At 69.0% G+C, this 229,334-nt stretch carries 217 protein-coding genes, 6 tRNA genes and 2 pseudogenes (1 of these 225 running past the window's edge); 90 read left to right on the top strand and 135 right to left on the bottom strand.

All coding sequences use genetic code 11. The features are described 5' to 3' along the window. From uvrC to DEA06_RS04605, 9 genes are all read left to right on the top strand, one after another. Positions 1-96 carry the 3' end of an excinuclease ABC subunit UvrC gene (gene uvrC / locus DEA06_RS04645; RefSeq protein WP_240606798.1) on the top strand. It extends 1,821 nt beyond the left edge of the window, so 96 of the gene's 1,917 nt are visible here — the last part of the coding sequence; the start codon falls outside the window, past its left edge; its stop codon occupies positions 94-96. A gap of 24 nt (positions 97-120) precedes the next feature. After that, on the top strand, positions 121-1,002 hold the full coding sequence (gene rapZ / locus DEA06_RS04640; protein WP_116646730.1) for an RNase adapter RapZ: 882 nt from the start codon (positions 121-123) through the stop codon (positions 1,000-1,002). Between the two features lie 41 nt (positions 1,003-1,043). Next, positions 1,044-2,018, top strand: coding sequence for a DNA-binding protein WhiA (whiA, locus tag DEA06_RS04635; RefSeq protein WP_116646729.1), 975 nt, complete (start codon positions 1,044-1,046; stop codon positions 2,016-2,018). A gap of 115 nt (positions 2,019-2,133) precedes the next feature. Continuing rightward, a complete protein-coding gene (locus tag DEA06_RS04630) occupies positions 2,134-2,760 on the top strand; it encodes a superoxide dismutase (protein ID WP_116646728.1) in 627 nt (208 codons plus the stop codon). 103 nt (positions 2,761-2,863) lie between these two features. Further along, positions 2,864-3,874, top strand: coding sequence for a type I glyceraldehyde-3-phosphate dehydrogenase (gene gap / locus DEA06_RS04625; protein ID WP_116646727.1), 1,011 nt, complete (start codon positions 2,864-2,866; stop codon positions 3,872-3,874). 9 nt (positions 3,875-3,883) lie between these two features. Further along, a complete protein-coding gene (locus DEA06_RS04620) occupies positions 3,884-5,098 on the top strand; it encodes a phosphoglycerate kinase (RefSeq protein ID WP_116646726.1) in 1,215 nt (404 codons plus the stop codon). Beyond that, a complete protein-coding gene (gene tpiA, locus DEA06_RS04615) occupies positions 5,089-5,880 on the top strand; it encodes a triose-phosphate isomerase (protein ID WP_116646725.1) in 792 nt (263 codons plus the stop codon). The genes DEA06_RS04620 and tpiA overlap by 10 nt, the downstream gene beginning before the upstream one ends. Positions 5,881-5,935: 55 nt before the next feature. Beyond that, positions 5,936-6,184 (top strand): preprotein translocase subunit SecG, encoded by a 249-nt coding sequence (secG, locus tag DEA06_RS04610; RefSeq protein ID WP_116646724.1) that lies wholly within the window; start codon positions 5,936-5,938, stop codon positions 6,182-6,184. After that, positions 6,184-6,537: an RNA polymerase-binding protein RbpA gene (locus DEA06_RS04605; protein WP_116646723.1), complete on the top strand. Its 354-nt coding sequence runs from the start codon at positions 6,184-6,186 to the stop codon at positions 6,535-6,537. Before secG ends, DEA06_RS04605 begins: the two co-directional genes overlap by 1 nt. A gap of 73 nt (positions 6,538-6,610) precedes the next feature. On the opposite strand, the gene pgl is transcribed toward DEA06_RS04605, so the two are convergent. From pgl to tkt, 6 genes are read right to left on the bottom strand one after another with little or no spacing between them, the layout of a single operon-like run. Further along, positions 6,611-7,402: a 6-phosphogluconolactonase gene (pgl, locus tag DEA06_RS04600; protein ID WP_116646722.1), complete on the bottom strand. Its 792-nt coding sequence runs from the start codon at positions 7,400-7,402 to the stop codon at positions 6,611-6,613. After that, the gene (locus DEA06_RS04595) at positions 7,395-8,345 is read right to left on the bottom strand and encodes a glucose-6-phosphate dehydrogenase assembly protein OpcA (protein WP_116646721.1); all 951 of its coding nucleotides are present in this window, start codon (positions 8,343-8,345) and stop codon (positions 7,395-7,397) included. Before DEA06_RS04595 ends, pgl begins: the two co-directional genes overlap by 8 nt. Further along, a complete protein-coding gene (gene zwf / locus DEA06_RS04590; RefSeq protein ID WP_116646720.1) occupies positions 8,342-9,892 on the bottom strand; it encodes a glucose-6-phosphate dehydrogenase in 1,551 nt (516 codons plus the stop codon). Before zwf ends, DEA06_RS04595 begins: the two co-directional genes overlap by 4 nt. A 10-nt stretch (positions 9,893-9,902) precedes the next feature. Continuing rightward, positions 9,903-11,522: a glucose-6-phosphate isomerase gene (locus tag DEA06_RS04585; protein ID WP_116646719.1), complete on the bottom strand. Its 1,620-nt coding sequence runs from the start codon at positions 11,520-11,522 to the stop codon at positions 9,903-9,905. Next, on the bottom strand, positions 11,519-12,640 hold the full coding sequence (tal, locus tag DEA06_RS04580) for a transaldolase (RefSeq protein WP_116646718.1): 1,122 nt from the start codon (positions 12,638-12,640) through the stop codon (positions 11,519-11,521). The genes DEA06_RS04585 and tal overlap by 4 nt, the downstream gene beginning before the upstream one ends. Continuing rightward, complete coding sequence (gene tkt, locus DEA06_RS04575) at positions 12,637-14,736, bottom strand: transketolase (protein ID WP_116646717.1); 2,100 nt, start codon at positions 14,734-14,736, stop codon at positions 12,637-12,639. The genes tal and tkt overlap by 4 nt, the downstream gene beginning before the upstream one ends. Before the next feature lie 219 nt (positions 14,737-14,955). On the opposite strand from tkt, the gene DEA06_RS04570 reads away from it, so the two are divergent. Continuing rightward, positions 14,956-15,882 (top strand): heme o synthase, encoded by a 927-nt coding sequence (locus DEA06_RS04570; protein WP_116646716.1) that lies wholly within the window; start codon positions 14,956-14,958, stop codon positions 15,880-15,882. A gap of 68 nt (positions 15,883-15,950) precedes the next feature. Here DEA06_RS04570 and DEA06_RS04565 read toward each other — a convergent pair whose 3' ends face one another. Next, positions 15,951-16,412, bottom strand: a complete 462-nt coding sequence (locus tag DEA06_RS04565; protein ID WP_116646715.1) for a hypothetical protein — start codon at positions 16,410-16,412, stop codon at positions 15,951-15,953. A gap of 135 nt (positions 16,413-16,547) precedes the next feature. Beyond that, a complete protein-coding gene (locus DEA06_RS04560; RefSeq protein WP_116646714.1) occupies positions 16,548-17,498 on the bottom strand; it encodes a COX15/CtaA family protein in 951 nt (316 codons plus the stop codon). 247 nt (positions 17,499-17,745) lie between these two features. Here DEA06_RS04560 and sufB point away from each other — a divergent pair, with 247 nt between their 5' ends. The 12 genes from sufB to DEA06_RS04500 are packed head-to-tail and all read left to right on the top strand — an operon-like array spanning position 17,746 to position 29,362. Next, the gene (gene sufB, locus DEA06_RS04555; RefSeq protein WP_116646713.1) at positions 17,746-19,164 is read left to right on the top strand and encodes a Fe-S cluster assembly protein SufB; all 1,419 of its coding nucleotides are present in this window, start codon (positions 17,746-17,748) and stop codon (positions 19,162-19,164) included. Between the two features lie 35 nt (positions 19,165-19,199). Then, entirely contained in the window at positions 19,200-20,408 is a 1,209-nt protein-coding gene (gene sufD, locus DEA06_RS04550; RefSeq protein WP_116646712.1) for a Fe-S cluster assembly protein SufD, read from the top strand. Further along, positions 20,405-20,734, top strand: a complete 330-nt coding sequence (locus tag DEA06_RS04545; RefSeq protein ID WP_116646711.1) for a non-heme iron oxygenase ferredoxin subunit — start codon at positions 20,405-20,407, stop codon at positions 20,732-20,734. The genes sufD and DEA06_RS04545 overlap by 4 nt, the downstream gene beginning before the upstream one ends. Before the next feature lie 14 nt (positions 20,735-20,748). Next, on the top strand, positions 20,749-21,519 hold the full coding sequence (gene sufC / locus DEA06_RS04540; protein ID WP_116646710.1) for a Fe-S cluster assembly ATPase SufC: 771 nt from the start codon (positions 20,749-20,751) through the stop codon (positions 21,517-21,519). Positions 21,520-21,528: 9 nt separating this feature from the next. After that, on the top strand, positions 21,529-21,858 hold the full coding sequence (locus DEA06_RS04535; RefSeq protein ID WP_116646709.1) for a metal-sulfur cluster assembly factor: 330 nt from the start codon (positions 21,529-21,531) through the stop codon (positions 21,856-21,858). Between the two features lie 44 nt (positions 21,859-21,902). Further along, positions 21,903-23,078, top strand: a complete 1,176-nt coding sequence (locus DEA06_RS04530) for an aminotransferase class I/II-fold pyridoxal phosphate-dependent enzyme (protein ID WP_116646708.1) — start codon at positions 21,903-21,905, stop codon at positions 23,076-23,078. Continuing rightward, on the top strand, positions 23,075-24,454 hold the full coding sequence (locus DEA06_RS04525) for an MFS transporter (RefSeq protein ID WP_116646707.1): 1,380 nt from the start codon (positions 23,075-23,077) through the stop codon (positions 24,452-24,454). Before DEA06_RS04530 ends, DEA06_RS04525 begins: the two co-directional genes overlap by 4 nt. Positions 24,455-24,469: 15 nt before the next feature. Next, complete coding sequence (locus DEA06_RS04520) at positions 24,470-25,411, top strand: siderophore-interacting protein (RefSeq protein ID WP_116646706.1); 942 nt, start codon at positions 24,470-24,472, stop codon at positions 25,409-25,411. Then, the gene (locus DEA06_RS04515) at positions 25,408-26,421 is read left to right on the top strand and encodes an iron chelate uptake ABC transporter family permease subunit (protein ID WP_116646705.1); all 1,014 of its coding nucleotides are present in this window, start codon (positions 25,408-25,410) and stop codon (positions 26,419-26,421) included. Before DEA06_RS04520 ends, DEA06_RS04515 begins: the two co-directional genes overlap by 4 nt. Continuing rightward, on the top strand, positions 26,418-27,452 hold the full coding sequence (locus DEA06_RS04510; RefSeq protein WP_116646704.1) for an iron ABC transporter permease: 1,035 nt from the start codon (positions 26,418-26,420) through the stop codon (positions 27,450-27,452). Before DEA06_RS04515 ends, DEA06_RS04510 begins: the two co-directional genes overlap by 4 nt. Further along, positions 27,449-28,273, top strand: a complete 825-nt coding sequence (locus DEA06_RS04505) for an ABC transporter ATP-binding protein (RefSeq protein WP_116646703.1) — start codon at positions 27,449-27,451, stop codon at positions 28,271-28,273. The genes DEA06_RS04510 and DEA06_RS04505 overlap by 4 nt, the downstream gene beginning before the upstream one ends. A 54-nt stretch (positions 28,274-28,327) precedes the next feature. After that, entirely contained in the window at positions 28,328-29,362 is a 1,035-nt protein-coding gene (locus DEA06_RS04500) for an ABC transporter substrate-binding protein (protein WP_116646702.1), read from the top strand. A 59-nt stretch (positions 29,363-29,421) separates the two neighbouring features. Here DEA06_RS04500 and DEA06_RS04495 read toward each other — a convergent pair whose 3' ends face one another. After that, complete coding sequence (locus tag DEA06_RS04495) at positions 29,422-30,048, bottom strand: biotin transporter BioY (protein WP_116646701.1); 627 nt, start codon at positions 30,046-30,048, stop codon at positions 29,422-29,424. 114 nt (positions 30,049-30,162) lie between these two features. Between DEA06_RS04495 and DEA06_RS04490 the strand changes: the two genes are divergently transcribed. Continuing rightward, on the top strand, positions 30,163-31,761 hold the full coding sequence (locus tag DEA06_RS04490; protein WP_116646700.1) for an ABC-F family ATP-binding cassette domain-containing protein: 1,599 nt from the start codon (positions 30,163-30,165) through the stop codon (positions 31,759-31,761). A 9-nt stretch (positions 31,762-31,770) separates the two neighbouring features. Here DEA06_RS04490 and DEA06_RS04485 read toward each other — a convergent pair whose 3' ends face one another. The 4 genes from DEA06_RS04485 to DEA06_RS04470 are packed head-to-tail and all read right to left on the bottom strand — an operon-like array spanning position 31,771 to position 33,685. After that, positions 31,771-32,613 carry an SURF1 family cytochrome oxidase biogenesis protein gene (locus DEA06_RS04485; protein WP_116646699.1) on the bottom strand — a complete coding sequence of 281 codons (843 nt, stop codon included), beginning with the start codon at positions 32,611-32,613 and terminating at the stop codon, positions 31,771-31,773. Continuing rightward, the gene (locus DEA06_RS04480; protein WP_116646698.1) at positions 32,610-32,822 is read right to left on the bottom strand and encodes a hypothetical protein; all 213 of its coding nucleotides are present in this window, start codon (positions 32,820-32,822) and stop codon (positions 32,610-32,612) included. Before DEA06_RS04480 ends, DEA06_RS04485 begins: the two co-directional genes overlap by 4 nt. Then, positions 32,819-33,184: a DUF3099 domain-containing protein gene (locus DEA06_RS04475; RefSeq protein WP_116646697.1), complete on the bottom strand. Its 366-nt coding sequence runs from the start codon at positions 33,182-33,184 to the stop codon at positions 32,819-32,821. The genes DEA06_RS04480 and DEA06_RS04475 overlap by 4 nt, the downstream gene beginning before the upstream one ends. Before the next feature lie 57 nt (positions 33,185-33,241). Continuing rightward, a complete protein-coding gene (locus DEA06_RS04470; protein ID WP_165817917.1) occupies positions 33,242-33,685 on the bottom strand; it encodes a DUF4190 domain-containing protein in 444 nt (147 codons plus the stop codon). A gap of 124 nt (positions 33,686-33,809) precedes the next feature. On the opposite strand from DEA06_RS04470, the gene fabG reads away from it, so the two are divergent. Then, positions 33,810-34,520 (top strand): 3-oxoacyl-ACP reductase FabG, encoded by a 711-nt coding sequence (gene fabG, locus DEA06_RS04465; protein ID WP_116646696.1) that lies wholly within the window; start codon positions 33,810-33,812, stop codon positions 34,518-34,520. A 79-nt stretch (positions 34,521-34,599) separates the two neighbouring features. Here the strand turns inward: fabG and serB are convergent, their stop codons facing one another. After that, positions 34,600-35,235, bottom strand: coding sequence for a phosphoserine phosphatase SerB (gene serB, locus DEA06_RS04460; protein WP_116646695.1), 636 nt, complete (start codon positions 35,233-35,235; stop codon positions 34,600-34,602). A 94-nt stretch (positions 35,236-35,329) separates the two neighbouring features. On the opposite strand from serB, the gene DEA06_RS04455 reads away from it, so the two are divergent. Then, positions 35,330-35,803 carry an S-ribosylhomocysteine lyase gene (locus DEA06_RS04455; protein WP_116646694.1) on the top strand — a complete coding sequence of 158 codons (474 nt, stop codon included), beginning with the start codon at positions 35,330-35,332 and terminating at the stop codon, positions 35,801-35,803. Positions 35,804-35,821: 18 nt separating this feature from the next. Here the strand turns inward: DEA06_RS04455 and glgC are convergent, their stop codons facing one another. Beyond that, entirely contained in the window at positions 35,822-37,066 is a 1,245-nt protein-coding gene (gene glgC / locus DEA06_RS04450) for a glucose-1-phosphate adenylyltransferase (RefSeq protein WP_116646693.1), read from the bottom strand. Positions 37,067-37,141: 75 nt separating this feature from the next. On the opposite strand from glgC, the gene glgA reads away from it, so the two are divergent. The 3 genes from glgA to DEA06_RS04435 all read left to right on the top strand — a co-directional run bounded on the left by glgA (position 37,142) and on the right by DEA06_RS04435 (position 39,487). Then, on the top strand, positions 37,142-38,329 hold the full coding sequence (gene glgA, locus DEA06_RS04445; RefSeq protein ID WP_116646692.1) for a glycogen synthase: 1,188 nt from the start codon (positions 37,142-37,144) through the stop codon (positions 38,327-38,329). Between the two features lie 9 nt (positions 38,330-38,338). After that, positions 38,339-39,124, top strand: coding sequence for an ABC transporter ATP-binding protein (locus DEA06_RS04440; protein WP_116646691.1), 786 nt, complete (start codon positions 38,339-38,341; stop codon positions 39,122-39,124). A 111-nt stretch (positions 39,125-39,235) separates the two neighbouring features. Beyond that, positions 39,236-39,487 carry a type B 50S ribosomal protein L31 gene (locus DEA06_RS04435; RefSeq protein WP_116646690.1) on the top strand — a complete coding sequence of 84 codons (252 nt, stop codon included), beginning with the start codon at positions 39,236-39,238 and terminating at the stop codon, positions 39,485-39,487. Positions 39,488-39,535: 48 nt separating this feature from the next. On the opposite strand, the gene DEA06_RS04430 is transcribed toward DEA06_RS04435, so the two are convergent. After that, positions 39,536-40,258: a 3'-5' exonuclease gene (locus DEA06_RS04430; RefSeq protein ID WP_116646689.1), complete on the bottom strand. Its 723-nt coding sequence runs from the start codon at positions 40,256-40,258 to the stop codon at positions 39,536-39,538. Positions 40,259-40,332: 74 nt separating this feature from the next. On the opposite strand from DEA06_RS04430, the gene DEA06_RS04425 reads away from it, so the two are divergent. After that, complete coding sequence (locus tag DEA06_RS04425; protein WP_116646688.1) at positions 40,333-41,226, top strand: alpha/beta hydrolase; 894 nt, start codon at positions 40,333-40,335, stop codon at positions 41,224-41,226. On the opposite strand, the gene DEA06_RS04420 is transcribed toward DEA06_RS04425, so the two are convergent. Beyond that, positions 41,186-41,749 (bottom strand): CGNR zinc finger domain-containing protein, encoded by a 564-nt coding sequence (locus DEA06_RS04420; RefSeq protein WP_116646687.1) that lies wholly within the window; start codon positions 41,747-41,749, stop codon positions 41,186-41,188. The two genes, DEA06_RS04425 and DEA06_RS04420, sit on opposite strands and share 41 nt — an antisense overlap. Positions 41,750-41,820: 71 nt before the next feature. Between DEA06_RS04420 and DEA06_RS04415 the strand changes: the two genes are divergently transcribed. After that, positions 41,821-42,807 carry a DMT family transporter gene (locus tag DEA06_RS04415; protein ID WP_116646686.1) on the top strand — a complete coding sequence of 329 codons (987 nt, stop codon included), beginning with the start codon at positions 41,821-41,823 and terminating at the stop codon, positions 42,805-42,807. On the opposite strand, the gene DEA06_RS04410 is transcribed toward DEA06_RS04415, so the two are convergent. From DEA06_RS04410 to DEA06_RS04400, 3 genes are read right to left on the bottom strand one after another with little or no spacing between them, the layout of a single operon-like run. Further along, entirely contained in the window at positions 42,779-43,252 is a 474-nt protein-coding gene (locus DEA06_RS04410; RefSeq protein ID WP_116646685.1) for an Lrp/AsnC family transcriptional regulator, read from the bottom strand. The two genes, DEA06_RS04415 and DEA06_RS04410, sit on opposite strands and share 29 nt — an antisense overlap. 49 nt (positions 43,253-43,301) lie before the next feature. Next, a complete protein-coding gene (locus DEA06_RS04405) occupies positions 43,302-43,907 on the bottom strand; it encodes a histidine phosphatase family protein (RefSeq protein WP_116646684.1) in 606 nt (201 codons plus the stop codon). 9 nt (positions 43,908-43,916) lie between these two features. Beyond that, the gene (locus tag DEA06_RS04400; RefSeq protein ID WP_116646683.1) at positions 43,917-44,771 is read right to left on the bottom strand and encodes a Sir2 family NAD-dependent protein deacetylase; all 855 of its coding nucleotides are present in this window, start codon (positions 44,769-44,771) and stop codon (positions 43,917-43,919) included. A 76-nt stretch (positions 44,772-44,847) separates the two neighbouring features. Here DEA06_RS04400 and DEA06_RS04395 point away from each other — a divergent pair, with 76 nt between their 5' ends. Beyond that, entirely contained in the window at positions 44,848-45,648 is an 801-nt protein-coding gene (locus DEA06_RS04395; protein WP_116646682.1) for an RNA methyltransferase, read from the top strand. Here DEA06_RS04395 and DEA06_RS04390 read toward each other — a convergent pair. Beyond that, a complete protein-coding gene (locus DEA06_RS04390) occupies positions 45,645-46,493 on the bottom strand; it encodes an SGNH/GDSL hydrolase family protein (protein WP_116646681.1) in 849 nt (282 codons plus the stop codon). The two genes, DEA06_RS04395 and DEA06_RS04390, sit on opposite strands and share 4 nt — an antisense overlap. A 125-nt stretch (positions 46,494-46,618) precedes the next feature. Between DEA06_RS04390 and DEA06_RS04385 the strand changes: the two genes are divergently transcribed. Then, a complete protein-coding gene (locus DEA06_RS04385) occupies positions 46,619-48,481 on the top strand; it encodes a DEAD/DEAH box helicase (protein WP_240606797.1) in 1,863 nt (620 codons plus the stop codon). A 90-nt stretch (positions 48,482-48,571) separates the two neighbouring features. Next, the gene (locus tag DEA06_RS04380) at positions 48,572-49,672 is read left to right on the top strand and encodes a VIT1/CCC1 family protein (RefSeq protein WP_116646679.1); all 1,101 of its coding nucleotides are present in this window, start codon (positions 48,572-48,574) and stop codon (positions 49,670-49,672) included. A gap of 112 nt (positions 49,673-49,784) precedes the next feature. On the opposite strand, the gene DEA06_RS04375 is transcribed toward DEA06_RS04380, so the two are convergent. Continuing rightward, positions 49,785-49,870: transfer RNA gene (locus DEA06_RS04375), tRNA-Leu, on the bottom strand. A gap of 222 nt (positions 49,871-50,092) precedes the next feature. On the opposite strand from DEA06_RS04375, the gene DEA06_RS04370 reads away from it, so the two are divergent. The 3 genes from DEA06_RS04370 to DEA06_RS04360 all read left to right on the top strand — a co-directional run bounded on the left by DEA06_RS04370 (position 50,093) and on the right by DEA06_RS04360 (position 53,819). After that, positions 50,093-51,397: a M20/M25/M40 family metallo-hydrolase gene (locus DEA06_RS04370; RefSeq protein ID WP_116646678.1), complete on the top strand. Its 1,305-nt coding sequence runs from the start codon at positions 50,093-50,095 to the stop codon at positions 51,395-51,397. An 8-nt stretch (positions 51,398-51,405) separates the two neighbouring features. Further along, complete coding sequence (locus tag DEA06_RS04365) at positions 51,406-52,236, top strand: undecaprenyl-diphosphate phosphatase (protein ID WP_116646677.1); 831 nt, start codon at positions 51,406-51,408, stop codon at positions 52,234-52,236. Between the two features lie 122 nt (positions 52,237-52,358). After that, entirely contained in the window at positions 52,359-53,819 is a 1,461-nt protein-coding gene (locus DEA06_RS04360; protein ID WP_116646676.1) for a serine/threonine-protein kinase, read from the top strand. A gap of 19 nt (positions 53,820-53,838) precedes the next feature. On the opposite strand, the gene DEA06_RS04355 is transcribed toward DEA06_RS04360, so the two are convergent. Beyond that, positions 53,839-54,708 carry a PAC2 family protein gene (locus DEA06_RS04355; protein WP_116646675.1) on the bottom strand — a complete coding sequence of 290 codons (870 nt, stop codon included), beginning with the start codon at positions 54,706-54,708 and terminating at the stop codon, positions 53,839-53,841. A gap of 103 nt (positions 54,709-54,811) precedes the next feature. Here DEA06_RS04355 and DEA06_RS04350 point away from each other — a divergent pair, with 103 nt between their 5' ends. From DEA06_RS04350 to DEA06_RS04340, 3 genes are read left to right on the top strand one after another with little or no spacing between them, the layout of a single operon-like run. Further along, positions 54,812-55,495: an HAD family phosphatase gene (locus DEA06_RS04350; protein ID WP_116646674.1), complete on the top strand. Its 684-nt coding sequence runs from the start codon at positions 54,812-54,814 to the stop codon at positions 55,493-55,495. Beyond that, positions 55,492-56,499, top strand: a complete 1,008-nt coding sequence (locus DEA06_RS04345) for a tRNA (adenine-N1)-methyltransferase (protein ID WP_116646673.1) — start codon at positions 55,492-55,494, stop codon at positions 56,497-56,499. The genes DEA06_RS04350 and DEA06_RS04345 overlap by 4 nt, the downstream gene beginning before the upstream one ends. Before the next feature lie 9 nt (positions 56,500-56,508). Next, on the top strand, positions 56,509-57,441 hold the full coding sequence (locus tag DEA06_RS04340) for a hypothetical protein (protein ID WP_133241698.1): 933 nt from the start codon (positions 56,509-56,511) through the stop codon (positions 57,439-57,441). Positions 57,442-57,467: 26 nt separating this feature from the next. Here the strand turns inward: DEA06_RS04340 and DEA06_RS04335 are convergent, their stop codons facing one another. Next, a complete protein-coding gene (locus tag DEA06_RS04335) occupies positions 57,468-58,478 on the bottom strand; it encodes a linear amide C-N hydrolase (RefSeq protein WP_165817916.1) in 1,011 nt (336 codons plus the stop codon). Positions 58,479-58,575: 97 nt separating this feature from the next. On the opposite strand from DEA06_RS04335, the gene DEA06_RS04330 reads away from it, so the two are divergent. The 6 genes from DEA06_RS04330 to lnt all read left to right on the top strand — a co-directional run bounded on the left by DEA06_RS04330 (position 58,576) and on the right by lnt (position 65,752). After that, complete coding sequence (locus tag DEA06_RS04330) at positions 58,576-59,568, top strand: WYL domain-containing protein (RefSeq protein WP_116646836.1); 993 nt, start codon at positions 58,576-58,578, stop codon at positions 59,566-59,568. Then, on the top strand, positions 59,565-60,539 hold the full coding sequence (locus DEA06_RS04325) for a WYL domain-containing protein (RefSeq protein WP_116646670.1): 975 nt from the start codon (positions 59,565-59,567) through the stop codon (positions 60,537-60,539). Before DEA06_RS04330 ends, DEA06_RS04325 begins: the two co-directional genes overlap by 4 nt. A gap of 78 nt (positions 60,540-60,617) precedes the next feature. Then, positions 60,618-60,872, top strand: a complete 255-nt coding sequence (gene tatA / locus DEA06_RS04320) for a Sec-independent protein translocase subunit TatA (protein WP_116646669.1) — start codon at positions 60,618-60,620, stop codon at positions 60,870-60,872. A gap of 63 nt (positions 60,873-60,935) precedes the next feature. After that, the gene (gene tatC / locus DEA06_RS04315) at positions 60,936-61,694 is read left to right on the top strand and encodes a twin-arginine translocase subunit TatC (protein ID WP_116646668.1); all 759 of its coding nucleotides are present in this window, start codon (positions 60,936-60,938) and stop codon (positions 61,692-61,694) included. Then, positions 61,691-64,174, top strand: coding sequence for a DEAD/DEAH box helicase (locus DEA06_RS04310; protein WP_116646667.1), 2,484 nt, complete (start codon positions 61,691-61,693; stop codon positions 64,172-64,174). Before tatC ends, DEA06_RS04310 begins: the two co-directional genes overlap by 4 nt. A gap of 45 nt (positions 64,175-64,219) precedes the next feature. Continuing rightward, positions 64,220-65,752, top strand: a complete 1,533-nt coding sequence (gene lnt, locus DEA06_RS04305) for an apolipoprotein N-acyltransferase (protein ID WP_116646835.1) — start codon at positions 64,220-64,222, stop codon at positions 65,750-65,752. A gap of 44 nt (positions 65,753-65,796) precedes the next feature. Here the strand turns inward: lnt and DEA06_RS04300 are convergent, their stop codons facing one another. From DEA06_RS04300 to DEA06_RS04285, 4 genes are all read right to left on the bottom strand, one after another. Then, entirely contained in the window at positions 65,797-66,171 is a 375-nt protein-coding gene (locus DEA06_RS04300) for an RNA polymerase-binding protein RbpA (RefSeq protein WP_116646666.1), read from the bottom strand. A 93-nt stretch (positions 66,172-66,264) separates the two neighbouring features. Further along, the gene (locus DEA06_RS04295; protein ID WP_116646665.1) at positions 66,265-67,053 is read right to left on the bottom strand and encodes a glycerophosphodiester phosphodiesterase family protein; all 789 of its coding nucleotides are present in this window, start codon (positions 67,051-67,053) and stop codon (positions 66,265-66,267) included. Continuing rightward, entirely contained in the window at positions 67,050-68,153 is a 1,104-nt protein-coding gene (locus tag DEA06_RS04290; protein ID WP_116646664.1) for an SPFH domain-containing protein, read from the bottom strand. Before DEA06_RS04290 ends, DEA06_RS04295 begins: the two co-directional genes overlap by 4 nt. Then, on the bottom strand, positions 68,146-68,649 hold the full coding sequence (locus DEA06_RS04285; RefSeq protein ID WP_116646663.1) for an NfeD family protein: 504 nt from the start codon (positions 68,647-68,649) through the stop codon (positions 68,146-68,148). The genes DEA06_RS04290 and DEA06_RS04285 overlap by 8 nt, the downstream gene beginning before the upstream one ends. A 121-nt stretch (positions 68,650-68,770) precedes the next feature. Between DEA06_RS04285 and DEA06_RS04280 the strand changes: the two genes are divergently transcribed. Together DEA06_RS04280 and DEA06_RS04275 are read left to right on the top strand one after the other, a co-directional pair. After that, positions 68,771-69,535, top strand: a complete 765-nt coding sequence (locus tag DEA06_RS04280) for an SDR family oxidoreductase (RefSeq protein WP_116646662.1) — start codon at positions 68,771-68,773, stop codon at positions 69,533-69,535. Positions 69,536-69,537: 2 nt separating this feature from the next. Further along, positions 69,538-71,532 (top strand): S9 family peptidase, encoded by a 1,995-nt coding sequence (locus DEA06_RS04275; protein ID WP_116646834.1) that lies wholly within the window; start codon positions 69,538-69,540, stop codon positions 71,530-71,532. 49 nt (positions 71,533-71,581) lie between these two features. Here DEA06_RS04275 and DEA06_RS04270 read toward each other — a convergent pair whose 3' ends face one another. From DEA06_RS04270 to DEA06_RS04255, 4 genes are all read right to left on the bottom strand, one after another. Further along, on the bottom strand, positions 71,582-72,139 hold the full coding sequence (locus tag DEA06_RS04270) for a DUF308 domain-containing protein (protein ID WP_116646661.1): 558 nt from the start codon (positions 72,137-72,139) through the stop codon (positions 71,582-71,584). A gap of 102 nt (positions 72,140-72,241) precedes the next feature. Beyond that, complete coding sequence (locus DEA06_RS04265; RefSeq protein WP_116646660.1) at positions 72,242-73,159, bottom strand: AEC family transporter; 918 nt, start codon at positions 73,157-73,159, stop codon at positions 72,242-72,244. Between the two features lie 4 nt (positions 73,160-73,163). After that, positions 73,164-73,643: a hypothetical protein gene (locus DEA06_RS04260; RefSeq protein ID WP_116646659.1), complete on the bottom strand. Its 480-nt coding sequence runs from the start codon at positions 73,641-73,643 to the stop codon at positions 73,164-73,166. Further along, the gene (locus tag DEA06_RS04255; protein ID WP_116646658.1) at positions 73,640-74,800 is read right to left on the bottom strand and encodes a serine/threonine-protein kinase; all 1,161 of its coding nucleotides are present in this window, start codon (positions 74,798-74,800) and stop codon (positions 73,640-73,642) included. The genes DEA06_RS04260 and DEA06_RS04255 overlap by 4 nt, the downstream gene beginning before the upstream one ends. A gap of 256 nt (positions 74,801-75,056) precedes the next feature. On the opposite strand from DEA06_RS04255, the gene DEA06_RS04250 reads away from it, so the two are divergent. Genes DEA06_RS04250 through DEA06_RS04215 form a run of 8 tightly spaced genes read left to right on the top strand, consistent with a single transcriptional unit; the run spans position 75,057 to position 83,538 of the window. Next, positions 75,057-75,959, top strand: coding sequence for a transporter substrate-binding domain-containing protein (locus DEA06_RS04250; RefSeq protein ID WP_116646657.1), 903 nt, complete (start codon positions 75,057-75,059; stop codon positions 75,957-75,959). 17 nt (positions 75,960-75,976) lie between these two features. Next, a complete protein-coding gene (locus tag DEA06_RS04245; RefSeq protein WP_116646656.1) occupies positions 75,977-76,891 on the top strand; it encodes an amino acid ABC transporter permease in 915 nt (304 codons plus the stop codon). An 8-nt stretch (positions 76,892-76,899) separates the two neighbouring features. Further along, on the top strand, positions 76,900-77,685 hold the full coding sequence (locus DEA06_RS04240; protein ID WP_276308330.1) for an amino acid ABC transporter ATP-binding protein: 786 nt from the start codon (positions 76,900-76,902) through the stop codon (positions 77,683-77,685). Continuing rightward, entirely contained in the window at positions 77,682-78,815 is a 1,134-nt protein-coding gene (locus DEA06_RS04235) for a CapA family protein (RefSeq protein WP_116646654.1), read from the top strand. The genes DEA06_RS04240 and DEA06_RS04235 overlap by 4 nt, the downstream gene beginning before the upstream one ends. Next, entirely contained in the window at positions 78,812-80,056 is a 1,245-nt protein-coding gene (locus DEA06_RS04230) for a CoA transferase (protein WP_116646653.1), read from the top strand. The genes DEA06_RS04235 and DEA06_RS04230 overlap by 4 nt, the downstream gene beginning before the upstream one ends. Then, the gene (locus DEA06_RS04225; protein WP_116646652.1) at positions 80,053-81,096 is read left to right on the top strand and encodes a 2-hydroxyacyl-CoA dehydratase family protein; all 1,044 of its coding nucleotides are present in this window, start codon (positions 80,053-80,055) and stop codon (positions 81,094-81,096) included. Before DEA06_RS04230 ends, DEA06_RS04225 begins: the two co-directional genes overlap by 4 nt. Beyond that, positions 81,093-82,343: a 2-hydroxyacyl-CoA dehydratase family protein gene (locus DEA06_RS04220; RefSeq protein ID WP_116646651.1), complete on the top strand. Its 1,251-nt coding sequence runs from the start codon at positions 81,093-81,095 to the stop codon at positions 82,341-82,343. Before DEA06_RS04225 ends, DEA06_RS04220 begins: the two co-directional genes overlap by 4 nt. 4 nt (positions 82,344-82,347) lie before the next feature. Next, a complete protein-coding gene (locus tag DEA06_RS04215) occupies positions 82,348-83,538 on the top strand; it encodes an MFS transporter (protein ID WP_116646650.1) in 1,191 nt (396 codons plus the stop codon). A 1-nt stretch (position 83,539) separates the two neighbouring features. Here DEA06_RS04215 and DEA06_RS04210 read toward each other — a convergent pair whose 3' ends face one another. Next, entirely contained in the window at positions 83,540-83,950 is a 411-nt protein-coding gene (locus DEA06_RS04210) for a MarR family winged helix-turn-helix transcriptional regulator (protein ID WP_165817915.1), read from the bottom strand. A gap of 299 nt (positions 83,951-84,249) precedes the next feature. Between DEA06_RS04210 and DEA06_RS04205 the strand changes: the two genes are divergently transcribed. The 3 genes from DEA06_RS04205 (at position 84,250) to DEA06_RS04195 (ending at position 87,231) form a co-directional block, all read left to right on the top strand. Then, on the top strand, positions 84,250-85,620 hold the full coding sequence (locus DEA06_RS04205; protein WP_205781204.1) for a hypothetical protein: 1,371 nt from the start codon (positions 84,250-84,252) through the stop codon (positions 85,618-85,620). Between the two features lie 103 nt (positions 85,621-85,723). Then, entirely contained in the window at positions 85,724-86,260 is a 537-nt protein-coding gene (locus tag DEA06_RS04200) for a transporter substrate-binding domain-containing protein (protein ID WP_116646648.1), read from the top strand. Continuing rightward, positions 86,257-87,231: a cation diffusion facilitator family transporter gene (locus DEA06_RS04195; protein WP_116646647.1), complete on the top strand. Its 975-nt coding sequence runs from the start codon at positions 86,257-86,259 to the stop codon at positions 87,229-87,231. Before DEA06_RS04200 ends, DEA06_RS04195 begins: the two co-directional genes overlap by 4 nt. Positions 87,232-87,497: 266 nt before the next feature. Here the strand turns inward: DEA06_RS04195 and DEA06_RS04190 are convergent, their stop codons facing one another. Together DEA06_RS04190 and DEA06_RS04185 are read right to left on the bottom strand one after the other, a co-directional pair. Continuing rightward, positions 87,498-88,265 carry a hypothetical protein gene (locus tag DEA06_RS04190; protein ID WP_116646646.1) on the bottom strand — a complete coding sequence of 256 codons (768 nt, stop codon included), beginning with the start codon at positions 88,263-88,265 and terminating at the stop codon, positions 87,498-87,500. Positions 88,266-88,314: 49 nt separating this feature from the next. Continuing rightward, entirely contained in the window at positions 88,315-88,965 is a 651-nt protein-coding gene (locus DEA06_RS04185; protein ID WP_116646645.1) for an alpha/beta fold hydrolase, read from the bottom strand. Positions 88,966-89,086: 121 nt separating this feature from the next. On the opposite strand from DEA06_RS04185, the gene DEA06_RS04180 reads away from it, so the two are divergent. After that, the gene (locus DEA06_RS04180) at positions 89,087-90,001 is read left to right on the top strand and encodes an alpha/beta hydrolase fold domain-containing protein (RefSeq protein ID WP_116646644.1); all 915 of its coding nucleotides are present in this window, start codon (positions 89,087-89,089) and stop codon (positions 89,999-90,001) included. Between the two features lie 37 nt (positions 90,002-90,038). Here the strand turns inward: DEA06_RS04180 and DEA06_RS04175 are convergent, their stop codons facing one another. Continuing rightward, positions 90,039-90,389, bottom strand: coding sequence for a hypothetical protein (locus tag DEA06_RS04175; protein ID WP_116646643.1), 351 nt, complete (start codon positions 90,387-90,389; stop codon positions 90,039-90,041). A 119-nt stretch (positions 90,390-90,508) separates the two neighbouring features. Further along, entirely contained in the window at positions 90,509-90,763 is a 255-nt protein-coding gene (locus DEA06_RS04170; RefSeq protein WP_116646642.1) for a DUF6458 family protein, read from the bottom strand. A 241-nt stretch (positions 90,764-91,004) separates the two neighbouring features. On the opposite strand from DEA06_RS04170, the gene DEA06_RS04165 reads away from it, so the two are divergent. Beyond that, complete coding sequence (locus tag DEA06_RS04165; RefSeq protein WP_116646641.1) at positions 91,005-91,568, top strand: dihydrofolate reductase family protein; 564 nt, start codon at positions 91,005-91,007, stop codon at positions 91,566-91,568. On the opposite strand, the gene DEA06_RS04160 is transcribed toward DEA06_RS04165, so the two are convergent. The 5 genes from DEA06_RS04160 to polA form a co-directional block, all read right to left on the bottom strand. Further along, a complete protein-coding gene (locus tag DEA06_RS04160; protein WP_116646640.1) occupies positions 91,552-92,313 on the bottom strand; it encodes an SGNH/GDSL hydrolase family protein in 762 nt (253 codons plus the stop codon). The genes DEA06_RS04165 and DEA06_RS04160 overlap by 17 nt on opposite strands. An 18-nt stretch (positions 92,314-92,331) precedes the next feature. Further along, entirely contained in the window at positions 92,332-93,681 is a 1,350-nt protein-coding gene (locus DEA06_RS04155) for an MFS transporter (RefSeq protein WP_116646639.1), read from the bottom strand. A gap of 25 nt (positions 93,682-93,706) precedes the next feature. Then, positions 93,707-94,741 (bottom strand): LLM class flavin-dependent oxidoreductase, encoded by a 1,035-nt coding sequence (locus tag DEA06_RS04150; RefSeq protein WP_116646638.1) that lies wholly within the window; start codon positions 94,739-94,741, stop codon positions 93,707-93,709. Positions 94,742-94,805: 64 nt separating this feature from the next. Continuing rightward, complete coding sequence (locus DEA06_RS04145) at positions 94,806-96,479, bottom strand: DUF885 domain-containing protein (RefSeq protein WP_116646832.1); 1,674 nt, start codon at positions 96,477-96,479, stop codon at positions 94,806-94,808. Positions 96,480-96,488: 9 nt separating this feature from the next. Beyond that, positions 96,489-99,128 carry a DNA polymerase I gene (gene polA / locus DEA06_RS04140; protein WP_116646637.1) on the bottom strand — a complete coding sequence of 880 codons (2,640 nt, stop codon included), beginning with the start codon at positions 99,126-99,128 and terminating at the stop codon, positions 96,489-96,491. A gap of 55 nt (positions 99,129-99,183) precedes the next feature. On the opposite strand from polA, the gene DEA06_RS04135 reads away from it, so the two are divergent. Further along, positions 99,184-99,615 carry a hotdog fold thioesterase gene (locus DEA06_RS04135; RefSeq protein WP_116646636.1) on the top strand — a complete coding sequence of 144 codons (432 nt, stop codon included), beginning with the start codon at positions 99,184-99,186 and terminating at the stop codon, positions 99,613-99,615. A 54-nt stretch (positions 99,616-99,669) separates the two neighbouring features. Here the strand turns inward: DEA06_RS04135 and DEA06_RS04130 are convergent, their stop codons facing one another. The 30 genes and pseudogenes from DEA06_RS04130 to pyrR all read right to left on the bottom strand — a co-directional run. After that, positions 99,670-100,287, bottom strand: a complete 618-nt coding sequence (locus tag DEA06_RS04130) for a response regulator (protein ID WP_116646635.1) — start codon at positions 100,285-100,287, stop codon at positions 99,670-99,672. Between the two features lie 100 nt (positions 100,288-100,387). Next, positions 100,388-100,470, bottom strand: a tRNA-Leu gene (locus tag DEA06_RS04125). A 65-nt stretch (positions 100,471-100,535) separates the two neighbouring features. After that, positions 100,536-101,984, bottom strand: coding sequence for a pyruvate kinase (gene pyk, locus DEA06_RS04120; RefSeq protein WP_116646634.1), 1,449 nt, complete (start codon positions 101,982-101,984; stop codon positions 100,536-100,538). A 49-nt stretch (positions 101,985-102,033) separates the two neighbouring features. After that, on the bottom strand, positions 102,034-103,500 hold the full coding sequence (locus DEA06_RS04115) for a glutamate synthase subunit beta (protein ID WP_116646633.1): 1,467 nt from the start codon (positions 103,498-103,500) through the stop codon (positions 102,034-102,036). After that, positions 103,493-108,073: a glutamate synthase large subunit gene (gene gltB / locus DEA06_RS04110; protein WP_116646632.1), complete on the bottom strand. Its 4,581-nt coding sequence runs from the start codon at positions 108,071-108,073 to the stop codon at positions 103,493-103,495. Before gltB ends, DEA06_RS04115 begins: the two co-directional genes overlap by 8 nt. 55 nt (positions 108,074-108,128) lie before the next feature. Next, entirely contained in the window at positions 108,129-109,130 is a 1,002-nt protein-coding gene (gene lgt / locus DEA06_RS04105) for a prolipoprotein diacylglyceryl transferase (protein WP_116646631.1), read from the bottom strand. Between the two features lie 10 nt (positions 109,131-109,140). After that, a complete protein-coding gene (gene trpA / locus DEA06_RS04100) occupies positions 109,141-109,932 on the bottom strand; it encodes a tryptophan synthase subunit alpha (protein ID WP_116646630.1) in 792 nt (263 codons plus the stop codon). Further along, on the bottom strand, positions 109,929-111,188 hold the full coding sequence (gene trpB / locus DEA06_RS04095) for a tryptophan synthase subunit beta (RefSeq protein ID WP_116646629.1): 1,260 nt from the start codon (positions 111,186-111,188) through the stop codon (positions 109,929-109,931). The genes trpA and trpB overlap by 4 nt, the downstream gene beginning before the upstream one ends. After that, positions 111,185-111,979 (bottom strand): indole-3-glycerol phosphate synthase TrpC, encoded by a 795-nt coding sequence (gene trpC / locus DEA06_RS04090; protein ID WP_116646628.1) that lies wholly within the window; start codon positions 111,977-111,979, stop codon positions 111,185-111,187. The genes trpB and trpC overlap by 4 nt, the downstream gene beginning before the upstream one ends. Positions 111,980-111,981: 2 nt before the next feature. Then, a complete protein-coding gene (locus tag DEA06_RS04085; protein WP_116646627.1) occupies positions 111,982-112,212 on the bottom strand; it encodes a DUF6704 family protein in 231 nt (76 codons plus the stop codon). A 62-nt stretch (positions 112,213-112,274) separates the two neighbouring features. Further along, complete coding sequence (locus tag DEA06_RS04080; RefSeq protein WP_116646626.1) at positions 112,275-112,868, bottom strand: Trp biosynthesis-associated membrane protein; 594 nt, start codon at positions 112,866-112,868, stop codon at positions 112,275-112,277. Beyond that, positions 112,865-113,224 (bottom strand): phosphoribosyl-AMP cyclohydrolase, encoded by a 360-nt coding sequence (gene hisI, locus DEA06_RS04075; protein WP_116646625.1) that lies wholly within the window; start codon positions 113,222-113,224, stop codon positions 112,865-112,867. Before hisI ends, DEA06_RS04080 begins: the two co-directional genes overlap by 4 nt. Beyond that, a complete protein-coding gene (gene hisF, locus DEA06_RS04070) occupies positions 113,221-113,985 on the bottom strand; it encodes an imidazole glycerol phosphate synthase subunit HisF (protein WP_116646624.1) in 765 nt (254 codons plus the stop codon). Before hisF ends, hisI begins: the two co-directional genes overlap by 4 nt. A gap of 1 nt (position 113,986) precedes the next feature. Continuing rightward, positions 113,987-114,829: an ATP phosphoribosyltransferase gene (hisG, locus tag DEA06_RS04065; RefSeq protein WP_116646623.1), complete on the bottom strand. Its 843-nt coding sequence runs from the start codon at positions 114,827-114,829 to the stop codon at positions 113,987-113,989. 44 nt (positions 114,830-114,873) lie between these two features. Next, positions 114,874-115,137, bottom strand: coding sequence for a phosphoribosyl-ATP diphosphatase (locus DEA06_RS04060; protein WP_116646622.1), 264 nt, complete (start codon positions 115,135-115,137; stop codon positions 114,874-114,876). A 60-nt stretch (positions 115,138-115,197) separates the two neighbouring features. Continuing rightward, on the bottom strand, positions 115,198-115,743 hold the full coding sequence (locus tag DEA06_RS04055) for a hypothetical protein (protein ID WP_116646621.1): 546 nt from the start codon (positions 115,741-115,743) through the stop codon (positions 115,198-115,200). Positions 115,744-115,764: 21 nt separating this feature from the next. Continuing rightward, a complete protein-coding gene (gene rpe, locus DEA06_RS04050) occupies positions 115,765-116,442 on the bottom strand; it encodes a ribulose-phosphate 3-epimerase (RefSeq protein WP_116646620.1) in 678 nt (225 codons plus the stop codon). 33 nt (positions 116,443-116,475) lie between these two features. Further along, complete coding sequence (locus DEA06_RS04045) at positions 116,476-117,843, bottom strand: transcription antitermination factor NusB (RefSeq protein WP_116646619.1); 1,368 nt, start codon at positions 117,841-117,843, stop codon at positions 116,476-116,478. Beyond that, a complete protein-coding gene (gene fmt / locus DEA06_RS04040; RefSeq protein WP_116646618.1) occupies positions 117,840-118,766 on the bottom strand; it encodes a methionyl-tRNA formyltransferase in 927 nt (308 codons plus the stop codon). The genes DEA06_RS04045 and fmt overlap by 4 nt, the downstream gene beginning before the upstream one ends. Before the next feature lie 8 nt (positions 118,767-118,774). Beyond that, positions 118,775-120,781, bottom strand: coding sequence for a primosomal protein N' (locus tag DEA06_RS04035; RefSeq protein ID WP_240606796.1), 2,007 nt, complete (start codon positions 120,779-120,781; stop codon positions 118,775-118,777). 1 nt (position 120,782) lies between these two features. Further along, positions 120,783-121,976 (bottom strand): methionine adenosyltransferase, encoded by a 1,194-nt coding sequence (gene metK / locus DEA06_RS04030; RefSeq protein WP_116646617.1) that lies wholly within the window; start codon positions 121,974-121,976, stop codon positions 120,783-120,785. Between the two features lie 135 nt (positions 121,977-122,111). After that, complete coding sequence (gene rpoZ, locus DEA06_RS04025; protein ID WP_116646616.1) at positions 122,112-122,375, bottom strand: DNA-directed RNA polymerase subunit omega; 264 nt, start codon at positions 122,373-122,375, stop codon at positions 122,112-122,114. Positions 122,376-122,532: 157 nt separating this feature from the next. Next, positions 122,533-123,432, bottom strand: coding sequence for a guanylate kinase (gene gmk / locus DEA06_RS04020; RefSeq protein ID WP_116646615.1), 900 nt, complete (start codon positions 123,430-123,432; stop codon positions 122,533-122,535). Then, on the bottom strand, positions 123,425-124,279 hold the full coding sequence (gene pyrF / locus DEA06_RS04015; protein WP_116646614.1) for an orotidine-5'-phosphate decarboxylase: 855 nt from the start codon (positions 124,277-124,279) through the stop codon (positions 123,425-123,427). Before pyrF ends, gmk begins: the two co-directional genes overlap by 8 nt. Beyond that, positions 124,276-127,563, bottom strand: a complete 3,288-nt coding sequence (gene carB / locus DEA06_RS04010) for a carbamoyl-phosphate synthase large subunit (protein WP_116646613.1) — start codon at positions 127,561-127,563, stop codon at positions 124,276-124,278. The genes pyrF and carB overlap by 4 nt, the downstream gene beginning before the upstream one ends. Next, positions 127,563-128,717, bottom strand: a complete 1,155-nt coding sequence (carA, locus tag DEA06_RS04005) for a glutamine-hydrolyzing carbamoyl-phosphate synthase small subunit (protein WP_116646612.1) — start codon at positions 128,715-128,717, stop codon at positions 127,563-127,565. The genes carB and carA overlap by 1 nt, the downstream gene beginning before the upstream one ends. Then, complete coding sequence (locus DEA06_RS04000) at positions 128,714-129,211, bottom strand: hypothetical protein (RefSeq protein ID WP_116646611.1); 498 nt, start codon at positions 129,209-129,211, stop codon at positions 128,714-128,716. The genes carA and DEA06_RS04000 overlap by 4 nt, the downstream gene beginning before the upstream one ends. Beyond that, positions 129,208-130,518 (bottom strand): dihydroorotase, encoded by a 1,311-nt coding sequence (locus tag DEA06_RS03995; protein WP_116646610.1) that lies wholly within the window; start codon positions 130,516-130,518, stop codon positions 129,208-129,210. The genes DEA06_RS04000 and DEA06_RS03995 overlap by 4 nt, the downstream gene beginning before the upstream one ends. Continuing rightward, positions 130,515-131,519: an aspartate carbamoyltransferase catalytic subunit gene (locus DEA06_RS03990; RefSeq protein ID WP_116646609.1), complete on the bottom strand. Its 1,005-nt coding sequence runs from the start codon at positions 131,517-131,519 to the stop codon at positions 130,515-130,517. Before DEA06_RS03990 ends, DEA06_RS03995 begins: the two co-directional genes overlap by 4 nt. Before the next feature lie 7 nt (positions 131,520-131,526). Beyond that, positions 131,527-132,063 (bottom strand): annotated as a pseudogene (pyrR, locus tag DEA06_RS03985) (bifunctional pyr operon transcriptional regulator/uracil phosphoribosyltransferase PyrR); the annotation flags it as partial. Between the two features lie 475 nt (positions 132,064-132,538). Here pyrR and DEA06_RS16780 point away from each other — a divergent pair. Continuing rightward, positions 132,539-132,754, top strand: a pseudogene (locus DEA06_RS16780) (GIY-YIG nuclease family protein); the annotation flags it as partial. Between the two features lie 351 nt (positions 132,755-133,105). Here the strand turns inward: DEA06_RS16780 and DEA06_RS03975 are convergent. From DEA06_RS03975 to efp, 4 genes are all read right to left on the bottom strand, one after another. Continuing rightward, positions 133,106-134,662 (bottom strand): Rieske 2Fe-2S domain-containing protein, encoded by a 1,557-nt coding sequence (locus DEA06_RS03975; RefSeq protein WP_116646607.1) that lies wholly within the window; start codon positions 134,660-134,662, stop codon positions 133,106-133,108. A gap of 72 nt (positions 134,663-134,734) precedes the next feature. After that, positions 134,735-137,707, bottom strand: coding sequence for a DEAD/DEAH box helicase (locus DEA06_RS03970; protein ID WP_240606795.1), 2,973 nt, complete (start codon positions 137,705-137,707; stop codon positions 134,735-134,737). Positions 137,708-137,757: 50 nt separating this feature from the next. Then, entirely contained in the window at positions 137,758-138,168 is a 411-nt protein-coding gene (gene nusB / locus DEA06_RS03965; RefSeq protein WP_116646606.1) for a transcription antitermination factor NusB, read from the bottom strand. Between the two features lie 12 nt (positions 138,169-138,180). Next, complete coding sequence (efp, locus tag DEA06_RS03960) at positions 138,181-138,741, bottom strand: elongation factor P (RefSeq protein ID WP_116646605.1); 561 nt, start codon at positions 138,739-138,741, stop codon at positions 138,181-138,183. 181 nt (positions 138,742-138,922) lie between these two features. On the opposite strand from efp, the gene DEA06_RS03955 reads away from it, so the two are divergent. Then, on the top strand, positions 138,923-139,609 hold the full coding sequence (locus DEA06_RS03955; RefSeq protein ID WP_116646604.1) for an HAD family hydrolase: 687 nt from the start codon (positions 138,923-138,925) through the stop codon (positions 139,607-139,609). Here the strand turns inward: DEA06_RS03955 and DEA06_RS03950 are convergent. Continuing rightward, positions 139,587-140,045: a type II 3-dehydroquinate dehydratase gene (locus DEA06_RS03950; RefSeq protein ID WP_116646603.1), complete on the bottom strand. Its 459-nt coding sequence runs from the start codon at positions 140,043-140,045 to the stop codon at positions 139,587-139,589. The two genes, DEA06_RS03955 and DEA06_RS03950, sit on opposite strands and share 23 nt — an antisense overlap. After that, on the bottom strand, positions 140,042-140,926 hold the full coding sequence (gene fdhD / locus DEA06_RS03945) for a formate dehydrogenase accessory sulfurtransferase FdhD (RefSeq protein WP_116646602.1): 885 nt from the start codon (positions 140,924-140,926) through the stop codon (positions 140,042-140,044). Before fdhD ends, DEA06_RS03950 begins: the two co-directional genes overlap by 4 nt. 81 nt (positions 140,927-141,007) lie before the next feature. On the opposite strand from fdhD, the gene glp reads away from it, so the two are divergent. Together glp and DEA06_RS03935 are read left to right on the top strand one after the other, a co-directional pair. Further along, the gene (glp, locus tag DEA06_RS03940; protein WP_346427022.1) at positions 141,008-142,249 is read left to right on the top strand and encodes a gephyrin-like molybdotransferase Glp; all 1,242 of its coding nucleotides are present in this window, start codon (positions 141,008-141,010) and stop codon (positions 142,247-142,249) included. Next, positions 142,246-143,106: an NTP transferase domain-containing protein gene (locus tag DEA06_RS03935; RefSeq protein ID WP_116646601.1), complete on the top strand. Its 861-nt coding sequence runs from the start codon at positions 142,246-142,248 to the stop codon at positions 143,104-143,106. Before glp ends, DEA06_RS03935 begins: the two co-directional genes overlap by 4 nt. 3 nt (positions 143,107-143,109) lie before the next feature. Here the strand turns inward: DEA06_RS03935 and DEA06_RS03930 are convergent, their stop codons facing one another. The 11 genes from DEA06_RS03930 to DEA06_RS03880 all read right to left on the bottom strand — a co-directional run bounded on the left by DEA06_RS03930 (position 143,110) and on the right by DEA06_RS03880 (position 156,314). Then, positions 143,110-145,431 (bottom strand): FdhF/YdeP family oxidoreductase, encoded by a 2,322-nt coding sequence (locus tag DEA06_RS03930; RefSeq protein ID WP_116646600.1) that lies wholly within the window; start codon positions 145,429-145,431, stop codon positions 143,110-143,112. 33 nt (positions 145,432-145,464) lie between these two features. After that, positions 145,465-146,541, bottom strand: a complete 1,077-nt coding sequence (gene aroB, locus DEA06_RS03925; protein WP_116646599.1) for a 3-dehydroquinate synthase — start codon at positions 146,539-146,541, stop codon at positions 145,465-145,467. Beyond that, the gene (locus DEA06_RS03920; RefSeq protein ID WP_116646598.1) at positions 146,538-147,068 is read right to left on the bottom strand and encodes a shikimate kinase; all 531 of its coding nucleotides are present in this window, start codon (positions 147,066-147,068) and stop codon (positions 146,538-146,540) included. The genes aroB and DEA06_RS03920 overlap by 4 nt, the downstream gene beginning before the upstream one ends. After that, positions 147,052-148,281, bottom strand: coding sequence for a chorismate synthase (aroC, locus tag DEA06_RS03915; RefSeq protein WP_116646597.1), 1,230 nt, complete (start codon positions 148,279-148,281; stop codon positions 147,052-147,054). Before aroC ends, DEA06_RS03920 begins: the two co-directional genes overlap by 17 nt. A gap of 4 nt (positions 148,282-148,285) precedes the next feature. Continuing rightward, positions 148,286-149,143 carry a shikimate dehydrogenase gene (locus tag DEA06_RS03910; RefSeq protein WP_346427021.1) on the bottom strand — a complete coding sequence of 286 codons (858 nt, stop codon included), beginning with the start codon at positions 149,141-149,143 and terminating at the stop codon, positions 148,286-148,288. Next, complete coding sequence (gene mltG, locus DEA06_RS03905; protein WP_116646595.1) at positions 149,113-150,585, bottom strand: endolytic transglycosylase MltG; 1,473 nt, start codon at positions 150,583-150,585, stop codon at positions 149,113-149,115. Before mltG ends, DEA06_RS03910 begins: the two co-directional genes overlap by 31 nt. Position 150,586: 1 nt before the next feature. Beyond that, on the bottom strand, positions 150,587-151,051 hold the full coding sequence (ruvX, locus tag DEA06_RS03900) for a Holliday junction resolvase RuvX (RefSeq protein WP_116646828.1): 465 nt from the start codon (positions 151,049-151,051) through the stop codon (positions 150,587-150,589). Between the two features lie 2 nt (positions 151,052-151,053). Then, positions 151,054-153,720, bottom strand: a complete 2,667-nt coding sequence (gene alaS / locus DEA06_RS03895; RefSeq protein WP_116646594.1) for an alanine--tRNA ligase — start codon at positions 153,718-153,720, stop codon at positions 151,054-151,056. Between the two features lie 61 nt (positions 153,721-153,781). Beyond that, on the bottom strand, positions 153,782-154,033 hold the full coding sequence (locus DEA06_RS03890) for an ATPase (RefSeq protein WP_116646593.1): 252 nt from the start codon (positions 154,031-154,033) through the stop codon (positions 153,782-153,784). A gap of 141 nt (positions 154,034-154,174) precedes the next feature. Further along, positions 154,175-154,804 carry a 30S ribosomal protein S4 gene (gene rpsD, locus DEA06_RS03885; protein WP_116646592.1) on the bottom strand — a complete coding sequence of 210 codons (630 nt, stop codon included), beginning with the start codon at positions 154,802-154,804 and terminating at the stop codon, positions 154,175-154,177. Between the two features lie 181 nt (positions 154,805-154,985). Next, complete coding sequence (locus tag DEA06_RS03880; protein WP_240606794.1) at positions 154,986-156,314, bottom strand: replication-associated recombination protein A; 1,329 nt, start codon at positions 156,312-156,314, stop codon at positions 154,986-154,988. 111 nt (positions 156,315-156,425) lie between these two features. Between DEA06_RS03880 and DEA06_RS03875 the strand changes: the two genes are divergently transcribed. From DEA06_RS03875 to DEA06_RS03865, 3 genes are all read left to right on the top strand, one after another. Further along, the gene (locus DEA06_RS03875) at positions 156,426-156,740 is read left to right on the top strand and encodes a dioxygenase (RefSeq protein ID WP_116646590.1); all 315 of its coding nucleotides are present in this window, start codon (positions 156,426-156,428) and stop codon (positions 156,738-156,740) included. A gap of 84 nt (positions 156,741-156,824) precedes the next feature. Next, entirely contained in the window at positions 156,825-158,081 is a 1,257-nt protein-coding gene (locus tag DEA06_RS03870; protein ID WP_240606793.1) for a DUF349 domain-containing protein, read from the top strand. 88 nt (positions 158,082-158,169) lie between these two features. After that, a complete protein-coding gene (locus tag DEA06_RS03865; RefSeq protein WP_116646588.1) occupies positions 158,170-158,709 on the top strand; it encodes a hypothetical protein in 540 nt (179 codons plus the stop codon). On the opposite strand, the gene DEA06_RS03860 is transcribed toward DEA06_RS03865, so the two are convergent. From DEA06_RS03860 to pdxS, 10 genes are all read right to left on the bottom strand, one after another. Next, on the bottom strand, positions 158,696-160,948 hold the full coding sequence (locus DEA06_RS03860) for a bifunctional (p)ppGpp synthetase/guanosine-3',5'-bis(diphosphate) 3'-pyrophosphohydrolase (RefSeq protein ID WP_116646587.1): 2,253 nt from the start codon (positions 160,946-160,948) through the stop codon (positions 158,696-158,698). The two genes, DEA06_RS03865 and DEA06_RS03860, sit on opposite strands and share 14 nt — an antisense overlap. 64 nt (positions 160,949-161,012) lie before the next feature. Continuing rightward, entirely contained in the window at positions 161,013-162,005 is a 993-nt protein-coding gene (secF, locus tag DEA06_RS03855; RefSeq protein WP_116646586.1) for a protein translocase subunit SecF, read from the bottom strand. Further along, a complete protein-coding gene (secD, locus tag DEA06_RS03850; protein WP_116646585.1) occupies positions 162,005-163,717 on the bottom strand; it encodes a protein translocase subunit SecD in 1,713 nt (570 codons plus the stop codon). Before secD ends, secF begins: the two co-directional genes overlap by 1 nt. Before the next feature lie 33 nt (positions 163,718-163,750). Beyond that, positions 163,751-164,206 (bottom strand): preprotein translocase subunit YajC, encoded by a 456-nt coding sequence (locus tag DEA06_RS03845; RefSeq protein WP_116646584.1) that lies wholly within the window; start codon positions 164,204-164,206, stop codon positions 163,751-163,753. 86 nt (positions 164,207-164,292) lie between these two features. Further along, the gene (ruvB, locus tag DEA06_RS03840; protein WP_116646583.1) at positions 164,293-165,315 is read right to left on the bottom strand and encodes a Holliday junction branch migration DNA helicase RuvB; all 1,023 of its coding nucleotides are present in this window, start codon (positions 165,313-165,315) and stop codon (positions 164,293-164,295) included. Beyond that, positions 165,308-165,928 carry a Holliday junction branch migration protein RuvA gene (ruvA, locus tag DEA06_RS03835; protein ID WP_116646582.1) on the bottom strand — a complete coding sequence of 207 codons (621 nt, stop codon included), beginning with the start codon at positions 165,926-165,928 and terminating at the stop codon, positions 165,308-165,310. Before ruvA ends, ruvB begins: the two co-directional genes overlap by 8 nt. Before the next feature lie 9 nt (positions 165,929-165,937). Next, positions 165,938-166,543, bottom strand: coding sequence for a crossover junction endodeoxyribonuclease RuvC (gene ruvC, locus DEA06_RS03830; RefSeq protein WP_116646581.1), 606 nt, complete (start codon positions 166,541-166,543; stop codon positions 165,938-165,940). Between the two features lie 48 nt (positions 166,544-166,591). Next, entirely contained in the window at positions 166,592-167,350 is a 759-nt protein-coding gene (locus DEA06_RS03825) for a YebC/PmpR family DNA-binding transcriptional regulator (protein WP_116646580.1), read from the bottom strand. A gap of 169 nt (positions 167,351-167,519) precedes the next feature. Continuing rightward, entirely contained in the window at positions 167,520-168,116 is a 597-nt protein-coding gene (gene pdxT / locus DEA06_RS03820) for a pyridoxal 5'-phosphate synthase glutaminase subunit PdxT (RefSeq protein ID WP_116646579.1), read from the bottom strand. Positions 168,117-168,118: 2 nt separating this feature from the next. After that, on the bottom strand, positions 168,119-169,045 hold the full coding sequence (gene pdxS, locus DEA06_RS03815; protein WP_116646578.1) for a pyridoxal 5'-phosphate synthase lyase subunit PdxS: 927 nt from the start codon (positions 169,043-169,045) through the stop codon (positions 168,119-168,121). 73 nt (positions 169,046-169,118) lie between these two features. Between pdxS and pdxY the strand changes: the two genes are divergently transcribed. Next, positions 169,119-169,970 carry a pyridoxal kinase PdxY gene (pdxY, locus tag DEA06_RS03810; RefSeq protein WP_116646577.1) on the top strand — a complete coding sequence of 284 codons (852 nt, stop codon included), beginning with the start codon at positions 169,119-169,121 and terminating at the stop codon, positions 169,968-169,970. Here the strand turns inward: pdxY and DEA06_RS03805 are convergent. After that, entirely contained in the window at positions 169,958-170,569 is a 612-nt protein-coding gene (locus tag DEA06_RS03805) for an HIT domain-containing protein (RefSeq protein ID WP_116646576.1), read from the bottom strand. The genes pdxY and DEA06_RS03805 overlap by 13 nt on opposite strands. 13 nt (positions 170,570-170,582) lie before the next feature. Then, complete coding sequence (gene thrS, locus DEA06_RS03800) at positions 170,583-172,625, bottom strand: threonine--tRNA ligase (protein WP_116646575.1); 2,043 nt, start codon at positions 172,623-172,625, stop codon at positions 170,583-170,585. Positions 172,626-172,695: 70 nt separating this feature from the next. Here thrS and DEA06_RS03795 point away from each other — a divergent pair, with 70 nt between their 5' ends. Further along, positions 172,696-173,859: an SLC13 family permease gene (locus DEA06_RS03795; RefSeq protein ID WP_116646574.1), complete on the top strand. Its 1,164-nt coding sequence runs from the start codon at positions 172,696-172,698 to the stop codon at positions 173,857-173,859. A 45-nt stretch (positions 173,860-173,904) separates the two neighbouring features. Here DEA06_RS03795 and DEA06_RS16330 read toward each other — a convergent pair whose 3' ends face one another. The 10 genes from DEA06_RS16330 to DEA06_RS03745 all read right to left on the bottom strand — a co-directional run bounded on the left by DEA06_RS16330 (position 173,905) and on the right by DEA06_RS03745 (position 179,944). Beyond that, positions 173,905-174,483, bottom strand: a complete 579-nt coding sequence (locus DEA06_RS16330; RefSeq protein WP_133241697.1) for a hypothetical protein — start codon at positions 174,481-174,483, stop codon at positions 173,905-173,907. 552 nt (positions 174,484-175,035) lie between these two features. Continuing rightward, positions 175,036-176,037 carry an alpha/beta fold hydrolase gene (locus tag DEA06_RS16475; protein WP_165817914.1) on the bottom strand — a complete coding sequence of 334 codons (1,002 nt, stop codon included), beginning with the start codon at positions 176,035-176,037 and terminating at the stop codon, positions 175,036-175,038. A 68-nt stretch (positions 176,038-176,105) separates the two neighbouring features. Continuing rightward, complete coding sequence (locus DEA06_RS16470; protein WP_165817913.1) at positions 176,106-177,056, bottom strand: DUF6545 domain-containing protein; 951 nt, start codon at positions 177,054-177,056, stop codon at positions 176,106-176,108. Further along, positions 177,056-177,523: a hypothetical protein gene (locus DEA06_RS03775; protein WP_116646571.1), complete on the bottom strand. Its 468-nt coding sequence runs from the start codon at positions 177,521-177,523 to the stop codon at positions 177,056-177,058. Before DEA06_RS03775 ends, DEA06_RS16470 begins: the two co-directional genes overlap by 1 nt. A gap of 9 nt (positions 177,524-177,532) precedes the next feature. Then, complete coding sequence (locus DEA06_RS03770) at positions 177,533-177,976, bottom strand: hypothetical protein (RefSeq protein ID WP_346427020.1); 444 nt, start codon at positions 177,974-177,976, stop codon at positions 177,533-177,535. A gap of 113 nt (positions 177,977-178,089) precedes the next feature. Next, complete coding sequence (locus DEA06_RS03765; RefSeq protein ID WP_165817912.1) at positions 178,090-178,848, bottom strand: glycosyltransferase; 759 nt, start codon at positions 178,846-178,848, stop codon at positions 178,090-178,092. After that, complete coding sequence (locus tag DEA06_RS03760) at positions 178,845-179,408, bottom strand: hypothetical protein (RefSeq protein WP_116646569.1); 564 nt, start codon at positions 179,406-179,408, stop codon at positions 178,845-178,847. Before DEA06_RS03760 ends, DEA06_RS03765 begins: the two co-directional genes overlap by 4 nt. A gap of 229 nt (positions 179,409-179,637) precedes the next feature. Continuing rightward, positions 179,638-179,709: transfer RNA gene (locus tag DEA06_RS03755), tRNA-Val, on the bottom strand. Between the two features lie 26 nt (positions 179,710-179,735). Next, positions 179,736-179,806 (bottom strand) — tRNA-Cys (locus DEA06_RS03750). A gap of 66 nt (positions 179,807-179,872) precedes the next feature. After that, positions 179,873-179,944: transfer RNA gene (locus tag DEA06_RS03745), tRNA-Gly, on the bottom strand. Positions 179,945-180,091: 147 nt separating this feature from the next. Here DEA06_RS03745 and DEA06_RS03740 point away from each other — a divergent pair. Next, a tRNA-Val gene (locus DEA06_RS03740) sits at positions 180,092-180,167 on the top strand. Positions 180,168-180,512: 345 nt separating this feature from the next. Here DEA06_RS03740 and DEA06_RS03735 read toward each other — a convergent pair. Continuing rightward, positions 180,513-180,983: an SRPBCC family protein gene (locus DEA06_RS03735; RefSeq protein WP_165817911.1), complete on the bottom strand. Its 471-nt coding sequence runs from the start codon at positions 180,981-180,983 to the stop codon at positions 180,513-180,515. A gap of 118 nt (positions 180,984-181,101) precedes the next feature. Between DEA06_RS03735 and DEA06_RS03730 the strand changes: the two genes are divergently transcribed. Further along, positions 181,102-181,689: a TetR/AcrR family transcriptional regulator gene (locus DEA06_RS03730; RefSeq protein ID WP_116646567.1), complete on the top strand. Its 588-nt coding sequence runs from the start codon at positions 181,102-181,104 to the stop codon at positions 181,687-181,689. A 180-nt stretch (positions 181,690-181,869) separates the two neighbouring features. Here DEA06_RS03730 and DEA06_RS03725 read toward each other — a convergent pair whose 3' ends face one another. The 3 genes from DEA06_RS03725 to zapE form a co-directional block, all read right to left on the bottom strand. Continuing rightward, positions 181,870-182,403, bottom strand: coding sequence for a type II toxin-antitoxin system PemK/MazF family toxin (locus DEA06_RS03725; protein ID WP_240606792.1), 534 nt, complete (start codon positions 182,401-182,403; stop codon positions 181,870-181,872). A 79-nt stretch (positions 182,404-182,482) separates the two neighbouring features. After that, complete coding sequence (locus DEA06_RS03720; protein ID WP_116646566.1) at positions 182,483-183,712, bottom strand: ammonium transporter; 1,230 nt, start codon at positions 183,710-183,712, stop codon at positions 182,483-182,485. Positions 183,713-183,951: 239 nt separating this feature from the next. Beyond that, positions 183,952-184,986 carry a cell division protein ZapE gene (gene zapE, locus DEA06_RS03715; protein ID WP_116646565.1) on the bottom strand — a complete coding sequence of 345 codons (1,035 nt, stop codon included), beginning with the start codon at positions 184,984-184,986 and terminating at the stop codon, positions 183,952-183,954. A gap of 122 nt (positions 184,987-185,108) precedes the next feature. Between zapE and DEA06_RS03710 the strand changes: the two genes are divergently transcribed. The 3 genes from DEA06_RS03710 (at position 185,109) to DEA06_RS03700 (ending at position 187,245) form a co-directional block, all read left to right on the top strand. Beyond that, on the top strand, positions 185,109-186,002 hold the full coding sequence (locus DEA06_RS03710; protein WP_116646564.1) for a sulfurtransferase: 894 nt from the start codon (positions 185,109-185,111) through the stop codon (positions 186,000-186,002). A gap of 83 nt (positions 186,003-186,085) precedes the next feature. After that, positions 186,086-186,532 (top strand): SufE family protein, encoded by a 447-nt coding sequence (locus tag DEA06_RS03705; protein ID WP_116646563.1) that lies wholly within the window; start codon positions 186,086-186,088, stop codon positions 186,530-186,532. A gap of 2 nt (positions 186,533-186,534) precedes the next feature. Further along, the gene (locus DEA06_RS03700) at positions 186,535-187,245 is read left to right on the top strand and encodes a dihydrofolate reductase family protein (protein WP_116646562.1); all 711 of its coding nucleotides are present in this window, start codon (positions 186,535-186,537) and stop codon (positions 187,243-187,245) included. Here DEA06_RS03700 and DEA06_RS03695 read toward each other — a convergent pair. After that, complete coding sequence (locus DEA06_RS03695) at positions 187,214-188,437, bottom strand: alpha/beta fold hydrolase (protein ID WP_116646561.1); 1,224 nt, start codon at positions 188,435-188,437, stop codon at positions 187,214-187,216. The genes DEA06_RS03700 and DEA06_RS03695 overlap by 32 nt on opposite strands. A 25-nt stretch (positions 188,438-188,462) precedes the next feature. Between DEA06_RS03695 and DEA06_RS03690 the strand changes: the two genes are divergently transcribed. The 4 genes from DEA06_RS03690 (at position 188,463) to DEA06_RS03675 (ending at position 193,667) form a co-directional block, all read left to right on the top strand. Next, positions 188,463-189,053 (top strand): DUF3000 domain-containing protein, encoded by a 591-nt coding sequence (locus DEA06_RS03690; RefSeq protein WP_116646560.1) that lies wholly within the window; start codon positions 188,463-188,465, stop codon positions 189,051-189,053. Continuing rightward, complete coding sequence (locus DEA06_RS03685) at positions 189,046-190,242, top strand: HRDC domain-containing protein (RefSeq protein ID WP_116646559.1); 1,197 nt, start codon at positions 189,046-189,048, stop codon at positions 190,240-190,242. The genes DEA06_RS03690 and DEA06_RS03685 overlap by 8 nt, the downstream gene beginning before the upstream one ends. A 72-nt stretch (positions 190,243-190,314) precedes the next feature. Continuing rightward, on the top strand, positions 190,315-191,532 hold the full coding sequence (locus DEA06_RS03680) for a thiolase family protein (protein ID WP_116646558.1): 1,218 nt from the start codon (positions 190,315-190,317) through the stop codon (positions 191,530-191,532). Further along, complete coding sequence (locus tag DEA06_RS03675) at positions 191,529-193,667, top strand: 3-hydroxyacyl-CoA dehydrogenase NAD-binding domain-containing protein (RefSeq protein WP_116646557.1); 2,139 nt, start codon at positions 191,529-191,531, stop codon at positions 193,665-193,667. The genes DEA06_RS03680 and DEA06_RS03675 overlap by 4 nt, the downstream gene beginning before the upstream one ends. A gap of 174 nt (positions 193,668-193,841) precedes the next feature. On the opposite strand, the gene DEA06_RS03670 is transcribed toward DEA06_RS03675, so the two are convergent. Continuing rightward, on the bottom strand, positions 193,842-195,143 hold the full coding sequence (locus DEA06_RS03670; RefSeq protein ID WP_116646556.1) for an alpha/beta fold hydrolase: 1,302 nt from the start codon (positions 195,141-195,143) through the stop codon (positions 193,842-193,844). A 148-nt stretch (positions 195,144-195,291) separates the two neighbouring features. Between DEA06_RS03670 and DEA06_RS03665 the strand changes: the two genes are divergently transcribed. Beyond that, positions 195,292-197,409 (top strand): DUF2156 domain-containing protein, encoded by a 2,118-nt coding sequence (locus DEA06_RS03665; RefSeq protein WP_116646555.1) that lies wholly within the window; start codon positions 195,292-195,294, stop codon positions 197,407-197,409. Positions 197,410-197,413: 4 nt separating this feature from the next. Here DEA06_RS03665 and dxs read toward each other — a convergent pair whose 3' ends face one another. The 5 genes from dxs to dut form a co-directional block, all read right to left on the bottom strand. Beyond that, positions 197,414-199,369, bottom strand: coding sequence for a 1-deoxy-D-xylulose-5-phosphate synthase (dxs, locus tag DEA06_RS03660; RefSeq protein WP_116646554.1), 1,956 nt, complete (start codon positions 199,367-199,369; stop codon positions 197,414-197,416). Positions 199,370-199,549: 180 nt separating this feature from the next. Next, positions 199,550-202,378, bottom strand: a complete 2,829-nt coding sequence (gene acnA / locus DEA06_RS03655) for an aconitate hydratase AcnA (protein ID WP_116646553.1) — start codon at positions 202,376-202,378, stop codon at positions 199,550-199,552. A gap of 133 nt (positions 202,379-202,511) precedes the next feature. Further along, positions 202,512-203,273 carry a DUF3159 domain-containing protein gene (locus DEA06_RS03650; protein ID WP_205781202.1) on the bottom strand — a complete coding sequence of 254 codons (762 nt, stop codon included), beginning with the start codon at positions 203,271-203,273 and terminating at the stop codon, positions 202,512-202,514. After that, on the bottom strand, positions 203,270-203,866 hold the full coding sequence (locus DEA06_RS03645; protein ID WP_116646552.1) for a DUF3710 domain-containing protein: 597 nt from the start codon (positions 203,864-203,866) through the stop codon (positions 203,270-203,272). Before DEA06_RS03645 ends, DEA06_RS03650 begins: the two co-directional genes overlap by 4 nt. Next, positions 203,863-204,318: a dUTP diphosphatase gene (gene dut / locus DEA06_RS03640; RefSeq protein ID WP_116646551.1), complete on the bottom strand. Its 456-nt coding sequence runs from the start codon at positions 204,316-204,318 to the stop codon at positions 203,863-203,865. The genes DEA06_RS03645 and dut overlap by 4 nt, the downstream gene beginning before the upstream one ends. 33 nt (positions 204,319-204,351) lie before the next feature. Here dut and DEA06_RS03635 point away from each other — a divergent pair, with 33 nt between their 5' ends. Then, the gene (locus DEA06_RS03635; protein WP_240606791.1) at positions 204,352-204,822 is read left to right on the top strand and encodes a DUF3093 domain-containing protein; all 471 of its coding nucleotides are present in this window, start codon (positions 204,352-204,354) and stop codon (positions 204,820-204,822) included. On the opposite strand, the gene DEA06_RS03630 is transcribed toward DEA06_RS03635, so the two are convergent. Then, entirely contained in the window at positions 204,797-205,090 is a 294-nt protein-coding gene (locus tag DEA06_RS03630) for a DUF4193 domain-containing protein (protein WP_116646549.1), read from the bottom strand. The two genes, DEA06_RS03635 and DEA06_RS03630, sit on opposite strands and share 26 nt — an antisense overlap. A gap of 206 nt (positions 205,091-205,296) precedes the next feature. Here DEA06_RS03630 and sepH point away from each other — a divergent pair, with 206 nt between their 5' ends. Beyond that, complete coding sequence (gene sepH / locus DEA06_RS03625; RefSeq protein WP_116646548.1) at positions 205,297-206,313, top strand: septation protein SepH; 1,017 nt, start codon at positions 205,297-205,299, stop codon at positions 206,311-206,313. A gap of 1 nt (position 206,314) precedes the next feature. Here the strand turns inward: sepH and DEA06_RS03620 are convergent, their stop codons facing one another. Next, positions 206,315-207,442 carry a nucleotide pyrophosphatase/phosphodiesterase family protein gene (locus DEA06_RS03620; RefSeq protein ID WP_116646547.1) on the bottom strand — a complete coding sequence of 376 codons (1,128 nt, stop codon included), beginning with the start codon at positions 207,440-207,442 and terminating at the stop codon, positions 206,315-206,317. A 71-nt stretch (positions 207,443-207,513) separates the two neighbouring features. Here DEA06_RS03620 and DEA06_RS03615 point away from each other — a divergent pair, with 71 nt between their 5' ends. Continuing rightward, positions 207,514-209,979 carry a DNA topoisomerase IV subunit A gene (locus tag DEA06_RS03615; protein ID WP_116646546.1) on the top strand — a complete coding sequence of 822 codons (2,466 nt, stop codon included), beginning with the start codon at positions 207,514-207,516 and terminating at the stop codon, positions 209,977-209,979. A gap of 99 nt (positions 209,980-210,078) precedes the next feature. On the opposite strand, the gene DEA06_RS03610 is transcribed toward DEA06_RS03615, so the two are convergent. Then, a complete protein-coding gene (locus tag DEA06_RS03610; RefSeq protein WP_116646823.1) occupies positions 210,079-212,178 on the bottom strand; it encodes a DNA topoisomerase IV subunit B in 2,100 nt (699 codons plus the stop codon). A 165-nt stretch (positions 212,179-212,343) separates the two neighbouring features. On the opposite strand from DEA06_RS03610, the gene DEA06_RS03605 reads away from it, so the two are divergent. Next, positions 212,344-212,568, top strand: a complete 225-nt coding sequence (locus DEA06_RS03605; protein ID WP_116646545.1) for a hypothetical protein — start codon at positions 212,344-212,346, stop codon at positions 212,566-212,568. Here the strand turns inward: DEA06_RS03605 and DEA06_RS03600 are convergent. Continuing rightward, positions 212,565-213,614, bottom strand: a complete 1,050-nt coding sequence (locus DEA06_RS03600; protein WP_116646544.1) for an alanine racemase — start codon at positions 213,612-213,614, stop codon at positions 212,565-212,567. The genes DEA06_RS03605 and DEA06_RS03600 overlap by 4 nt on opposite strands. Then, on the bottom strand, positions 213,611-214,285 hold the full coding sequence (locus DEA06_RS03595; protein ID WP_240606790.1) for an alanine racemase C-terminal domain-containing protein: 675 nt from the start codon (positions 214,283-214,285) through the stop codon (positions 213,611-213,613). The genes DEA06_RS03600 and DEA06_RS03595 overlap by 4 nt, the downstream gene beginning before the upstream one ends. Before the next feature lie 45 nt (positions 214,286-214,330). Between DEA06_RS03595 and DEA06_RS03590 the strand changes: the two genes are divergently transcribed. Next, on the top strand, positions 214,331-215,353 hold the full coding sequence (locus DEA06_RS03590; RefSeq protein ID WP_116646543.1) for a sugar-transfer associated ATP-grasp domain-containing protein: 1,023 nt from the start codon (positions 214,331-214,333) through the stop codon (positions 215,351-215,353). 66 nt (positions 215,354-215,419) lie between these two features. On the opposite strand, the gene DEA06_RS03585 is transcribed toward DEA06_RS03590, so the two are convergent. The 3 genes from DEA06_RS03585 to DEA06_RS03575 all read right to left on the bottom strand — a co-directional run bounded on the left by DEA06_RS03585 (position 215,420) and on the right by DEA06_RS03575 (position 218,593). After that, on the bottom strand, positions 215,420-216,118 hold the full coding sequence (locus tag DEA06_RS03585) for a coenzyme F420-0:L-glutamate ligase (protein ID WP_116646542.1): 699 nt from the start codon (positions 216,116-216,118) through the stop codon (positions 215,420-215,422). A gap of 12 nt (positions 216,119-216,130) precedes the next feature. Next, positions 216,131-217,450 (bottom strand): RNA polymerase sigma factor, encoded by a 1,320-nt coding sequence (locus tag DEA06_RS03580; RefSeq protein WP_116646541.1) that lies wholly within the window; start codon positions 217,448-217,450, stop codon positions 216,131-216,133. A gap of 213 nt (positions 217,451-217,663) precedes the next feature. Next, positions 217,664-218,593 carry a PAC2 family protein gene (locus DEA06_RS03575; RefSeq protein ID WP_116646540.1) on the bottom strand — a complete coding sequence of 310 codons (930 nt, stop codon included), beginning with the start codon at positions 218,591-218,593 and terminating at the stop codon, positions 217,664-217,666. Positions 218,594-218,676: 83 nt separating this feature from the next. Between DEA06_RS03575 and DEA06_RS03570 the strand changes: the two genes are divergently transcribed. The 3 genes from DEA06_RS03570 to sucB are packed head-to-tail and all read left to right on the top strand — an operon-like array spanning position 218,677 to position 223,325. Then, on the top strand, positions 218,677-220,146 hold the full coding sequence (locus tag DEA06_RS03570) for a leucyl aminopeptidase (protein WP_116646539.1): 1,470 nt from the start codon (positions 218,677-218,679) through the stop codon (positions 220,144-220,146). Next, positions 220,143-221,516 carry a dihydrolipoyl dehydrogenase gene (gene lpdA, locus DEA06_RS03565; protein ID WP_116646538.1) on the top strand — a complete coding sequence of 458 codons (1,374 nt, stop codon included), beginning with the start codon at positions 220,143-220,145 and terminating at the stop codon, positions 221,514-221,516. The genes DEA06_RS03570 and lpdA overlap by 4 nt, the downstream gene beginning before the upstream one ends. A gap of 54 nt (positions 221,517-221,570) precedes the next feature. Further along, positions 221,571-223,325, top strand: a complete 1,755-nt coding sequence (sucB, locus tag DEA06_RS03560) for a 2-oxoglutarate dehydrogenase, E2 component, dihydrolipoamide succinyltransferase (RefSeq protein WP_116646537.1) — start codon at positions 221,571-221,573, stop codon at positions 223,323-223,325. A gap of 37 nt (positions 223,326-223,362) precedes the next feature. Here the strand turns inward: sucB and DEA06_RS03555 are convergent, their stop codons facing one another. Further along, entirely contained in the window at positions 223,363-224,616 is a 1,254-nt protein-coding gene (locus DEA06_RS03555; RefSeq protein ID WP_116646536.1) for a hypothetical protein, read from the bottom strand. A gap of 118 nt (positions 224,617-224,734) precedes the next feature. Between DEA06_RS03555 and DEA06_RS03550 the strand changes: the two genes are divergently transcribed. Next, on the top strand, positions 224,735-225,445 hold the full coding sequence (locus tag DEA06_RS03550) for a DUF4191 domain-containing protein (protein WP_116646535.1): 711 nt from the start codon (positions 224,735-224,737) through the stop codon (positions 225,443-225,445). A gap of 7 nt (positions 225,446-225,452) precedes the next feature. Here DEA06_RS03550 and DEA06_RS03545 read toward each other — a convergent pair whose 3' ends face one another. After that, complete coding sequence (locus tag DEA06_RS03545) at positions 225,453-225,845, bottom strand: RDD family protein (protein ID WP_116646534.1); 393 nt, start codon at positions 225,843-225,845, stop codon at positions 225,453-225,455. Between the two features lie 132 nt (positions 225,846-225,977). Between DEA06_RS03545 and glnA the strand changes: the two genes are divergently transcribed. Further along, positions 225,978-227,402, top strand: coding sequence for a type I glutamate--ammonia ligase (glnA, locus tag DEA06_RS03540; protein WP_116646533.1), 1,425 nt, complete (start codon positions 225,978-225,980; stop codon positions 227,400-227,402). Between the two features lie 269 nt (positions 227,403-227,671). On the opposite strand, the gene DEA06_RS03535 is transcribed toward glnA, so the two are convergent. From DEA06_RS03535 to DEA06_RS03525, 3 genes are all read right to left on the bottom strand, one after another. Next, positions 227,672-227,887, bottom strand: a complete 216-nt coding sequence (locus DEA06_RS03535; protein ID WP_116646532.1) for a hypothetical protein — start codon at positions 227,885-227,887, stop codon at positions 227,672-227,674. A gap of 183 nt (positions 227,888-228,070) precedes the next feature. Beyond that, positions 228,071-228,685: a DUF6036 family nucleotidyltransferase gene (locus DEA06_RS03530; protein WP_116646531.1), complete on the bottom strand. Its 615-nt coding sequence runs from the start codon at positions 228,683-228,685 to the stop codon at positions 228,071-228,073. Continuing rightward, positions 228,682-229,284, bottom strand: coding sequence for a helix-turn-helix transcriptional regulator (locus DEA06_RS03525; RefSeq protein WP_116646530.1), 603 nt, complete (start codon positions 229,282-229,284; stop codon positions 228,682-228,684). Before DEA06_RS03525 ends, DEA06_RS03530 begins: the two co-directional genes overlap by 4 nt. Between the last annotated feature and the right edge of the window lie 50 nt (positions 229,285-229,334).

Raw genomic sequence — 229,334 nt, 5'->3', positions numbered from 1 at the left:
ACCGCGCTGCGCGCCGCCACGCCCGATGAGATCGCCGAGCTGCCGGGCATCGGCCCGAAGCTCGCCGACTCCATCCACAGCCACTTGGCTCGATAGGCTGGCTGTCTACGAGGAGTTGACATGACCGACCAGACACGCCGCGAGACCGGCGAGGTGCTGATCGTCACGGGCATGTCGGGGGCCGGCCGTTCGACGGTGGCCAACGCGCTCGAAGACCTCGATTGGTACGTCGTCGACAACCTGCCGCCCATGATGCTGCGCCCCCTGCTCGAGCTCACCGAGCTCGCCGCGGGTGCTGTCCCGCGCGTCGCGGTCGTGGTTGATGTGCGCGGGCGCGAGCTTTTCGGCGACCTCCCCGAGGTCATGCGCACTCTCCGGGCGGGGCGTCAGGTTCGCGTGGTGTTCCTGGATGCTGCCGACGACGTGCTCGTGCGGAGGTTCGAGTCGGTGAGGCGCCCCCACCCTCTCCAGCGCGACGGCACGATCCTCGACGGGATCCGACGCGAACGGGAGCGACTGGCGCCCGTGCGAGAGGCCGCCGACGTTCTCATCGACACCTCGTCGAACAACATCCACCAGCTGACGACCCGGGTGGTCGAGCTCTTCGGGGAGCAGGCCGCGGCCCGTCACACGGTGAATCTCATGAGCTTCGGGTTCAAGTACGGGCTGCCGACCGACGTCGACATGGTCGCCGACATGCGGTTCCTGCCCAATCCCTACTGGAACGACGAGTTGCGCGGCCTGACGGGCGAAGACGAGAGGGTGCGCGACTACGTGCTCGGCCAGCCCGGCGCTCACGAGTTCCTCGACGCGTACGCCGCCGCGCTCGCACCCGTGCTCGAGGGCTACCAGCACGAGAACAAGCGCCAGTCGGTCGTTGCGATCGGGTGCACGGGCGGTAAGCACCGTTCGGTCGCCATGGCGCGGGAACTCGCCGAACGACTCCGCTCGGTGCCGGGTGTGGCGGTCCGCGTCACGCACCGCGACCTCGGCCGCGAGTAGGCTGTTCCCTCGTTCCCCCGCCCTTTCCCCCGAGGAGTACCGTGCCGCTGACCGCCGACGTGAAGGCCGAACTCATCGCCGTCCGCGACCCCCGGCCTACGGCGCGCGTCGCCGAGCTGACGGCGTTGTTGCGATTCTCGGGAGGCCTGCACTCGATCGCGAACCGCGTCGCCGTGGAGGCCCAGCTCGACTCCGACGTCCTCGCGCGGCGCGCGGCCCGCGACCTCGTGGAGATCTACGGCGTGCGTCCCGAGCTCGTCCACGTGCAGGGCTCGGGCGGGCGCACGGGCGGTCACTATGCCGTGCGCGTCATCGAGTCGGGGGAGACCCTCGCCCGTCAGACGGGGCTGCTCGACCAGCGTCGCCGCCCCGTGCGCGGGCTCCCGAACAAGCTCACCACCGGCTCCCGCGGCGATCTCGCCGCGATCTGGCGCGGCGCGTTCCTGGCCGCCGGCTCTCTGAGCGAGCCCGGCCGATCGGCGTCGCTGGAGATCGCCTGCCCGTCGCCGGAGGCCGCCATGGCGCTCGTGGGCGCCGGTCACCGGATCGGCATTCCCGCGAAGGCCCGCGAAGTGCGCGGAGTGCCGCGTGTCGTCGTGCGCGACGGTGACGCCATCCGCACCGCTCTCGCCGAGATGGGCGCCCAGAAGACGGCCGCCGAGTGGGACCAGCTGCGTCAGCGCCGCGAGGTGCGCGCCGGGGTCAACCGTCTCGTGAACTTCGACGATGCGAACCTGCGCCGCTCGGCGCAGGCCGCCGTCGCGGCGTGCGCGAGGGTCGAGCGTGCCCTGGAGATCCTGGGCGACACGGTGCCCGACCATCTGCGCGAAGCGGGAGACCTCCGTCTCGCGCACCGCGACGCCAGCCTCGACGAGCTCGGCCATCACGCCGACCCGCCTCTGACGAAGGACGCCGTGGCCGGCCGCATCCGTCGCCTGCTCGCGATGGCCGACAAGAAGGCCGAGGTCGACGGGGTCCCCGGCACCGAGTCGGCCGTCCCCGCCGGCGCCGAGTGATGTCACGACCAGGGAAGCAACCCCGGGTCACGGGCGTTGCCCCTCGATAGGATGAATCGATCATCCTTCGCTGCGCCGAGGAGTGTCGGTGCAGCGCCGATAGGAAGCAGAGAACATGGCGAAGTACACGTTGCCCGAACTCCCCTACGACTACGCAGCACTGGAGCCGCACATCAGTGCGTCGATCATGCAGCTGCACCACGACAAGCACCACCAGACGTACGTGACCGGTGCCAATACCGCTCTCGAGCAGCTCGCCGAGGCCCGTGAGACCGGGAACCTCGCGAACGTCAACAAGCTTCAGAAGGACCTCGCCTTCAACCTCGGCGGTCACACGAACCACTCGATCTTCTGGGAGAACCTCTCGCCGGACGGTGGCGACAAGCCCACCGGCGACCTCGAGTCGGCCATCGACGACCACTTCGGTTCGTTCGACAAGTTCCAGGCCCACTTCACCGCCGCCGCGCTCGGCGTGCAGGGCTCCGGCTGGGCGGGCCTGTTCTGGGACTCGATCGGCGAGAACCTGATCATCGACCAGTTCTTCGACCAGCAGGGTCAGATCGTCGCCGGCACCGTGCCGCTCCTTCTGCTCGACGTCTGGGAGCACGCGTACTACCTCGACTACAAGAACGTCCGCGCGGACTACGTGAAGGCGTTCTGGAACATCGCGAACTGGGCAGACGTCCAGAAGCGCTTCTCCGCCGCTCGCGAGAAGACCGCGGGCCTGCTGGTACTGTCGTAAACGGAGCGGGCGTCCCGGTGGACACCCGCCGGGACGCCGCTGTCCGTTCTCGCATTCGCAACACACTCGCGCATCGCGCACTACCCAAATCAGGAGTCAATCCGTGGCTGTCAAGATCGGGATCAACGGCTTCGGCCGGATCGGACGCAACTACCTTCGCGCGGCTCTCGCGCAGGGTGCAGACCTCGACATCGTCGCGGTCAACGACCTCACCGACAACAAGACCCTCGCTCACCTTCTCAAGTACGACTCGGTGAACGGACCGCTCGACCAGGACGTCACCTACGACGACGAGTCGATCACGGTCGGCGGCAACACCATCAAGGTGTTCGCCGAGCGCGACCCCGCCAACCTCCCCTGGGGCGAGCTGGGCGTCGACATCGTCATCGAGTCGACCGGCCGCTTCACGAAGGCCGAAGACGCCAAGAAGCACATCGCCGGCGGCGCCAAGAAGGTCCTCATCTCCGCCCCCGCGACCGGTGACGACGTCACCATCGTCATGGGTGTCAATGAGGCCGAGTACGACCCCGCCAACCACGTCATCATCTCGAACGCGTCGTGCACCACGAACTGCCTCGCGCCCCTCGCGAAGGTCTTCAACGACAACTTCGGCATCGAGCGCGGCTTCATGATGACCGCTCACGCCTACACGGCCGACCAGAACCTCCAGGACGGCCCGCACAGCGATCTGCGCCGCGCCCGTGCGGCAGCGATCAACATCGTGCCCGCCTCGACCGGTGCCGCCAAGGCGATCGGCCACGTGCTCCCCGAACTCCAGGGCAAGCTCAGCGGCTCGTCGTACCGCGTTCCGGTTCCCACCGGTTCGATCGTCGACCTCACGATCGTCACCCCGACCGAGGGCCTCAGCGTCGACCAGGTCAACGCCGCCTACAAGGCCGCGGCTGCCGAAGGTCGTCTCGCCGGATACCTCGAGTACACCGAGGACCCGATCGTCTCCAGCGACATCCAGGGCAACCCGCACTCGTCGATCTTCGACGCCGAGCTGACCAACGTCAGCGGCAACCTGGTCAAGGTGTCGGCCTGGTACGACAACGAGTGGGGCTACTCCAACCGTCTGGTCGACCTGACCGAGTACGTCGCAGAGCGCATCTAAGGCTCCGCCATGGCACTGCGCACCCTCGATTCGCTGGGTTCGCTCGCAGGCAAGCGTGTCATCGTCCGTTGTGATCTGAACGTCCCCCTGAAGGACGGCATCATCACGGACGATGGCCGCGTGCGCGCGTCGATCCCCACGCTGAACGCTCTCATCCACGCCGGCGCGCGCCTCGTCGTCGCCTCGCACCTCGGTCGACCCGACGGTGCGCCCGACGCGAAGTACAGCCTGGAGCCCGTCGCACAGCGACTCTCCGAGCTGCTCGGCGCTCCCGTGGCGTTCGCGCGCGACACCGTCGACGAATCGGCGCAGGAAGCCGCGGCCGCCCTCGAGGACGGCCAGGTGGCCGTCCTCGAGAACCTTCGGTTCAACCCGGGCGAAACGGCGAAGGATGCGGGGGAGCGCCGCGCGTTCGCCGAGCAGCTCGCACAGCTCGGCGACGCCCTCGTGTCGGACGGCTTCGGAGTCGTCCACCGCAAGCAGGCGAGCGTCTACGAGCTCGCCGAACTCCTCCCGTCGGCCGCCGGCCTGCTGGTGGAGAAGGAGCTCGAGGTGCTCGACCGCCTGACCGAGAACCCCGAGCGCCCGTACACGGTCGTCCTCGGCGGGTCGAAGGTCAGCGACAAGCTCGGCGTCATCGAGCATCTCCTCCCGCGCGTCGACCGGCTCCTCGTCGGCGGCGGCATGATGTTCACCTTCCTCGTCGCGCAGGGCCACAAGGTCGGTGCGAGCCTCCTGGAGGAAGACCAGATCGATCGTGTCAAGGGCTACCTCGCCACGGCGAAGGAGAGCGGCGTGGAGATCATCCTCCCCGTCGACGCGGTGGTCGCAGCATCCTTCTCCGCCGACGCCGACCACGTGATCGCCGACGCCAATGCACTCGAGGACACCCCGTTCGGTGCCTCCGGTCTCGGACTCGACATCGGGCCGCGCACGTCGGACGCCTTCGACGCGGCCATCCGTGGCAGCCGCACGGTCTTCTGGAACGGCCCCATGGGCGTGTTCGAGATGGCGGCGTTCGAGTCGGGCACCCGCGCGATCGCGCAGGCCCTCACCGAGGTCGACGGCCTCAGCGTCGTCGGCGGCGGAGATTCGGCTGCTGCAGTTCGCCAGCTCGGCTTCGCCGACGACGATTTCGGACACATCTCGACGGGCGGGGGCGCCAGCCTCGAGTTCCTCGAGGGCAAGAAACTCCCCGGACTGGAGGTCCTCGGATGGGCGTAACCACCCGCACCCCGTTCATCGCCGGCAACTGGAAGATGAACCTCGACCACCTGCAGGCGGTCGCGTTCGTCCAGAAGCTGCACTGGACCCTGAAAGAGGCCGGACACGAGCCCGAGAGTGTCGAGGTCGGCGTTTTCCCGCCGTTCACCGACATCCGCACCGTGCAGACCCTCATCGACGCCGACAAGATTCCTTTCGCCCTCGGAGCGCAGGACCTTTCGACGAACGATTCCGGCGCCTACACCGGCGAGATCTCCGGACAGTTCCTCTCGAAGCTCTCCTGCGGCTACGTGATCATCGGTCACTCCGAGCGTCGCCAGTACCACTCCGAGACCGATGAGGTCGTCGCCGCGAAGGTGCAGGCGGCGCTGCGTCACGGCATCGCCCCGGTGATCTGCGTGGGCGAGACGGCCGAAGACCTCGAGAAGTTCGGCGCGAGCGCCGTTCCCGTCGGCCAGCTCGAGGTCGCGCTCGAGGGTGTGTCGGCCGACGCCGACATCGTCGTGGCCTACGAACCGGTCTGGGCGATCGGTTCGGGCCAGGCGGCCACGCCCGACCAGGCGCAGGAGGTCTGCGCGAAGCTCCGCGCCGTCGTCGCGTCCAAGCTGGGCGAAGACGCAGCGGCACGCACGCGCGTGCTGTACGGCGGATCGGTCAAGTCGGGCAACATCGCGAGCTTCATGCGCGAGCCCGACGTCGACGGTGCGCTGGTCGGCGGAGCGAGCCTCGTGGTCGACGAGTTCGCGGCGATCATCCGGTTCCAGAAGCACGTCGGCGTCTGACCGTATACTTGACGCGGTGCGGTCTGCTTCGCACCGCTGCGAAAGGCTTTCAACAGTGCAGATCCTCGAGTTCGTCCTGCAGGTCCTGCTGGGTATCACCAGTCTTCTGCTGACCCTTCTCATCCTGCTCCACAAGGGGCGCGGCGGCGGCCTGTCCGACATGTTCGGTGGCGGCATGACGTCGGCCCTCGGATCCTCGGGTCTGGCTGAACGTAACCTCAACCGGTTCACGATCATCCTCGCGCTGGTCTGGTTCGTGGCGATCGTCGGCCTCGGCCTCATCACGAAGTTCCTCCCGGTCTGATGGCTACCGGGGGAAACGCCATCCGCGGCACCCGTGTGGGCGCGGGTCCGATGGGCGAGCAGGATCACGGTTACCACGCGGATCGCGTGTCGATCTCGTACTGGGACGCGCTCGGCAACGAGACCGTCCGCCACTTCGCAGCGGGCATCCCGGAAGACGAGATCCCCGAGACCATCGATTCGCCGCACTCCGGTCTTCCCGCGGGTCGCGACCAGAAGAACCCGCCGGCGATCGCCAAGAACGAGCCCTACAAGACGCACCTCGCCTACGTGAAGGAGCGCCGCACCGAAGAAGAGGCAGAGACCCTCCTCGACGACGCGCTGCAGCAGCTCCGCGACCGGCGCGGTCAGTAGCCACGGCAACGACGAAGGGCGGATGCTTCGCAGCATCCGCCCTTCGTCGTTCGTGTGAACGTGGTTCGCGTGCTCAGTACTCCTGGTCGATGAGCTGCGGGGGCACCTGGTCGGCGGCGGCCTCGTCGACGAACAGCACCGTGCGACGGCGGCCCTTCGCGCCGGCCGCCGGCACGCTCGCGTAGCTGGCGCCGGCCAGCGCGAGGCCGAGCGCCGACGCCTTGTCGGCACCCGCGAGCACCATCCACACGCGAGTCGAGCTGTTGATGACCGGGCGGGTGAGCGACACGCGCTCGGGTGGAGGCTTGGGCGAGTCGCGCACCGGCACGGCGGCGCGGTCGGTGATCTGGATCTCGGGGCGATCGGGGAACAGCGACGCGATATGGGCGTCAGGCCCGACGCCGAGGAAGCAGATGTCGAACGCGGGCCAGGCGCCAGCGTCCGTGCGATCGGCCGGCGCGTACTGCGCGAGCTCGTCGGCATAGGCCGTGGCGGCGCCGTCGAGGTCGAGGGTGCCATCGCTCGCGGCGACCGCGTGGATGTTCTCGGCCGGGATGTCGAGCGCGTCGAGCAGCGCGACGCGCGCCTGCTTCTCGTTGCGGTCGTCCGAGTCGCGCGCCACGAACCTCTCGTCGCCCCACCAGAAGTGCACGTCCGACCAGTCGATGGTGGAGGTGCGCGGGTCTCGCGCGGCGGCCTCGAGAACCGCGCCGCCCATCGATCCGCCGGTCAGGCAGATGTGCACGGTGAGACCGTCGGCGACCTGCTTCTCGACGCGCGAGACGAAGCGCGCGGCCACCGACTCGGCGAGGTGCTGTTTGTCGGGGCTGATGACGACCCGCTTCTCGGTGATCGACTCAGCCATGCGTCTCCCTCGTCTCGGCGGAACCGAGGAGTTCGAGTCCCTCGGAGATCACGCGCCCGTAGAGCACGTCGGGGTCGAGGCGGCGAAGCTCCTCGGCCAGGCACTCCCGCAGCGTGCGGCGGGGGAATGCCAGCTCGTGGGAGGGCTGGTCGGGCTGAGTGAGCACCGCCACGCTCGGCTCCGGCCGTTCCAGCAGCGTGTCTCCGCCGGGACGGGTGAGGCGGACCGACTTGATGCCGCTCGTCCACTCGTCGGCGGGGAGATACGCGTAGTCGACCGGCACGTCGAGCTTCAGCCGCAGCCAAGCGGCGAGGAGCACCGTCGACGGCGAGTCCGCTCCGCCGCGGACGGTCACCGAGGTCACCGGCTCGAAGGGCGGCTGGTCGAGCACCGCGGCGAGCTGTTCGCGCCAGCGCGTGAGGCGCGTCCACGCGAAGTCGGTGTCGCCGGGGGAGTAGTGCGAGCCGAGGCTGTCGACCCACGCGGTCGGGTCGGGCTGGCTCGAAGCATCCGTGATGCGTCGCTGCGCGATCTTGCCGATCTCCGAGCGCGACGGCGTCTTCGGCGTCTCGGAGGGCCACCACGCCACGACGGGCGCGTCGGGGAGAAGCAGGCCCGTCACCAGGCTCTCGGCGTTCGAGCCCGCGGCGCCGTGTGCGCGAAGCACGACGACTTCGCTCGCCCCGGCGTCGCCGCCGACGCGGATCTGCGCATCGAGGCGGGGCTCGGCGTCACCACCGCCGACCATGACGACGAGGACGCGCATCGGGTGCTCGCGCGACGCATCGTTCGCGGCCTCGATCACTTCCTCCTCGGCCCCGTGACGGGTCACGATGACGAGGGTGAGGACGCGACCGAGAGCGACGGCGCCGCCCTCCTCGCGCACGTTGACGAGCGCCTTCGAGATCTTGCTGACGGTCGTGTCGGGCAGTTCGACGATCACGGGCGCCTCCAGGTGCGGCCGTCGCGAGACAGCAGTTCGTCTGCGGATGCCGGGCCCCACGACCCGGGGGAGTACTGCTCGAGGGGTCCGTCCTGCGACTCCCAGAACTTCTCGATCGGGTCGAGGATCTTCCAGCTGAGCTCGACCTCCTCGTGACGGGGGAAGAGGGGCGGGTCGCCGAGCAGCACGTCGAGGATGAGGCGCTCGTAGGCCTCGGGGCTCGCCTCGGTGAACGCGTGGCCGTAACCGAAGTCCATGGTCACGTCGCGCACCTGCGTGCCGTCGCCGGGTACCTTCGAGCCGAAGCGGATGGTGACACCCTCGTCGGGCTGCACCCGGATCACCAGAGCGTTCTGGCCGAGCTCCTCGGTCTGGCTGCGAGAGAACAGCTGCTGCGGCGCGCGCTTGAAGACGACGGCGACCTCGGTCACGCGGCGCCCGAGGCGCTTGCCGGTGCGCAGGTAGAACGGCACGCCCGACCAGCGACGCGTGTTCACCTCGAGCTTGATCGCGGCGTACGTCTCGGTCGTCGAGTCGGGGTTCATCCCGTCTTCCTCGAGGAAGCCGAGCACCTCCTCGCCACCCTGCCAGCCGCCGGCGTACTGCCCCCGTGCCGTCGCGTGCGCGAGGTCTTCGGGGAGGCGGACCGCTGCGAGCACCTTCTCCTTCTCGTCGCGGAGGTTCTTCGCGTCGAAACTGATGGGCTCCTCCATGGCGGTCAGCGCCATGAGCTGCAGGAGGTGGTTCTGGATGACGTCGCGCGCGGCTCCGATTCCGTCGTAGTAGCCGGCTCGTCCGCCCACACCGATGTCCTCGGCCATGGTGATCTGCACGTGGTCGACGTAGTTGCGGTTCCAGATCGGCTCGTACAGCTCGTTCGCGAAGCGCAGCGCGAGGATGTTCTGCACCGTCTCCTTGCCGAGGTAGTGGTCGATGCGGAAGATCGAGTCGGCGGGGAAGGCGCTCTCGAGCTCGTCGTTCAACTCACGGGCTGAGGCCAGGTCGTGACCGAACGGCTTCTCGACGACGACGCGGCGCCAGCCGTTCCCGTCGGCCGCGGTCTCGCCGACCAGCCCCGAGTCCTTCAACTGCTGGGTGACCAGCGGGAAGGCCTTCGGCGGGATCGAGAGGTAGTACGCGTGGTTGCCCATCGTGCCGCGTTCGACGTCGAGCTTGTCGACGGTGTCGCGCAGGCGTGCGAAGGCTTCCGGGTCGTCGAACTCGCCCGAGACGAAGCGGATGCCCTGCAGCAGCTGCTGCCAGGTCTCTTCGCGGAACTCGGTGCGCGCGTACTGCTTGACCGCCTCGTAGACGACCTGCGCGAAGTCCTGGTCCTCCCAGTCGCGGCGAGCGAAGCCCACGAGGGCGAAGCCCGGGGGGAGCAGGCCGCGATTGGCGAGGTCGTAGACGGCCGGCATGAGCTTCTTGCGCGACAAGTCTCCGGTCACACCGAAGATGACGAGCGCGCTCGGGCCGGCGATGCGGCTCAGGCGGCGATCGTCGGGATCGCGAAGCGGGTTGTGCCCCCGGGAGATTTCGACACTCATGCGTACACGCTCACTGGGCTGCTTCGAACAGCTCGACGACGTCGAGCTGCGGGTCGGTCAGGGTCAAAGTCACGACGGGACGGCCGTGCGCGGCCAGCACCGACGCGTCGCCGGCGGCCTGCGCCTCGATGAGCTGGCCGAAGGTGAACGGACGGCCGGGGATCTCGAGATCGGTGTCGGTGCGCTCGGTGATCTGCAGGAACACGCCGGTGGCGGGTCCGCCCTTGTGGAACTGCCCGGTGGAGTGCAGGAAACGAGGGCCCCAGCCGAAGGTGGCGGGGCGACCTGCATCCGCGGCGACGAGCTCCCGCAGTCCCTGCAGCTGCGGGATCGCGATGCGGTTCACGTAGGCCTGAATGGCGACGTAGCCGTTCGGCGGAAGCTGGGCCCACAGCGCGTCGAGCACGCCGGCGAGCGTGCCGGACGCCGCGAGGGCGGGATCCGAGACGCGGACCTCGACACCGTCGAGCGTGAACGCGGGCTGCGTCGGCTCGGGGCGTGCGTCCAGCAGGCCGCGGGTCGCGACCTTCGCCGACTCGACGTCGGGCTGATCGAAGGGATCGATCCCCAGCATCCGTCCGGCGATGGCCGTGGCGTACTCCCACACCACGAACTGCGCCCCGAGCGAGCCGCTGACGAGGATCTCGCCCTCGTGCCGCTCGAACAGGTGGAACTGCGCGGCGTTGTCGACCAGGCGCAGGATCTGCAGGTCGTCGGGCACCGCGTCGAGCTCGGGCGACACCGGCAGCAGCACGACGGGCAGGATCCCCGTGCCGTTCTTGCCGGTGGACTCCGCGATCAACTGCTCGATCCAGTCGGGCAGGCCCACGATGTGCGTGCCGTCGGTGACGAGCCCGAGCTTGTCGCGACGGGGCTCCCCGCCGGCGATCGCCGCGGCGAGCACCAGCGCGGGGTTCTCGGGACTGTCGATGGCCACTTCGAGCAGCGTGGCCTCGGCCTCGTCGAGGAGCTCGTTCAGATCGACGCCGGCGAGCCCCGACGGAACCAGGCCGAACGCGGTGAGTGCGGAGTACCGGCCGCCGACGGTCGGGTCGGCGGCGAACACGCGGTAGCCCTGCGCGCGCGAGGCCTCGTCGAGCGGAGAACCGGGGTCGGTGACCACGACGATGCGCTCGACCGGGTCGATCCCGAGGTCCCGGAACGCCGCCTCGAAAGCGCGCTTCGCGGAATCGGTCTCGACCGTGGAGCCTGACTTCGACGACACGACCAGGACGGTCTTGTCGAGACCGCCCGACTCGGCGTCGCCGTCGATGGCGGCGAGCACCTGCCCGGGAGAGGTCGAGTCGAGGATGACGAGCGGAACACCCGATGTCTGAGCGATGACCTCGGGAGCGAGCGACGAGCCGCCCATCCCCGCCAGGACGACACGCGTCACGCCCTTCGCGACCAGATCGGCGCGCAGCGCCTCGATCTCGGGTACGAGCGGCCGTGAGACCGAGACCGCCTGCACCCATCCGAGCCGGCGGGATGCTTCGGCCTCGGCCGTCGCACCCCACAGGCTGCTGTCGCCCGCCGTGATCGACGAGGCGACGAGCGACGCCACGAGGCCCGGGAGCGTCGTCTCGACGAGCTCGCGCGGGTGACCCGTGACGTGGATGTCGAACGTCACTGAGCGGCCTCCGCGGTGCCGGCCTCGAGCGCCTTCGCAACGGTCCCCTGCAGTTCGTGCCACGAGGCGACGAACTTCTCGACGCCCTCGTCCTCGAGCACCTGAGTGACGTCGGCGAAGTCGACACCGACGGCCGCGAGGCGGTCGAACACGTCGTGCGCGTCTGCGTAGTTTCCCGTGATGGTGTCGCCGGTGATCACGCCGTGGTCGAAGGTCGCCTCGAGGGTCTTCTCGGGCATCGTGTTGACAGTGCCGCCGGCGACCAGCTCGGTGACGTAGAGCGTGTCGGGCAGCGCCGGGTCCTTGACTCCGGTCGAGGCCCAGAGCGGACGCTGAACGGTGGCGCCCGCGTCGAGCAGGGCCTTCGCACGGTCGGTGGCGAACTCGCGCTCGAAGAGCTCGTAGGCCAAACGCGCGTTCGCGATGCCCGCCTTGCTCTTGAGTGCGGTGGCCTCGTCGGTGCCGATGGCGCTCAGTCGCTTGTCGACCTCCGTGTCGACGCGCGACACGAAGAACGAGGCGACCGAGTGGAGGGTGTCGATCTTGTGGCCGGCGGCCTTCGCCTTCTCGACGCCCGAGAGGTAGGCGTCGATGACCTCCGCGTAGCGCTCGAGGCTGAAGATGAGGGTGACGTTCACCGAAATGCCCGCGCCGATGACCTCGGTGATGGCGGGCAGGCCCGCCTTGGTCGCCGGGATCTTGATGAGCACGTTCGGGCGGTCCACGCGGGCTGCGAGGTCCTTCGCCTGCGCGATGGTGGCCTCGGTGTCGTGGGCGAGGTCGGGGGAGACCTCGATCGACACTCGACCGTCGACGCCGCCGGTCTCCTCGAAGACGGGGAGGAAGACGTCGGAGGCGGCGCGCACGTCGTCGGTGGTGATCTCGAAGATCGCCTCGTCGGTGGTCGCGCCCTTCGCGGCGAGCCCGGAGACCTGGGCCTCGTATGCCTCGCCCTTCGACAGGGCTCCGGCGAAGATCGTCGGGTTCGTGGTCACGCCCGTGACGTTGCGGGTCGCGATCAGGTCGGCGAGGTTGCCGGTCATGATGCGCTGGCGCGAGAGGTCGTCGAGCCAGATGCTCACGCCTGCGGCGGACAGCTGTGCGGTGGGGGTGCTCATGCGTTGTTCTCCTTGATCGTCTCGCGGGCCGCGGCGACGACGGCCTCGGCGGTCATACCGAACTCTTTGTACAGAGTCTTGTAGTCGGCGGAGGCGCCGAAGTGCTCGATCGAGACCGAGCGGCCCTTGTCTCCGACGATGCCCCGCCAGGTGAGGGCGATGCCGGCCTCGACCGAGACCCGGGCGGTGACGGCCGTCGGCAGCACCGACTCGCGGTAGGCCTCGTCCTGCTCGGCGAACCACTCCAGCGACGGGGCCGACACCACGCGGGCGTTGATGCCGTCCGCGGCGAGCGACTCGCGCGCGGCGACGGCGATCTGCACCTCGGAGCCGGTGGCGATCAGGATCACGTCGGGCGTGCCGTTCGGGGCCTCGGCCAGCACGTACGCACCCTTGGCGACACCCTGCGCCGACGCGAACACGTCACCGGATGCTTCGCCGTCACCGCGCTCGAACACGGGCAGGTTCTGACGCGACAGGGCGATACCTGCGGGGCCGGCGTGCCGACGGATCAGCTCGAGCCAGGCGACCGCGGTCTCGTTGGCATCGGCGGGCCGCACGACCGCGAAGTTCGGGATCGCGCGGAGCGTCGCGAGCTGCTCGATCGGCTGGTGCGTCGGGCCGTCCTCGCCGAGGGCGACCGAGTCGTGGGTCCAGACGAACAGCGACGGGATGTTCATCAGCGCGGCCAGACGCAGCGGCGGCCGCATGTAGTCGCTGAAGATGAGGAACGTGCCACCGAAGGCGCGCGTCGGGCCGTGCAGCACGATGCCGTTGAGGATCGAGCCCATGGCGTGCTCGCGGATGCCGAAGTGCAACACCCGCCCGTAGGGCGAGCCGTCCCACTCGTGGGTCGACCACTCCGCGGGGATGAACGACTTGGCGTTCTTGATCGTCGTGAGGTTCGACTCGGCGAGGTCGGCCGAGCCGCCCCACAGCTCGGGGAGCTCGGCGGCCAGGGCGTTGATGACGGTGCCCGATGCGGCGCGCGTGGAGACCTCCTTGCCGGCTTCGAACACCGGCAGCGCGTCGGCGATGTCGGCGGGGAGCTCGCGAGCGTTCACGCGGTCCCAGAGCGCTTTGCGCTCGGGGTTGGCCGCGGCCCACGCGTCGAACTTCTCCTGCCACGCGGCCTTCTCGGCCTCGCCGCGGGCGACCAGCTCACGCGTGTGCTCCAGCACCGCAGCATCCACCTCGAAGGTCTGCTCGGGGTCGAAGCCCATGACCTCCTTCGTGGCGCGCAGCTCGTCGGCGCCGAGGGCCGAACCGTGGATCTTGCCGGAGTTCTGCTTGCCGGGCGACGGCCAGCCGATGATCGTCTTCAGGATGATGATCGACGGCTTCGCGGTCTCGCCCTTGGCGGCCTCGATGGCGTCGTAGAGGTCGGCGGCGTCTTCGACGTACTGACCGGTCTTCTTCCAGTCGACCGTCTGCACGTGCCAGCCGTAGGACTCGTAGCGCTTCGCGACGTCCTCGGTGAAGGCGACGTTGGTGTCGTCCTCGATAGAGATCTGGTTGGCGTCGTAGATGACGACGAGGTTGCCGAGCTCCTGGTGGCCGGCGAGCGATGATGCTTCGCTCGTGACGCCCTCTTCGAGGTCGCCGTCGGACGCGATCACGTAGATGTGGTGGTCGAACGGGCTCTCGCCAGCGGCGGCCTCGGGATCGAACAGGCCGCGCTCGTAGCGCTGCGCGTAGGCGAAGCCGACGGACGAGGCGAGGCCCTGGCCGAGGGGGCCGGTGGTGATCTCGACGCCGTCGGTGTGGCGGTACTCGGGGTGGCCGGGAGTCAGCGAGCCCCAGGTGCGGAGGGCCTTGAGGTCGTCGAGCTCGAGCCCGAAGCCGCCCAGGTACAGCTGGATGTACTGCGTCAGCGAGGAGTGCCCCGCCGAGAGGATGAACCGGTCGCGCCCGGGCCAGTGGGTGTCGGCGGGATCGTGCCGCATCACCTTCTGATAGAGGAGGTAGGCGGCCGGGGCGAGGCTCATGGCCGTACCCGGGTGGCCGTTGCCCACCTTCTCCACGGCGTCTGCCGCGAGTACGCGCACGGTGTCCACCGCGCGCCGATCGATCTCATCCCAGCTCAAGTCCGACACTCGGTCGCCTTTCCTCGATCTCGGCGCCCTCTGGTCGTGCCGCAGCTCCGTCGTCCATCAATGGAGAGGAGGGGGAGCCGGCACCAGGCGCGCGTTCGTTTTCAGCATAGCGAAGCGAGACGTCTCGACGGGTGACATGACGGGGCTCGCGCGCACCGGGGCCCCGTAACCGATGACGTAGACTCGGGGAGACCTGATGAGCACGGCAAACGGGGGAAGATGGACATCTCGACGACGTCGATTACGCCGGTCGCGACCCCTCGAAAGTCGTTCGGACGAACCTTCCGCGCCTACCTCGCGTTGACGAAGCCCCGGGTCCTCGAGCTGCTGCTGGTCACGACCGTGCCGGTCATGATCCTCGCGCAGAACGGCATGCCGAATCTCTGGCTGGTGCTCGCCACGGTCATCGGCGGGTCCCTCAGCGCCGGCTCCGCCGCAGCGTTCAACATGTACCTCGACCGCGACATCGACGCGCACATGCAGCGCACCGAGAAGCGTCCGCTCGTCACCGGCGAGGTGACGCCGCGCAACGCCCTGATCTTCGCGTGGACCCTTGCCGCGGCATCCACGGTCTGGCTCTTCTTCACCACGAACTGGCTCGCCGCCGCGCTCTCGGCCGGCGCCATCTTCTTCTACGTCGTCATCTACACGATGATCCTCAAGCGCCGCACCGAGCAGAACATCGTGTGGGGCGGCATCGCCGGGTGCTTCCCCGTGCTCATCGGCTGGTCGGCCGTCACGGGATCGCTGAGCTGGACGCCGTTCATCCTCTTCGCGCTCGTGTTCCTGTGGACGCCCCCGCACTACTGGCCGCTGTCGATGAAGTACAAGGACCAGTACGAAGAGGTCGACGTGCCCATGCTCGGCGCCACGCGCAGCGGCTCGCAGGTCGGCCTTCAGGTGATCCTGTACGGCTGGGCGACGGTCGCGTGCTCGCTCTTGCTCATCCCCGTCGCATCGATGGGCCTCGTCTACACCGTGTCGGCCCTCGTCTTCGGCGGTTGGTTCCTCTACGAGTCGCACCGCCTCTACACGCGAGCCGTCCGGGGCACCGAGCCGCGCCCCATGCGCGTCTTCCACGCCTCCATCACCTACCTCACGCTCCTGTTCGTGGCCATCGCGGTCGACCCGCTCCTGCCCTTCTGACGCAGAGCGCACGAAGAAGGCCGGATCCCCTCGGGGACCCGGCCTTCTTCGTCGTCGCGGATGCGGCGTCAGGCGCGCTTGTCGTCGCCCTCGGTCGCCGCAGCCGGCGCCGGGGTCGTGCTGGGCACCTCGACGTCGGGGTCCTCGGCGATGACGGGCGCTGCCGTCGTGGCGGCGGGGACGGTGGGCTCGGACGCGAACGGGGTCGGTTCGAGATCGGTCTCGTCGGCGGTCCAGTCGATCGTCTCGACGACGGCCGCATCGCCCTGAGGGATGAGCGACTTCGCGGCGGCCAGCGCGAGCGCGAGCAAGAGTCCGACGACGCCGGCGCCGAGGAGCACGGCTCCGACGACCGACCACGACTGTCCGCCGTAGACCTGGGCGGTGGTGGCGGTGCCGTCGACGAGGCCGCGCTCGAGGGTGCCGAGGCGGTCCACGACGATCCACAGGCCCACGGCTCCGGCCACGACGGACCCGGCGACGAGGATCCAGAACGGGATGCTGGTGATCAGGCGGGCACGAGAGGTCATTTCGGGTCAACTCCTATTTTCTCCGGGCACGGTTCGGCCGCGGCATCGACCAGTCTGCACCGTAGGCCACCACGATGCTTCTGCGTCTCCGATGTGTTCCCTATGAAGGTGCCCGCGCGCAGAGCCCGCCCGCGGTCAGCGTGCGACGGCGGGGGTCTTCAGGTTCAGCACCACGGCGACCATGGCCGCGGCGGTCAGCGCGGCGAGCACCATATGGGTGCCGACGGCCCACTCCGGGAGACCGTTTCGCGCCTGGTAGAGCCCGACGGAGATCTGCACGAGCTCGATCGCGAGGAGTGCGGTGATCCAACGACGCACGGGAAGGCGGCGCGCCCAGGCGACGATCGTGAGCACCAGGGTCAGCACGAACAACGCGTAGCCGGGCCACGCGTGGACGTGCTCGAGCACCTGCGCGTCGAAGCCGCTGCGCACCGCCGCGTCGTCGCCGGAGTGGGGCCCGGCGCCCGTGGTCAGCACGCCGAACACGATGGTGAGGGCGAGCACGAGCGTGGTGACATGGGTCGTGATCAGGTACCAGCGCGGGACGGCGAGCGACCGCGGGCCGGGGGCGGCGTTCATCCGCACGAGGAAGGCCGCGCACACGCCGACCAGAACGACCGAGGCGACGTAGTGGAAGCCGACGATGAACGGGTTGAGGCCGGTGAGCACGGTCACGCCGCCGACGAGGGCCTGCGCGACGACACCGCCCAGCACGATCGCGGCGAGAACGAAGAGGTCGCGGCGTTCGCGACGGATCCGCCAGACGAGCACGACCACGGCCAGCGCCAGGATGCCGACGACGCCGGTGAGGGTGCGGTTTCCGAACTCGATGATGCCGTGGATGCCCATCTCCTGCGTGGCGACCAGCGAATCGGGCGTACAGGTCGGCCAGGTGGGGCAGCCGAGCCCCGAGCCGGTGAGGCGCACGGCGCCACCGGTGCCGATGATGAGCACCTCGGCGACGAACGAGAGCCAGGCGAAGACCCGGACGCGTCGATCCACCCGGTCGGGCAGCCACGCGACGAATCGCGACAGCGGGGTGGGGTCGGTGCTCCGGTGAGTGTCGGCGGTCGACTGCGCGGACATGGGGCTCGCCTCCAGGCGGGTTCCGCGAGCGCCGGGGTGGGCGCCGGGCACCCCGTACGGGGCTGGGAACCTGTAGAATCAAGGGGTTCGGGATGCACCGCTCACGCGGATGCCATCCCCGACAGTCTAGGCGCGGTAACTGCGCCTCATAGCGGGCCCACCGAGCCTCCTCCCTCCGCCGCACTCCACGCGGAACGGGAATGCTCGGGCGGATGACACCGTTCGGCCCGAAGAGGAGAGGATCGTCATGACTGATGTACTGATCGACCGGCCCGAGCTCGAGGGGCTGGGGGTGTACGAGTTCGGCTGGCACGACGCCGACGCCGCGGGTGCTGTTGCGCAGCGCGGTATCAACGAGAGCGTCGTGCGGGGCATCTCCGCCCTCAAGGATGAACCCGAGTGGATGCTGAAGACCCGTCTGAAGGGTTATCAGCTCTTCGGACGCAAGCCGATGCCGACCTGGGGCGCAGACCTCAGCGAGATCGACTTCGACAACATCAAATACTTCGTCCGCTCGACGGAGAAGCAGGCCGGAACCTGGGAGGAACTCCCGGAAGACATCCGGAACACGTACGAGCGGCTCGGCATCCCCGAGGCCGAGCGTCAGCGACTCGTCTCGGGCGTGGCCGCGCAGTACGAGTCCGAGGTGGTCTACCACCAGATCAACGAGCAGCTCGAAGCCCAGGGTGTCATCTTCATGGACACCGATACGGCGCTGCGCGAGCACCCCGAGTTCTTCGAGGAGTACTTCGGCACCGTGATCCCCGCGGGCGACAACAAGTTCGCCGCGCTGAACACGGCCGTCTGGTCGGGCGGATCGTTCGTCTACGTACCGCCGGGCGTCCACGTCGAGATCCCGCTCCAGGCCTACTTCCGCATCAACACCGAGAACATGGGCCAGTTCGAGCGCACGCTGATCATCGCCGACGAGGGGTCGTACGTCCACTACATCGAGGGCTGCACCGCTCCGATCTACAAGAGCGATTCGCTGCACTCGGCCGTGGTCGAGATCATCGTGAAGAAGAACGCCCGCGTGCGTTACACGACGATCCAGAACTGGTCGAACAACGTCTACAACCTCGTCACCAAGCGGGCCGTGGCCCACGAGGGCGCGACGATGGAGTGGATCGACGGCAACATCGGCTCGAAGGTCACGATGAAGTACCCGTCGATCTTCCTCATGGGCGAGCACGCCAAGGGCGAGACCCTTTCGGTCGCCTTCGCCGGCCCCGGTCAGCACCAGGACGCCGGCGCCAAGATGATCCACATGGCGCCCTACACGCAGTCGTCGATCGTGTCGAAATCGATCGCCCGGGGCGGTGGACGCGCCGGCTACCGCGGTGAGGTGCGCGTCGATGCGAATGCGCACCACTCCGCGAACACCGTCAGGTGCGATGCGCTGTTGGTGGATTCGATCTCGCGCTCCGACACGTACCCGGCGATCGACATCCGCGTCGACGACGTGCAGCTCGGTCACGAGGCGACGGTGTCGAAGGTCAGCGAGGAGCAGCTGTTCTACCTGCAGTCGCGCGGCCTTCCGGAAGACGAGGCCATGGCGATGATCGTGCGCGGCTTCATCGAGCCGATCGCCCGCGAGCTGCCGATGGAATACGCGCTCGAGCTCAACAAGCTCATCGAGATGGGCATGGAGGGCAGCGTCGGATGATCGCCGCCACGCCCACGAAAGGATCGGTCGGCTAGATGACGACGACCACCACCGTCCCCCTCCCCGGGAGCACCGCACACACCGACGGAGGATGGGGCGACAAGACTGCGCCCGTCGTCCCGGTGCAGACGCGTTCCGAGCGCCCCACCTCCTTCGACGTCGCCGACTTCGGCACGCCGACCGGTCGTGAGGTCAACTGGAAGCACACGCCCGTCGACCGTCTGCGGGCACTGTTCGCCGACGACGTGACCGACGAGGATGCAGCGCTCCGCCGCGACCTCGGATCGGCGGCGTCGCACGTGATCGCCTCGTCGGGGCTCGACGCCCCGGTGCGCGGCGAGCACTTTCGCCCGGAAGACGTCGTCGCCGCCACCGCGTGGCAGCGTTCGACCGACGCCCTCCACGTGCGTCTGGCCGCCGACGAGGAGCTCACCGAGCCCCTGCGGATCGACGTCACGGGCCTCGGGGCCGGCCTCGTGGCAACCGACCACATCGTGATCGAGGCGATGCCGCACGCTCGGGGCACCGTCGTGCTCTACCATTCCGGATCGGCCGCCTACGCGCAGAACGTCGAGATCGTCGTCCGCGATGGCGCCGACCTCACCGTGATCACCGTCCAGCGCTGGGATGATGACGCCGTGCACGCGGCCTCGCATCAGGCGCGGGTCGACCGCGACGCGAAGCTCACCCACATCGTGGCCAGCCTCGGTGGCGGAGTGGTGCGCGTGAATCCCTCGGTCGAACTGTCGGGCTCCGGGTCGGAGGGCCGCCTGTTCGGTCTGTCGTTCTCCGACGCCGGTCAGCACCTCGAATCGCAGGTCTACCTGCACCACAAGGGCGACCACACCAAGGGCGACGTGCTCTACAAGGGCGCGCTGCAGGGCGAGAGCGCGCGCAGCGTCTGGATCGGTGATGTGCTCATCGGACCCGACGCCGTCGCAACCGACTCGTACGAGGCCAATCGCAACCTGCTCCTCACCGACGGTGCCCGCGCCGACTCGATCCCGAACCTCGAGATCCAGACCGGCGACATCCTGGGCGCGGGCCATGCCAGCGCGACGGGCCGGTTCGACGACGAGCAGCTGTTCTACCTGCAGGCTCGCGGAATCGACGAGGACGAGGCGCGCCGCCTGGTCGTCGTCGGGTTCCTCAGCGAGATCGTGCAGCGCATCGGCGTGGCCGACCTCCAGGTCGAGCTCACCGAGGCCATCGAACGCGAACTGCAAGAGGGAGTCACCGCGTGAGCGCGACCCGTATCTGCGCGCTGAGCGAGCTGGAGCAGGACACCGCTCTGCGTGTCGAGGTCGAGGGCGTGCCGATGGCCGTCGTCCTCGACGGCAACGGCGAGGTGCACGCCATCGGCGACACCTGCACGCACGGAGAGGTGTCGCTCGCCGAGGGTTTCGTCGACGGCGACACCCTCGAATGCTGGGCGCACGGATCGGCGTTCTCGTTGACCACCGGGCACCCGCTGAATCTTCCGGCCTACGAGCCGGTCCCCGTTTACGTGGTGACGATCGAAGGAGACGACGTGCTCGTCGATCCCACCGTCACGCGTCCCACGAACTGAGTAAGGAAACCGACATGACTGTTCTCGAGATCCGAGACCTCCACGTCACCGTGGAGACGGATGCGGGCACCACCCCGATCCTCAACGGCGTCACACTGACCATCCGCACGGGCGAGACCCACGCGATCATGGGCCCCAACGGCTCGGGCAAGTCGACGCTCGCGTACACGATCGCCGGTCACCCCAAGTACACCGTCACGAGCGGTTCCATCACGCTCGACGGCGACGACGTCCTCGCGATGACCGTCGACGAGCGCGCCCGCGCGGGCCTGTTCCTCGCGATGCAGTACCCCGTCGAGATCCCCGGCGTCACCGTGACGAACTTCCTGCGCACGGCGAAGACCGCGATCGACGGCGAGGCGCCCAGCATCCGGTCGTGGACCAAAGACGTCAAGGCCTCGATGAAGGACCTTCGTATGGACGACAAGTTCGCCCAGCGCAACGTCAACGAGGGATTCTCCGGCGGTGAGAAGAAGCGCCACGAGATCCTCCAGCTCGAACTCCTCCAGCCCAAGATCGCCGTCCTCGACGAGACCGACTCGGGACTCGATGTCGACGCGCTCAAGATCGTCTCGGAAGGCGTCAATCGCGCCAAGGGCAAGAGCGACCTCGGTGTGCTCCTGATCACCCACTACACCCGCATCCTCCGCTACATCCGCCCGGACTTCGTGCACGTGATCGTCGCCGGCCGGATCGTCGAGGAAGGCGGCCCCGAGCTCGCCGACCGGCTCGAGAACGAGGGTTACGACCGGTTCATCCCGGCCGACAGCCCTGTGGAAGCGTAGAATCGTTACATGACCGCAACGATCACGGCCGACAAGTACGACGAGGTCACCGAGGCGCTGAAGGATGTGATGGATCCCGAGCTCGGGATCAACGTCGTCGACCTCGGTCTCATCTACGACCTCGCGTGGGACGACGAGAACGATGCGTTGATCATCCACATGACGCTCACCTCCGCCGGTTGCCCGCTCACCGACGTCCTCGAAGAGCAGACCGCGCAGGCGCTCGACAACGTGGTGGACCGATTCCGGATCAACTGGGTCTGGATGCCGCCGTGGGGTCCCGAGCGCATCACCGACGACGGGCGCGACATGATGCGCGCGCTCGGTTTCGCCATCTGACGCACGACTCCATCCGACCCGGAGGGCGCGGGTAGGCTCGCGGGATGAGCGTCACGCCCCTTCGCGCCCTTCCCCTCGACGAACTCCGGCAGCGTTCCAGCTCCAAATGGCGGACCTATCCCGCCGACGTCCTCCCGCTCTTCGTGGCGGAGACCGACTTCCCGCTCGCGCCGGCCATCTCCGCTGCGCTCGAGCGGGCGGTCCGTCTCGGAGACACCGGTTACACGCCGCCGGATCCGGGCATCGCGCGCGCCTTCGCGGGCTTCGCGGCGCGACGGTTCGGATGGACCGTCGACCCGGCGCGGGTGCGCACCACCGGCGACGTGATGGTCGGGGTCGTCGAGCTCCTGCGGGCGGTGACGTCGCCCGGCGACCGGGTCGTGATCACGCCGCCGGTGTACCCGCCCTTCTTCGACACCGTGCGCGAGGCCGGCGCCGAGGTCGAGCGGGTGCCTCTCGTGGCTCCGTCGCCCGACGACGCGGACGGCCGCTGGCGTCTCGACCTGGCCGGGATCGAAGCGGCTCTCGCCGCCGGTGCCCGCGCGGTGCTGCTGTGCAACCCGCACAACCCCACCGGGACGGTCCACACCCGAGCCGACCTCGCCGAACTCGCGCGCATCGCCGCACGCCACGGCGCCGCCGTCGTCAGCGACGAGATCCACTCGCCGCTCGTCCACCCCGGGGTGCGGTTCACGCCGTTCCTCGACGCGTCCGACGACGCCGCGCGCATCGGCTACGCCGTCACCAGCGCCAGCAAGGCGTTCAACCTCGCCGGGTTGAAGTGTGCGCTCATGGTGACCGCGGATGAGCGCACCGCGGCGGTCGTGAAGGCGCTGCCGTGGGAGGTCGAGTGGCGCACGGGCCTGTTCGGCGCCCTCGCCGGAATCGCCGCCTTCGCACCCGAGAGCGATGAATGGCTCGACGGATTACACGCCGCGCTCGACCACAATCGGCGGCTGCTCGCCGACCTGCTGGCCGAGCATGTGCCCGCCGCTCGCTACCGCATCCCCGACGCGGGCTTCCTCGCCTGGGTCGACCTGACGGAGCTCGGGTGGGGGGAGAACCCGGCCGCGAAGATCCGCCGGGAGGCCAAGGTGGCGTTCCACGTCGGCCCGTACTTCGGAACCGAGGGGGCGGGGCACGTGCGCATCAACTTCGGATGCTCGCCGGACGTGCTGCGTGAGGCCGTCGAGCGCGTCGGCGCCCTCGTGAGCAGGTGAGCGGCCGCCTCCACGGACCGGGGATCTGGCAGCCGCCGTTCGGGTGGGTGAGTCTCGGCTCGGTCGCCCTGGTGTTCCTCGCTGCGCTCGAGAGCCTTGCCGTCACCACGGTCATGCCCGTGATCGCTGCGGACCTCGACGGGCAGGCGCTGTACGCGCTCGCGTTCGCCGGCACGCTGGCGACATCGGTCATCGGAATGGTGTGCGCCGGGTCGTGGGCCGATCGCTCGGGACCGGCGGTACCGCTCTCGGCGGCCGTCGCGCTGTTCGTCGCCGGTCTGTTGGTGGCGGGCCTCGCCCCCGACATGGTCGCGTTGATCGTGGGGCGACTGCTCCAGGGACTGGGCGCCGGGGGCATGACCGTGTCGCTGTACGTCGTCATCGCACGGGTCTACCCGTCCGCTCTGCACGGTCGTATCCTCGCCGCGTTCGCGGCGGCCTGGGTGCTGCCGGCGCTGGTCGGCCCGTTCCTCGCCGGGGCGGTGACCGAACTTCTCCACTGGCGCTGGGTGTTCCTCGGGGTCGTGGTGCTGTCCGCCGCCGCCTACGCTCTGCTGCTGCCCCGCCTGTCCCGCCCCGAGCTGCGTTTCGCGGACGACACCGAACGCGTTCCGTTCGTCGGGCGCCTGTTGTGGGCCGTGGCCGTCGCCGCGGGCGTACTCGTCTTGAGCATCGCCGCCGAATCGGGGACGGGCGCGGCCCTCCTCGTCATCGTGGGCGCCGTCGTCGTGGTGGTGGCCATCCGACCGCTCCTTCCCCCGCGGACGCTACGAAGCGGCCGCGGTCTGCCGAGCGTCATCCTGCTGCGCGGGGCCGTGGCCGGCGCGTTCTTCAGCGCGGAGATCTACGTTCCCTACGTCTTCATCGACCTCTACGGGTTCTCGCCGATCTGGGCCGGGCTCGCCCTGACAGGGGCCGCCGTGATGTGGGCGGCCGGTTCGGAGGCGCAGGGGCGGGTGGGCGATCGCTGGGGTGACCGGCGCATTCTCGGGGGTGGACTGGCGGTCACGATCATCGCCATGGCCGTCGTGACCGCGGGTGTCGCCCTGCACCTGCCGCCGATCGTGCTCATCGTCGCGTGGACGCTCGGCGGCGGCGGGATGGGGCTCCTGTACCCGCGGATCACGATGCTGATGCTGGCCGCTTCGACGGAGGCTGACCAGGGGCGCAATTCCGCTGCCCTGTCGATCGCCGAGGCGACGGGCGCCGCGACCGCGATCGCCGCAGCGGGGATCGTCGTCGTGGCACTCGGCGGGGGAGTCCTGGGGTTCGTGGGAGCCTTCCTCCTGTCGACCCTGATCGCCCTCGCGGGCGGCATTCCCGCAACGCGCACCACGGCGCCGATCGAGAGTCGATTGGAACATCCGGGCAGGTAAGGCTACCCTTACGAGGTGTCCTCCGTCGTCGTCTCGAGCCGTCCGTCCTACCGGCCCTACTGCGCCGAGGTGCGCGCGGTGCGCCGCCTGTCGCCGTCGTTCGTGCGCGTGACCTTCGGTTGCGACGACTTCGCCGACTTCGGGACGGCCGGCCTCGACCAGCGCGTGAAGCTCCTCCTGCCGCTTGCAGACGGGACCATCACCGACGTGGGCCAGCGCGACGACGAGGCCATCGCGACGGGCGCGTGGTACGAGCGCTGGCGCGACGTACCGACCGGTGAGCGCAGCCCGCTGCGCACCTACACGGTCCGTCGTGTCGCGCCCGAGGCCCGCGAGATCGACGTCGACTTCGTGGTGCATCACGACGCGGGGCCGGCGGGGGAGTGGGCCGCGCACGCGCGCCCCGGCCAGGAGCTCGTCATCGTCGGGCCAGACGAGCGCAGCGATCACTCGCGGCTCGGCCTCGACTTCCACCCCGGTACGGCCCGGCGGTTGCTGCTCGCCGGTGACGAGACGGCCGTGCCCGCCATCAGCGCGATCCTGGAGTCGCTCCCGGCCGGAGTCGACGTCGACGCGTTCCTCGAGGTGCCGACGGGCCGCGACGCTTTGCCCCTGGAGGTGCCCCGCACTCACCGCGTCACCTGGATCGCGCGCGACGATGCCCCGCACGGCGCGCGGCTCATCGCAGCGCTCGAGGGATGGTGCGCGGCATCCGGTGACGTGCTGACGCGCGCTGCCGCGCCGCGACCGCAGGTGGTCGCCGACGTCGACGTCGACCGCGACCTGATCTGGGACAGTCCCGACGACGCCGAAGGCGAGTTCTACGCGTGGTTCGCGGGCGAGGCGGCGACGATCAAGACGCTGCGCCGGATGCTGGTGACCACCGGGGGAGTCGACCGCAAGCGCGTGGCCTTCATGGGCTACTGGCGGCTCGGGCAAGCAGAACGGCAGGCATGACGACCACGTCCCGGGCGAGGCGTCTGCGTCTCGTCGCCGTCAGTGCTGTCGTCGTCCTGGCGCTCACCGTCGCGGGCAGTCTTCTGATCGGTGCACGCTCGGTGTCGCCGACGATCGTGTGGCAGGCGCTGACGGCGTTCGACCCCACGGTGGCCGATCACGTGGTCATCGTCACCCAGCGCATCCCTCGCACCGCCATCGGACTCATCGCCGGTGCCGCCCTCGCTCTCGCCGGCACGCTGATGCAGGGGCTCACGCGCAACCCCCTCGCAGACCCCGGTCTGCTCGGTATCAACGCGGGCGCCTCGGTCGCCGTGCTCGTGGCGATCACCTTCTTCGGGATCTCGCAGCCGAGCGGATTCGTCTGGTTCGCCTTCGTCGGCGCCGCCGTCGCGGCTGTCGTCGTCGCCGTGATCGGCACACGCGGCCCGGACGGCGACAACCCGGCCAAGCTCGCGCTGACGGGCGCGGCGGTCACCGCGGGCCTCATCGCGATCACGACGTTCATGCTGACGACGTCGGCCGCGACCCTCGACGTCTACCGCTACTGGCAGGTGGGCGGTCTGACCACCCGCGGACTCGACACCGTGGCCGTCGCCGCCCTGCCCGTCGCCGTGGGCGCCGTCCTCGCGCTCTCCAGCGGGCGCGGACTCGACCTGCTGTCGCTCGGGAGCGACACGGCAGCCGGTCTCGGGCAGAACGTCGCCCGCACGCGCGGTCTCGGCATTCTGGCGGCTGTGCTCCTGTGCGGGGGAGCGACCGCTCTGGCCGGGCCGATCGTGTTCGTAGGATTGCTCGTTCCGCACCTCCTGCGCGCTCTCGTCGGCGTAGGCCACGGCCCGCTCCTCGCGCTGAGCATCCCGGTGGGCGCATCGCTCCTCCTCGCTGCCGACGTCATCGGCCGGGTGATCGCGCTGCCCGGTGAGGTGCAGGCCGGCATCGTGGTGGCGTTCGTCGGCGCACCCGCGCTGATCGCGCTCGTGCTCCGAGGCCGGAGGGTCGCGCTGTGACCGCCGTCGAGACTCCGTCGCCCCTCGCGCTCGTGCGCGGGCGCGTGCGCCGTCGCCGCGTCGTCGCGATCGCCGGAGTGTCGGCGGCGCTGCTCGTCGTCGTCGTGCTCGGACTCTCCCTCGGCGACTACCCCCTCTCGCCCGTGCAGCTGTGGCGCACCCTCTGGGGCGGAGGCGAGCGCGTGGAGGCATACGTGCTGTTCCAGGTGCGGGCGCCGCGTGTCGTGATGGGCGTCCTCGTCGGCGTCTGCCTCGGCACCGCGGGGGCGCTCCTGCAGACACTGCTGCGAAACCCGCTCGCGAGTCCCGATCTCCTCGGCATCAGCGGTGGTGCCAGCGTCGGTGCGCTGTTCGTGCTGATCGTGCTCGGGCTGACCGGGCCGCTGCTGGCCGCCGCGGCCTTCGTCGGCGGCCTGGTCGTGGCGATCTTCCTCCTCGCGGCCGGACGCCGGCTCTCGGACGGAGGATTCCGCCTCATCCTGGCCGGCATCGGTGTGGCCTTCCTCTGCGTCGCGATCACGAACTTCCTGATGGCCCGCGCGCAGCTCGAGCTCGCGCAGGCGGCGTTGGTGTGGATCACCGGATCGCTGTCGTCGAGCGCGTGGTGGCAGGTGCTCGTCGTCCTCGTCGTCGCCGTGGCGTGCGCGCCGTTCGTCGCTCTCGTCTCCCGATGGCTCCCCATCACCCAGCTCGGCCCGGCGACCTCCTCGGGTCTCGGAGTGAACGCGACGACCGTGCGCTGGGTGGCCGTCGTCTGCGCCGTGCTCCTCACCGCCGTCACCTGCGCGTTCGCAGGGCCGATCTCCTTCGTCGCGCTGTGCGCGCCCCCGATCGCGCGATCGCTCCTCGGCCACGGGGCGCTGGGGATCGGCACCAGCGCTGTCACGGGAGCAGCCCTCCTCGTCGCCGCCGACCTGATCGCGCAGTTCGCGCTCCCCGGCCTCTCGCTCCCGGTGGGCGTGGTCACCGGGGCGCTCGGCGCCGTGTTCCTCCTGTGGCTTCTGGCCTCGACGAAAGGGCGTCAGGTATGAGCGCTTCCCCCACTCCGCCGCGCCTGAGCGCGCGGTCGTTGGACGCGGGCTACCCGGGCCGGCGGGTCATCGAGAACCTCGACCTCGACGTCACCCCCGGTCGCATCACGATGATCATCGGCGCGAACGCGTGCGGGAAGTCGACCCTCCTCGGCGTGCTCGCGCGTCTGCACGCCCCGCTCGGCGGCGAGGTGCTCCTCGACGAGGTCGACGTCGCGAGCATTCCCCGACGACGGTTCGCCCAGCGCGTCGGGCTGCTCCCGCAGCATCCGATCGCCCCCGACGGTCTCACCGTCGGGGAGCTCGTCTCGCGCGGACGCCACCCGCACCGCGGCGTCTTCGAGCGATGGAGTGCCGCCGACACGGCGCAGGTCGACGACGCGATGCGGCTGACCGGGGTCGAGGCCCTCGCCGACAGGCCCGTCGGCGACCTCTCCGGAGGGCAGCGCCAGCGGGTCTGGATCGCGATGGCTCTCGCCCAGAATCCCGAGATCCTGCTGTTGGACGAGCCGACGACGTTCCTCGATCTGAGCCATCAGCTCGAGGTGCTCGACCTCCTCGTCGAGCTCAACCGCGCCCATGGAACGACGATTGTCGTGGTGCTGCACGAGCTGAACCTCGCCGCGCGGTACGCCGACGACCTCGTGGTCATGTGCGAGGGGCGGATCGTCGCCCAAGGCGACCCGCGCGAAGTGCTGACGGCGGAGGTCGTCTCGGACGCGTTCGCGCTCGACGCCCTCGTGATGCCCGACCCGCTCACCGGCACCCCTCTCGTCGTGCCGCGCCCGGGCGGCGCGCACCTGACGCCCGACCCCACCTGATCCCCGAAACCCCCACCCGGCGGAACCCGTTTCCGCGTTCGAAAGGAAAACCCCATGTCCCGCACCCCCCGTGCGATCGCCTTCGCCGCGGCTCTGGCCGCTGGCGCCATCGCCCTGTCGGCCTGCTCGACGGCCACCACCGAGACCGGAGCCGGCTCGTCAGCGTCTGACTCCGCGGCATCCGAGGCGTTCCCGGTGACGATGACGAACATGTACGGCGAGACGGTGATCGAGTCGGCCCCCGAGCGCATCGCGACGTGGGGTTGGGGCTCCACCGACGCCGTGCTCGCCCTCGGTATCGTTCCGGTCGCCATCGCTTCGATGGACTACGGCGGGGGAGACGACCGCATCACCCCGTGGGTGAAGGACGCCCTCGACGAACTGGGCGGCGAGACACCCGTGATCCTCGATGCCTCCGGCGAGGTGCCGGTCGAGGAGCTGCTCGCGACCGACCCCGACGTGGTCATCGCCCCCTACTCGGGCCTGACCCAGGAGGAGTACGACGCGATCACCGGCGCCGGCGTGCCGGTCGTCGCACCCACGGACGGCGTGTGGACCACTCCGTGGCGCGACGTCATCACCGAGACGGGCACAGCGCTCGGTCGTGAAGCGGATGCTGCGCAGATCATCACCGACATGGACGACCAGGTCGCCGCAGCGGCGGCTGAGCACCCGGAGTTCGCCGGCACCACGATCGCGTACGCCTCCGACAGCGTCGACACGTTCTACCTGTACCTCCCCGCCGACCCGCGTGTGGAGATCCTCGAGGACCTCGGCTTCGTCACCTCCGATTCCGTCGCCGCGCTCGACGACGGCTCCGGGAGCTTCTACGCGACGGTCAGCGGCGAGAATCTCGACTCGATCGACGCTGACGTGATCTTCACGCAGGTGGACGACGAGGCCGCTCTCGAGACGTTCCTGACGTCCGACCGCACGCGTCTCATCCCCGCCGTCGCCACGGGCGCCGTCGCCGCGATCGTCGGCGAGGAGAACGTCGCCGCCGTCTCGCCGACCGCGCTGACGTTCCCCTTCATCCTGCCCACGATCGTCGAGCAGCTGGCCGAGGCCACCGCTGTCGCCAAGGGCTGACCGTGACGACGAAGGCGCCCATCCGGTATGCCGGGTGGGCGCCTTCGTCGTGCTCCAGGTCAGCGTCGCCGGTCGGCGGCGCGGACGAGGGCCCATGCGGCGGGGACGATCGCGGCCGCGAGCGCGGCCTTGACGATACCGCCCACTATGAAGGGCAGCACGCCGACGGCGAGGACGTCGCCGAGCCCGTAGCCGAGGCCCAGCACGCTGTTCAGGATGAACGCCATGTAGGGCACGCCGACGAGGAACGGCACGACGCTGGCCGCGGCGAACTCGGCGAATGCCAGGACGGGGCGTCGGTCCCACGACCGCTCGGCGAACCATCCGGCGACGAACGCGGCGAACACGAAACCGATGATGAAACCGAAGCTGGGCTTGGCGACGGAGGCCAGGCCCCCGGACAGCCCGGCGAAGACGGGGAGGCCGACGAGGCCCAGCCCGAGGTAGCTCAGCAGCGAGAGCGCGCCGCGGCGCGCGCCGAGCGCTGCGCCCACGACGATGACGCCCAGCGTCTGGCCGGTGATGGGGACGGGCCACAGCGGCACCTCCACCTGGGCGAGGACGGCGACGGTCAGGGCGCCCGTGAGGACGAGGGTCGCGTCGAGCGCGACAGCGCGGGCGCGGGTCGACGGGCGGGCGAGGAGGTCGGCCAGCACGCGGCGGCCGAGCGGGGAGGCGACGGACATGAGGCTCCTTCGTGAGCTGCTCGCGGAAGGTTCGGCGGGCATCGCGACTTATACTAGGGGGCTGGCCGTTGGCCGCTTGTGTACCTATTCCCACCAGAAGATCGGACGTTCGCTGTGCTCGCCGTGCATGACCTCGAGATCCGCGTCGGAGCGCGCGTGCTGATGTCGGGCGTCTCGTTCCGCGTGAGCGACGGCGACAAGATCGGTCTCGTCGGCCGTAACGGAGCCGGCAAGACCACGCTGACGAAGGTGCTCGCGGGCGATCTGATCTCGGCGGCCGGAAGCGTCGACAGCTCCGGCGAGCTCGGCTATCTGCCCCAGGACCCGCGCAGCGGCGACCCCGAGATGCTGGCGCGCACGCGCATCCTCGACGCGCGGGGTCTCGGCTCGCTCGCCATCGGCATGCAGGAGGCGTCGCTGCTCATGGGCGACCCCGACGAAGCCGTCGCGGCGAAGGCGATGAAGCGCTACAGCTCGCTCACCGAGCGATTCGAAGGGCTCGGTGGGTACGCTGCCGAGGCGGAGGCAGCATCGATCGCGAACAACCTGTCGCTGCCCGACCGCATTCTCGATCAGCCGCTCAAGACCCTCTCGGGCGGTCAGCGTCGCCGTATCGAGCTCGCACGCATCCTCTTCTCCGACGCCCAGACGATGATCCTCGACGAGCCGACGAACCACCTCGACGCCGACAGCGTCGTCTGGCTGCGCGAGTTCCTGAAGGGCTACAAGGGCGGGCTCATCGTCATCAGCCACGATGTCGAGCTCGTGGGCGAGACGGTGAACCGCGTGTTCTACCTCGACGCGAACCGTCAGGTCATCGACGTCTACAACATGAACTGGAAGAACTACCTGCGCCAGCGGGTGGCCGACGAGGAGCGCCGCAAGAAGGAGCGCACGAACGTCGAGAAGAAGGCGACGGTGCTCCAGCAGCAGGCCGCCCGATTCGGCGCGAAGGCCTCCAAGGCAGCCGCCGCGCACCAGATGGTCGCGCGGGCCGAGAAGATGCTCGCGGGTCTGGACGAGGTGCGTCAGGAGGAGCGCGTGGCGAAGCTGCGCTTCCCGAAGCCGGCACCCTGCGGCAAGACCCCGCTCATGGCCTCGGGTCTGTCGAAGTCGTACGGGTCGCTTGAGATCTTCACCGACGTCGACCTCGCGATCGATCGGGGCTCGAAAGTCGTGATCCTCGGATTGAACGGTGCGGGGAAGACGACTCTGCTGCGGATCCTCGCCGGCGTCGACAAGGCCGACACCGGGGTCATCGAGCCGGGGCACGGCCTGAAGGTCGGCTACTACGCCCAGGAGCACGAAAACCTCGACGTGAAGCGCTCGGTGCTCGAGAACATGATGTCGGCGGCTCCCCACATCACAGCGACGGATGCGCGCAAGGTGCTCGGGTCGTTCCTCTTCGTCGGCGATGACGTGCTGAAGCCTGCGGGCGTGCTCTCCGGTGGAGAGAAGACCCGTCTGTCGCTTGCGACGCTCGTCGTCTCCAGCGCGAACATGCTCCTTCTCGACGAGCCCACCAACAACCTCGATCCCGCGTCGCGGGAAGAGATCCTCGGCGCGCTCGCGCACTACGAGGGCGCCGTCGTCCTGGTGTCGCACGACGAGGGCGCGGTCGAGGCGCTCAACCCGGAGCGCGTGCTCATCCTCCCCGACGGGGTCGAAGACATCTGGGGTCGCGACTACGCCGACCTGATCACCCTCGCCTGACCCGACCGGTCAGCGCGAGTCGACCAGGGCGTCCTCCACGTCGGCGTCGTTGTCTCGGCGCTTCTCACGTCGGGGCCTGGGGGTCTTACCCGCGGCTTCGTCGGCTTCCTCACGACGGATGCGCCGTTCGCTCACGATGATGTAGCCGATGAACGCGAAGCCCATGATGGCGAACAGGATCCACTGGATCGCGTACGACAGGTGCGGCCCGGGATCCTCCGTCGGCGACGGCAGCGCGCCGGGCACCACCGCGGGCGCCGGATCCTCCGAGACGAGCTGACCGTACGCGGAGGTCAGCACCGCGTCACCGGAGGAGACGACGTCGGCGATCGTCGGGAGATTGATGGTGGCCACCTGGCCTTCGTCGGCCGATCGACCGGAGGCGGGAACCATCTCTCCCGGCTTCAGCCGCACGACGACGGTGGTCTGCCCGGTCGGAGGGCCAGGGACCGTGTCGGGCTCGGGGTCGGGGTCGCCCGGTGGCACCCAGCCGCGGTCGACGATCATGACACGACCGTCGTCGAGGCGGAAGGGAACCAGCACCTCGAACGCGGCCGTTCCGCCGTGAGGGCGGTTGCGGACGAGGAGCTCGTCGTCGGGCAGATAGGCGCCGGTCAGTATCACCGGCGTCCATTCGTCGGCGGGGTCGAGGTCGGCGCCGGCGGGGATCACGTCGCTGAGCGGTACGGGTTCGGCGTCATAGTTCGCGTCGACGAGAGCGAGCTGGCGGGCGCGCTCCTCATTGCGGGTGAACTGCCAGTGCGAAAGGAAACCGCAGGCGATCGCGAATACGATCGCGACGGCGACGTAGCCCGTCCACCGCAGCGCGGCGGGGCGTGCGCGATCGGTCATCGGGGTGAGCCCTCCTCGGAGACCGGGGCCAGGGGCGAGACCTCGACGGGGAAGTCGCGGGCGGCGAGGTAGTCGCGCAGGAAGTCGACGTGGGCGTCGCACGCCGACCACAGCTTGCGGCGATCGGCGGTGTGGATACGGGGGTTGCGCCACGCCACGACCCAGGCGGATGCGTCGCGGCAGCCGGCCCGCGAGCACTCCGCCGTCACGGCTTCGGTTCCGATCCCGGCGTCAGACGAGGGGTCTCGGAGATGCGGAACACCGTGGGCCCGGCCGGCGCCGGCACGACCGGAGAGACCGTCGGCGGCGACTCCAGCATCCGCTCCGGGCTCTCGACGTTCGTGCGTCGTACGTCGGAGCCCACATTGGCGATCACGACGGCGATGTACGGCAGAACGACCGCGCCCAGCGCGAACAGCCAGGTGTACCAGCCGAAGGGCTGGACGAGGACCATCGCCACGATGCAGGCGAGACGGATACCCATCATCACCATGTACTTGGTGAGACGGGAGCCCGCGTCGTCCTTGGGGGCGACCGGGAGCGAAGTCGCGGAGGGAGTGGTCGTTTTCACGATCCCTCAAGATTACGCCTGCGAACCGCGCGCGGCGCCGGAACAACGTCAGATAGTTCAGGAGTAGTCGTAATACGACGAGCCGCTCGAGGCGACCCCGACGATGAACATGACCCAGATGACGAGCAGGATGATGCCGATCACGGCGAAGCCGATGCCGACCCAGCCGAGAATGGTGCCGGCGAGGGCCATGCCGCGACCGGCCTCGCCGTTGGTCTTCAGCTGCTTGAGCGACATGTGACCGGTGATCACGGCGACGATCGACGCGATCAGCGGCAGGACCACGAACGCGGCGATGCCCGAGACGAGGGAGACGATCGCGAGCGAGTTGGTCTTCGGGGCGTAGCCATAGGGCGCTCCGTAACCGTACGGCTGCTGCTGCTGCGGGGGGTACGCCGGCGCTCCGTAGGGAGCCTGCGGGGCGGCAGCCCCGGGATAACCGGGAGGCGGTGGGCTCGAGGGTGCACCTGCGGGGGAGCCGTTCGGGTTCTCGTCGCTCACGTCAAGCCTCTCTGTCGCTGAGACCAGAGTTCCAGCGGGCGGATGCGGTGTCAAACCCGCTCGGGCATGCGTGGCCCGGTCGCCTAGGCTGGGGCAGTTCCGTCCACCGGCCAGGGAGTGTGCCATGTCCACCGAACGCGTCGTCCTCGTCACCGGAGGCAACCGCGGCATCGGCCGCGCCATCGCCGAGAGGTTCGTGGCAGAGGGCTACCGGGTCGCCGTCACCGCCCGTTCGGGGGAGGGCCCCGAGGGCACCCTCACGGTGCGCGCGGACGTGACCGACGCCGCGGCCGTCGACGCGGCCTTCACCGAGGTCGAGGCGGCCCTCGGCCCCATCGAGATCGTCGTCGCCAACGCCGGCGTCACGAAGGACACCCTCCTCATGCGCATGACGGAGGACGACTTCGATTCGGTCGTCGCGACGAACCTCGGCGGCGCCTTCCGGGTCGTCAAGCGCGCGTCGAAGGGGATGCTGCGGGCCCGGTGGGGTCGCGTGATCCTCATCTCGAGTGTCGTCGGCCTCTACGGATCCGCCGGCCAGGTGAACTATGCGGCCTCCAAGAGCGGACTCGTCGGCTTCGCCCGATCGCTGACGCGCGAGCTCGGTGCCCGCGGCATCACGACGAATGTCGTGGCACCCGGCTTCATCGAGACCGACATGACCGCCGCTCTCCCCGAAGACACGCAGGCCGAGTACAAGCGCAGCATCCCGGCGGGCCGCTTCGCGACTCCCGACGAGGTCGCCGGCGTCGTCACCTGGGTGGCGTCGGATGCTGCCGCTTACATCTCCGGCGCAGTGATCCCCGTCGATGGCGGTCTCGGAATGGGGCACTGACGCCCGCGACCCACTCCGTGCGCGGCGACCACATCACCGCCCTCGACCGGATGACGGCCCTCTACCGGATGACGGTTCTCTAGGGGAGGAGAGGCAGCACCTCGCGCAGGTCGACGCGACCGATCACGAGATCGGCGTTCGCGCGCACCGTCGGCTTGGCGTTGAAGGCGAGGCCGAGACCAGCGTCGGCCAGCATGGGAAGGTCGTTCGCGCCATCGCCGATCGCGATGGTCGCCCCGCGCGGCAGGGCGGCCTCCGATGCCCATTCCCGCAGCGCTACGACCTTGGCCGCGCCGTCGACGATCGTGCCGTCGACTCTTCCGGTGAGCGTCCCGTCAGCCGTCTCGAGTCGGTTGGCGCGCCAGACGTCGACACCGAGTGCGGGCGCGATCACGTCGAGGATCTCGTGGAATCCGCCCGAGACCACGCCGACGCGTCCACCGCGATCGTGCACGCCGGCGATCAGTTCGCGGACCCCGGGGGTCGGCTCGATGCGCGCGACGACCCGTTCGAACGCCGCCGTGGGTACACCGGCCAGCGCGGCGACCCGGGTTCGCAGGCTCGTGGCGAAATCGACCTCGCCCCGCATGGCGGCCTCCGTCGCCGCGGCGACCTCGGCACCGCGGCCGGCTTCGTCGGCGAGGAGTTCGATGACCTCGTTGCGGATGAGCGTGGAATCGGCGTCGAGAACGACGAGGAACCGGGCGGCAGACACGCGCTCGACCCTAGCGTGACCTGTCGTGACGTGCGTCGCGTCAGGGCTCCGAGCGACGGTCCACAATGGGAGTGCACTCCGAGGAAGGAACCCCATGGCAGACGTCGAGAGCTTCACCCTGGACCACACCGCCGTCAAGGCGCCGTACGTGCGGCTGATCGGCACCGAAGTCGGACCGCGCGGCGACGTCATCGCGAATTTCGATGTGCGTTTCGTTCAGCCGAACGAGGGAGAGATCCCCACCGCCGGCCTCCACACCATCGAGCACATGCTCGCCAGCCTCCTGCGCGACCGGCTCGACGGGGTCATCGACATCTCGCCCTTCGGCTGCCGCACCGGTTTCCACCTCATCACGTGGGGAGAGCCTGCCGTCGCCGACGTCGTCACCGCGATCGGTGAGGGTCTGCGATTCATCGCCGAGGACGCCGAATGGTCCGACGTGCCGGGTGTGGACGCCTTCAGCTGCGGCAACTACCGCGACCACAGCCTGCACTCCGCGCGCGAGTGGTCGGCCGAGATCCTTCGTCAGGGCATCAGCCGGGACGCCTTCGAGCGCGTCGGCGTCTGAACGCCGCGTCGGCCCCGATCAGGGGTCGACGCGGGCGTTCTTGGCGACGATCGTGATGCCGGTGTCGGTGACGGTGAAGCCCCGGGCGAGATCGCGTTCGCGGTCGACCCCGACGGTCGCTCCGTCGGCGAGAACCACGTTTTTATCGAGGATCGCGCGGTGGATGCGGGCACCGGCTCCGACGCGCACGTAGTCGAACAGCACCGAGTCGGTGATCGTCGACCCGCCCCCGGCGAGAGTCCACGGCCCGACGACGCTGCGCTCGAGGTGCGTGCCCGAGAGCACGGATCCGAGCGAGACGACCGAGTCGATCGCGTTGCCGATGCGCCCGACCGAGTCGCGCACGAACTTCGCCGGCGGCGAGTTGACGGTCTGCGAGAAGATCGGCCAGTCGGTGTTGTAGAGGTTGAACACCGGGAGCGTGGAGATCAGATCCATGTGCGCGTCGTAGAACGACTCGATCGTTCCCACGTCGCGCCAGTAATCGCGATCGCGATCGGTCGAGCCGGGGACGTCGTTGCGCTTGAAGTCGTAGACGGCCGCTTCGCCGCGATCGACGAAGTAGGGGACGATGTCGCCGCCCATGTCGTGGTTCGACGTGGGGAGTTCTCCGTCGTACTCCACCGCCTCGATGAGGGCATCGGCGTCGAAGATGTAGTTGCCCATCGACGCGAGCACCTCGTGCGGCGCATCGGCGAGCCCGGTCGGGGACTGCGGCTTCTCGAGGAACTGCCTGATGCGCGTCGGGTCGGTCGGATCGACGTCGATCACACCGAACTGGTTCGCCAGCTCGATGGGCTGCCGGATGCCGGCGACGGTCGCGCGCGCATCGGAGTTGATGTGCGCGTCGAGCATCTGCGTGAAGTCCATGCGGTAGACGTGGTCCGCGCCGATCACGGCGACGATGTCGGGCTTCTCGTCGAGGATCAGGTTCATGCTCTGCAGGATCGCGTCGGCCGAACCCGAGAACCAGCGCTTTCCGAGGCGCTGCTGAGCGGGCACCGACGCCACGTACGCGCCGAGCATCGGAGACATCCGCCATGTCTGGGAAACGTGGCGGTCGAGGCTGTGCGATTTGTACTGCGTCAGCACGACGAGCTGGCGCAGGCCGGAATTCACGAGGTTCGAGATCGCGAAATCGATCAGGCGGTACTGACCTCCGAACGGCACGGCGGGCTTGGCGCGATCGGCGGTGAGGGGCATGAGCCGCTTGCCCTCACCACCCGCGAGGATGATTCCGAAGACCTTCGGCGCTGCAGGCATGGCACCACACTAGGCCCGTCCGCGATGTGGGGACCACAGCTTTCCGCCCCTTGACAGCTGTACTAGCGTTCGAGCATGCGCGTGGACATCGTCACCAAGGAATACCCGCCCGAGATCTACGGGGGCGCGGGGGTGCACGTCACCGAGCTGGTTCGTGCCCTGCGCCGATCGATAGACGTCGAGGTGCGCGCCTTCGGCGCGCCTCGCGACGAGGCGCAGACAACGTCGTACGCGGTCCCGTACGAGCTCGCATCGGCGAACGGGGCGATCCAGACGCTCGGCACCGACCTCGAGATCGTCGGCGATGTCGCCGGGGCGGACCTCGTGCACAGTCACACCTGGTACGCGAACTTCGCCGGTCACCTGGCCTCGCTCCTCCACGGCATCCCGCACGTCGTCAGCGCCCACAGCCTGGAGCCCCTTCGTCCGTGGAAGGCCGAGCAGCTCGGCGGCGGCTACGCCGTCTCGAGCTACATCGAGAAGACCGCCTACGAGGGCGCCGCCGCGATCATCGCCGTCAGCGACGGCATGCGCCGCGACATCCTCCGCAGCTATCCCGACCTCGACCCGGCGAAGGTGCGCGTCATCTACAACGGCATCGACGTCGATGCGTGGCGCCCCGTCGTCGACGCCGACTTCCTCGCCGCCAACGGGATCGATCCGGCTCGTCCGTCGGTCGTGTTCGTCGGCCGCATCACGCGGCAGAAGGGGCTCCCCTACCTCCTTCGCGCCGCAGAGCAGCTGCCCCCCGAGGTTCAGGTGATCCTGTGCGCCGGCGCGCCCGACACCCCCGAGATCATGGCCGAGGTGGAGGAGCTGGTGCGCGGTCTCCAGTCGACGCGGGAGGGCGTCGTCTGGATCGATCGGCACCTGTCGCGCCACGACCTCTGCGCCGTGCTCACCGCGGCGACCGCATTCGTCTGCCCGTCCGTCTACGAACCTCTCGGCATCGTGAACCTCGAGGCCATGGCGTGCGGCGCGGCCGTCGTCGGCACCGCCACCGGCGGAATTCCGGAGGTCGTGGCCGACGGGGTGACCGGTCGCCTCGTCCCGATCGAGCAGGCCCAGGACGGCACGGGCACGCCCGTCGATCCCGAACGCTTCGTGAACGATCTCGCGCGTGTGCTGATCGAGGTCGTCGGCGACCGCGAGAAGGCCGCGGAGTACGGTCGGGCCGGCCGGACGCGCGCGGCGGAGGAGTTCAGCTGGCAGAAGATCGCCGACACGACCGAGGAGCTCTACCGCGAGCTGACCGGCCGATAGGCTGGGGGGATGCCGCAAGTCTTGGAGTTCTCCGACGTCGTCGTCCGCCGGAACGCCCGAGAGATCGTGTCGCACCTCGACTGGTCGGTCGACGACGATCAACGCTGGGTGGTCCTCGGACCCAACGGAGCGGGGAAGACCACCCTGCTCCAGCTCGCCGACACGCTGCTGCACCCCACCTCGGGCACGGTCACGATCCTTGGCGAGCAGCTGGGGCGCACCGACGTCTTCGAGTTGCGCCCGCGGATCGGGTTCGCCTCGTCGGCGATGGCTCGCCGCATCCCGCCCGAGGAGTCGGTGCTGAACGTCGTGCTGACCGCGGCGTTCTCCGTGCTCGGGCGCTGGCGCGAGGACTACGAAGACATCGACGAGCGTCGGGCCCTACGCGTGCTGGCCGAGTGGAAGCTCGACCACCTCGCCGACCGCACGTTCGGAACGCTCTCGGATGGGGAGCAGAAGCGCGTCCAGATCGCCCGCGCGGTCATGACCGACCCCGAGCTGCTGCTGCTCGACGAACCGACGGCCAGCCTCGACCTCGGCGCGCGAGAAGAGCTGCTCACGCTGCTGTCCGAGTATGCGCAGGCGCCCACCACGCCCGCGATGGTCATGGTCACCCACCACGTCGAGGAGATCCCCGTCGGCTTCACCCACGTGATGCTGCTGCGCGACGGTGCTGTGGCGGCTGCGGGCCCCATCCCCGAGACGCTGACGTCGGCCAACCTCGAGGCCACATTCGGCGTGCCGATCGTGCTGACCGAAGACGCTGGCCGCTACGCGGCACGTGCCGCGTCCTGACAGTGTTTCGTCGCCCGCCCTCGGGCTGGTAGACTTGGTCGCTGGTGCATTCGCGCCGCCGACTTTGACGGTCCTGGCCAAATCCAGGGCACCTCATCTCAAAGGACCCCCATGAAGACTGACATCCACCCGGACTACCGCGCCGTCGTGTTCCGCGACCTCGGCTCCGGCGAGACCTTCCTCACCCGTTCGACGGTGACCAGCGACAAGACGATCGAGCTCGACGGTGTCGAGTACCCGGTCATCGACGTCGAGATCTCGTCCGCGTCGCACCCGTTCTACACGGGCAAGCAGCGCATCATGGACTCGGCCGGTCGCGTCGAGAAGTTCAACCAGCGCTTCAAGGGCTTCGGCGGCAGCTGAACCCGATCTCCGCGCAACGGCCTCGCTTCGGCGGGGCCGTTTCTCGTTTCACCGGATGGGCCACGACCCGTCGAGGGGCTCGTCGGGGTCGAGGCGGCCGATGCTGACGAAGTACTCGGTCAGGCTCGCCGCCTGCGCGCGTGCCCACGAGATCTGACGCGTGTGCAGTTCTTCGATCGTGGGCGGCAGCCAGGCGGCATAGCGCTCCGCGAGGGCCTGCGCGACACGCCCGGCGGCGACGGCGTCGGCGGATGCTTCGTGGGCGTCGTCGAGGCGCACGCGGTAGTGCTCGGCGACCACCGAGAGGGTGCGCTTGCCGCGACGCCAACGGTCGTAGGCCTTGTCGACTACCAGTGGGTCGATGACGGGTGAGGGGTTCTCGATCGGGGGGATGCCGTGGCGGACGGCTTCGTTCTTCAGGAGCGAGAAGTCGAACGGCGCGTTGTACGCGACGACCGGGATCCCCGCGGTGAACAGCGCGCGCAACGCGTCGACCACCTCGGTGACCACGAGGTGCGCGGGACGCCCGTCGGCGCGCGCCCGCGCCGTCGTGATGCCGTGGATCGCGGCCGCACCCGTGGGGATCTCGACGCCCGGGTCGGCCAGCCAGTCGCGCGCGGCGAGCACCCCGCCCTGCTGGTCGAGGAGGCCGACATGGGCCGTGACGATGCGGTCGGACGTCACGTCGACACCCGTCGTCTCCAGGTCGAAGACCCCGACGACCTGTGCCCATTCCGGAGACCGGAAGAGGGGGAGCGGCTCCGGCTGCATGCCTCACACGGTATGCGGCGGCCCGGACATCGCCGCGACGGCACTCCGGGCGGGGCTGCTCGTAGACTCGACGGGTGCCGAACCCGTATGCCGCCCTTCTCGACCGAGTACCCGCCCGGCGGCACGAGGTCGACGTGCTCGGTGCGACGACGGCCTACTGGGAGTACGGCGAGGCGGACGCTGCGACAACGATCGTCGCCGTCCACGGCTTCCGTGGCGAGCACCACGGCCTCGAGCCGGTCGTCGCCCACCTCGAGGGCTTCCGGGTGATCTCGCCCGACCTGCCCGGGTTCGGAGAGACGCCGCCGATCCCGGATCGTCGCCATGACCTCGCGCTCTACGTGGACTGGCTGTCGTCGTTCGTCGACCGCGTCGCCCCCGGTTCCGTGGTGCTCGGGCACTCGTTCGGTTCCATCGTCTCGGCTGCGGCCGTGGCCGACGGGCTCCAGACCCCGTCTCTCGTGCTGGTCAACCCGATCGGTGCTCCGGCGCTCGAGGGCCCCCGCGGCATCCTGACCCGCCTGGCCGTCTTCTACTACTGGGCCGGCGCACGTCTGCCCGCGCGGCTCGGTGACGCGCTGCTGCGCAACCGGCTGGTCGTTCGGGGGATGAGCCTCGCGATGGTCAAGACGCGCGACAAGGGGCTGCGCCGGTTCGTGCACGAGCAGCACGACGCCTACTTCTCGCGGTTCGCCGATCGCGACGTGCTGCACGATGCGTTCCTGACCTCGGTCTCGAACGATGTTCGGGCCTTCGCGCCGCGCATCGGGACCCGGACGCTCCTGGTGGCGGCCCAGAAGGACGACATCACCCCGATCGAAGCCGAGCGGACCCTGGCGACCCTCTTCGCCGATGCCCAGCTCGTCGAGATCGAGGACGTCGGTCACCTGATCCACTACGAGACGCCGGCGGTCGCCGCCGGCGCGATCACGCGTTTTCTTTCGCCTTCCGACGCCGGTACGCGTTGACGTTCATGCGATTGCCGCAGTTGCCGGTGTCGCAGTAGCGCTTGGACTTGTTCCGCGAGTAATCGATGAACACCGAGGCGCAGTCGTCTGCCTCGCAGACCTGCACCCGGTCGTACTCGTCGGCGCGGATGACGTCGACGAACGCCATAGCGGTCTCGACCAGCACGCGGGTCACGAGCGGCTCCTGGTCGTCGGTGGCGTGGATGTGCCATTGCTCGAACCCGTCGTGCGAGACGAGCTGCGGCAGCGCTCGGCCGTCGCTCAGCATCGCGTTCACGAGCGGCACGGCTCCGTCGCGACCGACGGTCCAGAGGGCGTGCAGACGGGGGCGGATGCTGCGCATGGCCGCGAGTTCCTCCGCGTCGCGCTGCAGGCGCCCCGAGTAGGGCCGCTCGTCGAGGAATCGGTCGAGATCCGTCAGATCGACCAGTCCGTCGATGCCCTCCGACGACCTTTCCGGGGCGGTGTTGACGAGGTCGACGGCGGCCTCGAGGGCGAGCTGGGTGTCATGGATGAAAACCATGTTGACTCCTGACATCGGCAAACGCTAGTGTCACCATCGTAACCACTCGACACTCCTGACAGTCGGAACCCATGACCGCTTCGCTCACCGCTCCCGTTCCGACCGTCCGCGCCACGGGCGCCGGCGGACTGCTCCTCGGCCTCATCTCCGCCGTCGCTTTCGCGTCGAGCGGAGCGGTCATGAAACCGCTGCTGGAGGCGGGCTGGTCGCTGGGAGCGGCGTTGCTCCTGCGTATATCGGGCGCCGCGCTCGTCCTCGCCTACCCGTTCCTTCGGGCGGTTCTCCGCGAGCGCGGCTTCCTCCGTCGCCACTGGCCGCTCATCGTCGGATTCGGACTGACCGGCGTCGCGGGGTGCCAGTTGTTCTACTTCGCGGCCATGCAGCGCATCCCGGTCGGTGTCGCGCTGCTCATCCAGTACTTCGCGCCGGTGCTCCTCGTCGGGCTCGCCTGGCTGCGTACCCGTCGCGCTCCGTCGCGCGTGGTCGTGATCGGGTCGGTCGCCTCGATCGTAGGACTTCTGCTCATGGTCGACCTGACCGGCGGGTCCTTCGATCTGATCGGCACGCTGTGTGCGCTCGGGGCCGCGGTCTGTCTCGGCGCTTACTTCCTCATCGCCGAGCGCACGGGCGACTCCATCCCGCCCCTGGCACTGGCCGGCGGCGGGCTCCTGACCGGTGCGCTCCTCCTCGCGGTGCTCGTCGTCACGGGTGTGCTGCCGTTCGTCGCGCCGCCCGTCGACGTCGTGCTGGCCGGTGTCACCGTGCCCTGGATCGTGCCGGTCGTCTGGGTCGTGCTCATCGCGACGGTGTGCGGATACGCGTTCGGTGTGATCGCCGTGTCGAAGATCGGGTCGCGCCTGGCGTCGTTCGTCGGGCTCACCGAGGCGCTTTTCGCCGGCGCGATCGCCTGGCTGCTCATCGGCGAGGCGCCGACGCTCGTGCAGGCGATCGGCGGCGCGCTGATCCTGGCGGGCGTGGTGTGCGTGAGGCTCGACGCGCGCGGTGCGGGAACGCCGAAGGGGGAGGCGGCTATCGTGCCGGTCGTGCCAGCCCCATGAGCGGCGCGACGCGGTAGGAGATGACCTCGCCCATCGCGAGCGAGGTCTCGGTGCGCTCGACGCCGTCGATCGCGAGGATGCGCGCATCCGTGTCGAAGAGGTGCTGCGCGTCGCGGCACGCGACGCGCACGAGCAGATCGACCTGTCCGCTCAGCCCGTGGGCCTGCAGGACTTCGGGGACGCGGGCGAGCTCGGCCTTGATGCGGGGGAGTTCTGCCTGGCGCACCGTCACGTTGATGAACGCGTCGATCGGGAAACCGAGCGCCTCGGTCGAGAACGTGCGTTCGAACGAGTGGAAGACGCCGGAGCGCTCGAGTCGGCTCATCCGCGTCTGCACGGTGTTGCGCGACAGTCCGAGCCGATCGGCCAGGGCGACGACCGTCGCGCGGGGGTCGTCGACGAGGGCACGGAGCAGCTCGAGATCGACGGAGTCGAGGGCGGTCATGAGCGAAAACGGTAGCAGGGAACGCGGACCCCGCGATCCGCGGGGCGCGTCAGACCGGTGCGGCGACGTAGGACAGCAGTTGCAATCGGTCGCGCTCCACGAGGAACGTGTGCGCGGATCCGTTGGGCAGCCGCTCTCCGGGGATCGGCAGCTCGCCCCCGGTCGCGTGGCGGATCACTTCGCGGATCAGAGCGCCGTGGGCCACCGCGACGAGGGCGGGAGCGGCGGGGGACGTTGCGCGACGCGCATCCTGGACGGCGCGGCGGAGCGTCTCGAGTGCGCGCACGCGCAGGTCGTCCCAGGTCTCGGCTCCGGGGACGTCGGCCGTGTACCAGTCGCCCCACCGGATGCGGAAGTCGGTCGCCGTCATCCCCTCGGCCTCGCCGTAGGCCCGCTCGCGCAGACCGCGGTAGCGCCGGGGCTCGTCGGCGCCGAGCTCTTCGGCGATGAGGTCTGCGGTCTCCGCGGCGCGGAGCAGGTCGCTGGAGGCGACCACGGTCGCAGCATCCGCGTCGATGACCTCTCGGAGGGCCCGTCCTGCCTTCCGGGCCTGCTGCCGTCCGGTGTCGTTGAGGGGGATGTCGGTCGATCCCTGGACGCGTCCGTCGCGGTTCCAGTCGGTCTCGCCGTGGCGCACAAGGGTGAGGATCGTCACCCTTCGAGCCTACCGAGCCGGCGGCCGCAGCAGCTCCGCGAGGGTCGTGAGCACCTCGCTCGCGCCGGCATCGATCTTCACCGTGGCGCGCGCGTCGACCTTGGTCTCGCCGCGGTTGACGATCACCACGGGCAGGCGCCGGCGCCGCGCGCGCTCGACCAGCCGGATACCGGAGTTCACGACCAGCGACGAGCCGGCTACGACCAGGGCGTCGCTCTGCGCGACCAACTGTTCGGCCTCTCGGAACTTCGCCGGCGGGATGTACTCACCGAAGAAGACGACGTCGGGTTTCAGGACCCCGCCGCACACGCTGCAGGAGGGCACGCGGAATCCCTCGACGCTCTCGGGGCGGACGTCGCCGTCAGGGCCGAGGAGGACGTCTTCGTCGATCGTGAGCCAGGGGTTCTCTGCCTCGACCCGCTCGGCCAGATCGCGGCGGTCGAAGACCTGCCCGCACTGCAGGCAGAACACCCGCCGCATCGTCCCGTGCAGCTCGACGACGCGCCTGCTGCCGGCGCGCAGGTGCAGGCCGTCGACGTTCTGGGTGATGACCCCGGCGGCGACGCCGTCATCTTCGAGCTTGGCGAGTGCCCGGTGACCGTCGTTCGGCCTGGCCGCCGCGAACGTCCGCCACCCGAGATGGCTGCCCACCCAGTAGCGGCGGCGTGCGTCCTCGCTCGAGAGGAAGTGCGTGACGGTCATGGGCGTGCGCACGGGTGCGCCCTTGCCGCGGTAGTCGGGGATGCCGGAATCGGTCGAGACGCCGGCCCCGGTGAGCACCGCGATCCTGCGGCCGGACAGGGCCTTCACGGCCGCCTCGATCGCCGCGGTCGTCGCCGCATCCGCCTGCGTCTCCGCCGTCATGCGCCCACCTCCGTCACCGATTCGAGTGTAGGCCGCGCGGACGGGTGTCCGGTCGGTGGCAGAGTGGGGAGGAATCATGCCCATCATCCCCGTCGACGACCCGCGCGATCCGCGCCTGTCGGACTATCGAGACCTGACCGACGTCGCCCTACGGCGAGTGATCGAACCGCAGGGCGGGTTGTACATCGCCGAGTCGGCGAAGGTGCTCGCCCGCGCGTTGCGTGCCGGGCACCGCCCCCGCTCCGTCCTGGTGCAGGAGAAGTGGGTCGCCGAGACCGTCGACATCGTCGACACCGATGCGGTCGACGTCTTCGTGGTGCCGGCCGCCCTCGCCGAGGACGTCACGGGGTACGCCGTGCATCGCGGCGTGCTGGCGGCCATGCACCGCCCGCCCGAACGCCCCGTCGCCGAGGTCGTGCGCGACGCACGGCTCGTCGTCGTGCTCGAGGACATCGTCGATCACACGAACGTCGGCGCGGTCTTCCGCAGCGTCGCCGCGCTCGGCGCGGACGCCGTGCTGGTGTCGGCGCGCTGCGCCGATCCGCTCTACCGACGCAGCGTGCGCGTGAGCATGGGCACGGTGTTCCAGGTGCCGTGGACGCGGCTGCCGGAAGGACCGGCGGCAACGGCCGCCCTCCACGACGCCGGGCTGCACATCGCCGCGCTGGCGCTGTCCGACGGTGCGGTCACGCTCGACGCGTTCGCCGCCGATCGTCCCGAGCGCATCGCGCTGATGCTCGGCGCCGAGGGCGACGGGCTGAGCCGGCGCGCACTGGCCGGGGCCGATACGGTCGTCACCATCCCGATGGGCGGGGGAGTGGACTCCCTCAACGTCGCCGCCGCATCGGCCGTCGCGATCTGGGCGCTGCGCCGTTAGAGCTGGCCGGGCTGTGCGCCGCTGTTCGCGGCATCCGACTCCACCGCGCGGACGAAGATCGGCGTCGGCTCCGGGCGTTTGGCCTGGATCAGATCGCCCGACGACTGGTGCCGCAGCCGCCGCAGCACCCACGGCACGAGGTGCGTGCGGGCCCAGACGAAGTCCTTCTCGCGCGCTTCACGCCAGGTCGTCACGCCCAGCGGATCGGGCTGCATGGGTTGAAGGTCGTTCGGGACGTTCAACGCGCGCAGCACCATCCGGGCCACCTCGTGGTGGCCGAGCGGGTTCATGTGCAGACGGTCGTCGTCGAAGAACCGCATGTCCTGGATCTCCTTGAGACCCCACTGGTCGGCGACGACGCAGTCGTACCTGTCGGCGATGGCGCGGATGTTCTCGTTGTAGATCGCGACCTTTCCGCGGATGTTGCGGAACACCGGGGTGAAGTGCGTGTCGATCCCGGTGAAGACGACGATCGTGGCTCCGCCCGCGGAGAGCCGCACGATGGCGTCTTCGAACTGCTGCGCGACCTGGTCGGGGTCGGTGCCCGGGCGGATCACGTCGTTGCCACCCGCCGAGATCGTGATGAGGTCGGGCTGGAGCGCGAGGGCCGGTTCGATCTGGTCGGCGACGATCTGGGCGATCAGCTTTCCGCGCACCGCGAGGTTGGCGTAGGCGAAGTCATCGACCTGGGTGGCGAGCACCTCCGCGACCCGGTCGGCCCAGCCGCGGTGTCCGCCCGGCACGGGGTCTCCGATGCCCTCGGTGAACGAGTCGCCGAGGGCGACGTACCGGCGCCACGGGTGGGGGCCGGCGTTGTCTTGGTGCAGTTTCTCGGACTCGATCATCAGCAGGACCTCCGTTTCCAGGCTAGCGGGGAGGCCGCACTCCCTCCATCGTCGTCGGCGGAGTCGGATGTCGGCGCGACGACCTATCGTTGATGTTTGCGCTCGACGCATCGGAAAGGAGGAACGTGGAAGACGGAACGCTCACGAACCCTCCCGGAACAGACGAGAACGACCCGCATTTCGGCAGCTTCGCCGCCGAGCACCTCTCTCCCACCTACCCGCAACGCGCCCCCTGGGGCACCGCCCAGCGCCTTCGCGCCTGGCAGGCCGAAGCCCTCGACATCTACTTCGGCGCCGACGGTCCCGACGGGGTCGGAAAGGGACCGCGCGACTTCCTCGCGGCGGCCACCCCCGGCGCCGGCAAGACGACGTTCGCACTGAGGCTCGCCAGTGAGCTGCTGCGTCGCAACGTCGTCGACCGCATCGTCGTCGTCGCGCCCACGGAGCACCTGAAGACCCAGTGGGCGGATGCTGCGGCCCGCGTCTCGATCCGCCTCGACCCGTTCTTCAGCAACCGCCACTCGGTGCCGTCCAGGCAGTACCACGGCGTCGCCGTCACCTACGCGCAGGTCGCGACGAAAGCATCCGTCCATCACGACCTCATCATGAACGCCCGCACCCTCGTCATCCTCGACGAGGTGCACCACGGCGGTGACGCGCTCAGCTGGGGCGATGCGCTTCGCGAGGCCTACGGTCGCGCGACCCGCCGCCTGCTGCTGTCGGGAACACCGTTCCGCAGCGACACCGCGCCGATCCCGTTCGTCGAGTACCACCCCGACGCCAACAACATCCGCATCTCGCGCACCGATTACAGCTACGGCTACAAGCGCGCGCTCGAGGACGGCGTCGTCCGACCGGTGCTCTTCCTGGTCTACGCCGGCTCGATGCGCTGGCGCACGAAGGCCGGCGAAGAGATGGAGGCCCAGCTCGGGCAGGACAACACCAAAGACATCACGTCGCAGGCGTGGCGCACCGCGCTCGACCCCAACGGCGAGTGGATCCCGGCCGTGCTGCGCTCGGCCGATCGCCGACTCACCGAGGTGCGCGAGCAGGTGCCCGACGCGGGCGGGCTCGTCATCGCCACCGACCAGACCGCCGCGCGCGCGTACGCCGCCATCCTCGAGGGGCTGACGGGCGAGGCGCCGACCGTCGTGCTCTCGGACGAGGCTGAGGCGTCGTCGCGCATCGAGAGGTTCTCGAACGACGACAGCCGGTGGATGGTCGCCGTGCGCATGGTGTCGGAGGGTGTCGACGTGCCACGTCTGGCGGTGGGCGTCTACGCGACCTCGGCATCGACGCCGCTGTTCTTCGCCCAGGCGATCGGCCGTTTCGTGCGAGCCCGGCGTCGCGGCGAGACGGCGAGCGTGTTCCTGCCCCACGTGCCGAACCTGCTCGCCCTCGCCGGCGAGATGGAGCGCCAGCGCGACCACGCCCTCGACCGCGACAGCGACGGCGACGACTGGAACGCCGAAGAAGACATGATGAACGCCGCCGAGCGCGAGGACAAAGCCTCCGACGCGCTCGAGCAGGAGTTCCAGTTCCAGGCCATGGGCTCGCTCGCGCACTTCGACCGAGTGCTGTTCGACGGCAAGGAGTTCGGCCAGCTGGCTGTTCCCGGAACCCTGGAGGAGGAGGAGTTCCTCGGTATTCCAGGACTGCTCGAACCCGAGCATGTGCACGAGGTGCTGATGGCGCGGCAGGCCAAACAGGGGCGCCACCGCTCGGCTCGCGAGGCGAAGGAGCGCGAGGCACCCGCGGGTGACGCGGCCCCCGTCGACGCACCTCCTGCGGCACTTCATCGCACGCTCAAAGAACAGCGGCAACTGCTCAACAGCCTGGTCGGGCTGTACGCGCGCCAGAGCGGCGAGGCCCACGGACTCGTTCACGCGGAGCTGCGGCGCATCTGCGGCGGCCCGGCGGTCTCGCACGCGACCGTGGCGCAGTTGCAGGCGCGCATCGAGGTACTGCGCAAGCGCGTGCACTCCTGAGCCCCCGGTTCGGAGCCCCGAAATGCTGGCAATCCCGGGCTTTCGAGGAGGCGCCGTCGTGCGCGCCGTTAGCGTGAGGTGAGTTTCCGGATGAATGAAGAGGACCGAACGACCGTGACGGCTGCGCCCACTCCCCGAGACCGACGGCGGTGGGCGAGATACCTCGTCGAAGAGCGTGCCGAGGCGAAGATCTACCGACGGCTCGCCGCCCGCCGCTCGGGAGAGGAGCGCGCAATCCTGCTCGCTCTCGCCGATGCCGAGGGGCGGCACGAGGCGCACTGGCTCGAGCTCCTCGGCGGCGAACCGGCACGCCTTCCGCGGCCCGGGCTGGGCGGGCGGATGCTGGGATGGATGGCGCAGCGATTCGGTTCGATCTTCGTGCTCGCCCTGGCCCAGAACGCCGAGGCGCGGTCGCCCTACGACGACGAGCCGTACGCGACCGCGGCCATGGCCGCCGACGAGAAGGTGCACCACGAGGTGGTGCGGGGCCTGGCCGCGCGCGGGCGTCGACGGCTCTCGGGCACTTTCCGGGCCGCCGTCTTCGGCGCGAACGACGGACTCGTCTCCAACCTCGCGCTGGTGATGGGGATCGGGGCGACCGGGGTCGCGCCCGGGTTCGTGCTCTTCAGCGGCATCGCGGGTCTTCTCGCCGGCGCCCTGTCGATGGGCGCGGGGGAGTTCGTCTCGGTCCGCTCGCAGCGCGAGCTGCTCGCCTCGACCGAGCCGAGCGATTTCGCCGACGCGGCGATCCCGCACCTCGACATCGACGCGAACGAGCTGGCACTCGTCTACCGCGCACGGGGGATGGATCCCGAGGAGGCTCTCGAGAACGCCCGCCGCGTCGTCGAGGATTCGCGCCGGCCCGGGCTCCCGAACCCGCGCGCCCACGAAGCATCCGGCGAGCACGAGATCGTGGGCGGCGCCTGGGGTGCGTCGATCTCGAGCTTCCTGTTCTTCGCCTCGGGCGCGATCATCCCGGTGCTGCCGTGGATCTTCGGGCTCTCCGGCCTCGCGGCCGTCGTGCTCGCCCTCGCCCTCGTCGGCATCGCGCTGTTCGTCACGGGCGCGATGGTCGGGCTGCTCTCGGGCGGACCACCCCTGCGCCGCGCCCTCCGGCAGCTGCTCATCGGCTACGGCGCCGCCGCCGTCACCTACGCGCTCGGCCTGCTCTTCGGCGTCTCCGCCGGCTGACACACCCACGATCGGCCGAGACGCGCCGCCTGGCGCGATGTCTCGGCCGATCGTGATGTCTGGGCGCACAACGACGAACGGCCCCCCTGTCGGGGAGCCGTTCGTCATTCTGTGCGCGAGGGGGGACTTGAACCCCCACGCCCTAATACGGGCACTAGCACCTCAAGCTAGCGCGTCTACCTATTCCGCCACCCGCGCAGTGGGTGTTTTTCGGTTTCGCAACCGAGGAACGACACTACCATGCACCGGAACGCACGGCGAACCACGCCGGGCTCCGACGCGCGAATCCACACCCGGGCGGGCGAACCCGCACGGCGGATCGACCCGTCGATGTCGATTCGAGCGGGCCCGTGCGGATTCGCGACGCGCACGCACTGCGCCGAAACAAGACCGACGCGGCGGGGCGATAACCTAGCCCTCATGCCCACGCCTGACGACGGCCTTCCCGAGGTCGCCCGGATCGCCGCGGACCTCATCCGGTTCGACACCTCGAACTTCGGCGGGGGGACGGCGCACGGCGAGCGCGAAGCCGCCGAGTACGTCGGGGCCTACCTCGAGGGGCTCGGGCTGACCACCGAGTACTACGAACCCATTCCGCGACGCACCAACGTCGTCGCGCGGGTCGCGGGGCGCAACCAGGACAAGCCCGCGCTGATCCTGCACGGTCACCTCGACGTCGTTCCGGCGATCGCCGAAGACTGGAGCGTCGACCCGTTCGCGGGCGAGATCCGCGACGGGATGCTGTGGGGCCGGGGCGCCGTCGACATGAAGAACATGAACGCCATGATCCTCACCGCCGTCGCCGACCTGCTGCGCGCGGGCGAGCAGCCCGAACGCGACCTCATCCTGGCGTTCTTCGCCGACGAGGAGAACGGGGGAGTGGAGGGCTCGGCTCTCGTGGTCCGCGATCGTCCCGAGTGGTTCGCCGGCGCCACCGAGGCCATCAGCGAGGTCGGCGGCTACTCGATCTCGTTCGACGACCGCCGCGCCTACCTGCTCCAGGTGGGCGAGAAGGCCCTCATCTGGATGAAGCTCGTCGCCCGGGGTCGTGCCGGCCACGGCAGCAGGCTCCACCCCGACAACGCCGTCACGAAGCTCGCCGAGGCCGTCGCACGTCTGGGCCGGGCCGCCTGGCCGGTGCGCCTCACCGACACGACCACCGAGTTCCTGGATGCGGTCACCCGCCTCACGGGCGATTCCGCCGGGGGCGACCCCGATGCCCTCGCCGAGCGGGCGGGAGCAGCATCCGCCTTCCTCCGCTCGACACTGCGGACGACGACCAACCCGACCGGCCTGACCGCGGGGTACAAGCACAACGTGATCCCCGATCGTGCCGAAGCGCTCATCGACGTGCGTGTGCTCCCGGGCACCGAGGCGGAGTCGCTCGAGGAGATCCGCCACATCGTCGGCGACGAGGTCGACATCGAGATCGTGCACCAGGACATCGGCCTCGAGGTGCCGTTCCGGGGTGACCTGGTGGAGGCGATGGTGTCGTCGCTCGGCCGCCACGACCCCGGCGTCCCCGTGATCCCGTACCTGCTGGGCGCCGGCACTGACAACAAGGCGCTGGCCGCCCTCGGCATCGCTGGCTACGGATTCGCTCCGCTGCGCCTGCCGGCCGACCTCGACTTCACCGGCATGTTCCACGGCGTCGACGAGCGCGTGCCCGTCGACGCACTCGTGTTCGGCCAGCGGGTGCTGACCGACCTCATCCGGACCTACTAGGAGCGCACATGCAGTTCATCGAGGCCATCGTCCTCGGTCTGGTCCAGGGACTGACCGAGTTCTTGCCGATCTCCTCCAGCGCGCACCTGCGCATCGTGGGGGAGTTCCTGCCGTCGGCCACCGATCCGGGGGCGACCTTCACCGCGATCACCCAGATCGGCACCGAACTGGCGGTATTGCTCTACTTCTGGAAGACGATCGTGCGCATCATCACGCGATGGGCGCAGTCGCTGACGGGGAAGGTGCCGCGCAACGACCCCGATGCGCGCCTGGGCTGGCTGATCATCGTCGGAACGCTGCCGATCGGTGTGCTGGGTTTCGCGTTCCAGAGCGTGATCCGCGACACGTTCCGCAACCTCTGGCTGGTCGCGATCGTGCTCATCGTGTTCGGCCTGCTTCTCGGAGCCGCCGACCGCTGGGGCGCTCGGCGCCGCGAGATGGAGCAGATGACCTTCCCGCACGGCCTCGGCCTCGGCTTCGCGCAGGCTCTCGCACTCGTCCCGGGCGTGTCGCGGTCGGGCGCCACCACCACCCTCGGGCTGGCGCTGGGCTACACACGCCCGGCCGCGGCGGAGTACGCGTTCCTCCTCGCCGTACCCGCCGTGTTCGGCAGCGGCTTCTATGAGCTGTACCAGAGCTTCGAAGAGCCCGGCGGGCCCTACGGTGCCGGTGAGACGGCCATCGCGACGGTGGTCGCCTTCGCCGTCGGACTCGCGGTGATCGCCTTCCTCATGCAGTACATCAAGAAGCGCAGCTTCCTGCCCTTCGTGGTCTACCGCGTGGTGCTCGGCGTGGTGCTGATCGTGCTGCTGTCGACCGGGGTGCTCCAGGCCTACTGATCGTCGAGCTCGGGCACAAGCGTATTCCGGCCGGTTCGTCAAGAGCGGATGTCGTCGGCTCTCGTACAGATAGGTTCGGCGATGGCGCGTGCCACCCGTCGCGACGCCGTGAAGGGCCATCGATGACACCCGACGACGACGCCCCGACCGAGGCGCTGCTGGATGCTCGCTACCAACTGCAGGAGTGCATCGGCGAGGGCGGTATGGCGCGCGTTCATCGCGGCTTCGACCACGCGCTCGGTCGCTCGGTCGCGATCAAGGTCATGCGAGACGGCACCGAGAACGCGTCTGCGCTCGAGCGTGCGCGCGGTGAGATGGGGCTGCTCGCCTCTCTGAGTCATCCCTCACTCGTGACGTTGTTCGATGCGCGGATCGCTCCGGGACGCGTGAGCTACCTCGTCATGGAGCTCGTCGACGGGCCCACCCTCAGCGGCGTGCTGCACGACGGACCACTCGCCCCGCGCGACGCCGCGCGGCTCGTCGTCGAGCTCGCCGATGCTCTCCACGTCGTGCACGCGGCCGGGATCGTGCACCGCGACGTCAAGCCCTCGAACGTGCTCCTTTCGCCTCCCACCCTGCCGGGGCGGCCGCGCCGGGCGCGCCTGGCGGACTTCGGCATCGCCTACCTCGCCGACAGCTCGCGACTGACGACGCCCGGGGTCGTGGTGGGAACCATGGCCTACCTCGCCCCGGAGCAGGTGAAAGGCGAGCCCCCGGCTCCCCCCGCCGACATCTACGCGCTCGGGCTGCTCGTGATCGAAGCGCTCACCGGCCAACGCCCCTTCGGCGCGATCGGCGGCGTCGAGTCCCTCGTCACCCGGGTGACCTCCGCGCCCGAGGTCCCGAGCTCGCTCGGCGACGAATGGGGCGGGCTGCTGCGACGGATGACCGCCCTCGACCCCGCGCAGAGGCCGACCGCATCGGAAGTCGCAACGGCGGCCGCAGCTCTCGAGCTCGTCGAGAATCAGCCGTCGACGGCGGTCACCGCCGTCACGCCGGTCGACACGTCCGTCCCGGCATCCGCGGCGCGGACAACAGAGCTCGTACCGCCTGTCTCTCGCGCTGCGCGTCGACGATCCCGCCGCCCGTTGCACCGGCACGGCCTCGCCATCGCCGGGGGAGCGACCGCGGCCGCCGCGGTGATCGTTCTCGGGGCTTGGCTCTTCGGGGGCCCCGGGGCCGCGGTCCCTTCGCCCGCCGAGACGGTCGCGGTCGATGGTGTCCCCTCCGATGCGCCCACGGCGGAGCACGATCTGGACGTCGAGACGGTCGAAGCCGAGACGGGTAACGTCCCGGCGGCTCCTGTCGAGAGCGTCGTGGTCGAGCCGCAGCCGAACGAGCCGGAGGCCCCGAGCGGCGATCAGGAGGGCGTCGAGCAACCACCCGGTCCGGACGATGCCGCTCCGGTAGACGCGCCGGGCACCGCACCCGGTGTGTCGAACGGAGCCGACCGTTCGACGGAGGTCGCGGCCGACAACGACCGCAAGGCCGAGCAGCGCGACGCGGCCAAAGCCGCGGCCGAGGCTCAGCGGGCCGCCGAGAAGGCAGCCAAGGAAGAAAGCAGACCCGGGGCGAAGCCGTAACGGCGGGGCGACCCCCGGCTCAGCGTCGGGGTGTGTCGTCCCTGCCGGGTTTCGTCGGTCCGTCGCCGCCTCGGCGCAGGTAGCGCTCGAACTCCTGCGCGATGGCGTCTCCGGACGCCTCGGGCGAGTCCCATGTGTCGCGGGTCTGCTCGAGCTGCCGGATGTAGTCGGTCATCTCCTCGTCGTCGGCCGCGGCCGCGTCGATGGAAGCCTCCCACGCGGCGGCGTCGGCGGCGAGGGTTGCGCGCGGCACCTCGGCGCCGGTGACGTCTTCGAGTCGGTCGAGGAGCGCGAGGGTCGCCTTCGGCGAGGGGGTGTGTCCGGCGACGTAGTGGGGGATGCTGGCCCACAGGCTCGCCGACGGGATGCCCGCGGCATCCGCGGCGCTGCCGAGCACCGACAGGATTCCGACGGGCCCCTCGTAGGTGCTGCGCTCGAGACCCAGCTGATCGCGGACGCTCTCGTTATCGCTGCCCGCGAAGATCGAGATCGGCCGCGTGTGCGGAACGTCCGACATCATCGAGCCCAGCGAGACGAAGCCCGTGATGTCCTCGCGCAGGGCGACGTCGACGAACTCGCTGGCGAACGCCTGCCACGCGCGGGCGGGCTCGACGCCGGTGAGCACCCAGAGCTGCGTCGCGCCGCGCTGGGTGCGGGTGGGCCGGTAGAGCGTGGCCTCGGGCCACCGCAGGCTCCGCCCGCCGTCGCCGTCGGCGACCATGTGGGGGCGGGTGTACTGGTAATCGAAGTACAGCTCGGGGTCGGCGGAGAAGACGGGCTCGTACTCGCCCTGTTCGCGCAGGAGCGAGACGGCGGCGGATGCCGCTTCGCCCGCGTCGTTCCATCCGTCGAACGCGCAGACGATGATTCGGCGACCCAGTGCTTCCACGCAACCTCCTCTGCCGGGACGGGATGCATCAAGGATAGGTGCTTCTCCCGTCGGAGCGGCCCGCGGACCCGGGTGCGAGGGTCGTCACGGTTACGATGGACGGATGACCAGAACCATGCCCGCGGCCGTCCTGTGGGACATGGACGGCACGCTCGTCGATACCGAGCCGTACTGGATGGCGGCCGAGACGCCGCTTGTGGAGAGCTACGGCGGAACCTGGTCGCACGAGCAGGCGCTGGGCCTCGTCGGCCTGGGCCTCGAAGACTCCGCGCGGATCTTCCAGGCCGCCGGGGTACGTATGAGCGTCACGGAGATCATCGATCACCTGACCGACTCGGTCATGGCGCGCCTCGCCGAGACCGGTGTGCCCTTCCGCCCGGGCGCGCGCGAGCTGCTCGCCGACCTCAAGGCGCAGGGCGTGAAGACCGCCCTCGTGACCATGTCCATGCGGCGGATGGCCGATACGGTCGTCGACCTGATCGACTTCGATGCCTTCGACGTCGTCATCGCGGGCGATGACGCCCGCCGCCCGAAGCCCTTCCCCGACCCCTACCTCCAGGCGTGCGAAGCGCTCGGAGTCGACGTCGCCGACGCGGTCGCGATCGAGGACTCCCCGAACGGCCTGCGATCGGCCGTGGCGAGCGGAGCCGTCAGCCTGGGCGTTCCCCTGATGCTGCCGCTCGAGGGCGTGGGTGCGCACGAGCTGTGGCCGAGTCTCGAGGGCCGCACCGCGGCCGATCTCGCCGCCCTGCACACCGCCCACGCGCGAGCGGTGGACGCACGATGAGCGAGATTCCCCGGCTGAGCGGCCCCTTCCGCGTCGGTGATCGTGTGCAGCTGACGGGCCCCAAGGGCCGTCTGTCGACCATCACCCTCCGCGACGGCGGAGAACTCCACACGCACCACGGCGTGCTCCGTCACGAGGCGCTCGTCGGGCAGCCCGACGGGAGCGTGGTGGTGAACAGCTCCGGTCACGAGTACCTCGCGCTCCGGCCGCTCCTGCGCGACTTCGTGATGTCGATGCCCCGCGGTGCCGCGATCGTCTACCCGAAGGATGCCGCGCAGATCCTCTCCCAGGCCGATATCTTCCCCGGCGCCGTCGTCGTCGAGGCGGGCGTCGGTTCGGGGGCGCTCTCGCTCTGGCTCCTGCGGGCGATCGGAGCGACCGGCCGGCTCGTCTCGTTCGAACGCCGCGAGGAGTTCGCCGAGGTCGCCCGGGCCAACGTCGAAACCTACGTCGGAGAGTCTCCGGCGACGTGGGACGTCGTCGTCGGCGATCTCGTCGAGGCCCTCCCCGAGGCCGTCGCCCCCGCGTCGGTCGACCGCGTGGTGCTCGACATGCTCGCGCCGTGGGAGTGCATCGACGTCGTCGCCGATGCCCTGACACCGGGCGGCGTCGTGCTCTGCTACGTCGCGACCGCGACCCAGCTCAGCCGCGTGGCCGAGTTCATCCGCGCGACGGGCCTGTTCACCGAGCCCGACGCGAACGAGACGATGGTGCGCGGGTGGCACGTCGAGGGCCTCGCGGTTCGTCCAGACCACCGCATGATCGCCCACACCGGATTCCTCCTCACCGCGCGCCGCTTGGCGCCGGGCGCCGTAGCTCCCGAGCAGAAGCGGCGGGCGTCGAAGTCGAGCTACGGCGACGAAGACGTCGAACTGTGGACCCCGGGCGCGGTCGGCGACCGCCAGATCACCGACAAGAATCTCCGCAAGCGGGTGCGCGAGGCGCAGAAGGCGGCCGACGGTGTGCGGCAGGCGGGGCAGGATGCTGCGGAGTCGAACCCGTAGACTGTCCCGGTGCGCAGAATCCCGGTAATCGTCGCTGTGACCGCCCTCGCTGCGGCGGGTCTCGTCGGCTGTGCGTCGACCTCTGTCGACGACTCGTGCCCGCGTCCGTCCTCGTCGTCGACGACGTCCGACCTGATCGACGTCTCGGGTGCCGTCGACACCGCGCCCGACATCGAGGTCCGCACCCCCTTCCACGTCGCCGAGACGACGTCGTACGACCTCGAGACCGGTGACGGGCCGCAGATCACGACCGACTCCCAGCTCGTGGTGCTCGATCTCTCCCTCGTCAGCGGCGAGACCGGTCAGCCGCTCGTGGCGACCTCGTACAACGGTGACACCAGCCGTCCGTTGAGCCTGACGCAGTGGGCGCAGACGTTCCCGCAGTTCGGTGACGCGTTGATGTGCGCGAGCGAAGGCTCGCGTGTCGTCGTCGCGCTGTCGGCGGACGGCATCTCGCCCGACGCCGTCGCGGGCCTCGGACTCGAGGACGGGGAGTCGGCGGTCGCCGTGGTGGACGTCCGCAAGGTGTACCTGCCCAAGGCCGACGGCGCCGACCAGTACAACGACGCCCGCGGCCTTCCCACCGTCGTCCGCGCGCCCGACGGCCGTCCGGGCATCATCGTCCCCGACGCCGATGCGCCGACCGAGCCCGTCGTCCAGGTGCTGAAGAAGGGCGACGGCGCCGAGGTCAACGACGACGACAGTGTGCTGTTCGCTTTCACCTCGGTCGACTGGGACGACCCGAAGACGACCGTCAACACCACCTGGGATTCCGAGCCGCTGCGCCAGACGCTCGACGCGCTGCCGCCGGTGATCGCCGATGCGCTGCGCGGTCAGCCGGCCGGTTCGCAGCTGATGGTGGTCCAGCCCGCGGGCGATGCAGACGCCGCGCAGGCTCAGCCTGCGATCGTCTACGTGATCGACGTCCTCGGAGTGGGCTAGAGCCCCCGCCGGTCCGACCGCTCCGGTCAGACCGTCAGCGACGTGAAACCACCCGCGACGAGTTCGACCTGCCGCGGGGCGTCGCCGGTGAAGTCGGTCGTGCCGAGGTCGACCGCCATCGGAGTCGGGTTCGCCTGCGTGCGCACGATGTAGCGACGCGCGGTGAGACTGGAGATGCTCGACCACTTCGTCTGGTCGTCCTGCTCGATACCGGTGCCGCTGATGCCGCTCATCATGCCGACGGGGATGTCGAAGTTGTTGATGGCGTGCAGGCTGAGCTGTTCCAGGGCGTCGGCGTCGTCGGGTGACTGCAGCGTCATGACGTAGGCGGTGGCGCGCAGGAACCGTCCGGCGCTGCCGGAGTCACCCGGCAGCCCGATGAAGCCCTGCCCCTGAGAGAGGGGAGCGAACTCCACGCCGCGGATGGCCACCGGCGCAGGATTGGCCGCGGTGAGGCGGGGGAGCCAGTTGCGCACGTTCTCGTGGTGCCAATCGAGGTACGGGGCGTTCGTCGCGACGCCGAGGGGATTGTCGCGGTGCTGCTGCGCTCCGTCCTCGAACTCGATGACCCCGGCGGCGCCCGTGGCGTCGTGCAGCACGAGGTGCAGCGGCGGCACGCCCTGAATCAGGGGGTTGTCGCGCCCCCACACGCGGATACCGGCGAAGGCGTCGAAGACCTCTGCGACCGTCGCACACGTCGTGAGAGCGAAGACGACGGCGTCCAGCACGTCGAGCGTCGTCGACGCATCATCGCCCGGCTCCTCGTACGAGGCGAATCCGGGCATGTAGAGGGCCCCGGCGTACAGGCCCTTCTCGTTCATGCCGTCGGTCAGCAGCTGCGGTGTGCCGACGGCGTCCATCCCGACGACGCCGTACCGGCTGGTCCACGAGACACCGTCCGCGGCAGGAGCCGTCGACGTCAGTGCGAGCCCGCGGGGGATCACGGTCAGCCGGGCCCCGAGCATGTCGGGGAACTCCATCGTCCTCGCCACGCAGACGCTGCCGTCCTTGGCCCGCAGTTGGAAACTCGTGCACATGTCCCGACCCCTCCCCGCGCGCACCCGCCTGGTGCATTCGGGCGTCAGGCTACACCTCGGCGGCCACCGGAAACCCTCCCGCCCGTAGGATGAAGAGGTGCCCTCGCCCGCCTCGAAGAACGCCCCGGAAGAGCGCCTCGTCAATCTCGTGGTCGCTCTCATGGCCACCGAGCAGGGGCTGACCAAAGACACCATCCTGTCTTCGGTCGCGGGCTATCGGGAGCAGTCCGAGGCAGGCGCCTCACGTGACGCGCTCGAGAAGATGTTCGAACGAGACAAAGAGAACCTCCGCGGGCTCGGGGTGCCCATCGAGACGATCGGCGACTACGCCGATCCCGACGACCTCCGCGAGGCCCGGTACCGCGTTCCGACGGCGGAGTACGAGCTGCCGGATGATATCGAGTTCACCCCCGCCGAGGTCGCTCTGCTCAATCTTGCCGGGGGCGTGTGGGGTTCGGAGTCGCTCTCGGCCGACGCCCGCAGCGGCCTGCGGAAGATCCGGGCGCTCGGCATCGAGGTCGACGAGCCGATCATCGGCTACGCGCCGCGGATCAGTCTGCGCGACGCGTCGTTCCCGCCCCTGCAGCGCGCGATCGAGCTGAGCCGCGCGGTGGAGTTCTCCTACCTGCGTCCCGGTGAGGAGACCGCCCGGGTTCGCCGCATCCGTCCTCTCGCCCTCGTCGAGTACGAGGCGCGCTGGCACGTGTTCGGAATCGATCTGGGAGTGGAGGCCGAGCGCACGTTCCTTCTCTCGCGCATCGTCGGCGATGTCGTCGTCACGAAGGAGTCGTTCGACCCCACGCTTCGCGCCGACGCGGGGGAGCGTGGTCTGGCCGGACTCCGCGAGCTCGCTTCGCGCCAGAGCGCGCTGCTGGCCGTGCACCCCGGAACCGAGGCCGCGCTGCGGCTGCGCCGTCGCGCGAGCACGGAGGGGCAGGAGATCCGCGTTCCCTACGTCGACGTGCACGTCTTCGCCGATGAGATCGCGTCGTACGGACCGGAGGTGCGCGTGGTCGAGCCCGCCGAGCTGCGCGACGAGGTCATCCGGCGGCTCGAAGCGACACTCGCGCTGCACGGAGGACCATCATGAGCGCGCGCCCGCTGGTGGCGACCGACCGGGCCGCCCTCATGCTGCAGCTCGTCCCCTACCTCGTGGGCAAGGGCGAGGTGTCGGTCGCCGAGGCGGCGGACGAGTTCGACGTCACCCCCGACCAGATGCGGGCGATGGTCGAGAAGCTCACCGTCATCGGTCTTCCCGGCGACGGTGGGTTCTGGCAGCTGCCCCACGACCTCTTCGACATCAATTGGGATCTGCTCGACGAGCGCGACCTCATCGTCATCACCAACACGGTCGGACTCGAGCGCTCTCCGAAGCTCAGTGCGCGAGAGGCGGCTGCGCTCCTCGCCGGACTCCAACTCGCCCGCACTCTGCCGGGGGTGGGCGACAGCCCCCTCGTCACGGAGCTGCTCGCCAAGTTGTCCCGCGGTGCGGCGACGGCCCCCGCCGACGTGATCGTTGCGCCCGGCCCCGTCGACGGGGTGCGCGACGTGGTCGCCGACGCCCTGCGCCGGGGCGTCGCGGTCTCGTTCACGTATCGCGCTCCGGATGCTGCGGCCACCACGCGCACGGTCGATCCCGTCAAGGTGCACATCGCGAGCGGTCAGTGGTATCTGCAGGGGTGGTGCCACCTCCGCGAGGCGGTGCGCACCTTCCACCTCGAGCGGGTGAGCGATGTGGTCCTCACCGACATCCCCGTCACGCACGGCGGCGAGCCGGTGCCGGCGCTGTTCGAACCCGGCGAGAACGACCCGGTCGCGCGGGTGCGGTACGACCGGGCGGTCGCACCCCTGCTGGGTGTCTACCTGGAACGCGCCGTCGTCGACGAGTCGGGTGACCAGCCGGTGGCGACGGTTCGCGTCGCCGACGAGCACAGCCTGAAGCGTCTCGCCGCCCGGCGGGGCGGCCAGGTCGAGATCCTCGAACCCCTCGCTGCGCGCCGGGCGGCCGCCGCCTGGGCCCAGGCGGCGCTGACGCAGTACCGCGACCCGCACCGCGCATAGGCGACCCGCAGCCGCGTCATCGGCCTGAGCGCAGAACCGCGCGTTAGACTGACATCACCGACGGCGGAAGGACCCCTCATGTTCCAAGGTTTGACAGGATGGCACCTCCTGATCGTCCTCGCGGTCATCCTCCTCCTCTTCGGAGCTGCGAAGCTCCCCGCGCTGGCGAAGAGCATGGGCCAGTCGGCCCGCGTCTTCCGCAGCGAGATCAAAGAGATGAAGAAGGAAGACGCCGCCGACCCGACCACCACATCGCCGGTCGCCCCGGAGGTTCGCGATGCGTCGAACATCGCGGCGGATCCCGCGCGCGGCACCACCGACCCCAAGCCCTGACCCGTCGTGGTGACGACCGAGCCCCCTCGCGTGGGAGGGCGTGAGCCGCGGCGCGATCGACGCATGTCGCTCGGCCAGCATCTCGTCGAGCTGCGCAGGCGGCTGATGATCGCCGCTCTCGCTCTCGTCGTCGGGATGGTCGTCGCCTTCTTCATCACGGGTCCGGTGATCGACGTTCTCACCGAGCCCATCCGCATCGTGGCGGAGCAGCGGGGCACCGATCTCGTGGCCCTGAACTTCGCCGGCGTCACCTCCGGCTTCGACCTGCGCATGCGGATCGCCTTCGCGCTGGGCCTCCTGCTGTCGGCACCCATCTGGCTCTGGCAGATCTGGGCGTTCATCGTTCCCGGGCTCACGCGGTCCGAGGTGCGGTACACGATCGGCTTCGTCGCCGCCGCCGTGCCGCTGTTCTTCGGCGGCTGCGTGATGGGGGTGTTCATCATGCCCCACATCATCGAGCTGATGGCCACGTTCGTGCCCCAGCAGGGGGCGCAGCTGTTCGAGGCGGCCAACTACTACGATTTCGTCTTCAAGCTGCTCATCTTCATCGGGGTCGCGTTCGTTCTCCCGGTCTTCCTCGTCGCGCTCAACTTCGCCGGCGTGATGAGCGGAATGGCGATCCTCAAGGGATGGCGCGTCGCCATCCTCGTCGCGACGATCTTCTCGGCCCTGGCCACGCCCGCGGCCGACGTCGTCAGCATGCTCGGCCTCGCCGGCATCCTCATCGTGCTCTACCTCGCGGCGGCGGGCCTCACCGTGCTGCTCGACCGCCGCCGCAGGAAGCGTCAGGAAACCCTGCTCCCGCCGGAAGCCACCGCGTGAGTTCGCTCAGCCCGGCCGAGCGATTCGCTCGGGCCTCCGAGCGCGTGCGCCACCCGCGGACGGCGGACTTCGCCGCGTCCCAGCGGTTCGACCTCGACGACTTCCAGATCGCCGGGTGCCAGGCGCTGGAGGAGGGTCGCAGCGTGCTGGTGGCCGCGCCCACCGGTGCCGGCAAGACGATCGTCGGAGAGTTCGCGATCCATCTCGCCATGCTCGAGCCGGGCGAGAAGGCGTTCTACACGACGCCGATGAAGGCGCTGTCGAACCAGAAATTCCGAGAGCTCGTCGACGTCTACGGCGCAGACGAGGTCGGTCTCCTCACCGGCGACACCAACATCAACGGGTCGGCGCGCATCGTCGTGATGACGACCGAGGTGCTGCGCAACATGCTCTACGCCGACTCGGGCGCGCTCCGGGGTTTGCGCTACGTGATCATGGACGAGGTCCACTACCTCGCCGACCGGTTCCGCGGCGCGGTGTGGGAGGAAGTCATCATCCACCTCCCGCCGAGCGTGCGACTCGTGTCGCTGTCGGCGACGGTGTCCAACGCCGAGGAGTTCGGCGACTGGCTCGACACCGTGCGCGGCGACACCGCCGTCATCGTGTCCGAGACGCGCCCGGTTCCGCTCGAGCAGCACGTACTCGTGCGGGGCGACCTGTTGCCGCTGTTCGACGATCGAGCCGGGGTCGCCACTGCGCAGGTGAATCAGGAGCTGCTGCGCATGCGCTCCGCGGGGGGAACGACGTACGAGAACAACCGGCGCTCCCAGGCCGGTCGCAGCTCGGGCCGCGCGGGCTACGCGGCGCAGCGCGGACGTTCGTCACAGCGCGGCGCGCGCCCGATCGGAAACACCCACGCGCAGCGCATCGAGAGACTCGACCGTCCGGACGTGGTCGCTCTCCTCGAGCGCGCCAACCTCCTCCCCGCGATCTTCTTCATCTTCAGTCGCGTCGGCTGCGACGCCGCGGTGCAGCAGGTGCGCCGCTCGGGTCTGCGATTGACCACTCCCGAGGAGCGCGACGAGATCCGCCGCGTGGTCGAGGAACGCACCCGGAGTCTCCTCGAGGAAGACCTGGCCGTGCTCGGCTTCTGGGACTGGCGCGAGAACCTCGAGCGCGGCGTCGCCGCCCACCACGCGGGCCTCCTCCCGGTGTTCAAGGAGGTCGTGGAGGAGCTCTTCCAGCGCAAGCTCGTCAAGGCCGTCTTCGCGACCGAGACCCTCGCACTCGGCATCAACATGCCCGCACGCACCGTGGTGCTGGAGAAGCTCGAGAAGTTCAACGGCGAGGCACGTGTCGCCATCACGTCGGGGGAGTACACGCAGCTGACCGGGCGCGCCGGTCGCCGCGGCATCGACGTGGAGGGCCACGCGGTCATCCAGTGGACCGCGGCGTTGGAGCCGCAGTCGGTGGCGGCGCTCGCCTCACGTCGCACCTACCCGCTGAACTCGAGCTTCCGGCCGACGTACAACATGGCCGTGAATCTCATCGACCAGTTCGGACGTGCGCGATCGCGCGAGATCCTCGAGTCCTCGTTCGCTCAGTTCCAGGCCGATCGCGCGGTCGTCGGGCTCGCCCGCCAGGTGCGCGACGCCGACGAATCGCTCGCCGGGTACGAGAAGGCGATGACCTGCGATCGGGGCGACTTCCGCGAATACTCCGAGATCCGGCGCCAGCTCGCCGACCTCGAGAAGCTCAACCGTCGCGACGCGACCGCCTCGCGCGCGACGCGCGAACAACGGCAGCGGGAGCTGTCGAGCCTGCGCAAGCGCATGCAGCGCCACCCCGCGCATTCCTGTCCCGACCGCGAGAATCACGCCCGGTGGGCGGAGCGGTACTGGAAGCTGAAGCGCAGCACCGACAAGATCCGACGCCAGATCGAGCAGCGCACCGGCACGGTCGCGCGCATCTTCGACCGCGTCGTCGACGTGCTCGGCGCCCTCGATTACGTCGCCGAGCGCGACGGGGTTACGACTCTGACGCCGGCCGGCCGCACGATGCGACGCATCTACGGCGAACGCGACCTGCTGATCGCGGAGTGCTTGCGTCGAGGTCTGTGGAAGGAGCTGGATGCGGCGGCTCTGGCGGCGCTGGCATGCAGCCTGGTCTATGAACCCCGCCGAGACGACGCCGGGCCAGGCGAACACGGCCTGCCGCGGGGGGCGTTCCGGAAGGTGCTGTCCGACACCGAGACGCTCTGGCAGCAGCTCGACGATCTCGAACGCGATCACCATCTTCCGGGTACCGAGCCGATCTCGGCGGGCCTCGCCTCCGCGATGCACTCCTGGGCCCGCGGTCTTCCGTTGGATCGCGTTCTGGCCGACGCCGACATGGCGGCGGGGGACTTCGTACGCTGGTCGAAGCAGACCATCGATCTGCTCGACCAGATCTCGCTCGTCGCCGAGCCCGGCCTCGCGGGAACGGCCCGCAAGGCCCTCGACGCGGTGCGCCGCGGCATCGTCGCGTATGCGACGGTGTGACGCGCCGCAGCGAGCGCTCAGGTGCGGAGATCTAGGGTGAGATCCGTGCCCCGAACTCCGGCCGTCCGCCCCGTCCTCCCGCTCTGGGCCGCATCGCTCACCGCTGTGGTCGGCGGCTTCGCTCTCGACCTGTCCTTCCCCGACGTGGGGTGGTGGCCGCTCGCGTTCGTCGGCGTCGGTTTCTCGCTCGTGTCGTTGATCGGGCGGCGCGCGGGAGGAGCGCTCCTCGTCGGGCTGCTCTTCGGCGCGTCGTTCTGGTTCACCCACGTCGACTGGACCTCGCGCTACCTCGGAGTGGTGCCGTGGTTCGCGCTGGCCGGTCTCGAGACGGTCATCATGGGGGCGCTGGCCATCCCGATCGCCCTCGCCTACCGCTGGATGCCGCGGGTGCTTCCGGGGCCCGTCGGGCGTCTTCTGGGGCTTCCGGCGCTGGTCGGGGGCCTCTGGACGATGCGCGAGCTCGTTCTCGGCTCGTGGCCGTACACCGGCTTCCCCTGGGGGCGGATCGGGATGAGCCAGTCAGAGAGTCCGCTCGCCCATCTGTCTTCGTGGGTCGGGGTCACGGGGCTGACCTTCCTGATGGTCTTCTTCGTCGCCGCGGTGATCCAGTGGATCCGCGAGGCGCGGTGGCGCGCCCTCGTCACCGCGGTGCCCGCCGCCGCGCTCGCGATCCTCCTCCTGGTCGTCCCCGCTTTCCCGACGACGGATGCGGGGTCGCTCACCGTCGGCAGCGTGCAGGGGAACGGCCCGAGCGGATACTTCGACCGCCGCGAGCGCGGGGCGATCCTGAACGCTCAGCTCGCCGCATCCGCCCCGCTCTTCGGCGAGGAACTCGACGTGCTCCTGTGGCCGGAGGGTGGGATCGACTCCGACCCACTATCGAACGCCGCGACGGCGGCCACCCTCGACGCGCTGTCCGAGCGCGTGGACGCGCCACTGATCGTCAACGCGGCGACCGCGCGCGGGGACGACATCTTCAACACATCGATGCTCTGGAAGTCCGGGGAGGGCGCGACCGACCTGCACGACAAGACACACCCCGTGCCGTTCGGCGAGTACGTGCCCGATCGGGACTTCTTCGCCATGCTCGCCCCCGACCTCATCGGCCTCATCGGACGCGAGTACACCCCGGGCACGAACGCGCCGTTCTTCGACCTGGACGGCGTCGGGGTCGGCCTCGCCATCTGCTTCGACGTCATCTACGACGACGTCGTCTGGGACGGCGTCCGCGACGGTGCCGAGGTCTACATGTTCCAGACGAACAACGCCGACTTCCGCAACACCGACGAGAACCTGCAGCAACTCGCGTTCGCCCGCATGCGAGCGATCGAGACCGGTCGAGCGGTGGTGAACATCTCCACCGTGGGAACGAGTCAGGTGATCGCGCCCGACGGTTCGACGATCGATTCGCTGCCGTCCGACACCGCCGGGGCGATGCTCACCGACGTGCCGTTGCGCGAGGGGCTCACCCCCGCCGCGATCATCGGCTCGGGCGTGCAGGCCGTGGTCGGATGGGGGAGCTTGCTTGCCCTCGTGGTCTTGGGCGGTTTCGCGTTCGCGCGCCGGGAAAAGAACTGACGCCGACCCCCGAGGGGATCGGCGTCAGGAGACGAAACGGAACGTCAGGCGCTGATGCGCTCCACGTCGCCGCCGCCGCGACGAGCACGGACGAAGGCGAGACGCTCTTCCAGAAGCTCTTCGAGCTCGGGGAGCGAGCGGCGCTCGAGCAGCATGTCCCAGTGGGAGCGGGCCGCCTTGTCGTCGCTGTGGTCGACCGTCGCGGTCGTGTCGCCGACGCGGCGCAGCGCTTCGCCACCGCAGGTGCGGCATTCCCAGCTGTCGGGAACCTCCGCGTCGGCGGCGAACGTCAGGGTGCTGTCACGTCCACAGGACGTGCAATTGTAGGTGTGCTTAGTACGGTCATGGAAAACGACGCCCTCTTCGCTCTGTAAGCTCTGGGCGCCGAGTCGGATGCCGCGCAGGCTGCGGTCTGCCATTGTGTGGTCCTCTCGTCGCTGATCAGGTATAACGTCTCGGCCTGGGCGATCCATCCGAACACCGGGTGAACGGTTCGCATTCACAGTCGATGCTCAGAGTGACGCGGGGCCCAGGATCCTCAGCGCGACGTCAGCGCAATCTGTCACCATACCGTCGCAGCCGATGTCGGCGAGCCGGCGCATGTCGGCGGCATCGTTCACGGTCCAGACATGCACCTCGACGCCGTAACGGTGGGCGGTCTCGATCAGGCGCGGACTGAGGACACGGACCGCTCCCTGGCGCTCCGGGATCTGCAGCGCATCGACGCCGCGCAGCGCCCGCTCCGCCAGCGGACGGGAGTGCAGCGACACGGCCAGGAGCACCTTGGCGATCGTCTCGCGCCCCGCCGAGGTGGCCGGCCGCACGGTCGCGCCCGCCTCGGCCGCGGCGCGCAGAGCCGTCAGGCGGCGTGCGTCGGAGAAGCTCGTGAGCAGGACGCGCGCGGCCGCCGGCGCGACGAGGTGTCCGACGGGCTCGGCCGCGGCTGCGGCTTTCACGTCGAGATTGAACCGCACGTCGGGGAACGTCTCCAACGCCTGCTCGAGCGTGATCAGGCCGCCGCGCCCGGACATGAGGTCTTCGAGTTCGCGGACCGTGACGTCGGAGACCTTCCGAGGATCCCCGACCGTGCGGGAGAGATCCTCGTCGTGGAAGAGCACGACTGTTCCATCCTTCGTCAGATGGCAGTCCGATTCCACGTAGAGGGCACCTGCGGCGTGGGCCGCGGCAACGGCGGCGAAGGAATTGTCGACGACGCCGTGGCTCGCAGCATCCGTCGTGACGAGACCGCGGTGCGCCAGAACGCGGGGGACCGATGCCCCCGCGAACCAGGGGTGCGTCACGCCGCCGGGTCCGCGGGCGCAGCGGCGTCGGCGTCGGCGACCGTCGACTGGCCGGCGCCGCCGGGCATGCTGCTGCGCACCTGCACGGCGATGTCGTCGGCCTCGCTCGCCGCCTTTCGTGCGGCGTCGACGGCCTCCTGGGCTGTGCTGCTGCTCGCGGTGGTGGCGCGGACGCCCTCCTTCGCCGAGGACGGCGTCGCCGCGGCGCGCCCGCCGAAGGCGTCGCCGATGCCCTTGAGCGCCTCGGTGAACTCGCTCGGAATGATCCACATCTTGCTCGAGGCGCTGTCGGCGATCTTGGGGAGGGTCTGCAGGTACTGGTACGCCAGCAGCTTGTCGTCGGGGTCGCCGACGTGGATGGCGTTGAAGACCATCTCGATGGCCTCCGCCTCACCCTGTGCGCGCAGGACTGCTGCCTGCTTGTCGCCCTCGGCGCGGAGGATCTCGGCCTGTCGGCGGCCCTCCGCCTCGAGGATCTGCGATTGCTTCGAGCCCTCCGAGGTCAGGATGACCGCTCGACGGTCGCGCTCGGCCCGCATCTGCTTCTCCATGGAGTCCTGGATCGACAGCGGCGGATCGATCGCCTTCAGCTCGACGCGCGAGACCCGAAGGCCCCACTTGCCGGTTGCCTCGTCGAGGACGACGCGGAGCTGCCCGTTGATGTTGTCGCGGCTCGTCAGCGCCTCTTCGAGGTTCAAGCCGCCGACGACGTTGCGGAGGGTGGTGGTGGTCAGCTGCTCGACCGCGCTCAGGTAGTTCGCGATCTCGTAGGTCGCCGCCCGGGCATCGGTCACCTGGAAGTAGACGACCGTGTCGATCGAGACGACGAGGTTGTCTTCGGTGATCACCGGCTGCGGCGGGAAGGAGACGACCTGTTCGCGCATGTCGACGAGGGGGCGTACGCGGTCGACGAACGGGACGAGGAGGTTGAGCCCGGGGCTCAGCGTGCGCTGGTAGCGACCGAGCCGCTCGACCACGCCGGAGTATGCCTGCGGGATGATGCGGATCGCCCGGAACAGCACCACGACCACGAAGATCGCCAGCACCACCAGAAGAACGATCACGAAGATCTGGCCGATGAAGGCCCCTACGTCAACCATCGTTGGTCTCACTCTCTGTCGGGGGGATCGTTCGGGGAGCAGGCGTGACCTCGACGGTGGCTCCGTGCACCGCGTCGACGATCACCCGGTCGCCGGCCGCGAGGACGGGATGGGGGAGGGCGTCGGAGAGCCGGGCCGTCCAAGTTTCGCCGTTGTCGAGGCGGACGGAGCCGGCACCGTCGAGGAAGGGAGCGACCACGCGACCGCCGATTCCGTACAACGCATCCACATTGGTTCGCGCGGGCGGCTCGCCGCGATGGAGCGCACGCAGGAGAAGAGGTCTGATCGTGAAGAGAAGCAGCGCCGAGACGGCGGCAGCGATCGCGACCTGCAGCCACCACGGCCCGCCGAGGAGGAAGACTCCGAGGCCGCCGATCAGAGACCCGGCGGCGAGCATGAGGAAGGTGAATTCGAGGGTCAACAGCTCGATGATCACGAAGAGCAGGACCAGCACCAGCCAGGCGATCCAGATGTACTGCGTCAGATCCGGCAACATCGGGCATCCTCTCCCGCTCGTGTTCGAACCCTAACATCCGGGGGTCCGACCGGGCCCGTTGATAGGCTGATGACAGGTCGAATCCCCGCGGCCGCGCCTCGATTCGACCAGGAGTTCTCGCATGTCCCAGCCTCTCGCCGCCGGTTCGCTCCAGGGTAAGACCGCCCTCGTGACGGGGTCGTCACGCGGCATCGGAGCCGACACCGTCCGCTACCTGGCCGAGGCCGGAGCCGATGTCGTGATCAACTTCCGCAACAAGGCGCCTCGCGCCGAGAAGCTCGCCGCTGAACTGCGCGAGCTCGGCGTGCGGGTGCTCGTGGTGGGCGCCGATCTCACCGACCCGACGTCCGTGCAGGCCATGTTCTCCGAGGTCGAGCGCACGTTCGGCAGCCTCGACGTGCTCGTGCTGAACGCGTCGGGCGGCATGGAGTCCGGCATGGCCGAGGACTACGCGCTGAAGCTCAACCGCGACGCGCAGGTGGGCGTGCTCGAGTCGGCCCTTCCCCTCCTCGGGCGCGGCGCGCGAGTGGTGTTCGTCACCAGCCACCAGGCGCACTTCATCCGCACGACGCCGACGATGCCGGAGTACGAGCCCGTCGCGCGCTCCAAGCGCGCCGGTGAGGATGCCCTCCGCGAGCACATCCCCGCGCTCGAAGAGCGAGGCATCGATTTCGTCGTCGTCTCGGGCGACATGATCGAGGGCACGATCACGGCGACCCTGCTCGAGCGCGCCAACCCCGGCGCGATCTCGGCTCGCCGCGAGTCGGCCGGACGCCTCTACAACGTGTCGGAGTTCGCCGCGGAGGTCGCTCTCGCCGCGGTGGAGCCGATCCCCGAGGGTCACACCCGTCTGGTGGGCGACACCGACTCGTTCCAGGGGGAGTGACGGTGCGCGCCCGCGACATCGAGTCGCTCATCTCGGTCGGGCGCCCCTCGATCGCTCCCGACGGGTCGTTCGCTGTCTTCGCGACCTCGAGACCCGACCTCGGCGCGAACCGGGCCGTCGGCCAGGTGTGGCGCGTGGACCTGCCCGACGGCGAGCCCCGCAGGCTCACCCGCGGTACGGCCGACTCCGGCCCGGAGCTCTCACCCGATGGGACGCGGATCGCGTTCCTCCGTGCGGACGCGGCGCGGCACGCGCAGGTGTTCGTCATGCCCGTCGACGGCGGCGAAGCACTGCAGGCGACCGATGCCGAGACAGGCGTGCTGGCCTTCTCCTGGTCACCGGACGGTGCCGACCTCGCGTACACGGCCCGCGTCGCCGAGCGCGGGCGCTACGGCACGGTCGACGGACTGGATGCTTCCGACGAGGCGCCCCGGCGCATCACCGGCATCCGTTGGCACGCGAACGGACTCGGATACATCGCCGACCGACCGGCGCACCTGTTCCGGATCGCCGCACCCGACCCGACCAGCGAACCCTTCTACGACGCCGCCCCGCGGGTTCTCGCCGAGGGCGAGGAGGCCGCCGAGACGCCTCGCGTAGCCGCATCCGCCGTCCAGCTCACCGACGGCCCCGCAAGCTGGTCGGGTACGACGTGGACCGCGGACGGCACCGAGATCCTCGTCATCCCCGACATGATCGAGACCGATTCTGCCGACCTGCGCGATCGTCTCGTCGCCGTGGCCGCCGACGGATCGGGCTCGCGAGAGCTCGTGGGCGCGGAGCGCTCGCTCTCGATCGACGACGTCGCCGTCGCGCCCGACGGTGTGGTGTGGCTGATCGCCAGCGACGTCGGCCAGAGCCGCGTCGACTTCGTCGCACCGGGAAGCGCGCTGTGGGTCCTCGAAAATGACGGCGAGCCGCGCCGCCTCACCGATCCCGAGACGATCGACCTGGGCGAACCGGGTAGCCGGATCACGGTCGACGGTGACGACGCCGTCGTCCAGGACCGCACCCGCGGTCGGGTCCGACTGCTGCGCGTGACGCGCGACGCGACGGTGACCGAGGTGCTCGGCGGCGACGTCGATGTGTCGGGTCACGCAGCATCCGGCGACACCCTCGTCGTCGCGGTCGGCACGGCCGATTCGTTCTCCGACCTCGCCGTCGTGAGCGACGGCGAAGCGCGGCCCGTGACGAGCTTCGGCTCGGCGCTTCGCGAAGCGGGACTGGTGGAGCCGCGTGAGATCGAGATCACCGCGCGCGACGGCTATCCGGTGCACGGGTGGGTCGCCGCACCGGAGGGCGAGGGGCCGTTCCCCGTGCTCCTGCAGATCCACGGCGGGCCGTACTCGTCGTACGGCGTGCGCGTGTTCGACGAGACCCAGGTGCTCGTCGACGCGGGCTATGCCGTCGTCTACTGCAACCCGCGGGGGAGCGCCGGTTACGGACGGGCGCACGGTCGGGCCATTCGCCAGGCGATGGGCACGGTGGACTACACCGACATCCAGGACTTCCTCGACGGTGTGCTCGCCGCGGACTCCCGTCTCGACGGTTCACGCACCGGTGTCATGGGCGGCTCCTACGGCGGCTACATGACGGCGTGGACGATCGCCCACGATCACCGGTTCGCCGGTGCGATCGTCGAGCGCGGGATGCTCGACCCCGCCACGTTCGACGGCACCAGCGACATCGGCAGCTTCTTCGGGCACGAGTACGTCGGTACCGACCCGGCGGCGATCGCGCGACAGAGTCCGATGGCGGTCGTCGGGCAGGTCACCACACCGACGTTCGTCATCCACTCCGAGCTCGACTTCCGGTGCCCGCTCGAGCAGGCCACGCGCTACTACAGTGCACTGAAGCGTCAGGGCACGGAAGCAGAGATGCTCATCTTCCCCGGGGAGGACCACGAGCTTACCCGGGCGGGACGCCCCCGGCACCGTGTCGAACGGTTCGAGGCGATCCTCGACTGGTGGGATCGCCACCTTCCCGTCGCCCAGTGAACGACGAACGCCCCGCGACCAGGTCGCGGGGCGTTCGTCGTTCACCGGATCAGCGGACGGTCTTGCCGAACGTGAAGGCGCGTGCCACCTGGAAGATGCCGAGTACGACCAGCGAGATGCCGACGAAGAGCCACAGGATCGCGACGTACAGCGGCGAGAAGAGCAGCGTGACGCCGGCGATGATGCTGACGATCGCGAAGAAGATCGTCCAGCCCTTCGATCCCGAGTCGCCGAGGGTCGACAGCGAGACGACGCCCTCGATCAGCCAGAGGATGCCGATCAGCACACCGATGAAGACGGCGAGACCGACGGTGGCCGCGGCGAGGTTCACCAAGGCGACGATTCCCGCGATCACGAAGAGGATGCCCAGCACGATGTGCCCGATTCGCGACCACCCCTGACGGGTGCGCGAGAAGACGCCCAGACCGGCGTAGACGAGGCCGGCGACGATGACGTAGACGGCGATGATCGCGGTCACCGCCTCCGCGGCGTGACCCGGCCAGACGAGGATCACGATGCCGGCGATGATCGAGATCACGCCACCGATCCCGAGGGCGGTGCGGATGGCCGTCACCGCAGACTTGTCGAACGAGATGGTCGCAGACATGCGCTGCCTTTCTGAGAGAATGCTGAGAACACCCTTACTGTAGACCCACCGGGCGGGGAGTGGGGGACGTGCCGACGCACGACGACGTCTGCCTCCGGCTCGTCAGCCGAGCAGCAGCGTCGCGAGGAACAGAACGGGCACGCAGCCGAGCGTGGTGATGAAGATCGTGTCGCGCGCGATGATCTCGCCGATGTCGTAGCGCTGGGCGTAGTTGAAGACGTTCTGGGCGGTCGGGAGCGCTGCGAGCACGACGACGATGAGTACCTGCTCAGACGGGAGAGAAAACGCGAGCGCGAGCAGCCACGCCGCGACCGGCATGGCGAGCAGCTTCAGAGCGGAGGCGACCAGCACGTCGGCGCGGCGCCCGCCGGTGGCGAGCACGCGCTGCCCGTGCAACGAGATGCCGAACGAGATCAGCATGATCGGCACGCAGGCGTTGGCTACGAGCATCAGCGGGTCGAAGACGATCGGGGGGAGGTCGATGTCGAGCAGGGCGACGAGCACACCGAGAGCGGAGCCGATGAGCATGGGGTTTCGCGCCGTTTGTCGAAGGATGCGTCCGGCCGACCGGGCGCCGGAGGTGGCGGCGTCCAGGAGGGCGAGGGCGATCGGCATCACGATGAGCAGCTGGAAGAGGATCACCGGCGCCGAGTACGCAGCGTTCCCCAGCATGTAGAGCGAGATCGGGATGCCGATGTTGTTGGAGTTGACCAGGCCGCCGGAAAGGGCGCCGATCACCGATTCGCCCACTCCCCGTCGCAGCACGAATCGCGCGACCACCGTGTAGATCGCGAAGATCACCGCCGCCGCGAGCATCGAGACGGGCAGGAGTGCGGAGAACAGGGTCGCAACGTCGGCCCGGGCAAGCACGACGAAGAGCAGGAAAGGCGAGAGGACGAAGAATGTCAGCCGGCTGAGCACGTACCGCGCGTGGGGCCCGAGCAGGTCGATCCGGCCGACGATGTAGCCGACGACGATCGCCACGGCGACGACCAGGAAGCCGGTCAAGACGCTCAGCACGAGCTCACTCGTCGTCTCCCTTGTCGGCGGGACCCTTGACCTTGTCGTCTTTCGGCCCCGGCTTGCCGTTGCCGTTGCCGTTGCCGTCGCCGGGACCGGTATCGGGTTCGGCCGGCTCGTCCTCGTCCGCCTCTTCGGGCGTGGGAGTGGATGCGGGGGTGGTGCTCTCGACCGCCGGCGTCGACGCCGACGGCGCGGGAGACGGCGTCGCCAGCGTCGACAGATCGGCACGTACGATCGCGACGGCGGCGAGGATCTCTTCGGCACGTGCGGCGTCGATCCGCGCGTCGTCGCGAGCGGCCGCCACCGCCTGTTCGACGGTCGCCAGCGTCGCGTCGGCGGCGGCGTAGTCGCCCGACGAGGCCTGCTCGGCCGCCTGGGAGACCTGATCGCGCCAGCCGTCCTCGGGAGCGGGGGAGCACCCCGCGAGCACGATCGCCGCGGCGACCGCGACGGTGGAGAGCAGCCCCGCGCGGCGGATCACAGCGCGCTCCAGAGGTCGCGGAAGTGCGAGCCGAGCGGATCGGGGAGAGGGGGGAAGGCAGGATCCGTCGGGGAAGAAGCGGCCGTGGAAAGGAGAATCCCGACCGTGACAGCGATCGCTACCACGACCACGAGGACACCGAGCGCCCACCAGAGCCGGCGCGGGGGTGTGCTTCTCGCGGGCGCATCGGCCGCCGGTTCGAGCACGCGGGTGCGGGGATCGAGCACTGCGGTCGCGCCGGGATCGAGCACGGCCGTCGCGCCGGTGAGCTCCGTGCTCCTCGCGACACGAGAGGGCGCGGCAGGGGAGAGCGCAGCATCCTCGCTCTCGATCCGTCGCGCGGCACGGGTGACCGCTGCCGCGTCGGGACGGTGGGAGGGGTCGAGAGCGGTCATCGCGCTCAGGAGCGCGCGCCAGTCGGCGGGCAGGTGCGGCGGGATTTCGGGAGTGCGGGCGATGCGTGCAGCCAGTGCCTCGTGCGGCGTCTGCTGGGCGAAGGCGCGCTCGGACGTGAGGGCCTCGAGCAGCAGGAGTCCGAGCGAGTAGACGTCGGATGCTGCGCCCGCCCGGTCTCCGCGAGCCTGCTCGGGACTCAGGTAGGCCGCGGTGCCGACCAGCGTGCCGGTGCCGGTGAGTCTCGTGGAGTCGACGAGAGACGCGATGCCGAAATCGGCGAGCATTGCCCGGTCTTCACCGAACTCGGTGCGCGCGGGGCGGAGGAGCACGTTGGAGGGCTTGATGTCGCGATGGACGACCCCCGCCGCGTGGATGACCTGCAGGGCTTCGCTGAGCTCGATCGCCAGCCGCGCCGCCTTCCGCGGAGGGAGCGGGCCGTCGGCGATGGCGGTGCGCAGAGTCGGGCCGTCGACGAACTCCATGACGAGATAGGACGGATCGGTCTCGAGGCTCGCGTCGAAGAGCGTCACGAGTGATTCGTGGCTCAGGCCGGCGAGAAGTCGCGTCTCGGACTCGCGTCGCCTGCGATCGCGCTCGTCGGCTGCCTCGACGGTGAAGATCTTGACGGCGACCTGTCGACCGAGAGATGTGTCTGTCGCGCGGTGCACCCGCGCGTAACCGCCCTGACCGACGATCGTCTCGAGGCGGTAGCGGCCGTCGAGCAGCTCGGCGGCGTCCGCGGGGGAGTCGGGCGCTGTCACACGTCCACTCTAGACAGCGCTGGAGGGGCGTCCGACGCCTGAGCTCAGAGCGTCCGTGCCACGGTGGCGCGGCCCGGCCGAGGGTGGGCGACGATCTCGCAGCCACTCTCGTCGAAGCCTGAGAGCACCCCACCGAAGCAGCGGTGTTCCACGGGCATCCTCAAATCGTTGAGCTTCACAATTATCAATGTTTATGAGATTATGGCGAAGACCTCCTCGTCGGAGGACCGCCCTCACAACGATGTGGAGATTAGACATGCGCGCAAGATTTGCGATCGTGCCGCTGGCCGCACTTGCCCTCGCACTGGCGGGTTGCGCCGCGGGCACGACCCCCGCCGACACGGAGTCGGCGTCAGGACCCGTCGGGGCGGATGCGCCGCTCTACGACGGACTGCCCGACGCGATCAAGGACGCCGGCAAGATCACTCTCGCCGGCGACACCCACCCTCCGTACCGCACCATCGAAGCGGACGGCCAGTTCACCGGCATCGATCCCGACCTGCAGAAGGCACTCGCTGCGCAGTTGGGTGTGCCCTTCGAGATCGAAACCGCTTCGGGGCTCGACGCGATGCTGACCGGTATGCTCTCCGGCCGCTACGACGGCTTCAATGGGCCGGTCCGCTCGACGCCCGAGCGTGAGGCTGATTTCGACGCGATCGTATGGATGACCACGCGCACGTCATACGTGTATCTGAACGACCGCGCTGACGATTTCCCTGACAGCGAAGCCGTCTGCGGCGTGCGGGTGGCGGGTGTCACAGGGTCTGTCACCGAAAGCCAGATCGCGCTTCTCAACGAGTGGTGCGTCGACGAGGGCCTGGAGCCGGCCGAGTTCATCGGCCTCGAAGACACCAACTCCACGATCCTCGCGGTCAATTCCGATCGCGCCGACCTGGTGGGCACCACTCAGGCGTCGGCCATCGATCTGCTCGCCGCGCAGCCCGACAGGTACGGGTACGTCATGCAGACCGACGAGCAGGGTGCCGGAGTCGACCAGCTCGCCATGTTCCTGCCGAAAGACAGCGGGCTTGCAGAGCCGATGCTCGCGGCCTTCCAAGCGGTCTTCGACAGCGGTGAGTACGAAGCGATCATGGCCGAATACGGCATCGAGGATGCCGCGGTTCCCGCTCCGGTCCTGAACCCGTTCACCGCAGGCTGACGCACGAGGAGCACGTCGTGACCACCCCCATCATCACCCCGCCCCGCACCGGCGGCTGCGTCGACGTCGCCGACTCTCGTCGTCGGTTCCATCCCTGGCGACTGGTCGTCGGCGTGCTCCTCGCGCTCGCCCTGCTGCAACTCGGTGCCTTCCTCGTCACCAATCCCCGTTTCGAGTGGAGCGTGGTCGGAACATACCTTTTCGACCCCACCGTGCTGCTCGGTCTGACGGTCTCGATCTTCCTCACCGTGGTCGCCATGCTGCTGGGCTCCGCGTTGGGAACGCTGCTCGCGGCCGGACAACTCACCGAGTTCGCGCCGCTGCGCTGGGCGAGCATCGCGTTCGTCGCCGTCTTCCGCGGCGTCCCGCCGCTGGTGCAGCTGATCTTCTGGTACAACCTGGCCTATTTGCTGCCGAGGATCGCCGTCGGCGTCCCGTTCGGGCCCGAACTGTTCTCGTGGCCGACCAACGACATCATCACTCCGCTCACCGCGGCCATCATCGGGCTGTCGCTTCATGAGGCCGCGTACATGGCGGAGATCGTCCGCGCCGGCATCCTCTCCGTCGATCAAGGCCAGCGCGACGCGGCGAAAGCCATGGGGTTCTCCCGTTGGCACACCTTCTCACGCGTGGTGTTGCCGCAGGCGATGCGCGTCATCATCCCGCCCGCAGGTTCTCAGGTGATCGCGCTGTTGAAGGGCACGTCGCTGGTGAGCGTGATCGCGATGGGAGATCTGTTGCATTCGGTGCAGGTCATCTACAACCGCACCTACGAAGTGGTGCCCATGCTGCTGGTGGCCGTGATCTGGTATCTCGTCGTCGTGACTCTGCTCACGATGCTCCAGCGGCGCGTCGAACAGCGCTTCAGCCGCGGATTATCACGTGCCACAGCGACGAAACGAACCGTACAGAAGCTGGAGGTCGCGCAATGAGCGAACAGGTGGATATCCCCGTCCTCGAGGTCAGCGGCGTCCGCAAGGCCTTCGGAGACCACGTCGCCCTCGACGGCGTGGACTTCCGCGTCGGTGAGTCCGAGGTCGTCGCGATCCTCGGCCCGTCGGGGTCGGGTAAGTCCACCCTCGTTCGTTGCGTGGATCTCCTGGAGCCCATCGACGGCGGTGCGATGTATCTGGACGGGAGGCTCCTCGGTCACGAGAGCCACAACGGACACCTCCGACCGATGTCCGACGCCGACATCCAGCGCCAGCGTCGCCGGATGGGCATGGTCTTCCAACAGTTCAACCTCTTCCCGCACTGGAGCGTGCTGCGGAACGTGACCGAGGCGCCGATCAAGGTGCACGGCGTCCCGGCAGCGCAGGCGCGGAAGCAGGCACTCGAATTGCTCGACCGCGTCGGGCTCGCCGACAAGGCGAGCGCGCACCCTCGGCAGCTCTCCGGTGGGCAGCAGCAGCGTGTCGCGATCGCTCGCGCCGTCGCCGCGAACCCGCGCATCCTGTTGTTCGACGAGCCGACCAGCTCGCTCGACCCCGAGCTCGTCGACGAGGTGCTGCAGGTCATCAAGGATCTGGCGACCACGGGCATGACGATGATCGTCGTCACGCATGAGCTGGCGTTCGCGCGCAATGTCGCAGACCGGTGCGTGTTCATGGCGGAGGGGCGTGTGGTCGAAGACCGCCCCGCGGAGGAGTTCTTCACCTCTCCCCGTTCGACGAGGCTCAAGACCTTCCTCACCCGCACGGCGCCGCCGGTATCGGCCGAGCAATGACGACTGTTCTCGCAACCGGCGACCTCGTGCTGGAGACGACCGATGCGGCCGGGCTCCTCGCGCCGTCGATCGATGTTCTGCGCGGTGCCGATGTGTTGATAGGACACCTCGAGATCCCGCACGTCGTGAGCGGCACGGTGCTGACGACCGACGTGCCCGCGCTACCCGGGCCGCCCGAGGCGTTGGATGCGGTGGCGTCGGCCGGTTTCGACGTTCTCACTCTCGCGGGCAACCACGTCTACGATTTCGGACCGGCCGGCATCGCCGAAACGGTTGCGCATTGCGCAGACCGGGGGATCGCGACGACGGGCACGGGGGTCGACATCGACGAGGCCTTCCGCCCCGCCGTCGTCCGCCGCGGCGATACCGAGGTGGCCGTGCTGAGCGTCAACTGCGTCGGGCCTCGCGAATCCTGGGCCACGTCACTCAAGCCGGGCGCGGCATACGTCGAGGTCATCACGCACTACGAGCCGCGCAACGCCAACCCGGGTGGGCCGCCTCGCGTCTTCACCTTCGCCGAGAAGCGTTCGCTCGCGCGCGCCGTCGCCGCCGTCCGAGAGACGGCCGCCACCGGCGCGGTCGTGATCGTCGCGCTGCACAAGGGGCTCGTGCACGTTCCGGTCGAGGTCGCCGAGTACGAGCGGCAGATCGCCCACGCCCTGGTCGACGCGGGTGCGCAGGCCGTGATCGGCCATCACGCGCACATCCTTCGTGGTGTCGAGGTCTATCGTGGTCGGCCGATCTTCCACGGTCTCGGCAATTTCGCCACCGTGACGAAGGCGCTTTCCGCGTCGCCGGGAGATGCGGTCGAGCGTGCGACGTGGGCACGTGATCGCATGCGACTGTTCGGCTTCACCCCCGACCCCGCGATGCCGGACTACCCATTCCACCCCGAAAGCCGCAGCACGGCGATCGCTCGGATCGACATCGACGGCGGCGAGGTCGTCGCCGCATCCGTCATTCCGTTCTGGATCGACGATGCAGCTCGACCCGTTCCCGTAGCGGGGGCCGACCGAGGCCGCGACGTCATGACCTACATCCGACGCATCACCGCTGACGCGGGGTTCGACACCGATTTCGACGAGACCGCAGATGGTCTGTCGATTCATCTGGAAGGAGCGACAGCATGAGCGAAGCACGGGGGCCTCTGGAGGGCAAGACCGTACTCGACCTGACAACGGCGCTGGCAGGGCCGTATGCGACCCTGCTTCTCGCCAGCCTCGGGGCTCGGGTGATCAAGATCGAGAACCCGACGCGCGGTGGCGACTCGTCGCGCAACAACTCGCCCTACGTCACCTCCGATGGACTGAGCAAGAAGCGCACCGCACCCGACGACATGTCGGTGTCGATGATGCTGCGCGGCCGCAATAAGGAGAGCATCACTCTCAACCTGAAGCACCCCGAGAGTCGAGAGGTCTTCCTCGATCTCGCCCGCACCGCCGACATCATCGTGGAGAACTACAGTGCGGGCGTCACGGGGCGCTTGGGTATCGATTACGCCGCCGTCCGCGCGGTCAACCCGGGTCTCGTGTACACATCGATCAGCGGATTCGGTGCGCAAGGAGTCTCGGGCGACGGGAAGGCGATGGACACGATCATCCAGGCGCTGAGCGGCGTCATGATGACGGCGGGGGAGCCGGGCGACGCGCCGGTTCGCTTCGGACTGCCCGTAGGCGACCTCGTCGCCCCGCTGTTCGCGGTCATCGGGACGCTTTCCGCAGTCCTTCACGCCGAGCGCACCGGGGAGGGGCAGCACGTCGATGTGTCGATGCTCGGCAGCCTCACGTCGCTCGTAGCGTGCGAGCCCTTCGACGCTCTCGAAGCCATCGGCATTCCGCTGCGCACCGGCGCGTATGTGCCGCGCCTCGCGCCCTTCGGAACGTTCCGAGCCGACGACGGCTGGTTCGCCATCTGCGCGCCCACCGACGCCTTCGCCGACGGCGTCCTTCGCGCGCTGGATCGGGACGACCTCCTCGATTCAGAGAAGTACGCCACCCGTGACGCGCGCGTGCATCACGCCGACGAGCTGCACGCGATGATCGCGGCATGGGGCGAGGACAAGCTGCTCGTGGACATCCTCACGGCGTTCGAGCTCAACGGGGTGCCCGCCGCCCCGGTTCGCGACACCGCGCAGGCCGTGCGCGACGAGGTCGTGCTCAAGCGCAAGGAGGTCGTTCCTCTCGTGCATCCCGAGTACGGGCACATCGACGGGTTGTACGGGGCGGGCCTTCCCATCGTGTTCTCTCGCAGTCACGCCGACCTCTCCCGGCCCGCTCCGGGCCTCGGTGAGCAGACCGAGTCGGTGCTTCTCGGTCTGCTCGACTACGACGCGGAGCGCGTTCAGAGACTCCGTGCCGACGGAGTGCTGTGAGCGCCGACGTCGTCGTCGGTGTCGTCGGAAATGACGTTCCGCGTCAACTGCTGCTGGCCGCGGGAGCCGTCCCGCGACGGCTCATGGGCTCATGGAGCGGCAGCATCGATGAGACGGCGGCCGAGATGCTCGGTGCCACGGACCCGGTGGTCGCGCGCATCCTGACCGACCTGCTCGCCGGTGCGGCGGACGATCTCGGAGCGATCGTGATCTGCAACGATTCCCAGGCGCACCTGCGGTTGTTCTACGTGTTGAGGATGCTGTCCGGCACAACCCTGCCGCCGGTGCACCTCGTCGATCTCCCACGTCGGGACAGCGCGGCCGCACGCGCCTTCACCGCCGAGCAGTTCCGCGCCACCGTCGACGTGGTATCGACCATCACCGGGCGTCGACCCGACGCCGCGTCACTGCTCGCTGCCGCGGAGTCTGAAGCGCGCGTCGGTGGCGCCGCAGCTCTCATGCGGGATCGCCGCCGCCAGTCGCCCGCGGCCGTATCGGGGACCACGGCGCTCGCCGCGAACCTGCGCGCGATGGCCTCGTCGCCGGATGACGCCGTGGCGGCGTTCGACAGCGCCGTCGCCGAACAGCCCGTCGCCCGTCGCCTCTTCATGACCGGGAGCACTCATCCCGACGCGTCTTTCTACGATGCGATCGAGAGGGAGGGGTTCACGATCGTTGCGGAGGACCACGACAGCGGCGATCTCGCGTGGATCGGCGTTGGCGTGACATCGGGCGATCTCGAGGTGGTCTGCGCGGAGCTCGCCGATCACCATTTCGCGCGCGACCTCGCCTCGCCGGTCGCGCTCATCGCCGATCGAGCCCGATCTGCGCGAGATCGTGCGGGCGCGGCGCAGGCGGAAGTGGCCGTCGCGCTCCTTCGGGCCGGTGACGACGCCCCGGCGTGGGACGCCGCATCCGTCCGCGATGCTCTCGCCGACATGGGCATTCCGCTGCTGGTTCGCACCGTGGATGTCGGCGATGACTCCGCCGCCATCGCCCGATCGATCGCGGTGGATGCCGCCGAGGGGGTAGCGGCATGAGCGACGATCGTCTGCACAGCGCGGTGAGGGCAACCGGCTACCAACGCGAGTGGTTCCAGCACGTGCGGGCACGCGGTGCCGCAGGGGAGCAGATCGCGCTCGTCAACGCGGATGCGCCGCATGAGATCTTCCGGGCGATGGGAATCCCGTATGTCGTGAATCAGTGGTGGGCGTCGGTGATTGCCGCGAAGCGCGCAGCCCCCGCGAGCCTGGCACGCCTGCGCGCCCTGGGCCTTCCCGACACGAACCGCCAGTACGACGCGCTCGCCCTCGGCGCGCAAGACCTTCCCACGGAAGATGCGCCGTGGGGCGGACTGCCGACACCGGCGTTCGCCGTCGCGGAGCGCAGTGGCGATGTCACGGCCAAGATCTTCGAGCTGTGGGGCCGCCGAGCCGAGACCGACACGTTCCTGCTGTCGCGGACGGCAGCAGTCCCCGCACTCGAGGGCTGGTGGGACCGAGTGCCGCACGACTGGGAGTCTGTTTTCGGAGCCGCCCGCGTCGACCTCCTGGCAGCAGAGATCCGCGAGCTGATCACCTGGCTCGAGGAGCGCACCGGGCGTTCCCTCGATCTCGACGTGCTCGCCGAGGTGATGGACCTCGCGAACCGTCAGGCCGAATGGAACCGCCGCACGAGAGACATGCTCGCAGCGGCCCGTCCCGCGCCCGTCGCGGTGACCGATTCGATCCCGAGCGTCATGATCCCGCAGTGGCACCGCGGCACTGCGTGGGCCGTCGAAGCTGCAGAGCGACTGCACGACGAGGTAGCGGCGCGCATCGAGGCGGGGTCGTCGGTAGCGCCGCGCGAACGTCGGCGGCTCATGTGGATCGGACGCGGGCTCTGGTCGAACCTCGAGATGTACCGCTCGTTCCAAGAGGAGTTCGGCGCCGTGTTCGTGTGGTCGATGTACCTCGCCATCGCCGCGGACGGCTACGCACGATACGGCGGCGACCCGATCCGGGCACTCGCGGGCCGGTTCGTCGGACTCACCGACCTGCTGTACGTGCCCCCCATGTCGTCGAGCTGGTATGCGAAGGAAGCCGTCGCGCACGGCGTCGACGGCGTCGTGCATCTCGTGGCGGACGATACGCCCGGGAGCGCCTTCATCAGTGCGGCGCTCGAGGAACGCGGCATCCCGGTGTTGGAGATCCGGGCGAACAACGCCGACTCGCGCTCCACCGACGAGGCGCGGGTGCAGGAACGGATCGCGGAGTTCATCCGAGCACGCGTGCCCGAACGCGTGTGAGCCCGTGCCGGGACTCGCCGCTTTCACGCCGTTCCAGAACCCGCGCTTCTCTCTGTACTTCACCGGCCAGGTCATCTCCAATACCGGCACCTGGTTTCAGAACCTCGCCCTGTCGCTGGTCGTACTGCAAGCCACGGGCAGCGCATCCGCATTGAGCGGCGTCACGGTCGCGCAATTCTTGCCGCTTCTCGTGCTCGGCATCCCCGCGGGCCGGCTCGCCGACCGTGTGCGACCGCGCACGATCCTGTTGGTCACCGCCGGGGCGCAGGCGATCATCGTCGCAGTTCTGGCGATCGTGCTGGCGGGCCCCACCGTCGAGGTGTGGACGATCTATGCCCTCGTGCTCGTTCTCGGAACCGCGAACACCTTCGATCGTGTCGCGGCGCAGGCGATCATCTTCGAGCTCGTCGGGCCCGGCGCCTTGAGTCGCGCCGTCTCGATCAGCACCATCGCGCTGGCTGCGGCCCGTTCGATCGGTCCGGGTCTGGCCGGTCTCGCGTTCGCGGGGTGGGGTGCCTCCGCGTGCATGGTGGTCAACGCCGCGTCATTTCTCATCGTGTTCGTGTCTCTTCTCCTTATTCGACCGTCGCGCCTGCATCGACGCCCGCGCGCGGACCGGAGCGACCCGCGGACGAGCGCCTCACCATTGCGAAGTCGCCCGTTCGTGATTCTGGCGATCGTCAACGTCGTCGTGGCGCTCTTCGGACTCAACCTCATGCTCGTTCTCACGTCGACGGTGACGCTCGATTTCGCGGGCGACGCGACCGCGGTCGGTGCTGTGCACGCGATGAACGCCGTCGGCGCGATCGTCGGCGGGCTCCTCGCTGCGATTCCCGCGTCGGTCTCGCTGCGCTCTCTGATCGGCGGGTGCGCCGCGCTCGGCTTCGCCCTGATGGTGAATGCCCTCGCCCCGACCCTCCCGCTGCTGTTGCTCGCGGGGCCGCTCCTCGGTCTCGGTGTCGGCTACTACCACGGAACCATCAACGCCGCCGCGCAATCGAGCGTGGCTCCGGCGCAGCTCGGGCGTGCGATGTCACTCGTGACGCTGGGGAACTACGGCATGGCGCCTCTCGGCGCGCTGCTCATGGGGTGGGTGACGGATGCCCTTTCCGGCCGAACGGCGCTCGCCATCGGCGGGGCGGCAGCGCTGCTCAGCGCGGCCTTCGTCGCGATCGCGACCAGGCTGCGTAGCTGAGTCAGGGCCCCGGGTTCACTCGGCCCTGCGCCGGCCGTCGACGCGCGGCGACGGCAACGGCCTCCGCCTCCGCGTCGCCGAAATAGCCGCCGGCGAGGATCTCGGCCGCCCGGTCGAGGAGTTCGGTGAGCGAGTCGCCGAGGTCAGCGCCGAGTACGGTCCTGAGGCGTTCCTCGCGCGCGACGAGGTCAGCGGTGCAATCGGCCAGTACCGACCAGCCCACCTCGGTCAGCTGCACGAGCCGAACCCGTCGGTTGCTGGGGTGCTCGACCTTCTGGATCAGGCCCGCGTCGAGGAGATCTTCGGAGGCGACGTGCGCTGCTTGTGCGCTGACGAAGGTCCGTCGCGCGACCTGAGCGTTGGAGAGGGGGGTGCCCTCGCCGAGCACCTGCATGATCAGGAGCTGCGGCATGGTGACCCCGCGTGCGAGGGCCGTATTCTCTGCGGCTCGGCTCAACGCCCGGGCAAAACGGTAGGCGGTGTAGTTCAGCCGACTCGTTGCTGGCGCGCCTCGGGGGTCTCGGGGCGTGTCATCCACGGTGCCACCATACTCGGAGCGCGAGCCGTCGCTGGGGAGGTGAAGGGTGGGCGCGGGAAGGTCTGGAGTCATTGCCTCCGTCGTTGACGGGGGTCCACTCGGGCGGTATCGTCGACGGCATAATATCAACGTAATTGATATACCTGCAGAACCCGAGTCGATGGAGACCCGAGATGACACGCAGCATCCACGTCCGCACGGCGTTTGTGGCGATCACGGCGGCGGCTCTCCTGGCCACGGGGATGACCGCGGGGTCGGCGCCCGCGTCCGCCTCCACGCCCACCGAGGTCTCCGGAACGCTCGCCGACGCGACGCCCTACCGCTTCGTCGTTCCCGAGCGGTGGAACGGCACCGTTTTCGTAGAGTTGGACTTCGCCGCATCGACGAGCGTGTCCGGCTACGTCGAGCACCTTCTCGCCTCCGGAGCTGCCTACGGGGGAACGACGCGGACCGTCACCGGGTGGGACATCGCCGGAGCCATCGACAACCAGATCGAGGCGCTCGAGAGGTTCGAGGCCGCAGTGGGGCCGGCGACGCGCCGGATCGCTACCGGTACGTCGATGGGCGGGTTCGTCGCGGCGGGAGTGGCGCAGCGCCGACCAGGGTCTATCGACGGTGTTGCGTCGTTCTGCGGAGGTCTCTCCGGCGCGGTGTCGCAGTGGAATCAGAAGCTGGACACCGTTTACACGCTTTCGCGGCTTCTCGACCCCGACGGTGCGCTGCCGGTCACCGGAATCCCCGCCGATGTCGCCGGCAGCGTGTCCGCCTGGCGTGCCGTGCTCTCCGAGGCGCAGGGGACACCTGAGGGGCGGGCACGCATCGCGCTGGCCGCGGCCATCGGCCAGCTCCCCGCGTGGGCCGAATCGCAGCCGCGCCCCTCGCCGCGTGACCCCGACGCTTACCAGGCCGGGTGGTACGGCGCGCTTGCCGGAGGCGGCCTGCCCTACATCGGCCAGGCGATGAGCAGCCGTCGCAGTCTGGAGACGATCACCGGCGGTAACCCGTCGTGGAACCTCGGCGTCGACTATCGCGCCCAGTTCGCGGCGGCGTCGAAGCAAGACCGCAAGGTCGTCGAACGCCTCTATCGGGCCGCGGGTCTGTCGCTCGAGGAAGACCTCGGAATCGTGGATGCCGGTGAGCGGATCGCGGCCGACGAGGCTGCCGTTCGGCAGCTCGAGCAGGGCATCGAGTTCGACGGCGCGCTGTCGGTGCCGGTCCTCACGATGAGCAACATCGGTGACCAGATCTCCACCGTCGCCCAGCAGGACGAATACGGCGATCTCGTAAAGGCGGCCGGTAATGGGGGACTGCTCCGCCAGATCTACGTCGAGAGCGTGGGGCACTGCGCGTTCTCCGATGCCGAGAAGGTGGCAGCGGTCGACGTGCTGCTGGGCCGCCTCGATTCCGGACGGTGGAGGTCGACGTCGGCCGCAACGCTGAACCGGGCGGCAGAGGCTACCGAGCTGGGGGAGGCCCGGTTTCTCCGCTTCACGCCCGACGATTTCACCCGCCCGTATGCCCCGGCAGTGTCGCCGCAGGTGTGAGATGGGCGTCGCCAGTCGGCTCGGCAGCGGCTGCGCTCATCCTGGTGGGGCCACGATGTCAAGGCCGACGCGTGCACGCGGCGGATGATCATAGATTCGGGCTATGAACGGTGTTGCCGCCTCTGCGCCCGGGCGAACTTCCCTGGTGGGGTTTCGGTCGCGCTTCGCGGGGGCAACGGTTCTTGCAGCGTTGATCACGGTCCTCGCCGGGTGCGGCCTCACGATCCCGAGCGATCCCTCCGGCACTCTCGACGACGTGCGCGGTGGCGTCCTCCACGCGGGGGTGTCACCCCACGACGGGTTCGTGAGCGTCGACGGGGATGAACCCGCGGGAACCGAGATCGAGGCGATCCGCGCATTCGCGGAGTCGTTGGACGCGCGGGTCGAGTGGACGGTCGGTTCGGAGGAGGCTTTGGTGAGGGGTCTCGAAAACGAAGAACTCGACCTCGTCGCGGGCGGCCTCACTGACGAGACGCCGTGGGTCGACATGGCAGGCGTCACCCGGCCCTACACCGAGATCACGGATGCTGACGGGACCACCCGCAAGCTGGTCATGCTGGTGCCGATGGGGGAGAACGCCTTCATCTCGGAACTTGAAACCTTCTCCAGCGGGTACGTGGACGACGGGGGAGAGCGATGAGCCGGGAAGTGGTGCGCTTCGGACACACCGAGCTCCCCGAACGTCAACGTGAGGTGCTCCGGCGCGCCGTGCGCCTGGAATGGATCACCCTCGGCGTTCTCACCGTCACCGTGATCCTGATGTTCTTCGTCGTCGGCAACTCGCAGGCGATGAGAGCGGCGTGGATCGAAGACATGCTGTCCTTCATCCCGCCGATTGCCTTCCTTGTCGCGGTTCGCATCAACCGTCGTCTGCCGACGAAACGTCACCCCTACGGCTTCCACCGATCGGTGGGCGTGGGGCACCTCGTCGCTGCCGTTGCGCTGTGCTCGATGGGCATCTTCCTCATCGTCGAGTCCGGCTCGGCCCTGCTGCGCGGAGAGCACCCCACGATCGGCACCATCGAGTTGTTCGGCGTTTCGATCTGGCTGGGGTGGCTCATGATCGCCGTCATGGCGGTGACGTCGGTCCCGCCCGTCATCATCGGGCGCGCGAAGATCACGTTGGCGAAGGAGTTGCACAACAAGGTGCTCTACGCCGACGCCGACATGAACAAGGCGGATTGGATGACCGGGATCGGTTCGATCGTCGGGGTCTCGGGCATAGGCCTGGGGCTGTGGTGGCTGGATTCCGCGGCCGCGCTCTTCATCGCCGCCAGCATTCTCACCGATGGCGTGCGCAACCTCCGCGGCGCCGTCGCCGACCTCATGGACGAGCGGGCGACCACCTTCGATGACCGCAAGCCCGAGCCCTTGGCTGTCCGCATCGACGACTACCTTCGAGGGCTTCCCTGGGTAGCCGACGCGGGAAGTCGCATGCGCGACGAGGGGCACGTCTTCCATGTCGAGGCATTCGTCGTGCCGATCGACGGCACGGTGCCCTCGCTGGAGATGCTCGAGTCCGCTCGTGAGGCGTGCATCGCCCTCGATTGGAAGGTGCAGGACATCGTGCTCGTGCTCACCCGCGAACTGCCCGAGGTCGTCGGAGCGTGACGCTCTGTGAACCCCTCGAGGCGCGCGATCTGTGCATGCCGAGGAGTCGACGCCGAGGTATGCAGTTGGACGTCAAGCGCCATCGCGATCGCCGGCACCGAGCACAAAGCACAAAGCCTGGGTCAGGGCCTCTGCGGTCACGCCGACGCGGCCCACCAATCCCTCGGCGTGAGCACGCCGCACAACCGCCGAAGATGAATTCCTTGCCGAGAAGCTTGGAATCCGAGATCAACGATGAAGATTGCCGACCAGTTGCAGCCCGTCAGTCATTCGAGATTGTGGAACGACCGTTCGTTAATGGGAACCTCGGGCATCGCGGCTTCACGGTCGGGCCGGTCGAATCCGCCGTAATTGCGTCGTAACCCTTCGAGTAGTTCGACCGGCACCTTAAGGTCTGTGAACGCCAGCGACCAAAGCTCCGCGGCGCCGGTAATCGAATACGCCCACGGCCGGTACCTGAGCTCCCAAGCGCTCAGCTCTGGGTCGTCGTCGGGAAGGTTGGACCACCACGCCGCGAGGTCGCGTTCCCCGAATATTCCCCACCGGCCTGACGGACCGAACATCACCCAGGTATCACCGAACGCGACGCCAGTATCTGCGGTCCGTAGCGCCTCGAAAGCCTCCGTTGCCGCGTCCGCTGAAATGGTGAACCCAGCGCGAGGCTGCCCTGTCGTACTGCGGAGAGAGCCCGGTGCGTAGCGAGGAACGAGGAGATTGACCTCGGTGTCGTGATGTAGTCGAGCAAAGTCTCGGATGGGAGCCCACCCCCGGTACTCGACATCGGTCCAGCGCAGCGAACCCAACGGATGCTGTAAAACCTGCTCGGGAAACTCCCGACCAAGCTGCAGGACGGCGCCCGCCTGCGAACTCAGAATGGCAAGCTCGGCACTGGTCGCGTAACCCGCGGGCCGGCCGTCGCTCATGTTCCATAAGGTACCGGGTGGTGCGGTCGTCGCGCAGGCGGCCTGACCTGGCAACGATGCGTTCTCGTCGTCGGTGTAATCCGCGATTGAGTGCTCGCCGATAATGCACATTATGTCAGTATCGATGAAACGCGCCCGCTGCACCAGCGCGCGGTTCGCGTCAGAGACCCTCCCCGTCGCGGGCGTCTCGCACCACGCCGAGGATGGCCGGGACGAGACTCGGCCACGTGCGCGGCGGAGGTGGCTCGTGGCCGACGTCTGTCAGCACGATCAGCGGCGCGTCGATCGCCTCGGCCAGAGCTTCGCCGTGCGCGAGCGGACAGGTCGAATCAGCCGACCCGTGCACGACGACGGACGGCAGCGAGGTCAAAGCGGACCCATCGACGTCGCCCGACACGGTCGTCGACATGAGCACGAGGCCGACGATGCGATCAGGATGCTGCGCGGCGAGGCGCTGCGCGACGACGCCGCCCGACGACACGCCGAGCACGACGACATGGGCGGCGCCGAAGGCATCCGTCACCGCGAGTGCATCAGCTGTGCGATCGGCGTCCGGGGACGCGTGTCTACCGCTGAGCGCAGTCGCCGACTCCCCCGTGTCGCGCGGATCGAACCGCACCACTCGCACCCCGGCATCCACCAGCTCCGCGCAGAAGGCGTCCGGCCACCAGTGGCTCGCACGGCGAGAGCCGCCCAGGAGCACGACGGCCGGATCCGCGGTCGGCTCCCCCGCGGCCTGCGCCGTGATCGTTGCTCCCCTGACCGCGACGCTCCGGGTCGACCAGGCGACGGGAAAGTCGTATCCGGTCATCCCCACACGCTACTCGGCGTCGCGCACACGCCCTCACTCGCGTCCGCGCGAGAACTGAGGGCGTTCACCGTCGAACCGAAAAGCTGACGCCTGACCGAACCCGTTGCGACAGGATGGACCGATGGCGACCGTCCCCGCTCCCCTCGTGCCCATCGTCCTTCGGATGCTGCGCGCGAACCGCACCTTCGTCACCGCCGACGGGGCGAGACGACGCGTCCGGCAGCGTGAGCTGCGGCCCTCCGCCTACGGGCCTCCCCCGCGCTTGCGAGCCGACCTGCGGGTCGAGGTCGAACACGTCGACTGGCCGGTCTACACGGTCGCCCCGCGCGACCGCGAGCCGTCCGGCGGCGTGGTCTACGTGCACGGTGGCGGGTGGGTCAACGAGATCGTCGCACAGCACTGGCAGCTCATCGCCCAGCTCGCGGCGGAGTCGGGCGTCGCCGTCACTGTTCCCATCTACCCGCTCGTCCCCTTCGGGACGGCCTCGACCGCTCATGATGGCGTCGTCGCCCTCGTGAAACGGAGCGTCTCGCGGTACGGAACGACGATGCTCGCCGGCGATTCCGCCGGCGGGCAGATCGCGCTGTCGGCGGCGCAGACGCTGCGCGATGCGGGCGTCGCGGTGGCCGGCAGCATCCTGATCTCCCCCGCGCTCGACCTCACCTGGAGCAACCCCCGCATCCCCGAGGTGCAGCCGAGCGACCCGTGGCTGGCGACACCGGGTGGACGAGTGCTCGCCGACCTCTGGCGCGGCGACCGCGCGCTGACCGACCCGGTGGTGAGTCCGCTCTTCGGAGAGATGAGGGGGCTCGCTCCGATCACGCTGTTCACCGGCACGCGTGACGTGCTCAATCCCGACGCGCATCTGCTGGTGGATGCCGCGACCGCGGCCGGCGTCGACATCGATCTGCACGAGGCGCAGGGCCACGTGCACGTCTATCCCCTGCTGCCCACGAGGCTCGGTGTCCAGGTCCGCGCGAAGATCATCGATGTCGTCCGCCGAGCGGTGGCGCAGCGCGGCAGTCAGCCGACATAGCGTCGGCAAGCCGCCGCGCGCGGTCCAGGATCGGTGCCTACGCCTCTCCCCGAGACCGACCCGCAGAAGTCGGGTCTGCGCGGGGCGCGGCGTCCTGCTTCGCCGGGTGCTGCCCCGCGACACCGAGAAAGCGCACGAAGAGCGAGATCCACCCGAAGATCAGCACGAAGACCACGGTCTCGACGCCGGTGAGCGAGAACGAACCGGTGGCGAAGGCCAGACCGGATGCGACGACCGCGGCGAGGATCGTCCACGACCAGACGAAGTAGCTGCGCGGCATCCTGACGAAGAGCGTGGAGACGATCCGCGGCGAGCGGAGTGAGGCGAGCACGCCGCCCGAGACCGGTGCCGTCATGTCGTGGGCGACGTACACCGCGAACGTGGTCACGAGAAAGCCGCCGACTCCGACGCGGCGCGTCGGGAAGCGACGGCAACCGTGGGCACCACGCGAACCCGAAGGGGGTGGCCGCCCACGCGCGCGACCGGAGCGACCGTCGGCCGGACCCCTTAGAGAGTGTCGTCGGAACGCGTGGTCTGGCGGGTGACGCGCTCCCCCGCTGTCGGATCGACGGCGGTGCGGGTGACGGTATCCGTCTGACGGCGACGCACCATGAGGATGATGCCGATGAGGAAGACGAGCGCGCCGGCACCCATGAGGATGTAGCCGATCATGTCGAGGTTGACTCCCGGCACGTCGACGTTGACGGCGAACGCGAGGATGGCGCCGATGACAAACAGCGCGATTCCGGCTCCGATGCTCATGACAGCTCTCCTCTCGAGGCGGCACGTGCCGCACTCCGACACGATGACAGGGCGGAGGCCGTAGCGCTGAGGGCTTGACACGGGCCGGATGCTGCGGATCCACCCGTGGGCCCACGGGTCAGACATCGCAATCGGCCGATACATCGCGCCTGGCGGGTTGTCTCAGCCGATAGGGATGTCTTACGTTCTTCGAGCGCCTCGCGGCGGTTGCGTGTCGGAGGTTCGCTCTACCCTGGCGACCATGACCCGGATCGTCTACAACACCGCCACCACTCTGAACGGGTTCCTCGCCGATGACGCCGACTCGCTCGGCTGGCTGTTCGCCGTGCCGGGAGCCCCCGAGGCCGCCGACGACTTCGCGGGATTCCTCGCCGGGGTCGGGGCCTTCGTCATGGGAGCGACGACATACGAATGGGTGTGGGCGAACGACGAGGCGGAGAACCCCGGCTCGTGGGCGGCGACGTACGGATCGCTTCCGTGCTTCGTGGTGACCCATCGTCAGTTCCGCACCCCGGAGGGCGCCGACGTCACCTTCGTGCACGGACCCGTGGCCGAGTGGGTCGAGGCAGTCGTCGCCGCGGCCGCAGGGAAAGACGTCTGGATCGTCGGCGGCGGCGACCTCGTCGGTCAGTTCGCCGATGTCGACCGTCTTGACGAGGTGCGCGTCTCGGTCGCCCCGGTCGTATTACCGTCGGGGAGGCCGCTGCTTCCCCGGCGCCTCGAGGCCGACCGGCTCCGTCTCGAGCAGGTGCGTCAGCGGGGGCAGTTCGCCGAGCTCGTATACCGGGTCAACCCGCGGGGGTGAGTTCAACCCAGTCGGCGAACTTGGCCTGACGGCCATCGCCCGACGACCGCCCGGTCAGTCGTCGTCGTACCCACGGAGCCACGTGCTCGCGGTAGTACGCGGCGCCGCGCGGCACCACCACCCCGTCGCGGGTGGGAAGCGACCACCACTCGGCCGGAGGGGTGTAGCCGAGCGCATCGATGACGCGGGCGGCGACACGGTGGTGGCCTCGCTCGTTCATGTGCAGCCGATCGGGCGACCAATACGACTCCTGCGACAACTCCCTATCTGGCCAGTTGAGAGCCCGGACGATGTCCGAGCGATCTGACACTCGCGCGAGCACCGCGTCCGAGAGCAGGTCGCCACGGCGCTGGACGACCCGGCCGAGAGGCAGATGGAACGACGGGTTCGCCCCGGAGAGAAAGATGAGCTGCACGCCGGCCTCGTCGCACCGGTCTCTGACACGCGAGAACAGGTCGGCGATGCGCTCCATATCGGCCCGCGGCCGGAGCATGTCGTTTCCGCCGCCGTTGAACGACAGGTGGGTCGGTCCGAGGGCGAGTGCCGGCTCCAGCTGCTCTTCGACGATCGGCCCGGCAAGTTTGCCGCGGATCGCGAGGTTGGCGTACGAGATCGGCTCCCCCGCCGCATCCGCCCACCCCTGAGCCGCGAGATCGGCCCACCCGCGGACGGTGCCGTCGGGGAGCTCGTCGCCCACGCCCTCGGTGAAGGAGTCGCCGATGGCGACGAAGCGAACGGAGGCCACGTGTTCAGCCTAGGCGCGTCAGCGGTCGTCGAGTGCGCGGCCACGGTGGTCTGCGACGCCGAACGATGCCACCACCGCCACCGTGAAGAATGCGGCGAAGACCACGAAGAGGAGCGGCGCGCCACCCCAGGCGAGAAGCGGGGGCACCGACAGGGGCGCGAGGATCGACGCGATCCTCCCGATGCCGGCGGCCCAGCCCGATCCGGTGGCGCGCAGCGACGTGGGATACGTCTCGGGAGAGACGGCATAGAGCGCTCCCCAGGCACCCAGGTTGAAGAACGACAGGGCCATGCCCGCGGCGATCACCGAGACCTCGCCGGTCGCCGTCCCGAACAGCACGGCTGACACGGCGGAGCCGGCGAGGAAGACAGCGAGCGTCGCGCGGCGCCCCCACACCTCGATCAGCCAGGCGGCCACGGCATAACCGGGCAGCTGGGCGAGCGTGATGATGAGCGTGAACCCGAACGACCTCACCAGGTCGTAGCCCTGCGACACCAGGATGGTGGGAATCCAGATGAACGCGCCGTAGTACGAGAAGTTCACGCAGAACCAGAGCACCCACAGGCTCGCGGTGCGCAGCCGGAACTCCGGGGTCCACAGCGCCGCCAGACGTCCCCCGGCGTCTTTCGCCGCGGCGGGCGTCGTGTCGGACAGCGGCGGTGCGGACGGCAGGCGACCGGCAGACCGCTGCAGATCGGCCACGATGGCCGCCGCTTCGGTCGCCCGCCCGCGGCGGGCCAGCCACCGCGGTGACTCGGGAAGACCCCAGCGCACGATCAGCGCGTAGACGGCCGGGATCGCGCCCAGCGCGAAGGCCCAGCGCCACCCGTCGGGTGACGTGGGGATGACGAAGAAGCCGATCAGCGCGGCGGCGGTCCATCCCACGGCCCAGAACGCCTCGAGGATGACGATGACACGTCCGCGGATGCGAGCGGGAGCGAACTCGCTGACGTAGGTGGAGGCGACCGGCAGCTCGGCGCCGAGGCCCAGGCCGACGAAGAATCGCAGCACCAGCAGAGCGACGAGCCCGCCGACCAGCGCGCTGGCTCCGGTTGCGACGCCGTAGACGACGAGTGTGAGAGCGAACACCTGGCGCCGACCGAAGCGGTCGGCCAAGAGACCGCCCACGCTGGCGCCGATGGCCATGCCGACGAAGCCGATCGACGCGATCCACGCCGTCTCCCCCGGCTGCAGGCTCCACTGCACCGCGAGGGTGGCGATGATGAACGAGATGAGCCCGACGTCCATCGCGTCGAGGGCCCAACCGAGACCCGATCCGCTGAGGATCTTCAGATGCCGACGGGTGAAAGGAAGGTCGTCGAGCTGCTCCGAGATGGTCGCAGCGGTGGACGGCGGGGCGTCGCTCATGGACACAGCGTAAGAGTCGTCGGGCTCAGTCGGACGCCAGCATGTCGCGAACGAGCGGGAGCACCCGGGTGCCGTAGAGCTCGATGCTCGACATGAGCTTGGAGTGGGCGAGCGATCCGCTCGCGAACTTCATCTGGAACCGCGATGCGCCGATCGTTCGGACCGTGTCTGCGATCTTGCGCGCGACGGTCTCGGGCGATCCGACGTACAGAGCCCCCTCCGGGCCGACATCGTGCTGGAAGCGGAGCCGGTTGTACGTCGGCCACCCGCGCTCGGCGCCGATGACGTTGTTCAGCTCGGCGACGCCCTCGTACGCTTCATCCCAGGCCTGCTGGTCGGTCTCGGCGATGTGGCCCGGTGAGTGGATCGAGATCGGAAGGGTGGGCCGCTCGAACGACTCCAGAGAGCGTCGGTAGAGGTCGGCGAAGGGCGCGAACCGGTGGGACGGGCCGCCGATGATCGCCAGCACCAGCCCGAAGCCGTAACGCGCGGCTCGGACGACCGACTCGGGCGAACCGCCGACCCCGACCCAGGCGGTGAGCCCGTTCTCGGTCTTCGGGTACACGTCGGCTGCGTCGAGCGGCGCACGCGTCGTTCCCGACCACGTCAGCGGCTTCTCATGCAGGAGCTGCGAGAACAGGTCGAGCTTCTCCTCGAAGAGCACTTCGTAGTCGCGCAGGTCGTACCCGAAGAGCGGGAACGACTCGATGAACGAGCCCCGGCCGAGGATGACCTCGGCGCGACCGTTCGAGACGGCATCGAGCGTGGCGAACCGCTCGTACACGCGCACCGGGTCGTCCGACGACAGCACGGTCACCGCGGTGCCGAGGTGGATCGACGTCGTCCGGGCAGCGGCCGCCGCCAGAACGATCTCGGGGCTCGTCACCGCGAAGTCCTTGCGGTGGTGCTCCCCCACGCCGAAGAACGACAGTCCCACCTGGTCGGCGAGCACCGCCTGCTCGACGACGTTCCGAATCGTCTGCGCGTCGCTCTGAAGAGCCCCGTCGTCACCCCGCGAGATGTCGCCGAACGTATCGAGCCCGAGTTGCACTGCGTCCATGCCAAGCCTCTTTTCTATTCGCCTGAATGAACCTATCGTGCCCGCGGGCTATTCCCGCTCCGCGTCAGTTCTTGAGCGCGCTGCGGAGGGTGTCGAGTCCGACGCCTCCGATGTCGAGCGCGCGCTTGTGGAAGTCCTTGATGTCGAAGGCGTCCCCGCGCCGGTCGCGGTCTTCGTCACGTGCCTGCTCCCAGATGCGCTGCCCGACCTTGTATGACGGCGCCTGGCCCGGCCATCCGAGATAGCGATTGACCTCGAACTGCACGAACTCGTCGGACATGTTGACGTTGCGCCGCATGAAGTCGAGCGCGTAGTCGTGGTCCCACACGCCGTCGCCCGACAGGCGCGGCTTCTCGAGGTGTACGCCGATGTCGAGAACGACACGCGCTGCCCGCATGCGCTGTCCGTCGAGCATGCCGAGTCGGTCGGCGGGGTCGTCGAGGAACCCGAGCTGCTCCATGAGCCTCTCGGCGTACAGCGCCCACCCTTCGGCGTGACCCGACGTGCCGGCCAGGAGTCGGCGCCAGGAGTTCAGCTGCGCACGGTTATAGACCGCCTGCGCGATCTGCAGGTGGTGTCCGGGAACGCCCTCGTGGTACACGGTCGTGAGCTCGCGCCACGTGTCGAAGTCGTCGACCCCCTCGGGGACCGACCACCACATACGCCCCGGACGCGAGAAGTCGTCGGTCGGGCCGGTGTAGTAGATGCCGCCCTCGCGCGTCGGGGCGATCATGCACTCCAGCCGACGGATGGGCTCGGGGATGTCGAAGTGGGTCGCGCCCAGTTCGGCGACGGCGCGGTCGCTCGTCTCCTGCATCCACTTCTGCAGCTCTTCGGTGCCGTGGAGCTTGCGTGCCGGGTCGTTCTCGAGGAACGCCACGGCCTCCTCGACGGTGGCGCCGGGGAGGATCTCGTTCGCGATGGACTCCTGCTCGGCGACCATGCGGGCGAGTTCTTCAACGCCCCACTCGTAGGTCTCGTCGAGGTCGATCGTGGCGCCGAGGAAGCGACGGGAGTGCAGCGGGTACACCTCGCGTCCGACGGCGTCCTTCTCGGTCGCGACGGGGGCGAGTTCGGCCGTGAGGAAGCGGCCCAGCGCGTCGTAGGCGACACGCGCCGCATTCGCGCTGTCGGCGAGATCCCGGGCGAGCGAGGCCGGGAGCTGCCCGGACTCGGGGGCGGCGTCACCGGCGAACTCGGTGAAAAAGCCGCTGTCGGAGGTGTAGCGGGCGATCTGCGTCGCTACCTCGACGACCTGGCGCCGGGCGGGCACCACGCCCTGCGCGATGCCCTCCTTGAGCGTCTCGACGTAGCCTTCGATCGCCGACGGCAGCGCTCGCATGCGCGTGGCCACCACCGACCAGTCGTCGACGGTCGCCGTCGGCATGAGGTCGAACACCTGACGGATGTCTTGCGCGGGAGAGGCGATGACGTTCAGGTCGCGCAGGTGCCACTGCGCGTCGTCGAGTTCGACGTCGAGCTTCAGCTCGCGCAGCAGGTCTTCCTGGGTGACCGCGTCGATCGCGTCGACGGGCTGAGCGCTCTCGAGCTTCGAGATCGTGTCGCGGACGGCACTGATGTACTGTGCGTGGCCGTCGGGCGAGTAGTCGCCGTAACGGTCGTTGAACTCGGATCGGCCGATGTACGTCGCGGTCGTGGGCGAGATCTCGGCCAGAGTGTCGACCCAGGCGTCTGCGATCGCGTCGATCGGTGTGGAGGTACGAGGAGCGTCGGTCATCATTCGAGCCTAGTGACCTGCCTCGTCCCAATCACCCCCGCGCCCGATCTGTACGTCGAGCGGCACGGAGAGCGTCGCGGCGTCGCCCATGCGGGCGCGGACGATCTCTTCTGTCTGCTGCCACTCCCCCGCGGCCACTTCGACCACGAGCTCGTCGTGGATCTGGAGCAGCACGCGGGAACGCATACCGGCGGCGACCAGATCGTCGTGGATGTGGAAGAGCGCGATCTTCATGATGTCGGCGGCGCTCCCCTGGATGGGGGCGTTGAGGGCCGCGCGTTCGGCGTTCTCGCGGAGCACCCGGTTGGGACTCGTCAGGTCGGGGAACGGGCGGCGGCGGCCGAAGATCGTCTCGGTGTACCCGTCGATGCGGGCCTGCTCCACCGAGGAGCGGAGGTAGTCGCGCACGGCACCGAACCTCGCGAAGTACTCCATCATGAGCTGTTTCGCCTCGCTCTGCTCGATGCGCAGCTGCTTCGAGAGTCCGAACGCCGACAGCCCGTAGACGAGCCCGTACGACATCGCCTTGACCTTCGTTCGCATCGGTGCGGTCACCTCTTCGGGCGTCACGCCGAAGACCCGTGCGCCGACGAAACGGTGGAGGTCCTCGCCCGAGTTGAACGCCTCGATGAGGCCGGGGTCGCCCGACAGGTGCGCCATGATCCGCATCTCGATCTGCGAGTAGTCGGCGGTGAGAAGGGTCTCGTACCCCTCGCCGACCTCGAACGCGGCACGGATGCGGCGGCTCTCCTCATTGCGGATCGGGATGTTCTGAAGGTTCGGGTCGGTGCTCGACAGGCGCCCGGTCTGGCTGCCGGTCTGCACGTAGGTGGTGTGGATGCGACCGCCGTCGTCGATCGCGACGTCGAGGGAGTCGATGATCTGCCGCAGCTTCGTGGCTTCGCGGTGCTGGAGGAGCAGATCGAGGAACGCATGCGGATGGGAGTCCTGCAGGTCGGCCAGCACCGCGGCATCCGTCGAGTAACCCGTCTTCGTCTTGCGGGTCTTCGGCAGTTGCAGCTCTTCGAACAGAACCTCCTGCAGCTGCTTCGGCGAGCCGAGGTTCACCTCGTGCCCGATCGCCGCATAGGCCTGCTCGGCGAGACGGTCGGCGCGCGACCCCAACTCGGCGGAGAACGACGAGAGCTTGTCGTGCGACACCGCGACGCCGGCCAGCTCCATGGCCGCGAGCGTACGAAGGGTGGGCAGCTCGATGGTGTCGAACACCTGCCGCACGCTGTCGGGCAGTTCGGCGGCCAGCGCTTCGGCGACCCGGAGCGTGAACCACGAGACCTGCCCCGGCGTTGCGCCCTCGGTCTCGGGTACGAGCTGGGTCGGGTCTGCCTCGGGAAGCTTCTCGCCGAGGTAGCGGTCGACGAGGTCGGCGAGCGTTTTGTCGGGGAAGCTCGGGCGCCGCAGCCAACCGGCGAGGATGACGTCGAAGACGAGCCCGCCGACGTCGAGACCGGCTCGCGAGAGGGCCTTCACCTGAGGCTTGGCGTCGGCGAACACCTTCGGCGAGGAGGAGGCGAGCCAGGGTGCGATGGCCGTCGACAGCTCGGGGGTCCACTCCCCCTCGGCCGCAGCATCCGTCGTCGCGAGTCCGAGGCGCGTCGGCTGCCCGCCGGCGACGACCACGGTGACCGCGACCTGTCCCTCGGCAGACCCGGCCCAGGCGGCCAGTGCCGCGGCGTCGAGCTCGGGCGAGGCGGGTGCCTCGGCGGTGGGCGCGTCGGCGCTGCTTCCCGACGACTGGTCTACCCCCGCCGCCTCGAACACGCGTGGCAACAGGGTGCGGAACTCGAGTCGCGCGAAGATGTCGCGGACGGCCTGGGCATCGATGGGCCGTACGGCGAGATCGGCGGGAGCCAGGGGAAGCTCGACGTCGGTGAGGAGACGGTTCAGGCGCCGGTTGCGCCGCACGTCGTCGAGGTGCTCGCGCAGGTTGTTGCCGACGACGCCCGTCACCTTGTCGGCGTTCTCGAGCAGCGCGTCGAGCGAGCCGTACTGGGTCAGCCACTTCACGGCGGTCTTCTCGCCGACCTTGGGCACGCCCGGCAGGTTGTCGCTCGTCTCGCCGACGAGAGCGGCGATCTCGGGGTACTGGGCCGGTGGCAGTCCATACTTCTCGACGACGGCAGTCGGGTCGTAGCGCTTCAACTGCGAGACGCCCTGAACGTTCGGATAGAGCAGGGTGACGTCGTCGGTGACGAGCTGGATGGTGTCGCGATCGCCCGAGCAGACCAGCACGTGGAAGCCCTCGGCGGCGCCCTGCGTCGCGAGCGTGGCGAGGATGTCGTCGGCCTCGAAGTCTTCTTTCTGGATGACGGGGATACTCATCGCCGCCAGACAGTCTTGGAGGATCGGGATCTGCCCCTTGAACTCGGACGGCGTCTCGGAGCGGTTGGCCTTGTACTCGGTGTACTCGCGGGTGCGGAACGACTGCCGGGAGGTGTCGAAGGCCACAGCGAGATGCGTGGGCTGCTCGGCCTTGATCAGGTTCACGAGCATCGACAGGAATCCGTAGATGCCGTTCGTGTGCTGGCCGTCCTTCGTCGAGAAATTGTCGACGGGGAGGGCGTAGAACGCCCGATATGCCAACGAATGGCCGTCGACGACGAGAAGGGTAGGCTTTCCGGAGTCCGTCACTCGTCAATGCTAACGAGGCCCGACGACACTCATCCGTCACCGAGCGAAGGCGACCATGACCGAGACCGTTTCCGACTCCTCCGCCGGTCTCGAATGGGTGCGGGGGCGCGGAATGGGCTCCCTCGCCGAGAAGATGGGCTTCGAGTGGGTCGAGTTCACGGTGGAACGAGCGGTCGCCACCATGCCCGTCGAGGGCAATACCCAGCCGGTCGGCCTGCTCCACGGGGGCGCGTACGTCGTGCTCGGCGAGTCGCTGGGGTCGATGGCCGCGAACCTCTACGCCGGTCCGGGCAGGCTCGCTGTCGGCGTGGACATCAACGCCACCCACACGCGATCAGCCACCTCGGGCATCGTGACGGGAGTGTGTACGCCGATCCACCTCGGTCGTTCGATCACGGTCCACGAGATCGTCGTGACCGACGAGCAGGGACGACGCTGCTCGACGGTCCGCATCACGAACCACATCAAGGACGCACCGCAGAAATGAAGAACGGATGCTGGTTCTCAGCATCCGTTCTTGTGAGGCTCTGGCGAGGCCGCGCTACTTCTTCGGCGCGAGCTGCTCGATGATGGCCTTGGCCACGTCCTGCATCGTGAGGCGTCGGTCCATGGACGCTTTCTGGATCCAGCGGAACGCCTCGGGCTCGGTGAGGCCCATCTTCTCGTTCAGCAGACCCTTGGCGCGGTCGACGAGCTTGCGCGTCTCGAAGCGCTCGACCATGTCGGCGACCTCGGCCTCGAGCGTGATGATCTGGTCGTAGCGGGCCAGGGCGATCTCGATCGCCGGGAGCAGATCGTTGGGCGTGAAGGGCTTCACGACGTAGGCGAGGGCACCCGCCTCGCTGGCGCGCTCGACGAGCTCCTTCTGGCTGAACGCCGTCAACAGCACCACCGGGGCGATGTGGTTCTTGCTCAGCCGCTCCGCGGCACTGATGCCGTCGAGCTGCGGCATCTTGACGTCCATGATGACGAGGTCGGGGCGCAGTTCGGTGGCGAGCTGCACCGCGGTCTCGCCGTCGCCCGCCTCGCCGACGACGTCGAAGCCGTTGTCACGCAGGATCTCGACGATGTCGAGGCGGATGAGCGACTCATCCTCCGCGACCACGACACGGCGGGGGGCGGATGCCACGGGCGCGGTGCCCGGATCTAGGTCAGTCACGTATTCATCCTAAGACAGGGGGTCGGCATACCCGCCGATACCCGGGGTGGGGGAAAGGAGCCAGGAACCGAATTCACGGATGATGGACTTCTCACTGGAGTGCCGGTGGTGGGATTCGAACCCACACGCCCTTTCGGACAGAGCATTTTGAGTGCCCCGCGTCTGCCGTTCCGCCACACCGGCGAGCACTTCAGCATCCGAACCATATCGCACGGGCGTCCGAGAACCCCGGACGCCCGTGCGAAGGATCAGGCTTCGCGCTGGTAGATGGGCGCTGCGCCGTGGACGGCGTCGCCGATCTTGTGTACGCGCAGGTCGTTGGTCGACCCCGCGATTCCGGGAGGGGAACCGGAGATGACGATGACCTTGTCGCCGACCTTCGCGAGGTCGTTGGACAGGAAGTAGTCGTCGACCTGCAGGAACATCATGTCGGTGTGCTCGACGTGCTCGACCAGGGTCGATCGCACGCCCCAGGTGAGGGCGAGACGGCGACGGATGCCCGGCTCGGGCGTGAACGCGATCATCGGGATGGGAGAGCGCAGGCGCGACATACGGCGCGCGGAGTCGCCCGACTCGGTGAAGATGCAGAGGTACTTCGCTTCGACGAACTCGGCGACCTCGATCGCGGCGAGCGTGATGGCCCCGCCCTGGGTGCGCGGCTTGGTCGTCAGACGCGCGATGCGGTCCAGACCGTGCTCTTCGGTGGAGGCGACGATCCGAGCCATCGTCTCGACGACGCCGACCGGATACTGTCCGACGCTGGTCTCGCCCGAGAGCATGACGGCGTCGGCACCGTCGAGGACGGCGTTGGCGACGTCGCTGGTCTCGGCGCGGGTGGGCACGGGGTTCGTGATCATCGACTCGAGCATCTGCGTCGCGACGATGACGGGCTTCGCCATGCGGCGGGCAAGCTCCACCGCGCGCTTCTGAACGATCGGCACCGCTTCGAGCGGCAGCTCGACGCCGAGGTCGCCGCGGGCGACCATGATGCCGTCGAACGCGTCGATGATGGCCTCGAGGTTGTCGACCGCCTGCGGCTTCTCGATCTTGGCGATGACGGGAACCGTGCGGTTCTCTTCGGCCATGATCACGTGAACGCGCTCGATGTCGGACGCATCCCGGACGAACGAGAGCGCGATGAGGTCGGCGCCGGTACGCAGACCCCAGCGGAGGTCGTCCTCGTCCTTCTCCGACAGCGCGGGCACGTTGACGGCCACGCCCGGGAGGTTGATGCCCTTGTTGTTCGAGACCGGTCCGCCGACGATGACCTCGGTCGTCACGGTCACGCCGTCGGTCTCAATGACCTGGACGCGCACCTTGCCGTCATCGATCAGGAGGTAGTCGCCGGGCTTCACGTCCTGCGGCAGGCCCTTGAAGGTCGTCGACACGATCTCCTTGGTACCGACGATGTCTTCGACGGTGATCTTGAAGATGTCACCGGCGGCGAGCTCGTGCGGGCCGTCGGAGAAGCGACCGAGGCGGATCTTCGGCCCCTGCAGGTCGACGAGGATCGCGACCGGCTTGCCGGCGTCGTCGGCAGCCCGACGCACATTCGCGTAGTTGCCCTCGTGCACGGAGTAGTCGCCGTGGCTGAGGTTCAGACGGGCGACGTCGACACCCGCGTCGATGATCGCGCGAACGCTCTCATAGGTCGATGTGGCGGGTCCTAGCGTTGCGACGATCTTGGCGCGTCTCATCGGTATTTTTCTCCGAAAGATGGGGGTCGGGTGGAAGGCCTCGGCCAGCCTACGCGGGCAGAAGGCCGATCGCGACATCGGACGGACGCACTGGCGCGGGAAGCTCGGTGGAACCCATCAGGAACCGGTCGACCTCGGCGGCCGCGGCGCGCCCCTCGGCGATGGCCCACACGATGAGCGACTGTCCCCGACCGGCATCGCCGGCGACGAAGACGCCCGGTGCCGTGGTCGCGTAGGTCGAGTCGCGCTCGACGGCTCCGCGTCCGGTGAACTGCGCACCGAGCTGGTCTTCGAGCTGCGTGCGCTCGGGACCGGTGAAGCCCATCGCGATGAGGATGAGGTCGGCGGGGATCTCGCGCTCGGTGCCGCTCTTGGGGATGCGGCGGCCGTCGACGTACTCGGTCTCGGCCACGCGGAGCGCGCGCACCTCGCCCGAGGCGTTGCCGAGGAACTCGACGGTCGAGGCGAGGAACATCCGCTCGCCGCCCTCCTCGTGCGCGGAGGTCATCTCGAACAGCGTCGGCGTCATGGGCCAGGGATGCGTCTCGGGGCGCTCCTCGGGGGGCTGCTTGCCGATCGCGAGGTTGGTGACGCTGAGTGCGCCCTGGCGGTGGGCGGTGCCGATGCAGTCGGCGCCGGTGTCGCCGCCGCCGATGACGACGACGTGCTTGCCCTCCGCCGAGATCTGGTGCGGCACCTGGTCGCCCGCGACGGCCTTGTTCGACTCGACGAGGTACTCCATGGCGAAGTGGACGCCGTCGAGGTCGCGTCCGGGGATCGGCAGGTCGCGCGGCAGAGTGGCACCCGTTGCCATCACGACGGCGTCGTAGCGGGCGCGCAGGGCGTCCCAGGTGATGTCTTTGCCGATCTCGACGCCCGCGCGGAAGCGGGTGCCCTCGTCCTGCATCTGGCGCAGGCGCCCCTCGAGGTGGCGCTTCTCCATCTTGAAGTCGGGGATGCCGTAGCGCAGCAGGCCGCCGATGCGGTCGTCGCGCTCGTAGACCGCCACGGTGTGGCCCGCACGGGTGAGCTGCTGTGCGGCGGCGAGTCCGGCGGGACCGGAGCCGACGACGGCCACCGTCTTGCCGGTCAGGCGTCCCGGGGGCTCGGGCTCGACCCAGCCGTTCGAGAACGCCTCGTCGATGATCGAGACCTCGATCTGCTTGATCGTCACGGCCGGCTGGTTGATGCCCAGCACGCACGAGCTCTCGCACGGGGCGGGGCACAGGCGTCCGGTGAACTCGGGGAAGTTGTTGGTCGCGTGCAGGCGTTCGATCGCCGAGCGGCCCTCCCCCCGCCACGTGAGGTCGTTCCACTCCGGGATGAGGTTGCCCAGCGGGCAGCCCTTGTGGCAGAACGGGATGCCGCAGTCCATGCAGCGACCCGCCTGACGCCGGAGCACGGCGGAATCGCCCGGCTCGTAGACCTCTTTGTAGTCCATGATGCGCACGGGAATGGGGCGCCGAGCGGGCACCTCACGGTCCGTGACCTTCAGAAAACCTTTCGGGTCAGCCACCCGTCACCTCCAGAATGCGGCTCCAGACCACGTCTCCGTCGGGGTCGAGCCCCTCGTCGACGGCGGTCTGACGCGTCTGCAGCACCGCGGCGTAGTCGCGCGGCACCACACGGACGAAATTGGCGAGCTCTGCCTCGAAGTCGTCGAGCAGCTCGCCCGCGAGGGTCGAACCCGTTTCAGCTCGGTGCTGCTCGAGCAGGTCGCGCAGCATCTCGGCGTCGCCCGAACCGAGGGGTCCGAGTTCGAGCTCGCCGGAGGCGAGAGCCTCGCGGTTCACGAGGGCCTCGTCGAGCTTGTAGATGTAGGCCGTTCCGCCCGACATGCCCGCGCCGAGGTTTCGGCCGGTCGCGCCGAGGATCACGGCCAAACCGCCCGTCATGTACTCGAGCGCGTGGTCGCCCACGCCCTCGACGACGGCCGTCGCGCCGGAGTTGCGGACGAAGAACCGCTCCCCCACCACGCCGTTGAGGAACATCCACCCCTGCGTCGCGCCGTACCCGATGACGTTGCCGGCGATGACGTTCTCGGATGCGGCGAACGCCGAATCGCGCGGCGGCCGGATCACGATCTGCCCGCCCGAGAGCCCCTTGCCGACGTAGTCGTTCGAGTCGCCCTCGAGGCGGAGCGTGATGCCGGAGGGCATGAACGCTCCGAACGACTGGCCCGCGGAGCCGGTGAGGCGCACCTCGATGGATCCGGAGGGCAGCCCGTTCTCGCCGTGGGCGCGCGTGACCCGGTGGCCCAGCATGGTTCCGACGGCTCGCTCGGTGTTGCGGATCGGCAGGTCGATCTCGACGTGACCGCCGTGGGCGATCACGTCCTGCGCGCGCTCGATGAGCTGCACGTCGAAGTGTTCCTCCAGCTCGTGGTTCTGCTCCCGGCCGTGGCGGCGGGGAACGTCGTCCGCGAAGCGGGGGCCCTCGAGGATCGGCGCGAGGTCGAGACCGCTCGCCTTCCAGTGGTCGAGGGCGCCGTTGACGTCGAGGAGCTCGGCGTGGCCGATGGCCTCGTCGAGCGAGCGGAATCCGAGCTCGGCGAGGTACTCGCGCACCTCCTCGGCGATGAACTCCATGAAGTTCACGACGAACTCCGGCTTACCGGTGAAGCGCGACCGCAGGACGGGATTCTGCGTGGCGACGCCGACCGGGCAGGTGTCGAGGTGGCAGACGCGCATCATGATGCAGCCAGAGACGACGAGCGGGGCGGTCGCGAACCCGAACTCCTCGGCGCCGAGGAGGGCGCCGACGATCACGTCACGACCGGTCTTCAGCTGACCGTCGACCTGGACGACCACGCGGTCGCGCATGCCGTTGAGCATGAGCGTCTGCTGCGTCTCGGCCAGACCCAGCTCCCAGGGCGTGCCGGCGTGCTTGAGCGAGTTCAGCGGGCTCGCGCCCGTGCCGCCGTCCTGGCCCGAGACGAGGATCACGTCGCTGAGCGCCTTGGCGACGCCCGCGGCGACCGCACCGATGCCCGACTGGCTGACGAGCTTCGTGTGGATACGCGCCTCGGGGTTGGCCCGCTTCAGGTCGAAGATGAGCTGCTTGAGGTCTTCGATCGAGTAGATGTCGTGGTGCGGAGGGGGCGAGATGAGCCCGACGCCCGCGGTCGCGTGACGCGTGCGCGCCACCCAGGGGTAGACCTTCGTCGGGGGTAACTGACCGCCCTCGCCGGGCTTCGCGCCCTGGGCGAGCTTGATCTGGATGTCCTCGGCCTGGGTGAGATACAGGCTGGTCACACCGAATCGGCCCGAGGCGACCTGCTTGATGGCGCTGCGGCGAACCGGGTCGAGCAGGCGGTCGACGTCTTCGCCGCCCTCTCCGGTGTTGGACTTCGCGCCGATGCTGTTCATCGCCACGGCGAGGGTCTCGTGCGCCTCCTGGGAGATCGAGCCGTAGCTCATCGCTCCGGTGGAGAAGCGCTTCACGATCGCCGACACCGGTTCGACCTGGTCGAGCGGCACGGGAGGGCGCACCCCCTGACGGAGCCCGAACATGCCGCGCAGCGTCTTCAGCTCCTGGGCCTGGTCGTCGATGAGCTTGGTGTACTCGCGGAAGATGTCGTAGCGCCGCTCGCGCGTGGCGTGCTGCAGACGGAAGACCGTGTCGGGGTTGAACAGGTGCGGCTCGCCGTCACGCCGCCACTGGTACTCGCCGCCGGTCCACAGACGCTCGTGCGCGCGCACGGCGGCGTCCTCGGGGTAGGCGTAGGCGTGACGCGCGGCGTTCTCGGCCGCGATGACGTCGATGCCGATTCCGCCGAGCTTCGTCTCGGTGCCCGTGAAGTAGGCGTCGACGAGCTCCTGCGACAGACCGATCGCCTCGAAGACCTGCGCTCCCGCGTAGGAGGACACCGTCGAGATGCCCATCTTCGACATGATCTTCAGCACGCCCTTGCCGAGGCCGTAGATCAGGTTCTTGACGGCCTTCTGCGGGGTGACGTCGGTGATGCGGCCGGCGCGCACGAGGTACTCGACGGTCTCCATCGCGAGGTACGGGTTGACCGCGGAGGCGCCGTAGCCGATGAGCGTCGCGACGTGATGCACCTCGCGGACGTCGCCCGCCTCGACGACGAGGCCCACCTTCATGCGGGTCTCGTTGCGGATGAGGTGGTGATGCACGGCCGCGAGCATGAGCAGCGACGGGATCGGCGCGAGGTCTTTGTTCGAGTCGCGGTCGCTGAGCACGATGAACTCGGCGCCGTCCTCGATCGCGTGGTCGACCTCGCGGCACATCTGCGCGAGGCGCTTCTGCATGCCCTTGTGGCCGGCCTCGACGCGGTAGAGGCCGCGGATCGTCACCGAGGAGCGCCCGGGAAGGGCGGTGTCGATGTGCTGGATCTTCGCGAGCTCGTCGTTGTCGATCACCGGGAAGTCGAGCGTCACGGTGCGGGTGTGGTCGGCGCCCCACTGCAGGAGGTTGCGCTCGGGGCCCAACCCGAGTGCGAGCGAGGTGACGACCTCTTCGCGGATCGAGTCCAGCGGCGGGTTCGTGACCTGCGCGAACTGCTGCGTGAAGTAGTCGAAGAGAAGACGGGGTCGCTCGCTGAGTACCGCGACGGGGGTGTCGCTGCCCATCGCGCCGAGCGGCTCGGCGCCCTTCTGACCCATCGGGGTCAGGAGGATGCGCACTTCCTCCTCGGTGTACCCGAAGGTGCGCTGACGACGGGTGATCGAGGCGATCGGGTGCACGATGTGCTCGCGCTCGGGCAGCTCCGACAGGCGCACGCGCCCGGCGTCGAGCCACTCCTGCCACGGCTCCTGTGCGGCGAGCTGCGCCTTGATCTCCGAGTCGTCGACGATGCGACCCTGCGCGGTGTCGACCAGGAACATGCGTCCGGGGCGCAGGCGGCCGCGGCTCTTGATGCGCTCGGGTGCGAAGTCGAGCACGCCCGTCTCGCTGCCGATCACGACGAGACCGTCGGTCGTCTCGGTCCAGCGACCGGGGCGCAGGCCGTTGCGGTCGAGCGTGGCTCCGACGAGCGTGCCATCGGTGAAGATCAGCGCGGCCGGGCCGTCCCAGGGCTCCATCTGCATCGAGTGGTAGTCGTAGAAGGCGCGCAGGTCGGGCGCGATGGTCGCCTGCTTCTCGTACGCCTCGGGGACCATCATCATGACCGCGTGCGGAAGGCTGCGACCGGTGAGGGTGAGCAGCTCGAGCACCTCGTCGAACGAGGCCGAGTCGCTGGCGCCGTCGGTGCAGATGGGCAGGAGAGGCCGGATGTCGCCGAGCAGCTCCGACTCGAGCTGCGACTGACGCGCGCGCATCCAGTTGCGGTTGCCCTTGACGGTGTTGATCTCGCCGTTGTGGGCGAGCATGCGCAGCGGCTGAGCGAGCGGCCACGACGGGAAGGTGTTGGTCGAGTACCGCGAGTGGACGACGGCGAGCTCCGATACGAACCGCTCGTCCTGGAGGTCGGGGTAGAACGGCTCGAGCTGCAGCGTCGTGACCATGCCCTTGTAACCGAGGGTGCGGCTGGACAGCGACACGAAGTAGGCGCTGAGCTCGATGGTCGCGCGCTTGCGCAGCCGGTAGACCCGACGGTCGAGCTCGATGCCCGACAGGGCCGCGGCGTCGCCGACGGCCGGGCGGGAGACGAACAGCTGCTCGAAGGCCGGGCGTGCCTCGTAGGCGAGCTTGCCGAGGTGCTCGTCATCGGTGGGCACGTCGCGCCACCCGAGCACGACGAGGTTCTCTGCCGCTGCGATTCGTTCGATACCCGCCTTCATCTCGGCGCGGGCCTCGGACTCGATCGGCAGGAAGATCATGCCGGCCGCGTACTCCCCCATCGGAGGCAGCTCGAAGTCGACGACGGCACGCAGGAAAGCGTCCGGCATCTGCGTCAGGATGCCCGCCCCGTCGCCGGTGCCGGCGTCGGAGCCGATCGCACCGCGGTGCTCGAGATTGCGCAGCGCCGTCAGCGCCAGCTCGACGATGTCGTGGCCGGCTTCGCCGCGGAGCGTCGCGACCATGGCCAGACCGCACGCGTCTTTCTCGAAGGCTGGGTTGTACATCCCCTGCTTTGCGGGGAACGCGCCGCCGACGGCGGCGGCGGAACGGGAGCTCGAAGGCATACCTGCCGTCCTCACGTTGATTCTCAGGATGGGACGACGTCGGCCCTGGAAGGATTTATTTCGTGACGGAGGTGCTTGTGGCGCTGCCGACGGATGATGTTGTCGCGGGCGGCTCGCTCACGTCGACGAAGTCGTGGGGTTCAGGCGATTGTACAGCCCTTGCACCCTTGGCCTCGCGACCCGGCATGTACGGCGACGGTTCGTAGCCGGGGTGGCGACGCTTCTGCACGATCATGATGACCAGACCGACGACGACGCCCAGGAGCGCTGCCGCCACGTTCGTGCGGAGGCCGAGGATGATCTCGCTGGGGTCGATGCGGATCGTCTCCCAGATCGCGCGTCCTGTGCCGTACCAGATCAGGTAGAGCCCGAACACGCGCCCCCACTGCAGGTGGAAGGCTCGTGCGGCGAGGATGATGACGAGCGCGCCGAAGAGATTCCACAGCACCTCGTAGAGGAATGTGGGGTGGAAGAGGGTGTCGGGCTGCAAACCCGGCGGGAACGCCGGGTTGTCGCTGTCGATCTCGAGGCCCCACGGCAGATCGGTCGGCAGACCGAAGAGCTCCTGGTTGAACCAGTTGCCGAAACGGCCGAGCGCCTGCGCGATGATGAGGCCCGGCGCGAGGGCGTCGGCGAAGGTCCAGAAGCGGATCCCCGTCCACCGGCAGCCCAGATACGCCCCGACCGCGCCGCCGATGAGCGCACCGAAGATGGCGATGCCGCCCTCCCAGATCGCCCAGACGGAGCCCGGCATGAATGGATTCCACGTGTTGATGCCCTCGCCGAAGTAATCGCCGGGGTGCGTGAGCACGTGGTAGATCCGAGCGCCGATGATTCCGAGCGGCACCGCCAGCAGGCAGATGTCGATCACGACCCAGGGCTCGGCACCGCGCTTGGTGAGGCGGTAGTTCGTCAGCAACACCGCGGCCACGATCCCCGCGATGATGCACAGGGCGTAGAAGTGGATCGGCACGGGTCCGATGAAGAACCGGTTGATCTCCGGACTCGGGATGCTGGCGAGCACGCTGATAGGCGCGCTCGTAGGAACGAACGTCATGAGCAGAAGTCTAGAGTCGATCGGCGGTGCCCGCAGACAGGGCCCTCGCGGTCTCGGCGAGCCCGTCGACGCCGCCGTCGCGCAACGCCCTGACCAGCGCGGTGCCGACGATCGCGCCGTCGGCGTACTCGAGAACGCCCTCGATCTGGTCGGCGGTCGAGATGCCGATGCCGACGCAGGCGCGCTCGGCGCCGTGCTCACGCAGGCGCGCCACGAGAGTGCGCGCGGCGGCGTCCAGCTCGGTGCGCTCGCCCGTGATGCCCATGGTCGAGACCGTGTAGACGAAGCCGGTCGACGACCGCGCGATGAGCGCGAGGCGCTCCTCGGTCGAGGTGGGAGCAGCCAGGAATACGCGGTCGAGTCCGGTGCGCTCGCTCGCGGCGATCCACTCCTCGGCCACGTCGGGGGTGATGTCGGGGGTGATGAGACCCGCGCCCCCGGCAGCCAGGAGGTCGTCGGCGAAGCGATCGACTCCGTACTGCAGGACGGGATTCCAGTACGTCATCACGAGCACCGGCACCTCGACGCGACGCGTGACCTCGCGAATGACGGTGAACAGATCGCTCAGACGGAAGCCGGCGGCCAGGGCCACCTGGGTGGCCTCCTGAATGATCGGGCCGTCCATCACCGGGTCGCTGTAGGGCGGCCCGATCTCGAGGATGTCCGCGCCGTTCTCGGCGAGAGCCACCGCGGCGTCGATGCTGGTCTGGATGTCGGGGAAACCGGCCGGCAGGTAGGCGACGAATGCGCCGCGCCCGGCTGCGTGCGCGGCGTCGATCGCCGCGGCGACGCGAGAGGTCACAGCTCGATCCCCTCTCCCTTGGCGTCGTCCTCCGCCTCGGGCACGACGACCGGAGCGTTCTCGGCGTCGTACAGCTCGAAGTAGCGGGCGGCGGTGTCCATGTCCTTGTCGCCGCGGCCCGACAGGCAGATCGCGATCACGGCGTCGGAGCCGAGCTCCTGGCCGATGCGGAGGGCCCCCGCGAGGGCGTGCGCAGACTCGATGGCGGGGATGATGCCCTCCGTCTTCGACAGCAGGCGCAGAGCCTGCATCGCCTCGTCGTCGGTCGCGGGGATGTACTCGGCGCGCCCGATCGACGACAACCACGCGTGCTCGGGGCCGACCCCCGGGTAGTCGAGGCCGGCGGAGATCGAGTGCGATTCGACGGTCTGGCCGTCCTCGTCCTGGAGCACGAACGTCTTCGCGCCGTGCAGCACGCCCGGGCGGCCGCGTTCGATGGATGCGGCGTGGCGGGGCGTGTCGACACCGTCGCCCGCCGCCTCCACGCCGTAGAGGCGCACGGCATCGTCGTCCAGGAAGGCGTCGAACATGCCGATCGCGTTCGAGCCGCCTCCGACGCAGGCGAACACCGCATCGGGGAGGCGTCCGAGCTCGTCGAGGAACTGCGCGCGCGCCTCCTCGCCGATGACCTTCTGGAAGTCGCGCACCATGGCCGGGAACGGGTGCGGACCCGCCGCCGTCCCGAAGATGTAGTTCGTCGTCTCGACGCTCGACACCCAGTCGCGGTAGGCCTCGTTGATGGCGTCCTTCAGCGTGCGCGATCCGGTCGTCACGGGGACGACCTCGGCGCCGAGTAGGCGCATGCGCGCGACGTTCAGGGCCTGCCGCTCGGTGTCGACCTCGCCCATGTAGATGGTGCAGTCGAAGCCGAACAGGGCCGCCGCCGTGGCCGTCGCGACGCCGTGCTGGCCGGCGCCCGTCTCGGCGATGACGCGGGTCTTGCCGAGCCGCTTGGTGAGCAGGGCCTGCCCGAGCACGTTGTTGATCTTGTGGGAGCCGGTGTGGTTGAGGTCTTCGCGCTTGAGGAAGACCCGCCCGCCGCCGGCGTGCTCGGCGAAACGCGGAACCTCGGTGAGTACGGAGGGTCGACCGGCGTACGAGCGCAGCAGCTCACGCAGCTCGTCGAGGAAGGCCGGGTCGACGATCGCGGTCTCGTAGACCGCCGTCAGCTCGTCGATCGCGGCGATGAGCGACTCGGGCATGTATCGCCCGCCGAAGTCGCCGAAATATGGACCGTTCTCGGTGCGAAGACTCATGCGGATACTCCTCGGGTGTCGCCGACGTCAAGGAATCGGCGAAGGGTGGCGACGGGGTCGCCGGTGACGAGCGCCTCGCCGACGAGAACGGCATCGGCGCCGGCGGCGCGGTAGTGCGCGACGTCGGCGGGCGCGAGCACCGCCGACTCGGCGATCTTGACGGCGTCGTCGGGGATGCCGTCGACGAGGCGGCCGAACAGATCGCGGTCGAGCTCGAACGTGGAGAGGTCTCGGGCGTTGACGCCGATGAGGCGCGCTCCGATATCGGCGGCTCGGGCGACCTCATCGGCGGAATGGGCCTCGACCAGAGCCGTCATCCCGAGCTGGTTCGTCAACTCGAACAGCTCGGCGAGCGTCGGCTGGTCGAGCGCGGCGACGATGAGCAGCACGAGGTCTGCCCCGGAGGCTCGGGCCTCGAGCACCTGGTAGGGCGTCGCCAGGAAGTCCTTGCGGAGCACGGGGATGCCGACCGAACCCTTGACCGCTTCGAGATCGGCGAGCGATCCCTTGAATCGACGGCCCTCGGTGAGCACAGAGATGACCGACGCTCCGCCGGTCTCGTACAGGTTCGCCTGGTGCGCGGGATCGGGGATCGACGCGAGGTCGCCGCGAGACGGGCTCGCGCGCTTGACCTCGGCAATGATCTTGACGCGGTCGCTCGGCGCGAGCGCCGCCAGCACGTCGAGGGCCGGGGCGCGGTCGGCGGCGGCGCGCTCCACCTCGGCGAGCGGCGTCTCAGCTGCTCGTGCCTGCGAGTCCTCCACCGCGCCGGCCGTGAGGTCGGCGAGCATGCTCAATGGTCTTTGACCGTGACCTTGGAACCGCCGACGCCGTAGCCTGCCCGCTTGAGCACGGCACCGACGAGGAGGCCCACCAGTACGAGCCCGACCGACGCCCACACGAGCCACGGCTGATCGAAGTAGAACGCGGCGGTGCCGATCGAGAATCCGATCAGCATGATCGTGATGGCGGTCCAGGCTGCCGGCGAGTGTCCGTGGCCGGGGTCGCCGAGGGGGTTGCTCATGGGGCTCCTTGGTGGTGTCGGCGCGATCGTGCGCGCTGAGGTGAAGTCTACCGGTGCCGCTCTCAGGCGGTGGGATCGTCGCCGCGAGACAGGTCGTCCCACGAGTCGATCGCGTCGTGCGGCCGCGAGCCGTCGCCACCGGCCGCCGCGGACGCGGTCTGGTAACGGCGGTCGGCGCTCCCGCGCCACCGCCGTGCGGTGACGAGGGTGAAGACGCCGGCCAGAACGAGCACGACCTGAGCGACGAGCGTGACGCCCGGCCACGGGGTCGCCGTGATCGACGAGACGAGCGCGGCGACAGCATCCGTTCCTCCGATGCCCGTCGCATCGGTCACCGCGCCGGCGAACGACGACACGGGTGCCGCGACGGCGATCTGCGCGGTGAGCACCCCGAGGATCGCGCCGATGGCGATGCTGAGCAGGCCGAAGAGGTAGCGCAGCACGATGCCGGTGATCGAGATCGCGGCGCCCAGTGCGAGGGCTGCGAGGCTGAGCGGTGTCAGGATCGGCAGCGCGTCGGCACCCGCCACGAGGAGCGGTTCCGAGGCGCCGTCGGCCAGGACGACGGAGATCCACGTCTGGGTGGAGCCGATCACCCCGATCGCGCCGGCCACGAGCATGCTGAGGACGGTCAGCAGGCGCGCGCGGCGGATCATGAAGCCCCTTCGACCGCGGGGGCGAGATCGTCGGCGTCGAAGCATGTCCGCGTGCCCGTGTGGCACGCGGCTCCGACCTGGTCGACCTCGATGAGGATCGCGTCGCCGTCGCAGTCCAGACGTGCGCCGCGCACATGCTGGACGTGTCCGGACGTGTCACCCTTGCGCCAGTACTCGCCGCGCGAGCGCGACCAGAACGTGACGCGTCCTTCGGTGAGGGTGCGGCGCAGTGCCTCCGCGTTCATCCAGGCCAGCATGAGCACCTCGCGGGTGTCCCACTGCTGAATGATCGCCGGGGCGAGCCCGTCGGCGTTGAAGACGACCCTGCCGAGGCGTTCGTCGATCGTGTCGGTCATGTGCGGATCTCGATCCCGTCTGCCACCAGCGCGGCCTTGACGTCACCGACGGTGAGCGCGCCGGAGTGGAAGACGGATGCGGCGAGCACCGCGTCGGCTCCGGCGTGGATGGCGGGGGCGAAGTCGTCGACCGATCCCGCTCCGCCCGACGCGATCACCGGGACGCTGGAGATCTCGCGCATGAGCGAGGTCAGCTCGAGGTCGAAGCCCGCTTTCGTGCCGTCGGCGTCGATCGAGTTGACCAGCAGCTCCCCCGCGCCGCGCTCGATGGCCTCCCTCGCCCATTCGAGGGCGTCGAGCGTCGTCTCGGTGCGGCCGCCGTGCGTGGTCACCACGAATCCCGACGGGGTGGATGCCGCGCGCTTCACGTCGAGCGAAAGCACCAGCACCTGCGAGCCGAAGCGGTCGGCGATCTCGTCGAGGAGCTCGGGACGGGCGATCGCGGCGGAGTTCACCCCGATCTTGTCCGCGCCCACGCCGAGGAGCCTCGCGACGTCCTCGTCCGAACGCACGCCACCGCCCACCGTGAGCGGGATGAAGACCTCTTCGGCGGTGCGGCGCACGACGTCGTACGTCGTCGAGCGCTCATCGACCGTCGCGGTCACATCGAGGAAGGTGATCTCGTCGGCGCCCTGCGCGAAGTAGAGGCGGGCGAGCTCGACCGGGTCGCCCATGTCGCGCAGATCGAGGAAGTTGACGCCCTTGACCACCCGGCCGCCGGCGACGTCGAGGCACGGGATGACACGGCGCGCGAGCGACACGTCAGAGCCTCGCGGCGTGGATCTCGGTCACGAGGATCGCGCGGGCACCCATCGCGTACAGCGCGTCCATGACCTGGTTGACGCCCTTGCGGGGGCTCATCACGCGGACGGCGACCCACTCGGGGTCGCGCAGGGGCGAGATGGTCGGCGACTCGATGCCGGGGGCGATCGCGACCGCCTCGTCGACCAGCCGCGCGGGCAGGTCGTAGTCGATCAGCACGTACCGGCGGGCGACCATGACGCCCTTGAGGCGGCGCAGGAGCGTCTGCGTGCCCTCGGCCTCGACCGGGCCCGAGACGAGCACGGCGTCGGATTCGAGGATCACCGGGCCGAAGATCTCGAGACCTGCTTGGCGGAGGGTCGTGCCGGTGGAGACGACGTCGGCGACGGCGTCGGCCACCCCCAGCTGCACGGCCGACTCGACGGCCCCGTCGAGCGGGACGAGGTCGACCGCGATCCCGCGCTCGTCGAGGAAGCCGTCGACCAGGCCCGGGTAGGCGGTCGCCACGCGCAGCCCCTCGAGCTCGGAGATGTCGGAGAACCGACCAGGGCGAGCGGCGAAGCGGAACGTGGACCCACCGAAGCCGAGGGCTTCGATCTCACGCGCGCCGGGCATGCGGGCGTCCAGGAGCAGATCGCGCCCGGTGATACCGACGTCGAGTGCGCCGGAGCCCACGTAGGTCGCGATGTCTTTGGGCCGCAGGTAGAAGAACTCGACGTCGTTGGTCGGGTCGATGGTGTGCAGGTCTTTCGGGTCGCGGCGGCCGGTATAACCGGCCTCGGCGAGCATCGCGGCGGAGGTCTCGGAGAGGGAGCCCTTGTTCGGCACGGCGATTCGCAGCATGGCGGAGACTTTCGGGTCGAGGGGGTGGGGCGAACGCGGAACGCTCAAAGATGTCGGTAGACGTCTTCGAGGGTCAGCCCCTTCGCGACCATCATCACCTGCAGGTGGTACAGCAGCTGCGAGATCTCCTCGGCGGCGGCCTCGGAGGATTCGTACTCGGCGGCCATCCAGACTTCGGCGGCCTCCTCGACGATCTTCTTGCCGATCGCGTGGACCCCCGCGTCGAGCTGGGCGATCGTGCCGGAGCCGGCGGGGCGTTCGATCGCCTTCGCACTGAGCTCGGCGAACAGGGCGTCGAACGTCTTCACTCTGCCAGGGTATCGAACCGCGCGGCCCGTCGGCGTCGCACCGACGCCACGGGCGGCGGTTCAGTGGGCGGCGATGCTGAGAAGGATGATCACGATGCCCAGAAGCATCGTCGTGAGCACGCCCGCGATCCGCCACGGCCACCGGCTGCCGTTGCGTCGGGCGTTGAGGTATCCGATCGCGCCGAGTATCAGGATGCCGCTGAACAGCGCGGCGAAGTAGGCGATCCATTCGTCGACGCCGAGGCCCGCGGTCATCAGCAGCACGACGGGGATGAGCATCGCCAGAGCCATGCCCGAAGAGTGCCGCACCCCGTCGCGGATCGCTCTGCGCAGCGGCGGCGCGGGCTGCGTGGCGCGACTGGCGACGACCGCGGCGTAGATGTGGGCGAGCCAGAAGACGGCCACCGTGCCCAGCACGAAGACGATGACGTCGTCGTCGGTGTCGGCATCGATCTCGCCGGCGATGAGCGCGGTCACCAGCACGATTCCGTAGACCCCGTGCTCCCCGCTGTACGCGCCGAGCAGGCGTCGAGCGTGATGCGCTCCGGTCTGGCGGATGCCGCGCGGCTGCTCGGGCCCCGCGGGTGCGTCGTCTGTCTCGCTCATCGTCTCCTCGGTGATGGTCGGTCAGTGTCGGTGTGCGCGCGAGGCCATGGCGCGGAGGCTGCGGATCGCCGCATCCGGGTCGTCGGAGCCGAAGACGGCCGATCCGGCGACGAACGTGTCGGCGCCCGCCTCTGCGGCCTGGGCGATCGTCGAGGCCGAGATGCCACCGTCGACCTGCAGCCAGACGGCGGAGCCGCGGCGCCGGGCTTCGTCAGACAGGGCGCGGAGCTTCGGCATCGTGTCGGGCATGAACGACTGCCCGCCGAAACCGGGCTCGACCGTCATGACGAGGATCTGGTCGAACTCGTCGAGGACGTCGTAGAGACCGTCCACGGGCGTCGAGGGCTTCACGGCGACCCCCGCGCGGGCTCCGATCTCTCGCAGTCGCCGGGCGAGGGCGACGGGTTCGGCTGCTGCCTCGAGGTGGAAGGTGACGGAGGCGGCACCCAGCTCGGCGTATTCGGGAGCCCATCGCTCCGGCGCGTCGATCATGAGATGGACGTCGAGCGGTACCGGGCTCGTCTCCTGGATGCGTCCGACCATCTGCGGCCCGAACGTGAGATTGGGGACGAAGTGGTTGTCCATCACGTCGACGTGCACGAAGTCGGCGCCGTCGATGCGGGCGAGCTCGGCCTGCATGTTGACGAAATCGGCGGCGAGGATGCTGGGGTTGACGCGGAATCCGGTGGGGTCTGACACCGCACCATTATGTCGCCCGCGTCGGGAGCGACGTCAGCGCTTGCGAAGGAGGGCGATCGACATCGCGTCGGTTCCGTGGCGGTGGGGCCACAGCTGTGCGCGTCCCGAGCCGTCCTCCTGCGCCGGGAGATCGATCGGGGTCCGCGAGACGCGGCCCACCACCTCGCGGGCGTCGAGCTCCTCGACGGTGTCGCCGAGCTCCCGACGCACCTCGGCGACGACGCCCGCCGTCTCGGCGAGGTGCGGCGAACAGGTCACGTAGGCGACGATCCCGCCGGGCTTCACGGCGGTGAACGCCGCCAAGACGAGCTCGCGCTGCAGATCGGCGAGGGCCGGGACGTCGGTCGGAGCCTTCCGCCATCGCGCTTCAGGACGCCGGCGCAACGCGCCGATCCCGGTGCACGGGGCGTCGACGAGCACGCGGTCGTAGGCGTCGGGTGTGCGCGCGGCCCGGGTGCGCCCGTCTTCCTCGGTCACCTCGACCTCGAGGGGCACGCCGGAGACGGCACGGCGGACGAGTCCCGCGCGCGCCGGGATGATCTCGTTCGCGTCGAGCGTCGCACCGTTCGCGAGGGCCTCGGCCGCGAGCAGAGCGGTCTTACCGCCAGGACCGGCGCACAGATCGAGCCAGCGTTCGCCGGGACGCACGGGTTCGGCGCGGGTGAGCGCGTACGCGGCCAGCTGCGAACCCTCGTCCTGCACGCGCACGCGGCCGCCCGACTCGCGCACGAGTCGCTCGGGGTCGCCCCCGCCCAGGATGAAGCCGTCGGGCGAGTAGGGCGTGGCCCGTGCGCCCTCCGGGCGCTCCGCCAGGCCGGGGAGGGCGAGCATGCCCACGCGGGGAGCGTCGTTGTCGGCGTCGAGGAGGGCATCGAGCTCGGCCCCGCGCCCCTCGGCGCCGAGCGCACGACGGAAGGCGCGGAGGATCCAGACCGGATGCGACGTGGTGATCCCCCGTCGCTCGTCGTCGGACCGCGCGGAGTGCTCGAGCTGCTCGTACCAGTGGCCGGGCGTCTCGCGCGAGATGCCCCGCAGGACGGCGTTGACGAAGCCGGGAGCGCCGCGCGAGCCATCCGCCCGGGCGAGTTCGACCGATTCGTTGACGGCGGCGTGCGAGGCCACGCGTGTCGAGAGCAGCTGGTGCGTCCCCAGGCGCAGCGCGTCGAGCACGACGGGGTCGATCTGTTCGATCGGACGCTTCGCGACGAGCGAGATGAGCGCGTCATAGGTGCCGCGCCGGCGGAGGGTTCCGTACGTCAGCTCCGTCGCGAGAGCGGCGTCCTGCGTGTCGAGCTTCGCCCGGCCGATCTCGTGCGGGAGCAGCAGGTTGGCGTAGGCGTCGTCGGTCGAGACGGCGTGGAGCACGTCGAAGGCGACCCGGCGCGCCCCCTGGACGCTCACGAGCCCGCCACCGGGTTGTCGGTGCGCAGACCCCGCCACCAGTCGCCCGCCGCCATGGCGGGCTTGCCCGCGGGCTGGACGGTGAGCAGCTCGAGGGGGTCGGTGGCCGTCCCCACGATCACGCTGCGCCCGACCGCGGCGATGGCGCCCGAGGTGAGCGGAACGCCGTCGGCGGCCGGGAAGGGGCGTGCGGCGAGAACCTTCAGCCGAGCACCGTCGACCGTCGTGTGAGCGCCCGGTTCGGGCGTCACACCGCGAAGGCGGGCGAGCACTGTCGCGGCGTCCGCCGTCCAGTCGAGGACGCCGTCGGCGAGGGTGAGTTTGGCCGCGAACGTCGGCTCTCCGGTCTGCGCGACCGATCGCGCCGAGCCGTCGGCGATGCCGTCGACGACGCGCGTGAGAAGCGGACCACCGCGCTCGGCGAGGGCGGCGAGCACATCGGCCGACGTCGCACCCTCGGGCACGGCGTAGGGCTCCTCGGCGAAGACCGGCCCGGCGTCGAGCTCGGCGACGAGCTGGAACACGCTCGCACCCGAGACGCGGTCGCCGGCGATCAGCGCGCGTTGCACGGGGGCCGCGCCCCGCCAGCTCGGCAGGAGCGAGAAATGGAGGTTGATCCAGCCGAACCGGGGGGTCGTCAGGAGCGGCTCGCGGACGAGGCCGCCGTACGCCACGATCACCCCGAGGTCGGGGGCCTCCCCCGCGATGCGGGCCGTCACGGCCTCGTCGAGGCGTGAGGTCTTGTGCACGACGAGCCCGAGCTCGTCGGCGGCCGCAGCGACCGGCGACGGAGTGAGCACGCGGCGTCGGCCCTGCGGTGCATCGGTGCGGGTGACGACCGAGACCAGCTCGTGACCGCTCGCCGCGAGTGCGCGGAGGGACGGGACGGCGACTTCGGGAGTCCCGGCGAAGACGAGGCGCATGAGTCTCCTCAGAGGTCGGGTTCGGCGACGTCGAGCCGAACTTTCAGTGTATTGCGCGGGCGCGGGCCGCGCTCGCGGGGAGAACGACGAGCCCGCAGAGCGTCGGCGACGACGGATGCCCGGAGGCTCTCGGCCACCGCGCGGCCCAGCGGGTACTCGAACCGCACCAGCGCACGGGCCGTCGGGGCGACGCCCGGCTCCCCCGTGACGACCGGGCCGAGGATCGCCGCGGCCCCGAGTGACGGAACGTCGGTACGGAGGGTCGCCAGCGCCGTATCGACCGACTTCGCGGCGCCCTCGACCGTCGCGAGCCGCACGGCCGGCGGCATGTGCAGCGGAGCCCGGTCGGCGAGCTCCGCGCGCGCGTACGCGGGCTGCGTCCAGGTGGCGAGAGCACGGGCGACGGGCCCGGCCACGCCCACGAGGTGCACCGGCGCCCCCGGTGCCGCCAGCGCGGCGGCGTTCGACCACCATCGGAGGCAATGCTCGCCGATCCGCAGCGCCTCGGCCTGCAGCATCCGCTCTCCGTCGAGGAGGATCACCGCTCGGTAGCCCCCGGCGACGACCGGCTCGGCGCCCCGCGTCGCGATCACGAGCGCGGGGCGGGGCTCGACCTCGCTGAGCGGATGCTGGCCGTCGGAGACGATCACGCGCGTGCCGGCGAAGGCGCGCCCGAGCTCGTCGGCCGTGCGCTCGCTGCCCGACGAAGACATGCGCAGGGTCGTCGCCTCGCAGTGCGGGCAGACCCAGGAGTGCGCCGCGCGTCCGCACCACGCGCAGACCGGCACGGCTCCCGGCCGGGCGGCGCGGAGGGGGCCCGTGCAGTGACGGCAGCGGGCGGGCCGCCGGCACTCGCCGCAGACCAGCGAGGGCGCGTAACCGGGCCGGGCGACCTGCACGAGAACCGGGCCCTGCTTCAGTGCTTCACGGGCGGCGGCGAATGCCGCGGACGGCACGCGGGAGCCACGGTTCTCTCCCTCGCGCGTCGCGCTGAGCACGATGCGCGGCGACGGTCGGCGGGCGGCGGGTGCCTCGTGCACGAAGCCGATCTCGACGAGGCGCTGCACCTCGGTGGTGCGGGTGTGGCCGGCGAACAGCAGCGCCGACCCCTCGAGCTCTTGACGCACGAGAGCCGCGTCACGCGCGTGCACCCCCGGCGACAGCTGCTCGGAGAGAAGGGAGTCGCCGTCATCCCAGATGGCCACGAGCCCGACGTCGTGCGCGGGAGCGTAGACGGCCGAGCGTCGCCCCACCACGATGCAGGGCGCGTCGGACAATGAACGGAGGAACTGCCCGTAGCGGGCGGGGTTGGACTGGTCGGCGTCGTGCCGGATCACCGCGTCGTCGTCGACGAAGAGCGCCAGCGCGGCCGTCAGCTGCGCCTGGTCGCGGTAGTCGGGCACTACGACGATGGCGCTGCGCCCCCGGGCGAGCGTGCGCGTGGCCGCCGCGGCCAGCACGACGGCCCATTCGCCGACCGCGATCGCGGTCGAGGGGCGAGGGGGCGCGTCGAGGGCGATGCGCGCACCGGAGTCGAGGTGACCGCCGAGGGCAGGGAACCCGGCGATCACCGCGTCAGCGCGTGCGAGGGCGTCGTCGGAGACGCGCGGCGCGTCGGGTTCGGGCGCCGCCGCCCAGGTCTTCTCCGCGCGCACCATGCGCTTCGGGATCGCCAGGCGCAGGATGTCGGCCGCCGACCCCGCCGCCCGATCGGCGACCCGACGCGCGAGGGCGTAGAGCCCCGGGGTGAGAACCGGTACGGGTGAGACCACCGCGTCGATCTCGGACAGCGGGCGCTCCCCCGGGTCGTCGTCGGTCTCGACGACGTAGGCGTCGACGAGGCGTCCTGCGGTGCGCAGGGGCACCCGCACTCGTACGCCGGGCACGGCCTCGTCGGCGAGCCGGTCGGGGATGGCGTAGTCGAACAGACGGTCGAGCTGCGGCAGCGGCGACTCGAACAGCACCCGCGCGACGCGCCGCGGCGTCACGCCGAGGTCAGCACCCGGTGCCGACACCTCACAGACCTGCGGCCGCGCGCAGCTCCTCCACCCGGTCGGTGCGTTCCCACGTGAAGTCGGGAAGCTCGCGACCGAAGTGCCCGTAGGCGGCGGTCTGCGCGTAGATGGGGCGGAGGAGGTCGAGGCGATCGATGATCGCCTTCGGACGGAGGTCGAACACCTCGAGCACGGCCCGGGTGATCGCGTCGTCGTCGATGTGGCCGGTGCCGAAACTCTCGACGTAGAGACCGACGGGCTGGGCTTTGCCGATCGCGTACGCGATCTGCAGCTCGAGCCGGTCGGCGAGGCCCGCCGCGACCGCGTTCTTCGCGACCCAGCGCATGGCGTAGGCGGCCGAACGGTCGACCTTCGAGGGGTCCTTGCCGCTGAACGCTCCGCCGCCGTGACGCGCCGCACCGCCGTAGGTGTCGATGATGATCTTGCGCCCCGTGAGACCGGCGTCGCCCTTGGGACCGCCGACGACGAAGGGGCCGGCGGGGTTGATGTAGTACTTCACGTCGGGCAGGTCGAGACCCGTCTGCTCGAGCACCGGGTCGATGATCTCGGCGCGCACCCGCTCGCGCAGGTCTTCCTGCGACACCCCGGGGTGGTGCTGGGTCGACAGGACGACCGACTCCACCGTCTTCGGCACCTGGCCGTCGTAACCGAGCGTCACCTGGGTCTTGCCGTCGGGGCGCAGGAACGGCAGCTGCTCGGACTTGCGCACCGCGGCGAGGCGCTCGGCCATGCGGTGCGCGGTCCAGCTCGCCATCGGCATGAGCTGGGGGGTCTCGGTGGTGGCGTAGCCGAACATGATGCCCTGGTCACCGGCCCCCTGCTCGTCGCGGGGGTCGACCGAGCCGCGCTCGCGCTGCTCGAAGGCTTTGTTGACGCCCGAGGCGATGTCGGAGGACTGCGCACCGATCGAGATGCTGACCCCGCAGGAGTCTCCGTCGAAGCCTGTCTCGCTCGAGGTGTAGCCGATGCGGTTCACGACGTCGCGCACGATCGCGGGGATCTCGACGTAGGCGCTCGTGGAGACCTCGCCGGCGACGTGGACGAGCCCGGTCGTGACGAGCGTCTCGACGGCGACGCGGCCCGTGGGGTCTTCGCGGAGGATGGCGTCGAGGATGCTGTCGGAGATCTGGTCGCAGATCTTGTCGGGGTGCCCCTCGGTGACGGACTCGGACGTGAAAAGCCGCAGCTCGGTCATGGTGCTCCTGATCGGCGGGTCGGGGATGGCACAAGTATGCCCCGGGTGGCCGACAGCCGGCCCGGGGCCCTTGTTACTTCGTCATCCACGCCGCCGGGGCGACGCGGAGGGAAGATCGCTGCGAGGAGCGATCGCTCAGACGGCCTCTTCGACAGCGCGCAGGCGCAGCTTGTCTTCGTGGATCTCGTGGAGCGCGATGGTCAGCGGCTTGTCTTCGACGGTCGAGTCGACGAGGGGGCCGACGTTGTCGAAGAGGTTGCCCTCGTGCAGATCGGAGTAGTAGTCGTTGATCTGGCGGGCGCGCTTCGACGCGTAGATCACGAGCTGGTACTTCGAGTCGACCTTGGTGAGAAGGCTGTCGATGGGCGGGTCGATGATGCCCTGGTTACGAGTCGGCATGCGGAACCTCCTGGTTCGGTGGCGGATGCGGCGCGCCAGGCGCCGAAGCATCCTCTCAGTCTACCGCCTCCGCCACCCGGCAGCCGAGAGTGCCCGTTCCTGCCGTTCGTGCCCCAGATCGCGGGCACCTGCGGCGCAAACGGGCACTCTCGACGGGTCAGCGCGCCGCGACCGCCACGACGGCGTCGGCCGCGGCGGGCACCTCGTCGTTGACCACGCGGTAGTCGAACTCGTTCTGCGAGGCGAGCTCGACGCGGGCGGTGCGCAGGCGCCGGGCGCGTTCCTCGGCGTCCTCGGTGCCACGGCCGACGAGCCGCTGCACGAGTTCGTCCCAGCTCGGCGGCAGGAGGAAGACGAGCGTCGCCGACGGGTCGGCGGCCCGAACCTGCCGGGCCCCCTGCAGGTCGATCTCGAGCAGCGCTGTTCCCCCGCCGTCGAGAACGCGCTCGATCGGCTCGCGGGGTGTGCCGTAGCGGTGCTTGTTGTGCACGGTCGCGTACTCGAGCAGCGCTCCGCTGGCGATCATGCGATCGAACTCGGCGTCGTCGACGAAGTAGTAGTGCTCGCCGTCGATCTCACCCGGGCGGGGCGGTCGCGTGGTGGCCGAGACCGACAGGTGGATCTCGGGGTAGTGCTCCTTGATGTGCGCGGCGACCGTGCCCTTCCCGACCGCGGTCGGACCGGCGAGCACGACGAGCCGGCTGCGACCGGCGCGCGGGCCGGGCTCGGGCCAGCGGGAATCGAGGAAGGAGGCGAGGGCGCGGCGCTGGCGGGCGCCGAGGCCGCCGAGGCGCTTGACCGGCGAGATGGAGAGATCGGCGAGGATGCGATCGCGCTTGCCCTCGCCGATCGCCGGAATGGCCGTCAGGAAGTCGGTCACGCGCATGGCGCCGGCCGCCGACTCCGGGTCGGCCAGCGCGCGACGCAGCAGTTCCTGCGGGCTGATCACCCGGGTGGCGACGTCGCGCTTCAGCGCGGCGCGGGCGCGCCGAGCGGCGACGGCGCGACGGGATGCGGCGACCCGGTCGACCTCGGGCGGTCGGGGGGCATCAGCCACGGTCGGCTCCTCGGTACAGGGCGGCGCGCTCGGCGATACGGTCGGCGAGTCGGTCGGGCCCGACGGCGAGGATGCTGCGGCTCTCGTTGGCGATCACGTTCATGGCGACATAGCCGAACAGGCGCGGGATGTCGGCGGGGTCGGCGCCCTGCGCACCGAAGCCCGGCGCGAGGATGGGCGTACCCGCGAGCGCCATGTCGGTCAGGCCGAACGCCTTGCGGTCGACCGTGGCGCCGACCACGACGCCGATGGAGCCGAGCGCCCCGGGGAGGCCCATGTTCATCGACCCGACGTCGCGGGCGACCCGCTCGGCGACGCGCTGGCCCTCGAGGGGAGCATCGTCGTCGACCAGCGCCTGCTGCACGACCGCGGCCTCGGGGTTGCTGGTCGCGGCGAGGACGAACGCGCCTTTCCGGTGCCGGAGCGCCGTCTTCAGCGTCGTGTCGAGCGAGTCGGGCCCCAGGTAGGGGCTGAGAGTCACCGCGTCCGCCTCCAACGGCGAGCCCGGCTGCAGCCACGCCGAGGCGTAGCCCTCCATGGTCGAGCCGATGTCGCCGCGCTTGGCGTCGGCGATCACGAGGAGGCCGGCGTCGCGGCCGGCGGCCATCACGTCCTCCAGCGCCGCGAAGCCCTTCGAGCCGTACCGCTCGAAGAACGCGACCTGGGGCTTCACGATCCCCACGCGACCGGCGGATGCCTCGACCACGCGGAGTCCGAACTCGCGGATCCCGTCGGCCGACGCAGCCAGTCCCCAGGTCTTCAGCAGCGCCTCGTGGGGGTCGATCCCCACGCAGAGCGCGCCGTGCGCATCGAGCGCCCCGGTGAGTCGCTGGCCGAACGTGGTCACAGTCGTGCGGCCCGGTCGGCGGCGTACTCCTGGAGGCTGCGAACCTCGAAGCCCTCGCCGAGCACTCCGAGAGCGCTCACGGCCGCGCCGAGCACCGCCATCGTCGTGAACAGCGCCTTGTCGGCGGCGACCGCGGCCGCACGGATCTCGTATCCGTCGGCGCGGGCGAGCCCGCCGCTCGGGGTGTTGACGATCATGTCGATCTCGCCCGCGTTGATGAGGTCGACGATGTTCGTCTCTCCCGACTCCTGGGTCGCCGAGTACTTGTTCACCACGCGCACGCGGATGCCGTTGCGCGCGAGGATCTCGGCGGTGCCCTCCGTCGCGATGAGTTCGAACCCGAGCTCCTGCAGGCGATGGGCCGGGAGGATCACCGCGCGCTTGTCGGCGTCGGCGACGGAGATGAAGACGGTTCCCGACAGCGGCATGCCGCCGTAGGCCGCCTCCTGGCTCTTGGCGAACGCGGTCGGGAAGTCTCGGTCGATGCCCATGACCTCGCCGGTCGAGCGCATCTCGGGGCCGAGCACCGAGTCGACGATGTGCCCTTCCTTGGTGCGGAACCGCTTGAAGGGGAGCACGGCCTCCTTGACCGCCACGGGGGCGTCGAGTGGCACGCGCGAGCCGTCGGCGACGGGCAGCAGGCCCTCCGCCTTCAGGTCGGCGATCGACGTGCCCGACATCACGCGCGCTGCAGCCTTCGCCAGGGGGATGCCGAGGGCCTTCGACACGAAGGGCACGGTGCGGCTCGCGCGGGGGTTCGCCTCGATGACGTAGAGCACACCCGCCGAGATCGCGAACTGCACGTTGAGGAGGCCCCGCACGCCTACGCCCTCCGCGATCGCGAGGGTCGCCACCCGCACCCGGTCGATGTCGGAGCGCCCGAGCGAGACCGGCGGCAGGGTGCAGCTGGAGTCGCCGGAGTGGATGCCGGCCTCCTCCAGGTGCTCCATCACGCCGCCGATGTAGAGCTCGGCGCCGTCGTAGAGCGCGTCGACGTCGAGCTCGATCGCGTCGTCGAGGAAGCGGTCGACCAGCAACGGCAGGCCGGGGCCGATGATGGCCTGGTCGGCGACGCGCACGAAGTAGTCGCGCAGGCTCGCAGTGTCGTAGACGATCTCCATACCGCGCCCGCCGAGCACGAAGCTCGGGCGCACGAGCACCGGGTAGCCGATCTCCTCGGCGATCACCACGGCACCGTCGACGTCGATCGCGGTGCCGCTGCGCGGAGCGATGAGGCCCGCTTCATCGAGAAGGCGCGAGAAGAGCTCGCGCTCCTCGGCCAGGTCGATGGCCTCGGGCGAGGTGCCGAGGATCGTGTACCCGGCCTCCTCGATGCCCTTCGCCAGGCCGAGCGGCGTCTGGCCGCCGAGTTGGCAGATGACGCCGAGGATCGTGCCCGACGCCGCTTCGGCGTGGAGCACCTCCAGCACGTCCTCGAGCGTGAGCGGCTCGAAGTACAGGCGGTCCGAGGTGTCGTAGTCGGTCGAGACCGTCTCGGGGTTGCAGTTGACCATGATGGTCTCGTACCCGGCGTCCGACAGCGCGAACGAGGCGTGCACGCACGAGTAGTCGAACTCGACGCCCTGACCGATGCGGTTCGGGCCGGAGCCGATGATGACGACCTTGGTGCGGTCGGACGGGGCGACCTCGGTCTCGGAGTCGTAGCTCGAGTAGTGGTAAGGGGTCAGCGCCGGGAACTCTCCCGCGCAGGTGTCGACGGTCTTGTAGACCGGACGGATGCCGAGACCGTGCCGCACTCCGCGCACCTCGGCCTCGTCGTCGCCGCGCAGCTGCCCGATCTGCACGTCGCTGAAACCGTGGTCCTTCGCGAGGCGCAGGGTGTCGGCATCCAGTTCGGCGGCGGTGCGGATCGTCTCGGCGACCTCGTTGATGAGCACGATCTGGTCGAGGAACCACGGGTCGATCGCCGTGGCATCGAAAGCCTGCTCGACCGTCGCGCCCTTGCGCATTGCCTGCTGCAGCACGACGATCCGGCCGTCGGTGGGCGTTCTGGCGACCTCCAGCAGCTCGTCGACCGATCGCGGCTCGTCGCCCCAGTGGAAACTGGATCCGCGCTTCTCGAGTGAGCGGAGCGCCTTCTGCAGGGCGGTCGCGTAGTTGCGTCCGAACGCCATCGCCTCGCCGACCGACTTCATGGTGGTCGTGAGCGTCACGTCGGCGGCCGGGAACTTCTCGAAGTTGAAGCGCGGCACCTTCACCACGACGTAGTCGAGCGTCGGCTCGAAGCTGGCCGGGGTGACCTTCGTGATGTCGTTGGGGATCTCGTCGAGGCGGTATCCGAGTGCGAGCTTCGCGGCGATCTTCGCGATCGGGAAGCCGGTGGCCTTCGACGCCAGGGCCGATGAGCGCGAGACGCGCGGGTTCATCTCGATGACGATGATGCGCCCGGTGGCGGGATCGACGGCGAACTGGATGTTGCATCCGCCGGTGTCCACGCCCACGGCGCGGATGATGTCGATGCTGATGTTGCGGAGCTTCTGGTACTCCCGGTCGGTGAGGGTGAGCGCGGGTGCCACGGTGATCGAGTCGCCGGTGTGCACGCCGACGGGGTCGACGTTCTCGATGGAGCAGACGACGACCGTGTTGTCGGCCGTGTCGCGCATCATCTCGAGCTCGTACTCCTTCCAGCCGAGGATCGACTCCTCCAGGAGCACCTCGGTCGTGGGCGAGTCGTGCAGGCCCGCGCCGCCGATGCGGCGCAGATCGGCCTCGTCGTAGGCGAAGCCCGAACCGAGTCCGCCCATGGTGAACGAGGGCCGCACGACGAGCGGGTAGCCGAGCTTCTCGGCGCCGGCGAGGAGTTCGTCCATCGTGTGGCAGATGACGGATGCGGCGACGTCGGCGCCGGAGGCGAGCACGAGCTCCTTGAAGACCTGGCGGTCCTCTCCCTTGCGGATCGCGTCGACCTTCGCGCCGATGAGTTCGACGCCGTACTTCTCGAGGATGCCGCGGTCGTGCAGGGCCATCGCGGCGTTCAGGGCCGTCTGACCGCCGAGCGTCGGCAGGATCGCGTCGGGCTTCTCCTTGATCAGGATGGTCTCGATGATCTCGGGCGTGATCGGCTCGATGTAGGTGGCATCGGCGAAATCGGGGTCGGTCATGATCGTGGCCGGGTTCGGGTTCACGAGGATGACGCGCACCCCCTCTTCGCGGAGCACGCGGCAGGCCTGCGTGCCCGAGTAGTCGAACTCGGCCGCCTGGCCGATGACGATCGGGCCGGAGCCGATGACGAGGACGGAGCGGATGTCGTCGCGCTTGGGCATCAGTTGTTGTCCTTCGTGTTCGCGGCGATGACCATGTCACGGAACCGATCGAAGAGGTAGTTGGCGTCGTGGGGGCCGGCGGCGGCCTCCGGGTGGTACTGCACGCTGAACGCCGGGATGTCGAGGGCGCGGAGGCCTTCGACGACCTGGTCGTTGAGTCCGACGTGGCTGACCTCCACCCGGCCGTAGCCGTGCGGGCTCTCGAAGTCGCCGTCGAGGGGCGCGTCCACGGCGAATCCGTGGTTGTGCGCGGTGATCTCGACGCGACCGGTGGTCTTGTCGAGCACGGGCTGGTTGATGCCGCGGTGACCGAACGGCAGCTTGTAGGTGCCGAGACCGAGGGCACGGCCGAGCAGCTGGTTGCCGAAGCAGATGCCGAAGAACGGCAGACGGTCATCCAGCACGGCGCGCAGCAGTTCCACGTGGTCGTCGGATGCTGCGGGGTCGCCCGGTCCGTTCGAGTAGAACACCGCGACCGGATCAATCGCGCGGATGTCGTCGATCGTCGCGCTCTGCGGGAGCACGTGCACGTCGAACCCGCGGGCGGCGAGGTTGACGATCGTCGCCTGCTTGACGCCGAGGTCGAGCACGGCCAGGGCACCGATCCTCTCCCCCGTCGCCTCGGTGACCTCGGCCGCGCTCACCGACACCTCGGCGGAGAGGTTGAGGCCGGTCATCTCGGGTGCCTCGCGGACGATGCGCACCTGCTCCTCGGCGTCGATGCTCGCGGCGTCGCCGGAGAAGATCCCGCCGCGCATCGATCCGACGGAACGGATGCGTCGGGTCACCGCGCGGGTGTCGATGCCGCTGATGCCCACGACGCCGTCGGTGTCGAGCGCGACGTCGAGGGTCTCCTCGGAGCGCCAGTTCGACACCACGCGGGAGGGGTCGCGTACGACGTAGCCCGAGACCCAGATGCGGCGCGACTCGCGGTCTTCGGTGTTCATGCCGGTGTTGCCGATGTGCGGTGCGGTCTGCAGAACGATCTGTCCGGCGTACGAGGGGTCGGTCAGCGTCTCCTGGTAGCCGGTCATGCCGGTGGCGAAGACGACCTCCCCGAGGGTCGTGCCGACGGCGCCGTAGGCGCGGCCGACGTAGCGTGTGCCGTCTTCGAGGACGAGGACGGCGGACTCCGTGTGGGGCGTGGCGGTCATGCGATTCCTGTCGGGAGGAGCGGGCGGATGGCATCGGCGAGTTGGCGCGCCGATGCCTCCTGCGGGCGGATGTACGAGTCCACGAGGGTGTCGGGTGACACGCGCCACGTGATGCGGGTGAGGCCGTCGCGCTCGACCACGCGATCGATGGCGACGGTGGCCTGCGCGGCATCCACGAGACGGTCGGGGGTGATCGTCATGCGGGGCGTGCCGGCGAGGTCGAGGGCGATGCCCTTGTCGGTCACCGTGACGTCGGCACGCGAGCGGAATCCGAGGCCGCGGATCGCCAGGCGCTCGAGCGGCTGTGCGTGGCGGGTGGTCGCGACGTAGAGGGTGGTGAACGTCGACAGGGTCCGGGCGTCGTCGGGGAGCTCGCCGAACGGTGCCGGGTATGCGGCGTCGCGTCGCGCGCGACGCCACCACGACCAGGCGAGGAGGCCCAGACAGACCACGGCGAGCCCGATCATGATCGTCAGGAGCGCTTCGCGGGTCATAGCGAGGCCGCCGGGTCGTCGCGCAGCTCGCCGTCGGCGACGGTGACGCGACCGCGGTGGATCGTCCAGCGAACGTCGCCGGGGAGCTCACGTCCGAGGTACGGCGAGTTCGTGCTGCGCCCGCGCAGATCGGCCGTGCCGAAGGTGCGCGCGGCGCGCGGGTCGTAGAGGGTGATGTTCGCCGGGCTGCCGACCGTCAGGGGCGTGCCGTGGTCGTCGAGGCGGCCGATGCGGGCGGGCATCCGCGACATGACCCGCGCCACGTCGGCCCACGTCAGCATCCCGGTGTCGACGACGGCCTGCTGCACCACACGGAGGGCGCTCTCGAGCCCGACCATCCCGTTCGCCGCCGCTTGCCACTCGCAGGCCTTCGCCTCGGAGGGGTGGGGGGCGTGGTCGGTCGCGACGATGTCGATCGTGCCGTCGGCGAGTCCTTCGCGGACCGCCATCACGTCTTCCTCGCGGCGCAGGGGCGGGTTCACCTTGAACCGGGCGTCGTACCCGCGCACCAGCTCGTCGGTAAGAAGCAGATGGTGCGGCGTGACCTCGGCGGTGACGGCGACGCCGCGCTTCTTCGCCCAACGGATGATGTCGACCGATCCCGCAGTCGAGAGGTGGCAGACGTGCAGGCGTGAGCCGACGTGCTCGGCGAGAAGCACGTCGCGGGCGATGATCGACTCTTCGGCGACCGCCGGCCACCCGGTGAGTCCGAGTTCGGCCGACACCGAGCCCTCGTTCATCTGTGCGCCCTCGGTGAGCCGTGGGTCCTGGGCGTGCTGCGCGACCACGCCGTCGAATGCTTTGACGTATTCGAGCGCGCGCCGCATGATCAGCGGGTCCCACACGCAGAAGCCGTCGTCGCTGAACACCCGGACGCGGGCGCGGGAGTCGGCCATCGCGCCGAGCTCGGCGAGACGCTCGCCCTTCTGCCCGACCGTGACGGCGCCGATGGGCTGCACGTGGACGTACCCGGCGGCCTCCCCCAGAGCGAGCTCCTGCTCGACGACGCCGGCCGTGTCGGCGACGGGCGAGGTGTTCGGCATGGCGAACACCGCCGTGTATCCCCCGGCCGCCGCGGCGCGCGAGCCGGTGAGGATGGTCTCGGATGCTTCGTATCCGGGCTCGCGCAGGTGGGTGTGGAGGTCGACCAGGCCGGGTAGGGCTACGAGGCCCTCGGCGTCGACGACCGTCGCGCCGGCGCGGGACAGGCCCGTGCCGATCTCGGCGATCACTCCGTCGTCGAGCACGATGTCGGCCGTCGCTGCGCCCTCGATGCTCGCTCCGCGAAGAACCAGGACTCCGGTCATCGTGCGTCCTCCCTGTTAGTCCCTGCGCTGCGGGCATGCCCTGCGCTGCTGGTGTTCTCGGCGCGCTCCCCTGCGAGCAGCAGGTAGAGCACGGCCATCCGCACCGACACACCGTTCGCGACCTGCTCGAGCACCGTCGAGCGAGGCGAATCGGCGGCTTCGGCGGAGATCTCCATACCCCGGTTCATCGGCCCGGGGTGCAGCACAATGCTACCGTCCGGAAGGGCCGCTGCACGCCGCGCGTCCAGCCCCCACCGCCGGGAATACTCCCGTTCAGTGGGGAAATACGCGGCGTTCATGCGCTCCAGCTGAATGCGCAGCATCATCAGTGCGTCGGGGCCTCGGCCGATCGCCTCGTCGAGGTCGTAGACGATCTGCACCGGCCAGGTCGATACATCCTGCGGAACGAGCGTCGGCGGCGCGACGAGGGTCACCGAGGCGCCGAGGGTGTGCAGCAGCCAGACGTTCGAGCGCGCGACCCTCGAGTGGAGCACGTCGCCCACGATCGTGACCGCGAGGCCGTCGAGGTCGCGACCCCGACTGTCGTCGCCGAATGTGCGCTTGCGGATCGTGAAGGCGTCGAGCAGCGCCTGCGTCGGATGCTCGTGGGTTCCGTCGCCCGCGTTGACCACGCCCGCGGTGATCCATCCGCTCGTGGCGAGGGTCTGCGGGGCTCCCGATGCGCCGTGGCGGATCACGACAGCATCCGCCCCCATCGCCTGGAGGGTCTGCGCCGTGTCCTGGAGCGACTCGCCCTTCGACACGCTCGAGCCTTTGGCCGAGAAGTTGATGACGTCGGCCGAGAGTCGCTTGGCGGCTGCCTCGAACGAGATGCGGGTGCGGGTGGAGTCCTCGAAGAACAGGTTGACGACGGTCTTGCCCCGCAGCGTCGGGAGTTTCTTCACTTCGCGCCGTTGCGTGTCGGCCATGTCTTCGGCGACATCGAGGATGCGCAGGGCGTCCTCTCGGGAGAGCGTGCGGGTATCGAGCAGGTTTCTCATGCGCCCGTCACCGCCCCTCGATCGTGACGGCTTCGACGCCGTCGTGCTCGGTCAGGCGCACGTTGACCCGTTCGTCGCGCCCGCTCGGCAGGTTCTTGCCGATGAAGTCGGGACGGATGGGCAGCTCGCGGTGACCGCGGTCGACGAGGATCGCCAGGCGCACGGCCGCGGGGCGACCGATGTCCTGCAGGGCGTCGAGGGCCGAACGGATGCTGCGGCCCGAGAAGAGCACGTCGTCCACCAGCACCACGACCTTGCCGTCGATCCCACCCGGCGGGATCTGGGTCGGCTGCGGGGTGCGGGTGGGGTTGCGGTGCAGGTCGTCGCGATACATGGTCACGTCGAGTGCTCCGACGGGGATCTCCGCGCCGCCGAACTCGCCGACGAGCGCGGCGATGCGATGGGCGAGTGTGACGCCGCGGGTGGGGATGCCGAGGACGACCAGATCGTCGGGGCCCTTGTTGGACTCGAGGATCTCGTGCGAGATCCGAGTCAGTGCGCGGGCGATGTCGGCCTCATGAAGCACGGTGCGCGTGCTCATCCGCCGCTCCCTTCTCCGCCTCTCTGGACGGTGTTAAAGGTTGCTGTGGTGCACTCCCCAGCCTACCCGGTCAGAGAGCAGTGTTTGGGTGCGCGGACGCCGTGGAAGGACCGGCGTTGCGTTGGTCGGAGGGTCCGGGGTCGGTCCCTGAGCCTGTCGAAGGGTCCGGGATGGGAGCGGGTCGGTCCCGAGCCTCTCGAAGGGTGGCTTGGTCGGTCGCTGAGCCTGTCGAAGGGTCCGGGACGGGAGCGGGTCGGTCCCGAGCCTCGTGAAGGGTGGCTTGGTCGGTCCCTGAGCCTGTCGAAGGGTCCGGGATGGGAGCGGGTCGGTCCCGAGCCTCTTGAAGGGTGGCGTGGTCGGTCCCTGAGCCTGTCGAAGGGTCCGGGGCATTTATCCACAGAGTCTTCTCGCCCACGGAATTCTCCACGGTTCCTCCTCGGTCTCCCCGCGCTCGCGACGAACGGTGGATCCTCGACCTATGCCCTGGATGTACATCGTCCGATGCGCGGACAAATCGTTCTACACCGGTAGCACCGGTCTCGACCTCGACGAGCGCGTATGGCAGCACAACCACGATGACGGGTGGGCTGCCGACTTCACACGCAAACGGCGGCCCGTCGAGGTGGTGTACGCCGAGGAATTCGACCGCATCGATGATGCCTTCGCGCGGGAGAAGCAGGTTCAGGGATGGAGCCGGGCGAAGAAGTCCGCGCTCATCGAGCGAAGAGGCGTCGATCTGCCTGCCCTGGCGCGATCGCGGTCCTCGGACGCTTCGACAAGCTCAGCGACCAAGGGGGACGCGGACGCTTCGACGAGCTCAGCGACCAAGGGGGACGCGGACGCTTCGACGAGCTCAGCGACCAAGGGGGACGCGGACGCTTCGACGAGCTCAGCGACCAAGGGGGACGCGGACGCTTCGGCAAGCTCAGCGACCAAGGGGGACGCGGACGCTTCGGCAAGCTCAGCGACCAAGGGGGACGCGGACGCTTCGGCAAGCTCAGCGACCGAGGGCGGCCGGGGCAGCGACCGAGGCGGGGCGGACTGTTCAGGCGCTCGGGACGGATGCGTCGACGAGGCTCGCGCGGATCGGGTGGCCCTGGGTCGTGAGGCACTTGCCGCTGGTCAGATCCCACTTCCAGTCGTGCAGGCTGCAGGTGAGCACGCCGTCCTCGATCTTGCCGGTCTTCGTCAGGTCGGCGCGCAGGTGCGGGCAACGGCGCTGCACGGTCCAGCCGTCGATCTCGGCGTCTTCGGTCTGGTCGGACTGCTCGGCATACCAGTTCTCGACGTACTCGATGCGATCGCGTGAGAGGCACTTGAGGAACGTCGTGAGGAACTCGTTGAACTTGCCGCTGCGGCCGACCGAGAACTGCATCGACAGGAAGATCGAGTTCGACCAGTCGATCTCGTGGTCGCGGATGTTGGTCGAGACGAGGTCGGCGGGGATCGTGTACCAGTACACGCACTCCTCCCCCGCGTACTCGCGCACCTTGGCCTTCGGGAAGTCCACGACCATGTCGAGCTCGCCGATGCGGAAGCGCACGTTGCCGCCCACGCCGTTGCGGATGGTGCGCGCCCGACGGATGAGGGGCTCCCACCACTCCTTGATCGCGGCGAGCATCTCTGCGGGCGGCAGCACCTCGGCCCGCGAGGCCTCCTCCGCCTGCACCTCGGCCTGGCGGCTGTCGCGCTGCTCGGCGAGGTAGGCCCACTTGTCGGTGAAGATCCGCTCGATCTCCTCGTCGGTGAAGAGCGTCTGAGAGATCTCGACCTCGCTGTGGTGCACGTCGACCTGCGTGCCCGGAACGAACAGGTGGCCCTTCTGCGCCGGGCGCTGCTCGCTCATGTGCGCGAGGAACTGGCTCTGGTCGGTGAAGATCGAGTCGTTCTCGAGCCCCATTCCGTTGTACCGGAAGAGCTCCTCGCGCAGGAACATCGGCGGACCTGCCATCGGGAACACGTGCTCGGCGTCCACCTTGTCGATGTAGTACATCGCCCGCTTGTTCTGCGCGTCGCGCTTGAGCTGCGCGAAGTTCTGCTTGGCGTCCTGCGGCAGGTCGTAGACCATCGGCCACCAGATGGCGCCCGAGACCTGGGTGAAGTACGCATCGGGCTTGCCGAACGCGAACAGCTTGTCGAGGTCCAGCGGGTGCGAGTCGTTCTGGTTCAGCACGCTGGCGGTGCCGTCGTCGACGCTCAGTGACGAGTCGCCGATCGGACCGTCGCTGGGAGCCCGCAGCGGGGTGACCATGAGCTTCAGGTCGCCGAATTCCAGTGGCTCCCCCGCGCGGGTGTAGACGATGTTGTCGTAGCCGAGCGCACGCAGGTCGGACTCGAGGTCGTCCGTCGGATAGTCGGGCAGAAGCACGCGGATGCTGGTGGGCACGAATTTGCGCAACAGCGCCGGGTCGAAGTGGTCGCGGTGGCGGTGCGAGATGTAGAGGAAATCGGCCTTGCCGAAGCGCTCCCAGTCGAGCCCCCGGTTGTCGGGGAACGGGAACCACGAACCGAAGAAGCTCGGACCGATGACAGGGTCGCAGAGGATGCTGCCGCCCGCCGTCTCGATGAACATTCCCGCGTGCCCGAGCCCTGTGATGCGCATGGATACCTCTCGTGTCTGACCGATCGAGTCTACGTCGCCTCGCTGGGCCGGCCCTGGGTCCGCCGAGTCGTGTCAGAGGTCGAGGAGCCCGCGGATGTCGTCGGCGGTGAGCGATTCGGCGAACAGATCCCCGTCGTCGACCACCGCATCGAAGAGCTCGGACTTGCGCTGCTGCAGCAGGCGCACCTTCTCTTCGATCGTGTTGGACGCCAGCATGCGGTAGACGAACACGTGGCGGTCCTGCCCGATGCGGTGAGCGCGGTCGATCGCCTGCGCCTCGGCGGCGGGGTTCCACCACGGGTCGAGCAGGAACACGTAGTCGGCCTCGGTCAGGGTCAGACCGAAACCGCCGGCCTTGAGGCTGATGAGGAAGACCGGAGCCTCACCCGAGCGGAATCCCTCCACCACCTCCCCGCGCCGCAGGGTCGACCCGTCGAGATGCGCATACGCGATGCCCGCGGCGTCGAGGCGCTCGGCCGCCAGCGTCAGGAACGACGTGAACTGGCTGAAGACCAGCGCACGGTGCCCTTCGGCGATCACCTCGGTCAGACGCGTGAGCAGCGCGTCGAGCTTGCTCGACCCGATGGGCGCGTGGCGCTCGTCGATCAGCGCGGGATGCAGACTCAGCATCCGCAGCAGCGTCAGCGAACGGAAGACGATGAAGCGATGCCGGTCGAGATCGTCGAGCAGCCCGAGCACCTTCTGCCGCTCTCGGTGCAGCACCGTGTCGTAGAGCGCCCTGTGCTCGGGCGACAGATCGATGTGCAGATCCTGTTCCTGCTTCGGCGGCAGATCGGGGGCGACAAGCTGCTTGGTGCGCCGCAGCATCAGCGGACGGATGCGGCGACGCAGGCGCGCGAGACGTTCAGCGCCGTGCGCGCTCGCCGAGGGGTCGTCGCGGCGGGCGTTCTCGATCGGGAGGACGTACTCGTCGCGGAAGCGCCGAGCCGACGGGAAGAGTCCCGGTGCGGTGAGCGAGAACAGCGCCCACAGATCGCCCAGTCCGTTCTCGATCGGGGTTCCTGTGAGCGCGATCGTCATATCGGCCGTGAGGTTCTGGACGGCACGATGGACCGAGGTCTGGGGGTTCTTCACGAACTGGGCCTCGTCGAGGATGACTCCGGCCCATGGCTGCTGCGTGAAGGACGCCTCATCGAGCCGGAGGATCGCGTACGACGTGACGACGACGTCGGCGCCTGACGCGGCATCCGTCACGGTCTTGCCCGTCTTGGCCGCGGTGGCCCCGATCGTGCGCACACGGAGGTGCGGTGCGAAGCGCGCGGCCTCCTCGCGCCATGTCGCGAGCACCGATGTCGGGGCGACGACGAGGAACGCGCGCTGCTCCCCCCGCTCTCGCGTGTGCTGCAGCAGGGCGAGCACCTGGAGCGTCTTGCCGAGTCCCATGTCGTCGGCGAGGATGCCGCCGAGCCGGTGGCGCCAGAGGAAGGCCAGCCAGTCGAAGCCTCGCTTCTGGTAGGCACGCAGTTCTGCCCGGATGCCGTCGGGAACCTTCGTCTCCTCGACGCCGTCGGTGGACGCGAGCCCGCGCACGAGCTGTCGCCACGCCTGGGCGGGCTCCGCCTGGTCGGCGAGGTCTTCGAAGTCCGACCACAGCGCGGTCTGGTGACGATGGATGCGTTCGCCGGTCTCCCACTCGTCGAGCGCGGCGGCCTCGTCGAGCAGCTCCTTGAGCCGTGTCAGCGACGGATGGGCGAGCGAGAAGTACGCGCCATCGGACAACCTCATGCGTCGCCGCCCCCTCGCGAGAGCGGTGAGCAGGGGTGCCAGCGGCACCCACCGGCCCTCGATGGTGACGATCACGCCGAGGTCGAACCAGTCGGGGTCGTCGGTGGGCACCGTGGTGACCGAGACCTCCGGGGCGCCCGTGAGTTCACGCACCGACGGTCGCACGCCCGTGACCTCCACGCGCATATCGTCGAGCTGCTGCAGGGCGGGCACGACCTGCGTGGAGAATTCGCCCGCGTCGGCGCCGCGCAGCGTGCTCGCCGCCGCGAAGGGAAGATCGGATGCGCCGGCCCAGGCGAGCGTCACCGCCGCGGCCTGCTCCGCCTCGGCCGCCGCGTCGCGCTCGGGGTGCTCGTCCGCGGGATACGGGAAGGGCGCGAGCCCCGGGTAGACCCACTCGAGCGCGTACGTCACGGCATCTTCGTCGAACGCCGTAGTGAGGCGCAGGCTCGGCCGCGGCGCAGGCGGCGGATCGAGCCCGCCGGTCGGCGTCACCCTCGTGCGGCGGGCGAGACGGGGGTAGGCATCGCGCACGAACTCCACCGCCTCGTGGGCGGGCACCTCGACGCCTTCGGGGGCGCCCAGGAGGGCGGTCATGGTGTCGTCGAGAACAGCGGGGGCGATCGTGATCCCGATGACCTCGGTGTCGAGTGTGAAACAGAAGACCGCGCTCGTGCCGAGCGGTCGCACACGAGAGACCTCGGTGACGATGCCGTCGACGACGACGCGTGCAGCGACGCGCAGCGTGCCGCCGCTCTCGGGTCCGACCAGCACATCGACCGACGCCGCGTCGGCCAGGGCGATCGACTGCTGGGGGTGCGTCGTCACCAGCGCGACCCCGGCGCGTTGGGCGGCGCGCAGGTGCATCCAGAGGAGCGACGATGACGCCGGTCCGAGGGGCACCCATTCCGACACCGACGAGAATGCGCCCACGGCGGAGGAGGGGCGCGCGATGGCGAAGAGCTCGGTGAACCATCGCACGGCCTCGGGAGCGAAGCGCGACGTCGAGCGCCGCACGTCGTCCCAGGCGGCGTCCTTCTTCACCCAGCCGCCCCGCGCCCCGCGCGTGAGGGGCCGTATCGCGAGCTGGAGCTCGTCCTGCCGCCGGGCGAGCGCGCGAGGGGTCACCGCGTCGATGCTGCGCGGATCCCAGCGACGCGGGTCGTGCGGCTCGCGCTGGCGCAGCTCGACCCCGAGGGCCAGCGGGGCGGGCACCGAGGTCGCGGCGGTCGCGACGAGGTCACGCCACGACAGCGGCGATGCGTCATCGTGACGCGGTCGATCGGAGGGCGCGTTCACGCGGAGATCCTCTCAGGGCCCTCCGACAGGCCGGCCGTGGAGCGCGAGTCTCAGCCCGCGCGGGAGATGCGGCCGAGAACGCCGTGGACGAACGAGCCCGACTCCTCGGTCGAGAACTCCTTCGCGAGCTCGACCGCCTCGTCGATGGCCACCGCGGCGGGGACCTCGTCGTTGAAGAGCACCTCCCACGTGCCGATCCGCAGGAGGGCGCGGTCGACGGCGGGCATACGCGCGAGCGACCAGTCCTTCGCGAACGTCACGATCTGTTCGTCGATCTCGTCACCGTGGTCGATGATCCCGTCGACGATGTCTCGCGCGTACAGCCAGGACGACTCGCGGGCGGGCTCGTTCGCGGCGCGCTTCGCTTCGGCGGCCAGGATGACGGGCAGTTCTTCACCGCGGACGTCGGACTGGAACAGGATGTCGAGGGCGCGCTTGCGGGCCTTCGTGCGTGCACTCATCGTGAGGGCGCGTCAGCTGACGCGGCCGAGGTAGTCGCCCGTACGGGTGTCGACCTTGACCTTCGTGTTGTTCTCGACGAACAGCGGCACCTGGATCTCGTGACCGGTCTCGAGGGTGGCCGGCTTCGTGCCCGCCGACGAGCGGTCGCCCTGCAGGCCGGGTTCGGTGTAGGTGATCTCGAGCACCACGGACGCGGGGAGCTCGACGTAGAGCGGGTTGCCGTTGTTGGTCGCGAGGGTGACCTGCTGGTTCTCGAGCAGGTAGTTGGCCGCGTCGCCGACGATCGTGGCGGGCACCGTGATCTGGTCGTAGTCGTCGGTGTTCATGAAGACGAAGCCTTCACCGTCGTTGTACAGGTAGGTGAAGTCCTGGCGGTCGACGTTCTCGATGTCGATCTTCGCGCCGGCGTTATAGGTGCGGTCGACGACCTTGCCGGTCATGATGCTCTTCATCTTCGTGCGGACGAATGCGCCGCCCTTGCCCGGCTTGACGTGCTGGAACTCCACCACGCTCCAGAGCTGCCCGTCGATGTTGAGGACGACGCCGTTCTTGATATCTGCGGTGGAAGCCATGGCTGAGGGGAGTCCGTTCGTAAGAGGGTCTGCGGGCGGTGCGCTCGTCGGAGCGCGGCCCGAGGGTCGATTCTACGGGATCGAGGACGCAGCGCTACGGACGCCCGTGTTCAGGACTGCATGCCCGGCCGGCCGCCGCCACCCCCTCGTGCGGTGAGCCTGTCTGCGATGGGGTGGACGGATGACCTCCGACGCACTCGAATCCACCGCCGTCCTGTTCGACATCGACGGAACCCTCGTGGACTCCAACTATCTCCATGTCGAGGCGTGGGACCGGGCGTTCGTCGCGGTCGGACACCCCGTCGACGTGTGGCGGATCCACCGCGCTATCGGAATGGACTCCGCTGACCTGCTCGCCCACGCGCTCGGTGACGACGCCGACCGCCTCGGCGAGCAGGCGAAAGAGCACCACAATCGGGTGTACCTGAGCATGACCGGGCGACTGCGCGCCATTCAGGGGGCACGGGAGTTGCTCGCCGAACTGTCGTCGCGTGGCGCCCGGGTGGTGCTCGCCACGTCGGCGCCGCAGCGCGAACTCGACGTGCTCCTCGATCTGCTGGATGTCGCCCCTTCGGTCGACGCCGTCACGTCGGCGGAGGACGTCGAGACCGCCAAACCCGCCCCCGACATCATCGAGGTCGCTCTGCAGCGCGCGGGCGTGCCGGCGGATCGAGCCGTCATGGTGGGGGACGCGGTGTGGGACGTCGTCGCAGCGCAGCGCGCCGGCGTGGCGTGCATCGGGCTCCTCAGCGGCGGGTACGGGCGCGAAGAGCTTCTCGAGGCCGGTGCGCTCGTCGTCTACGACGATGCGGCAGACCTGCTGTCCCAGCTCGACGGGAGCCCGATCAGCCCTCGGCTCGCCCGGTGACGACGTCGCAGAGCAGGGTGACGGCGCGGGCGTACCCCGCGACGCCCTCGCCGATCACGTGCACGACGGCGACGTCGGCGACGTAGGAGTGGTGGCGGAACGGCTCGCGGGCGCGGACGTCGGAGATGTGCACCTCGGCCACGGGGAGGTTCACGCCCGACAGGGCATCGCGCAGCACGACGGAGGTGTGCGTGAGCCCGCCCGGGTTGATGACGATGCCCGCGCAGTCCTGGCGGGCCGCGTGGATCGCGTCGATCAGCACGCCCTCGTGGTTGCTCTGCACGGCACGCACCTCGAAGCCCCGCGTGCGGGCGGTGTCGGCGGTGAGACGCTCGACGTCGGCGAGCGTCTCGGTGCCGTAGATGGCGGGCTCGCGGGTGCCCAGCAGATTGAGGTTCGGGCCGTTCACCAAGAGGAGTCGTCGAGGGGTGGTCACCGGGGCAACATATCAGCGAGCGTGTCGACGGGTGCGGGCGCAGGTGCCGAGGTCAGGATGCGGTCGGCTCTGCTGTAGACGTTGAGGGACTGCCCGCGCGAGAACCCGACGAGCGTGATCCCGCGTGCCTCCGCGAGGTCGACGGCGAGCGACGAGGGCGCGGAGACCGCGGCGAGAACCGGGATCCCCGCCATCGCAGCCTTCTGCACGAGTTCGAAGCTCGCGCGGCCGGAGACCTGCAGCACGGTGCCCCGCAGCGGCAGGCGATCGTGGAGGGCGGCCCACCCGACGACCTTGTCGACGGCGTTGTGACGACCCACGTCCTCGCGCAGGACGAGCAGATCGCCTGTCACGGCGTCGAACAGACCCGCGGCGTGCAGTCCGCCGGTCTTGTCGAAGACCGCTTGCTGGGCGCGCAGGAGGTCGGGCAGCGATGCGAGCAGAGGAAGCTCCACCGTCGCCGGGTCGCTGGAGACGTCGTAGCTCGACACCGTCTCGACGGCGTCGATCGAGGCCTTCCCGCAGACCCCGCAGGAACTCGTCGTGTAGAACGAGCGGGCGAGGTCGGGTGAGGGCGGGTGCACACCCGGGGCGAGGGTGACGTCGAGCACGTTGTAGGTGTTCTCCACCCCTCCGGTACCGGGACCGCCGCAGTGGATGGCGCCGGAGAACTCGTCGCCACGAGAGATCACGGCCTCGGAGACGAGGAACCCCGCCGCGAGCTCGACGTCGTGGCCGGGCGTGCGCATCGTGACGGCGAGCGGCGTGCCGCCGATGCGGATCTCGAGGGGCTCCTCCACGGCGAGCGTGTCGGGGCGGCGGCGCTCCTCCCCGTCCACGCGCAGCGTGAGGATCGGCTTGCGCACGGTGATGCGTCCCATTTGCGCCTCCATCGGCTCTTTCCCCCAGCCTAGAACGCGCCGAGGGTCCGCGGCCGGTCGTGCGGTCGATACGCTGACGGGATGGTCATGCGCACTGTTGCGGAGCACCGGGCGCAGGTGCTCGGTGCGGTGCGGCGGGTGCCGGAGACCGAGGTGCCGCTTGCCGTCGCTGCCGGTCGCACGCTCGCCGCCGACGTCGTCACCGCGCTCGACCTGCCGCTGTGGGACAACGCGGCGATGGACGGCTTCGCCGTCCGCTTCGCCGACGTGCGCGCCGCCTCGCCCGACCTGCCGGTCTCTCTGCGCGTCGTCGCCGACGTGCCGGCGGGTTCGGATGCCGACCCGCCGCTGCGCGAGGGCGAGGCCGCTCGGATCATGACGGGGGCACCGGTGCCGACCGCCGCTGACACGGTCGTGCCCTTCGAAGCCACGCGCTCGGGCCTCGCGGACTCCCTGAGTGGCACGACCGTCGTCACGGCGCCCCGTGCTCGCGGCGCGCACGTTCGCAGACGCGCCGACGACATCGCCGTGGGTGATGTCGTCCTTCCGGCCGGTGAACGTCTCGGTGCCTGGCAGATGGGTGCGGCGGCGGCCGCCGGCGTCTCGGCCGTGCGCGTCACGCGCGCTCCGAGGGTCGCGGTCGTGTCGACCGGTGACGAACTGAGACCGCTGGGATCGGCTCTGCGCAGAGGACAGATCCCCGAGTCCAACGCCACCCTCCTCGCAAACCTCGTGGCGGAGGCCGACGCCGACGTCGTGCTCCGCGAAAGCGTCGGCGACGAAGCCGGAGCCTTCCTGGCCGTGCTCGATCGCGCCCGTGCGGCGGGCGCGGATGTCGTCGTGACCTCCGGAGGCGTCAGCGCTGGAGCGTTCGAGGTCGTGAAGATCGCGCTCGGCGGCGCGGATTCGATCCGGTTCGTGTCGGTCGCGATGCAACCCGGCCGCCCTCAGGCGTTCGGCACGCTCCCCGGGGGCGCGCTCTTCTTCGGGCTCCCGGGCAACCCGGTCGGCGTCGCCGTCTCGTTCGAGCTGTTCGTCCGGCCCGCGCTCCTCCGCTTGCAGGGGCGAGCCGGCCTCGATCGCCCGATGCTGCGGCTCCCCGCAGCATCCGGATGGCGCACTCCCCCGGCACGGCGCCAGTACGTGCCCGTGCGGGTGATCCGAGACGATCCAGCGCAGTGGACCGTCACCACGGTCGTCGCGGAGGGCTCCGGCGCGCACCGCGCGGGCGCCCTCGGGCGCGCCGACGCTTACGCGGTCGTCGAGCCCGGGTCGCCCGATGTCGCGCCCGGCGACCTCGTCGACGTGATGCTGCTGTCATGACGGGGATGGCCGCGATCGTTCTCGCCGGTGGCCGCGGAAGTCGCATGGGCGGCATCGCCAAGCCCCTCCTGCAGCTGGGCGGCTCGACCCTCCTGGGGCGAGCCGTGGATGCGGCGCGCGCGGTGGGCTGCGACGCGATCGTGGTCGTCGGTCCGCCCGTCGAGGGCGTGTCCGGTGTGCGGTGGGCGCGCGAGGATCCGCCGTTCGGCGGGCCGGTCGCGGCGCTCGCGGCCGCGCTGGAGCTCGTCACGGCCGACTGGGTGCTGGTGCTGCCGGCCGACCTCGTCTCGCCGCGGGACGCTGCGCGCGCTCTGACGGGTGCGGGTCGCGACGGCGACGGCGTCTGCCTCGTGGACGACCAGGGGCGCGAGCAGTGGCTCACGGGCATTTACCGCACCGCAGCGCTGGGCGAGCGGCTCGCGACGTTCGTCGACGGCGTCGAGGGGCTTCCGGCGCGCCGGCTGGTGCACGGGCTGCGCGTGGGTCGCATCGAGGCCGGAGCGGCGGCAGCGGCCGACGTGGATACGTGGGATCATCTGCGCGAGGCTCGGCGACGCGTCGCAGCCGGAACGGAGACCACCATGGCCGACTCGTCCTCCCGCACCCTCCCGCCCGAGGCGCTCGATGCCTGGGCCGCGGTGCTCCGCGACCGCTTCGACCTCTCCGAGGACGACCTGCCGATCTCGCTGATCCTCGATCTCGCCCGAGACGTCGCGAACGGTGTCGCACGCCCGGCCGCCCCATTCAGTGCGTACGTGGCAGGGCTCGTCGCCGGTCGCGCGGGTGGCTCGCCGGAGCAGGTCCGCGCGGCGGTGGCCGAGATCACCCGGCTCGCCGCCGCGCACGGCGACGAGTGACCCTCAGACCGTGCGGCGCTCGATGCGAACGATGACCGACTTGGACGTCGGTGTGCCGCTCGTGTCGGCGACCGAGTCGAGGGGCACGAGCACGTTCGTCTCGGGGTAGTACGCGGCGGCGTTCCCCCGGGGCGTGTCGTAGGCGATCACGCGGAACGCCTCGGCCCGACGCTCCTCGACGGCGCCGTCCCGTGCGGTCCACTCCGACACGAGATCGACGATCTCACCGTCGGAGAGTCCCTGCTCGGCGATGTCGTCGCGGTTCACGAAGACGACGCGGCGTCCGCCATGGACGCCTCGATAGCGGTCGTCCTTGCCGTAGATCGTGGTGTTGTACTGGTCGTGAGACCGCAGGGTCTGCAGCAGCACGCGCCCCTCGGGGATCACCGGATACTCCAGCGCGTTCGCCGTGAAGTGGGCGAGGCCGTCGGGTGTCGCGAACGTGCGGTCATCGCGGGGCCCGTTGGGAAGGACGAACGTGCGCCCCTTGGCGATGCGCGACTCGTAGTCGGCGAAGCCCGGCACGACGCGGGAGATGTGATCCCGGATGAGGGTGTAGTCGTTCTCGAGACGCCGCCAGTCGGCGCGGGGCACATTGGGCGAATCGGCGCGGTCGCCGAAGACGAGATCGCAGATCCGCGCGAGGATGGCGGGCTCCGACAGCAGGTCGTCCGCCGGGGGGCGTAGGCGTCCGCGCGAGCCGTGCACGGCGCTCATGGAGTCCTCGACGGTGACGCGCTGTTCTCCGGTGCCCCGGACGTCGCGGTCGGTGCGCCCGAGGGTGGGGATGATGAGAGCCCGCTTGCCGGTCACCGCGTGGGAGCGGTTGAGCTTGGTCGAGACCTGCACCGTCAGATCGACCGAGCGCATGGCCGCTTCCGTCACGAGGGTGTCGGGTGTCGCGCTGACGAAGTTGCCGCCCATCGCCATGAACACACGGGCTTTGCCGTCGCGCATCGCCCGGATCGCCTCGACGGTGTCGTAGCCGTGCTCACGCGGGGCGTAGAAGTCGAACTCCTCGTCGAGCGAGGCGAGGAAGCCCTCGTGCGGCTTCTCGTAGATGCCCATCGTGCGGTCGCCCTGCACGTTGGAATGTCCTCGCACGGGACACAGCCCGGCGCCGGCACGCCCGAGGTTGCCCTGCATCAGAAGGAGGTTGACCACGTCGCGGAGGGTGGGAACGGAGTGTTTGTGCTGGGTGAGCCCCATCGCCCAGCAGACGATGGTCGACGTCGAGCCGCGCACGATCTCGGCGATGCGGCGGAGCTCCTTCTCGTCGATCCCGGTCGCGGTCTCGAACTCGCCCCACGATGCATTCGCCATCGCGCGTTCGAAGTCGTCGAATCCGCTCGTGTGGCGCTCGATGAACGGACGGTCGAGCACCCCGCCGCGCTCCCCCTCCACCTCGAAGAGGTGCTTGGCGATCGCCTGGAACAGAGCCTGGTCTCCGCCGAGGCGGATCTGCACGAACTCGTCGGCGAGCTTCGTGCCGCCCAGCAGCACCCCGCGTGGGGTCTGCGGGTTCTCGAAGCGCATGAGCCCCGCCTCGGGCAGCGGGTTCACCGCGATGATCGTGGCGCCGTTCTGCTTCGCCTTCTCGAGCGCGCTGAGCATCCGTGGGTGGTTCGTTCCGGGGTTCTGGCCGGCCACGATGAGCAGGTCGGCGCGGTGGATGTCGTCGAGGGAGACGGTCCCCTTGCCGATACCGATCGTCTCCACGAGCGCAGAACCGCTGGACTCATGGCACATGTTCGAGCAGTCGGGCAGGTTGTTGGTGCCGGTCCCTCGCACCAGGAGCTGGTAGAGGAATGCCGCCTCGTTGGACGTGCGCCCCGAGGTGTAGAAGATCGCCTCGTTCGGATCGTCGAGCTCGCGCAGGGCGTCAGCGACAGTCTGCAGCGCGTCGTCCCATGAGATGGGACGGTAGTGCGACGCGCCCTCGTCGAGGTACATCGGCTCGGTGAGTCGTCCCTGCTGCCCGAGCCACCAGTCGTCGTGCTCGTTGAGCTCGGCCACGGAGTGCTTCGCGAAGAACGCGGCGTCGACGCGTCTGACCGTCGCCTCCTCGGCGACCGCCTTCGCGCCGTTCTCGCAGAACTCGGCGATGTGGCGCTTATCCTCCTCCGGCCAGGCGCAGCCGGGGCAGTCGAACCCGTCCTTCTGATTGACGCGGAGAAGCGTCTGCGCCGAGCGCGTGACGCCCATCTGGTCGACCGAGATCTTCAGGGCATGGAGGACGGCCGGGACTCCGACGGCTACCTTCTTGCGGGAGCCGACGGTGACGTCGGATTCGTCGATGTCGTGTGCGGGGGGCTTCGTCGCCATGCCCTGAGCTTACCTACGTCCAGAGGGAAAAGGTCAGCCGGCGACTTCCTGGTACGCCGCGAACAGCAGAGACTCGTCGGGCGCCTGCAGCACGGTCGGGCGAGCGAGGTCGTCCAGCACGATGAATCGCAGCATTCCGCCGCGGCTCTTCTTGTCTCGCTGGATCGTCGAGAGCAGCTGCGGCCACGCGCCCGGTCGGTAGCTGACGGGGAGACCCAGCGCGCCGAGCACGTCGCGGTGGCGCTGGGCGACGGCATCCGGGAGACGCCCGGCCAGGCGCGAGAGTTCTGCGGCGAACACCATGCCGACGGAGATCGCCGCGCCGTGACGCCAGCGGTAGCGCTCGGCGTGCTCGATCGCGTGCCCCACGGTGTGGCCGTAATTGAGCACTTCTCGCAGTCCCGCCTCGCGCAGGTCCTCGCCGACGACGCGTGCCTTCATGTCGATGGCCAGCTTGATGCACCGGCGGAACGCATCGCCGCGGGGATCGACCACGCCCTCGGGGTCGGCCTCGATGAGGTCGAGGATCTCGGGGTGCCAGATGAATCCGGCCTTCACGACCTCGGCGAAGCCGGCGGTCGCTTCGTTGCGCGAGAGCGAGTCGAGCAGATCGAGGTCGCAGACGACGGCACGCGGCGGCCAGAACGACCCCACGAGGTTCTTGCCCTCGGCGGTGTTGACACCGGTCTTGCCGCCGACGGCCGCGTCGACCATGGCCAGGACCGTGGTCGGCACCTGGACGACGGCGACGCCGCGAAGCCATGTGGCGGCCACGAAGCCGGCGAGGTCGGTGACCGAGCCTCCTCCGAAGCCCACGACGACGTCGGTGCGGGTGAAGTCCGACTTTCCGAGGATCTGCCAGCAGAACGCCGCCACCTCGATGCGCTTGCCCTGCTCGGCATCGGGGATCTCTGCCAGCAGCACTTCGCGGTCTCCGACGAGCTGCTGACGCAACTCCTCCGCCTTCTCGGCGAGCGTCGGCGCATGGATGATGAGCACCTTGCGGGCGTCGGGCGGGAGCACGTCGCCGAGGCCCGAGAGGATGCCGCGGCCGATGGTGACGTCGTAGGGGGCGGCGCCGGCGACGGAGATCGTGGTGAGGTCGGTCATGCGTGCTCCTCGGTGGGGGTGGGGGTACGTGCCCAGGCCGCGATCGCGTCGACGACCGCCTGCAGCGGGCCCGAACTCGTGTCGAAGGTGGCGTCGGCCACCTCCTCGTACAGGGGGCGGCGCTCGGTGTAGATCGCCGTCCAGCGACGCATCGCGTCGTCGCCCGCCAGCAGCGGGCGGGAGTCGTCGCGCAGGCGCGCGGCCACCACCCGCGGCTGGACGGTCAGAAGCGCCACGCGGTGCGCGCGGAGGTCGTCGCGCGTCTCGGGGTCGAGGATCGCTCCCCCGCCGAGGGAGACCACTCCGCCGGACACGAGTGACGCGCGGACGGCATCGCGCTCGATCCGTCGGAAGTGCTCTTCGCCGTGTTCGGAGAAGATCTGCGGGATCGGGCCGTGCTCGCGCACGAGCGCGATGTCGGTGTCGGTGAACGTGGTGCCGAGGGCCTTCGCGACCCGTCGGCCGACGCTCGTCTTTCCGGCCCCCATGGGGCCGATCAGAACGAGCGCCTCAGCCGACGAGGTCATGCGCGGCCAGCGACGCGTCGCTGTCGGCGGTGGTGCGGAGGGTCGTCGGTAAGTGGGCGAGGTAGGTCTCGATGTTGCGACGGGTTTCGCCGACGCTGTCGCCCCCGAACTTCTCGAGCACGACGTCGACGAGCACGATCGCGGTCATCGCCTCGGCGACCACGCCGGCGGCCGGGACGGCGCAGACGTCGGAGCGCTGGTGGTGCGCGGCCGCGGTCTCGCCCGTGGCGACGTCGACGGTGCGGAGGGCACGGGGCACCGTGGCGATCGGCTTCATGCCGGCCCGCACGCGCAGCACGGTGCCGGTGGACATGCCGCCCTCGGTTCCGCCGGCGCGATCGGTCGACCGGGTGATCCCGTCGTCGGTGGTGAAGAGCTCGTCGTGCGCCTCGGATCCGCGGCGGGTCGTGGTGAGGAAGCCGTCGCCGACCTCGACGCCCTTGATGGCCTGGATGCTCATGAGCGCCTGGGCGAGCTTGCCGTCGAGGCGGCGGTCCCAGTGCACGTGCGATCCGACTCCGGGCGGCAGGCCGTAGGCGAGCACCTCGACGATGCCGCCGAGTGTGTCGCCGTCCTTCTTCGCGGCGTCGACCTCGGCGACCATGCGCTCGCTCGTCGCCGCGTCGAAGCAGCGCAACGGGTCGGCATCGAGGGCATCGACGTCGTCGGGGGCCGGGAACGCCGCGCCTTCCGGAACCGCCACGGTGCCGATGGACACCGTGTGGCTGACGAGCCGGATGCCCAACTCCGACAGGAACGCCCGAGCGAGGGCGCCCAGCGCGACGCGGGCGGCGGTCTCTCGGGCGCTCGCGCGCTCGAGGATCGGGCGCGCCTCGTCGAAGTCGTACTTCTGCATGCCCACCAGGTCGGCGTGACCGGGGCGCGGACGGGTGAGCGCGGCGCCGCGGCCGCGGGACTTCTCGGTCAGTTCGATCGGCTCGGGGTTCATCACCTCGACCCATTTGGGCCACTCGGTGTTGCCGATGCGGATGGCGATCGGGCTGCCGAGACTCAGACCGTGCACGACGCCGGACGAGACGTTCAGCTCGTCCTCCTCGAACTTCATGCGCGAGCCGCGGCCGTAGCCGAGCTTGCGACGGGCGAGGTCGGCGCGGATCGCGGCGAGCGAGATGGGGACGCCGGAGGGCAGACCCTCCATGATGGCGACGAGTTCGGGGCCGTGCGATTCGCCGGCAGTGAGCACGCGGAGCATTCCCCTAGTCTCCCATGACCGCTTCGCGCATCGCCGCCAGCACCCGGGGCTCGTCGGTCAGCGCGATCCCGGTCGAGCCGGAGACGAACACGCGAACCTGCAGGACGGCCTGATGCAGCAGCATCCCGAGTCCTGAGATCGCCCGGCCGCCGTCGCGCTCCCATGTCGTGGCGAGCGGCGACGGCCATGACCCGTACACGACGTCGACGAGCAGGCCGCCGAGCGCGGCGAACGGCTGGGCGCTCTCGCCGAGATCGGTTCCGCCCGGGAGTGTCGCGATGGTCACGGTGGCGTCCGGCGAGGGAGCCCGCGTGAAATCCGCGGGCTCGACGTCGACGCCGAGCGCTTCGCCCAGGGCGACGAGGGGGGCCGCAGCCTCCGGCCGACGGGCGATCACGTCGACCCGACGCGCGCCGAGTTCCGCCAGAGCGACCAGAGCCGATCCCGCCGTGGCGCCGGCGCCGAGGATGCGTCCGAACGGCACCTCGTCGACGCCCTGCTCGTGGATGGTCGCGACCAGTCCCCCGACGTCGGTGTTGAAGCCGTGCGGGCCGTCCTCGGTGAGCAGCAGGGTGTTCACCGCTCCCGTCAGTCGCGCGCGCTCGTCCAGCGAGCGAGCGGATGCTGCGGCAGCACGCTTGAGCGGCATCGTGAGCGAGAGTCCGCGCCATCCGTCGTCGAGACCGGCGAGGACGTCGTCGAACGACGCCTCGTCGACCCGCCGTCGGTCGTACTCCCAGTCGAGACCGAGCACGCGGTATGCCGCCGCGTGCAGGCGCGGCGACATGCTGTGGGCGACCGGGTCGCCCCACACCGCGAGTTTCGTGCCGGTCAGCATCCCGAGTCGGGGTTGTCGCGGCACCACTGGATCCACTGGTTGACGCCCGCCTGGTGCTCGGCATAGGTCGTCGTGAACAGCGTCTCGCCCGTGTCGAGGTTGACCGTCACGAAGTACAACCACGGTCCGGGCTCGGGGTTGAGCGCCGCTTGGATCGCGAGGTCGCCGGGGTTGGAGATAGGCCCGACGGGAAGCCCCGCGTTCACGTACGTGTTCCACGGGTTCGGGTCGTTGAGGGCCTCCTCCGACGAGCTGGCCGTGCCCGCGTGCAGTTCGCCGTAACCGTACTGGGCGGTCGAGTCCATCTGCAGCTTGCCGAACGTCTCCTGGTTGGCGGGGTCGAGACGGTTCTCGATGACACGCGAGACCTTGAAGAAGTCGGCCTGGAAGCGGGCCTCGCGCTGGATAATCGAGGCGATGGTCAGCACCCGATTGCGGTCCGCCTCCGCCACGCCGGCATCGTCCAGGGCCTGCTTGGCACGGTCGACCATCTGCGTGATGGCCGCCGACGCCGTCGTGCCCGGGTCGAACGTGTAAGTCGCCGGGAACAACCATCCGTCGAGGTTGGTCGCAGAGATGCCGTAGACGGCCGGGTCGGCCGTTGCCGCTTCCAGGTCGGCCAGCGGAATCTCGGTGAGGTCGGCGGTCCGTGCGATCGTCTGCTGCACCGTGAGCCCCTCGGGCACCGTCACGGTGTTGGTGAGGTGGTTCTCCGGATTGCGGAAGGCCGCGAGCACGGCGTCGGACGACATCTGCTGCTGGAAGCGGAAGACGCCCGGTTGGAAGGTGAAGGCGGTCGATGTATCGATCAGGTAGTCGTAGAACGACGTCGGCGCCTTGGTCACGCCGGCGTCGTACAGCTTCTGCGAGACCTGTGGTCCCGCATCGCCGCTGACGATCGTGATCGTCGCCTCGCCCTGCGCGAGGCCGGGTTCGAAGTCCTCGCGCTCGTCGGGCGCGAACATCCCCTGGATCTGAGCGCCGAAGGTGTTCACGGCCCAGAACCCGCCGAGGGTTATGCCCCCGATGATGATCACGACGATCGCGAGGGCGATCCAGCCCCCGACCCGGCGCTTGCGACGCTCCTTCGGCGGCGGCGTCGATCCCAGCTCGTCGGTGCTGCGGCGACCGGTGAACAGGTCGTCGAGGGTCCCCGCTGCGGGCGCCGAGCTCGCAGCGCCCGGTTCGGGGCGCGGGATCGGCGGAGCCGGACGCGTTTGGGTCTGCGTTCCCGTCGATCCGCCCTGGGCGGCCGCGCGAGGAGCCGCCACCGGCTGCGCCGGCGGGCGGGTGATCGGCGGGTGAGCGTCGGTCGGCCCCGTGTCCCCTCGCGCAGCGCGCGCGGCACGGCGCGATGTCGGGGTGCCGTCGGGGGCGGACGCATCGCCCCGGTCGCGGCGCGGATCGGGCAGTTTTCCGTACAGATCGGCGAGCGGGTCGTCGAACGGGGAAGAGTTATCGGGCATGTCAGGCGGGCTCCTGTCCCGAAGCTACGGCGGTTCCGGCCGGGTTGCCGGACTGTCTCTCGACATCGAGCGCCTGTTGCAGAAGGACAACGGCGGCGACCTGGTCGACAATGCTACGAGACTTTCGCTGAGAACGCCCAGACCGTCGGAGTGCGTCGTGCGCGGTGACGGTGCTGAGCCGCTCGTCGACGAGCCGTATCGGAAGGGCGCACGCCGCCGCGAGCTCGTCGGCGAACGCTCGCGCATCCGCCGTCGATGCCGTCTCGCCGCCGTTCAGACTGACCGGCAGGCCGACGAGGATCTCGATCGCGTCGTACTCGCTCGCGATCTCCACGATCCGAGCAATGGGGGTGCCGACGCGCGCCACGGTCTCGACGGGCACCGCGAGGAGCGCGTCGGGATCGCTGCGTGCGACGCCGACCCTCGCGCGGCCGACATCGACCCCGAGGCGCACGCCGCGACGCAAGGTCACGCGGCGGTCGTCCTCACCGCCGACACGATGGCTTCCAGGGCGCCCGGCAGTGCCGCAGCATCCGTCCCACCGCCCTGAGCGACGTCGTCACGCCCGCCGCCGCCACCGCCGAGCGCAGCTGCCGCGGCCTTCGCCAGGGCGCCGGCCTTGACCCCGCGGGCGCGAGCGGCATCGTTCGTCGCGACGACGACGGCGACACGATCGCCGACGAGCGCGCCGAGAGCGGCCACAGCGGGCTCCGAGCCGAGGCGGTCACGCACCTGCAGGGCCAGCGACCGGACGTCGTCGGCGGTCGCGGCCGTGCCGAGCGACTGCGCGACGACACGCACGGAACCCGCGGCGACGGCCGTGTCGACCAGCTGCGGCAGGCGGTCGGCGAGGGCGCGCGACTCGAAGGCGGCGATCTTCTTCTCCGCGGCCTTGAGGCTCGCCGCCAGCTCTGCGATCTTCGCGGGCAGCTGGTCGCGCGGAGTCTTGAGCGAACCCGTCAGCTGCGAGACGATCGCACGCTCGGCCGCGAGTTCACGGAACGCGTCCTGCCCGACGAGGGCCTCGACACGGCGGTTGGATGCGCCCACCGACGACTCGCCGACAAGGTTGATGAGGCCGACCTCGGCGCTGGACCCGACGTGCGTGCCGGCGCAGAGCTCGCGCGACCAGGGGCCGCCGATGTCGACCATCCGCACGGTCTGCCCGTACTTCTCGCCGAACAGCGCCATGGCGCCGGCTTCCTTGGCCTCGTCGAGCGACATCACGCGAGTGGTGACCTCGAGGTTGTCGTGCACGGCGTTGTTCGCGATCTCCTCGATCTCCGAACGGGTCTCGGGCGACAGAGCCTGACCCCAGTTGAAGTCGAAGCGCAGGTATCCGGCGCGGTTCAGCGAGCCCGACTGGGTCGCGCTCTTGCCGAGCGTGTCGCGCAGAGCCGCGTGGACGAGATGCGTGGCCGAGTGGGCCTGACGCGCGGCCCGGCGGTTCACGGCGTCGACGACACTGGTCGCGGGCTGCCCCGTGGCGACCTCGCCGACCGTCACCTCGACGGTGTGGCTCACGAGACCCGGCACCGGCTTCTGCACATCGATCACGTCGAGCTCGTACCCGGGTCCGACGATGACGCCCTTGTCGGCGACCTGACCGCCGGACTCCGCGTACAGCGCGGTCTCGGCGAGGATGACCTCGGCGATCTGTCCCTCCCGGGCTCGGTCGACCGACACCCCGTCGACGAGCACGCCGAGGATCGTCGAGGGCGTCTGCAGGTCGGTGTAGCCCGTGAAGACGGTCTCACCGAGAGCGCGGAAGTCGCGGTAGACCGTGTGGTCGGCGATCGCGCGGCGGCGCGACTTGGCATCGTCCTTCGCGCGCTGACGCTGCTCCTGCATGAGCGCGTCGAACGCGGCGCGGTCGACCGTCAGGCCGGCCTCCTCGGCGACCTCGAGGGTGAGGTCGACGGGGAACCCGTAGGTGTCGTGCAGCAGGAACGCCTCGGATCCGGTGATGGCCGAACCGCCCGCATCCTTCGTCTGGGAGACCGCGAGATCGAGGATGGTCGACCCCGAGGCGAGCGTGCGCAGGAAGGTCTCCTCCTCGGCATAGGCGTAGGGGGCGATCCGCGACCAGTCGTCGGAGACGATCGGGTAGGCGTCCTTCATCGCGTCGCGCGACGCGGCGAACAGCTCGGGGAAGGTCGCACCCTCGACGCCGAGCAGGCGCATGGAACGCACGGAGCGGCGCATGAGGCGGCGGAGGATGTAGCCGCGCCCCTCGTTCGAGGGCGTGACGCCGTCGGAGAGCAGCATGAGCGACGAGCGCACGTGGTCGGCGATGACGCGGAAGCGGACGTCGTCCTCGTGCACGGCGCCGTACTTCCGGCCCGACAGCTCGACCGCGCGGTCGAGCACCGGGCGCACCTGGTCGATCTCGTACATGTTCTCGACGCCCTGCTTGATGAACGCGACGCGCTCGAGACCCATACCGGTGTCGATGTTCTTCTTCGGCAGCTCGCCGACGACATCGAAGTCGACCTTCGAGCGCACGTTGTTGATCGCGTACTGCATGAAGACGAGGTTCCAGATCTCGGTGAACCTGTTGTCATCGGCGACCGGGCCGCCGTCGCGGCCGTACTTGGGGCCACGGTCGAAGTAGATCTCGGAGCAGGGGCCGGCGGGTCCGGGCTGGCCGGTGGTCCAGTAGTTGTCTTCGCGGCCGAGACGCTGGATGCGCGACGCGGGGAGCCCGGCCACCTTCTGCCAGAGTGCGGCGGCCTCGTCGTCGTCTTCGTAGACGGTGACCCACAGGTCGCGTTCGGCGAACCCGAGGCCGCCGTCGGACTCGGCGGAGGTCAGCAGCTCCCACGCGTAGGAGATCGCCCCCTCTTTGAAGTAGTCGCCGAACGACCAGTTGCCCATCATCTGGAAGAAGGTGCCGTGCCGAGCGGTCTTGCCGACCTCTTCGATGTCGTTGGTGCGGATGCACTTCTGCACGTCGGCGGCACGCGGGTACGGCGCCGGCACGACCCCGGTGAGGTAGGGGATGAACGGCACCATGCCGGCGATCGTGAAGAGGATCGACGGGTCGTCGCTGACGAGGGAAGCCGACGGGACGATGGTGTGGTCGTTCTTCTCGAAGTAATCGAGATAGCGCTGAGCGATGTCGGCGGTCTTCATGGGATGGGGTCTCCGGAGGGCAGGATCGTGCGCGCCCGAGATGGGCGTCGGCGGCGACGGTTCAGTCGGTGAGCTTGGCGGTGGCGTTCTTGGCGGCCTCGGCCGCATCGGATGCCGCGTCTTTGGCCTCGGCGACGAGGTCGACCAGTTGCGCTTCCTGGTCGCGGTACGCGTCGCCGATGCGGTCGGTGAACTCGCCGATCCGGGCGTCCACCTGCGAGAGCAGCTCGTGACCGCGCGGATCCTTGTTCACCAGATGTGCGACGACGAAGCCGCCGGCGATGCCCAGCACGAACCAGACGAAGGTCTTCATGTCACCACTTCCTTGCGAGGGCCGCGAGCACGGCTCTCTTTTCATCGTAGTGCGCAGACGCGGAAGGGCGCCGGGGTGACCCCCGACGCCCTTCTGAGCGAAAACGCTGCGTGGCGCTGAGCGCGCCGTACTTCGTGGCGCTTAGCGCGCCGCGTAGTACTCGACGACGAGCTGCACGTCACACGTCACGGGCACCTCGGCACGCTTCGGGCGGCGCACGAGGCGCGACTGCAGCGTGGTGAGGTCGACCTCGATGTATCCCGGAACCAGGGGCAACACCTCGGCGTGGCCGCCGGCGGCTGCGACCTGGAAGGGCTCGAGGCCTTCGCTCTTGGTCTTGACGTGGATGAGCTGACCCGGCTTCACGCGGAACGACGGGCGGTCGACCGTCTGGCCGTCGACCAGGATGTGGCGGTGCACGACGAGCTGGCGTGCCTGCGCCGTGGTGCGGGCGAAGCCCGAACGCAGGACGAGGGCGTCCAGACGCATCTCGAGGAGCTCGACGAGGTTCTCACCCGTCAGGCCCTGGGTGCGGCGCGCCTCGTTGAAGGCGTTGCGCATCTGCTTCTCGCGGATGCCGTACTGCTCGCGAAGACGCTGCTTCTCGCGCAGCCGGACGGCGTAGTCGCTGTCGGTCTTGCGCTTGGTGCGGCCGTGCTCGCCGGGAGCGTAGGGACGCTTCTCGAGGTAGCGGGCGGCCTTCGGGGTGAGCGCGATACCGAGCGCTCGGGACATACGGACCTTGCGGCGGTCCTGGGACTTCGTAGGCACGAAGAACTCCTTCTGGGACGTGGCCGCGCATCTCGCAGCTCACGGACGTATCACCCGCTCCCGCCCTGCCGGTGCGCACGTCGGGGCGTACCTGCAGGTGATCAAGGAAGAAGGGGATGCCCGAAAACTGTGTTTCGAGCCGATCAAGCCTAACAGACGGGGCTGTAACGACCTTCTCGCCTCATTCCCCGTCGACGATGCGGCGGATCTTGGCCAGGCGCGCAGAGATGTCGCGCTCCTGCCCGTGCGTGGTCGGGTCGTAGTAGCGACGCCCGCGCAGCTCGTCGGGCAGGTACTGCTGCGTCACGATGCCGATGTCGCTGTCGTGGGGATACAGGTAGCCCTTGCCGTGGCCGAGACGCTTCGCACCCGGGTAGTGCGCGTCGCGCAGATGCGGGGGCACACGACCGAAACCGCCGGCGCGCACATCGGCGATCGCGCTGTTGATCGCGTTGTAGGCCGCGTTCGATTTCGCCGTCGTGGCGAGGTAGGCGGTCGCTTCGGCCAGGGGAATGCGCCCTTCCGGCATGCCGATGAATGCGACGGCGTCGGCGGCGGCGATCGCGATCTGGAGTGCCTGCGGGTCGGCGAGGCCGATGTCTTCCGCAGCGGAGATGACCAGACGGCGCGCGATGAACCGGGGGTCTTCCCCCGCCTCGACCATCCGCGCGAGGTAGTGCATCGCGGCATCGACATCGGATCCGCGGATCGATTTGATGAAGGCGCTGATGACGTCGTAGTGCTCATCGCCCTGCCGGTCGTACCGCAGGAGGGCACGGTCGACGGCTTGCGCGATGTGATCGGCGGTGATGGCGGGTTCGGCGTCGTCGGTGTCGAGGGCGACGGATGCTGCGGCCTCGAGCGCTGTGAGGGCGCGCCGTGCGTCGCCCGAGGCCAAGCGCACGAGGGCGCTGCGCGCGTCGTCGTCGAGCACCACGGAGCCTGCGAGCCCCCGGGGGTCGCTGACCGCGCGGTCGACGAGCCCCGCGAGGTCGTCGTCTTCGAGCGGTCGGAGGGTGAGCAGGAGCGATCGGGAGAGCAACGGCGAGATGACCGAGAACGACGGATTCTCGGTCGTCGCCGCGATCAGGACGACCCAGCCGTTCTCGACGCCGGGGAGCAGGGCATCCTGCTGCGCCTTCGTGAAGCGGTGGATCTCGTCGAGGAAGAGGATCGTCGACGAGTCGTAGAGGTCGCGCTGGGTCAAGGCCTCCTGCATGACCTCGCGCACGTCTTTCACACCCGCCGTCACCGCTGACAGCTCGACGAAGCGTCGACCCGACGACCGGGCGATCGCCTGGGCGAGCGTGGTCTTGCCGGTGCCCGGAGGACCCCACAGGATCACCGAGGCCGCGGTGCCCGGGCTCGACGCGTCTGAGGAGGCCAGTGTGACGAGGGGTGAGCCGGGCCGAAGAAGGTGGCCCTGGCCGGCGACTTCGTCGAGGCTCGTCGGTCGCATCCGCACCGCCAACGGCGTCTGCCCGGGGAACAGGGCTGCGGAGGGAGTCACGGGTAAAGGCTAATCGCGACAGACGACATCGGTTCCGCTGGCGTTTGGTGCGCTGCATCCGCCCTGCGTAGGATTTCTCGCGCCCGGACGCACCGGACGGAGGAGGCCCGCGTGGCGACAGGTGGCAAGGACCGAAGCGCGAAAGCGGCTCGCGAGCGCGCGAGGATCTACCAGGCCCGCCAGGAGCTGCACGCGGCGCAGAAGCGGCGGCGCACGCGCGACAACCTGATCGCAGGAATCGCCGGCGCGGTCATCGTGCTCGCGGCCATCGGCGCGCAGGTCGCCTACTTCACCGCCGGTCCGGGAATGCCCGAGCCCACCGCCTCGAGCGAGCCGACACCGTCGACGAGCGCGGCACCCGGCACCGAGTCGACGCCGACGCCGGCGCCGGATGCGACGGAGCCTGCCGCCACACCTACGCCCTGATCCTGCGAGCGTCTGCCGCTCGTACTAGGCTCGGGTCCGTCCATGCACGCCTACGGCGCGAGCCGCGATGAGGGTAAACAACACGTGACTGCTGGCGCAGACCTCCCCGAAACAACTCCGACCCCGTGGGGTCGCGTCGAAGAAGACGGAACCGTATCGGTTCGAGAATCCGACGGCTGGCGTGTGGTCGGCCAGTATCCCGACGGCACCGCCGAAGAGGCGCTCGCCTACTACGAGCGCAAGTTCGCCGACCTCGCCGGCGAAGTGACGCTCCTCGAGGCGCGTCATCGCCGTGCCGGCGCATCGGCCTCCGATCTGCGCAGCACGGCATCGACGCTGCGCGGCCGGATCGAGGGCGCCTCGGCGGTCGGCGATCTCGCCGCGCTGCTCACGCGCCTCGAGACGCTCACCGGCGCTCTCGCCGAGGCGACCGAGACCGAGGCCGCCGCCGCGAAGGAAGCCGTCGACGAGGCGGTGCGCGAGCGCACGGCTCTGGTCGAAAGTGCCGAGGCGCTGGCCGCCCGCGACCCCAAGACGGTGCAGTGGAAGCAGGCTTCTGCCGACATGACGGCGCTCTTCGATCAGTGGCAGAGCCACCAGCAGAACGGCCCGCGGCTCCCGAAGTCGCTCGCGCAGCAGCTGTGGCGACGTTTCCGCGACGCCCGGGGCACCGTCGACCGTCACCGCCGCGAGTTCTACGCCGAGCTCGACGAGACGCAGAAGACCGCCCGCGACGCCAAGACGCGTCTCGTCGAGCGTGCCGAGGCGCTCGCTCCCCGGGGCGAGGACGGCATCGGTTCGTACCGCGACCTCCTCGACCAGTGGAAGGCCGCCGGCCGCGCCGGCAAGAAGGCCGACGACGCCCTGTGGGCCCGTTTCAAGGCAGCGGGCGATGCCCTCTACTCCGCCCGCACCGAGCGCGAGGCCGCCGAAGTCGAGGACTCCCGCGAGAAGATCGAGCAGAAGAAGGCCCTCCTCGTCGAGGCCGCACCGATCGTCGACGAGCGCGATCTTGCACGAGCTCGTGCCTCGCTCACCGCGATCCAGCGCACCTGGGACGAGATCGGTCGCATCTTCCCGCGAGACCAGGAGCGCGTCCTCGACGACGAGCTCCGCAAGATCGAGCAGAGCGTGCGCACGCGCGAGGATGCCGAGTGGAAGAGCAACAACCCCGAGACGAAGGCGCGCACGAACGATATGACGCGCCAGCTCACCGATGCGATCGACAAGCTGGAGGCGGAGGTGTCGGAGGCGAACGCGCGCGGTGACAAGCGTGCGGCGGCGAAGGCATCCGAGGCCCTCGAGGCGCGTCGCGCGTGGTTGCGGGCCGTCGGAGGCTGAGTCCTCCCCCGGGCAGGTCGGCCGGGCTGTTCTCCACAATCGTCCTCGATCCGCAGCGCGGCGCCCGGGAGGGCGGCAGACTTCGAGGATGCCCTCGCCGTTCGTGTACCTGCCGGGTGTTCGACTGACAGAGGCGGAGCTCTCGGCGGCATGCCTCGACGGACACCTCGTCGCGCTCGGCGACGGCTACATCCCGGCTGACGTGGTCGAGACCGTTGTGCTGCGAGCGGCATCGGTCGGGCACCTGCTCGGCGCCGCGCTCGCGGCGACCCACGAGAGCGCGGCGTGGATCCTGGGGCGGCTCGACGAACCGCCCGCACGCCACAGCGTCCAGCGTGCCGTCGACAGACGCCTGCACCATGTCGTCTCGCGCAGGCTCCTCTACCGCGACCCGCTGATCGAGGGTGCCGACCTGCTGAGCATCGCCGACATTCGGGTGAGCACCCCGGCCCGCACGCTCGCCGATCTTGCACGCAGCCCCGAGGCGTCGAGTCGGGAGTTCGCGCGCCGCTGGGCGAAGGACCGACCCGATGACGCCGACGAGGCCGTGGCGTGGCTCGACCGACACCGCAGCATCCCCCACAAAAGAGGCGCGCGGATGCTGCTGGCCTCGGTCAGGACGTCGTGACGCGGTAGACGTCGTAGACCGCGTCGATGCGCCGTACCGCGTTGAGGACGCGGTCGAGGTGCACGGTGTCGCCCATCTCGAAGACGAACCGGCTCAGTGCGAGACGGTCGTTCGTGGTCGACACGGTGGCCGAGAGGATGTTCACGTGGTGCTCGCTGAGCACCCGGGTGACGTCACTCAGCAGGGCCGAGCGGTCGAGTGCCTCGACCTGGATCTGCACGAGGAAGACGCTCTTCGACGTCGGCGCCCACTCGACCTCGATGATGCGCTCGGGGTCGTTGCGAAGAGCCGTGACGTTCGTGCAGTCGGTACGGTGCACCGACACACCGCTCCCCCGCGTGACGAAACCGATGACCTCGTCGCCGGGTACGGGAGTGCAGCACTTCGCGAGCTTCACGAGGATATCGGGGGCTCCACGCACGAGCACGCCCGAATCGCCGCCGCGCGGAGCGTGGCTACGGCCCACGTGCGGGATGTCGATGGGGCCCGTAGACGTGTCGCCGGCGCTGACGAGCGCGGTGACCTTCTCGATGACCGACTGCGTCGAGACGTTGCCCTCGCCGACCGCGGCGTAGAGCGCCGAGACGTCTTCGTACTTGAGCTGGTGGGCGACCTCGGAGAACGAGTCCTGGTTCATGAGGCGCTGAAGCGGCAGGTTCTGCCGACGCATGGCGCGCGCGATGGCGTCCTTGCCCTGCTCGATGGCCTCCTCGCGCCGCTCCTTCGTGAACCACCCGCGGATCTTGTTCCGGGCGCGTGTGCTGCGCACGAAGCCGAGCCAGTCCTGGCTGGGGCCGGCGTCGGGGTTCTTCGAGGTGAAGACCTCGACGACGTCGCCGCTCTTGAGCTCGGACTCCAGCGGAACGAGGCGCCCGTTGACCTTCGCACCCATGGTGCGGTGACCGATCTCGGTGTGGACGGCGTAGGCGAAGTCGACCGGGGTGGCGCCGGCGGGCAGGCCCACCACGCGTCCCTTCGGCGTGAAGACGTAGACCTCTTTCGCGCCGATCTCGAATCGCAGCGAATCGAGGAACTCGCTCGGGTCGGCGGTCTCGGCCTGCCAGTCGGAGATGTGCGCCAGCCACGCCATATCGGCGTCGAGCGACTTCGAGTCGGTCTTGCCTCCGGCCATCCGCTCCTTGTACTTCCAGTGCGCCGCGACACCGTACTCCGCCTGGTGGTGCATCTCGTTCGTGCGGATCTGCAGCTCGACGGTGCGCCCTGACGGTCCGATGACCGTGGTGTGGAGCGACTGGTACAGGTTGAACTTCGGCGTGGCGATGTAGTCCTTGAAGCGCCCCGGAAGCGGGGTCCACCGCGCGTGGATCGCGCCGAGCACCGCGTAGCAGTCGCGCACGGTGCCCACGAGGATGCGGATGCCGATGAGGTCGTAGATGTCGTCGAACTCGCGGCCCCGGACGACCATCTTCTGGTAGACGGAGTAGAGCTGCTTGGGCCGCCCCATCACCCGACCGCGGATGCGGAGCTCGCGCAGGTCGGCGTCGACGGCGGCGATGACGTTCTGCACGTACTGCTCGCGCTGCGGTGTGCGCTGCTTCACGAGGCTGTCGATCTCGGCGTACAGCTTGGGATGGAGCACCGCGAAGGAGAGGTCTTCGAGCTCGGACTTGATCGCCTGGATACCGAGGCGGTTGGCCAGTGGCGCGTAGATCTCGAGCGTCTCGGTGGCCTTCTTCGCCGCTTTCTCGGGCGGCACGAAGCCCCATGTGCGGGCGTTGTGCAGGCGGTCGGCGAGCTTGATGAGGAGCACCCGGATATCGCGCGACATCGCGACGATCATCTTGCGGACGGTCTCGGCCTGAGCGCTCTCGCCGTACTTGACCTTGTCGAGCTTCGTGACGCCGTCGACGAGCATCGCGACTTCGTCGCCGAAGTCGGCGGCTAGTTCGTCGAGCGGATAGCCCGTGTCTTCCACGGTGTCGTGCAGCAGCGCCGCCGCGATGGCTCGGGGTCCGAGTCCGAGATCCGCGAGGATCTGCGCGACGGCCAGCGGGTGCGTGATGTAGGGCTCGCCGCTCTGACGCTTCTGTTCGCGATGCGCCTTCTCGGCGACCGTGTACGCCCGGGTGATGATCCCGAGATCGCCCTTGGGATGGTGCGTGCGAACCGTCTGGACGAGCTTGTCGACGTCATCGCGGCGCGCGGCGCGCGAGAAGATGCGCGGCACGAGGCGGCGCAGGCTGGAGGTCTGCGCGGCAGGAGGAACGATCTCGGTCACCCGGTCACCTCCACCTGTCGACGAATCTCACAATCCTACGCCGCACTCGGCCGGTGATCGTCGCTCAGGCCGGCACGCGAGCGAGCTCGCGCGCAGCCAGGATGCGCTCGTCGCGCGCCTTGATGGCGGGTTCGTTCTCGCGCATGAGCGAGAAGAGCGGCGCGGCGACGAACAGCGTCGAGTAGGCGGCGACGATCGTTCCGACGAAGATCGACAGCGAGATGTCGCTCAGGGTACGTGCACCGAGCCAGATGGCACCGATGAACAGGATGGCCCCGACCGGCAGGATCGCCACGACGGTGGTGTTGATCGACCGGATGAGGGTCTGGTTCACCGCGAGGTTCACCGACTCACCGAATGTGCGGCCGGATATCTCGCCGTCCTCCCGGGTGTTCTCCCGCACCTTGTCGAAGACGACGGTGGTGTCGTAGAGCGAGTACGACAGGATCGTCAGGAAGCCGATGACCGCCGCCGGCGAGATCTCGAAACCGGCGAGGGCGTAGATGCCGATCGTGATGACGAGCACATCGACGAGGCCGATGATGGCGGCCACCGACATCTTCCACGTGCGGAAGTACAGCGCGAGGATCACGAACGTCAGCGCGAGGAAGATCGCGAGGCCCCACAGTGACTGACGGGTGACGTCGGCGCCCCAGCTGGGCCCGATGAGCGACGACGTGACCTCCGACGTCGGAACGCCGTACGCCTCGGCGAGGGCGGTTGTGACCGCCTGCACGTCGTCGGCGTCCGCGATCTCCTCGGTCTGCACGCGGACGGCGTTCTCGCCGATGACGGTGACCTTCGTGGTGGCGCCCGGCGCGACCTCGAGCACCGCATTGGTGGCCGCCGTCTGATCGGGCGAGCTGACGCCCGAGACGGTGAACTGCGACCCGCCGGTGAACTCGATCGAGAACTGCACCGGGCGCACGAGCGGCACGAGGCACGCAGCGATCACGAAGACCGCGGCGATGATGAACCACAGTCGACGGCGTCCGACGAAGGGGAACGACGTCTTCCCGGTGTAGAGATCGTTGCCGAGCTGATTCATGGAACGCATCAGTCGTCGCCCTCCTTGACGGCGGTGCGTGTGCCGCGGTCGTTCGTGGCGGACAGCTCCGCCTGTTTGCGTTCCGCGATGGTCTGGCGACGGTGTGCCTCGCCGCGCGAGCGGGCCGTGCGTCCCTCGCGCGACACCGGCGCGCGGAACTCGGCCCGACCCCGGTACACGGCGCCGAGTGCGTTCGGGTCCATGCCCGACAGCGGGTGGCCCGATCCGAAGAACCGGGTGCGCGAGAGAAGCTGCATCACCGGGTGGGTGAAGAGGATGAAGATCAGGATGTCGATCGCGGTGGTGAGGCCGAGCGTGAACGCGAAGCCCTTCACCGTGGCGTCGGCGAGGATGTACAGCACGACAGCCGCGAGGATGTTGATCGATTTCGAGATGTAGATCGTCCGCTTCGCGCGCGCCCAGCCGTCCTCGACGGCACCGGTGATCGACTTGCCGTCGCGCAGCTCGTCTCGGATGCGTTCGAAGTAGACGATGAACGAGTCGGCCGTGAAGCCGATGGTGACGATGAGCCCTGCGACACCGGCGAGCGAGAGACGGAAGCCCATGCGCCAGGCGAGGATGCACAGCGCGATGTAGGTCAGGACGCCCATCACAGCCAGGGAGGCGATGATGACGAAGCCAAGTGCGCGGTAGACGATCAGCGAGTAGATGGCGACGAGCGCGAGGCCGATGAGGCCGGCGATCAGGCCGATCTGCAGCTGCTGAGAACCGAGCGTCGCCGAGATCGTGTCGGAGCTCACGACCTCGAAGCTCAGCGGCAGGGCGCCGTACTTCAGCTGGTCGGCGAGGATCTTCGACGACTCCTGGGTGAAGCTGCCCGAGATGCTCGGGTTGCCGTCGAGGATCACGCCGTTCATCGACGGTGCCGAGAGCACGGAGCCGTCGAGCACGAAGGCGAACTGGTTCAGCGGCGACGTCGCCCCGTACAGCCGCTGGCTGATCTGGCCGAAGGTCTGGGTGCCCTCGTCGTTGAAGTTGAGGTTCACCACCCAGCGGTTGGTCTGGGACTCGAGGCCGTTGGTCGCATCGTCGATCGACGACCCGTCGAGTTCGACCGGTCCGAGGATGTACTTGGCGGTGCCGGTGGCGTCGCAGGTGATCAGAGGCTGATCGGTGGGTGCGGCGGCGGGATCGTTCGCGGGGTCGGCGCAGTTGTAGGCGAGGAACTCGGCCTGCAGAGCCGGCGTGATGTACGCGGTGTCGCTGCCGTTCGTGGGCGCCGTCGTCGGGGTCGACTCCAGCGAGGGGTCGGGCGTCGGGTAGGGCGTCTCGACCTGGTCCTCGCCCACGAAGGTGTTGGCGGGCGCTCCGGCGTAGAGCACGGCGCGCAGCTGGAGCTGCGCGGATGCTTCGATCCGGTCGCGCGTCGCCTGGTCGGCTTCGCCGGGGAGCTGTACGACGACGTTCTTGCCGCCCTCGGTCGTCACGTCTGCTTCGGCGACACCGGAGGCGTCGACACGCTGACGGATGATCGACACAGCCTGGGTCAGCTGTTCGTTGGTCGGGTTCGCCCCGTCGGCGGTCTGCGCCTCGAGGATGATCTGCGTGCCGCCCTGCAGGTCGAGCGCGAGTTCAGGAACCCACGAGCTCTGCTGGAAGCCGTAGACGCCCAGGGCATTGATCCCGAACAGGACGCCCGTGATCGCAAGAAGTCCGATCAGTGCACGCCAGGCGTGCCGGACGGGGGTGGAAGTGGCCACGACGGGTCGACTTTCTCTGGAGCAGGAGGCGGATCAGGCCTGGGGCTTGTTGCGGTTCTCCGGGTCGACGTCGTCGACAGCATCGGCACGCAGGCGCTTCTGGTCGTCGCTGATCGAGGTGATGTCGCCGTCCGCGACACCGGCGATGTACTCCGCCTCGCTCTCCTCGGCCTCGATGAGCTCGTCTTCGGTGACGAAGCCCTCGGCCGGGTTCACGATGCGGAGGATTGCCTGGCTGTGCACGCGGATCTCGACGCCCGGGGCGATCGAGACGACGGCGGGCTTGTCGAGGTCTTCTGCGTCGTACTCGACGATCGTGCCGTACAGCCCACCCTGCAGGAGCACCTCGGAACCGGGAACGGTCTGACGCGCCTTCTGCTCCTGCTCGGCCTTCTGCTTCTGCACGCGACGACGCGAGCTGAAGAACATGAAGACCAGGAGAAGCACCAGCAGGATGATGATGCCGTAATTGGCGAAGAACTCGGCCATAAAAAGGTGAACCTTTCGGATCGGGCACGCAAGAGAGCGCGGCCCAAAGGAGATGTCGGCGAAAGCCTCCGCCGATTATAGGTCATTCATACGTCGTCGAATCTGAGGGCGCCGTCGGCGTGCGGGAGCCCGAGGTGCGCGTAGGCGGGGGGCGTCGCGATCCGCCCGCGCGGGGTGCGGCCCATGAAGCCGATTCGCACGAGATAGGGCTCGACGACCGATTCGATCGTCTCGGCCTCCTCGCCCACAGCGACCGAGAGGGTGCCGAGCCCGACCGGTCCGCCGCGGAACCTGCGCACCAGAGCGTCGAGGACGGCGCGGTCGAGGCGATCGAGCCCGATCTCGTCGACGTCGTACAGTTCGAGCGCGGCCCTCACGGCGTCGACGCCCTTGCGGTCGCCGTGCACGACTTGGAAGTCGCGGACGCGCCGCAACAGCCGGTTGGCGATGCGGGGTGTCCCCCGCGAACGCCGTGCGATCTCGGCGCGACCGTCGTGAGGCAGGGTGACGGTGAGCATCGCGGCGGCGCGGTCGACCACCAGCTCGAGCTCCTCGGGCTCGTAGTACTCGAGGTGCGCGGTGAAGCCGAAGCGATCGCGCAGCGGATTCGGCAGCAGGCCCGAGCGCGTCGTTGCGCCCACGAGGGTGAAGGGAGCCAGCTCGAGCGGGATGCTGGTGGCCCCGGCGCCCTTGCCGACCATGATGTCGATGCGGAAGTCCTCCATGGCGAGGTAGAGCATCTCCTCGGCCGAGCGGGCCATGCGATGCACTTCGTCGATGAAGAGCACTTCGCCGGGCGTCAGGCTCGACAGGAGGGCTGCCAGGTCGCCGGCGTGCTGGATCGCCGGTCCGCTCGACATGCGCAGCGGGCGTCCGGTCTCATGGGCGACGATCATCGCGAGCGTCGTCTTGCCGAGGCCCGGGGGGCCCGAGAGCAGGATGTGGTCGGGCGGGCGCTGCTGGATGCGCGCGGCATCGAGCAGCAGCTGCAGCTGCCCTCGTACCTTGTGCTGCCCGACGAACTCCGCGAGGGATTCCGGCCGTAGTGCGCCCTCGATGGCGAGCTCGCTGTCGTCGACGGGGGTGCCGACGTCGCGCACCTCATCCACCGGCGGTCTCCTTGCGTGCGGGACCGAGGGTGCTCAGCGTTCGCCGCAGGAGCGCCTGCACCGTTGCCTTGTCGGCGTCGCTCGCGTCTTCCAGGGTCGCGGCGACCGCCTCGCCGGCGGTGCGCTCCGACCACCCGAGTCCCATCAGGGCCTGGGTGACCTGCAGGGGAACGCCGGGGGTGACGGATGCTGCGGGGGCGCCGGCGGCGGTGGGCGGTGCGAGACGGCCGGCCAGCTGCACGACGATCAGCTTCGCCGTCTTCGGCCCGATGCCCGACACGCGCCGGAACGGTGCGTCGTCGTCGGACGCGACGGCCTCGGCGATCTGCGGGACGGTGAGCGAGGAGAGCACCCCGAGCGCCGACTTCGGCCCGACCCCGGTGACGCCGATGAGCTGGGTGAAGACGACCAGCTCCTCTCGGTTCTCGAAACCGTAGAGGGAAAGCGCATCTTCGCGCACGATGAGGTTGGTGTGCAGGTGCACCTCCGCCCCGACGTGCGTCGCGCGCGCCACCTGGGGCGTGACCGCGACGGAGAAGCCGACGCCGCCGACCACGATGACGAGCGAGTCGTCGCCGACGGACGCAGCGGTGCCCTGGAGCGAAGAGATCATCCTCTGACCCTACGCGCCGGTTCGGATCTTTGTTCGAGCGACACGCGTCGGCGTCTTCGCCCGCGTCTCGGCTTCCGCCCATGCCCGCTGTGCCGGGGTGAGACCGCCGGAAGCCGCGGGGATCGAGGCCGGTGTGCGCCACGCGTGGCACAGCGCGAGCGCGAGCGCGTCCGCAGCATCCGCCGGCTGCGGGAGGGCGTCCAAGCGCAGCACTCGGGCGACCATCGTCTGTACCTGGCGCTTGTCGGCTGCGCCGTATCCGGTCACCGCGGCTTTGACCTCGCTCGGTGTGTGGGTCGCCGCGGGGAGTCCCGCTTCTGCGGCGACGAGCAGCGCGATGCCGCTGGCCTGCGCGGTGCCCATCACGGTGCTGCGGTTGTGCTGGGCGAAGACGCGCTCGACGGCGACGACCGCCGGACCGTGCTCGGCGACGACGGCGCGGATGCCCGCGGCGATGGTCGCCAGCCGGCGCTCGATCGGTTCGTCCACCGCGGAGCGGATGACGCCCACGTGCACGAGCGTGGCCGACCGATCGCGGGCGACGTCGACGACGCCGACTCCGCAGCGGGTCAGGCCCGGGTCGATGCCGAGCACGCGGAGCGTTCGGGAGGTCACTCCCCCACGCTAAGCGCTCGCCTCGGCACCCGACCCAGGCGCGCGGGCCTACTCGTCGTTCTCGAGTTCGGCCTGCACCTCGGCGGTGAGGTCGAAGTTGCTGAACACGCTCTGCACGTCGTCGCTGTCCTCCAGCGCGTCGATGAGGCGGAAGACCTTCCGCGCCGTGTCTGCGTCGATCTCGACCTTGAGCGAGGGCACGAACTCGACGTCGGCCGACTCGTAGTCGATGCCGGCCTCCTGCAGCGCGGTGCGAACGGTGACGAGGTCGGTCGCCTCGGTGACGACCGCGTAGCCGTCGCCGTGCGGCTCGACTTCCTCTGCGCCGGCCTCGAGCACGGCGAGCATGACGTCGTCTTCGCTCGCGCTCTCACTCGCCACGACGATGACGCCCTTGCGCGCGAAGTTGTAGGCGACGCTGCCCGGATCGGCGAGGCTGCCGCCGTTGCGGCTGAGAGCGGTGCGAACCTCGGCGGCGGCGCGGTTCTTGTTGTCGGTGAGGCACTCGATCATGAGCGCGACCCCGTTGGGACCGTAACCTTCGTAGAGGATCGTCTGATAATCGACCGCTTCGCCGCCGACGCCCGCACCGCGCTTGACGGCGCGGTCGATGTTGTCGTTGGGGACCGAGGTCTTCTTCGCCTTCTGGATCGCGTCGAAGAGGGTCGGGTTGCCTGCGAGGTCGGCGCCGCCCATCTTGGCGGCGACCTCGATGTTCTTGATGAGTTTGGCGAACGACTTCGCACGACGGCTGTCGATGACGGCCTTCTTGTGCTTGGTGGTCGCCCACTTGGAGTGGCCGGACATAACGACCAGTGTACGAAACGCTCGGGCCGCCACCCTGCGCAACGTGCGGAGGTTTCGATTCGTCGTCGTCTCTGACCGGAATGTGGCGCATTCCGGCGACTGACCCCACCGATTCGTGCGGGCAGTCGCCGGAAAGTGGCGCATTGGTGCCGGGGAGGCACGCGCGGCGTCAGCTGCGCGCGCGCACCTTCGCGAGGAACCGCTCGTGGAAGCGGGTCTCGCCCGAGACCTCGGGGTGGAAGGCGGTTCCGAGCAGATTGCCCTGCTCGACGGCGACGATGCGCCCGTCGGCGAGAGCGCCGATCGCGGTGGCCTTCTCCCCCACCGAGCTGACGATCGGAGCGCGGATGAACGCGGCGTGCACGGGGCCGCCGACGAACCCGTCGATCTCGAGGTCGGTCTCGAATGACTCGGTCTGCCCGCCGAAGGCGTTGCGCGCGACCACCGCGTCGAGACCCCCGAACGTCTCCTGACCGTCGATGGCGCCGGTGATGCGGTCGGCGAGCAGGATCAGCCCGGCGCACGTGCCGTAGACAGGCATGCCGCCGGCGATTGCGGAGCGGATCGGATGCTGCATGCCGAACGCTCGCGAGAGCTTGTCGATCACGCTCGACTCCCCGCCGGGGAGCACCAGCCCGTCCACGCCCGCGAGCTCGTCAGGGCGTCGGACGGGCGCAGCATCCGCCCCCAGCCGCGCCAGCATCGCGAGATGCTCGCGGACGTCGCCCTGCAGGGCGAGCACGCCGACGCGGGGACGACCCGCCACGGTTACCAGCCGCGCTCGGAGAGGCGGTGGGGAGCGGGAAGGTCGGCGACGTTGATGCCCACCATCGCCTCGCCGAGTCCGCGCGATGCCTCGGCGATCACTCCCGCGTCGTCGAAGAAGGTCGTCGCCTTCACGATCGCCGCGGCACGCTCGGCCGGGTTGCCCGACTTGAAGATGCCCGAGCCGACGAAGACGCCGTCGGCGCCCAGCTGCATCATGAGGGCCGCGTCGGCGGGCGTCGCGACGCCGCCGGCGGTGAACAGCACGACCGGGAGCTTGCCGGTCTGCGCGATCTCGGCGACCAGCTCGTAGGGCGCCTGCAGCTCTTTCGCAGCGACGTAGAGCTCGTCCTTCGTGCGCGAGCGCAGGGCGTTGATCTCGCCCTGGATCGTTCGGATGTGCTTCGTCGCCTCCGACACGTCGCCGGTACCGGCCTCGCCCTTCGAACGGATCATCGCCGCGCCCTCGGTGATGCGACGCAGCGCCTCGCCGAGGTTGGTCGCACCGCAGACGAACGGGACGGTGAAGCCCCACTTGTCGATGTGGTTGACGTAGTCGGCGGGCGAGAGAACCTCGGACTCGTCGATGTAGTCGACACCCAGCTCTTGGAGCACCTGCGCCTCGACGAAGTGGCCGATGCGGGCCTTGGCCATGACCGGGATCGAGACCGACGCGATGATCTGGTCGATGAGATCGGGATCGCTCATGCGGGCGACGCCGCCCTGCGCGCGGATGTCGGCGGGAACGCGCTCGAGCGCCATGACCGCGACCGCTCCGGCGTCTTCGGCGATCTTTGCCTGGTCGGCGGTGACGACGTCCATGATCACGCCGCCCTTGAGCATCTCGGCCAGCCCCCTTTTCACGCGGGTGGAGCCGGTGGATGCTGCGGAAGTCTGGTCGGTGCCTTCGGGGGCGTCGCTGAGGGTCATGACGGCCAAGTGTATTGCGTTGGACGACTGGTCTCGGCCGCATGACGTCCCGCACGGTGGGAGGATCGAGAGCGTGAAGATCCTCTCCATCCAGTCGGCGGTCGCGTACGGCCACGTCGGCAACTCCGCGGCCGTGTTCCCCCTCCAGCGCATCGGCGTCGAGGTGCTGCCGGTCTACACGGTGAACTTCTCGAACCACACCGGGTACGGCGCCTGGCGTGGGCCGCTCATCAGCCCCGACGACGTGCGCGACGTCATCGCCGGCATCGAGGAGCGCGGCGTGTTCGGTTCGATCGACGTGGTGCTGTCGGGTTACCAGGGCGGTGAGGGCATCGGCGACGTGATCATCGACGCGGTAGCGCGCGTGAAGGCGGCGAACCCGTCCGCGATCTACGCCTGCGACCCCGTGATGGGCAACGCCAAGTCGGGATGCTTCGTCGCCCCCGCGATCCCGGAGCTCCTGCGCGAGCGCGTGGTTCCCGTCGCCGACATCATCACCCCGAACCAGTTCGAGCTCGGCTTCCTCACCGGGACCGACCCGCACACCCTCGACGAGACGCTCGCGTCGGCCGACGCCGTGCGCGCGACGGGACCGCGGACCGTGCTCGTCACGAGCGTGGAGCGTCCCGACCGCGAGGAGGGCACGATCGAGATGCTCGTCGTCGACGACGCGGGCGCATGGATCGTGCAGACCCCTCTGCTCCCGATGAAGGCGAACGGCTCGGGCGACGTGACGGCGGCGCTCTTCACGGCGCACTACCGGCGCAGCGGGGACGCCGCCGACGCCCTCGCCCGCACGACGTCGAGCGTGTTCGACCTCCTCGAGCGCACCCACCTGTCGGGCGAGCGCGAACTGCAGCTCGTCGAGTCGCAGGAGGCCTACGCCCACCCGCGCCTGCAGTTCGCCGTGCGTCAGGTGCGCTGAGGCGCGGCGGAGCGGGTCGAACCCTCCTCGGGCCACGCGTTCGCGACGGCGTCCCGCACCTCGCCGAGCAGCTGGGGCAGCGCCTTCGTGCGCGCGATGATCGGGAAGAAGTTGGCGTCGGTCGCCCAGCGCGGCACCACGTGCTGGTGCAGGTGGCCGTCGACGCCCGCGCCGGCGACCGCACCCTGGTTCATCCCCAGGTTGAACCCGTCGCATCGCGACACGTCGCGGAGCACCCGCATGGCGGTCTGCGTGAGCGAACCGATCTCGGCGACCTCCTCGGGGGTCGCCAGGTCGTACGTGGGGATGTGCCGATACGGGCAGACGAGCAGGTGTCCCGAGTTGTACGGGAACAGATTGAGCAGCACGTAAGCGGTTCGCCCTCGCGCGACGATCAGACCGTCTTCGTCGGACTTGTGGGGCGCCGCGCAGAACGGGCATTCGTCGCGCAGCGGCTGCGGCCCCGCCTGGATATAGGCCATCCGGTGGGGCGTCCACAGCCGTTGGAACTCGTCGGGCACACCGGCGAACCCGGCCGCCGACTCGAGCCCGTCGATCGGGCGCGGTGCCTGAGCGCCCGGGGTCGCAGCATCCGTCATCTCCGGCGCCCGCTCACGCCAGGTCGTCCGCGGAATCGACGAGAGTCTTCGCGTCGATGGACGAATGGATGCGGCGGATGGCCTCGTCGACGGGGATGCCGTTCAGCTGCGTGCCGTCACGGAAGCGGAACGAGACCGTGCCGCCCGCGCGGTCCTGCTCGCCGGCGATGAGCTGCAGCGGCACCTTCTGCGTGGTGTGCGTGCGGATCTTCTTCTGCATCCGCTCGTCGCTCGTGTCGAGCTCGGCGCGCACCCCGTCTTCGCGCAGGCGCGTGACGATCTCGCCGAGGTAGTCGGCGTATTCCTCGGCCACCGGGATGCCGATCACCTGGAGCGGCGCGAGCCACACCGGGAACGCACCGGCGTAGTGCTCGAGGAGGATCGCGAAGAACCGCTCAATGGAGCCGAACAGGGCGCGATGGATCATGATCGGGCGCTTCTTCTGCCCGTCGCGGTCGGTGAACTCGAGCTCGAACCGCTCGGGCAGGTTCACATCGACCTGCACCGTGGACAGCTGCCAGGTGCGACCGATCGCGTCCTTCGTCTTCAGGTCGATCTTCGGGCCGTAGAACGCGGCCTCTCCCGGAACCTCGGTCACCTTGAGGCCGCTGGCGTGCGCGACGTTGCGGAGGGCGTTCGTGGAGTACTCCCAGAAGTCGTCGCTTCCGATCCACTTCGACTTCTCGTCGTCGCGCATGGAGAGCTCGAGCTCGAAGTCTTCGAGCCCGAAGTCGCGCAGCATCGAGATGACGAACTCGAGCACGCGGGTCGTCTCCTCCTCGAGCTGCTCGGGGGTGACGAACAGGTGGGAGTCGTCCTGTGTGAAGCCGCGCACGCGAGTGAGGCCGTGCAGCGCGCCCGACAGCTCGTTGCGGTAGACGGTGCCGTTCTCGGCGAGACGCATCGGCAGGTCGCGGTAGCTCCGCGCGCGCTCCTTGTAGATCAGGATGTGCATCGGGCAGTTCATGGGCTTCAGGTAGTAGTCCTGGCCCTCCTTGGTGACGTGCCCGTCGGCGTCGCGCTCCTCGTCCATGACGATGGGCGGGAACATTCCGTCTTTGTAGGTCACAAGGTGGTTCGACGTGAGGAAGAGGTCTTCCTTCGAGATGTGGGGCGTATAGACGTAGGTGTAGCCGGCGGCACGGTGACGCCGCAGCGCGTGCTGCTCCATCTCCTGGCGCACGACGCCGCCGCGGGGATGCCAGACCGACAGACCCGAACCGATCTCCTCGGGGAACGAGAACAGGTCGAGCTCTTTGCCCAGCTTGCGGTGGTCGCGCTTGGCGGCCTCGGCGAGGCGCTCCTCGTAGGCGCGCAGCTCGTCTTTCGTCGGCCAGGCCGTTCCGTAGATGCGCTGAAGCTGCGGGTTCTTCTCGCTGCCTCGCCAGTAGGCGCCGGCGATGCGCGTGAGCGCCCAGCCGTTGCCGATCATGCGGGTGCTGGGCACGTGGGGCCCGCGGCAGAGGTCTTTCCAGACCGTCTCGCCGTCACGGTTGACGTTGTCGTAGATGGTGAGTTCGCCCGCCCCCACCTCGACGCTCGCGCCTTCCACCTTGCTGGCGGCGCTCGTCGCCGCCTCGGTCCCTGAGCCTGTCGAAGGGCCTTTCAGGCCGATCAGCTCCAGCTTGAACGGTTCGTCGGCGAGCTCGGCGCGCGCCTCCTCGTCGGTCACGACGCGACGCACGAAGCGCTGGCCCTCGCGGACGATGCGCTCCATCTCCTTCTTGATGGCCTTCAGGTCTTCGGGGGTGAAGGGCTCGTCGACGCCGAAGTCGTAATAGAAGCCGTCCGTGACCGGGGGCCCGATGCCGAGGTTCGCCTGCGGGTTGATCCGTTGCACCGCCTGCGCGAGGACGTGGGCGGCGGAGTGGCGGAGGATGTTCAGTCCGTCGGGGCTGTCGATGCCGACCGGCTCGACAGCATCCGTCTGCTCGACCTTTGTCGCGAGGTCTCGCAGCTCGCCGTTGACGCGGAGCGCGACGACGGAGCGGTCGGGGAACAGGGTGAATCCGTCGGCGGGATAGGACACGTCAACGGGCAGGGCGGCGTCGGTCACGAAAGGTCTCCAAAGTGGCTCGGCATCCAGGCTATCGCCGTGGAGCGATCCTGCTGCGCGGCAGAGGATGATGGATGCCGTGAAGCTCGCGGTGATCGGCATCGTTCTGCTCGTTGCCGGGGGCGTCGGGCTGCTCACGGGCGTCCTCACGACCGACGATGCACTGACCATCGCCGATCGTGTCTGGCCCATCCTCCTGTTCGTCGTGGCGGTGACGATCGTCGCCGAACTCGCGTCGTCGGCCGGCGTCTTCGACGCGGTCGCCGCGGTGCTCGCGCGGGTCGCCCGCGGCCGCGCGCGGGTGCTCTGGGCCCTGACCGTCGTGCTCGCCGTGTTCGTGACGGCCTTCTTGTCGCTCGACACGACCGCCGTGCTCCTGACACCCGTGGTCATCGCCCTCGCTCGCCGGCACCGTCTCGACCCCGTTCCGTTCGTCTTCGTCACCGTGGTGCTCGCGAACACCGCGTCACTCGCCCTGCCCGTGTCGAACCTCACGAACCTGCTCGCGGCCGACGTCCTCGGCACTCACGATCCCCTGCCGTTCCTCGCCCTCGTCGGCGCGTCGGCGCTGGTCGCCGCCCTCGTCTCCATCGCGGTGCTCGCCGTGGTGTTCCTCCGCCGTGTGCCGGCGCGATTCTCGGAGGCACCTCCGCTTCGCACCGTCGATCGTCCACTGCTCGTCGTCTCGGCGGTCGTGACGGCGCTGCTGCTGCCCGCGCTCGTGATCGGGCTCCCCCCGTGGATCCCGGCGACGGTGGCGGCCGTCGTGCTCGTGATCGTGTTCTCGGTGCGAGCTCGACGGACGCTGCGGTTGCAGATGGTGCCGTGGCAGCTCGTCGTCTTCGCCTCGGGCCTCTTCCTCGCGGTCGGGGTGCTCGAGGGGCTCGGCTCGCAGGCCCTCCTGGCGAACGTCGTGGGCAGCGGCGAAGATCTCTTCTCGCTCTGGCAGGTGGCCGGCGTCGGCGCGCTCGCGGCCAACATCGGCAACAACCTCCCCGCCTACCTCGCCCTCGAGTCGACGGCAGGCTCTCCCGCCCGACTCGCCGCCCTGCTCATCGGCGTCAACGCCGGTCCGCTGATCACGCCCTGGGCCTCCCTTGCCACGCTGCTGTGGCACGACCGCTTGCGCTCTCAGGGCGTCGAGATCTCGTGGCGGCGCTTCATTCTCCTCGGGTGCCTCATCGGCCCGCTGACGGTCGCCGCAGCCGTCGTGCCGCTCGCGCTGCGCGGGTAGGGCGGGGAGCCCCCGAGCAGCGCGCGCAGCAGCCGAGCCAGCGGCTCATCCCACCCAGACGATGTTGCGCAGCGCCTCTCGTGTCTCGGCGAAGCGGATCGACCGGTCGGTGACGAAGAACACGGCCCCTGGTCCGTCGGAGTACGTCGCGCTCAGGTAGGTGCCGCCCTCACCGGTCGAGACCTCGAAGGGCTCTCGCGCCTGCAGCTCGTCGATCACCTCCGCGGCCCGGCCCGGCTCCAGCGGGCCCCAGGAATACACGTAGGTCGCCTGTTGCCCCGGTGCGCCGTCCGGACCCCACGGGCAGGAGATGCCACCCTCGACATCGACACCGTGGGCGGTGAGGAACGGCTTGGGCAGCGGGGCGAGACCCTCCACGCGATATTGGGCGGCGACGGCCGCGTCGATCATGGTGTCGCAGGTCACGGCCGCGCCGGACGTCGGCGGCGCCGTGTCGCCGGGCGACGACGACGCGCTCGGCGACGGGGACGGCGCGGTGCTGGCCGACGGCACCGCGGCGCTCGCGGTGGTCTCGGGTACCTCGGGCGATGCGGCTTCGATGCCCGTGCATCCGACGAGCATCAGTGCTCCCAGGGCGATCGGCGCGACTCGCAAAGACCTCATGCGGCAACAGTACGGACTCGGCGGGTGAAGGCCCTGCTTCGCCGGTGCGGCAGCAGAGCGGTGTCTGCGACACCCCCGGGGTCGGCTGCACGGCGTCCAACAATGTTTCGGGTCTTCCCCCCTACCCCCGAGTCCGGGGCGGTGGGACGCTCGAGTTCCCCGTTGCTTCGGCGCGGAACACGAAAGGCCTCCTCGAATCCGCCATCCCCCGACGGATTCGAGGAGGTCGTCTTCATGAGGTGGACCCGCCGGGTGCGAAGGGGCCGCGGCCCGACGGGTCCTTCAATGATTCGGAGAGGGCGCCGAACCGGATGTCGAGTGCGTACTCGCGACGCGGGCGAGCGGGGTATGTCGGTCCGCCCACGCTCCCCCCGGGCGGAGCGGACCGACAAATGAACAATGGCCTTATCGCAAGCCCCACGCTGGCGGCCCCCTCCACTGTTCGTCCGAGATAGCCCCGTCGCATACCTCGGGCTTCCCCCGACTTCGACCCTAACGGCGTGCGTTGGACATGTCCAACACGCGCCACGATCGTGCCGCGGGCGGCGCAGCTCAGGCGTAGGAGGCTCTGAGAAAGCGGGCGGTGGATGTGATGTAGGCGGCAGGCCCGGTATTCCACCCGGTCGTGTGGCCGCCGTCAGACGAAACCAGACGGGCGCGGGGTGCGCGCTCCACGAAGGTCCTGGAGTCCGTGAGGGGCACAGAGTCGTCGCGTGATCCGTGATGGATGAGCACGGGCTGGGTGATGAGCTCGGCATGGCGCACCCAGTTCAGCCGGTCGAGATCCACCGGTGACGACAGCCCCACGGCCTGAGCGCGTCGACGACCCTCGAGCCAAGGGATGGCGAGACGGGCGAGTCTGGGCGGAAGGTTCGCGCGCGCGACATTCGCCTCGAGCACACTCCTCCAGTCGAGCACGGGAGAATCGAGTACCAGGCGGTCGATCCGAGAACCCCAGGTGGCGCTGTCGGCAAGCTGCAAGGCGATCTGCGCGCCCATCGACCACCCGAAGAGTACGAACCTCTCCTCCCCTGTCACCGACAGCGCCTCGAGCACATCTGCGACGTCGTCCACCTCCGTCGCGCCGAGGTGGTGCCGCCCACCGCCCACCGTCGGACCCTCCAGGGTGTTGCGGTAGGCGGGAACGACAGACGGAATCCCCTCATCCGAGGCGATGTCGACGCTACGCAGGGCGCCCGCTCGGGTCGACCCGAGCCCGAAGATGTGGACGGCCCATCGCGGATGCTCGGCTCCCGGTGCGCTGCCGAAGTACCACGTGGGCACGTTGCCTCCCCGCGTGGGGACCGCGTGGTCGACGTGGGTGCGCCCTTCGGATGCGGGGTCGACCGCGACGATGCCGCTCCACGCCGCGCGCATGCCTCCCGACAGAGGGCTGCCGTGCCCGTCGATACGCCATGTCACGGTCTGTCCGTTGCGTCTCGGGACGCCCGAGACGCGCAGGTGCTCACCGTTGTCGAGGAAGACGCCCCACTCCCCCGCCCGCGTGGTCGATTCCGTGGCCGGCACCGTGATGTGGCCGGGCGCCGATGGCATGACGGTCAGAGGGTGACGCCGAGGACGCGCCGGCGCGGTGAGACGCCGCGCGATCGTGAATCCGAGGCTCACATCGCGCCGGCGCCGAGCCGGTCCTCCGCCTCGGCGAGCAGTCGGCGGTCGTCGACGGTGAGGGCGAAGTGATTGCGGCCGTCCATGGCGGCGTCGCGGATCTCCACGATGCGGCGGTGGAGCCGATGTGTCGAGTCCACCTCGGCGGTCTCGAGGTGGAGTGACGCTCGAGCCTCGATCGCCTCCTGCCAGAGCGGGGTGATGCGGTCGAGGTACCGCCGCACATCGCGCTCTCGTCGCGATTGCCCCGCCCATCGGGCGATCGGCGCCGACGCCAGCCCGGCGGTGAGGAAGAGGAAGGTGCCGACCTGAAGGGTGTAGTAGGCGGGGCGCCACGGCTCGGCCGCGGGGAGCCCGCCGATGAGTTGAGCGGTGCTCATGCCGATGACGGTCACGGACAGCGCCATCGTGCAGAGCGACCCGACGAGCAGGAGCGCGCCCGCGACCCGCTCTCTCGTCAGGGTGCTGTGGCGGATGGCCGCCACAGCGGTCAGGAGCAGCGCGCTGAAGACGACCAGGAAGTAGACGTACTGCGCGCAGGAGTAGACCGCGGCCGCCGGGTAGTCGCCGTATTCGCGCATGAAGCTCTCGCTGGTTCCGCCTCGATGCGGCACGAGGAAGAACGCGACCGTGGTGACGACGATGGCGGCCCACAGCACGATCAGCGCGGGGATGCCGCGAAGATATCGCGGCGCGCCAGCGCGGGAGATCCCCTGGGCGAGGAAATGCACGCCGACCATGAGGATGATGGCGCTGAAGAGGTGCACGATGTCGCGGGCGCCGAACCATCCGTCGACGAGCACGTAGAGGTCGTCGTCGTTGAGCATCATGGTGACGGCGATGGTGACGGCCGCGTACAGCACCGACCGTTCTTTCCGGGCGCGACGAAAGACGACGAGGACGACGACGAGCGCCCACATGAGGGCGCTGACGGTGAGTTCGACCATCAGCCGAAGATCTCCGAGAACCGCGACACGGGCTGGCTGCGAATGTACGTGGCGATGACGTCGGCGAGGCGTTCGGCGCGTCGCTCGTATTCGTCGTTGATGCTGTCTCGGGCGAGCGCCTTGATGACGGTGGCGGGCTCCATGTCGGGGAGGACGCTTCTCGTGACGTACTCGGCCTTGTCGTCGACCCGGTCGTGAAGGAGCAGCATGTGCGCGAGTTCGTGAAGGATGAACTGCTCGCGGTGCAGCCTCGACTCGCTGGGGGCGTGGAGGATGATGTCGAGGTCGTCGGTGGCGAGCCAGAGACCGCAGAGCGCGCCGTCGCTGTCGGAGAGCGCGGGGAGTTCGTCGATCCGCAACGGTCTGGCTCTGGCGACCTGGACGCGGTGCGTCAGCTCGGCGAGTGTGATGCCCGGCTCGATGTCGACGGGCAGGTGCGGTCGGCCTTCTTCGATCCAAGCTCGCATGGGATGTCCTCAGCTCTGCGGTCCGGGGACGCGCGCTGCTTCCTTATCCAGGTAGGTGGTGATGGCGCTCAGGGTCTCCGGTGACAGGTCTCCGAGCGTCCGTGCGGCGAAAGAGCGCACCTTGGCCGCGCGCATCGCACGCACGAGATCGAGCTGTGCGGTGATCGGCTCGGGGGTCCCGGCCTCTCCGCGGAGATATCCGTGGGGCGTGTCGAAGAAGTCGGACAGCGCATCCAACAACGCCACGTCGTCGATGCGGCGGTGCCCGTTGAGGATGTACGACCACCGCGACCGGCTCAGAGTGACGCCGCGCCCGGAGAGGTAGTCGGAGATGGCGGTGAAGGTGACCTCTTCCCCGGTGCGCGCCTCGACGACATCCATGAGCGTGCGCAGTCGGTTGGCGAGCAGCTCGGTCGCAGACTGATGCTGCTCCTCAGGTTCCTTCACCGACACGGGCCCAGCGTACCCGCCGCTCACCGCTGCTTTCCTGACATCGACCGGCTATGCGGGTGCGTCGCCGCGAACACGGACCGCGGAAACACCCGCCGGCACACACCGTACGCGGGTCACACCGGCACTGATCCGAGGCCTCCTAGCGGCCTCGGGCTCTCAATCGGGTGCCTCATAGACAATCGACGGGCGTCGTTGATGCTGCGCTCGATGAAGTCGTAAGCAAGCGACTGCTCTGTTCGGAACGACGCGGCACGGGTCGCTTGCCCGGGCCAGGCGCGATAGTGCACCAAAACATCAGAGATGCTAGCGCCGCGGCTGATTTCACCGAGGCGTAGTGCGAGAAAAAGATCCTCGCAGGCGCCGAGAGCGGGCCAGCCGCCAATCTGAGTGATCAGACTGGTTCGTAGGACGAGAGTGTTCGCGTGAAATTGCATGGGCGCTGACCACTCGGCTGCAACTTGCCCCGGTTCCCAGGCTCGGTCGCCGTGCCAGTGGAAGGTGCGCTCGCCAGTCGTGAGAAGTCGATTGCATGCGATCCAACCCAGGTCTGCCTCCGACTCCAGCAGCGCAACCGCACGTTCGAGCCCCGAGGGGTCGATCTCATCGTCAGAATCCAACGGAATGACCACAGAGCCTGCAGACGCGCCAAGTCCATAGTTTCGAGCGGCGGATACTCCACGCTGGTGAGGGACCCGCAAAACGGTGTCAGCAACGGAGGGTGCCAAAGCCTCTCCGGGGCCGTCGAAAACGAGCACCCATTCGATGTCCAGGGCAGGAAGCGCATCTTTTGCTCGCTGAACGCTGTTCGCGCATGCTTCGAGATGATCGGCCTTCGACGGCAGACAAGGGGTGAGTACTGTGACCGTCGTCACTCTGATGGCTCACTGATCGTCGTCCTGGGGGTGTAGAGGCCGTTGGCGCTGGGAAGACCCACGGCGTCGAGAGCGTCGTGAAGGATGTCCGGCGGCAGATCCAGTGGGCGCCCGAAAGGGGCCGATCCGTACCCTGTGTACGGCGCTAGCATTCTGCGCGCTGTAGCTAAATCCAGGAAGACCGCGACCACTTCGACCAACTGGTCATGAGTAAGGGTTACACCGCCCTCATTGATGGCCCGCTGGCGTGCCATTCTCAGTTGGCGGAAGCGTCTGAGGGATCCGAATGAGCGGCGGAGAGTTTCCGCGTTGACGTTGGCAGCGAGACGGCGGCGGTCATCTTCTTCAAGTGTCTGTTCGCAGTCGAGCTCCGCCGTCCACCATTCCCGGCGGGTAATGGCCTGGTGCAGTGCTTCCATGTCACCCGATATCTGGTCGCGCACCAATCTTGCGGAAGCTGTCGTGACTGCCTCGCGCTCAGCGCGTCCGCGACGCAGCTCGATCAGTAGGAAGACGGACTGAGCGAGAACCGCCACAATCGCCGCCAGTGCGACTGCCATTCCTTCGTCCATGGCCCCCCCGGGTCGTCAAGTCAGTGAGAGGTTAGCGCAGGATCCGTCAGCGGATACGCATGCGCGGGTTCGCGAGGGAGTCGTTGCTTCTCGTCGATCAGGATCACGTTCTACACATGAGAATTTTCGAGCGCACTATTGCCGGAGCGTATTGCCCAGATATTGCGCGGCCGTCTGGAGACACGAAAAAACCCCCGGTTTCCCGGGGGTTTGTCTGTGCGCGATACTGGGATCGAACCAGTGACCTCTTCCGTGTCAGGGAAGCGCGCTACCGCTGCGCCAATCGCGCCCAAATGGGCTATTCAGTTGTCGTCGAGGTGGCGACGGGATTCGAACCCGTGTAAACGGCTTTGCAGGCCGGTGCCTAGCCGCTCGGCCACGCCACCGCGTGGGGTTCGGCCCACGTGTCGTGGTCGCCACCCGGATCACTCCGTATGACGACCTCGCACTCGAGCGGATGACGAGATTCGAACTCGCGACCCTCACCTTGGCAAGGTGATGCGCTACCACTGCGCTACATCCGCGTGTCCCTGGTTGCCCCGGGCACTCGTACGACTTTAGCCCATTCCGAGCGCAGCGACAAACCGAGACGCCATCCGCGTGTCGAGCCCTCCGGCGTCCGTGGAAGGCTCGAGGATCGGGTACGATCGATGATGCCCTTCGGGGCGTCAGGGCGATTGGCGCAGCTGGTAGCGCGCTTCCTTCACACGGAAGAGGTCGTGGGTTCAAGTCCCGCATCGCCCACCAGAAGAGGCCCGGAATCATGCGGAAGTCGCGTGGTCCGGGCCTTTCTCTTTGCCCGTTCAGTCCGGTTGTGTGCGCAATGCGTGGGACGGTGTCCTGGGGGTCGTCGCCGCGACCCCGGTCGGCGTGCACATGGTCGTCAGGAGCGCTCCGATCGCCGCGTCATCGAGAGTGATGCCGGGAACGCGGCAGCGGCCGGACACCATCACCCGTCCCCAGAGACGAGAAGCGCCCTCCCCGTAGTCGCGGACCGAAGGTCATTGTGCCCGCTACCCGATCCCATACGGACACCGGCCGCGACGCCCGATTCGGAGCTGACAACCTCGTCCCGCTTATCGTCGATTCTCGTTAGGCCTCGCCGTGAGCTACGAGTCCTTCGAGCCACTCCTGGTGATAGACCGCGAGGTTTTTTCGCAGCCGGGCGGCCAGCATCGTTGGAATTGGGCCTACCTGCACTTCTTCGGTCACGATTCGGCAGCCGCCGTCCGCGGTCGGGTGGAGCACCCAGCGGTGGTATCCCCGCGAACCGCGGGCGGTGCCTCTCCACGCGAGCGCTCGATGGGGAACAAGTTCGGTCACCGTGGTGGTGACCCGCACGCCGAGGGTCTTCCAGCTGAATGTTGCACCGAGGAAGAGGTCTTCTCCAGGCCCGATCCCCCTCACATCGCTGGCGTGGGCGTACCACTCCGGCCATTCAGCAGCCCGAATCAGTGCCGGCCAGAGGTCGGGTGCCGGGCGCGCCGTGACGATTTCGTTGTGCGCAAAAACCGGGGCGCGGTCGGGATGGAATTCAGGCGGCCAGTTGAGAAGTTCGGACATCCGGTCGTTCCGTTCGTTGACGCGCGAGCCGCTCCAATAACGCAAGGAGTCTTGCGATAAGTGTGACGATAGTTCGCCGTTGTGCTTATCGCAACTTGACCTGCGTAGTATCGAGAACATGCCGACCGAGCAAAGCCCGCCGCGCCGCCGTGGCGAAGCAGTCCGCAGAGCGGTCCTCGACGCGACTGCAGCTGAACTGACCACCGCCGGTGTGGACCATGTGACTATCGCCGCGGTTGCCGCACGGGCGGGCGTGCACGAGACGTCGATTTATCGCAGGTGGGTGACGAAGGAAGCGCTGCTACTCGAGACGGCCCAGGAGCAGACCGCGGACGGCGTCCCCGAACCTGACACCGGTTCGCTCCACGGCGACCTCGCGGCCCTGGCCCAGTCGCTAGACGCCTTTTTGCGGTCACCGATCGGCGGCGCCCTGCTACGCATCGCACTGACTGCCGCCACTGCGGATGGTGCAACGGCGCGCGCGAAATTCTGGCTCCACCGTCTCGGTGACAACAGCGTGATGCTCGAGCGAGCAGCGTCCCGAGACGAGATTCGACCGTCGACAAATCCTGAGCTGCTCATGCAAGCCCTGGTCGGATCGGTCCATCTTGGCGTGATCTTCGGCGGCCCCCCTCTCGACGACGGGCGCGCAAAAGAGCTCGCCGACCTTTTGCTGACCGGGGCGAGTTTCGCCAGCTCGTGTTAGCAGAGTTCGTCGTTGGCCGACGACACCCCCGTTCGCCGGGGGTTTGCTCGGTCCGCGGGCGCTGACGGGGCCGCTGCCTCCGCAGCATCCATCCGACGGTGAGACACCCGTTGCGGCCGAGAAACACCGCCAGGCGTGGTGTTTCGGCCGCAGGGTGTGTTTCGAGGTCAGGGACCGCGGTCAGCGCGCGGAGATGCGCCAGCCGTAGCGCTGGCGCAGGGCCGCGGCGACGACGGCGAAACGATCATGCGGAAGGGCGGATGCTTCGCGGCGCAGGCCGCGCACGTGAACGCTGTAGAGCTGCTCGATGTCCACCCACGAGGGGCGCCGCTGCGGGTCCCACTCCCCCGCTCCGAGCGGCACGAAGTCGCGTGAGCCCTGGTGCGGGGTGCTCGTGAGGCGCACGGCGTACACGTGCTCGGCGTCCTGCTGCGCGATCACCAGGACGGGGCGGTCCTTGCCGCGTCCGTCGTTCTCCTCGTACGGCACCCAGGTCCACACGATCTCGCCGGCGTCCGCGTCGCCGTCGCGCATGGGCGCGTACGCGATCGTCAGTCCTCGGGCCGACGGCGGCTGCACCGCCCTCGTGGCGGTCAGTCCCGACCGCCCGGGGCTGTCGACGCCGGTCACGCGGGCGGAGCTCGAGACGGGCGCACCCCCGCTCGGGCGCAGGGCGCGGGCGAGAACGGAACCGAGGCGGCGGAGGAAACTCACCCCGCCACCCTAGACCGGCGGGAAAACACGGACGGCGCCGCAGGCCGAAGCCCGCCACGCCGTCCGTGGTGTGTCGTGATCAGGGGGTGGTCTCGATGAGGGCGTAGCCCTCCTCACCGTGCACGGTGGTGTCGATCCCGGCGATCTCGTCTTCGTTCTTGACGCGGAAGCCGATGGTCTTCTCGATCGCGAAGCCGATGATGAAGGCGACGACGAAGGAGTAGATCAGCACGCCGAGTGCGGCGATGACCTGAACGACCAGCTGGTCGGTGTTGCCGCCGACGAACAGGCCGGTCTCGGTGGCGAAGAAGCCGAGGTAGATGGTTCCGATGAGGCCGCCGACGAGGTGGATGCCGACCACGTCGAGCGAGTCGTCGAAGCCCCACTTCCACTTGAGCTCGATGGCGAGGGCGCAGACGGCACCGGTGAGGATACCGAGCAGCAGAGCCCAGCCGGGGGTCAGGTTCGCGCACGCGGGGGTGATCGCGACCAGACCGGCGACGGCACCGGATGCGGCGCCGACCGACGTGGCCTTGCCGTCCTTGAGCTTCTCGACGATGAGCCAACCGATGATGGCGGCCGCGGTCGTACCGATCGTGTTGACGATGATGAGGCCGACCGAGGAGTCCTCGGTGCCCAGCAGGCCGAACGTGCCCTCAGCACCGGCGTTGAAGCCGAACCAGCCGAACCACAGGATGGCGGCGCCGAGCATGACCAGCGGCACGTTGTGGGGCTTGTGGACGCCCTTCTGGAAGAGCACCCGGCGTCCGAGGACGAGCGAGAGGGCGAGAGCGGCGGCACCGGCGTTGATGTGCACCGCGGTTCCACCGGCGTAGTCGATCACGCTGACGTCGAAACCGAAGGTCTCACCGAGGCCCATGATCCAGCCGCCGCCCCAGACCCAGGCTGCGACGGGGAAGTAGACCACGGTGGCCCAGATGCCGGCGAAGATCATCCAGGCGCCGAACTTAGCGCGGTCGGCGATCGCACCCGAGATGAGCGCGACGGTGATGATCGCGAACGTCGCGCCGTAGGCGGCTCCGACGAGGGCGTTGTCATCGAGCGAGGCCATACCGAGGTCGGCGAAGGGGTTTCCTGCGAAAGCCCAGGTGCTGTCGACGGCGCTCATGTTGAAGCCGTACAGGATCCAGAGCACGCTGATCAGTCCGAGCGCGCCGAAGCTCATCATCATCATGCTGACGACGCTCTTGGCCTTGACCAGACCGCCGTAGAAGAACGCCACACCGGGCGTCATAAAGAGCACGAGCGCCGTTGCGGCGACGGCCCAGGCGAGATTTCCGCTGTCCATGAGGTTCCTCATCTGTGTGTCGTGTTACTGAGGACCCGCGGCATGCGCTGTGTCGGGTAGCGATCTCGCGGGGTGTCAACAGTTTCGCGACGCGCGGTTTCCAACGTCGGCGGGGTCGTGTTTCGCGGGCGTTACAAGACCCTGGCTCGTGTAAACATCGCGTTTCGCGCGGCCGCGAGATCTCAACGAAAGCGATGCTCGCCCTGGCGTCAACGACGAAAGCGGCCTTCGCCCTGGCGTCAGGAGTGCGTGAGGGCGACGAGACGAGAGACCGCGCGCAGGTACTTCTTGCGGTACCCGCCGGCGAGCATGTCGTCGCCGAAGACAGAGCTCAGCGACTCCCCCGTGGCGCGGATGGGGATCTGCGCGTCGTAGGCGCGGTCGACGAAGGCGACGAGCCGAAGCGCGGCGGCCTGGTCGTAGAGCGTGTGAACGCCGCGCAGTCCGATCGCGTCCACCCCGTCGAGCAGCCGCAGATAGCGGGAGGGGTGCACGCGGGCCAGGTGGGAAACCAGGCCGTCGAACGCGTCGTCCGAGGCGATGCCCCGCAGCGAGGCCTCGTCGAGAGCCTCGGTGTACGCGGCATCCGTCCACACCTTCGCCTCGCCGTCGATCGCTCGCTGGCGGTAGTCGGTTCCGTCGATGCGGAGCGTTTCGAAGCTCGCCGACATGGCCTGGATCTCACGCAGGAAGTCCTGCGCGGCGAAACGCCCCTCGCCGAGCGCGTTGGGCGGTGTGTTCGAGGTGGCCGCGAGACGCGTGCCCGACGTGACGAGCTCGCCGAGCAGTCGCGTCATCACCATGGTGTCGCCCGGATCGTCGAGCTCGAACTCGTCGATGCAGAGCAGGTCGGACCCGCGGAAGAGTTCGACGGTCTTCTGATACCCGAGCGCGCCGACGAGAGCGGTGTACTCGATGAACGAGCCGAAGTACTTCCGGCGGGCCGGCATCGCATGGAAGATCGCCGCCAACAGGTGCGTCTTGCCGACGCCGAACCCGCCGTCGAGGTAGACGCCGGGCTTGGTCTCGGGCTCCTTCTTCGCGCGGCGGAAGAACCCCCCGCGAGGGGCGGATGCTGAGGGCAGCGCGAACGCGCTGAGTCGCTCTTTCGCGTCCTCCTGTGAGGGATACGCGGCGTCGGCGCGGTAGGACTCGAAGGTCGCGCCGTCGAACTGCGGCGGCGGCACGAGCGAGGCGACCATGTCGGTCCCCGAGACCGCCGGGTCGCGGTCCGCGAGGTGGACGATGCCGGTGGTGGCGGATGCAGCGGTCATTCGGCCGTCCTGTGTCGCAGTCTTACGCAGTGAGTGCGCTGGTATCACGGCCCGCATAGGGTCGGAAGGGCGGTGTCCACCCTACGCCGTCGCACTGCAGCCCCGACTCCGAGGAGCCCTCCGTGACCATCGAATTCGACACCACATCGTCCAAGTTCGCCGAGTACTCCGAGCCCGGCCGACTCGTGACCGGGGAATGGCTCGAAGCCCGCCTCGGACAGCCCGGCCTGGTCGTCGTGGAGTCCGACGAAGACGTTCTGCTCTACGAGACCGGGCACATCCCCGGTTCCGTCAAGATCGACTGGCACACCGAGCTGAACGACCCCGTCGTCCGCGACTACGTCGACGGCGCGGGTTTCTCCGAGCTCCTGAGTCGCAAGGGCATCTCGCGCGACGACACCGTCGTCATCTACGGCGACAAGAACAACTGGTGGGCCGCCTACGCGCTGTGGGTGTTCTCGCTCTTCGGCCACGAAGACGTCCGACTGCTCGACGGCGGGCGTGACAAGTGGATCGGCGAGGGTCGTCCGATCACGACCGACGCAACCGCCGTGACGACCACCGACTACCCGGTCGTCGAGCGCGATGACAGCAAGATCCGCGCCTACAAGGAAGACGTGCTGTCGCACCTCGGCCACCCGCTGATCGACGTCCGTTCCCCCGAGGAGTACTCGGGAGAGCGCACGACCGCGCCCGCCTACCCCGACGAGGGAGCGCTGCGCGCAGGACACATCCCGACGGCGCAGAACGTGCCGTGGGCGAAGGCCGTTGCCGAAGACGGCGGATTCAAGTCGCGCGCAGAACTCGATGCGATCTACCGCGACGGCGCGGGGCTCACCGACGGCGAGCCGATCGTGGCCTACTGCCGTATCGGCGAACGGTCGAGTCACACCTGGTTCGTGCTGAAGCACCTGCTCGGGTTCGACGATGTGCGCAACTACGACGGGTCCTGGACCGAGTGGGGCAGCGCGGTGCGCGTGCCGATCGTGACGGGCGCCGAGCCCGGCTCCCGCTGACCGACGGCGGGACCGGCGGGCGGGTGCCCACCGGTCCCCGAGTCGCCTCGGGGACCGAGCCGGTCTCCCGACGGCGTGGAAGGATGACGAGGGTGACCGAGACTGCTTTGCCCGACACCCTCGCCGAAATCCGCGACGAGTTCCTGGAACTCGCCGAGCCCGAACGACTTCAGCTGCTTCTCGAGTATTCGCAGGAGCTGCCGGCGGTGCCGCCGGAGTACGACGGACACCCCGAGATGTGCGAGCGCGTCGTGGAATGCCAGTCGCCGGTCTACATCGTCGTCGACGTCGACGACGACGGCATCGTGGCGATGCACGCAACCGCTCCCGCCGAGGCGCCGACCACCCGCGGGTTCGCGAGCATCCTCGTCCAGGGCATCAGCGGCCTCACGGCCGACCAGGTTCTCGCCATCCCCGACGACTTCCCGCAGAGCATCGGGCTCATGCGCGCGGTCAGCCCGCTGCGCATCGCGGGGATGACCGGGATGCTGATGCGAGCGAAGCGCCAGGTGCGCGCGAAGCGCGGCTGATCATGCGCGTGTCGGAGGTGCTCCCGGCAACCGGGGTCTCCCACGATCCCGCCAGCTCGGAGGGCCGGGCGTGGCTCGAGTCCGTGTACGCCCGCGAGGACGCCGCGTACGTGCGGCTGAACATGATCACGAGCATCACCGGGGCCGCTGCCGGAGACGACGGCACGAGCGAGACGCTCACGAGCCGCATCGATCGCGCGATCCTCGGCATCATCCGCGCGCATGCCGACGCCGTCGTGGTCGGGGCGGCCACCGTGCGCGCCGAGGGCTACCTGCTTCCGCGGGCGACGCGACTCGCGGTCGTCACCGTCTCGGGAGACCTCAGCGGTCACCGTTTCGACGACGACGGCGCATCGATCCTCCTCGTCTGCCCGGCGGGAAGAGCGGATGCTGTGCGTGAACGCGCGGGTCTCGCTGCCGCGGAGGTCGTGGCCGTCGACGGCGACGATGATCTGCATCCGTCGGCGATCGTTTCCGCCCTCGCGCACCGGGGGTATCCCCGCATCGTCTGCGAGGGTGGGCCCACCCTCGCCGGGCGCTTCGCGTCGGCGGGAGTGATCGACGAGTACTGCGTGACGATCGCACCCGTGCTCGAACCAGCCGAGCACCCTTTCCTCCCGCTGACGGCGGGCGGCGCGCCCCGCACGGAGCCCGCGGGGTTGCTCGTCGACGACGCGGCGTTCAGCTACTTTCGGCTGCGGACTCGTTCGTGAGGCCCTGACTGCGGAGCCACTCGGTGATCGTGCGCGTCCAGCGGTCCTGGTCGTAGTTCCAGAGCTTCGTGTGACGCGCCACGGAGAAGGTCTCGAGGTGCACGAGGTCGGGGCGGGCTGCCGCCAGACCGTGGGAGGCGTCCGACGGCACGAAGCCGTCGTCGTCGCTGTGCAGGATGAGGATCGGATGGGTCAGTTCGCCCGCTCGCGCAACGCCGTCGAGCCGATCGAACGGGATCGCATGCCCCGCCCGCGTCACCGGTGTCGCCCAGTCGGAACCGAGTGCGCCGATGGCGAGGTTCGTCACGGGCGTCGGGAGGCGCAGCATCCGTCCCTGATAGTCGAGCACCACCCGCCAGTCCACGACGGGCGACTCGAGGATGAGGCCCGCGAGGAGTTCCTGGTGCGGCGATGACAGCTCGACCTGCAGGGCGACGGCTCCTCCCATCGACCAGCCCATGACGATCACCCGGCGGGCACCCGCGCGGCGTGCGTAGCCGATCGCGGCGTCGACGTCGCGCCACTCCGTGGCACCGAGCGCATAGGTTCCGGCCCGGCTACGGGGCGCCTCGCCGTCGTTGCGGTACGACACCAGAAGAGAGGTGATGCCGAGCGCGCGGAAGACAGGAACGGCGCGCAGCGCCTCTGCGCGGGTCGTCCCCCGGCCGTGCACCTGCACCACCCAGACGTCGGTCTCGACTTCGGCGGGGAACACCCACGCCGGGCACGGGCCGACGGAGCTGCCGATGAGTTCGCTCCGGTAGGGGACGTGGAGGTCATCGGGGCTGTCGAAGTACCAGCCGCTGAAGGCGGCGTCGGGGGCGAGCTGCTCCCCCGCGCCGACGTGGGTGAGCAGTTTGCGGGTGACCGACGTTGCGTCGGACGAGAGCACCTGGCCGAGCTTGACGTAGGACTTCGAGCCCGTGGTGAAGAGCCCGTACCGGCCGGGGAGCTCGGTGTCGGGCGTGCGCGCCAGCGTCACGGTCTGCGCCGGCGCATCCACGGCGACGATACGGGTGTCTGCCAGGCGCGGAGCGGGTGTGACCACGCGACGTGCGACGCGGATCGCGATCGCCGTGACGGCCGTCGCGACAGCTACGAGGGCGATCGCGAAGAGAACGATCGATGTGCGCAGAGCACCGGCGTACTGTCGGAAGCCGCCGTCGGGCGCGGCGTGCCTGGACGCGTTCATCTCGGCCTCACTCTAGTCTGTGCGGGTGACCGATGTTCGTCTTCCCGAGGCGTTGACGCCGTTCGCGCGGGCGGTCGACGAACTTCGTTCGACCTCGTTCCGTGACGATCTGCTCGTGCGCGAGATCCCCGCGCCGACAGGACTCGCCCCGGAGTCGCTGGCGCTCGCGGCTGATGTGCGACCCGATGTGGAGGGTGTGGACTCGCCCTATGGAATCGGTCGGTTCATCCTTCTGCACGACCCTGAGGAGCCCGATCCGTGGGGTGCGCCCTGGAGGATCGTCTGCTTCGCTCAGGCGCCGCTCGAGCCCGAGATCGGATCCGACGCGCTCCTTGCCGACGTCGCGTGGTCGTGGCTGGTCGACGCGCTGTCGTCGCGTGGCGCCGTCCACCACTCCGCGTCGGGTACGGCCACGAAGACTCTGTCCAAAGGATTCGGATCACTGGCGGCGCAGGGCGACGGGGCACAGATAGAGCTACGGGCATCATGGTCGCCCGAAGGACCTTTCGGACCGCACGTGGAGGCGTGGGCCGAACTCGTTTGCATGCTGGCAGGTCTCCCTCCGGGTACCGAGGGAATTGCTACGCTCGGAGCCCGGAGGGCAGCCCGTGACTGAATACGTCGTGATCGAAGACGACGACGCCCTCGCTGACGCGGCTGAGGCTCTTGCCTCGGCCGATGGACCCGTGGCGGTCGACGTGGAACGGGCGTCCGGCTTCCGCTACTCCCAGCGCGCCTATCTGATCCAGGTGTTCCGCCGGGGAGCCGGAGTCTTCCTGTTCGACCCCGCCACGATCGCGGATTTCACACTGCTGCAGGCCGCGATCGGCGATGCGGAATGGGTCTTCCACGCGGCCAGCCAAGATCTGCCGTCACTACGCGAGCGTTCGCTCGAGCCGTCGCGGATCTTCGACACAGAACTCGCGGCCCGAATCCTCGGTCATGAGCGCGTCGGTCTCGGCGCGGTCGTGGAGTCGACGCTCGGCATCACGCTCGCCAAGGCGCACTCCGCGGCCGACTGGTCGACGCGCCCCCTTCCCCAGTCGTGGCTGGAGTACGCCGCTCTCGATGTCGAGCATCTGGTCGACGTACGCGACGCACTGGCCGACCAGCTCGTCGAGCAGGAGAAGACCGAGATCGCGGCACAGGAGTTCGCCGCGGTCCTCGGGCGTCTGCCGAAGCCGCCGCGGGAGGACCCTTGGCGTCGCCTGAGCGGCTTGCACACCGTGCGAGGGCGTCGGTCGCTGGCCGTGGCTCGCGCGCTGTGGCAGGCCAGGGAGGACTACGCCCGCGAACAGGACGTCTCGCCCGGCCGGCTCGTGCCCGATCGCTCACTCGTCGCGGCGGTGATCGCCGATCCCCCCTCGAAACAGGCCCTCGCGGCGCTGAAGGAATTCAACGGGCGGGCCAGTCGCACGCAGCTCGACCGCTGGTGGAACGCGATCCAGGAAGGACGGTCGACCGAGGAGCTTCCGAGCGACCGCGTCCCCTCCGATGCGCTGCCGCCGCCGCGAGCGTGGGTCGATCGCAACCCGTCGGCCGACGCACGCCTGCGTGCGGCCCGCCCCGTCGTCGAGGAACGCGCGGAGCAGCTCGGCATGCCGACCGAGAACCTCCTGACGCCCGAGACCCTGCGGCGTGTCGCATGGTCTCCCCCGGCGTCGCTCGACGCGGAATCGATCGGCGCGATCCTCGCGGAGCACGGTGCCCGACCGTGGCAGATTGAGCAGACTGCACAGTTGATCGCCGATGCCTTTGTGGATTCCGTCAACGTCCCGGCCGAGGTCGCCGCCGACCCTTCGTAGGTTCGACCCAACCGATTCCAGGTGATTCGGCGCCCTCCCTAGGCTGGCGTCATCCCTAGTTTTGGAGGCAGAGTGGCCGAGCTCTCGGACGTCTTCTTCGTCGATGGAATGCGCACCCCTTTCGGGCGCGCGGGCGAAAAAGGAATGTATTGGAACACCCGCGCGGACGACTTGGTCGTGAAGGCGATCATCGGTCTCCTCGAGCGCAATGACGCGGTGCCGAAGGGCCGGATCGACGACGTGGCGATCGCGGCCACCTCGCAGACCGGCGATCAGGGGCTGACCCTCGGACGCACCGCCGCGATCCTCGCCGGGCTCCCGATGTCGGTTCCCGGCCTGGCGATCGACCGCATGTGCGCGGGCGCTATGACGAGCGTGACGACGATGGGCGCCTCGATCGGCTTCGGTCAGTACGATCTCGCGCTGGCCGGCGGCGTCGAGCACATGGGGCGTCACCCCATCGGAGCCAACGCCGACCCGAACCCCCGCTTCGTCGCCGAGCGGCTCGTCGATCCGGGTGCCCTCAACATGGGTGTCACCGCGGAGCGCATCCACGATCGTTTCCCCCACCTCACGAAGGAACGCGCCGACCGGTTCGGCATGCTGAGCCAGCACAAGGCACAGGCCGCGTACGAGGCGGGCAAGTTCCAGCCCGACCTCGTCTCGGTGGCGGTGAAGGACGCCGAGGGCGCCTGGGGCCTCGCCACCGAAGACGAAGGGCGCCGTCCCGAGACGACGATGGAGGGTCTCGCCTCGCTCAAGACCCCGTTCCGACCGCACGGTCGCGTGACCGCCGGCACGTCCTCGCCCCTCACCGATGGGGCGACCGTGAGTCTCCTCGCCGGCGGCGACGCGGTGAAGGAGCTCGGGCTCACCCCGAAGATGCGCATGGTGTCGTTCGCGTTCGCCGGCGTCGAGCCCGAGATCATGGGCATCGGCCCCATCCCCGCGACCGAGAAGGCGCTCCGCAAAGCGGGGCTGTCGATCGATGACATCGGGCTCTTCGAGCTCAACGAGGCGTTCGCGATCCAGGTGATTTCGCTGCTCGACCACTTCGGCATCGCCGACGACGACCCTCGGGTCAACCCCTGGGGCGGTGCGATCGCGCTGGGGCACCCGCTCGCAGCATCCGGTGTGCGCCTCATGATCCAGCTGGCCGCGCACTTCGCCGAGCGGCCCGACGTGCGCTACGGCCTCACGGCCATGTGCGTCGGTCTCGGTCAGGGCGGCACGGTGATCTGGGAGAACCCTCATTTCAACGGTAAGAAGCGCAAGGGAGGCCGGTCATGACGAACTACGACGAGATCGACTTCGCCCCGCTCGACGCCCTCGCCGTCGACGAGGTGGTCACGCATTCGCGTGTGCGCGATGTGCGCCTGGCCTCGGGCAAGGTGCTGGCGCTCATCACGCTCGACAACGGTCGCGACCACACGCGTCCGAACACGCTCGGCCCCGGCACGCTGAAGGAGCTCGGCGAGACGCTCGCCGGGCTGAAGACGCGCGCGGCCGCCGGTGAGATCGACGCCGTCGGCATCACCGGAAAGCAGTACATCCTCGCGGCCGGCGCCGACCTTTCGCAGGTCGCGCAGCTGCCGTCGAAAGACATCGCCCGCCTCATCGCCCAGCGGGGCCACCAGGTGCTGGGTTCGCTCTCAGACCTCGGTGTCCCCTCGTTCGCGTTCGTGAACGGCCTCGCGCTGGGCGGCGGCGTGGAGATCGCCCTGAACTCCACGTATCGCACGGTGGATGCATCGGCTGCAGCCATCGCGCTGCCGGAGGTCTTCCTCGGGCTCATCCCCGGCTGGGGCGGCGCCTACCTGCTGCCGAACCTCATCGGCATCGAGAACGCACTCGAGGTCGTCATCTCGAATCCGCTGAAGCAGAACCGCACGCTGAAGCCTCGCCAGGCCTTCGAATTGGGGATGGTCGATGCCATCTTCCCCGCGTCGAACTACCTCGAGGATTCGCTCCGGTGGGCCGACGGCGTGCTGACCGGGCGGGTGAAGGTCGATCGCAAGAACGAGCCGGGCAAGATCGAGCGACTCACCAAGTGGCCGATCGCGATCAAGATGGCGCGCGGAATGCTGGAGAGCCGCATCGGCACCGTCCCGCGATCTCCGTATGTCGCGCTCGAACTCCTCGACAAGGCCAAGAGCGGCACGAAGGCCGAGGGCTTCGCCCGCGAGGACGAAGCGCTGGCCGACCTCATCAGCGGCGATCAGTTCGTCGCATCGATGTACTCCTTCGATCTCATCCAGAAGCGGGCCAAGCGACCGGTCGGGGCGCCCGACAAGGCGTTGGCCAAGAAGGTCGCCAAGGTCGGGATCATCGGGGCGGGTCTCATGGCCAGCCAGTTCGCGCTGCTCTTCGTGCGCAAGCTGCAGGTCCCGGTGCTCATCACCGACCTCGACCAGGCGCGTGTCGACAAGGGCCTCGCCTACATCCGCGACGAGATCGGCAAGCTCGAGGCGAAGGGACGGCTCGACGGCGACGCGGCGAACCGTCTGCGCGCGCTCGTGCACGGCACCACCGACAAGACCGAGTTCTCCGACTGCGATTTCGTCATCGAGGCGGTCTTCGAGGAGGTCGGGGTCAAGCAGCAGGTCTTCGCGGAGATCGAGCCGCTCATCGCCGAAGACGCCATCCTGGCGACGAACACCTCGTCGCTGTCGGTGGAGGAGATCGGCGCGAAGCTCGCCCATCCCGAGCGCCTCCTGGGCTTCCACTTCTTCAACCCGGTCGCCGTCATGCCGCTGATCGAGGTCGTGAAGACCTCGACGGTGACGGATGCTGCGCTGTCGACCGCGTTCGTCGTGGCCAAGAACCTCGGCAAGAACGCGATCCTCACCGCCGACGCACCCGGCTTCGTCGTGAACCGCCTGCTGGCCAAGGTCATGGGAGAGGCGGCCCGCGCGGTGTACGAGGGCACTCCCCTGCTCACCGTGGAGCGGGCGTTCGCGCCTCTCGGCCTCCCGATGACGCCGTTCCAGCTCATCGATCTGGTCGGATGGAAGGTCGCCGCCCACGTACAGGACACGATGGCGGGCGCGTTCCCCGATCGTTTCTTCGCGTCGGAGAACTTCCACCGGCTGGCGGAGCTGCCGGAGGTCATCGAGAAGGACAAGAACGGCAAGGTCACGGGCTGGAGCAAGAGCGCTCAGAAGGTGCTCGAGACCGGTTCGACCCCGGCGTCCGAAGCCACGATCCTCGCACGCGTGCAGGACGGCCTCGCGCAGGAGATCAAGATCATGCTCGACGAGGGCGTCGTACCGGAGGTCGAAGACATCGATCTCGGTCTCATCCTCGGCGCCGCGTGGCCGTTCATCGACGGCGGTGCCTCGGCCTACCTCGATCGCGAGGGAGCGTCAGAGCGGGCGTTCGGCGACACGTTCCATCACCCGCCGCTGCGAGGCGTGGGGAGCTGAGGCTCACCCCGTCGACGGCCCGTCACCTCCTCGGTGGCGGGCCGTCGTGCGTGCGGCGGGGGTCACACGTGCGGGGTGGTGCCGCGCACTCGTCAGAGGTTAATGGCCTGCGTCGTACCCTTCCGTTCTGGGACTTCCTGCTCTCGCTCGTGATGCCCCACGGGAGCTGAGCCGTCAGGGAGCCGAGAGGCCGAGAACGGGGTAGAGGACCGCGAACCCCTCGTCGAGCCCGCCGGTGATGGCGGAGACAAGGTGGTCGGCGCCAGGGACAACGTAGGAGGTCACGGACATCCCGGCCTTCTCGGCCGCCGCGGCGACGGTCTGGGAGGCGGCGATGAAACCCGGGTCCTCGCTTCCGGCGGTGAAGACCGCGGTCGTGTTCGCATACGCGCCCGGCGGAGCCGACGCCATGATGTTGATCGGCTTGGATGCGTCGAAGGCGGCCTGGTCGCCGCCGTAGATCGTCTCCAGCACGCCCGAGACATCCTCGGAACCGGGGAACTCCTCCCCCGACACATCGATGATGTTGGAGAACTCCCCGGGGTAGGCGGCTCCGTATTTGATAGCGCAGCCGCCTCCGTTGGAGTATCCGGCGATGACCCAGTAGCGGGGGTCGTCGATGATCCGCAGGTTCGCGCGCGCCCAGGCGGCGACGTCCTTCGTGATGTACGTCTCGGCCGCGCCGTACGCCGCGGAGTCCGCGCATGCGGGATCCTGGTCGCTTCCGGTACCGCCGATCTGATCGGCGACGATGACGATGGGGGCGAGACCGGCGTGGTCGGCGGCGTACTGGTCGAGCACGCCGGCGATGAACGAGACGTCCGGATTTCCGGGATAGCCCATCATCATGATCACCAGAGGAAGAGCCGGGGCATCGGATGCCAGCGCGGCGGGCGGCAGGTAGATCCCGGCGGGACGGGCGACGAACCCCGACTCCGTGCCGGGTATGTTCTCCGTCCCCTGCTTCCCGACCGTCGCCAGATCGTTCGGCGCCGTCCAGGTCGTGTAGATGGGCTGGTCGGGCGCGGCGGCGGCGCCACCCGAGCCGGGAACGTCGATGGGCGTGTCGACCACGACTCCCAGCAGAGAACCGAGCGTCGGGTTGAGTCCGTAGTAGGCGTTCACACCGACGACACCGCTCACGAGGAACCAGATGACCGCGACGCCGGCAATCACACGTCGCCACGCGCGGGCCCGGGGGAAAGACACGATCGCCAGACCGACGGCCGCGAAGCATGCGACCGCCCAGAACGCCACGGCGAGGGGTAGATCAGTGCCGAAGGCCTCGACGGCATTCGCCACCAGGAAGAGGACGACTGCCGTAATCGCTCCTCCGACGAGACCGAGCGAGGCTCTCACCCACCACCCGTCACGCGCCGGACGGGCGAGGAGGGCGAGTGCAAGAACGACCGCGCCGCCGTACACCACCCACATGGCCGGTGAATCGATGATCGGCAGTCTCAGGAGTGCGTCCACCCGGTCTCTCCTCTGTGGTGGTCAGGCACCCGCGGGGTGCAGCCCGACGGGCAGGAACTGCCGCGGATGGTGAAATCCTCACACGAGCGAAAGCGGGAACGGTTCAGCACGCGGAGAAAAGACCGGGGCTGCTCATATCCTGAGAATTATGAGCGATTCGCAGAAGACCGAGCGACCCGAGGTCGTGGATGAGCCGAACCGCTCCCTCCTCCCCCGCGTGGTCCGGGTCGTCTCTCGGATCCCCGCCACGGTGTCGTTGGTGCTCCTGGTCCTGGGCGCCGGAGTCGCCTCGCAGGGCCTGTGGACATCGGTGACATCCCAGGCGTGGTGGTCGACCGTCGCCTACGGCCTCCCATCGTTCCAGGACGGTCGGTGGTGGACGCCGGTCACCGGCACCTTCTTCGTGGTCGACCCGTGGGCGTACGTGCCGACCGTGATCGCGTTCTTCTGGGTGGGCCTGCTCGAGTGGCAGCGGGGCACGAGGGTGGCACTGGCGTACTTCGTCGGTGGTCAGCTCTTCGCCCTTCTCGCGACCACGGCCTTCCTCGCTCTGGCAGGCATGCTGCCGTGGCCCTGGGCGATCACCCTCGCGGGCACGCTCGACGCCGGACCGTCCGGTGGCACGATGGCCTGCTTCGCGGCGTGCGTCGGTCTGTTCGCCTCTCCGTGGCGACAGCGGGCGTGGATCGTGGTGTTCGGGTACGTCGTGATCGGCGTGCTGTTCTTCGGCACGCTCGCCAATCTCGAGCACGCATTCGCCGCGGTGCTCGTGTTGGCGATCGACCGCTCCTTCCGCATCCGACTGGCGAGCACGCGGGAACGACGGCTCCTCGCGTTCGCGATCAGTCTCGCGCTCGGCGTCGTGCAGCTGATCACCCTGGTCGTTCCCACGAACGGACCGTTCGGGCCGACGGCCGCCCTGGACGGATCATGGATCGAAGTCGGGATCGACGTGGTCGTCATCCTGCTCGTGTCGAACGGACTGCGTCTCGGACGACGATGGGCGTGGCTGCTCTCGGTCATCTGGGCGGGCCTGAACGTGCTCGTCGCCGGTCTCTACGTCGTGCTCGCGATCTATTACCCCGCCGATGCGCCCTTGGAGTGGGGCGACACGGATGTATCCATCGCGACATCGATGCTGTGGCTTCTCTTCTTGGCCTACCTCGTCGCCACGCGGAGCGCATTCGGCACGCGGAGGCGCCGGCAACTCGGGGTCGAACGGGGCTCGCGCTCACCCGAGCCCGCCACCGCCGCCGATGCTCGCGCACTCATCGAGACCGGTGGCGGCGGAACCCTCTCGTGGATGTCGACCTGGGAGGGGATGGAGTACTTCCGCACGTCCGACGGACTCGTGCCGTACCAGAAGCATGCCGGCGTCGTCGTCGCGCTGGCGGATCCTCTGGGGCCGCGGGAGGCTGCGCAGACGAGCGTGGCGGAGTTCATTCACGCGGCGGAGCGCTCGGCCCTCATCCCCTGCTTCTTCAGTTCGAGCGAGGTCGTGCGCGACGTGCTCCCCGCGGGGTGGCGGTCGCTCGTCATCGCCGATGACACGATCGTCGATCTTCCGGGGCTGGCCTTCACGGGGAAGCCCTGGGCGCATGTCCGCGCAGCGCTGAACAAAGCCGACCGCGAGGGCATCACCTTCCGCATGACGACCCTCGCCGATGAGACGTGGGGTATCCGTCAGCAACTCCGTGCGATCTCCGAATCGTGGGTGGGAGAGAAGGGACTCCCCGAGATGCGTTTCACGCTCGGCACTCTGCAGGAGGCGGAGGCCCCCGAGGTGCGGCTCGCTCTGGCGATCTCCTCGCAGGGCGACGTCGACGGCTTCCTCAGCTGGTTGCCCGTCTACGGTCCTGAGGGCGAGCATCGAGGGTGGACGCTCGACCTCATGCGGCGTCGCGACGGCGGGTTCGCCGGAGTGATGGAGTTTCTGATCGGGTCGTCGGCCCGCGTGTTCGCCGAGGAGGGCGCTCAGATCCTTTCGCTGTCGGGCGCGCCGCTCGCGCATGAGGTCGGCGAAGACGAAGGTCGAATCGCGCACTTCCTCGGGCAGCTGAGCGGCATCCTCGAACCGGTCTACGGGTTCCGGTCGCTGCATCGCTTCAAGCAGAAGTTCAACCCGCGTTACGAGCCGATCTACCTGCTCTACCGCGACGAGGGAGACCTCGCGCGCATCGGCCCCGCCCTCGTGAGGGCTTTCCTCCCTGACGCCACGCTGCGGCAGTACGCGGGCGCCGGCATCGACATGCTGCGCGGGAGCTGAGCCCTCAGTCGCGGGAGTCGTGACGCTGAGCGTCCTCGGGGACCCAGAGTGTCTGCTGATCACTCGGGCGGGCGATGGGGATGCGGGTACCCAGCACCTGCGACACCACATCCTGTGCGATCTTCGCCGACGAGAGACCGGCATCGTCGAGGATCTGTTCGCGAGTGGCGTGCGGTATGAACTCGTCGGGCAGGCCCAGCTCGTCGACGGCCGTATCGACCCCGGCCTCGCGGAGCACCTGACGTACGCGCGTCCCCACCCCGCCCACGCGGATGCCGTCTTCGATCGTGATGACGAGCCGGTGGCTGCGTGCGAGCTCGATGATCGACGGCTGGACCGGGATGACCCAGCGCGGGTCGACCACGGTGGCGCCGATGCCCTGCGCCTCGAGGCGCTCCGCCACTTCGGTGGCGAGGTGCACCATGGGTCCGATGCCGACGATGAGCACGTCGTGGGTCGCGGCGCGCGAGATCACATCGACGCCGTCGGCGAGTCTCTCGATGGCCGGAAGGTCGGCGGATGCCGATCCCTTCGGGTAGCGCACGACGGTCGGCGCGTCGGAAACGGCCACGGCCTCACGGAGCTCCTCGCTGAGGCGGGCGGCGTCGCGCGGTGCCGCGATGCGGATGTTCGGCACGAGCTGGAGCATGGCGAGATCCCAGATGCCGTGGTGGCTCGGACCGTCCGGTCCAGTGACCCCCGCGCGATCGAGTACGAAGGTGACGCCTGCCCGGTGCAGCGCCACGTCCATCAGCACCTGGTCGAAGGCGCGGTTCATGAACGTGGCGTACATCGCGACGACGGGGTGCAGTCCGCCGAAGGCGAGACCGGCGGCCGATGCGACGGCGTGCTGCTCTGCGATACCGACGTCGTAGGTGCGTTCGGGGAACCTCTCGGCGAACAGCTGCAGCCCGGTCGGACGCAGCATCGCCGCGGTCACCGCGATGATGTCTTCTCGCTCCGCGCCGATCTGGACCAGCTCGCGCGCGAACACGTCGGTCCATCCGTCGCCGGTGGCGCTCGCGAGCGGCTCTCCGGTGATCGGATCGATCTTGCCGACCGCGTGGAACTGGTCGGCCTCGTCGCTGCGGGCCGGCGCGTACCCACGGCCCTTGTCGGTGATCGCGTGAACGATGACGGGCGCACCGTAGGACTTCGCCAGGGTCAGGGTCTCGAGCAGTGTCTCGAGATCGTGTCCGTCGACGGGGCCCAGGTATTTGATGTCGAGGTTCGAGTACAGCGCCTCGTTGTTCGTGAAACGAGAGAGGAAACCGTGCGTCGCGCCACGCACACCGCGGTACACCGCGCGCGTTGCCGGGCCGAGCGCTCGAAACAGCGAGTCGGAACTCCGGTGAAGAGTGCGGTAGGCGTCGGCGGTGCGCACGCGGTTGAGATAGCGGGCCATGCCGCCGATGGTCGGGGCGTAGGAGCGCCCGTTGTCGTTGACGACGATCACGAGGTTGCGATCGTTGTCGTCCGAGATGTTGTTGAGCGCCTCCCAGGTCATTCCACCCGTGAGTGCGCCGTCGCCGACCACGGCCACGACATGGCGATCGCGGCGTCCGGTGCGCGTGAGAGCGCGAGACACGCCGTCGGCCCAGCTGAGCGAACTCGACGCGTGAGAGGATTCCACGACGTCGTGGATGCTCTCGGAGCGCTGCGGATACCCTGCCAGTCCCCCACGCGAACGGAGGGCGGAGAAGTCCTGACGTCCGGTCAGCAGTTTGTGCACGTAGGACTGATGCCCGGTGTCGAAGATGATCGGATCCTGGGGCGAGTCGAAGATCTTGTGGATCGCGATGGTGAGTTCGACCACGCCGAGGTTGGGCCCGAGGTGGCCGCCGGTACGGGAGACGTTCTGGACGAGGAACTCGCGCACCTCTCCGGCGAGCTGCTCGAGCTGAGGCAGGTCTAACGCATCGAGGTCACGCGGCCCCGTGATCGTCGGCAGAACAGCCATCGGACTCCTTTCGTCGTCGATCCTCAGGATCGACGGGCGACCAGCACACAGTCTAATCCGGGCATGGCTGGTCGCCAGTGAAGGCGCGTCCGGTTGACAGGCGGGGTGGAGCCCCCTCGGAGGTGCCACGAGAAGGGCCCCCGACCGAGGTCGAGGGCCCTTCTCGTGGCGGCGGGTCGGTCAGACCAGCGAGCGCAGCACGTACTGCAGGATGCCGCCGTTGCGGTAGTAGTCCGCTTCACCGGGGGTGTCGATGCGCACGGTGGCGTCGAACGTCACCGTCTCCTTGCCGTCGGCCGAGAACTCGCTCGGCGCCGCGGTCACCTTCACGGTCTTGGGCGTGACGCCCTCGTTCAGCTGCTCGAGACCCTCGATCGAGACGATCTCGGTGCCGTCGAGACCGAGCGACTCCCAGCTCTGTCCGGCCGGGAACTGCAGCGGGACGACGCCCATTCCGATGAGGTTCGAGCGGTGGATGCGCTCGAAGCTCTCGGTGATGACCGCCTTCACGCCCAGAAGGCTCGTGCCCTTGGCCGCCCAGTCGCGGGACGAGCCGGAGCCGTACTCTTTGCCGCCGAAGACGACGAGCGGCGTGCCCTGCTCGGCGTAGTGCTGGCAGGCGTCGTAGATGAACGACTGCGGACCGCCGGGCTGGGTGAAGTCGCGGGTGTAGCCGCCCTCGACGACCGCGCCGCCGTTGACAGCGCTGACCAGCTGGTTCTTCAGTCGGATGTTCGCGAACGTCCCGCGGATCATGATCTCGTGATTGCCGCGACGCGAGCCGTAGGAGTTGAAGTCCTTGCGGTCGACCCCGTGCTCGACGAGGTACTGACCGGCGGGGCTGTCGGCCTTGATGTTTCCGGCGGGGCTGATGTGGTCGGTCGTGACCGAGTCGCCGAGCGTCGCCATGACACGAGCGCCCGAGATGTCGCGGACCGGTGTCAGCTCCATCGTCATGCCCTCGAAGTACGGGGGCTTGCGGACGTAGGTCGATTCGTCGTTCCACTCGAACACGTCGCCGGTCGGCGTGGGCAGGTTCTTCCAGCGGTCGTCGCCCTCGAAGACGGTCGCATACTGACGGGTGAACATCTCCTCGTTGATCGACGAATCGATCGTGGACTGCACCTCCGCAGCATCCGGCCAGATGTCCTTCAGGAAGACGTCGTTGCCGTCGGTGTCCTTGCCGAGCGCGTCGGTTTCGAAGTCGAAGTTCATCGAGCCCGCGAGCGAATACGCGATCACGAGCGGAGGGCTCGCGAGGTAGTTCATCTTCACGTCGGGGTTGATGCGACCCTCGAAGTTGCGGTTGCCCGAGAGCACCGCGGTGACGGCGAGGTCGTTCTCGTTGATCGCCGCGGAGACCTCTTCGATCAGCGGTCCCGAGTTTCCGATACACGTCGTGCAGCCGTAGCCGACGGTGTAGAAGCCGAGATCCTCGAGGTCCTGCGTGAGGCCGGCCTTCTCGTAGTAGTCGGTGACGACCTTCGAGCCCGGTGCCAGCGTGGTCTTGACCCAGGGCTTCGCTTTGAGGCCCTTCTTCACCGCGTTGCGGGCGAGAAGGCCGGCGGCGAGCATGACCGACGGGTTCGACGTGTTCGTGCAGGACGTGATCGCGGCGATCGTGACCGCGCCGTGGTCGAGCGTGAACGACTCACCGTCGGCCAGCGTCACCGGCGACGGCTTCGACGCCGACTTCGGTGCGTGACTGTGGTGGGTGTGCTGGTGGTCGTTGTGCTCGTCCTCGGGTGTGTTCGAGGGCGGGTCGGATGCCGGGAACGACTCGGATCCTTCGAGGTCGACCAGATCGTGGTCGACCTGGGCGTAGTTGGTCAGGTCGCTCTCGAACTGCTGCTTCGCGTTGGTCAGTTCGATGCGGTCCTGCGGACGCTTCGGACCCGCGATGGAGGGGACGACCGTCGACAGGTCGAGCTCCATGTACTCGCTGAACACCGGTTCGACGGAGGCGTCATGCCAGAGGTGCTGTTCCTTGGCGTAGGCCTCGACGAGCGCGAGCGACTGCTCGCTGCGACCGGTGAGCCGCAGGTAATCGATCGTCACGCTGTCGATCGGGAACATCGCGGCCGTCGAGCCGAACTCGGGGCTCATGTTTCCGATGGTGGCGCGGTTGGCCAGCGGCACGGAAGCGACGCCGTCGCCGTAGAACTCCACGAACTTTCCGACGACACCGTGCTTGCGCAGGAGGTCGGTGATCGTGAGCACCACGTCGGTCGCGGTGACACCGGTCGGAATGGCGCCGGTGAGCTTGAAGCCGACGACCTTGGGGATGAGCATCGAGACGGGCTGTCCGAGCATCGCGGCCTCGGCCTCGATACCGCCGACGCCCCACCCGAGCACGCCCAGGCCGTTGACCATCGTGGTGTGCGAGTCGGTGCCGACGCAGGTGTCGGGGTACGCACGGAGCACGCCGTCGAACGAGCGGTCGTAGATGACCTTCGCGAGGTGCTCGATGTTGACCTGGTGCACGATTCCGGTGCCCGGGGGGACGACCTTGAAGTCGTCGAACGCGGTCTGGCCCCAACGGAGGAACTGGTACCGCTCGCCGTTGCGCTCGTACTCGATCTCGACGTTGCGCTCGAGGGCGTTCTCACTGCCGAACAGGTCGGCGATGACGGAGTGGTCGATGACCATCTCGGCGGGCGAGAGCGGGTTGATCCGCGACGGGTCGCCGCCGAGGGCCGCCATCGCCTCGCGCATCGTGGCGAGGTCGACGATGCAGGGCACTCCGGTGAAGTCCTGCATCACGACGCGGGCGGGAGAGAACTGGATCTCCGTATCGGGCTCTGCCGCGGCATCCCAGGAGCCGAGCGCCTCGATCTGCTCCTTCGTCACGTTGGCGCCGTCTTCGGTGCGCAGGAGGTTCTCCAGCAGCACCTTGAGGCTGAACGGGAGCTTCTCGTAACCGGGGACGGTGTCGATGCGGAAGATCTCGTAGTCGGTGCTGCCGACTGTCAGGGTGCTCTTGGCACCGAAGCTGTCAACCGTGGACACGTGCGTCTCCTTCGTCGGCGGTGCGCGGGCGTTACCCGCACGAACCATCTTCTCCAGGTCGCTCACGACCGGCTAGCAAGGTGGACCTAACCGTGGAGCGTGGGGAATTTATCTTGATGTCGAGATAAATATATCAGGAACCCGTGGCGCGGGTCTTGACGTACAGAGCTCGCACGGCGAGGAGCGTGACGGCCACCAGAGGAGCGAACAACGGCAGCCCCATGGCGATCTTGAGGGTGCCCAGCAGGGCTACCGCGCTCTCGCGGTTCGCCGGATCGAGCGACGTGAGGTAGATCGGCAGCTGCACCGCCAGCCGGGCGAAGAACAACGCTGCCCACGCGAGTGTCAGCCAGAAGAAGGTGCGGCGCTTTCGGCGATCGTTCCGCCAGGCCACGCCCTCGCCCATCAAGTACCCGGCAGCCAGTCCGATGATGGGCCAGCCGACGAGGGCCGAGACGAGCATCGCGAGACCGTACCCGGCATTGGTGAGGAGCCCGGGTACGAAATTGTCTGACGGGTTGCCGGTGATGAGCGCGAGAACGGCGGCCGCACCGGCCGCAACCAGTCCGCCGATCGCGGCGGAGGGCGGCGATTTCTGCACGAGACGGATGATCGTGAAGACGACGGCGATGCCCACCGAGGCGATCAGGGCGGGGATCAGCTCCTGCGTGGTGGTGAACACCACGACGAACAGAAGACTGGGCAGGACGGACTCGAAAATGCCACGCCAACCACCCATGGCCGACCAGACCGCCGCGCCGGTCGAGGTGTGCTTCGCGGGGTCGAGCCCGGCTCGACGCGCCGCTTCGCCCAGAGCCGAGCTCAGAGCCTCGGACGCGGAGGGCGGCTCGAGGCTCGTCGACTTCTTGTCGTCGTGCCCGGGCTCGTCGGTCACGGTGTGCCGGGGGTCGCGGGCATCCGCAGAGGGATGAGGTCGCGCGGCGGCATCGGGGCGCCCCCGCGCACGACCACGATCGAGCGGAAGAGGTCTTCGACCTGGGCAGCTGCCTGAACGTCGCTCGTTGCGGCACCGCCGATCACGCCGCGCAAGAACCACCGGGGCCCATCGACGCCCACGAACCGCGCCAGTCGCATGCCCGCACCGGCGCCGTCGGCCTGAACGGGAACCTCGGCGAGGAGCTCGGGTCCGAGGGGACCTTCGCGCTCCTCGACACGTCCGCCCTGCTGTCGCACCTGACCGCGGATCTGCTCGCGGGTCTCCTCCCAGAGGCCTGCGGTGCGCGGCGCTGCGAACGGCTGCACCTGCAAGGTGGAGTCCGCGTAGTCGAGTCCGACGGCGACGATGCGCTTGGTCTGCTCCTCGACCTCGAGGCGGAGGTTCAGCCCCTCGCGCGGGAGGATCTTGATCCCGCCGAGGTCGATGTAGGGCCGGACGGGGTTCGCCTCCGACTCGTCGAAAGGCCCGTCTACGCTCCGGTCGCCCAGAGGTGACTGATCGGGCGTCTCGCCCGTGGACACATCGCTCATGCCGTGCCTTCTTCCCGCGTCTGGTATCCGGTGGACCCGAAGCCGCCGCTCCCGCGGACGCTGTCGGGCAGTTCGTCGACCGGCACGAACGTCGCCCGGTGAACGGGCATGACGATGAGCTGCGCGATCCGGTCGCCGGGGGCGACGTCGTAGCGCTCGGTCGTGTCGGTGTTGAGGAGGGCGACCTTGATCTCGCCGCGGTAGCCGGCGTCGATCGTGCCGGGGGCGTTGACGATGGTGATGCCGTGCTTCGCCGCGAGACCGCTACGAGGAACGACGAAACCGACGTACCCGTCGGGGAGCGCGATGCTCACGCCCGTGGCGACGAGGGCGCGTTCACCGGGCGCCAACGACACCCTCTCCGCGGACGTCAGGTCGGCGCCGGCGTCGCCGGGATGTGCGTACACCGGAGGTTCGGCCGCGATAATGGGGACGTCCACGGTTTCGGTCACCCCACGAGGGTAATGCAGGCAAGAGGGTGCAGCATGCGTGAACGACCCGCTTATCGCGAACGGCTCAGCCCGTCGCTCTGGGTGCTGGTTGCCGCCGCCGTCTGCGCCCCGATGGCGGCTCTCGTGTTCGCCCCGGTCGACACGACCCTGGCTCTCGTCGTGGGAGTGGTGGTCGGCGTGGCGATCGTCATCGCCTTCGTGCTGCTCTCTCCCGTGATCGAGATCGACGGAGACATGCTGCGCGCGGGCAAGGCGCACATCGACGTCGCCCTGCTGGGCGATCCGGTGCCGACGGAGGGCCTCGACGCCCGGGCTGCACGCGGGGCGGGACTCGACCCGCGTTCGTGGATGCTCATCCGCGGGGGGATCGACGGTGTCGTGACCATCCCCGTCACCGATCCCGACGATCCCACTCCCGTATGGGTCGTTTCTACTCGGACGCCCGACCGCCTCGCGGCCGGCGTCCGTCGTGCTCAGCTCAGGCAGCGCACTCCACGCAGATGAAGCCGGGGCCGTCTTCGTGGTCGATCTGCGAGCGGTGCTTCACGAGGAAGCAGTTCATGCACGTGAACTCATCTTCCTGAGGGGGCAGCACGACGACGTCGAGCTCGAGGTCGGAAAGGTCTGCGCCCGGGAGTTCGAAGCCGGAGGGGTTGTCGGAATCCTCGACATCCACCGACCCCGACATCTTGTCGGGCACGCGCTCCTTGAGGGCCTCGATCGACTCGCTGTCGTCCTCGGTCTTGCGCGGTGCGTCGTAATCGGTGGCCATGCGTGAACGTCTCTACTTCCGGTGATGCGGGATGTGTCGCCCGAACGGGCGGCCACAGTTTGCATGAACGGCGTCCGTTTCGCAAATGCGCTCGGATCAGCCTCAGGCGTTGCGATGAAACTCGCGGCGCGCCCCGGATATTCCCGGACTCGGGGGTCGTGCGTGCGACCATGGGCGCTAACCGCAGAACGAAGGGGTGTTTCCGCATGGAACAGCTCAAGGTCATCGGAACCGAGGACGACGTCCTCGTGCTCGCGACCGAATCGGGCGAGCGCTTCACGCTGCCCGTCGACGAAGTGCTGCGCGCCGAACTGCGCCGCACCCGACGCGATCGCGACGAGCGCGTTCCCCGCGCCAGTCCTCGCGAGATCCAGGCGCACATCCGCTCCGGGCTCTCCGCTCCGGAGGTGGCCACGCTCCTCGGGGCGCGGCTGGAAGACGTGGTGCGTTTCGAGCGCCCCGTCCTGGCCGAGCGTGAGCATGTCGTGGGCCAGGCTCTCGCTGTGCCCGTGCTGCTGGGCGGCGACCTCGAGCACGACGCCCCGGTGACCTTCGGCGCGGCCGTGAGGGCGAAGCTGGCCGAAGCCGGCGCGAGCAACGAGCGCTGGACGAGCTGGCGCGGACCGAACGGGTGGATCGTGAAGCTGGAGTTCACGGCCAACGAGGTCGACCACGACGCCCGATGGGGCTTCGAGCCCCGGCGGAGCTCGCTGTCCCCCCAGAACTCCGATGCGATCCAGCTGTCGCGTCAGGGTTCGCTGCCCGAGGGCCTCATCCCCCGTCTCCGCGCGCTCGATACCCCGCTTGCGAAGGACGACACACGGTTCGACAGCGGAGCCTTCGGCCCTCGTCGTCTCATCGAGCCCGAGGCCGACCTCGCGCCTGAGACTCCTTCGCACGCCACGCCCGCCGTGCAGGATGCTGCGATCAAGCGTGCTCCTGACGCTCCGGTGACGTCGTCCGAGACGGCCGACCTCCTCGAAGCGCTCCGTCGCCGTCGCGGGCAGCGCGAACCGCTGCCCGGAACGGATTCCGACACCGCACCGACCCGCACCGTGGCACCGGTCGCTCTCTTCGACGCGCTCGAACCGGGCTACGAGCAGTCTCCGCCCGAGCCGGCGCCTGAGCCCGAGCAGACGGATGCTGCGACCCGACGCAAGGGCCGCACCTCTATGCCGTCTTGGGACGAGATCGTCTTCGGCGCTCGTTCCGACGACGCGTAACTCAGGCGAAAGCGCCCAGGCGCAGAAGGGGCACAAGCCGCTCTTCTGCGGTGAGTGAGCCGTGTTGGCCCACCATCTTCTGCGGGCCCTTGTCGGTGAGCCGGTCATCGTAATACGCCACAGCCGACCGCGCGGCGACGACGACGTCACCGATGCGGTCGCGTACCGCCGCGGCGACCGGGCCGAACAGGCCCGCATCGATCGCTTCGTCGCGCGTCATGACCCACGATCTCGTCGACTCGGATGCGAGCCATTCGGCGTGCACCTCGCGAGAGCTGTCGGGGTCGGTGTAGAGATGCAGCATCCGCGGTTCGCCGCCGATGCCGGCGACGCCCGCGAGCAGGGGGCTGTCTGCCGTGAGCAGCAGCTGGCGGTGACGGGGGACGTCGACCATCCCGTGGTCGGCGGTGACGAGAGCGCCCACGTCGCCGGGCAGTGCCTCGGACAGGCGGCGTGCCGCAGCATCCACCGTCTCGAGGGTCGCGCTCCACGCCTCCGACTCCCATCCGAGTTTGTGGCCGACGCTGTCGAGATCGGGTGCGTAGAGGTAGACGAGGGCGCCGCTGTGCCGCGCGGCGAGGTCGGCGGCAATGGCCACGCGTTCGGCGAGGTCGACCGCGCTGAAGAACTCGGCGCCCCGCAGGGTGGCCTCGGTGAACCCCGTGCCGACGTACTCGGGCCGCGACACGACGAAACACGGTCGCCCGCGTCGGGACTCCCGCTGCATGAGGGGCTCTTCGCGCTGCCAGGTCTCGGGGTCGAGTCCGTCAGTCTCCCAGCCCTTCAGCTGGTTCGGCAGGAGGTCGGTACCGGGGATGCGCAGGCGGTAGCCGACGATCCCGTGCTGGCCCGGCGGCGTGCCGGTGAGCAGGCTCGTCAGGGCCGCGGCGGTCGTGGACGGGAACACGGTGCGCGCGACGTCGCGCTTCGTCGTGAGCGAGGACAGGAATCGGGCGTGCCCCTTGCGGGCGGAGAGGTTCAGCGATCCGAGCCCGTCGACCACGCAGATCACGACGCTGCGGGCGGGGGCAAACCATTCGGATTCACCGGTGAGTGCGGCGATCGACTCGGTGGCCACACCGGTGAGGCTCCGGGCGTGCGGGGGGTCGGCCGGTAGGCTGAGGGACATCCCGGTCAGTCTCGCACACGCGAGCTGCACGCGTCGGACCCGACCCGAACCATTCCCGAGGCAAGAGGTACATGCCTGCATCCCGGCCCTCCCCCGCAGCTGCCGCGAACGTCGTCGAACGCATCGAAGACGTCGATGTGTCGACCGAGATGCAGGGGTCGTTCCTCGAGTACGCCTACTCGGTCATCTACTCGCGCGCACTCCCCGACGCCCGCGATGGACTCAAGCCCGTCCAGCGACGCATCCTCTATCAGATGGCGGAGATGGGCCTGCGTCCCGACCGCGGCCATGTGAAGAGCGCGCGCGTCGTCGGCGAAGTCATGGGAAAGCTCCACCCCCACGGAGACTCGCCGATCTACGACGCACTGGTGCGTCTCGCCCAGTCGTTCACCCTCCGCGTGCCGCTCGTGGACGGGCACGGAAACTTCGGCTCGCTGGATGACGGACCCGCCGCGTCCCGCTACACCGAGGCGCGGCTCGCACCGCCGGCGCTCGCCCTGACCGAGAACCTCGACGAAGACGTCGTCGACTTCATCCCGAACTACGACGGACAGTTTCAGCAGCCGGAGGTCCTCCCGGCCGCGTTCCCCAACCTCCTCGTGAACGGGGCGACCGGCATCGCGGTCGGTATGGCGACGAACATGGCGCCGCACAACCTCATCGAGGTCGTCGCCGCAGCGGTGCATCTGCTGGCGAACCCCGAAGCCAGTGTCGAAGAGCTGATGGAGTTCGTCCCCGGGCCCGACCTCCCCACCGGTGGCATCATCGTGGGGCTCGACGGCATCAAGGACGCCTACACGAACGGTCGGGGGACCTTCCGCACCCGTGCCAAGGTCTCCATCGAATCTCTCGGCCCGCGTCGTACCGGGCTCGTCGTCACAGAGCTTCCGTATCTCGTGGGCCCCGAACGCCTCGTCGAGAAGATCAAGGACGCGGTCACCGCGAAGAAGCTGACCGGCATCTCCGACGTCACCGACCTCACCGACCGCAACAACGGGCTGCGTCTCATCATCGGCATCAAGACGGGCTTCGACCCGCAGGCCGTGCTCGACCAGCTCTACCGCCTGACGCCGTTGGAGGACTCGTTCGGCATCAACAACGTCGCGCTCGTCGACGGCCAGCCGAAGACCCTCGGACTCCGAGATCTGCTGCGGGTCTACATCGACCATCGCATCCGGGTCGTCACCCGGCGGAGCGAATTCCGACTGGCCCGTAAGCAGGAACGCCTGCACCTCGTCGAGGGGCTGCTTATCGCGATCCTCGACATCGACGAGGTCATCCAGGTCATCCGTGGTTCGGACGACGGCGAGGCGGCGCGATTGCGCCTCATGGAGGTGTTCGACCTCTCGCAGGCTCAGGCCGAGTACATCCTCGAACTACGTCTTCGCCGACTGACGAAGTTCTCGCGCATCGAACTCGAGGCCGAGCGCGATGCGCTCAAGGCCGAGATCGCGCAGCTCATCGAACTGCTTTCGAGCACGGCGCTGCTGCACGCACAGGTCGCCCGCGAGCTCGAAGCCGCGGCCGAGGCCTACGGCACGCCGCGACGCACGATGCTCCTCAACGGCGGACCGGTCGTGCCGCGCTCCGCGAAGGCCGCGGCCGCCGCCGACCTCCAGATCGCCGACGCCCCCTGCCGCGTCTTCCTCTCGGCCACGGGTCGTATGGTGCGTGCCGAGCTCGTCGCCGACGCCCCGGACGGGGGCATCGTGGCGCCCTCGCGCAGGTCGAAGCACGACGCCATCCGCTCCGCCGTCGACAGCACGACCCGAGGCGACCTGGGGGCCGTGACCACCAAGGGGCGCCTCGTGAGGTTCACCCCGGTGGATCTTCCCTCCGTCCCCGCCAACTCGGTGCAGCTCGCCGCCGGCACGCGCGTCGACCAGTACCTCGGGCTCCCGGGCGGCGAGCACGTCGTCGCCATCGTGCCGCTCGACGAGGCCCCGCCGCTCGCGATCGGCACCGCGCACGGCGTGGTGAAGCGCGTCGCGGCGTCGGAGATCACGAACAAGCCCGATGTCGAGATCATCGCGCTCAAGCCCGGCGACCGAGTGGTGGGCGCGGCTCCCGCCCCCGACGATGCCGAGCTCGTCTTCGTCGCGGCCGACGCGCAGCTGCTGCGGTTCGATGCCTCCGCGGTGCGACCGCAGGGTCGATCGGCGGGGGGCATGGCCGGTATCCGGCTGTCCTCCGGCGTCGAGGTCGTCGCGTTTGGCGTCGTCCCCGCATCGGCTGCGCAGACCGTCGTCGTCACCGTCGCCGGTGACTCGACGGCCCTCCCCGGCACGGACGCGGGGTCGGCGAAAGTTTCTGCGTTCACCGAGTATCCGCCCAAGGGGCGCGCCACCGGCGGTGTGCGTGCCCAGCGCTTCCTCCGCGGCGAAGATGCGCTCGTGCAAGCCTGGGTCGGAGAAGAGCCGCGCGCGGTCGGGCCGGACGGCTCCACGCGCGCGCTGCCCGATGCCGGGGCGAAGCGCGATGCGTCGGGCTCCGCGCTCGACGGCTCGGTGGGCGCCATCGGCACTGTCGTTCGCTGACGGGTCGGTGCCGCGCGCCGCACGTCGGTGACGGCTCCGATGGAGGTCGACCGCGCAGCATCCGTTCGACGTCCGACCCGTGTCGTTCGTCGGCGTGGCTCAGACGTCGATGCGCTCGCGCGCGAGTCGATCGCTCGAATCGATGATGAACTCCTTGCGAGGAGCCACATCGTTGCCCATCAACAACTCGAAGACGGATGCGGCGACCTCGGCGTCTTGCATGCGCACGCGCCGGAGCAACCGACCGCCGCGGTCCATCGTGGTCGTGGCGAGCTGGTCGGCGTCCATCTCGCCGAGGCCCTTGTACCGCTGGATGGGTTCCTGCCAGCGCTTGCCGGACTTGCCGAGCTTCGCCAGCAGGCCGTGGAGCTCTTGCTCCGAGTAGGTGTAGATCGTCTCGTTCGGCTTCGGGCCCGGGTTCATCACGATGACCCTATGCAGCGGTGGGACGGCGGCGTACACCCGGCCCTCGTCGATCAGAGGACGCATGTAGCGGAAGAAGAGGGTGAGCAGAAGGGTGCGGATATGGGCGCCGTCGACATCGGCGTCGCTCATCAGGATGATCTTGCCGTAGCGTGCCGACTCCAGGTCGAACGAGCGACCCGATCCTGCACCGATGACCTGGATGATGGAGGCGCATTCGGCATTCGAGAGCATGTCGCTGATCGACGCCTTCTGCACGTTCAAGATCTTGCCGCGGATCGGCAGCAGCGCTTGATACTCGCTGTTGCGCGCCAGCTTGGCCGTGCCGAGCGCCGAATCGCCCTCGACGATGAAGAGTTCGGACGCGTCGACGTCGTTCGTGCGGCAATCGGCGAGCTTCGCCGGCAGCGACGAGGACTCGAGCGCGTTCTTTCGCCGCTGGGTCTCCTTGTGCTGGCGGGCCGAGATGCGCGCCTTCATCTCGGAGACGACCTTGTCGAGCAGGAGCGAGGTCTGCGTCTTGTCGTCGCGCTTCGGCGACGCGAAGCGCGCGGCCAGCTCTTTCGCGACCACGTTCGACACGATCTGACGCGCCGCGGGCGTGCCGAGGATCTCTTTCGTCTGACCCTCGAACTGGGGCTCGGGCAGGCGCACCGTGAGGACGGCAGTCAGTCCGGCGAGGATGTCGTCCTTGTCGATCTTGTCGTTGCCGACCTTCAGTCGTCGGGCGTTTTGCTCGACCTGACTGCGCAGCACCTTCATCAGCCCGACCTCGAAGCCCTGCTGGTGCGTGCCGCCCTTGGGCGTCGAGATGATGTTGACGAACGAGCGGACACGCGTCTCGTACCCGGTGCCCCATCGCAGGGCGACATCGACCTCGCACTCGCGCTGCACTTCGGTCGGCACCATGGCGCCGGTGGGCTGGAGCACCGGGACCGTCTCGACGAACGACCCCGTTCCACTGAGGCGCCAGGTGTCGGTGACGGCCGCGTCGGGAGCGAGGAACTCGGCGAACTCCGAGATGCCGCCGTCGAAGCGGTAGGTGGTCTCGACGGGCTCGGCCGAAACGACACCGTCGGCGCCGGTCGAGGGGCGCTCGTCGCGGATGACGATCTCGAGACCGGGCACGAGGAAGGCCGTCTGCCGGGCTCGCTGTTCGAGCTCCTCGAGGTTGAACGAGGCGTCCTTGGTGAAGATCTGCCGGTCGGCCCAGTACCGGATGCGTGTGCCGGTCACGCCCTTGGGCGCCTTGCCGACGACCCGCAGTTCGCTCTTCTTATCGAAGGGGCTGAACGCGGAGTCGGGCGCATCACCGGCGAACGAGCCGGGCTCGCCGCGGTGGAACGACATCGCCCAGGTCTTGCCGCCCCGGTCGACCTCGACGTCGAGGCGTTCGGACAGGGCATTGACGACAGAAGCGCCGACACCGTGCAGCCCGCCCGAGGCGGCGTATGAGCCGCCGCCGAACTTGCCGCCGGCGTGGAGCTTGGTGAAGACGACCTCGATGCCGGACAGGCCGGTGCGGGGTTCGATGTCGACCGGGATGCCGCGGGCCCGGTCGCGGACCTCGACGCTGCCGTCGGTGTGCAGCACGATGTCGATTCGACCACCGTGCCCGCCCAGTGCTTCGTCGACGGAGTTGTCGATGATCTCCCACAGGCAGTGCATGAGACCGCGCGAGTCGGTCGATCCGATGTACATGCCGGGGCGCTTGCGCACCGCCTCGAGCCCTTCCAGGACCTGCAGATGATGGGCGGAGTACTCGGCTGTCACAATCTCCAACGATAACCGTGGGGCCTGACACGCGGCTCGAGGACACACGGGTGGGCATTCCCGCGTACGCGTAGAGCGAAATGTCGGGACGCGACGGCATACCCCCCGGATACCCGTGGTTACATGTCATGCACGCACCCGAACGCGTTGCACCGAGGAGGCACCGAGATGAGCACCACATCGACACCGACTGAGAACACAGCCGTCCTCGACTACCGACTCACGGCAGCCGACCGCTGCGACTCCTGCGGCGCGCAGGCCTACATCGCCGCCGAGGTCAACGGCAGCGAGCTGCTGTTCTGCGCACACCACGGTCGCAAGTACGAAGAGAAGCTCCGCAGCATCGCCACGTCGTGGCATGACGAGACCGCTCGTCTCAGCGCGAGCGTCTAGTCGACTCGTCCCTCGTACAGACGAGGGACCAGCGGCGAGAGTCGCACGAGGATCTCCTCCCCCACCGATCCGATCGCTTCGGCGAGATCGGTGGGGGATTTCTCGTTGTCACCGCCGCCGAAGACGGTCACCGCGTCCCCGACCGATGCCGACGGCCATGCCGCGATGCGCGAGTCCTCGCCGACGGATTCGAGTCGGCGAACACCGGCCGGCGTGAGCACCTCGACACGACCGCCGAGCGTGCTGGGAAGGCCGTCGAGGGCCCCGAGCCCGATATGCGCGCAATCGTCGTCGACACTCGTGACCTCTGCGCGAAGGCTCGAGATCAGACGCACGCCCAGATCGCGTTCGTCTATCCCGCCCGCTGAGCGCACGCCGTAGGCGAACGCGCCGATCCGCACCAGGTCGTACCGGAACTCCGCACGGGCGAACGAGGCCGCGCTGGCCGCCAGGTGTCGATGCGACGGACGGAGACCGGCCTGCTCGGCCGCCGCCACCGCCGCGTCGAAGATGCGCCGGGCGTCGTCGTCGTCGACGTCGGATGCTTCCGCGATGTGGCTCCAGACACCCACGACCTCCACGAGGCCCTCCGCGACGAGCGCGGCGACCCGCGCCACGAACGCGGGCCACTCCTCGGGCCGCACGCCGTTGCGGTGCAGACCGGTGTCGATCTTGAGGTGGACGCGGGCCCGGTGTGCGAGCGTCCGAGCCGCCGCCGCGACGTCTTCGAGTGACGCGGCATCTCCGACGCCGATATCGAGGTCGTCGTGGACGGCGTCGACGGCGTCGTCGGCTGTCGCCGTCATCCACACGAAGATGCGGGCCGCCTCGCCGAGCTCGCGGCGCACGACGCGGCCTGTGCCGACGTCGAAGGCGCCGAACCAGCGAAATCCCTCCGCGGCGGCGCGACGCACGATGGGCACGAGGCCGTGACCGTAGGCGTCGTTCTTGACGACGAGCATGGGCTCGGACGGCGAGACGGTCTGCCGCACCCGCGCGAGGTTCGCCGCGAAGAGATCGAGATCGACGTGCAGTGCGGCGCTCACGCGATGACCCGTCGTGCAGCGTGCAGTCCCGCGGCGGTGACGAGTTCGCCGCCGGAGAGACCGGTCGCGGCGCACCACTCCCCCAGCGACGGCTCGTCGCGGGCGGGATCGCCGAAGAAGACGGCCTCGTCGCCGCGCTGGATCGCAGCATCCGCGATCTCGACGACGCAGACGTCCATCGCGACCCGTCCGACGATCGGACGGCGGTGCCCACCGATCGTCACGGCGACGGAGCCGCCCAGGGAGCGCACGACCCCCTGCCCGTACCCGCCGGTCACGAGTGCGATGCGGGTGTCGGCTGCCGCGCGGTAGAGGTACCCGTACGAGACGCCCTCGCCGGCGCGGAGATTCTTCGTCGCAAGGACCGCCCCGCTGAACCGCAGCGCGGGGGTGGATGCTGCGGGGGCACCGGGAAGCCCGAAGAGCGCGACGGGGTCGACGGGGTCGGGCGCCGCCGCGTCAGCTGGATCGGCCGGAGTGAACCCGGCTTCCGACAGGACATCGACGACGACATCGGTGCCGTGGCCCCAGGCGTCTGATCGCAGGAGGCGGGAGGAGTACGTGCGGGCCTGGGAGGAGACGGCGTTCTGCATCAGCGCGGCCCTCGAGACGGTGGCGAGCGGAGTGCGATCGGGCCGGCTCTCTGCTCTCTCACGGAAGGCCACAGTCACGACAACTAGACTAACGGGGTCTCGTCCGCCGACCCCGGAGCTCGTATGCCAGACCAGGGCTTCGCCCTCGCGCCCCGCCTTCGCTACCTCGTCGGGCGCGCCCGACGCATCGACGTCGGATCCGTCTTCGAGCGTGCGCGCGAGGCGTCGCGCGACCACGGGAAGTGGACGCCGTTCATCGTCGCCGACATGCTCTGGCAGGCGGGTTTCCGCAATGTCGGGTTCCAGGATTACGTCGACTACGACTTCTCGATCCTGACCCGTGCCGAGCGGGCCACGTACATGACGCACCCCGTCTCGAACCAGATCTCGCAGAAGTACGACCACCCCGACTATCGGCACATCTTCCAGGACAAGGTCGAGTTCGACCAGGTCTTCAGCGAGCATCTGCACCGCGACTGGATGGTGGTGACGGCCGACAACGCCGACGAGGTGAAAGCGTTCGCCGAGCGGCTCGGCACGATCGTGACGAAGGAGCCCGTCGGTCAGGCCGGCACCGGGGTGCACCGCTATCACGCGGCCGAGGTCGAGGACTGGTCGCAGTTCCACCGCGGCCTGTGGGAGCGGGGCGAGCTGCTCATCGAAGAGGTCATCTCGCAGCATCCCGACCTCGCCGCCGTCTGCCCCGGCACCGTGAATACGACCCGGGTGACAGCATTCTTCGACGGTCAGCGCACCCACATCCTCGCCATGGCGCAGAAGTTCGGTCGCGGCGCGGTCAGCGACCAGATGACCTTCGGCGGCTTCTACACGATGCTCGACGAATCGGGCCGAGCAGTCGGTCCCGGGTACGACTCGCACGGTCACGTGCACGAGACACACCCCGACTCGGGGTTCCGTATCGCAGACTTCCAACTGCCACTGATAGACGAGGTGCGCGCGTTCGTCGACCGCGTCGCGCGCGTGGTCCCCCAGGTGCAGTACGTGGGGTGGGACATCGTCGTGACGGCCGACGGTCCGGTGCTCGTCGAGGGCAACTGGGGCGCAGGAGTGTACGAGAACAAGCCCAGCGTCACCGGCATCCGCACCGGTCACAAGCCCCGCTACCAGGCCGCGATCGGTTTCTGACGAAACCACGAAGCCCCGTTGCCGACATCCCGATGCGGGATGACGAGAACGGGGCTTCGTCGTGTGTCAGACCTTGCGGACCACACCGAGCGGTGTCGACTCGTGCCCTTGGCCGAGAGGGTTGTCCGACAGGATCGCCAGGAGGCGTCGCTCACCGGCCTTGTCGAGGGTCGAGCCGAGGATGTTGCCGCCCAGGTCGTTGATGTCGACCACGGCCACCTCGGCGGAGACCGGAAGCATCGACTTGACGTGCGACGCGACCTCGCGCGGGCGCTCGGGGCCCAGTACGACCGCCTTGTTGTACGGCGGGATGGTGCCCTTGGTCGGGCCGTCGATCGCGCGGGCCTTGTCTCCCGCGATGCGGTAGAAGTCGCCCTTGCGCCCGAACGCCTTCGTCACCGCAGAGACCGCGGCAGCGAAGAGGATGCGGGGCGTGCCGCACTCACGGAGCGCCATCTCCATCGTCTCGGGCATGCCGAGGCCGATGCCGTACGGCGTGCGCGTGACGTACTTGGAGAGGAACAGCGCCAGGCGGCGAGGCGTGATGTCTTCGACCAGGTAGGAACGACCCTGGGTGATCGCGACGATCTTCTCGGTCACGAAGAGGATGTCTCCGGCCTCGACGGCCCCCACCGCGTACTCGCGGAGGAACGTGTCGAGGTCGTCGCCCGGCAACACGACCCGTGTGCGGATCGGGATGCGAGCGAACGACGAACCGTCGACGATCGTGGTGAGTGCTTTACCGGCGTTTGCTGCGTCGGTCACGAAGGCTCCCGCTTACTCGAGGTAGTCGCGCAGCGACTGCGACCGGCTGGGGTGGCGGAGTTTCGCCATGGTCTTCGACTCGATCTGACGAATGCGCTCGCGCGTCACGCCGAACGTGTCGCCGATCTGGTCGAGGGTCTTAGGCTGCCCGTCACCCAGGCCGAAGCGCATGCGGATCACGCCGGCCTCGCGCTCGGAGAGCGAATCGAGAAGCGACTCGAGCTGACGCTGCAGCATCGTGAAGCCGACCGCGTCGGCCGGGACGACCGCTTCGGTGTCTTCGATCAGGTCGCCGAACTCGCTGTCGCCGTCCTCGCCGAGCGGGGTGTGCAGCGAGATCGGCTCGCGGCCGTACTTCTGCACCTCGATGACCTTCTCGGGGGTCATGTCGAGCTCGCGGCTGAGCTCCTCGGGCGTGGGTTCGCGACCCAGGTCCTGGAGCATCTGGCGCTGAACGCGGGCAAGCTTGTTGATGACCTCGACCATGTGCACGGGGATGCGGATGGTGCGGGCCTGGTCTGCCATGGCACGGGTGATCGCCTGACGGATCCACCAGGTGGCGTACGTCGAGAACTTGAAGCCCTTGGTGTAGTCGAACTTCTCAACGGCACGGATCAGGCCCAGGTTGCCTTCCTGGATCAGATCGAGGAACTGCATGCCACGACCGGTGTAGCGCTTCGCCAGCGAGACGACCAGACGGAGGTTCGCGCCGAGCAGGTGGCTCTTTGCACGCTGACCGTCGCGGGCAACCCACTGCAGGTCGAGGCCGAGCTGCTTCGACTTCTCGGCGGCCGACATGTGCGACAGCTTCTCTTCGGCGAACAGACCGGCCTCGATACGCATCGCGAGCTCGACCTCTTCGGCCGCGTTCAGCAGCGGAACCTTACCGATCTGCTTGAGGTAGTCCTTGACGGGGTCGGCCGTGGCGCCGGTGATCTGCGCCGAGTAGACCGGCACCTCGTCGTCGTCGCTGGAGGAGATGACGATCGCCCCCGTCGGGAGCGGCTCGGTGAAGGCCGGCTTGGTCGACTCTTCCTCGTCGTCGTCTCCGTCTGCCTTCTTCGGGGTCGCCGCCGCGGGAGCGTCGTCGCTCGCGTCGTCGGAGTCGTCCGAGTCGTCGACCTCGACCTCGCCGTCCAGCTCGGTCTCGTCTTCGGGATCTTCGTCGGAGGCCTTCGCCTTCGACGCTGCCTTCGGCTTGGCGGCTGCCTTCGCCTTGGCGGGGGCCTTCTTGGCCGGGGCCTTCTTCGCGGGCGCTGCCGCGGTCTCGCTCTCGACGTCGTCGAGGTCGGTGTCCTTCGGGGTGCGGGTCTTGGTGCTCGTGCCTGCCACGTTTCGCCTTTCGCCGGGTAGGTCCGTCGGCTGCCGCCGGACGTTCTCGGACACTAGTAAGACCCTTGTCAAGTCCGAACGGCGAAGCGGATGCACACGCCGACCGGTCGACAACGGGTCAGGGTCTTCATTGTCGCACACGTTGGGCAGCGGACCTGACGCGCGCGGAAGGGTACACCCCGGATAACACCGGGGTCCAGTGCGATATTCCGCTCAGCCCAGGCCGTTTCGCGGTTCGTCCTCACCGGACGGGCGTGAGGCGAGGAAGCGCTCGAGTTCTGCGCCGAGCTCGTCGGCGCTGGGGAGGTCGCCGGTGTGGATGATCGGCGTCGCTTGTGTCGAGCCCGCCATATAGGAGTCGTAGCGCTCCTCCAGGCCTTCGATCATTCGAGTCAGGTCGTCGCTCGCTTCGACCTGATCCTGCACCTTGGTCAAGAAGTCGCGGTTCTCATCGCGAAGCCGGTCGCCGGAGAAGATGAGGCCGGTGGCGACGGTGAGGCTGTCGAGACCGGCCAACGCGGCCGCGGGGTACTCGGTGTCGCCCAGGTAGTGGGGAACGAGCAGCACGAAGCCGGCGATCTGCGCCCCCGACTCCGCGAAGCGGTATTCGAGCAGGTGACCGATCGTCGCGGGCACCTGGGTTTGCGGACGCCAGACCGAATGCGCATCGATGAGGTCGGCGCGAGTGCCGCTCACCGTTGTACCGACCGGACGCGTGTGCGGGACGGGCATGGGTATCGCGTGGACCCAGGTGACCGAGGAGACGTGCAGCGTTGCGGCGATCTCGAGGACCGAGGCGGCGAAGGCGTCCCACGCGAAGTCGGGTTCGTACCCGGCGAGGAGGACGAACGGTTGTCCGAGAGCGTCGTGCGCGAGCGAGACTTCGAGCCGAGGCGGCTGGTAGTCGGAGAGATGATCGCCGTCGAACGAGATGATCGGGCGTCGGGCGCGGTAATCGAGCAGGACGTCGTTGGAGTAGGCGAACACCGGCGACGGGTCGAGCTCGTCGCGGAAGTACTCCACCACCTGAGCGACGGCTCCTCCCGCGTCGGTGAAGCCGGTGAGCGCGATCACGAGCGGCAGACCCGGCGGCACCGGCGGCGCCGAGGGGGCGCGTTCGAACAGCGGCGCTGAAGAGGGCATGCCTCCACTCTAGAAGCCGTGCACGACACGGGACCCGCGCGGGGGTCCCGCTGACAGCGAACAGCGCTCCTTAGGATGGAGACATGCCGTTTCCCCGTCTCGCGCACAGCAGCTCATCGGTCCGCGAGGCCGATGCCGACGCGCTCCTCCTCCTACTTCCGCATCTCGACGACACCACAGAGATCGACGGATGGCCCGGACTCGCGGCGCAGTTGCGCCGTATCGGGTTCACCGGCGGCGCGGGTTCGTATCAGCGCATCGTCGCCGAAGGAGTCGAGCTCCCCCTGGCCGTAGCCGGGCGTGGACGTAAGGACGACGCCGGATCGTTGCGGGATGCTGCGGGCACGGGGATCAGATCGCTCACCGGGTTCGACCGGGTTGCTCTCGCCGCTCCCGGCGCGGACGGCGACGTCTGGCGACCGCTGGCCGAGGGCGCCGCGCTGGGCGGGTACCGCTTCACGGGGTATGCGATGAAAGCCCCCGCTTCGCGAGCGGTCGAGGTCACCGTGCACACCGAGGCCGCTCCGTCGTCCGAGGATGTGGCCGCCGTGGCGGCGATCGGCGATGCCGTCGCCCTCGTGAAGGATCTTGTGACCACTCCGGCCGAGTGGCTGGGCCCGGCCGATCTGGCAGAACGCGCCCAGGCGTCCGTCGCCGACCTCGCCGTCGACGTGCGTGTGTGGGACGAGGACGCCCTGCGCGCCGACGGTTTCGGCGGGATCCTCGGCGTCGGGCAGGGCTCTGACCGTCCGCCACGCCTCGTGCGTCTCGACTACGCGCCCGCCGGCGCAACGCGCCACGTGGCTCTCGTCGGCAAAGGCATCACGTTCGATACCGGCGGTCTGTCGCTCAAGCCCGCGGCGTCGATGGTGGGCATGAAGTACGACATGTGCGGGGCTGCGACCGTTCTCGCCGTGGTGCGGGCCGCCGCCGCGCTGCAGCTGCCGGTGCGGGTCACCGGCTGGCTCTGCATCGCCGACAACATGCCGTCCGGTCGCGCGACCCGCCCGGGCGACGTGCTGCGGATGCTCGACGGTCAGACCGTCGAGGTGACCAACACCGACGCCGAGGGGCGACTCGTTCTCGCCGACGGCCTCGTGGCAGCGAGCCGCGAGCATCCTGACCTGGTCGTCGATATCGCCACCCTCACCGGCGCCGTCACCGTCGCGCTCGGCACGAGGCACACCGGCGTGATGGGCGACGACGACGCTGTCGCGGATTACCTCGCCGCCGCGGACCGCTCCGCAGAGCTGGCGTGGCGTCTCCCCCTGCCGGAGCACATGCGCGACGAGCTCGACTCCCCCATCGCCGACCTGCAGAACGCCAAGATGGGCGACCCCGCGGGCGGCACGATGTTCGCGGGCCTCTTCCTCGAGCGGTTCGTCGGGCGCGTGTCTGACGACGCGGATGCGGCGCGGATCCCCTGGCTGCACCTCGACATCGCCGGGGTCGGAATGAACAAGGGCGGCGCCTTCGGGTTCACCGATAAGGGAGTGACCGGAGCGGCGACGAGATCGCTCATCGAACTCCTGGCCGCCGAGGCCCAGCGGTGACCGACCACACGGCCGATGTCGTGATCCTCGGCGGAGGCAGCGGTGGATACGCTGCGGCCCTCCGTGCGGCGGAACTCGGAGCCTCGGTCGTGATCGTGGAGAAAGACAAGCTGGGCGGCACATGCCTCCACCGGGGCTGCATCCCCACCAAGGCGCTGCTGCACGCCGGCGAGGTCGCCGACACCGCGCGTGACGCAGCATCCGTGGGTGTGCACGTGCACCTCGACCGCATCGACGCCGCCGGCGTGCGCGAGTACCGCCAGGGCGTCGTCTCGAAGAAGTACAAGGGGCTCCAGGGGCTGGTCAGCGCTCGGGGCATCACCGTCGTCTCGGGCGAGGGTGTTCTCGTCGAGGGGCCGGCGGTACGCGTCGGCGACGATGTCTACCGTGGTCGCGATGTGATCTTGGCGACGGGCTCGTACAGCCGCACCCTGCCCGGCCTGGCGGTGGAAGGCCGCGTGCTCACCAGTGAGCATGCTCTCGAGCTCGACGTCATCCCCGACCACGTCGTCGTTCTGGGCGGCGGGGTCATCGGCGTCGAGTTCGCTAGCGCGTGGCGCTCGCTCGGCGCCGAGGTCACCATCGTCGAAGCCCTCGATCGACTGCTGCCGACCGAGGATGCGTCGTCCAGCAAGGCTCTCGAGCGCGCGTTCCGCAAGCGAGGGATCGTCGCGCGGACCGGCGTGCGCTTCGACTCGCTCACCCAGACGGGCGATTCGGTCACCGTGCGGCTGGAGGAGGGGACCGAACTGACCGCCGACTACGTGCTGGTGGCCGTCGGTCGGGCCGCAGCGACGGAGGGCCTCGGCTACGAAGAGGCCGGCGTCGTGCTCGACCGCGGCTTCGTGCGCACCGATGAGAGGCTCCGGACAGATGTCGCGCATGTCTGGGCGGTCGGCGACATCGTGGTCGGCCCGCAGCTGGCGCACCGGAGCTTCCAACAGGGCATCTTCGTCGCCGAGGAGATCGCCGGACGTTCGCCGGTTCTCATCCCCGACGAGCAGATCCCGCGCGTCGCCTACTCGCGACCGGAAGTCGCGTCGGTGGGCGTCACGGAGGCAGATGCCGTCGCCGCACACGGCGCCGACGCGATCGTGGCGTACGAGTACAACCTGGCGGGTAACGCCAAGAGCGAGATCCTCGGCACCCCCGGTGTCGTGAAGATCGTTCGTAAGAAGGACGGCCCGATCATCGGTGCGCATCTCGTCGGCGATCGCGTCGGCGAACTCATCACCGAGGCGCAGTTGGCGGTCGGCTGGGAAGCGCATCCAGAAGACATCGCACCGTTCGTCCATGCACACCCCACGCAGAGCGAAGCCCTCGGAGAAGCGTTCCTCGCTCTCGCGGGCAAACCGCTGCACACGCTCTGACGCATTTCGCGTCACTAAGCTAGAACCACTTACGGTTTTGAAGGAGACAAGCTCATGAGCACTTCCGTCGTCCTCCCCGCGCTCGGAGAGAGCGTCACCGAGGGAACGGTCACCCGCTGGCTCAAGAACGTCGGCGACACCGTCCAGGAAGACGAAGGTCTGCTGGAGATCTCGACCGACAAGGTCGACACCGAGATTCCCTCGCCGGTCAGCGGCGTCCTCGAAGAGATCCTCGTCCAGGAGGACGAGACCATCGAGGTCGGCGCCATCCTCGCCAAGATCGGTGACGGTTCGTCCGCCCCGGCGTCGTCGGCCCCCGCCGACGAAGCGCCTGCCGAAACGGCCGAGGAGCCCGCCGAGCAGGCCCAGCCCGAGCCGGAGGCTCCCGCTGCCGCCCCTGAGCCGCAGGCCGAGGCCGCTCCCGCCGACTCCGGCGACGCGACCGAGGTGCGTCTCCCCGAGCTCGGCGAGAGCGTCACGGAAGGCACCGTCACCCGGTGGCTGAAGGCCGTCGGAGACGATGTCGCGGTCGACGAGCCGCTCCTCGAGATCTCGACCGACAAGGTCGACACCGAGATCCCCTCCCCCGTCGCGGGCACGCTGCGGGAGATCCTGGTAGCCGAAGACGAGACCGTCGAGGTGGGTGCTGCGCTCGCGCGCATCGGCAGTGGCGCGGCCCCCGCGGCCCCGGCCGAGCCCGAGGCTCCGAAGGCCCAGGCTCCCGCCGCCGAGCCCGCGGCTCCGGCTGCCGAGAAGCCCGTCGAGGAAGCGCCGAAGGCCGAGGCACCGAAGGCCGAGGCACCCGCCGCTCCCGCGCCGAAGGCGGAAGCACCCGCTCCCAAGGCCGAGGCCGCTCCGGCTCCCGCCGACTCCGTCGTCGCGTCGAACGACGAGGTCACCTACGTGACGCCGCTGGTGCGTCGTCTGGCCCAGCAGCAGGGTGTCGACCTCTCGACCGTGACCGGAAGCGGCGTCGGCGGACGCATCCGCAAGGAAGACGTGTTGAAGGCGGCGGAGGCCGCACAGGCTCCGGCCGCCGCTGCACCCGTTGCCGCGACGACCGCGGCTGCATCGGCGCCGGTCGAGGTCTCGCCGCTGCGCGGGACCACGCAGAAGATGTCGCGCCTGCGCAAGGTCATCGCCGAGCGTGCGGTGGCATCGATGCAGGCCACGGCGCAGCTCACGACCGTGGTCGAGGTCGACGTCACCAAGGTCGCGGCCTACCGCGACGCGGTCAAGGCGCAGTTCCAGGAGAAGACGGGTGACAAGCTCTCGTTCCTGCCGTTCTTCGCCCTCGCCGCGATCGAGGCGCTCCAGGCGTTCCCGATCGTCAACGCCACGGTCGACGGCGACTCCATCGTCTACCCCGAGTCGGAGAACGTGTCGATCGCGGTCGACACCGAGCGCGGACTGCTCACCCCGGTCATCCGCGACGCCGGTGGCAAGAACCTCGCCGAGCTGGCGCGTGAGATCGCCGATCTCGCCGCGCGCACCCGCGACAACAAGCTGAAGCCCGACGAGCTGGCCGGGGGCACGTTCACGCTGACCAACACCGGTTCGCGCGGCGCGCTGTTCGACACCCCGATCGTCTTCCTCCCGCAGTCGGCCATCCTCGGCCTCGGCGCGGTCGTGAAGAAGCCGGGTGTCGTCTCGGTCGACGGGAAGGACGCCATCTCTGTGCGTTCGTACGTCTACCTCGCCCTCTCGTACGACCACCGCATCATCGACGGAGCGGACGCAGCCCGCTTCCTCGGGGCAGTCAAGGCGCGCCTGGAGGCCGCCCAGTTCGAGGGCCAGCTCGGCATCTGAGAATCGATCCTCCCGGGGTTCACCGCCCCGCCGAGGCTCAGGATGGCGCATCGGTGACGTCGTGTACGTCGCGGATGCGCCATCCGTCTGTGGTCTCGACGACCGTGATGATCTGCGTGCCGCGGCCCGATAGCGAGTCGACCCGGGCGACGACGATTCCCCCCAGGTCGTCGAGGAGCGTGGCCCGACGGGCCTCCGCGGGGTGATCGATCACGCCCGCGGGGAGCTTCCGCGCCGGATCTTCCAGCACCGTCGCCAGACACGCGATGTCGCCGCAGGCGATGCGGCGATCGAGAAGCTCGGTTGTGACGGCGGCGAGATCGCCAGTCACAGGGGCCGGTTCATCCGACGACTGCCCTCCGCCGTCGGTGTGGGTTGCAGAAGCCTGCGGCGCCGGATCCGCTGCCGGGTCGGCGTCGTCCCCGTCGGTGGGCCAGAGCAGCCCGGCCACCACGACAAGGCCCGCGATCACGACGGCGATGACGATCGGCCGTCGGCGAGACGGGGATCGACGGATGCGGCGGACGATGGCATGCACCACGTCCGACGCGGTGTCGGCGAGGTCTGCGTCCATGTGAAACGCGAGGCGTCGCCAGAGGGACCGCTCACGCGGCGGCTGATCGGTCTCGGGGGTCGGCGTGAGATGTCTTGCCCGCCGCGGGCCGAAGACCTCGGTCAGCAGGGGCTCCGGCTCGGCGCACGCGAAGAGCACGTCTTCGCACTCCGCGTCGATCCGCGCTGCATCAGCTTGCCGCGCGGCATCGGCGACGTCATTCAGGGTCGCGCCGACACGCGTGCGCGGCAGGCACTCTGCCATGGTGGTCAGAAGACGCGCGGACGCTTCGCGAGCGGTCTCGTGGCCGACCCCCTCCACGAGAAGCGGCCGACCGTCGTCGGTGAGCCACCACTCGCCCTCCGCGCATTCGTTCCGCAGGAGAGATGCCGACAGGCCGCGAATGATGCTCACGGCGATGGTGACGGCTTCTCCGCCGGCGACCGGTGCGCCAGCATCCTGCCGCCTCTGCAAGAACTGCGTCACACTCTCGGTGAGCACGGGAAAGACGGCGTCGTGACCGTCTGCGCGACGCACGATGTCGACCGGCGCGAGAAGATGCGCGTGGTCTTGCGCACTCCATCCGGGCAGGTCGGCGACCGCCGAGCGGTCGGCGAGCATCATCGTTCGCCCGTCCACGCTCTCTGCGATCCTGGCGTCGAACGGACTCCCGGGTGGCTGCACCGATCGCACGGTGCGGAAGGTGTCGAATGCCTGCGAGATCGGCGGGGAGAGCATGTTCCGATGCTCGTCGTCCGCGTCGCGCGAGGAAGACGATGATGCTCAGAAGTGCATGATCGGTCACCCCTCCACGGCTGGGGAGGAGACGACGCGGCGCGAAAGCTAGAATCGAACCATGGCCGCTCGACCCACCGCTCCTGAGAAGCGCCCCAATTTCTTCTCCCAGCTCCGCACCCTGTTCACATTCACGCGGGATGCCTACAAATGGCTCCCCTACGTGCTGGCGGGCATCGTCGTTCTGGGTATCGCCCTGGGCATCGGCATCGGATTCCTGATCCCGCCGTTCGCGATTTGGAGCGTCATCCTCTGGGGCTTCACCGGCCTTCTCGCGGGCATCCTGGCCGCCATGATCACGATGACGCGGCTGTCGACCAAGGCCATGTACCGCAAGATCGACGGCATGCCGGGCGCCGCGGGGCACGTGCTCTCGACGTCGCTCGGTCGTCACTGGCAGGCGTCCGAGATGCCGGTGGGTGTGAACCCCCGCACGCAGGAGGCCGTCTACCGCGCCATCGGTCGTGGTGGCGTCGTTCTCGTCGGCGAGGGTTCGCGCGGCCGTCTCACCCGTCTGGTGAACGAAGAGCGCTCGAAGATCCAGCGCGTGGCCTCTGGTGTGCCGGTGACGGTGCTCTATCTCGGGCACGGCGACGACGATGTCGAGGTGAAGAACCTCGCCTCGGCGATCAAGTCGCTGCCCAAGAAGGTCGACCGTGCGTCCATGGCCGCGGTCATCAAGCGCGTCGACTCGGTGTCGCAGTCGCTCGCGTCGCTGCCGATCCCGAAGGGCATCGACCCGACGAAGGCGCGCGCCCCGCGTCCGCGCTGATCCTGCGTCAGCGGCGTACGAGGACCGTTCCGACGGCCTTGTCGTGCAGGCCGCGCTGATCGGCGTCCCAGATCACCGCGGGAATGACGAGGATCAGCAGCACGGTACGGATCACCGGTTTCCACAGCCCCACCCAGCCGCCGTCGAGGCGCTGCAGGCGCAGACCGACGAGGCGGTGCCCGGGGCTGCCCTGGAGGGTCGGCAAGAAGACGATCTGAATCGCCGCGAAGATCACGAAGATCGCGACGGCGTCCCACGCGAAGAATCCCGAGATCAGGTAGGCCGCGCCGTAGTCGATGAAGAGAGCACCGACGCGTCGACCGAGGCGCGCGACCGATCCCGGGCCTTCTTTCGGGTATCCGAGTCGATCACCGGGGAAGTCGGACGGGGCGAAGGTCATCCGGCAAGCCTAACCACGGGCTCGTAACATCCCGGAAACATATGGGACACTGGCGAGCAATGCCCTGCCGATAGGTTCGACTGGTCAGGCCTAGCGGCCGGCACATCCCGATTCGCTACCTCTGGAGTCTTCATGTTCAAAGATTCGTCCGAGGTTCTGCGCTTCATCCAGGAAGAGGACGTCAAGTTCCTCGATATCCGTTTCACGGATCTCCCGGGTGTGCAGCAGCACTTCAACATCCCCGCGGCCACCGTCGACGAGGAGTTCTTCACCGTCGGACAGCTGTTCGACGGGTCCTCGATCCGCGGATTCGCGAACATCCACGAATCCGACATGCAGCTCATCCCCGACGTCACCACGGCGTACCTCGACCAGTTCCGCGAAGCGAAGACGCTTGTCATGGTCTTCGACATCTACAACCCGCGCAACGGCGAGATCTACTCGAAGGACCCGCGTCAGGTCGCCAAGAAGGCTGAGAAGTACCTCGCCTCCACCGGCATCGCCGACACCGCGTTCTTCGCCCCCGAGGCCGAGTTCTACATCTTCGATGACGTGCGCTTCGAGGTGAAGCAGAACTCGAGCTTCTATTCGGTGGACTCCGAGGAAGGCGCCTGGAACACGGGCCGCGAGGAAGAGGGCGGAAACCTCGCCAACAAGACCCCCTACAAGGGCGGTTACTTCCCGGTCTCCCCCGTCGACAAGACGGCTGACCTCCGCGATGACATCACGCTGAAGCTGATCGAGGCGGGCTTCGAGCTCGAGCGCTCGCACCACGAGGTCGGCACCGGCGGTCAGCAGGAGATCAACTACCGCTTCGACACGATGCTGCACGCGGCCGACGACATCCTGAAGTTCAAGTACATCGTCAAGAACACTGCTGAGCAGTGGGGCAAGGTCGCGACCTTCATGCCGAAGCCGCTCTTCGGCGACAACGGCTCGGGTATGCACACCCACCAGTCGCTGTGGCAGGACGGCAAGCCGCTGTTCTACGACGAGACCGGATACGGCGGGCTCTCCGACGTCGCGCGCTGGTACATCGGCGGTCTGCTGGCCCACGCGCCCGCGGTGCTCGCGTTCACCAACCCGACGCTGAACAGCTACCACCGTCTGGTGAAGGGCTTCGAGGCCCCGGTCAACCTGGTCTACTCGGCCGGTAACCGCTCGGCCGCGATCCGCATCCCGATCACGGGTTCGAACCCGAAGGCCAAGCGCATCGAGTTCCGCGCACCGGATGCTTCGGGCAACCCGTACCTCGCGTTCGCGGCTCAGCTGATGGCAGGCATCGACGGCATCAAGAACCGCATCGAGCCGCACGAGCCCGTCGACAAGGACCTCTACGAGCTCCCCGCCGAAGAGGCCAAGAACATCCCGCAGGTTCCGAACTCGCTTCTCGACTCGCTCGAGGCGCTTCGCGCAGACCACGAGTTCCTCCTCGCCGGCGGCGTGTTCACCCAGGAGCTCATCGACACCTGGATCGAGTACAAGATCGAGAACGAGATCCAGCCCATCGCGCAGCGTCCGCACCCGTTCGAGTACGAGCTGTACTTCGGGGTGTAGTCAGCCCGCAGCAAGCCGTGGCTCAGCCGGAGCACAGCGCGACTATCCCGTAGACGCAACCTGACCGGCCCGAGTCGCCCAGAGCCCCAGTAACTATTGGTTCCTCCCGTGGAGGTACTGGTTGCTACTGGGGTTCTGTCGTTCCCGAAGTAACGCGGCGGATGCTACGGATTGGCACGGGCGAACCGCGGGGCGTCGACAGAAAGTGCCAAGAATGTGGCGGCTTGAGGATCTCGTTCGCCTTTCGCAGCTCGGCGTTCTCCCTCGAGCTACCTGATCCGCTGCGCGGGCTCGGTAGTGACACCCGGCTTGGTGCCGGAGTCGACCTCGAAGCGGCGCTGCCAGAGACGTAGCGTCTCCGGACTCATCGCGAGCAGCCCAGCGACGTGACGGAGCGCGCTCATCATGTTCGGGTGCTCCGGCCGCGCCTCCGCGAGCATCCTGAGCGCCCGCTCACGCATCTCCGGCAAGTACTTCCTGTTCATCGAGTTCCATCCGGGGCTGCTGCAGGAATAGCCCGCACGAGAAGTGATCGATGCTGCAGGAATAGCCCGCACGAGAAGTGATCGATGAGGGGCCCTCTTTCGCTCACACTGTCGCCCAGCCCTGCCAAGCGCCGAATCCTGTGCGAAATCTGCACATGTTGGGTCGGGCGGTCGATTGGGTCACTAAGTCGGCCGACGTGAGGGCGCGTCGTTCCAGAGTGGATCCCCACTCCAGGCTCGCTTGAGCACACGCTCCGCCTCAGGCCTTAGCCATTCGTTGAGGTCGACATCGTGCGGTGCACCCCAGGCCATGCTGTCGCGACCCAAAATTGCGATCGCCTCCGGGACAATCGCGTCGGCATCCCGATAGCCGAGGTAGCGGACGCAGGCGGCAGCGTCGTCGACGTCCTTCGCACGCATCGCAGCGATCTTCATCGCAAGCAGGTATCGCGGTGACGCAACCCGGACCCGGTGCCCCGGGAGGTCGAGCAGTGCAGCCTCGGTGTCCTTCTCGTCATCCATTCCCGCGAGAAAAGCGAACGCGCGCGAGTTCAGCCACGCCGGGTCGAGATTGAGCTCGTCCGCTATCGCTTCCGCAATGGACATGATCCTCGGGTCGGGATTGAGCAGCAGGACGTCCAGGTCGGGGGTCATCCGCGGGCGTTCAAGTTGAAGGGTCAGGGCAGCGCCACCGACGAGGTACGCGTCGACCCGGACGCCTTGCTCCTCACATCTGCTGACGAGCTCAGAGATGAGACCGCCGACCTGGTCCGCGCGGATCATCCGCAGCTCTGTCATGCAGTCGTCCAGTCGCGGTCGCGCGTGAGGATATTCTTCGCGAGAAATCGCGGCGGAGTCTGCGCCCGGAGCCTGGCCCGGTACTCATCACCCGGATCGTCGCTTGTCAACATCGTGGGCTCGCTCAACGGAGGGACGTTGTCCATCCACAGTTCCGGCGTGCCGCCGATCATCTCGATGGAGTAGGCCATCCCGGTCGCGAGAAGAGTGTCCCATTTTCGGTCACCGGTCGACGCAGGTTCCTCGACGGCCCACCGCGGCAGGCCCCCCTCCGGGAGAGCACCGAGCGCGCGGATACGACCGGCAGCCTCAACCATGTCGAGCATCGCGGTCCAGTCCTCGCCCCTGCGCAACCACCCCCTTATCGACTTTGCGATCTCGCGAGTCGGAATGAGCGACGCAGTCGGGGAACGCTCGATCTTGACGGTCCACCCAGACGCTTCCAGGGCAGCGGTCATCGTCTCCCATCCAGGGTCGGAGGTCGCCGCCTCGATCCGACTGATCGTCGACTGCTCGATCCCGCTGCGCCTCGAGACCTCCGCCTGCGAAATTCCAGCACGACGACGCGCATCGCGTAGGAGGGTGGACGGACTTGTCATAACACCATGCTATGCGTGCACGCATAGATGATCAACGCACGCGCCGAGAC

The sequence above is a fragment of the Microbacterium sp. Gd 4-13 genome, from assembly GCF_003095395.1.
Taxonomy (GTDB): Bacteria; Actinomycetota; Actinomycetes; order Actinomycetales; family Microbacteriaceae; genus Microbacterium.
This window is presented reverse-complemented; position numbering and strand designations above follow the sequence as displayed.

Coding starts and splice junctions, on each gene's coding strand:
- rapZ (WP_116646730.1), top strand. CDS start 121: ATGACCGACCAGACACGCCGCGAGACCGGCGAGGTGCTGATCGTCACG.
- DEA06_RS04630 (WP_116646728.1), top strand. CDS start 2,134: ATGGCGAAGTACACGTTGCCCGAACTCCCCTACGACTACGCAGCACTG.
- DEA06_RS04620 (WP_116646726.1), top strand. CDS start 3,884: ATGGCACTGCGCACCCTCGATTCGCTGGGTTCGCTCGCAGGCAAGCGT.
- tpiA (WP_116646725.1), top strand. CDS start 5,089: ATGGGCGTAACCACCCGCACCCCGTTCATCGCCGGCAACTGGAAGATG.
- DEA06_RS04605 (WP_116646723.1), top strand. CDS start 6,184: ATGGCTACCGGGGGAAACGCCATCCGCGGCACCCGTGTGGGCGCGGGT.
- pgl (WP_116646722.1), bottom strand. CDS start 7,402: ATGGCTGAGTCGATCACCGAGAAGCGGGTCGTCATCAGCCCCGACAAA.
- zwf (WP_116646720.1), bottom strand. CDS start 9,892: ATGAGTGTCGAAATCTCCCGGGGGCACAACCCGCTTCGCGATCCCGAC.
- tal (WP_116646718.1), bottom strand. CDS start 12,640: ATGAGCACCCCCACCGCACAGCTGTCCGCCGCAGGCGTGAGCATCTGG.
- DEA06_RS04570 (WP_116646716.1), top strand. CDS start 14,956: ATGGACATCTCGACGACGTCGATTACGCCGGTCGCGACCCCTCGAAAG.
- DEA06_RS04565 (WP_116646715.1), bottom strand. CDS start 16,412: ATGACCTCTCGTGCCCGCCTGATCACCAGCATCCCGTTCTGGATCCTC.
- DEA06_RS04560 (WP_116646714.1), bottom strand. CDS start 17,498: ATGTCCGCGCAGTCGACCGCCGACACTCACCGGAGCACCGACCCCACC.
- sufB (WP_116646713.1), top strand. CDS start 17,746: ATGACTGATGTACTGATCGACCGGCCCGAGCTCGAGGGGCTGGGGGTG.
- sufD (WP_116646712.1), top strand. CDS start 19,200: ATGACGACGACCACCACCGTCCCCCTCCCCGGGAGCACCGCACACACC.
- sufC (WP_116646710.1), top strand. CDS start 20,749: ATGACTGTTCTCGAGATCCGAGACCTCCACGTCACCGTGGAGACGGAT.
- DEA06_RS04535 (WP_116646709.1), top strand. CDS start 21,529: ATGACCGCAACGATCACGGCCGACAAGTACGACGAGGTCACCGAGGCG.
- DEA06_RS04530 (WP_116646708.1), top strand. CDS start 21,903: ATGAGCGTCACGCCCCTTCGCGCCCTTCCCCTCGACGAACTCCGGCAG.
- DEA06_RS04515 (WP_116646705.1), top strand. CDS start 25,408: ATGACGACCACGTCCCGGGCGAGGCGTCTGCGTCTCGTCGCCGTCAGT.
- DEA06_RS04505 (WP_116646703.1), top strand. CDS start 27,449: ATGAGCGCTTCCCCCACTCCGCCGCGCCTGAGCGCGCGGTCGTTGGAC.
- DEA06_RS04500 (WP_116646702.1), top strand. CDS start 28,328: ATGTCCCGCACCCCCCGTGCGATCGCCTTCGCCGCGGCTCTGGCCGCT.
- DEA06_RS04495 (WP_116646701.1), bottom strand. CDS start 30,048: ATGTCCGTCGCCTCCCCGCTCGGCCGCCGCGTGCTGGCCGACCTCCTC.
- DEA06_RS04485 (WP_116646699.1), bottom strand. CDS start 32,613: ATGACCGATCGCGCACGCCCCGCCGCGCTGCGGTGGACGGGCTACGTC.
- fabG (WP_116646696.1), top strand. CDS start 33,810: ATGTCCACCGAACGCGTCGTCCTCGTCACCGGAGGCAACCGCGGCATC.
- DEA06_RS04455 (WP_116646694.1), top strand. CDS start 35,330: ATGGCAGACGTCGAGAGCTTCACCCTGGACCACACCGCCGTCAAGGCG.
- glgC (WP_116646693.1), bottom strand. CDS start 37,066: ATGCCTGCAGCGCCGAAGGTCTTCGGAATCATCCTCGCGGGTGGTGAG.
- glgA (WP_116646692.1), top strand. CDS start 37,142: ATGCGCGTGGACATCGTCACCAAGGAATACCCGCCCGAGATCTACGGG.
- DEA06_RS04440 (WP_116646691.1), top strand. CDS start 38,339: ATGCCGCAAGTCTTGGAGTTCTCCGACGTCGTCGTCCGCCGGAACGCC.
- DEA06_RS04435 (WP_116646690.1), top strand. CDS start 39,236: ATGAAGACTGACATCCACCCGGACTACCGCGCCGTCGTGTTCCGCGAC.
- DEA06_RS04430 (WP_116646689.1), bottom strand. CDS start 40,258: ATGCAGCCGGAGCCGCTCCCCCTCTTCCGGTCTCCGGAATGGGCACAG.
- DEA06_RS04420 (WP_116646687.1), bottom strand. CDS start 41,749: ATGGTTTTCATCCATGACACCCAGCTCGCCCTCGAGGCCGCCGTCGAC.
- DEA06_RS04415 (WP_116646686.1), top strand. CDS start 41,821: ATGACCGCTTCGCTCACCGCTCCCGTTCCGACCGTCCGCGCCACGGGC.
- DEA06_RS04410 (WP_116646685.1), bottom strand. CDS start 43,252: ATGACCGCCCTCGACTCCGTCGATCTCGAGCTGCTCCGTGCCCTCGTC.
- DEA06_RS04400 (WP_116646683.1), bottom strand. CDS start 44,771: ATGACGGCGGAGACGCAGGCGGATGCGGCGACGACCGCGGCGATCGAG.
- DEA06_RS04395 (WP_116646682.1), top strand. CDS start 44,848: ATGCCCATCATCCCCGTCGACGACCCGCGCGATCCGCGCCTGTCGGAC.
- DEA06_RS04390 (WP_116646681.1), bottom strand. CDS start 46,493: ATGATCGAGTCCGAGAAACTGCACCAAGACAACGCCGGCCCCCACCCG.
- DEA06_RS04380 (WP_116646679.1), top strand. CDS start 48,572: ATGAATGAAGAGGACCGAACGACCGTGACGGCTGCGCCCACTCCCCGA.
- DEA06_RS04370 (WP_116646678.1), top strand. CDS start 50,093: ATGCCCACGCCTGACGACGGCCTTCCCGAGGTCGCCCGGATCGCCGCG.
- DEA06_RS04365 (WP_116646677.1), top strand. CDS start 51,406: ATGCAGTTCATCGAGGCCATCGTCCTCGGTCTGGTCCAGGGACTGACC.
- DEA06_RS04360 (WP_116646676.1), top strand. CDS start 52,359: ATGACACCCGACGACGACGCCCCGACCGAGGCGCTGCTGGATGCTCGC.
- DEA06_RS04350 (WP_116646674.1), top strand. CDS start 54,812: ATGACCAGAACCATGCCCGCGGCCGTCCTGTGGGACATGGACGGCACG.
- DEA06_RS04345 (WP_116646673.1), top strand. CDS start 55,492: ATGAGCGAGATTCCCCGGCTGAGCGGCCCCTTCCGCGTCGGTGATCGT.
- DEA06_RS04335 (WP_165817916.1), bottom strand. CDS start 58,478: ATGTGCACGAGTTTCCAACTGCGGGCCAAGGACGGCAGCGTCTGCGTG.
- DEA06_RS04325 (WP_116646670.1), top strand. CDS start 59,565: ATGAGCGCGCGCCCGCTGGTGGCGACCGACCGGGCCGCCCTCATGCTG.
- tatA (WP_116646669.1), top strand. CDS start 60,618: ATGTTCCAAGGTTTGACAGGATGGCACCTCCTGATCGTCCTCGCGGTC.
- tatC (WP_116646668.1), top strand. CDS start 60,936: ATGTCGCTCGGCCAGCATCTCGTCGAGCTGCGCAGGCGGCTGATGATC.
- DEA06_RS04300 (WP_116646666.1), bottom strand. CDS start 66,171: ATGGCAGACCGCAGCCTGCGCGGCATCCGACTCGGCGCCCAGAGCTTA.
- DEA06_RS04290 (WP_116646664.1), bottom strand. CDS start 68,153: ATGGTTGACGTAGGGGCCTTCATCGGCCAGATCTTCGTGATCGTTCTT.
- DEA06_RS04285 (WP_116646663.1), bottom strand. CDS start 68,649: ATGTTGCCGGATCTGACGCAGTACATCTGGATCGCCTGGCTGGTGCTG.
- DEA06_RS04280 (WP_116646662.1), top strand. CDS start 68,771: ATGTCCCAGCCTCTCGCCGCCGGTTCGCTCCAGGGTAAGACCGCCCTC.
- DEA06_RS04270 (WP_116646661.1), bottom strand. CDS start 72,139: ATGTCTGCGACCATCTCGTTCGACAAGTCTGCGGTGACGGCCATCCGC.
- DEA06_RS04250 (WP_116646657.1), top strand. CDS start 75,057: ATGCGCGCAAGATTTGCGATCGTGCCGCTGGCCGCACTTGCCCTCGCA.
- DEA06_RS04235 (WP_116646654.1), top strand. CDS start 77,682: ATGACGACTGTTCTCGCAACCGGCGACCTCGTGCTGGAGACGACCGAT.
- DEA06_RS04230 (WP_116646653.1), top strand. CDS start 78,812: ATGAGCGAAGCACGGGGGCCTCTGGAGGGCAAGACCGTACTCGACCTG.
- DEA06_RS04220 (WP_116646651.1), top strand. CDS start 81,093: ATGAGCGACGATCGTCTGCACAGCGCGGTGAGGGCAACCGGCTACCAA.
- DEA06_RS04210 (WP_165817915.1), bottom strand. CDS start 83,950: ATGCCGCAGCTCCTGATCATGCAGGTGCTCGGCGAGGGCACCCCCCTC.
- DEA06_RS04205 (WP_205781204.1), top strand. CDS start 84,250: ATGACACGCAGCATCCACGTCCGCACGGCGTTTGTGGCGATCACGGCG.
- DEA06_RS04200 (WP_116646648.1), top strand. CDS start 85,724: ATGAACGGTGTTGCCGCCTCTGCGCCCGGGCGAACTTCCCTGGTGGGG.
- DEA06_RS04195 (WP_116646647.1), top strand. CDS start 86,257: ATGAGCCGGGAAGTGGTGCGCTTCGGACACACCGAGCTCCCCGAACGT.
- DEA06_RS04190 (WP_116646646.1), bottom strand. CDS start 88,265: ATGTGCATTATCGGCGAGCACTCAATCGCGGATTACACCGACGACGAG.
- DEA06_RS04185 (WP_116646645.1), bottom strand. CDS start 88,965: ATGACCGGATACGACTTTCCCGTCGCCTGGTCGACCCGGAGCGTCGCG.
- DEA06_RS04180 (WP_116646644.1), top strand. CDS start 89,087: ATGGCGACCGTCCCCGCTCCCCTCGTGCCCATCGTCCTTCGGATGCTG.
- DEA06_RS04170 (WP_116646642.1), bottom strand. CDS start 90,763: ATGAGCATCGGAGCCGGAATCGCGCTGTTTGTCATCGGCGCCATCCTC.
- DEA06_RS04165 (WP_116646641.1), top strand. CDS start 91,005: ATGACCCGGATCGTCTACAACACCGCCACCACTCTGAACGGGTTCCTC.
- DEA06_RS04155 (WP_116646639.1), bottom strand. CDS start 93,681: ATGAGCGACGCCCCGCCGTCCACCGCTGCGACCATCTCGGAGCAGCTC.
- DEA06_RS04150 (WP_116646638.1), bottom strand. CDS start 94,741: ATGGACGCAGTGCAACTCGGGCTCGATACGTTCGGCGACATCTCGCGG.
- DEA06_RS04145 (WP_116646832.1), bottom strand. CDS start 96,479: ATGACCGACGCTCCTCGTACCTCCACACCGATCGACGCGATCGCAGAC.
- DEA06_RS04135 (WP_116646636.1), top strand. CDS start 99,184: ATGACCGAGACCGTTTCCGACTCCTCCGCCGGTCTCGAATGGGTGCGG.
- pyk (WP_116646634.1), bottom strand. CDS start 101,984: ATGAGACGCGCCAAGATCGTCGCAACGCTAGGACCCGCCACATCGACC.
- gltB (WP_116646632.1), bottom strand. CDS start 108,073: ATGCCTTCGAGCTCCCGTTCCGCCGCCGCCGTCGGCGGCGCGTTCCCC.
- lgt (WP_116646631.1), bottom strand. CDS start 109,130: ATGACGTTCGTTCCTACGAGCGCGCCTATCAGCGTGCTCGCCAGCATC.
- trpB (WP_116646629.1), bottom strand. CDS start 111,188: ATGAGTCTTCGCACCGAGAACGGTCCATATTTCGGCGACTTCGGCGGG.
- trpC (WP_116646628.1), bottom strand. CDS start 111,979: ATGCTCGCCGACCTCACGGCCGGCGCGGTGGAGGACTCGCAGGCACGA.
- DEA06_RS04085 (WP_116646627.1), bottom strand. CDS start 112,212: ATGAGCAACCCCCTCGGCGACCCCGGCCACGGACACTCGCCGGCAGCC.
- DEA06_RS04080 (WP_116646626.1), bottom strand. CDS start 112,868: ATGATCCGCCGCGCGCGCCTGCTGACCGTCCTCAGCATGCTCGTGGCC.
- hisI (WP_116646625.1), bottom strand. CDS start 113,224: ATGACCGACACGATCGACGAACGCCTCGGCAGGGTCGTCTTCAACGCC.
- hisG (WP_116646623.1), bottom strand. CDS start 114,829: ATGCTGCGAATCGCCGTGCCGAACAAGGGCTCCCTCTCCGAGACCTCC.
- DEA06_RS04055 (WP_116646621.1), bottom strand. CDS start 115,743: ATGAGCGAGACAGACGACGCACCCGCGGGGCCCGAGCAGCCGCGCGGC.
- fmt (WP_116646618.1), bottom strand. CDS start 118,766: ATGCGCCTCGTCTTCGCCGGGACTCCCGAAGTCGCCGTCCCGTCCCTC.
- metK (WP_116646617.1), bottom strand. CDS start 121,976: ATGACCGAGCTGCGGCTTTTCACGTCCGAGTCCGTCACCGAGGGGCAC.
- rpoZ (WP_116646616.1), bottom strand. CDS start 122,375: ATGCCGACTCGTAACCAGGGCATCATCGACCCGCCCATCGACAGCCTT.
- carB (WP_116646613.1), bottom strand. CDS start 127,563: ATGCCCAAGCGCGACGACATCCGCTCCGTCCTCGTCATCGGCTCCGGC.
- carA (WP_116646612.1), bottom strand. CDS start 128,717: ATGACCGCCACGCCCCACACGGAGTCCGCCGTCCTCGTCCTCGAAGAC.
- DEA06_RS04000 (WP_116646611.1), bottom strand. CDS start 129,211: ATGACCCGCGAAGCGCTCCTGACGATCATGATCGGGCTCGCCGTGGTC.
- DEA06_RS03995 (WP_116646610.1), bottom strand. CDS start 130,518: ATGACCGGAGTCCTGGTTCTTCGCGGAGCGAGCATCGAGGGCGCAGCG.
- DEA06_RS03990 (WP_116646609.1), bottom strand. CDS start 131,519: ATGAGAAACCTGCTCGATACCCGCACGCTCTCCCGAGAGGACGCCCTG.
- DEA06_RS03975 (WP_116646607.1), bottom strand. CDS start 134,662: ATGCGCATCACAGGGCTCGGGCACGCGGGAATGTTCATCGAGACGGCG.
- nusB (WP_116646606.1), bottom strand. CDS start 138,168: ATGAGTGCACGCACGAAGGCCCGCAAGCGCGCCCTCGACATCCTGTTC.
- efp (WP_116646605.1), bottom strand. CDS start 138,741: ATGGCTTCCACCGCAGATATCAAGAACGGCGTCGTCCTCAACATCGAC.
- DEA06_RS03955 (WP_116646604.1), top strand. CDS start 138,923: ATGACCTCCGACGCACTCGAATCCACCGCCGTCCTGTTCGACATCGAC.
- fdhD (WP_116646602.1), bottom strand. CDS start 140,926: ATGGGACGCATCACCGTGCGCAAGCCGATCCTCACGCTGCGCGTGGAC.
- glp (WP_346427022.1), top strand. CDS start 141,008: ATGGTCATGCGCACTGTTGCGGAGCACCGGGCGCAGGTGCTCGGTGCG.
- DEA06_RS03935 (WP_116646601.1), top strand. CDS start 142,246: ATGACGGGGATGGCCGCGATCGTTCTCGCCGGTGGCCGCGGAAGTCGC.
- DEA06_RS03930 (WP_116646600.1), bottom strand. CDS start 145,431: ATGGCGACGAAGCCCCCCGCACACGACATCGACGAATCCGACGTCACC.
- aroB (WP_116646599.1), bottom strand. CDS start 146,541: ATGACCGACCTCACCACGATCTCCGTCGCCGGCGCCGCCCCCTACGAC.
- DEA06_RS03920 (WP_116646598.1), bottom strand. CDS start 147,068: ATGACCTCGTCGGCTGAGGCGCTCGTTCTGATCGGCCCCATGGGGGCC.
- aroC (WP_116646597.1), bottom strand. CDS start 148,281: ATGCTCCGCGTGCTCACTGCCGGCGAATCGCACGGCCCCGAACTCGTC.
- mltG (WP_116646595.1), bottom strand. CDS start 150,585: ATGCCCGATAACTCTTCCCCGTTCGACGACCCGCTCGCCGATCTGTAC.
- alaS (WP_116646594.1), bottom strand. CDS start 153,720: ATGAAGACCGCCGACATCGCTCAGCGCTATCTCGATTACTTCGAGAAG.
- DEA06_RS03890 (WP_116646593.1), bottom strand. CDS start 154,033: ATGAAGACCTTCGTCTGGTTCGTGCTGGGCATCGCCGGCGGCTTCGTC.
- DEA06_RS03865 (WP_116646588.1), top strand. CDS start 158,170: ATGCCCTCGCCGTTCGTGTACCTGCCGGGTGTTCGACTGACAGAGGCG.
- secF (WP_116646586.1), bottom strand. CDS start 162,005: ATGCGTTCCATGAATCAGCTCGGCAACGATCTCTACACCGGGAAGACG.
- DEA06_RS03845 (WP_116646584.1), bottom strand. CDS start 164,206: ATGGCCGAGTTCTTCGCCAATTACGGCATCATCATCCTGCTGGTGCTT.
- ruvA (WP_116646582.1), bottom strand. CDS start 165,928: ATGATCTCTTCGCTCCAGGGCACCGCTGCGTCCGTCGGCGACGACTCG.
- DEA06_RS03825 (WP_116646580.1), bottom strand. CDS start 167,350: ATGTCCGGCCACTCCAAGTGGGCGACCACCAAGCACAAGAAGGCCGTC.
- pdxS (WP_116646578.1), bottom strand. CDS start 169,045: ATGACCCTCAGCGACGCCCCCGAAGGCACCGACCAGACTTCCGCAGCA.
- DEA06_RS03805 (WP_116646576.1), bottom strand. CDS start 170,569: ATGACGGATGCTGCGACCCCGGGCGCTCAGGCACCGCGCCCGATCGAC.
- DEA06_RS03795 (WP_116646574.1), top strand. CDS start 172,696: ATGGATGCCGTGAAGCTCGCGGTGATCGGCATCGTTCTGCTCGTTGCC.
- DEA06_RS16330 (WP_133241697.1), bottom strand. CDS start 174,483: ATGAGGTCTTTGCGAGTCGCGCCGATCGCCCTGGGAGCACTGATGCTC.
- DEA06_RS16475 (WP_165817914.1), bottom strand. CDS start 176,037: ATGCCATCGGCGCCCGGCCACATCACGGTGCCGGCCACGGAATCGACC.
- DEA06_RS16470 (WP_165817913.1), bottom strand. CDS start 177,056: ATGGTCGAACTCACCGTCAGCGCCCTCATGTGGGCGCTCGTCGTCGTC.
- DEA06_RS03775 (WP_116646571.1), bottom strand. CDS start 177,523: ATGCGAGCTTGGATCGAAGAAGGCCGACCGCACCTGCCCGTCGACATC.
- DEA06_RS03760 (WP_116646569.1), bottom strand. CDS start 179,408: ATGGCAGTCGCACTGGCGGCGATTGTGGCGGTTCTCGCTCAGTCCGTC.
- DEA06_RS03735 (WP_165817911.1), bottom strand. CDS start 180,983: ATGTCCGAACTTCTCAACTGGCCGCCTGAATTCCATCCCGACCGCGCC.
- DEA06_RS03730 (WP_116646567.1), top strand. CDS start 181,102: ATGCCGACCGAGCAAAGCCCGCCGCGCCGCCGTGGCGAAGCAGTCCGC.
- DEA06_RS03720 (WP_116646566.1), bottom strand. CDS start 183,712: ATGGACAGCGGAAATCTCGCCTGGGCCGTCGCCGCAACGGCGCTCGTG.
- zapE (WP_116646565.1), bottom strand. CDS start 184,986: ATGACCGCTGCATCCGCCACCACCGGCATCGTCCACCTCGCGGACCGC.
- DEA06_RS03705 (WP_116646563.1), top strand. CDS start 186,086: ATGACGAGGGTGACCGAGACTGCTTTGCCCGACACCCTCGCCGAAATC.
- DEA06_RS03700 (WP_116646562.1), top strand. CDS start 186,535: ATGCGCGTGTCGGAGGTGCTCCCGGCAACCGGGGTCTCCCACGATCCC.
- DEA06_RS03695 (WP_116646561.1), bottom strand. CDS start 188,437: ATGAACGCGTCCAGGCACGCCGCGCCCGACGGCGGCTTCCGACAGTAC.
- DEA06_RS03675 (WP_116646557.1), top strand. CDS start 191,529: ATGACGAACTACGACGAGATCGACTTCGCCCCGCTCGACGCCCTCGCC.
- DEA06_RS03665 (WP_116646555.1), top strand. CDS start 195,292: ATGAGCGATTCGCAGAAGACCGAGCGACCCGAGGTCGTGGATGAGCCG.
- dxs (WP_116646554.1), bottom strand. CDS start 199,369: ATGGCTGTTCTGCCGACGATCACGGGGCCGCGTGACCTCGATGCGTTA.
- DEA06_RS03645 (WP_116646552.1), bottom strand. CDS start 203,866: ATGAGCGATGTGTCCACGGGCGAGACGCCCGATCAGTCACCTCTGGGC.
- DEA06_RS03635 (WP_240606791.1), top strand. CDS start 204,352: ATGCGTGAACGACCCGCTTATCGCGAACGGCTCAGCCCGTCGCTCTGG.
- DEA06_RS03630 (WP_116646549.1), bottom strand. CDS start 205,090: ATGGCCACCGATTACGACGCACCGCGCAAGACCGAGGACGACAGCGAG.
- sepH (WP_116646548.1), top strand. CDS start 205,297: ATGGAACAGCTCAAGGTCATCGGAACCGAGGACGACGTCCTCGTGCTC.
- DEA06_RS03620 (WP_116646547.1), bottom strand. CDS start 207,442: ATGTCCCTCAGCCTACCGGCCGACCCCCCGCACGCCCGGAGCCTCACC.
- DEA06_RS03615 (WP_116646546.1), top strand. CDS start 207,514: ATGCCTGCATCCCGGCCCTCCCCCGCAGCTGCCGCGAACGTCGTCGAA.
- DEA06_RS03605 (WP_116646545.1), top strand. CDS start 212,344: ATGAGCACCACATCGACACCGACTGAGAACACAGCCGTCCTCGACTAC.
- DEA06_RS03590 (WP_116646543.1), top strand. CDS start 214,331: ATGCCAGACCAGGGCTTCGCCCTCGCGCCCCGCCTTCGCTACCTCGTC.
- DEA06_RS03575 (WP_116646540.1), bottom strand. CDS start 218,593: ATGCCCTCTTCAGCGCCGCTGTTCGAACGCGCCCCCTCGGCGCCGCCG.
- DEA06_RS03570 (WP_116646539.1), top strand. CDS start 218,677: ATGCCGTTTCCCCGTCTCGCGCACAGCAGCTCATCGGTCCGCGAGGCC.
- sucB (WP_116646537.1), top strand. CDS start 221,571: ATGAGCACTTCCGTCGTCCTCCCCGCGCTCGGAGAGAGCGTCACCGAG.
- DEA06_RS03555 (WP_116646536.1), bottom strand. CDS start 224,616: ATGCTCTCCCCGCCGATCTCGCAGGCATTCGACACCTTCCGCACCGTG.
- DEA06_RS03550 (WP_116646535.1), top strand. CDS start 224,735: ATGGCCGCTCGACCCACCGCTCCTGAGAAGCGCCCCAATTTCTTCTCC.
- DEA06_RS03545 (WP_116646534.1), bottom strand. CDS start 225,845: ATGACCTTCGCCCCGTCCGACTTCCCCGGTGATCGACTCGGATACCCG.
- glnA (WP_116646533.1), top strand. CDS start 225,978: ATGTTCAAAGATTCGTCCGAGGTTCTGCGCTTCATCCAGGAAGAGGAC.
- DEA06_RS03535 (WP_116646532.1), bottom strand. CDS start 227,887: ATGAACAGGAAGTACTTGCCGGAGATGCGTGAGCGGGCGCTCAGGATG.
- DEA06_RS03530 (WP_116646531.1), bottom strand. CDS start 228,685: ATGACAGAGCTGCGGATGATCCGCGCGGACCAGGTCGGCGGTCTCATC.
- DEA06_RS03525 (WP_116646530.1), bottom strand. CDS start 229,284: ATGACAAGTCCGTCCACCCTCCTACGCGATGCGCGTCGTCGTGCTGGA.